The sequence below is a fragment of the Saccharomonospora amisosensis genome (assembly GCF_011761185.1).
GTDB classification, from domain to species: Bacteria; Actinomycetota; Actinomycetes; order Mycobacteriales; family Pseudonocardiaceae; genus Saccharomonospora_A; species Saccharomonospora_A amisosensis.
In genome coordinates, this window is sequence record NZ_JAAOYM010000001.1 from 4084502 (window position 1) to 4312949 (window position 228448).

A 228448-nucleotide genomic window follows, 5' to 3' on the forward strand; every position below is an offset into this window, starting at 1 on the left:
CGGCGACGGAGTAGGAAATACCCTCCCGCTGAGCCCCGTCACGCAGCGTCGTGTCGTAGAGGTGGAATTGGTCGCCGAGCGGTGTGCCGGCAGGTTCCGTGCGGGTCACGGGTCTCTCCTTGAGAAGGTCTCCTGACAAACAAAAAGACCCCCCGCGGGTGCGAGAGGTCTGCGCGCCGGGTGCTTTGGGGAAGCACTTACCCGGCGCGCTGGCGGATAATGATCACGCGAGACGTGTTCACGGTAGGCATCATGCCACACCTATCGCGAACCGCGCCGCTCAGCCCCTGTCTCCCCGGTGTAGCCGAGATCTTCACCGGCCACCCTGCCGACGAACGTGTCGGTGTGGCCTGGGCCCGTTGAGGACTGGTTGTCGCCTCGGTCGTCGTCCTGCCTTCCCCCTGTCGGCCTTGACCTGACCACCATCGGGTCGTCGGCGGCGTCGGCTTCGGTAGCGCTGGATGAGCGCGGTTGCCTGCGCGCGAGCAGTTTCTTGAGCCATGTCCACATGCCCAACCACCTCACAGCGGGAGTTGTCTTCCCACTGGGATGCCCACATCGGGTGGTTTCCACACGGCCAGGACCCAAAGCGAAGGAGCGGAGCACTCGGCTCCGCTCCGCTGCCCGGTTCGCCCGCGAAACTCCCCTAGCCGACCTGGCTGGTGTTCGACGACACCAGCGCCGCGAGCCGGTCGCCGATCGCCTGGGTGTTCCCCGGCGACGCCTGGTCGCGGGTGGCGAGGTCGAAGGCCACCGAGGCCTCGACCCGGCGTGCCGCCTCCGGCATCCCGAGATGGTCGAGCAACAGCGACATCGACAGCACTGCCGCGGTGGGATCGGCGAGGTTCTGGCCCGCGATGTCGGGCGCGCTTCCGTGCACCGGCTCGAACATGCTTGGGTTGGTACGGGTGATGTCGAGGTTGCCGCTCGCGGCCAGCCCGATACCACCGGTCACCGCCGCCACGAGGTCGGTGATGATGTCGCCGAACAGGTTGTCGGTGACGATCACGTCGAAGCGGCCAGGGTCGGTCACGAGGTGGATGGTCGCGGCATCGACGTGGGAGTAGGCGACGGTCACGTCGGGGTGCTCCAGCGAGACCTCCTCCACGATCCTGGACCACAGCGACCCGGCGTGCTCGAGCACGTTGGTCTTGTGCACCAGCGTGAGGTGCTTGCGCGGACGCTGCTCGGCCCTGTCGAACGCGTCGGCGACAACCCTGCGAATGCCGAACGCGGTGTTCACGCTGACCTCGGTGGCGATCTCGTTCTCGGTGTCCTTGCGAAGCAGCCCGCCGTTGCCCGCGTAGGGGCCTTCTGTGCCCTCACGAACGACGAGCAGATCGATCTCACCAGGGTCGGCGAGCGGGCTGCGCACACCCGGGTACAGCCGTCCTGGGCGGAGGTTGACGTGGTGGTCCAACTCGAAGCGCAGCCGCAGCAGCAGTCCACGCTCGAGGATGCCGCTGGGCACGGTGGGGTCGCCGACCGCACCGAGCAGGATCGCGTCGTGCTCGCGGAGTTCGCCGAGCACGGACTCAGGCAGCAGTTCACCTGTGGCATGCCAGCGGGAGGCGCCGAGATCGTAGTTGGTGATCTCAGCGCTCGGGGCGACCTCTCCGAGCACCTTCAGCGCTTCGGTCACCACCTCGGGCCCGATCCCGTCGCCGGGGATCACAGCGAGCCGCATCCACACACCTCCGTCAGTCGGGCACCCGGCGTCCCAGGCTGCCCATCACCATCGAGTCCAGCGACGGCAGGCTACCGGCACCCGACAAACGGCCGAAGCCCTACCACCCGTACGCCGCAGCCATGCGGCACCCGCCGTCACTCAATGGTGGCACAGCGCTACCGTGTGCACATCACCGAGTGCGGAAAGGTGCGGACCACCCGCCACCGCCACCGCCACCGCTACCGCGAGGCTGTAGCCATTCCACAGCCATTCCACAGCCATTCCACAGCCATTCCACAGCCATTCCACAGCGGACGAGAGGCGGTCCGTGCCAGCAAACGGAACTGCCCGCCCGCTTCGAGTCGTTGGCGGGCGGGCAGTCAGCGCGAGGCTTCGGTGGCTCAGTCGAAGGTGATCGCCCGGATCATGCGGGCATCGACGGTGGCACCGATCGGCTTCAGCAGGTGCTCGTCCACGGCGCGGTCGACGCGCAGCAGCATGATCGCCTCGGAGCGGTCGGTGGTCTGGCTGATCTGGGCGGCCTCGATGTTGATCCCGGCCTCACCGAGCAGCGTTCCGACCCGGCCCATGATCCCGGGACGGTCGGGGTACTCCAGCAGCAGCATGTGGCCCTCGGCGCGGATGTCGAAGTGCCTGCCGTTGACCTCGATCAGCTTCGGCACCTCTCCCTTGCCGGACACCGCACCCGACACCGAGTGAGTCGTCCCGTCGGCATGCACCGCGCGAACGGTGACCTGACTGCGGTAGGTGGTGCTCTCGGGCTCGGTGGTGACGCTCACCTGCACCCCGAGGTCATCGGCGAGTCGGGGCGCGTTGACGAAGGTGACCTGGTCCTCTACCACGCCGGAGAACACGCCGCGCAGCGCGGCCAACTGCAGCACGCTGACGTCCTCACCGGACAGCTCGCCGCTCGCGACGACCGACACCGACGACGGCGGCTTCGTGCTGAACGCCGAAAGCACGGTGCCCAGTTTCTGCGCCAGTGGCAGGTACGGCCGCACCTCCTCGCCGACGGTGCCGCTGGCCACGTTGACCGCGTCGGGAACGAAGTCCCCACGCAGTGCCAACAGAACCGAGTGCGCCACATCGGTGCCCGCGCGGTCCTGCGCCTCCACCGTCGAGGCACCCAGGTGCGGGGTCACAACGACGTTGGGCAGTTCGAACAGCGGGCTGGACGTGGTGGGTTCGGTGGCGAAGACATCGACGCCAGCCCCGCCGACCCGGCCTTCCCGCACCGCCTCGGCCAGCGCGTCCTCGTCGATGAGCCCGCCACGGGCCGCGTTGACGATGATGGCACCCGGCTTCACCTTCGCCAGTGCTGCGGCGTCGATGAGTCCCTTCGTTTCCGGTGTCTTCGGCAGGTGGATCGAGATCGCGTCGGCTCGCTGCAGCAACTCGTCCAACGAAACCAACTCGACGCCGAGCTGAGCCGCGCGAGCAGGCGAGGCGTACGGGTCGTAGGCGAGCAGGTGGGTGCCGAACGCCTCGAGGCGCTGTGCGACCAGCTGGCCGATCTTGCCGAACCCGACGACACCGACGGTCTTGCCGTGCAGTTCCACACCCGTGAACGAACTGCGCTTCCATTCACCGCCACGCAGGCTCTGGTCGGCGGCCGAGACCCGCCTTGCAACGGCGAGCAGCAACGCGACGGCGTGCTCGGCGGCGGAGACGATGTTGGACGTTGGCGCGTTCACCACGAGCACACCGCGCTGTGTGGCGGCGGGAACGTCTACGTTGTCCAGCCCCACACCTGCCCTGGCCACAACTTTGAGTTTCGACGCCGCACCGAGAACTTCCGGGTCGACCTTGGTCGCGGACCGTACGAGCAGCGCGTCAGCCTCCCGTACCGCGTCCAGCAACGCGGGCCGGTCCGTTCCGTCGACGTGTCGGACCTCCACCTCGTCCCTGAACACGCTCACCGCCGACTGTGCAAGCTTCTCGGCGAGGAGAACGACTGGCTTGCTCGAATTCGTCACGATGCGCCTTTCCTGAGTTCGGGAATCGGTTCGCGGACGCGCTCATCTGGAGACCACGGCAGTGTGTCCTCAACGCCCGCAGTTTAGCTCCAGGCGTTAACGCCGATGCAATACGTCCACAACGGCGCACGGTGCGGAATCAGCCGTTCACCGGCGAAAGCGAGTGAGGGAAGTCGGCAATGTCACAGCGCGAGGCGCGGCCACGACGCACCGTGGCAGACTGAGTTCCCAACGTGGTGTTCAACGTGGTCTGTCGAACTCGCCGTCGCGCACACCGGCGAGGAAGGCGTCCCATTCGGACGGAGTGAAGACGAGGGTTGTCCCGTCCGGTTCGGACGACTGCCGCAAAGCGACGTAGGTGAGACTGTCGCTGTGGGTGACGAAGGCGTATTCGAGCGTGTCGCCCTCCGGACGCAGCCGCTGCCAGGTGGCCTCACGGAGGTCGAGTTCCGCACGGATGGCCGCCTTGTCACGGGCGGCCAAGTGTCCCGTATCCATAGGGGGCCACGGTAGGCCAAATGGGTGCAAAGAGCACCCCGTAACGCGCGAAAAGGCCACCTCGGTCGTCGAGCGGACCAAGGTGGCCTTTCGGGTGCGATGCCGGAGTCAGGCGGTCTCGGTGATCGGCCGATCCACCCAGGACATCAACCCGCGCAGCTTGGCGCCGGTCTCCTCGATCGGGTGCCGCTCACCGGCCTCCTGCAGCTTGCGGAAGTTCGGCCTGCCCGCCTCGTCCTCGGCGACCCACTCACGCGCGAACGTGCCGTCCTGGATCTCCCGCAGAATGGCCCGCATGTTCTCCTTCACCTCGGGGGTGATCACGCGCGGGCCACGGGTGAGGTCACCGTACTCGGCGGTGTCGGACACCGAGTACCGCATGCGCGCGATCCCGCCCTCGTACATGAGGTCGACGATGAGCTTCAGCTCGTGCAGCACCTCGAAGTAGGCGATCTCCGGCGCGTAGCCGGCCTCGGTAAGCACCTCGAACCCGGTCTGCACGAGGGCCGAGGCACCACCGCACAGCACCGACTGCTCGCCGAACAGGTCGGTCTCGGTCTCCTCGGTGAACGTCGTCTTGATGACGCCCGCACGGGCACCGCCGATGGCCGCGGCGTAGGACAGCGCCAGCGCCTGCGCGTTGCCGCTCGGGTTCTGCTCGACCGCGATCAGGCACGGCACACCCTTGCCATCGACGAACTGCCTGCGAACCAGGTGTCCAGGGCCCTTGGGCGCGACCATCGCGACATCCACATTGGCCGGAGGCTTGATGAGTTCGTAGCGGATGTTGAAGCCGTGCCCGAAGAACAGCGCGTCGCCGTCGGACAGATTCGGCTCGATGTCCTCGGAGTAGATGAACCGCTGCTTGGTGTCAGGAGCGAGGATCATGATCAGGTCGGCCTCGCTCGCCGCCTCGGCGGGTGTCAGTACCCGCAGACCCTCCTCCTCGGCCTTCGCCCGCGACTTCGACCCCTCTGGAAGACCGATGCGAACATCGACACCGGAGTCGCGCAGGCTCAGGGCGTGCGCGTGGCCCTGGCTGCCGTACCCGATCACGGCGACCTTGCGACCCTGGATGATGCTCAGATCGGCGTCGTCGTCGTAGAAGATTTCGACTGACATGAGGGGTGGTACTTCCTTTCGACTCTTGAACGTAGTGGGTTCAGCGCACCGATGCCGCCGTGATCGACCGCGCGCCCCGGCCGACGGCGACCATGCCCGACTGAACGAGTTCGCGCACGCCGTACGGTTCCAGCATCCGCAGCAGCGCACCGATCTTGTCGCTGGTGCCGGTGGCCTCGATGGTGAGCGCCTCCGGCGAGACGTCGACGACCTTGGCGCGGAACAACTGCACCGTCTCCAGGACCTGGCTGCGCACCGTGGCGTCGGCCCTGACCTTCACGAGCAGCAGTTCCCGCTGCACCGAGCTGGCAGGGTCCAACTCCACGATCTTGATGACGTTGACGAGCTTGTTGAGCTGCTTGGTCACCTGTTCGAGCGGTTGCTCTTCGACGGCGACCACGATCGTCATCCGGGAGACCTCGGGGTTCTCCGTCGGCCCCACGGCGAGGGATTCGATGTTGAAGCCGCGACGGGAGAACAGCCCCGACACCCTGGCGAGCACGCCGGGGACGTTCTCCACCAGAACGCTCAGCGTGTGGTTGGTCATTGCGACACCTCGTCGTCCTCGAACAGCGGCCGGATACCCCGTGCGGCCATGATCTCGTCGTTCCCGGTCCCCGCCGCGACCATCGGCCACACCTGAGCATCCTTGCCCACGACGAAGTCGATCACGACAGGGCGGTCGTTGATCTCCATCGCGCGCCGGATGACGTCGTCGACCTCGTCCTTGGTCTCGCAGCGCAGGCCTGCGCAGCCAAGCGCCTCGGCCAGCAGTGTGAAGTCGGGGATGCGGTGCTTGTGCGTGCCGAGGTCGGTGTTGGAGTAGCGCTCGGCGTAGAACAGGTTCTGCCACTGGCGCACCATGCCAAGGTTGCCGTTGTTGATCACGGCGACCTTGATGGGCACACCCTCGATGGCGCAGGTAGCCAGTTCCTGGTTGGTCATCTGGAAGCAGCCGTCCCCGTCGATCGCCCACACCTGCTTGTCAGGGCAGCCGAGTTGGGCGCCCATCGCGGCAGGCACCGCGAAGCCCATCGTGCCGAGGCCACCGGAGTTGATCCAGGTGCGCGGCCGCTCGTAGGAGATGAACTGCGCCGCCCACATCTGGTGCTGACCGACACCGGCCGCGTAGACGGCGTCGGGCCCCACCAGAGCACCGATCCGCTCGATCACGTACTGCGGGGACAGGCTGCCGTCCGAGGGCCAGTCGTAACCCGCGGGGAACGTGTCGCGCCAGGAGTTGAGCTGAGTCCACCAAGGCGTGAGGTCGACCGACGGCGCGCTGTCCCGCTCGGCCTTCACCGCGGCGATCAGCTCGGTGATGATCTCGCCGCAGTCGCCGACGATCGGCACGTCGGCCTTGCGGTTCTTCGAGATCTCCGCTGGGTCGATGTCGGCATGCACGACCGTGGCATCCGGGGCGAACGAGGACAGCTGCCCGGTGACCCGGTCGTCGAACCGCGCTCCCAGTGCCACGAGCAGGTCCGAACGCTGCATCGCGGCCACCGCCGCCACCGTCCCGTGCATCCCGGGCATCCCCAGGTGCTGGGAATGGGAGTCGGGGAACGCACCTCGCGCCATCAGCGTGGTGACCACCGGGATGCCGGTCAGCTCGGCCAGTTCCCGAAGCTGCTCCGACGCCTGCGCCTTGAGCACTCCACCACCGACGTAGAGCACCGGCCGCCGTGCGTTGTTGATGAGCCGCGCGGCCTCCCGAACCTGCTTTCCGTGTGGACGCAGCGTCGGTCGGTAACCGGGCAGGTGCAACTCAGGCGGCCATGAGAAGGATGTCGCCTCCTGCAGCACGTCCTTGGGGATGTCCACGAGCACCGGCCCCGGCCTGCCGGTGCTGGCGAGGTGGAACGCCTCGGCGACCACCCTCGGGATGTCGGCGGGGTCGGTGACGAGGAAGTTGTGCTTGGTGATCGGCATCGTGATGCCGCAGATGTCGGCTTCCTGGAACGCGTCGGTGCCGATGAGCGAGCGGGTCTGCTGGCCGGTGATGGCCACCACCGGCACCGAGTCCATGTGCGCGTCGGCCAGTGGGGTCACCAGGTTGGTGGCGCCCGGCCCCGACGTGGCCATGCACACACCGACCTTGCCGGTCGCCTGCGCGTATCCGGTGGCGGCGTGGCCCGCACCCTGCTCGTGCCGCACCAGGACGTGCCGCACCTTCGTGGAGTCGAGCAGCGGGTCGTAGGCAGGCAGGATGGTGCCGCCCGGGATACCGAACACCACCTCGACGCCGACCGCTTCGAGCGAACGCACGAGCGACTGCGCACCGGTAACCCGTACCGGTGTTCCCGCGGGCGGGGCGGGCTTCGGCCGTGCTCCTAGCTGGCTGGGCGACGCCTGGTGTGGCGTCGGCCCGGCATTCGTTTCCGATCGCGAGGTGGCGCTTGTCATCGGTTCTGCCTCGTGGGTCTGGAGTGCTGGTGCGCTCTGTCGGCTCTTGTCGGCTCTTGTCGGCTCTTTGTCGTCTGTTCCGGGCACTAAAAAACCCCCGCCGACCGAAATGGTCGCACGAGGGTCGCGCGTCGACGCAGAGGTGACTTCCCTACGCGTCGACGCGCTTGGGAAGTACGAGAATGGTCTGCGGTTTCACATTGCCGACGTTAATCGCCCCCGGTCACGGGTGTCAACTCTGCGGAATCGTGATCCCGGATACTGGACCGTCCGACCGTTGGACGCCCCCGAGTTTGGCCGCCGCTCACCAGCGGTGCACCATCGAAGGGTGGCAGATGACTCGACGAACCAGGCAGCGGCGACGCCGCGGGAGTCGGCGCAACAGGCCGAGCCCGCTGCCGGTGGCGCCACCGCCGACGAGGGCAGGCGGGCGATCTTCCGCGTGCCCGCCACCGCCATGCTCGCCGTGCTCCTGCTGTTCGTCGGCGTGTTCCCGGCCGCGACCGCGCTCCCCGCGCTCCTTCCGCTGCTGCTGATCCCGATCGGGCTTGCCTTGTGGGTCGCGCGAACCCGCACCACGGCCACCCGCGACGGCATCACCGTGCGAACACTGTTCGGCAAGCGGGAACTGCCGTGGGAGGCGCTGCGGGGGTTGTCGATCACACCCAAGTCGAAGATCGAGGCCGTGCTCTCCGACGGCAGCAAGATCGCGCTGCCGACGGTGCGGACCCGGCACCTGCCCGTGCTGTCGCTCGTAAGCGCGGGCAGGCTGCCCGACCCGTCCGGGTTACTCGACGAACCCTCCTGACCGTTTGCGGGGTTCGGCCGTGGCGTCCGCACCGGCGGGCGTAGTCTTGCTCCATGCCAGCTCTGCGTTCCCGTACCACGACCCACGGCCGCAACGCCGCGGGGGCTCGCTCGCTGTGGCGCGCGACCGGCATGACCGACAGCGACTTCGGCAAGCCGATCGTGGCGATCGCCAACTCCTACACCCAGTTCGTGCCTGGGCACGTACATCTGAAGGATCTTGGCGAGATCGTGGCCGACGCCGTACGGGAAGCGGGCGGTGTCCCGCGTGAGTTCCACACGATCGCCGTGGATGACGGCATCGCGATGGGACACAGCGGAATGCTGTACTCGCTGCCTTCCCGCGAGATCATCGCCGACTCCGTTGAGTACATGGTCAACGCGCACCAGGCCGACGCGCTCGTGTGCATCTCCAACTGCGACAAGATCACGCCGGGGATGCTCAACGCCGCTATGCGGCTGAACATCCCGACGGTGTTCGTCTCCGGTGGTCCGATGGAGGCGGGCAAGGCCGTCGTGGTGGACGGCGTCGCGCAGGCGCCCACCGACCTGATCACCGCGATCTCGGCCTCCGCCAGCTCGAACGTGGACGACGAGGGGCTTGCGGTTGTGGAGCGTTCCGCATGCCCCACCTGCGGCTCGTGTTCCGGTATGTTCACGGCGAACTCGATGAACTGCCTCACCGAGGCGCTCGGGCTTTCGCTTCCCGGCAACGGGTCCACATTGGCCACGCATGCCGCGCGCCGGGAGCTGTTCACCGAGGCGGGCCGCACGGTCGTGGAACTCGCCAAGCGCTGGTACTTCTCCGACGACGAGTCGGCGCTGCCGTGCTCGATCGCGAGCAAGCAGGCCTTCGAGAACGCCATGGCCCTCGACATGGCCATGGGCGGTTCGACGAACACGGTCCTGCACATCCTCGCCGCCGCACAGGAGGGCGAGGTCGACTTCACCATCGACGACATCGACGCGATCGGCCGCAGGGTGCCTTGCTTGTCCAAAGTGGCACCGAACTCCGACTACCACATGGAGGACGTGCACAGGGCCGGTGGCATTCCCGCGATTCTCGGGGAGCTGCACCGGGCCGGCCTGCTCAACGAGGATGTGCACGCCGTCCACGCTTCCTCCCTGGAAGAGTGGCTGTCCAAATGGGACATTCGCGGCGAAGCGCCCGCAGGGGAAGCGATCGAGTTGTTCCAGGCCGCACCTGGTGGCGTTCGCACCACGGAGGCGTTCTCGACCGAGAACCGGTGGTCGGCTCTGGACACCGACGCCGAGCGCGGCTGTGTTCGCGACGTGGCACATGCCTACACCGCTGACGGCGGTCTCGCGGTGTTGCGCGGCAACCTTGCCGAGAAGGGCGCGGTCATCAAGTCGGCGGGAATCGACGAGGAGTTGTGGCGGTTCCAGGGGCCCGCGCTGGTCGTGGAGAGCCAGGAAGAAGCCGTGTCGGCGATTCTGGGCAAGCGTGTGCGGCCGGGTCATGTGCTCGTGGTGCGCTACGAGGGACCCGCGGGAGGACCGGGGATGCAGGAGATGCTGCACCCGACGGCGTTCCTCAAGGGCGCGGGCCTGGGCAAGGTCTGCGCGCTCATCACCGACGGCCGGTTCTCCGGTGGCTCTTCGGGAATCTCGGTGGGGCACATCTCCCCGGAGGCGGCGGCGGGCGGCACTATCGGACTTGTCGCCGATGGCGACCAGATACTGATCGACGTGCGCGAACGCACGCTGAAGCTGCTGGTGGACGATGACGTGCTGGCGGAACGCCGCGCGAAGATGGAGGCAAGCGAGCGGCCATGGCAGCCTGCGGAACGCCAGCGGCCGGTGAGCGGCGCGCTGCGGGCCTACGCCCGCATGGCCACCTCCGCCGACACCGGCGCGGTTCGCGACCCCAGCAAGTGACGACGGGGCCCTCCCGGGTTGGCGAGGGAACTCCGCCTCCAGTGGAGCGGAAGTTCCCTCGCTGCCCTTCGGGCGCGGGCGGGCGGTCGCTTCCCCGCGCGGGTTAGCGGAACAGGACGATCACCACGGCGACAGCGGCCGCGGCGAGCAGTAGGGCGACAATCCCGAATGCCAGCGGCTTTCGCCGCCAAGGGGTGTTCTTGTCCAGCGCTGCCCTGCCTGATCCGGTGAACAGCAGGGCGAACGCGACGGCGGAGAGCATGGCCTCGTACTCGAAGCCCTGTCCCTGGCCTGCGAAATAGCCGCCACCGAGCTTGGCGTAGACGGCGCTGGCCGTCACCCCGAGCACCGCCGCGGCGCCAAGTGGTGTGAACAGTCCGAGGATCAGCAACGCGCCGCCCCCGACCTCGGCGATGCCGGTTATCCACGCGAGCAACGTGGTCTGGCTTGTGTAGCCCAACTCGCCGAGCGCGTCGGCGAATCCACCGATGCCAGGGCCGTCGAAGAGACCGAACAGCTTCTGCAGGCCGTGCGCGCCGATCGTCCCGCCGAGTGCCAGACGCAGAATCAGCAGGCCGAAATCAAGCCCGCCATGCCAACGATTCGGGTCGTCCTCGTCATCGGAAAGCCGGTCCTCGAACGGTGGGTTCTCCTCGGGGGTGAAGCCGCTGCCGTCGAACTGGTCCGAGCGCAGACGAGTCGTTCGATGATCAAGCTCGTCGTCACGAGTGTTCATGCGGGCGGAGAGTAGAGCATTACCGCCCGGTCGTATATCCCTACCGCGAACTCGGTACCCCGTGTCACTGGGCAACAACTGCCAGGTGTGATTCGCTCGCGCGCTTCCGAGTCTGCACACCGAACGCAGAACTCCCGGGCAGGAACGGGGAACTCGCGGGCAGGAACGGGGAACTCGCGGGCAGGAACGGGGGACTCGCGGTTTCAGTACTCGCCGTGCACCAGGTTTTTGGGTAGTTCCCCCTGCACGTAGCGCTCGATCTCGGCGACGGCGACCCGGTAGGAACGCCGCCGCGCCCCGCATACCGAGCCCGCCACGTGCGGGGTCAGCACGACCCCCGGCGCGGACCACAACGGGTGATCGGCGGGAAGCGGTTCGGGATCGGTGACATCAAGTGCGGCACGCAGCCTGCCCGAGGCGAGTTCGGCAAGCAGCGCTTCGGTGTCCACGACCGCGCCCCGCGACGCGTTGACCAACACCGCGCCGTCAGGCATCGCGGCGAGGAATTCCGCGTCCACCATGCCACGGGTGCGGGAAGTCAGCGGCACCAGCAACACCGCCACGTCGCTGCCTCGCAGCAACGAGGGCAGCTCGGTGACCTCGTGCACTCCCTGCCTCGCCGAAAGCCCGACCATCGTGACCCAGGCATCGAACGGCTCCAGCCTGCGCCGTACCTGCGTCCCGACATCACCCGCGCCGACCACGAGCACCCGCTTGCCCTGCAGCGTTTCCCCCACCTGGGGAGCCCACCTGGCTGCTCGTCTGGCGTCGGTGAACGCCTCCAGCTCGCGATACATCGACAGCAACACGGCGAGCACCCATTCCGCGGTGCTGCCGCCGTGCGCGCCACGACAGGTGGACAGCAGTACCCCGTCGGGGAGGGTGCCCACCCAGTCCTCCGCGCCCGCGGACAGCAACTGGATCAGCCGCAGTTTCGGCAGCCCCCTCAACATCGGCCGCACCGCGGCGGCACCGCCGGAGGGAATCAGCACCTCGGCCTCCCGAGCCTGCCGCGGAAGCGGCTCCCCCAGCCGGTAGCGCAGCGGCCGGACCCTGGAAACGCCCGAAAGGGCCACCATGCCGTCGTCGTCGGGCACCAAAACAGTGATCGTCACATCCCCATCGTGACCCACCTGCGCCTGCCCCACTTACCAGAGGTTCACGAAGTCCCACCTAGGGTGGAGGATCGTGCGGATCATCCGGCCCGGCAGGCGGGGAAACTGGCCGCTGGCCGTCGTGGCCAGCGTAGGGTTGGTCCTTGCCGGATGCGCCGAGTTCGAGGACTCCGCGGCCCCGACGAGCTGGCAGCCCGCGCCGGAGCTCACGCCGGAGGCCGGTCCGCAACCAGACCTGCCAGAGGCGGGCACACCCGGGGTACCGAGCGCTCCGCCCACCTCGCGCACCCCGGTGCCGCCACCTGACGGGTGCACGGACTTCGACAAGGCGGTCATCGCCACCTGCCTCGACACCGTGTCCGCCGTCGCCGCGCTACCGACCGATGGCTCGACCGTGAACGTCTACGCGGGCGAACGTAGCAGCGGCACGGTGTTTCGGGTCGGCGCCAACGCCGACCAGGAAGAGGTGGCGCGGCTGGACGTGGACGCGACCGGCGACGGAGGGCTCACCGGACTCGCGCTCTCGCCCGGCTACGGCGAGGACGGACTCGTCTTCGCCTACATCACCACCGACACCGACAACCGGGTAGTCCGCTTCGCCGAGGGCGAGCCCGCCAAACCGGTACTCACCGGAATTCCCAAGGGCGCGACCGGCAACCGAGGAGCGTTGCTGTCCGACGGCAAGGGGTCGCTGCTGGTTGCGACCGGCGACGCGGGTGACTCGCGCGCCTCTGCGGACCCCAGGTCGCTGGCGGGAAAGGTGCTCCGGATCACACCGACCGGTCAACCCGCGCAAGACAACCCCGACCCCAACTCCCCGGTGCTCGCCAGCGGGTTACACGCCCCCGGCGGGCTGTGCAAGACGTCGGACGGCTCGCGGCTCTGGGTGACTGATCAGGCACCCGACCGTGACGCGCTCTACCGGATCGAGGCAGGTAAGGAACTGTCCGTACCCGCGTGGACCTGGCCGGAGAAGCCCGGAGTCACCGGGTGCACCGACTGGACGGACGTATTGGCCGTGGCCACCTCCGAAGCGGCCAACATACAGAACCTCCCACTCACAGAGGACGGCTCCGTCGGCGGCAAGCCACAGGTGACAATGGACGGCGAGAACGGCACCAGCTACGGCAAGCTCGGCGCGCTCGACCCGGTCACCCCGGACGTCGCGGTCGCGGGAACGGTCAACAAGGACGGCGGGAATCCGGTCTCCAGTGATGACAGGGTCGTCCTCATCGTCAGGCAACCTGCCTCGGGTTCCGGCCGCGACTGAGTGGCGAAAGCATGGGAACGCCTACCGACGCACCCGCTGCTGTCCCGGCAGCCGAGTCTCCGCCCGCAGCGCCACCACATCAAGCACGGCACCGGTCAGCGAGACCAATGTCGCCGCGACACCGAGGTAACGGCCAATCCCCGTGCCGATGCTCACCCCGCTCTCGGTGAGCAGCCCACGCTGCTGCTCGCCGAACTGCCAGTCGATGAACACCCAGCCGAGCACGGTGCCCACGAACGCGACGACGGTGGCCACCAGCCACAGCTGAGGCAGCCCGCTCCACCTCGCCCTGCCCGACTGACCGAAGATCGCCACCACCAGCCCGGTCAGCACCAGCAGCAGCGGCGGGAACCATCCGAAGAACGTGGCCGACCACACCGGACGGGACACGTCCTCGCTCGGCAGCTCGGCCAGCGCGGCACGCAGTTGCGGGTCGGTGGCCGAAAGTTGGGTCCACGGCAGGAACAGTGCAGTCAGCGCGAGCAGCCCGGCGCCGAAGCCGAGCCACTCACGCCACGTCACACGTTTCGGTGACCACACGGCTGCTCAGGCGCCGACGCGTTCCAGGACCAGCTCGCGCACGCGCTTTGCGTCGGCCTGACCCTTGGTCGCCTTCATCACGGCACCGACGATGGCACCGGCCGCGGCCACCTTGCCACCGCGGATCTTGTCGGCGACGTCGGGCTGCGCGGCAAGCGCCTCGTCAACGGCGGCGATCAGGGCCGAGTCGTCGGAGACGACCTTCAGGCCGCGCTTGTCGACAACCTCGTCCGGCTCTCCCTCACCAGCCAGCACACCCTGCACCACCTCGCGGGCAAGCTTGTTGGTGAGCGTGCCGGACGACACCAGCTCGATCACGCGAGCGACCTGCGCAGGCGTGATCGGCAACCCCGCCAGCTCCACACCGCTGGCGTTGGCCTGCTGGGTCAGGTACTGCACCCACCAACTGCGCGCCTCACCCGGATCGGCGCCCGCGTCCACAGTGGCGGCGACCAGGTCGGCCGCGCCGGTGTTCACCAGGTCGCGCAGTTCCTCGTCGGTGAGCTTCCACTCGGCCTGTATCCGTTTGCGGCGCTGCCACGGCAACTCCGGAATGGTGGCGCGCAACTGCTCCACCCACTCGCTGGAGGGGGCGATCGGAACCAGGTCGGGTTCGGGAAAGTAACGGTAGTCCTCCGCGGTTTCCTTCACCCTGCCCGGCGATGTGGTGCCGTCGGACTCCTGGAAGTGCCGCGTCTCCTGGGTGATCGTGCCGCCGTCGTGCAGCACGGCGGCCTGCCTCGACATCTCGTAGCGCACCGCCCGTTCGACACTACGCAGCGAGTTGACGTTCTTGGTCTCGGTGCGGGTGCCGAACTCGGTCGAGCCCTTCGGCATCAGTGAGACGTTGGCGTCGCAGCGCAGTGAACCCTGGTCCATGCGCACGTCCGACACGTCCATGTCACGCAACAGATCCCGCAGCGCCGTCACATAGGCGCGGGCGACCTCCGGCGCGCGTGCGCCCATGCCCTCGATCGGTTTGGTGACGATCTCGATGAGCGGCACGCCCGCCCTGTTGTAGTCCAGCAGCGAGTGTTCCGCCCCGTGGATGCGCCCCGTAGCGCCTCCGACGTGCAGCGACTTGCCGGTGTCCTCCTCCATGTGGGCCCGCTCGATGCCCACCCGAACGATCTCGCCGTCGTCCAGCATCACGTCGAGGTGGCCCTCGAATGCGATCGGCTCGTCGTACTGGGACGTCTGGAAGTTCTTCGGCATGTCGGGGTAGAAGTAGTTCTTCCGCGCGAACCGGCACCACTGCGCGATCTCGCAGTTCAGCGCCAGCCCGATGCGGATGGCCGACTCCACCGCTTTGCCGTTCACGACAGGCAAGGCGCCGGGCAGGCCGAGACACGTCGGACAGACGTGGGTGTTCGGCTCGCCACCGAAGAGGTTGGGGCACCCGCAGAACATCTTCGTGCTCGTATTGAGCTCGACGTGTACCTCGAGTCCCAGCACCGGGTCGTAGCGCTCTACGACCTCGGGAAAGTCCATCAGCTCAACGACCGCCGTCATCGCGGCACCTCCGAGCGAAAGAGTGCGTCGGGCCTCACGTGAGGCGCTCCCTTCAACTCAGGCATCTTGTCCAGCAACGGGCCTCGTGCCGTCTCGTAGGCGGCTCCGACCCGGTAGAGCCGCTCGTCAGCGAGCGCGGGCGCCATGATCTGTAGCCCCACCGGAAGTCCGTCGTCATCAGACAGTCCACTGGGGACACTCATGGCGGCGTTGCCCGCGAGGTTGGCCGGAATCGTGCACAGGTCCGCGAGATACATCGCCAGTGGGTCGTCCACCCGCTCACCGATCCGGAACGCCGTGGTGGGCGTCGTCGGCGATACCAGCACGTCCACCTGCTCGAACGCGGAAGCGAAGTCGCGCGCGATGAGCGTGCGCACCTTCTGCGCGGAGCCGTAGTAGGCGTCGTAGTAACCCGACGACAGCGCATAGGTTCCCAGCATGATCCGCCGCTTCACCTCGGCGCCGAAACCCGCCTCACGCGAAAGCGACATGACCTCCTCGGCGCTACGCGTGCCGTCGTCGCCAACCCGCAGGCCGTACCGCATGGCGTCGAACCGCGCGAGGTTGGAGGAGCACTCACTCGGCGCGATGAGGTAGTAGGCGGAAAGCGCGTAGTTGAAGCTCGGGCAGGACACCTCGACGATCTCCGCACCCAGCTCTCGCAACCGCGCGACGGCGGACTCGAAGGAACCGAGCACGCCCGACTGGTAGCCCTCTCCCTTCAACTCGGCGACCACACCGATGCGCGTACCCGAGAGGTCGCCCTTCGCGCCTTCGCGCGCCGCCGCGACCACTGGCGGGACGGGCCTTTCGATCGAGGTGGCATCGAGCGGGTCGTGCCCAGCGATGACCTCGTGCAGCAGCGCGGCGTCGAGCACCGTCCGTGCGCACGGGCCGCCCTGATCCAGCGACGAGGAGAACGCGACCAGCCCGTAGCGTGACACCCCGCCGTAGGTCGGCTTGACGCCGACGGTGCCGGTGACGGCAGCGGGCTGCCGGATCGAGCCACCGGTGTCCGTCCCGATCGCCAGCGGCGCCTCGAAGGCGGCCACCGACGCCGACGATCCGCCACCGGAACCGCCCGGGATGCGGTCGAGATCCCAGGGGTTGCGGGTGGGACCGAACGCGGAGTTCTCCGTGGAGGAGCCCATCGCGAACTCGTCCATGTTCGTCTTGCCGAGAACGACGATTCCCGCCTCACGCAGCTTGCGTGTCACCGTGGCGTCGTAGGGCGGCAACCAGTGCTCCAGCGTCTTCGAACCGCAGGTGGTTGGCATGTCCTTGGTGGTGAACACGTCCTTGAGCGCCAACGGGACACCCGCCAGCGGCGAGACCGGCTCCGCGCCCTCCGCCAGCGTGGCGTCGACCAGCCGCGCCGCCGCCAGCGCGCCTTCGGCATCGACGTGCAGGAACGCGTGTACCGCGTCGTCGACCTCGGCGATGCGGTCGAGGTGCGCCTGGGCAGCCTCGACGGCGCTGACATCGCGGGCGTGAATCCTGCCCGCGAGTTCGGCGGCGGTGAGCCTGGTCAGGTCGGTCGAGCCGGTCGAGTCGGTCACTGCTCTTCCCCCAAGATGCGAGGTACGCGGAACCTGCCCTCTTCAGCGGCCGGAGCGCAGGCGAGGGCCTCCTCCTGCGTCAGCCCCGGCCTCACCACGTCCTCGCGGAACGTGTTGGTCAGCGGCACGGCGTGCGACGTCGGTGGGATGTCGTCGCCTGCGACCTCGCTGACCTTGGCCACGGCGTCCAGGATCTGGTCGAGCTGTCCTGCGAAGACGTCCAGTTCCTCCTCGGTGACTGCCATCCTGGCCAGCTTGGCGAGGTGCGCGACCTCAGCACGGGAAATATTCGACACGCGGGCGACTCCGGAAGGGTGTTCTCAATTCTCAATGAGGACGTTGCGGATTTGGGTGCTCCTCAAGGGCAGTCTATGGCGTGCGACCTGGCAAGCTCGACCGGGTCGCCGCCGATGGTGGCTGCCCACGCCAGCGTCCTTCTGCAACAATTATCGGCTGGCGAAGGGCGTAACTACGTGAATGAGGTGAGGACGCTGGCCGAGGAGAGGGGTTCACGTTGTCGTTCCTGATCCGGGTCCAGCTCCCGGACAGCCCCGGCACCCTCGGCGCCGTGGCCACCGCGCTCGGCATGGCAGGCGCTGACATTCTCAGCGTCGACGTGGTCGAGCGTGGCGAAGGGATCGCGGTCGACGACCTGGTGGTGGAGCTGCCGTCGGGAAGGCTGCCCGACGCGCTGATCACCGCGGCGGAAAGCGTCGAGGGTGTCGAAGTCGATGCCGTGCGCCCCTACGCCGGTGTCCTCGACACGCACCGTGAGCTGGAACTGGTGGAAGAGATCGCGGCGCGCCCCGTGTCCGGCCTCGACCTGCTCGCCGAGGGTGTCCCCAAGATCATCCGTGCGGGTTGGTCGCTGGTGGTCGCGAGGGCCGACCACGAGGTACGGCGACTGGCCGCGTCCACGGCCGCGCCCGAGGCGCCGCTGCGCGACCTGCCGTGGCTGCCACTGGAGCGTGCGACCGTCCTCGATTCAGAGGACACCTGGATTCCGGACACCTGGAAGGAACTCGGTACCGAACTGGCCGCGACCCCGCTGGGCAAACCCGACCGGGCGTTGCTGGTGGGACGTCCCGGCGGACCGATGTTCCGTGCGGCCGAGGTCGCCAGACTCGCCCACCTCGCGGGGATCGTCGCCGTCGTACTCGACAGCTGACTCAGCGTGACGAGGCGGTCGCGTCGAAGTTCCTAAACTGGGTATATGGGCGAGAGCCGGACGGAACGGGCGCGGGAGCGAATGTCGGCTCCTGTGCTGGCCGCGGCACTGGTCTCGGTGCCTGCTGTCTTCCTGACCACCACGGGGGGCGCCACAGCGGTTGTCGGCCAGGTGCTCAACTGGCTGTCACTGGCCGTGCTCGTCGGCGAGTCGTTGCTGCTGCTGTTGCTCAGCGGCAGCGTCACCAGCTGGGCGCGTCGCTACCGTGCCCAGTTACTGGTCGTCGGCATCGCGGTGCCCGCCGTCGTCTTCGTCGTCGGCCCGCTACAGATCCTGCGGCTGTTCCTCGCCATCGGCGCCTTCCGGGTGCTGCGGGTGGGACGCATCATGCGCGCGGCGCGAGTCGTCAGCCGCAAGTTCGGGTTGCGCGCCCACCACGGCCGCTGGGTGCTGGCCGCCGCGTCGGTGCTGGCCGTGGTGTTCGTGGCGGTGGTGCTGGCCGACCCGGATTCCCGCAGCCGCGCGGTGGTGCTGTGGGTGGTCGACCGGATCGGGGTGGTGCCCGCCGTGCTGGCGCTGCTCGGCGCGCTGGCTGTGCTGGCGCTGGCGGTGACGGTGGTCCGGCGAATGTGGCGACCGCCCGCAGGCTGAATGTGTGCTGGTGGTTCGCCCGCGCTACAAGTCCATCGCGTACGCCAGCAGCTTGATGCCCGCCGCGGGTTCCCAGTCACGTTGCGGCACTCGCCGAAAGCCCAGCCGCTCGTAGAGCCGATGCGCCGTGCGCATCGCGGTCAGGCTGCACAGCACCACGCGCCGCGCACCGAGTTCCTTCGCCCGGTCGATGACGGCCCTGGTCAACGCCTCGCCCACGCCCCTACGCCTGGCGTTCGCCGCGACGGCGAGCATCCGGAACTCCACCTCACCTTCGCGGCACAGTTCCGCGTAGGGCGTGCCGGGCAGAGCGATGGTCACCGTACCGAGTGGCTCGTCGGTACCGTCGGTGGCCACCAGCAGTTCGCCATCGCGATGGCGCCGGGCGGCGTCACGAAGGTCCTTGGCGTAGGACTCCCCCTCCTCGCGGTCGAGAAACCCGTCCACCCGGTACGCGGCGAGAGTCAGCTCTCCCAGCTTGGCCAGCTCCTGCGGCCGCGCCGCCCGTACGACGATGTCACTCATCACTACCCTGCCCCTCCTCGGTGACCTCGGCCACCTGCCTGGCCGCCTCCGGCCCACTTGCCAGCAACACCTGGAATCCGTTCTCGTTCAGCACCGGCACCTTGAGCTGCACCGCCTTGTCGTACTTCGATCCGGGGGAGTCACCCGCGACGACGAACGCGGTCTTCTTCGACACCGAGCCGGCGGCCTTACCGCCCCGCGCCATGATCGCCTCCTTGGCCTCCTCGCGCGAGAACCGCTCAAGCGAGCCGGTGACGACGATAGAGAGCCCTTCCAGGTTCCGCGGCACCGAGGCGTCACGCTCCTGCTCCATGCGAACGCCCGCACGGCGCCATTTCTGCACGATCTCGCGGTGCCAGTCCACGGCGAACCATTCCCGCACCGCCTGCGCGATGGTGGGTCCGACGCCGTCGACCTGTGCCAACTGTTCCTCGTCGGCCTGCTCGATGGCGTCGACGGAGCCGAACTCCCTTGCAAGGGCCTGCGCCGCCGTTGGGCCGACGTGCCGGATGGACAGCGCGACCAGCACCTTCCACAGCGGACGGTCCTTGGCGGACTCCAGGTTGGCGAGCAGCCTCGCGCCGTTGGCCGACAGCTCGCCCGACTTGGTGACGAACAGCTCCACCCGCTTGAGCTTGCCCTCATCGAGGTCGAAGACGTCGCCCTCGTCGGTGAGTACCCCGGACCGCAGCAGCGCCCCCGCCGCCTCCCAGCCGAGCACCTCGATGTCGAAGGCACCGCGCCCTGCGAGGTGGAACAGCCGCTCCCGCAACTGTGCGGGACACGACCGCGCGTTGGGGCAGCGGATGTCGGCGTCGCCCTCCTTCTCGTAGGCGAGCCGGGTGCCACACTCCGGACAGTGCGTCGGCATGACGAACTCTCGTTCGTCGCCGGTTCGCACATCGACGACAGGACCGAGCACCTCCGGGATGACGTCCCCGGCCTTGCGGATCACGACGCGGTCGCCGATCAGCACGCCCTTGCGTTTGACCTCCTCGGCGTTGTGCAGCGTCGCCATGGCCACCGTCGAGCCCGCGACCTTCACCGGCTCCATCACCGCGTACGGCGTGACCCGTCCGGTCCTGCCGACGTTGACGCGGATGTCCAGCAAAGTCGTGTTGGCTTCCTCCGGTGGGTACTTGTAGGCGATGGCCCAGCGCGGTGCGCGTGAGGTGGCACCGAGCCTGCGCTGCAGGGCGATCTGGTCGACCTTGATCACCACGCCGTCGATCTCGTACTCGGCGTCGTGCTTGTGCTCGCCCCAGTATTCGATGTGCCCGACAAGACCTTCGGCGGTCTCGATGACCGTGGTGTGCGAAGACACCGGCATGCCCCACGCGGCCAGCGCCTCGTAAGCCTGCGACTGTGACTGCGGGTCGAAGCCGACGCGCTTGCCGAAGCCGTGGCAGAGCATGCGCAACGGGCGGCTCCTTGTGACCTTCGGATCCTTCTGCCGCAACGACCCGGCGGCCGCGTTGCGGGGGTTGGCGAACGGCGGCTTGCCCGCCGCCACCAGGCCGGCGTTGAGTTCGGCGAACTCACCGACTCGGAAGTACACCTCTCCCCGGATCTCGATCAGCTCGGGCACCGGGTGCCTGTCGTTGTCGAACAGCCTTTCAGGCACGTCCTGCAGGGTGCGCACGTTCAGCGTGACGTCCTCACCGGTGCGGCCGTCGCCCCTGGTCAACGCCCGGGTGAGGCTGCCGTTCTCGTAGAGCAGATTGACGGCCAGCCCGTCGATCTTCAGCTCACACAGGTAACGTGCCTGGTCGCCGACCTCGCGTTCGACCCTGTCCACCCACGCCCGCAGCTCCTCGTAGTCGAAGGCGTTGTCCAGGCTGAGCATCCGCTCAAGATGGTCGTAGGCGTTGAACTCGGTGGAGAACATCCCGCCGACGTTCTGGGTCGGAGAATCCGGCGACGACAACCCGGGATGTTCCGCCTCCATGCGCTCCAGCTCTCGCAAGAGCTGGTCGAACGCGGCGTCGGAGATCGTCGGGGCGTCCAGCACGTAATAGCGGAACTGGTGGTTCCTGACCTCCTCCGCCAGCGCGGCGTGCCGCTCGCGCAGGTCGGCGGGAACGTCCTTGATGTCCTCGGCCACCTGGTCGGTCTCGGCGATGACCGCGAGGTCGTCTTCACTGCTCACAGCACCGTAGCCTAGTCAGCGTCACCGACATTTCCGGCGAGCCCGACTACCACGTCGCGCAGTTGCAGCAGGTTCATGGTGCCCTCGGGTTCGGCGACAGCTGTCTCCACCCTGCGCAGCCGCTCCGCGGCCAGTCGCTCGCCCAGCGTCGCGTCCAACGGCAGGAACGTCATGGCCGACCTCGCCTGCTGGTCAAGGTCGGCGAGCACGGGGTGGTACACGGCGACGTCCACCACCCGTTCCACCTCGTCCACCTGCGCGACCACTCGGACATCGGCCAGCGACACGCGATGCTCGCCCAGGTTCACGGTCACCCCGGTCGGGTCGGGCACCGGTGGCACCGAGTCGTGGTACTCCCAGACAGCGTCGTCGGCGGGGGCGGCCGCCTTCCACGCGTCGGTGTAGGGCCGCAACCCTGGGTCCTCCTGGCCGCTCACGACGAGCGCGTAGATCGCCCGCTGCCCGCGCTCGAGCGAGAACTGCAGGTTCGGGTGCAAAGCCGCGACGGCCTCACACAGCGACGACTCGGCCCGCCGGGGCTCGCCGTCGCCGAGCGCGGCGCTGATCTCGGGCAGCAACTCCCGCCAGCGATGCCAAAACGCGGCCGCTGCCGCCGCCGGGTCGAGGGGAACCGGCTGGTCGGGCCACGGCGTGCGTGGATCGGGAAGCTCGGTCCTGCGCTTGCGGAACAGTCGCATGCTGCGAGTACTACCAGCCCTCGACAGGCTCCACGAACGCTTTGCCCAAATCCCGCGTCAGCGACAACGCCCTGCGCAGCCACTGCTGGCTCGCGCCCGCGAGCCCGCAGGCGGGTGTCGGCACCGCACGCTCGGCGAGGACGGCTCGACCGAAACCGAGCCGGTCAACCAGCCGCAGCGCGGGACCTGCCAGTTCGCGCAGGTTGTCACGTCGCGCCGGGGGTGGCTGCGAAGGCACCAGCCCAAGCAGCAGTGTCGTCCCCGCGTCCCACGCCTCGCCGAGCTCGTCGAGCATCGTGCCCGGCGCCCCGTCCAGCACCGTGGCATCCAGCGAGATCGCCCCGGCTCCCGCCGACCGCAGCATTCCGACCGGCGGGCGCGGCGCGCAGCAATGCACGATCACCGGTTGCCCCGTCATGCTCTCGGCCGCCGACACCACCCTGGCGAGCAGATCCCGCGCCTCGGGCTGCGGCACGGAGTCCACGGTGCCGTATCCGGAAGGCGTAGGCAGCGAGCCCGCGAGCACGTCGGGCAGGGTCGGCTCGTCGAACTGGACGACCACCGAAGCACTCGTGCGCTCGGCGAGCTCCGCGATGTGGGAGCCCAGGCCCTCCACAAGCGACTCGGTGAAGTCGCGGGTGGCTCCGTGGTCGGTGAGCACCCGATGGCCCCGAGCCAGTTCGACGCCTGCCGCGAGCGTCCACGGTCCCGCGAGCTGAATCTTCACCAGCCGCGGTCGGCTCCGCTGTGCGGCCTCGGCGAACGCGTCGATGTCCCAGCGAAGCAGGTCAACGGCACGCCGGTGATGCCGTCCCGGCCTCGTCGCGACACGGTAGCCGCTGGCGACCACCTCCACCGCCAGATCAACCAGTAGCGCCGAGGTACGTCCGATCAGGTCCGCGCCGACACCCCTTGCGGGCAACTCCGGCAGGTGCGGGAAGTCGGGCAGTTCACCGAGCACGATCTCGGCTGCCTCGGCCGAATCCGTGCCCGGCATCGAGCCGATACCGGTCGCGGCTGCTGGGGGCCACGCTTGTTCGGTCACACCCGAGATTGTGCCCCTGCGAGGCGCCCGTTTCGCGGCCGGGGCACGGCCGTTCGGGTGTCTCGCTGAGGGGGCCACTTACGCGTACCGTCTTAGGTATCCGCGGCCGCTTCGGACACGGGGAGGTGAGACGTATGAGAGTGGCACTCGCGCAGACCGACTGCCGGCTCGGCGACGTGGAGGGCAACCTGGTCGATGCCGAACGGATCATCAAGGACGCCGCCGCCGATGACGCGGATCTCGTGGTGTTTCCCGAACTGAGTCTCACCGGGTACGCGCTGGGGCAGCTCGCCGACGACATCTCGCTATGGCCGGACGACCCTCGGCTCGCCGACCTCGCGCGGCACGGGCCTGACGTGGTGATCGGGCTGCTTGAGGACGGTCGAATCCGGCGGCACAATTCGGCGCTCTACCTGTCCGGCGGCCAGCTGGTCCACAACCACCGCAAGCTGTACCTGCCCAACTACCTGATCTGGGAGGAGCGCAAGCACGCCAGCCCTGGCCAGCACATGCGGGCCTTCGACACCAAGCACGGCAGGTTCGCCACTCTCATCTGCAACGACGCGTGGCAACCGATGCTGCCGTGGCTGGCCGCGCAGGACGGTGCGGAGCTGCTGATCGTGCCAGCCAACAGCGCGGCGAAGCTGACCGGTGGTTCGTTCGATCCGGCCGACTACTGGCACGACCTGCTCACCTTCACCGCGCGAATGCAGCAGTGCTGGGTGCTGTTCGTCAACCGTGTCGGTGACGAGGCGGGCGTGCGGTTCTGGGGTGGTTCGAGGGTGCTCGATCCGTGGGGCTCGGTGGTGGCAACGGCGGCGACCTGGGACGAGGCGCTCACCATCGTCGACATCGATGCGGCGGCGGTGCGCAGGCGCAGGCGGGAGATCCCGTTGCTCGCCGACGCGCGGCTCGGCCTGCTGCGGCGGGAACTGGAACGCCTGATCAACGAGAGCGGAGACGACTGACCAGCAGGCTAAGCGTCCGCTCAGTGATGTCCGTCTCACCGGACTCCTGCCAGGGCGCGCCGCCTGCTCTGATCGTGGGATGGAACCGCGCGAGGACGACAACAGCCGCCCCTGGACCGAGCCCGGCGTGTATTCGGTGGCCCCCGGGGTGTACCGCATCCCGCTGCCACTTCCGCACGACGCGCTGCGCGCGGTGAACATCTACGCCATCACCAGCGGCGACTCGCTCGTGCTCATCGACTCCGGCTGGGCTCTGGACGAGGCCCACCAGCAACTGGAGTCCGCGCTGCGCGGGCTGGGCGCCGGGTTGGCGGATGTCAGCCAGTTCCTCATCACGCACGTGCACCGCGACCACTACACCCTCGCGGTCGCGCTACGCAGGAAGTTCGGTGGCCGGATCGCGCTCGGCATGCTGGAGGAGCCCTCGCTGAAGGTCACCGCGGACTCGTCGAGCAGGCCGATGGCGGCGCAGCTTCGGCTGCTGCGCGAGGCGGGCGGAGAGGCGGTGATCGAGGCGCTGGCGCGGATGTTCGGTGACAGGCGACCTGCCACCGACGAGAGCTACTGGGAGGACCCCGACGAGTGGCTGACGCCGGGCAGGCGGACCGTGCACGCGGGCAGGGAACTCGACGTGGTGCACACGCCCGGCCACACGGCGGGCCATGTGGTGTTCGCCGACGACGCGGCGGGGCTGCTCTTCTCCGGCGACCACGTGCTGCCACACATCACGCCGTCGATCGGGTTCCAGCCCGCGCCCTCGCGGCTGCCGTTGCGTGACTACCTCGGCTCACTGCGGCTGGTGCGGGCGATGCCGGACAGGCGACTGCTGCCCGCGCACGGCCCCGTCGCGCCAAGCGTGCACGCGCGGGTGGACGAGTTGCTTGCCCACCACGAGCAGCGGCTCATCGAGGTGGGCGAGACCGTGGCAAGCGGCGCGGCCACCGCGTACGAGTCTGCGCTGCGGCTGACGTGGACGCGAAGGCACCACGCATTGGCGGATCTCGACGCGTTCAACCAGATGCTCGCGGTGCTGGAAACCGCGGCCCACCTGGACCTGCTGGTGCTGCAGGGCAAGTTGGCCTCGGCCAAGACCGAAGGCGTGCGCCACTACACCCTCCCCTGAACCCCCGCGAGTCCCCCGTTCCCGCCCGCGAGTCCCCCGTTCCCGCCCGCGAGTTCCGCACTCCGTCCGACACCAGACCCACCGACGTCCCCGCCTGGAGCACACGAAGCCAGACGCGGATGCGCACCACGGTCGAGCTGTCGACGGAGCTCCTACGTGCCGCGAAAGCCGAGGCGGCGGCCCGAGGAGAAACACTGAAGGAGTTCCTGACCCGGGCGGTGGTGCACGAACTCGGCACCTTCCCCACGTCCGAGAAACACACGAGGGTGCGACTACCGCTTGTAGGCAGCACCCGCCCCGGCACGGTCGATATCACCAACGCGGGCATCGAAGCAGTCTTCACCGCGGAGGAAGCCGAAAGCACGGGAATTACTGATGCTGCTCGATGTCGGTGTCTGGCTTGCCGCTGCCTGGGCTGGGCATGCCCACCACCCACGCGTCGCGTCGTGGTTCACGGAGCACGACCGCCGTGCTGGGTGAGGACGTCCTGGCGCGGACCGGCGCGTGGAAGGTTCTTGACGCGCTCCGCCGCGATGACCGAGTGCGCTGGGCCGGTGAGCCGACGCAGCTGGAGCATGTCTGGCGAGCGATCTCGGCCCGCGCCGACAACAGCCACAACCTCTGGACCGACGACTATCTGGCGGCGTTCGCGCAGGCAGCGGAAATCACACTGGTCACATTGGATACTGGGTTCGCAAGGCGCTACCCGTCGATCACCGTCAACACACTGCTCGAGACGTGAGTAACCCGGCAGTCACGACGCGGCGAACCGGTCCCGCAGTTCCCGCTTGAGGATCTTGCCAGAGGCATTGCGCGGCAGGTCGTCCACGAAGCGCACCGCCTTGGGCAGCTTGAACGACGACAGCTTTCCTCGAACGTGGCCGAGCAGTTCGTCCTCGCTGACCTCGCCCTTGGGCACGACCACGGCAGTGATCGCCTCGATCCACTTCTCGTCAGGCAACCCGACGACCGCCACCTCACCGACCGCGGGATGGGTGTAGAGCGCGTCCTCCACCTCCCGCGATGCCACCAGCACGCCACCGGTGTTGATCACGTCCTTGATGCGGTCGACGACATAGATGTAGCCCTCCTCGTCGATGCGCACCAGGTCCCCGGAGTGGAACCAGCCGTCGCGGAAGGCCTCCTCGGTCTCCTCGGGCTTGTCCCAGTAGCCCTCGCACAGCTGCGGCGACCGGTAAACGACCTCGCCCTGCTCGCCGGGCGCCACGTCGTTGCCGTCGGGATCGACGACCCGAAGCTCTACGAACAACACCGGCCTGCCCGCCGAATCCGGGCGCTGTTCGTGCTCCTCCGGCCGTAGCACCGTGGCCAGCGGCGCGATCTCCGACTGGCCGAAACAGTTGTAGAAACCCAACTCCGGCATAGCCTCGCGCAGCCGCTCCAGCACCGGGCCCGGCATGATGGATGCTCCGTAGTAGGCCTTGCGCAAAGCCGAAAGGTCGTGCTCGCCGAACTCGGGATGGTTGGCCAGCGCGACCCACAACGTCGGCGCCGCGAAGAACGCGCCGTGCCTTTCGGCGGAGAGCCTGCGCAGGATCTCGTTCGGATCGGGCACCTCGAGCAGCGTGTTGGTGGCACCGACGGCGAGCCACGGCATGAGGAACACGTGCAGCTGCGCGCTGTGGTAAAGCGGCATCACATGCAGCGGGGCGTCGTGCTCGGTGAGGTCGAGATCGACCATGCACGACACGTACTCGTGAACCAGCGCCCTGTGGGTCATCATCGCGCCCTTGGGCCGCGACGTGGTCCCCGAGGTGTACAGCAACTGCGCCAGGTCGGTGTCGGCCACCTCGACGTCGAGCGAGGGCGTTGTGGACTCCCGCGCGACCTCCAGCAGGCTGGCATCGGCATCCCGAAGCGGCAGCACGTGCTTCAGTGCCAAGCCGAGCGCGTCGACGTTGCCCCGCAGCCCGGGATCGACCAGCGCGACACTGCTTCCGGATTGCTCGACCAGGTAGCCCAGTTCCTCCCCGGTGAGGTTGAAGTTCACCGGCACGTGCACCAGACCGGCCCGAGCGCAGGCCAGGAACCCGATGAGGTAAGCGTCGGAGTTCTTGCCGTAGGCGGCCACCCGGTCGCCGTGGCGCAAGCCGAGCGACAGCAGGTGCGCGGCCGCCCTGGTGACCGCGGCGTCGAGCTCACGATAGGTCCATTCCCGCTCCGCGAACCGCAGTGCTGTCCGGTTCGGCACCCGAGCGGCGCTGCGCCGCAGGATGTCGGACACCGTGCTGGACCTGAGCATGCTCGTCATCGAGTTCCTCCCGCCAACCTTCGGCGGCGTGGTCACGCCGTGGCAGCGATCCTCGCACTGCCGAGTACCAGGTCGCCAGCCTCGCCTTCGTCCCGATACAGCACCGCGACCTGGCCGGGAGCGACCCCGCTCAACGGTTCACGCAGCCGCAGCGTCACCTCGCCCTCGGCGGCCTCCGCGACGGCACGCGCCGTGCCACCGTGGGCACGCACCTGCACCACACACTCGGTCGGCCCGTCGAGCGGACGTCCGCTCGGCCAGATCGGCCGCTCTCCGTCGATGCGGGTCACCTCCAGCCGGTTCACCGAACCGACCTTCACCGTGCCCGACACCGGCTCCAGTGACAGCACGTACCTCGGCCTGCCGTCGGGTGCGGGCTTGTCGATGCCGAGCCCCTTGCGCTGGCCCACGGTGAACCCGTGCACCCCGGTGTGCCTGCCAAGCACCGCCCCGGTCTCGGCGTCTACCAGGTCGCCAGGGCTCTCGCCGAGTCTGGACTCAAGGAACTTCCTGGTGTCGCCGTCGGGAATGAAGCAGATGTCGTGACTGTCGGGTTTCTCGGCGACGGCGAGCCCACGCTCGGCGGCCTCGGCACGAACATCGGGCTTGCGGGACCCGCCGAGCGGGAACATGGCGTGCCGCAACTGCTCCGGCCGCAGCGAGGCCAGCACGTACGACTGGTCCTTGCTCTCGTCCGCGCTACGCCGAAGCTGCGGCTGCCCGGCCACGATCTCCAGCCGCGCGTAGTGTCCCGTGCACACGGCGTCGAAGCCCAGCGCCATCGCCTTGTCGAGCAGCGCCTCGAACTTGATTTTCTCGTTGCAGGTCACGCATGGGTTCGGGGTGCGGCCCGCCGCGTACTCCCCCACGAAGGTCTCCACGACCTCCTCGGTGAAGCGCTCCGCGAAGTCCCATACGTAGAACGGGATGCCCAGGATGTCGGCGGCCCGCCTCGCGTCGTGGGCGTCTTCGATCGTGCAGCAGCCGCGCGCTCCGGTGCGCAGCGTGCCGGGTTTCGCCGAGAGTGCCAGGTGCACGCCCACGACATCGTGCCCGGCCTCCACGGCGCGGGCGGCGGCGACGGCCGAGTCGACCCCGCCGCTCATCGCGGCCAGTACCCGCATCGCCTACCCCTCCTGCTCGGGCTTGTGCTTGCGCATGCCTGCGAGCCCGGCCTGCCGGGCCCTTGCGACGACCGCGCCGATCTCCCTGCCCACCGCTTCGATGTCGGCGCTGGTGGAGGTGTGACCCAGGGAGAACCGCAGTGAGCCGCGCGCCGACGCGGCGTCCGCGCCCATCGCCAACAACACATGGCTCGGCTCGGCGACTCCCGCCGTGCACGCCGACCCGGTGGAACACTCGATGCCTTTGGCGTCCAGCAACATCAGCAGGCTGTCACCCGCGCATCCGGGGAAGGTGAAGTGCGCGATGCCTGGCAACCTGCTGTCGGCGGCGTCGGCGGGCGGGCCGTTGAGCACGGCGTCGGGAACCTCGCGCAACACGGCGTCGATCAGGTCATCACGTAGCTTGGTCAGCTCGCAGAAGTGCTCGGCCTGCTTTTCGACGCCCGTGCGAACCGCGGTGGCGAACGCGTGGATCGCGGGCACGTCGAGCGTGCCGGACCGTACCTCTCGCTCCTGACCGCCGCCGTGCAACAGCGGCACGCACGGAGTCTCCCGCGCCAGCAACAGCGCTCCGACCCCGTACGGTCCACCGATCTTGTGCCCGGTGAGCGTCAGCGCGCTCACGCCACTGGCGGCGAACCCGACCTCCACCGCGCCGACCGCCTGTACCGCATCGGTGTGCATCGGAATGCCGTGTTCGGCGCAGATCGCGGCGAGTTCGGCCACCGGATTCACGGTGCCGACCTCGTTGTTCGCCCACATCACCGTGACCAGTGCGACCTGGTCGGGCGCGCTCTCGATCGCGGCGCGCAACGTGTCGGGCCGCACACTTCCGTGCTCGTCGACTTCCAGCCACGTGACCTCGGCGTCCGCGTGGTCACCGAGCCACCGCACGGCGTCGAGCACCGCGTGATGTTCCACGGAACTGGCGAGCACGCGCCTGCGAGCCGGATCGGCCTGCTTTCGTGCCCAGTAGATGCCCTTGACCGCGAGGTTGTCGCTCTCGGTGCCACCCCCGGTGAAGATCACCTCGGAGGGCCGGGCACCCAGCGCGTCGGCGAGGGCTTCGCGCGCCTCCTCCACGACCCTGCGTGCCCTTCGCCCTGATGAGTGCAGCGACGACGCGTTGCCCAGCGTGGACAGCGCGTCGGTCATCGCCGCGAGGGACTCCGGCGACATCGGGGTGGTCGCCGCGTGGTCGAGGTAGGTCATCGTCTTTCCAGGGTAGTCGTGCCGCGAGGGCCGGTAATGCGGCACCGCCCACCCGGCCGGGATACCGGGCGGTAGGACTCCCGGCTCACCGCCCGCTCACCTGCCGTCGTCGGCGCCGTGTCGCGGGCGCCCTACCGTCCGATGGGTGCGCGGCCGGCGCGCCGGGTCGCTGCGCCGTTACGGGATGCCCGCGAGGGAGGTGTCCAGCGTGTCCTGCGGTAGTTCGTTGTCCACCATCTGCCCGCCGAGGTAGGCGGCGTAGGCGGGCAGGTCCAGGTGTGCGTGCCCGCAAAGGGCCGTAAGGATCACCTTCTCCTCCCCGGTCTCCTTGCACCTGAGGGCTTCACGCATGCAGGCGGCGAGCGCGTGTGTCGGTTCGGGAGCCGGGATGATCCCCTCGGTGCGGGCGAAGCGCACGCCTGCCGCGAAGCACTCCTGCTGCGGCACGGCCAGCGCGTCGATGAGGCCGAGTTCGTAGATGTGCGACAGCAGCGGCGACATGCCGTGGTAGCGCAGCCCGCCCGCGTGGATCGGGTCCGGGATGAACCCGTGGCCCAGTGTGTGCATCTTCAGCAGCGGGGTGAGGCCCGCGGTGTCGCCGAAGTCGTAGGCGTAGCGGCCTCTGGTGAGCGAAGGGCAAGCGGCCGGCTCGACCGCGCGGATGTCCAGGTCCATCCTGCCTGCCAGCTTCTCCCGCAGGAACGGGAACGCCAGCCCGCCGAAGTTGGAGCCGCCACCGGTGCAGCCGACGATGACGTCCGGTGTGTCCTCGGCGAGCTGGAACTGCTTGATGGCCTCCTCGCCGATCACCGTCTGGTGCAGCAGGACGTGGTTGAGCACGCTGCCGAGCGCGTAGCGGGCGCCGGGGTCGCTCGCCGCCTTCTCGACGGCCTCGCTGATGGCGATGCCGAGGCTGCCGGTGGAGTCGGGGTTCTCGGCAAGGATCTTGCGGCCGGCTTCGGTCAACTCGGAAGGGCTCGGGTGCAGCGTCGCACCGAAGGTCTCCATCATGATCTTGCGGTACGGCTTCTGGTCGTAGGAGGCGCGCACCTGCCACACCTCGCAGTCCAGCCCGTAGGTCGCGCAGGCGAACGCCAGCGCGCTGCCCCACTGGCCCGCACCGGTTTCGGTGGTCAGCCGCGTGACACCCTCCGCGGAGTTGTAGAACGCCTGCGGCACCGCCGTGTTCGGCTTGTGGGAGCCGACCGGGCTCACGCCCTCGTACTTGTAGTAGATGCGGGCGGGGGTGTCGAGCAGCTTCTCCAACCTGCGGGCGCGAAACAGTGGGGAAGGCCGCCACAGCCGGTAGACGTCGATGACCTCGCCGGGGATGTCGACATACCGCTCGGTAGTCACCTCCTGCTCGATGAGCGCCTGCGGGAAGAGGCGCGAGGTCGGCGGGCCCTACCGGTTCCCTCGTCGCGGGGTGCAGCGGTGGGGGTGGCGGCTGCGGCAGGTCGGGGACGACGTTGTACCACTGGGTGGGCATGTCTTCCTCGTCGAGCAGGTACTTCGTACGGCCGGCCATCGCGCCTCCAGTTAGTTCCGCCGAGGTGAGCAACACGACTTCGCTCCCGGGTGACCGTAGTAAAACGCCCATGCGTCGCACCAGAGCGAAGGGGGATGCGCATGTGGGTTAAGGCCCGCGGTGACGCTCGGGCGACAATGGGAAGGTGAGCAGGACGATCGACTGGGACGGCGACGCTGTGGTGATCGTGGACCAGTGCGCGCTGCCGACCACGTACCGGACGCTGCGGCTGGCCACGATCGACGAACTCGTCGACGCCATCAAGCGCCTCGCGGTGCGAGGGGCGCCCGCCCTTGGCGCGGCGGGCGCGCTGGGCGTGGCCATGTCCGCCCGGCTGCACCTGGGCACCGCCGATACCACCGAGGTCACCGGCACCACTCGCGCCACCGACGCTGTCGGCGCCGACGCCGAGCGGCTGGCGAACGCGAGGCCCACCGCGGTGAACCTGCGCTGGGGTGTCGAGCGCGCACTCGCCGCCCTGCCACGTGGGGCCGAAGCCGTTACCGCAGCGGCGCTGGCCATGCTGACCGAGGACGAGCGGATCAACAAGCAGGCGTCCCGCAACGCCGCTGACCTTGTGCTGCGGCACTGCTCACGGCGCCCGCTGCGGCTGCTCACCCACTGCAACACCGGCAGGCTGGCCGCCGTGGACTGGGGAACCGCGCTTGGCGTGGTACGGCAGTTACACGCGGCGGGGCAGGTGGAGTACGTGCTCGCCGACGAGACCCGGCCGCTGCTACAGGGTTCCAGGTTGACCGCGTGGGAGCTGGAGCAGGAGGCGGTGCCCTACCGGCTGCTGCCGGACTCGGCCGCGGCAGCCGCCATGTCGATGGGCATGGTGGACTGCGTCGTGGTCGGCGCCGACCGGGTCGCCGCCAACGGCGACGTCGCCAACAAGATCGGCACCTACGCGCTGGCCGTCGCGGCGGCAAGGCACCACATCCCGTTCTTCGTGGTGGCACCACAGTCCACAGTAGACCTGTCGTTGCCGGACGGCTCGCATATCGTGCTCGAGCAGCGACCGGCCGAGGAAGTCACCCACGTCGACGGCAGGCGGGTGGCGCCCGAAGGCGCGCGGGTGTTCAACCCCGCTTTCGATGTCACTCCTGCCGAGTTGGTGACCGCCGTCGTCACCGAGCGCGGCGTGCTCCAAGTGACGAGCTGAACCGGGCGCTTCACGCCTCCAACGGCAGCCAGGCCAGCTCGGCAAGGGTTTCCTCGTCGTGCACACCGATCCCGAAGGCCGACACCACCCACACCTCGTCACCGACCACGAGCGCGCGCTGGATGGGCAGGCCATGACCGATCGCGCCGAGATCGATGAACCGGTGCCCCTCCAGCCGCAGCACCAACGCGTCGGTGTAGGTGGGCAACACCAGCAGGCCGGTGGGTTCCCAGTAGAGGAACGCATGGGGCTGCGACTCGACGTGGGCCCTGCCTCCCACTAGTTCCTGCTCGGCGACCTTGCGCGGGCGCGCCGCGTTGGTGACATCGAACAGCGAAACCTGCAGCCCCGTCGACCTACCCAGCTCGTCGGCCTCCTGCCCGACACCGAGCAGCTTGCCGTCCGACGCGCGGTGCAGATAGGCGGAGTACCCGGTGATCTTCAGCTCCCCCACCACCTTCGGATCGGTGGGGTCGGTCAGGTCGAGCGTGTAAAGCGGGTCGGTTCGCCGAAACGTCACGACGTAGCCGGTCGTGCCGAAGAAGCGCACCGCGTAGATCTGCTCGTTCCTTCCCAGGCCGGCGAGCGAACCGACCTTGGTCAGCGTCGATCCACTCGTGTCGAGCACGGTCACGACGTTGTCCGACCGCCGCGTGGTGGCCACGCGCAGGTGACCGTCGTGTTCGGACATCGCATACTGGTTGAGCAGGGTGCCCTCCACCGTGCCGGAGGCGACGTGTTCGGCCGGGCCCGCGCCGGTGAGGTCGAACCGATGGATCTCGGTGCGGTAGCCGGTTTCGTTGGCGAGATAGAGATCGCGTGCCGTGCCGTAGACGGTGCCGCCGTCGGCCGCGACCGTCACGGGGTCACCGGTACCAAGCGGTGCGGTGAGGTCGAAGGTCAGCACGGTCAGGAAAGACGTCGCGGTGTAGGTGTCAGGATGGCTCACGCGGTCGCAATCGACGAGCCTGCCGCTGCGCCTGCCCTCCGGTGTGGTCAGCCGGTAGGAAGGCAACCAGTCGTCGACGGTGGTGGCGTCGAATGCCGGTTCCCCGGGCGGAGCGGGAAGTCTGGGCGCCGAGTTGACCACAACGCGTGCGCGGCCGCCTGCCATCCTGGCGTCGACGTAGCCAGCCTCGATCCGGAGCGTGCCGAGGACACGTGCCTGCCCCGCCAGTTCGACGAGCGTGATACTCGTGCCCTGGCCCACCACGAGGGCGCGGTCGCCGAAGAGCAGCAACTCCTCGCCCGCACCACCCGGTAGCCACACTCGGGACGTGATGCGACGGGTCGCCACGTCGATTACACGCAGCGACCCGTCTGCGACCGTGACCACCCTGCGACCGTCGGTCTGCACCAGGTCGGGCTCGGCCACACCCTGCTCGTGGTTGTTCGTTGTGGAGTGCCTCGGCGCGGGCTCGGCGCTTCCCGCGCTGTCGGTGCTACCTCCCCGCTCGGCACCAACAGGGGCCCGCGGGACAGCGGCCTTACCGTCGGCCGGCACCGGGCCCACCTCCGGTTTCGGTATGGCGTCCCGCGTTGGCACGGTCGCGTAGGCCTCCCGCAGCTCTCGCAACACCTGCTCGCAGGAGTCGAACGCCACGAGCCGAGCCTGTGCCTGCCGGTCCCATAACGGCGGGGTTGGCTCGGGTGAGCCACAGGCTCCCGCTCCAAGCGAAACGACGGCGAGCCACAAGGCCAAGTGCATTCTCATGCGCAACGGACGGAGGTGACCATGCCTTCGGTTGCACGAACGTGGCGCACGGCCGCGGCGGTTACCCGCCGAGCACCTCGCGAAGCCGGGCGGCGAAAGCGGCCGGGTCCTCCACGAAACCGATGTGGCCACCGGGGAACCTGGTGGGTTCCACACCGAGGAGCTCGGCCAGTGCGACAGAGGTGCGCTCGCAGAGCTGTCCGCCGGATTCCTCGCCGATGCCCACCACGATGCGGGTGGTGGCCGACCGCAAGGCGGCCGGATCGGGCCGCCAGCTGGTCGTCAGACGCAGCATGTGCGCGTGCTGGTAGTGCTCGTCGGCGACCTGCTGTGGGGTGCGTTCTCCCCCGACCAGCTGCTGGAAGGCCTCCTCGGGCATACGGATACAGGCCAGTTCGAGAAACTTGCGCCAGGCTCCCTCGACATCGCCGCGCAGGTGGGTGGCCACGATCTCCTCGGTTGCCGCATGCAACCGATCGCGGTCGTCGAGCAGGCCGTTCAGCGGTGGCTCGTGGGCGATCACGGTGTGCACGAGGTCGGGACGTGCCTGCGCGAGTGCCAGCGCGCTTACCGCACCGCCGCTGGAACCGAGGACCATGGCGGGTTCACCACCGATGTGCAGCAACAGCCTGGCCAGGTCCTCGGCACGCGACCGCGGTGTCGAATCGGCGTGGGGGTCGTCCAGCACGCTTCGGTTGATACCTCTCGGATCGGTGGTGATCACGGTGTGGTCGGCGGCGAGCAGGTCGGCCAGCGGCGCGAACGACGTCGCGTCCATCGGCGCGCCGACCAGCAACGCGACCGGCCCGTCGCCGCGCACCTCGTAGTACAGCCGCGCATCGGCTACCCGCAGGGTGGCGATCGTACTGGGGTTACTCATTGAACTCCTCCGCTTCGACATTCGATGTTCGGTCGCGGAAGAGACCGCCTCGGGTGCGGCATACTCATCGCTCGTGCGGACAAATCTTTCGCCGGCCGCACAGGCGGCGGTCCCTGAGGGCGAGGAGCTCGCCCGCGCGCAGGCGGGGGACGGTGACGCGTTCAGCAGGCTGGTGGCCCCGTTGCGAGGGGAACTGCACGCCCATTGCTACCGCATGCTCGGCTCCGCACACGACGCCGACGACGCGTTGCAGGAAGCGCTGGTGCGAGCCTGGCGTGGGCTCGCGGGTTACACCGGTCGCGGCTCACTGCGCTCCTGGCTGTACACGGTGGCGACCCGGTGTTGCCTGGACTCGGTCCAGCGCAAGAGCAGGCGTGCACTGCCGGTGGACCTGGGTCCCGCGAGCGAACGCGCGGTCGTCGGCGACGCGGCACGGACCGACCTCGCCTGGCTGGGACCCTATCCCGACCACGACACCCGCCCCGGGTTTCGCGAGCCCGGCGCGCGATACGAGCAGCGTGAGGCCGTCGAGCTGGCCTTCGTCGCGGCCCTGCAGCATCTGCCGGGAAACCAGCGCGCGGCGCTGTTGCTTTTCGACGTGCTCGGGTTCTCCGCGGTGGAGATCGCCCGAGCGATGCGGACCTCGACCGCGTCGGTGAACAGCGCGCTACAGCGGGCTCGGCGGATCGTGGCCGACAAGGTCGCTCCTCGCACGCAGCAACGCACCCTGCGCGAAGTGGGCGATGCCCGCGTGCGGGAAATCACGACCAGGTTCTCCGCGGCACTGGAACGCGGGGATGCCGACGCTCTGGTGGCTTTGCTAACCGAAGATGTCACCTGGTCCATGCCACCGCTGCCGCACTGGTATCAGGGCCTTGCCGCGGTGACCGACTTCGCTGTTCGAATCCCGCTGACCGGATGCGGGGCGTGGCGGCACCGGCCGACCCGCGCGAACGGCCAGCCTGCCGTCGCCTGCTTCTTGTGGGACGACGAGGTCGGTGCATACCTCGCCTGGTCGATCAATGTGCTCACGCTGCGCGGCGACCGGATCACCGAGATCACGTCGTTCGTGGGCGGCGAACACTTCGAACTGTTCGGGTTGCCTGCCTCGCTGCCCTGACCACGGGAAGCGCCGACTCGGCTCAGCCGTCTTCCCCGAACCCCAGTTCCGCGCGGATCGCGGCACTGTGCTGCCCGACCTCGGGGACCGGATCGAGGCGCGGGGCCCTGCCAGCCACGTCGATCGGGGGTAGCAGCGCACGCAGCGGTCCGACCGGGGAGTCGACCGTCGCCCATCGTTGCCGTGCGGCCAGTTGCGGGTGCTCGGCGAACTCCGCCATCGTGCGCATCCTCGCGTTGGCGATACCCGCCTCGTCGAGGCGCCGTGCCACGTCTTCGGCATCCGAGTGCCGTAGCGCGCGCTCGATCAGTTCGGTCAGTTCCGCGTCGTGCTCCACGCGCAGCGAATTGCGGGCGAACCGGGGGTCGTCGGCGACCGCGGGATCGGCCAGCACGTGTTCACACAACGCCTTCCACTCCCGCTCGTTCTGCACGCCGATGAACACGACGGAGCCGTCCCCCACGGTGTAGGGACCGTACGGCGAGATGGCGGCGTGCCTCGCGCCGTTGCGCGGCGGCGGGCTGCCCCCGTATGCGGCGTAGTAGTAGGGGAAGCCGACCCACTCCCCCAGCGCGTCCAGCATCGCGACGTCGAAGCTGGTGCCCTCCCCCGTGCGCTCGCGCTCGTACAGCGCCGAAAGCACACCGCTGAAGGCGTACATCCCGGCGGCGATGTCCGCGACCGGGATGCCCGCCTTCGCGGGCTCCTCCCGCGTGCCGGTGAGCGACACCACCCCGGCCTCACACTGCACGAGCAGGTCGTAGGCCTTCTTCGTGCGGTACGGCCCGGTGGCACCGTAGCCGGAGATGTTGCACACGATCAGCCTCGGAAAGCGCCGCCGCAGCGTGTCCGGCGACAACCCCAACCTGTCGGCGGCACCGGGCGCCAGGTTCTGCACGAACACGTCGGCCCTTGCCAGCAACGCCTCCAGCACGTCGCGGTCGCCGGGGTCCTTGACGTCCAGGGTGATGCTTTCCTTGTTGCGGTTGAGCCACACGAAGTGGCTCGACATCCCGCGCACCGTCTCGTCGTAGGCGCGTGCGAAGTCGCCGGTTCCCGGTCTCTCGACCTTGATGACCCTGGCTCCTAGATCGCCGAGTTGTCGGGTGGCCAGCGGCGCCGCCACGGCCTGCTCGAGCGCGACGACCGTGATCCCGGCCAGCGGCAGCGTGCTCATGCGGCAAGACTGTATCGGCTGTACCAGTGCGCCGACGTGCGAAGATGACCCGATGCGGCAGATCGACACCGAGAGAAATCTCGCGAAGACAATCTTCGACGAGCTCAGGGCCGCCGTTGTCAGTGGTGAGCTCGCGCCGGGCGAGCTGTATTCGGTGCATGATCTGGCCGCTCGCCTCGGGGTGTCACGGACACCGGTTCGGGAGGCGCTGATCCAGCTTTCCGAACGCGGGATGGTGCGGTTCGAACGCAACCGGGGGATCCGGATTCTGCGGACCTCGGCGCACGACCTGGAAGAGGTCTTCGCGATCCGGCTACTGCTGGAGGTGCCCGCCACGTTCCGGGCCACGCAGTTGCACGCGCCCGGCTGGGTCGAGCGGCTTCGCGAACACCTGGAGGCGATGCGAGCGGCGGCCGAGGAGCACGACGAGGCGGCGTTCATGGCCGCCGACCGCCGCTTCCACGAAACGGTCAACATCGCGTCCGGCAACCCGCGGCTGGCCCGCTACGTCGACTCGCTGCGAGACATGGTGTCGCTGCGGGGAAACTCGACGGTCGACCGCTCCCGAGGGCTGGCCGACATCCTCACCGAGCACGAGACGATCTTCGAGTTCATCGCGGACGGCAAGGCCGGGCAGGCGGCCGAGGCGATGCGGGCTCACCTGCTGCACACCGCGGAGTTGCTCATCGAACAGGAGGCCGAGGACAACGACGACGTGGCACGGGTCGAGCTGGACTGGACGAACTACCCCGGCTGAGCCGGTCACGGCACGCGGCAGAGCCAGGCCAAGCGGTCGCCAGGCGACTTCACTGTCGAGCCCGTTCTTGACTAGTGGCATGCTACATGCCACTGTTCGCCCGGCGGGATCATGGCCGTCGAGCCGCCGGTCCCCGCCGCCGGATGCCGCGTCCCGCCGACCTCCGGTGGCGGCATGGCGAACGTACGGGGACGCTGGTGCCGCCGACCACACCGCCGACCACCGCAGACCCGGGTGACACGTGATGACCGACTTCCTGGCTCAACTCGCCGACGCCGTGTCCGGCGACGTGGAGAGCGGGCCCGCCGCACAGGCCATGTACAGCATGGACGCGTCGAACTACCGCCAGGTCCCCAAGGCGGTGGTGTTTCCCCGCTCCACGGCTGACCTCGAAGCGACAGTGCGGGTGTGCTCGGCCAACGACGTACCGATCACCGCACGCGGCGCGGGCACCAGCATCGCGGGGCAAGCGCTCGGCAAGGGCGTCGTCGTGGACTACAGCCGCTACCTCAACCGGGTGCTCGAGATCGACCCCGAGCGCGGGATCGCGAGGGTGCAGCCCGGTGTCGTGCTGGACGCGCTTCGGGCTGCCGCCGCGCCGCACGGCCTTACCTTCGGCCCGGACCCCTCGACGCACAGCCGCTGCACTCTCGGCGGCATGATCGGCAACGACGCCTGCGGCCCGCACTCGGTGGCATGGGGCCGAACTGCCGACAACGTGGTGTCGCTCGACGTGCTCACCGCCGACGGCACCCGGTTCAACACGGGAACTCCCCGCGAGGAACTGACAGGCAGGGCTGCCGAGATCCACGACAGGCTGCGGGCGCTGGCGAGCGACAACCTCGCGCTGCTACGAACCGCGTTTCCCACGCTGCCCCGCCGGGTTTCCGGCTACGCGCTCGATGCGCTGTTGCCCGAGCACGGATTCGACGTCACAAGAGCCATGGTGGGCACGGAAGGCACCTGCGCACTGCTCACCGAGGCCACCGTCGCGCTGGTGCCCTCGCCCGCATCACGGGTGCTCGTCGTCGCCGGGTACGCCGACGACGTCGCGGCGGCGGACGCGGTGCCGAGCGTGCTGCCGCTGCGCCCCCTCACCGTGGAAGGCATGGGCGCCGACCTGATCGACACGCTCCTGGTGCGGGGCCGCAGAACCGCCGCGCTTGACAACCTTCCGGAGGGCAGGGGCTGGCTGTTCATCGAGGTCGGGGACGAAACGGCGGAGCTGGCCGCGCACAGGGCGCGCGAGCTGGCCGACACGCTCGCCCGGCAGACCGGTGCCACCACGTCCGTCGCCGTCGATCCAGGACAGGCCCGCCAGTTGTGGTCCATCCGGGAGGCCGCGGCGGGCATCGCTACCCGCATGGCCGACGGGTCGCAAGCCTGGCCCGGCTGGGAGGACGCGGCCGTGCCACCCGAGAACCTCGGCTCCTACCTGCGCGGTTTCCGCGAGCTGCTGGCCAGGCACGGGCTGCGCGGCATCCCGTACGGGCACTTCGGTGAAGGCTGCGTCCACGTACGCATCGACTTCGAACTCACCACCGAGCCAGGCAGGCGAGCCTTCCGTTCGTTCATGACGGACGCCGCCGACCTTGTCGTGGCACACGGCGGCTCGCTGTCCGGCGAGCACGGCGACGGGCAGGCCAGGGCCGAACTGCTTCCGCGCATGTACAGCCCCGAACTGCTGCGGCTGTTCGAGGCGTTCAAGGAAATCTGGGACCCCAGCGACCTGCTCAACCCCTCGAACCTGGTTCGTCCCCGGCCGCTGGACGCCGACCTGCGCTTCGAAGGGCCGATCCTGCCGTTGCCGACCACACTGCGCTACCCGCACGACGGCGGCAGTCTCGCCACAGCGACCCGCCGTTGTGTAGGCGTCGGCAAGTGCATCGACACCTCCACCGGTGTGATGTGCCCCAGCTACATGGTGACCCGATCCGAACGGCATTCCACACGCGGCCGCGCCCGCCTGCTGTTCGAGCTGATGCGTGGCGAGACGATCACCGAAGGCTGGCGTTCCACCGAGGTGCGTGACGCCCTCGATCTGTGCCTGGCCTGCAAGGGTTGCCTTTCCGACTGTCCCGTCAATGTGGATATGGCCTCCTACAAGGCCGAGTTCCTGCATCAGCACTACGCGGGCCGGCTCAGGCCGGTCAGCCACTACTCGCTCGGATTCCTCCCGCTGTGGGCGCGACTGGCCCACGCCGCGCCGGGCACGGCCAACGCGGTACTGCGCTCCACCGGCACGGCGTCGCTCGTCAAGCGGCTGGGCGGGATCGCCGCCGAGCGCTCGTTGCCCACGTTCTCCCGAGTCAGCCTGCGCAGGGCACTGCGCAGGCTGCCGCGCCGTTCGGCCGACCGGCCAAAGGTGCTGCTGTGGCCCGACACCTTCACCAACTTCTTCTCGCCGCAGGTGGGTGTCGCGGCCGCACGCGTACTCGACTACGCCGGTTTCGACGTCGTGCTGCCCCGCTCCTCGGTGTGCTGCGGGCTGACCTGGATCTCAACCGGACAGCTCGGCGTGGCAAGGCGCGTGCTGCGCCGCACGCTGCGGGTGCTTGGGCCCGAACTGCGCGCGGGCACACCCATCGTGGGGCTCGAACCCAGTTGCCTTGCCGTGCTCCGCCACGACGTGCATGACCTGCTGGAGGTCGGCAAGCTCGACGCGCTCACACTCGGGGCGTTCCTCAAGCGCGAGGCACCTGACGTGGAGTTCCCTCGGCTGCAGGCGACAGCGGCGATCACCCAGCAGCACTGCCACCAACATGCGGTGTTCGGCAACACGGCCGAGGAGCAACTGTTGCGCGAGGTCGGTATCGGCAACCGCACGCTCGACTCCGGGTGCTGCGGCCTGGCCGGGAACTTCGGAATGGAGCGGGGCCACTACGAAGTCTCGGTGGGCGCGGCGAACCGGGTGCTCGTGCCCGAGGTAGCGGCCGCGGAGCCAGACACACTCGTGCTCGCCGACGGCTTCAGTTGCCGCACGCAGATCGGTGAACTCACCGGCAGAAAGGCGTTGCACCTGGCACAGGTGCTGGCCACGGCCATCGACCAGGGGTCCCGCTGAGCGGAACAGCGGCCTTGCCCCGCCCGTGCCGCACGAGGAGTGTGCAGGCATGAACGTGCAGGACGTGGCCGCCCGGTTGCTGAAGGCGTACGAGAACGCCGAGCCGACGGCACCGGTGATCGAGACCGACCCCGAGGCCACCATCACCGACGCCTACCGCATCCAACAGGAACAGGTGCGGCACTGGACCTCGTCGGGACAGGTGATCAAGGGTCACAAGGTGGGGCTGTCCTCCGCTGCGATGCAGGAGCAGATGGGCGTCGACCAACCCGACTACGGGCACCTGCTCAGCGACATGTTCCACCTTGAACAGCAGCCGATCCCCGCCTCGACGTTCCTGCAACCCCGCATCGAGCCGGAGATCGCCTTCGTGCTGGGGCGCCCACTGGAGGGTCCCGGTGTGACGGTGGCCGACGCCGTGCGGGCGGTGGAGTTCGTACTTCCCGCGCTGGAGATCGTGGACTCGCGCGTTCGAGACTGGAACATCTCCATCGTGGACACCATCGCCGACAACGCCTCCTCCGGTGGCGTCGTGCTCGGCAGCAAACCGACCCTGCTGTCGGCCGTGGACCTTCGGCTGGTGGGGTGCACGCTGCACTCCGGAGGCGAACTCATCGCCACCGGTGCCGGTGCCGCGGTGCTGGGCTCGCCACTGAACGCGCTGGTGTGGCTTGCGAACACCGTCGGACCGCTCGGCGTGCGGCTGGAACCCGGTCACGTGGTCCTGCCCGGCTCGATGACCAGGGCGTTTCCGGTGAAGCCCGGCGATTCCGTGGTGGCCAACATGGCGGAACTCGGCACGGTGACCGCGACCTTTGGGGTCACCTCCTAGCCCATCACTGGCTGCACTCGCCAAAACGTGTGAGGTATTCGCACGGCTTGCCGGAAAAATCTGGTGTCATAGGGTTGAATATTGGGCAGCCAGCCGGTACAGGACCGGGAGCAAGACCGTAGGAGGCTGGAATGCCTCAGCTGCCTCAGACGCCTCAACAGGACACCGATTCAGATCTGAATCACCGGGAGCGCGCCACCCTGCACGCCGTGGCACAGGGTGGCGCGGAAATCACCTGCAGCTGCGAACCCGACTTGTTTCTGGACGGGCTGGCCTGCTGCGACCAGGCCACCGCTCACCGGCTCGCCCGCGAGGGCCTCATCGCGCCAGCCAACGCGGGGCGGCCGGGCGAGCGCGTACCTGCCGTACTCACCGACGCGGGCAAGCGAGCGCTGCACGCGCTGGTGAGCATCTGAGCCGTCAGGAACGGAAGGCGGGTAGTCCGGTAACCGCCTGCCCGAGCGAAAGGGCGTGCATCTCCTCCGTGCCCTCGTAGGTGAGCACCGTCTCCAGATTCGCCATGTGCCGCATCACCGGGTACTCCAGCGAGATGCCGTTGGCACCCAGCATCGACCTCGCCGTGCGTGCCACATCCAGCGCCGAGCGCACGTTCGCCAGCTTGCCGAGGCTGACCTGGCTGTGATGCAGCGTGCCTGTGTCCTTGAGCCTGCCCAGTTGCAGCGCGACCAGCCCCGCCCGGTTCACCTCCACCAGCAGGTCGGCCAACTTGCGCTGGGTGAGCTGGTAGCCGGCGAGCGGACGACCGAACTGCTCGCGGGAGGACGTGTACTCCAGCGCCGTCTCGTAGCAGGTCCTTGCCGCGCCGACCACGCCGAACACGATGCCGAACCTGGCCTCGTTCAGGCACGACAGCGGGCCGCGCAGGCCACGCACCTCAGGGAAGACGGCGTCGGCGGGCAGCCGGACCCCGTCGAGCACGAGTTCGGCGGTCAGTGAGGCACGCAGGGAAAGCTTGTGCTTGACCTCGTTCGCGGTGAAGCCGGGCGTATCGGTCGGCACGACGAAACCGCGTATCCCCTCCTCCGTCTGCGCCCACACCACGGCGACGTCGGCGACGGTGCCGTTGGTGATCCACATTTTGGTCCCGTCCAGCACCCAGTCAGACCCATCGCGGCGGGCCCGTGTGCGCATGGAGGCCGGGTCGCTACCCGCGTCGGGCTCGGTCAGCCCGAAACAGCCCAGCGCCTCACCCGACGCAAGCTTCGGCAGCCATTGCTCGCGTTGCTGCTCACTGCCCCACCGGTGGATCGCGAACATCGCCAGTGAGCCCTGCACGGAAACGAAACTTCGCAGCCCGGAGTCCACCGCCTCCAACTCCCGGCATGCGATTCCGTAAGCTACGGCCGAGGTGCCCGCGCAGCCGTAGCCCTCCAGATGCATCCCCAGCACGCCCAATCGGCCGAATGCGTTCGCCAGATCACGCGCAGGCAATGTTGCTGTTTCATACCAATTCGCAACATGTGGTTGTAGTTCAACGCGCGCGTAATCGCGCACGGCATCACGGATGTCCCTTTCCTCGCCCGTCAGTCCGTCGTCGATGCGGAGGAAATCCCGGGGGTCAACTGCGCTGTCCGACATGCGGCTGACACTACCCCGACGGCCATGACATACCGTTACCGCAGGTCACAGAATCGGCTACGGTAAGGCAGACACAGAGTCACTAGTCAATCCTGACGTGTTGTTTGCCACGCGCGACGACTCAACCATCCCTATAACCGCGATTTCACACTACTGTCATAAGACCGGCGAACCCGGGAGTCATTGGCGCGCGCCGGAACAGCCACCACACCCCCGTGGGCTGTACCGGGCAGCGCGGTGCTCAACGCGAGCCGCACAACGTCGTGTGGTCACAGGCGATGTGCGGGCCCACTTCGGGCTGAACGCCATCGACCTTTCCCTGACTGACCATCGCAGCATCGGGCCGGACCGTTAGCCGGCGGGAATACGTCCCGCCTGCTGGCAGCCCGGCCCGGTCGTGCCGAGCCATAGGAGGGCGGCAAGCCGTGACCCGCCACGCACCGCACGAGCCGAACACGGGCTTGTACGACGAGCAGTACGAGCACGACGCCTGTGGCGTAGCCTTCGTCGCCGACCTCGCGGGCCGCAAAGATCACGAGATCGTCCGTAAGGCGCTCGTCGCCCTACGCAACCTGGAACACCGCGGTGCCCGCGGCGCCGAGCCCGAGACCGGCGACGGCGCCGGAATCCTGATCCAGATCCCGGACGCGTTCCTGCGTGAGGTCGTCGACTTCACGCTCCCCGAAGCCGGCGCCTACGCCGTGGGCACCGCGTTCCTGCCGGTCGACGAGCAGGCCAGAGGCAAGGCCATGTCGACCATCGAGCGCATCGCCGCGGAGGAAGGCATGCGCATCCTCGGCTGGCGCGAGTTGCCTGTCGACACCGAGCACGTGGGCCCGACGGCCGCGACCACGATGCCGCACTTCGCCCAACTGTTCCTGGCCCCGAGGCGCGACGAGCTCACCGGGCTCGCGCTGGAGCGGGCCGCCTTCTGCGTGCGAAAGCGTGCCGAGCACGCGTTGCGGGAGCAGGAGGTGTACTTCCCCAGTCTTTCGTCACGCACCATCGTCTACAAGGGAATGCTCACCGAGCCGCAGGTGGAGCGGTTCTTCCCCGACCTCACCGACGAGCGCGTGACCAGCGCGATCGGCCTGGTCCACTCCCGCTTCTCGACCAACACGTTCCCCTCCTGGCCGCTGGCGCACCCGTACCGCTACGTCGCGCACAACGGCGAGATCAACACGCTGAAGGGCAACCGGAACTGGATGGACGCGCGCGAGTCGCAGCTGTCCACCGAACTGATTCCCGGCGACCTCCGCAGGCTGTACCCGATCATCACCCGCGACGCCAGTGACTCGGCCTCCTTCGACGAGGTTTTGGAGCTGCTGCACCTGGGCGGTCGTTCGCTGCCGCACGCGGTGTTGATGATGATCCCGGAGGCCTGGGAGAACCACGGCGAAATGGATGCCGCGCGGCGGGCGTTCTACGAGTTCCACTCCACGCTGATGGAGCCATGGGACGGCCCCGCGCTCATCGCCTTCACCGACGGTACGCAGATCGGCGCGGTGCTGGACCGCAACGGGCTGCGGCCGGCGAGGTACTGGGTCACCGAGGACGGCCTCGTCGTGCTCGCCAGTGAGGTGGGCGTACTTGACATCGACCAGTCCACGATCATCCGCAAGGGCAGGCTGGAGCCTGGCCGGATGTTCCTCGTCGACACCGGCGAGGGCCGGATCATCGACGACGAGGAGATCAAGGGCGAACTGGCCGCGCAGCACCCGTACGCGGAGTGGCTGAAGTCGGGGATGCTGCGGCTGGACGACCTGCCCGAGCGTGAGCGCGAAGTGCCGACTCACTCCTCGCTGGTACGCAGGCAGCAGGCGTTCGGCTACACCGAGGAGGAACTGGACGTCCTGCTGGAGCCGATGGCGCGCACCGGCGCGGAGCCGATCGGCTCGATGGGCAACGACTCCCCGCTCGCTCCGCTTTCCAGCGGGCCCAGGCAGCTCTTCGACTACTTCACCCAGCTGTTCGCCCAGGTCACCAACCCACCGCTGGACGCGATCCGTGAGGAACTGGTGACGGCGCTTGGCGCGCAACTCGGCTCCGAACCCAACCTGCTCGACGCGGGACCGCAGCACTGCCGCAAGATCGTGTTGCCGTTCCCGGTGCTCGACAACGACGAGCTGGCCAAGCTCGTGCACGTTAACGACGACGGTGACCTGCCGGAGTTCCAGTCCTACACCGTGCACGGCACCTACGAGGTCGCGGGCGGTGGGCAGGCACTGTTGCGCAGGCTCGAGGAGATTCGCGCGGAGGTGTCCGAGGCGATCGCGGGCGGCGCGCGGCTCATCGTGCTCTCCGACCGCGGCGTGGACGCCGAGCACGCGGCGATTCCGTCGCTGCTGCTGACCGGAGCCGTGCACCACCACCTCGTCCGGGAGAAGAGCCGCACCCAGGTGGGGCTCGTCGTCGAGGCCGGCGACGCCCGCGAGGTGCACCACATCGCGCTGCTCATCGGCTACGGCGCGGCGGCGGTGAACCCCTACCTCGCCATGGCGACCGTGGAAGAGATGGCCGAGCAGGGCCGCATCCCCGGCGTCACGGCGAAGGAAGCCACCCGCAACCTCATCAAGGCGCTCGGCAAGGGTGTGCGCAAGACCATGTCGAAGATGGGTGTCTCCACCGTCGCTTCCTACACCGGTGCGCAGATCTTCGAGGCGATCGGGCTCGGCGAGGAGGTCATCGACACCTGCTTCACCGGTACCACCTCGCGGCTCGGCGGGGTCGGCTTCGACACCCTCGCCGACGAGGCCGCGCGGCGGCACCGGCGCGCGTTTCCCGCCGACGGCGTCCGCCCCAACCACAGGGAACTGGACACCGGCGGCGACTACCAGTGGCGGCGCGAAGGCGAGCCGCACCTGTTCAACCCGCAGACGGTGTTCAAGCTCCAGCACTCCACTCGCACCGGCAAGTACGAGATCTTCAAGGAGTACACCAAGGCGGTCGACGACCAGGCGCAGCGGCTGATGACACTGCGCGGGCTGTTCGACCTCAAGGAGGGCGAGCGCCCGCCGGTACCGATCGAGGAGGTGGAGCCGGTATCGGAGATCGTGAAGCGGTTCGCCACCGGTGCGATCTCCTACGGGTCGATCTCGGAGGAAATGCACCAGACGCTGGCCATCGCCATGAACCGGCTCGGTGGCAAGTCCAACACCGGCGAGGGCGGTGAGGACCCGGAGCGGCTGTACGACCCGCAGCGGCGCAGTGCCGTGAAGCAGGTCGCGAGCGGCCGGTTCGGTGTCACCAGCGAGTACCTCGTGAACGCCGACGACATCCAGATCAAGATGGCGCAGGGCGCCAAGCCGGGCGAGGGCGGCCAGTTACCCGGTAGCAAGGTGTACCCCTGGATCGCCAAGACCCGCTTCTCCACGCCGGGTGTGGGGCTGATCTCACCGCCACCGCACCACGACATCTACTCGATCGAGGATCTGGCCCAGCTGATCCACGACCTCAAGAACGCCAACCCGGCCGCACGCATCCACGTGAAGCTGGTGTCCGAGGTCGGTGTCGGCACCGTGGCCGCCGGGGTGTCCAAGGCACACGCCGACGTGGTGCTCATCTCCGGGCACGACGGCGGCACGGGTGCCTCACCGCTGTCCTCGATCAAGCACGCGGGCGGGCCATGGGAGCTCGGGCTGGCGGAAACGCAGCAGACGCTGCTGGCCAACCGGTTGCGTGACCGGATCGTGGTGCAGACCGACGGCCAGCTCAAGACCGGGCGCGACGTCGTCATCGCCGCGCTGCTGGGTGCGGAGGAGTTCGGTTTCGCCACCGCCCCGCTGGTGGTTTCGGGCTGCATCATGATGCGGGTCTGCCACCTGGACACCTGCCCGGTGGGCGTGGCGACGCAGAACCCGAAGCTGCGGGCCAAGTTCAGTGGCAAGGCCGAGTACGTGGTGAACTTCTTCGAGTTCGTCGCGCAGGAGGTGCGCGAGTACCTGGCAAGGCTCGGTTTTCGTTCGGTCGCCGAGGCGGTCGGCCACGCAGAGCTGCTGGACACCCGCAAGGCGGTTGAGCACTGGAAGGCCTCGGGGCTGGACCTGTCCCCGATCTTCCATGTACCCGAACTGGAACCGAGGGCGGCACGGCACCAGGTGGTCGCGCAGGACCACGGGTTGGACAAGGCGCTGGACAACACGCTCATCCAGCTCGCGGAAGGCGCGCTCAGCTCGGGCGACAAGGTGCGGCTGGAGTTGCCGGTGCGCAACGTCAACCGCACGGTCGGCACCATGCTCGGCTCCGAGCTGACCAAGCGGTGGGGCGGCGACGGCCTTCCCGACGACACCATCGACATCACCTTCACCGGCACCGCGGGGCAGTCGTTCGGCGCGTTCCTGCCGAACGGCATCACGCTGCGGTTGGTGGGGGACGGCAACGACTACGTCGGCAAGGGGCTTTCCGGTGGGCGGATCACCGTGCGCCCTCCGCTGGAGGCACGCTTCGCCGCCGAGGAGCACATCATCGCGGGCAACGTGATCTGCTATGGGGCCACCGGTGGCGAGGTCTTCCTGCGCGGCAAGGTCGGCGAGCGGTTCTGCGTACGCAACTCCGGCGCGCTGGCGGTGGTGGAAGGTGTCGGTGACCACGGCTGCGAGTACATGACCGGCGGCAGGGTGGTGGTGCTCGGGCCGACCGGGCGCAACTTCGCCGCGGGAATGTCCGGCGGTATCGCCTACGTGCTTGACCTCGATCCGGTCCGGGTCAACCAGGAGATGGTGGACCTCGACGAGTTGGACGAGACCGATGCGCAGTTCCTGCGCGAGGTCGTGGAGCGGCACTACGACGAGACCTCCTCGGCCGTGGCGCACGCGCTGCTGACCGACTGGGACCTGGCGCTGCCCAGGTTCGGCAAGGTCATGCCGAAGGACTTCAAGCGCGTGCTGCGGGCACAGGCCGAGGCGGAACGCGAGGGAAGGGACGTCAACGAAGCGATCATGGAGGCGGCACATGGCTGACAATCGGCAAGCCCCAGCCATGGACGCCGACCGGAATGGGCCCCCGCTGTGGCAGGCTTTCGGGCCACAGCAGGGGAGGGTGTCCCGCAAGACGATGGAGGCGGCACATGGCTGACCCCAAGGGCTTTCTCACCACACCCAGGGAGACGCCGAAGTCTCGCCCTGTGGACGTGCGGATCAAGGACTGGCGCGAGGTCTACGAGGATTTCGAGCAGTCGAAACTCACCAAGCAGGCGGGCCGCTGCATGGACTGCGGTATCCCGTTCTGCCATCAGGGCTGCCCGCTGGGCAACCTGATTCCGGAGTGGAACACGCTGACGTGGCGGGAGGACTGGCAGGCCGCGATCGAGCGGCTGCATGCCACGAACAACTTCCCGGAGTTCACCGGGACGCTGTGTCCCGCACCGTGTGAGACCGCCTGCGTGCTCGGGATCAACGACGACCCGGTGACCATCAAGCGGGTCGAGATCTCGATCATCGACAGGGCCTGGGAAGAAGGCTGGGTGACCCCGCAGCCACCCGTCACCAGGACCGGCAAGAAGGTCGCGGTGGTGGGCTCCGGTCCCGCGGGACTCGCGGCCGCGCAACAGCTCACCCGCTCCGGACACGACGTCGTGGTGTTCGAGCGGGCGGACGCGATCGGTGGCCTGCTGCGCTACGGGATTCCCGAGTTCAAGATGGAGAAGTACCGCCTCGACCGGCGGCTTGAGCAGATGCGGGCGGAAGGCACCGAGTTCAGGGCCGGGGTCAACGTCGGGGTGGACGTCACGGCCGAGCGGCTGCTTTCGGAGTACGACGCGGTGGTCCTCGCCGGTGGCGCTACGGCGTGGCGTGACCTACCGGTGCCCGGCAGGGACCTGCCCGGCGTGCACCAGGCCATGGAGTACCTGCCGTTCGCCAACCGGGTCGCCAGCGGGAAGCTGGCGCGGACCCCGATCGACGCGGCGGGCAAGGACGTCGTGGTGATCGGCGGTGGCGACACCGGTGCCGACTGTGTCGGTACCGCGCACCGGCAGGGTGCGCGATCGGTTACCCAACTGGAGATCATGCCGAGGCCGCCTCAGTCGCGTTCGGACGCGCATCCGTGGCCGACCTACCCCATGATCTACCGGGTTTCCTCGGCTCACGAGGAGGGCGGCGAGCGGCTTTACTCGGTGAACACCAAGGAGTTCCTCGCGGACTCCGACGGCAATCTGCGGGCGCTGAAGCTCGTGGAGGTCCGCAACGAGGGCGGGAAGTTCGTTCCCGTTGAGGGCAGCGAACGGGAGCTGCCCGCCCAGTTGGTGCTGCTGGCCATGGGCTTCGTCGGGCCGCAGCGTGAGGGCCTACTTGAGCAGCTCGGCGTCGAGCTGGACGAGCGGGGCAACGTGGCAAGGGACGCCTCGTACCAGACGAGTGTCGACAAGGTGTTCGTAGCAGGCGACATGGGCAGGGGTCAGTCGCTGATCGTATGGGCGATCGCGGAGGGCCGGTCCGCCGCCGCCGGGGCCGACGGCTACCTCACCGGCCGGGACGTGCTTCCCGCGCCGATCGCGCCGACGGACCGTCCGATCTCCTGACCGCGGGGTGTTCAGCGGATTCGGGGGGTCCGCTGAACACCCCCATCGCTGGCCCGCACACTCGTTCGAGAGTGCGCAACGCCATGGCTGGAGTGTGCCGGCTGGCGGTGGACGTGAATTCCGGCTTGGCTGAATCACGCAGGCCCAGTGGTGATTCAGACTCTTGCTGGGTTGTGCGATTGACGACCGACGTCGGCACGTTGATCGAGAAGGCCCGCGTCCGCGCACAGCTCAGCCAGCGTGCCCTTGCCGAGGCCAACGGGGATCTAGCAACCGACCTTGTCGCGAGTCATTTCCGGTGATCGGGCCGCGAAGCTGCCGGAGTTGGTGGCGATCGCCTGGGCAACCGGGCACACGGTCACCCAGTTGACCGGAACCAGGACGGTGGCCGATCGAGCACAGTGCGGCACGAGCGACCAACGAGGTTCACAAGTCTGATCGTTCCTACCGCCCGCCGCCGCAGCCCGCCGACCTCGGTGGTCCCAGGCCCGACGTCGATAAGAACGGTCACCGTCGCGCCCGCTTGGCAACCTACCTTGATCAGTGGAAAGCCTGCTCCGTGACGACGAGGCCGCTACTCGACACAACCACCGGATGGTCGAGAACTCGGTCACGTTGACGATGCTGTCCAGACCACCGTAGCCTTCGACGAGTTACGCGACAGCGGCTGGAAGCCGGTGAGAATCCGGCACGGTCGCGCCACTGTATCCGGGTTCGTACCCACGACCCGGGAGTCAGACCCGGCGCTGTCGCGACCGTTCCGAGTGGGCCGCGTCAAGCCCAAGGAGGTTTCGATGTCGCAGGCGAGCGTCGCCGCACCCCGTCCCATCCACATCTCGATCCCGCTGCGGGAGATCCTGCCGTGGGCGATCTTCGTCGGCGTCCTCGCGCTGGCCGTCCTGTACTTCGTGAGTACCGAGGCGGGCGCGGTAGAGCTGCTGTCCAGCGACGGCCTCGTGCACGAGTTCCTGCACGACGGTCGGCACCTGCTGGCTTTCCCCTGCCACTGACCGGGAAACGCTGATGAGGACCCTGCTGGTCCGCGGCATGCTCGCGGGCCTGGTCGCCGGTGCGCTCGCGGCGGTTTTCGCCTATGTCTTCGCCGAACCGTCCGTCGAGGCCGCGATCGCACTTGAGGAATCAGCACAACACCACGGCAGCGCCAGTGCCGCGCACACGCACGCCGAGAACGCGGCGGTGAGCCGCACCGTGCAGAGCACGCTGGGACTGCTCGTCGGCACCGCCGGCTACGGCGTCGCCGCCGGCGGACTGTTCGCCATAGCGTTCGCGCTGCTGCACGGCCGCGTGACCACCATGGCGCCACGGGTGTCGGCCGCGCTGCTGGCCGCGGGCACGTTCGTGGTAGCGGTACTGGTTCCGTTCCTGAAGTATCCGGCGAACCCGCCCTCGGTCGGGCAGGCGGGCACGATCGGCGAGCGCACCAGCCTGTACTTCGGGTTCGTCGCGCTGTCCGTGGCGACCGGGATCGTCGCCGTGGTCGCGGGTCGTGCACTCGCGCGGCGACTCGGCGCGACCTCGTCGCTGTTGCTGGCGACGGCCGGATACCTCACGGTGATCGCGACGGCCTCGGCACTGCTGCCGGTGGTCGACGAGATCCCAGGTGGTTTCCCCGGCGCGACGCTGTGGGACTTCCGGGTGGCGTCACTGGGCACGCAACTGCTGTTGTGGAGCGCGCTCGGCCTCGTGTTCGGCACGCTCGCCGAACGGGTGCTGCGAGTGCGAACGCCGGCGGGTCAGCGATAGCGCGCCGACGCGGCCAGCGCCAGCGCCGCCAGCCCCACCAGCCGCGACAGCCGCACGGCCCTGCGCAGCTCCTGCGGGCCGGGTGCTGGGCCGTCGCCGAGCGCGCCTCGATGCTCCACCCGGTCCCCGTACCGGTTGCTGCCCCCGAGCCGGACCCGCAGCGCGCCTGCGAACGCCGCCTCGACCTGCCCCGCGTTGGGGCTGGGGTGCTTGCGGGCATCGCGGCGCCACGCCCGCAACGCCCCGGCCGCGCTACCGCCGACCAGTCGGGCCGACACCACGGCGGCCGCCGCACTCAGCCGCGCGGGCACGAGGTTGGCGATGTCGTCGGCCCGCGCGGCGGCCCAGCCGAACCGCTCGTAGCGAGGAGACCGATGTCCCACCATCGCGTCGAGGGTGTTGAGCGCGCGGTAGCCGAGCAGGCCCGGTATCCCCGCCAGCCCACCCCACAGCAGCGGGGCGACGACCGCGTCGGAGGTGTTCTCCGCGATCGACTCCGTCGCCGCACGGGCGAGTTCGCTGCTGCCGAGATCCGTCGCGTCACGGCCACAGAGGTGGGAAAGGCGTGCTCGCGCGGCGTCGATCCGCCCCGACTCCAACAGCTGCGCCATTACCTCGCCTTCCCGCGCGAGTCCCCGCGCACCCAATACCACCCAGGTAACGGCTGCCGTGGTGACGAACCGGGCGAGCGGGTGACGCGCCGTGACCGCTTGCAGTGCCGTTCCCGCGCCCACGGCCGCGCCGACGCACGCTGCCGCGTAGCCAACGCCCCTGCCGCGAGAGTCGGCCCACACCCGCTCCTCCAGCGCCGCGGCGAGCGCCCCGAAGCAGGCCACCGGGTGCCCGCGACGCGGGTCGCCGAAAATCGCGTCAGCGGCGTGGCCTGCGACGATTCCGGCAGCGGTGGCGCGACGAGGAAGGATCACAGCGCGAACCCTAGCCGGTGGGCAAGAATGCCGACCATGACGAACGATTCCGGGCGCAGGCTCGCGGACGCCGTGGCCGCTCGGCTGGAGGCCGGTGCCGCGATGCTGCGCCGCTTCGGTCGCGGCGGCCACGGCAACGGCCGCGTCCTCATCCTCGGTGGTGTCCGATCGGGCAAGTCACGCTACGCCGAGCAGTTGATGGTCGGCTACAACCATGTCGTTTACATCGCGGGCGGCCTGCCGCCGACCGACGACGACCCGGAATGGGCGGCTCGGGTGGCCGCTCACCGTGCGCGCAGGCCACCGCACTGGCGCACCGTTGAGACCGCCGATCTGGCGGGAACGCTGCGCTCCACCACCACGCCGATGCTGGTGGACTGCCTCGGCACCTGGTTGAGCCGGGTGCTCGACGAGGTGGGTGCCTGGCAGCAGGAGCAGGGCTGGCAGCAGCGGGTCGACGAACGGTTGCGGGACTTCGTCGACGCCTGGCGCACCACCACCGTGCCGATCGTGGCCGTGAGCAACGAGGTGGGCTCCGGGGTGGTGCCCGCCACCGTGTCCGGCCGGATCTTCCGCGACGTGCTTGGTGCGTTGAACACGGCGGTTGCGGCCGAATCGCACTCGGTGCGGCTGGTGGTGGCGGGCCGCGTGCTCAGGCTGTGACAACCCCGCTGTGACAACCCGGAGGGAAGGAACGATCGATGAGGTTCGACATCCCGGAGCCCGACGAACCCGCTCGGCTGGCCGCCAGGGAGCGGCTGGCTGGCCTGGTGAAACCGCTCGGCGCGCTGGGGACGCTCGAGGAGTTGGCCGAGTGGTTGTCGGCGGCGCACGGCAGCGTCCCGCCACGGCCGCTTGACGACGTGCGCGTCGTGGTGTTCGCGGGCGACCACGGGGTGTCGGCCTGCGCCGGGGTGTCGGCCTACCCGAGGGAGATCACGGCCGCGATGGTGCGGGTGTTCCTTTCAGGCGCCAGCGGGGTCAACGTGCTGGCCGAACAGGTGGGTGCCCAGGTGCGGGTGCTGGACATCGCCGTGGACGCGGACCTCTCCGACGTGCCCGCGCGGGTTCGCGCGTACAAGGTACGGCGCGGTTCCGGTTCGATCGACGTCACCGACGCGCTGGCTCCCGGACAGGCCGAGCAGGCGTTTCGCGCCGGGATGGCCGTCGCGGACGAGGAGGTGGACGCAGGCGCGGACCTGCTCATCCCCGGCGACATGGGAATCGGCAACACGACGGTGGCGGCAGCCCTGGTCGCCGCCACGCTCGGGTTGCCCGCGACCGACGTGGTCGGCGGCGGCACCGGCGTGGACGAGGAGGGCAGGGCCCGCAAGGTCGCCGTGGTGGAAGCAGCGCTCACCAGGGCCGCCGACCGGACGAACGATCCGTTCGAGCTGCTCACCGCGCTCGGCAGCGCCTGCGCGGCGGCGACGGCGGGTTTCCTCGTCGGCGGCGCGGCGCGAGGCGTCCCGGTGTTGCTCGACGGCGTGTTCTCCGGTGCGGCCGCACTCGTGGCGCGCGACATCGCCCCCGGAGCGCAGCGGTGGTGGTTGGCGGGGCACCGTTCCACCGAGCCTTCCCAGCACTACGCCCTCAAGGCGCTCGGCCTGCACCCGATCCTTGACCTGGGGCTTCGGTTGGGTGAGGGCAGCGGCGCCGTGCAGGCCGTGCCCGTGCTGCGGTCCGCGCGCGCCGTACTGGCGGACATGGGCCTGCTGGCCGACCTGGCCTGAGTCGTGCGGGATTCGGCGAGGCTGGCGCTGGGCACGCTGACGGCGCTGCCGGTGCCCGCACCCCGCGTGCTTGACCGGCGGGTGGCGGGCAACGCGATGCTGCTCGCGCCGGTAGCGGCGCTACCGCTCGCGGCAGCGGCTGTCCTCGTGGTGCTCGGCGGCGAACTGCTGCGGCTGCCCGCGCTGGTCAGCGCCACGCTGGCCGTGGCGGCCGTGGCGCTCGCCAGCAGGGGACTGCATCTGGACGGGCTCGCCGACACCGCCGACGGGCTCGCGGCGTCCTACGACCGGGAGCGAGCGTTGCGGATCATGCGCAGCGGTGACAGCGGCCCGGCCGCGATGGTGACGCTGCTGCTGGTGTTGCTCGTGCAGTGCGGCGCGCTGGCGGGCGCGGTGTCGGCGGGACACGGCGCGGTCGCGGCGGTGCTTGCTGTGGTGACCGGCCGGGGGGTGCTGGTGCTCGGCTGCGCGCGCGGGGTGCCTTCGGCGCGAGAGGAAGGGCTGGGAGCGACCGTGGCTGGCAGTGTCGCGCTACCGCTGGCCGTTTTGGTCGCGGTGTCGCTGGCAGGCCTGGCGGTGTTCGCACCGGGCCTGCCGTGGTGGCAGGGTCCGCTGGCGGTACTCGCCGCCTTCGTGGTCGCAGGTGCCCTGCTGGCGCGGGCGGCGAGCCGCTTCGGCGGTGTGACCGGTGACGTGCTCGGCGCGTGCGTGGAGTCGGCAACGGCGGCGGCGCTGGTCGTCGTGAGTGTCTAGGGCTATTCAGGTGCGCGCGCCTCGGTGCGCGGGTAGCGCGGCCCGCAGGGCGGTGAGAAAGTCTGCCATGTCGGCTCGCACCGCGATCCGAAGCCAGTCCGCCCCGAGGCCGGGGAAGGTGTCGCACCTTCGCACCGCGTAGCCTGCGGCGCGAAGCCGGGAACGGACACCGAGCCCGTCTGGGACCCGGATCAGCACGAACGGCGCCCTCGGTGTGCCCGCGACCTGCACCCCCATCGCGCGCAGTCCCGCCAGGAGGTCGGTGAGGTCGGCACGCGCAGCACGGGCGTTGGCTGCCGCCTGCTCCAGCGCCTCGGTGCGGGTGCATGCCACCATCGCCACGGCCGCAGGTGTGGAAACCGACCACGGTGGCTGCACGGCGCGCAGCCGCTCGATCAGCTCCGGCTCGCCCAACACGTAGCCCGCACGAAGTCCCGCGATCCCCCAGGTCTTGGTGAGGCTTCTCAGCACGACCACACCGGGCAGCCGGGTGTCGGCAAGGCTTTCCGGTTCGCCGGGCACGGCATCGAGGAATGCCTCGTCCACGACGAGAATCCGGCCGGGGGTGGCAAGCTGCCGCAACACCCGCGCGGGATGCAGCACCGATGTCGGGTTGGTCGGGTTGCCGACGAACACCAGGTCGGCGTCGGAGGGCACCGCGCCCGCCGACAGCTCGAATCCGTCACGGGCAGGCAGCAACACGCGCCGAACCGGGTGCCCGGCGGCACGAAGCGCCACCTCCGGCTCGGTGAACTGCGGGTGCACCACCACCGCCGTTCGCGGCCGCAGTGCCGAAGCCAGCAACGTGAACGCCTCGGCGGCACCCGCCGTGGGCAGCACGTCGTCCGGTTCGCGGCCGTGCCGCGCCGCGATGGCCCGCCGCGCGCGGCGCACGTCGGGGTAGGCGGCCAATCCGTCGAGACAGTCCCGAAGCTCGCGGCGCAGCCACTCGGGAGGTTCGGGCAGCCGCACGTTGACGGCGAGATCGACAAGGCCCTCCCCCACCTCGCTGTCCCCGTGCCACCGCAGCTGTTCATGCATGGACGGCCGCCGCGAACCGGTTCGCCAACTCGGGGTGGCCAGCCCAGTGCACGTGCAGGTAGGAGGCGTGCAGCCTCGGCGAGGCGAAACCCTCCAGCTCGCCGTCCCACCGCCACGCCGCCGAGGCACCGTGCCTGGGCCGGACCACGGTGCGGTGGAACTCGTGGCCGGTGACGGGCTGACCGGACTCGGCGAGCAGGGACGTCGACGCGGCCGTCGCGCGCCGGTAGCCCAGCGCCCCGCCTTCGGTCATGTGCGCCACCGCGTCGAGCGCTCCCACCATCGGCATCCCGTCCAGTTCCCGGCACAGGTAAAGCAGTCCCGCGCATTCGGCCACCACCGGCATTCCTCGCCCGATCGCTTCGGACAGCTGGCCGCGCAGCTCTTCGTTGGCCGCCAACTCGGCCGCGTGCACCTCGGGGAAGCCACCGCCTAAATACAGCCCCGCACAGTGCGGGGGCAGCCGGGTCTCGGAAGTGGGGTCGAGGTCGACCACGTCCACCCCAGCCGCGTCGAGCAGTTCGGTGGTCTCGGTGTAGCGGAACGTGAACGCGCTGCCGGACGCCGCGGCGACCACCGCCCTGCGGGTGGCGGGGCTGACGTGGTCGGCGGGGTTCCACGGTTGGCCGTGCAGTGGTGGCGCGGCGCGCGCCACCCTTACCACGGCGTCGAGGTCGACGCCGTCGGCGACCCACTCGGCGAGCCGGGGCAGCAGACCGCGTGACTCCCGCGCTCGTTCCGCCGCGGGAACGAGCCCGAGGTGCCTGCTCGGCGCGTGGATCTCCGGGTTACGCCGCAACGCGCCGAGCACGGGGATGCCGGTGGGCGCGAGCGCGTCCCGGATCTCGTCCTCGTGGCGCTGCGAGCCCAGTTTGTTCAGGATCACACCGGCGAGGTGCAGGTCCGGGTCGTAGCGCGCGAATCCCAGCACCAGCGCCGCGACGCTGCGGCTCGCGGCGGCCGCGTCCACAACCAGCACCACCGGCGCGGACACCAGCTTCGCCACGTGCGCGGTGGAGGCGTAGCCCGCCGTGCCGAGCGCACCGTCGAACAGCCCCATCACGCCTTCGAGCACGGCCAGCTCCGCGCGGCTGGCGCCGTGCAACAGCAGCGGAACCACCCGGTCCTCACCCTGCAGGAACGGGTCGAGGTTGCGCGGCGGCAGTCCGGTGGCCAGTGCGTGGTAGCTGGGGTCGATGAAGTCGGGCCCCACCTTGTGCCCCGACACCGCGAGTCCACGCGAGCGCAGCGCAGCCATCAGCCCGGTGGCCACGGTCGTCTTGCCGTGCCCGGAACCGGGCGCGGCGACGACGATCCTGGCTACCACTCGATGCCTCGCTGTCCTTTTTGACCCGAATCCATCGGATGCTTGACCTTGGTCATGTCAACCACCAGGTCCGCCGCCGCCACCAGTGCGGGCGGGGCCTGCCTGCCGGTGATCACGACGTGCTGGCGGCCGGGCCTGGTGGACAGCGCCTCGACGACCTCGTCGGTGTCGATCCAGCCCCACCGCAGCGGGTAGGTGAACTCGTCGAGTACGTAGAAGTCGTGCCGCTGCTCTGCCAGCCTGCGTCTGATCTCGGCCCAACCTTCGCGGGCGTCCTTGGCGTGGTCGTCCTCGGTTCCTCGCTTGCGAGCCCAACTCCAGCCCTCGCCCATCTTGTGCCACTCCACCGAGCCGCCCGCACCGCTGGCGTCCAGCGCGCGGAACGCGGCCTCCTCGCCGACCCGCCATTTGGCGGACTTGACGAACTGGAACACCCCGATGGACCAACCCTGGTTCCACGCGCGCAACGCCATGCCGAACGCGGCGGTGGACTTGCCCTTCATGTCTCCGGTGTGGACGGCGAGGACGGGGCGGTTGCGGCGCTGCCGGGTGGTGAGCCCGTCGTCGGGCACGTCGGTCGGTTTACCCTTCGGCATCAGGCGGCCCTGCCGATACGTCCCGCCCTGCTACTGACCTCACGGACGAGCGAGTCCGCGGCAACCTCACCGAGCGGAACGTGCTCGGCGCCGAGGCGATTGGCGAGTTCGGCGGCGAGGCCCAGCCGCATCCGCCCGCTCTCGCAGTCCATGACGACGCTCGCGACTCCAGTGCGCGCGAGCAGGTCAGCGGCGGCGTGGGAGCGCGACACCGCGTCGGCACCGCCGGTGGCGCGCCCGTCGGTGACCACGACCAGCAGTGGCCGCCGCCTCGGATCACGCAGCGCCTCCACTCGAAGCGTCTCGGCCGCCCGCAGCAGACCTTCCGCCAGTGGGGTGCGGCCGCCGGTCGGCAGCGCCTCCAGCCGCGCGGCAGCAGCTTCCACACTGCCGGTCGGCGGCAGCGACAACTCCGCTCCCCGCGCGCGGAAGGTCACCAGCCCCACCTTGTCGCGCCGCTGGTAGGCGTCGAGCAGCAGTGAGAGCACCGCGGCCTTCACCTCGCGCATCCGCTGCCGCGCGCCCATCGACCCGGACGCGTCCACACAGAACAGCACGAGGTTGCCCTCCTTGCCTTGCCTGCGCGCGTAGCGCAGATCGCGTGGCCGCACCAGCAGTGCCTTGCCCGTGCGTTCGCGTTCGCGCTGTCGCAGTGCCGCGGCGAGGATGGTGGCGGCCAGCCGAGGCGCGCCGGTTCGCACGCCCGGCCGTTGCGCGCCGACGACCCGCCCGGTGTCGGTGACGGCGGCGGAGCGGCGACCGCTGGCGCCCGCTCCGGTGCCGCGCACCGTGAACAACCTCGCGCGGTAGGGACCGCCGGAGGCCACGCGCCGCTGCCCACCGCCGCCCGGCTGCTCGCCGCCGTCCCCGCGTTCGGGGGGCGAACCGTGCTCACCGGGCGGCGTCTCGCCGCTGGTGTTCTGCTCGCCCTCGTCACGCGGTTGCCGGGTTCCCGAGCCGGGGTCGTCGTCGGGCGGGCCCTGCTCTGGTGGCTCCGAAAGTGCCCGTTCCAGCTCGCCGGGATCGATGCCCGGCGCGTCGAACGGGTTGCGCCTGCGCCGATGCGGCAACGCCAACTCCGCGGCGACCCTGATGTCCTCGACGGTCACCGAGTCCCGGCCACACCAGGCCGCGTGCGCGCACGCGGTGCGGGCGGTGACGATGTCGGCGCGCATGCCGTCCACCTCGAACTCGGCGCACACCCTTGCGATGCGCAGCAACGACTCCTCGCCGAGCGACACGCGCGGCAGCAGCGCAACCGCGGCGCTGATGTCGTCCGCCAGCGCGGCATCGGAGTCGTGGAAGCGGGCCGCGAAGCCGTCAGGGTCGGTTTCGTAGGCGATCCGTCGGCGCACCACCTCGGCCCGCTGTTCGGGTTCGCGGCTGGAGGTCACCTCCACGGTGAGCCCGAAACGGTCGAGCAGTTGCGGCCGCAACTCCCCCTCCTCCGGGTTCATGGTGCCGATCAGCACGAACCGCGCGGCGTGCGAAACCGAGACACCCTCCCGCTCGACGGTGGCGCGCCCCATCGCGGCCGCGTCCAGCAGGGTGTCGACAAGGTGGTCCTGCAGCAGGTTGACCTCGTCGACGTACAACAGGCCACGGTGCGCACCCGCCAGCAGTCCGGGCTGGAAGTCGGCCACACCGTCGCGTAGCGCGCGTTCCAGGTCAAGCGAGCCGACCACCCGTTCCTCCGCCGCGCCGACGGGCAACTCCACCAGCCGGGCTGGCCTGCTACGCCGGGAAACGTCGCGAGGGTGCGGGCCGTCCGGGCAGGCCGGATCAGGTCTTGCCGGATCACAGGAGAACCGGCAGCCGTCGACCACCTCCACCCTCGGCAGCAGCTCAGCGAGCGCGCGGACCATTGTGGACTTCGCCGTGCCCTTCTCGCCGCGCACCAGCACCCCACCGATCGCCGGTGAGATCGCCGAAAGCAGCAACGCCAGCCGCAACTGTTCCATCCCGACGACGGCGGTGAAGGGGAACGACGTCACGAAAAGACTCCTTAGCCACGGGTGGGTGTCCTCGCCCACGTCTCGTCAGCACACCAAGGCGGCCACCGAAGCTCTGACTCCTGACCGATCGGCCAGTCACAGTGGCGGGACCGTCCCGGATTCGCACCGGGTTCCACGACGACCGCGGCCCGATCATCGCACACCCCCCGGCGAAGCGGGGCGGAGGAAAATCACACGGCTCCCGTGCGGGTGCCCGCGAGCGGGCGCGGCTACGGTTCGGGGTCGTGACGATCGCGGTGGTGGGTATCGGGGCCGACGGCTGGCCCGGCCTGCCTCGGGAAGGCAGGTCCGAGGTCGAGTCCTGTGAGGTACTGCTCGGCGGGCGAAGGCAGCTCGATCTCGTGCCGGACGGCGGCTACCGGAAGGTGGCGTGGCCGAGCCCGCTGCTGCCTTCGCTCGACGACGTTCTCGCCGAACACGCGGGCCGCCGGATCTGCGTGCTCGCCAGCGGAGACCCGCTGCTTTCCGGTATCGGCACCACGCTGATGCGCAGGCTCGGCTCGCATCGGCTGCGCATCGTGCCCGGTGTGTCGTCGGTGACGCTGGCGCGGGCGCGGCTGTGCTGGCCAGCCGAGGAGGTGGAGGTGATCAGCGCAGTCGGGCGGTCGCCGCAGGCCGTGATGCGTGTCGCGGGCGACGGTCGCAGGGCGCTCGTGCTCAGCGCCGACGGCTCAACCCCCGCCACGGTGGCGGCACTGCTCACCCACCACGGCTTCGGCGCGAGCAGGCTCACTGTGCTTGAGGAACTCGGCGGGCCCGGCGAGCGGCGGCTGGAGGGCCGCGCGCTGGACTGGCCACATCCGACGTGCGCGGCGTTGAACGTGCTCGGGATCGAGTTCGCGGGCCCGAGGGGGTTGCCGGTACTGCCCGGGTTGCCCGATTCCGCCTTCGAGCACGACGGCCAGCTCACCAAGCGGGACGTGCGGGCGAGCGTGCTGGCGCGGCTGGCGCCGTTGCCTGGCGAGTTGTTGTGGGACGTCGGCGCGGGCTCGGGCAGCGTTGCCGTGGAGTGGGCCCGGGCGCACCCGGCGAACACCGCGATCGCGGTGGAACCGAGGCCACAGCGTGCGGCGCGCATCGCCCGCAACGCCGAGCGGCTCGGCGCGCGGGTGGACGTGGTCACCGGTTCGGCCCCGCAGGCGCTCGCCGGCCTGCGGGCGCCTGACGCGGTGTTCATCGGCGGCGGCATCACCGCACCAGGCGTGCTGCCCGCATGCTGGGACGCGCTTGGCGAAGGCGGAAGGCTGGTCGCCAACGGCGTGACGGTGCAGGCCGAACACGAACTCGCGCGGGCCCACGCCGAGTTGGGCGGCGAGCTGACCAGGCTGGCCGTCGAGCACGCCGCACCGCTCGGCGGCTTCACCGGCTGGACACCCGCGCGCACGGTGACCCAGTGGAGCGTCGTGAAGGAAACCGAGCAAGCCAAGGAGGTCCAGCAGTGACCGTGTACTTCGTCGGCGCGGGACCGGGTTCGGCCGACCTGATCACCGTGCGCGGGCAGCGGCTGCTGGCTCGCTGCGGGGTCTGCCTGTACCCGGGCAGTCTCACCCCCGCCGACCTGCTGGCGCACTGCCCCGCCGGTGCCAGGTTGGTGGACACCGCGCGGCTGACACTCGATGAGATCGTCGAGGAGCTGCTGCGCGGCCACCGTGAGGGGCACGACGTTGTCCGGCTGTGCTCGGGTGATCCCTCCATCTACAGCGCCGTGGCCGAACAGGCACGCAGGCTGGACACGGCAGGCGTGCCCTACGACGTGACGCCAGGCGTGCCCGCGTTCGCCGCGGCCGCCGCCGTGCTCGGCAAGGAACTGACCGTCCCCGAGGTCGGGCAGAGCCTCGTCATCACCAGGGCGCGGGCACGCTCCACGGCCATGCCGCCCGGCGAGGACCTCGCCACGCTGGGCGCGAGCGGCACGACGATGGCGCTGCACCTCGCCGTCAACCGGATCGAGCAGGTGGTGGCCGAACTGCTGCCGCGCTACGGGCCCGACTGCCCTGCGGCGGCGGTCGCGCTGGCCAGCCAGCCCGGCGAAGTCGTGGTGCGCGGCACGCTGGCCGGCATCGCCGATCAGGTACGCGAAGCGGGCATCACCCGCGCCGCCGTGATCTTCGTTGGGCGGGTGCTGGCCGCGGCGGACTTCCCGGACAGCTTCCTGTACTCCGCCACCCGCGAGCGGGCATGAGCGCTACGGCCCGCTACGCCCGACGATGACACCGGCGCGGTCGACCACAACCACGTCCACCTCAACGGCGGCACCCGCCAGCACCTCCAGCGCCGTTCGCCGTGCCCGGCTCGCCACCAGGTCACCCAGCGGCAGGCCGTGCTCACGCGCCAGCTCCAGCGCGTGCAGCGCGGTGTTGGCGCGCTCGATCTGTCCGGCCACGTCGGCGTGCCCCGCGTCGCGCGCCAACCGGGCCAGCAGCCCCAGATCCACCTGTGACCGCTTGGAATGCAGGTCCAGATAGCCCGCGGCGAGTTTGGACAGCTTCGCGAACCCGCCAGCCAGCGAAAGCCTCGGCACCGGGTTGGCGCGCAGGTACTTCAGCACCGCTCCCGCGAAGTCACCCATGTCCAGCAACGCGGTGTCCGGCAGCCCGTACAGCCGCGCCACCGCCCGCTCCGAGGTGTTGCCGACCGCGCCCGCGACATGCCGGTGACCCAGTGCCCTTGCCACGTCCACACCCCGCCGAATGCTGTCGATCCACGCCGAGCACGAGTAGGGCACCACGACACCGGTCGTGCCTAGCACCGAAAGCCCACCGACGATTCCCAGCCTTGGGTTCCACGTGTGCCGCGCCATGCTTTCGCCGTGCGGGATGGAGATCTCCACCACGACGTCGGCCGGCTGACCGTGCCGCTGGGCGACCCGCTCGACCGCCTCGGTCATCAGCTCGCGCGGCACCGGGTTGATCGCGGGCTCACCCACCGGCAACGGAAGCCCCGGCAGCGTGACCGTGCCGACACCCTCGCCCGCACGGAACACCACGCCGCTACCCCGCGGTCCCGGCGAAACCGTGGAAACGATCAGAGCGCCGTGGGTCACATCCGGGTCGTCCCCCGCGTCCTTGACCACGCCCGCGCTCGCCGAGCCGTCCGCCAGCCGTTGCGTGGCCAGCGCGAACGCCGGGCGCCTGCCCTTGGGCAGCAGCACCTCGACCGGGTCGGGGAACTCACCGGTCAGCAGCGCGGTGTAGGCGGCGGTGGTCGCGGCGGTGGCGCAGGCACCGGTCGTCCAGCCGTAACGTAGTTGGGTCACACTCTCACCGTGGCAAGTATCGCCCGGCTCGTCCTGATCCTCGGCGGCACCTCCGAAGCTCGCGCGCTGGCCGCCGCCTTGGTGGCCTCCGGAGTGCGCGTGGTGTCCTCACTGGCGGGCAGGGTGGCCTCGCCGAGACTGCCGGAAGGCGAGGTTCGCGTCGGCGGGTTCGGCGGGCCGAACGGGCTCGCAGGCTGGCTCACCGAGTACGACATCACCGCTGTGGTGGACGCCACACACCCGTTCGCGGAGCGCATCGGTGAGTCCGCGGTGCGAGGTACGGCGCTGGCGGGCGTGCCGCTGCTGCGGCTGGAACGACCCGGTTGGGTGCCCACGCCCGGCGACGACTGGCACTGGGTCGACACGCTGCGCGAGGCCGCCGCCGTGGTGCCGTCCCTCGGCTCCCGCGCCTTCCTGACCAGCGGCCGCCAGGGGCTTTCCGCTTTCGCCCACGCCAGCGGCGTGTGGTTTCTCGCCCGCTGTGTCGATCCGCCTGAGCCGCCGCTGCCGCCCCGGCTCGAGGTGCTGCTGAGCAGAGGGCCCTACCGGGTGGCCGACGAGCTGGCGCTGCTGCGCGAGCACCGGATCGAGGTGCTGGTCACCAAGGACAGTGGTGGTTCGCTGACGAGCGCGAAGCTCACCGCTGCGAGACAACTGCGCGTACCGGTCGTGGTGGTGCGCAGACCCCCTCGCGCCGCGACCGAGTCGGTGACCAGTGTGGACGCAGCAGAGGCCTGGGTGCTCGAACGGGTGAGGGACCATCCCCACGCACGGCCTTGACGCGCTGCCCGCTAGCGTGACGCCCGATGCGATCCGCCACATCACTTAACGCGAAGCCGCCGGATGGGGTAACGGAACGCCCTGTCACGCGCGGAGGTGGGGCAGGGAGACGGACCCCACCGTGGCGGCGGCTCGCTGTCGCCTTCGGACTCCTCGCGGCGGCCTGTGCCGTCGCGTTCCCGTTCCTTCCGGTCGTGCAGGACACCGCGCGCATCACCTGGCCGGTTGGCGAGGACACCACTGCGGTCAACGCACCACTCGCGGGCTACTGGGCGCAGCAACTGACCGTGGACGTGCCGTGCGAGACGGTGCGCTCGCTCGACGAGCGAACCGCGGGAAGAGCACTGATCTTCTCCACCGTGCCACCCGCTCGCCTCGACGGCGGCGCGGGCCTGCAACTGCACGTCGACCAGGGAATGCTCATCGCCTCCAACCGCGGTGAGCAGATCGTGCAACAACCACTGCCCGCTTCCGGTTGCGATGTCCGGTTCTTCTCCGACGCCGTCCGCACCACCCTGACGGTCGCGGGCACCGTCGTCCACAACGAGTCGGGTGACGTGCGACCCCGTGTCATCGGGATCTACTCCGCGATCGAGGCAGGGGCGGACCCCATCGACGGCCTCGACGTGTCCATCACGCCCGACACCCGCTACCAGTCCTCCCCGACGGCATTGAAACTCCTGGTAGGAGCCGTGGGTGTGCTGGCGATGATCGGCTGCCTGATCGCGGTCAACCGCCTCGACACCGGCTTCGCCCGCCGCGCGCCACGCTGGGCGCCCGTCGGCTGGTGGCGGCTCACCGGCCGCGACCTGACGGTGTTCGGCGCACTCGGCGCCTGGGTGTTCATCGGCCCGGTGACCTCCGACGACGGCTACATCCTCACGATGTCGCGCGTTGTGGAGGACGCCGGATACCTCACCAACTACCACCGGTGGTTCGGAGTCGCCGAGGCACCGTTCGGCTGGTTCTACCACGTCTACGAGGCGATGGCGCAGGTCAGCGTCGCGCCACCGTGGATAAGGCTGCCGTCCTTCCTGCTCGGTGTGCTCAGTTGGCTGCTGATCACCAGAGAGGTCATGCCGAGACTGGGCAAGGAGGTCCGCACCAGCCGGGCGGCGGGCTGGGCGGCCGCCACCGTGTTCCTGGTGTGGTGGCTGCCCTTCAACAACGGCGTGCGGCCCGAACCGGTCGCCGCTGTCGGTTCGCTGCTGGCGCTGTGCGCCGTGGAACGCGCCCTGGTGACCCGCAGGCTGCTGCCACTGTGCCTCGGTCTGCTCGCGGCGGCGTTCACGCTGGCCGCGACACCCACCGGGCTGATAGCGGTCGCTCCGTTCCTCGTCGCGGGCAGGCCGCTGTTCCACCTGCTGCGGCAGCGGGCGAGGCAGGGCTGGGCGGCCGTGCTCGCGCCGATCCTGGCCTCCGGCGTTCTCGTGTTGTTCGCGGTGTTCGCCGACCAGACGGCCGCGACGGTGTACGAGGCCTCGCGGCTGCGCAACCAGGTGGGCCCGAGCCTTTCGTGGTTCCAGGAGCTGATGCGCTACCAGTTGCTGTTCAGCCCGACCGCCGACGGCTCGGCCACCCGACGCTTTCCCGTGCTGCTGCTACTGCTTTGTACCGGAGCCTGCCTTGTGGTGCTGCTACGCCGCGGCCGCATCCCGGGTGCCGCGCTTGGGCCGAGCAGGCGCCTGATCGCCACGGTGGTGCTGTTCTTCCTGCTGCTGGCTCTCACACCCACCAAGTGGACCCACCACTTCGGCGCCTTCGCCGCCGTCGGCGCCGCCATGGCGGCGTTGACCGCACTGGCCACCAGCGGATCGGTGCTGCGTTCGAAACGCAACCGCGCCGCGTTCGTTTCGGGTCTGCTCGTTGTCGCGGCACTCGCCGTGACCGGTCCCAACGCCTACTGGTTCGTGTCGAAGATGGGCGTGCCGTGGTACAACATGCCGCCGCAGGTGGCGGGCATTCAGCTTTCGACGCTGCTGCTCGCGGCGGCGGGAGTGGCCGCGGTGATCGCCTTCATCGAGAACATCCGCGCGCAGCGGCCGGGCGCTCCTCCCCCGCTTCCCGAGCGCAGGGGACTGGCGCTGTGGCGTGGTTCGCTCGCGATCGTGGTGGTGTGCGGGCTGGTGGCGCTCGCCGAGTTCGGCAGCATGGTGAAGGCGACCCAGGAGCAATCGGGCACGTACAGCCTCGGCGCGGCCAACATCAAGCACCTCACCGGCTCCAGTTGCGGGCTCGGCGACTACGTGATGGTGGAACGCGATCCGGTTTCCAGCATGCTGGCGCCGGTACCCGCCGCACGGCAACACACCGTCGATCCGCAGGCCCGGCCGGGGCCATTGCCGCAGCCTGCCGACGGCAACCAGGCAATCCAGGCTGGATTCCACGACCAACCGCTGCTTTCCGGTGATCCGCTCGCGGAACCGCCGCACGGGTTCACGCCTAGCAACGTGGCGATGTGGAGCAGCTACAGCGAGACGGTAAACCCCACCGGCAGGTTGCGCACCGAGTGGTACGACCTCGCCGACAGTCCAAGGCAGGGCCAGATCGTGGTGGCCGTCAACTCACCGAGCGCGAAGGCCACCAGCGTGGCGGTGCAGTACGGCGAGCCGACACCGGAGGGCTTCCGGGTGGTCGGCGACTCGGAGGTACTGGCGCCGGGAGCGGGCTCCGACGAGTGGGCCGACGTCCGGCTCGGCCTCGCCGACGCTCCCGAAGGCGCCACCGCCGCCCGCATCGTGGCCGTCGACGACGACCTCACCGAGGACGGCTGGGTCGCCGTCACGGCACCGCGCGTGCCGACGTTCACCACGCTCACCGACAAGGTCGGCGACGCGCCGGTGTACATGGACTGGCCCGCCTCGTTCGTCTACCCGTGCCTGAGGCCGATGAAGATCACCGACGGCATCGCGGAGGTGCCCGCCTACCACCTGACGGCCGGGTCGCTTGCCAGCGAGGCCGACTGGGCGAGCAGCACAACGGGTGGGCCGCTCGGCTATCTGGAGGAGTTGGCGGACCAGCCGGAGGTGCCCAGCTTCCTCAAGGGCGCGCCCGGGCAGCCGTGGGGCACGCTGGAGGAGGTGGACCCCTACACCGACGGCAACCCGCCCCACGTCATCCGTGGCGAGGAGGTACGGTCCGGCTGGTGGTCGCCGGGTCCTGGCCCGCAACAACCCGACGGTTCGGCACCCACTCGCTGAGGTGGTTCAGCCCAGTTCGTAAGCGGTCAGCCCAGTTCGTAGTGCCGTGGTGTCCACACCACGCTCGTGCCGTCGGGCTGCTCACGTACTCGCGTGCGGGAGGACCCGACGATGAGCAGGCACCGCATGTCCACGGTGGCCGGATCGAGTGCCGCGAGCGTGTCAACCCGCACGGCCTCCTCCGGGCCTCCCACGTCGCGTGCCACCACGACAGGGGTTTGCGGATCACGGTGTGCCAACAGCACCTCGCGTGCCGAGGCCAGTTGCGTGGTGCGGCTGCGCGAGGCCGGGTTGTAGATCGCCACGACGAGGTCCGCCTCAGCCGCGGCTGTCAACCTGCGCTCGATGACCTGCCACGGCTTCAACCGGTCCGAAAGCGACAGGACGCAGTAGTCGTGGCCCAGCGGCGCGCCCACACTGGCCGCCGCCGCCTGCGCCGCCGTCACCCCCGGCAGCACCCGGACCGAAACGCCCGCCCAGCGCGGCGACTCGGCCTGCTCCAGCACCGCCGAGGCCATCGCGAACACCCCGGGGTCCCCTGAGGACACCACCGCCACACTCGCGCCGTCGAGCGCGAGGTCCAATGCCTGCGCCGCACGGTCGGCCTCCACCCGGTTTCCCGAGGCATGCCGCCGCTGCCCCGCCCGTTGCGGAACTCTCGCCAGGTAGGGGCCGTACCCCACCAGGTGGTCGGCTCGAGCCAGCGCCTGCTCGGCCTCCGGAGTGGTCCATTCCGGGCCCGATGGCCCGAGCCCGACCACGGTCACCTCGCCGCGTGCTTCGCGGGCGCGTGGTCCTCGCTTCGCGCCCGGCCTGCCACGCGAGGAGGCGGGTACCACCGCGACGGAGAAGTAGGGCACGGTCGCGGGGTCCACCTCGGCGAACGGCTCCACTCGCTGGGTGCTCCAGGTGGCTCGCTCCACGTAACTGGCGTCGTCGAGCCTGCCGGACTCCTCCAGCGCCTGCCGCACCGAGCCGAACGTGCGGCCGAGCTTGAGCACGGCGGCGGCGTCGGTGTCTGCCAGCCGCCGCGCCAACTCCGGCGCCGACAGGGTACCTGGCAGCAGCGTCAGCACCTCGTCGCGCTGCACCAACGGTTTGCCAAGCACCGCCGCCGCGGCGCTCACCGAGGTCACCCCAGGCACCACGTGCGCCTCGTAGCGGTCGGCGAGCCGCTGGTGCATGTACATGTAGGAGCCGTAGAAGAACGGGTCCCCCTCGCACAGCACCACGACGTCGCGCCCCGCGTCGAGGTGTTCCGCGAGCCGCTTGGCGGACAGTTCGTAGAACTCCTCGATGGCGCCCTCGTACCCGCCGGGATGATCGGTGGTCTCGGTGGTCACCGGGTACATCAGCCGCTCTTCGAGCTGACCGTCCCGCAGGTAGGGCTGCGCCACCGAGCGGGCGATGCTGCGGCCGTGCCTGGCGCAGTGGTAGGCGATGACGTCGGCCTCGCCGATGAGGCGGGCAGCGCGGATCGTCAGCAGTTCCGGGTCACCAGGTCCGAGCCCGACGCCGTACAGCCTGCCCGTGCTCACAGCTCCTCCTCGGTCGCGATGGCGTTCACGGCCGCGACGGCCATGGCGCTGCCGCCCCTGCGGCCGCGGACCGCGAGGTAGGGCGCGGGAGCGAGGTCGATGAGCGCCTGCTTGGACTCCATCGCTCCGACGAAGCCCACCGGGGTGCCGATGATCGCCGCAGGCGTGCCGAGTCCCTCGTCGAGCAGTTCGAGCAGCCGAAACAGCGCGGTAGGCGCGTTGCCGATGGCCACGACCGAACCGGGCAGCACGTCGCGCCACAGCTCCAGCGCGGCGGCGGACCTGGTGGTGCCCATGCGCTCGGCCAGGCCGGGCACCCGCTCGTCGGAAAGGGTGCACACCACGTCGTTGCCAGCCGGAAGTCGCCTTCGCGTGATGCCGCTGGCGATCATCTCCGCGTCGCACAGCACCGGCGCACCGTCACGCAGCGCCCGCCTGCCCGCCTCGACCACCTCAAGACTGTAGGCAAGATCGTCGACCAGATCGACCATGCCGCAGGAGTGGATCATTCGCACCGCCACCGTGGCGATGTCGTCGGGCAGGATCGCCAGATCCGCCTCCTCGCGGATCGTGGCGAAGGAGTGCCGGTAGATCTCGGCGCCGTCGCGGATGTAGTCGATCACAGCCGTCCTTTCAGTGCGTCGCCGAGTTCGGCGGTGGGTACGAGGTTCCCTTCGACGCGGTAGCCGCCTGCGTCGGCCAGCACATCGAGGTGCGGTTCACGCGGTTTGCCGCAGCGGCGTTCACAGCCGGAGAAGTGTGCCCTCACGCCGAGGCCCAGCACGGCCGTGGCATCGGCTCGCACGTCGGAGCGCGACTTGGCGCAGCCGGGCGAGCCGATGCACGCGCTCACCCCCAGCGAGGGATCTTGCTGGTCCACCACGAGCCCAAGGTCCGCCAACCGCTGACCGTCCACGCCGGTGACCACCAGCGTGCGCCAGGGGGTGACCACAAGCTCGCCAAGGGACCGCAGCACCGTGGCGCGAAGCTGCCCGAAGGGCACGGCGGCCACCACGGCACGGCCGTGCGCGCCGACCCGCGGCGGGCCGCTCGACGGCAGCCGTGTGGGCTCGACGCGGCGCGCGAGTGGCCGCGCCGAGTCGAGCACGCCGGCCCTGCCGTCGCTGTCGAGTTCGCCGACTCGCCATGCGCGCCCGCGTACGCGCTGGAACGCCAGTGCCAGCTCGACCAGCGCCGAGGCCGCGCGGCACGCGGGCACGCGCAGCCCGGTGTCGGTGCCGTCGAGCAGCAGCGCACCCTCCAGCGGGCTCGTCGCCCGCCAGCACGCGTCGGCGCCCTCGCCCGCGACGTCTCCCCTGCCGTCGTCGGCCGCCAGCAGGAACCGGCCTGGCAACCCGGCCAGCTCGTCGCTGGTTCGCACGGCTTCGTCCAGAGCGACGACCAGTGGGCGGACGTCGGTCAACCCGCCGTGCAGGCCGCTGAGCGGGGAGGCCAACACGTTGCGCACCCGGTCGTGCCCCGCTGAGGGCAGCAGTCCCGCGTGGCTGAGCCGCTCGGCCAACTCCTCGATGTCGCGCACGGCCCGCAACTGCAGGTTGCCCCTGGACGTGAGATGGACGGCACCGTCGCCGAGTTCGTCCGCGCAGTCGGCGAGCACCCGAGCCTGCTCGGCCCGCAACAGCCCACCGGGTAGCCGGACCCTGGCGAGCGGGCCGTCGGCCGCCTCATGGGTGGCGAGCACCCCTGGGCAGGCGTCGGGGCGGGTACGGCTGGGCACGGGCCCACTGTAGGAGCCGCGCCGCGTCCTCGGCGTGCGAGCCTCACCACGCGCACGCCGAGGACGTGGAGATCACCTTGACGGCACGGGGTCACGGACTCGACAGTGAACGGTCAAGGAGGGCTTCCGTGATCTTGCTGCTGTCCACCTCGGACACCGACCTGCTAAGCGCCCGCGCGAGCGGCGCCGACTACCGCATGGCCAACCCCGCTCGGCTCGACCTGTCGGAATTGCCAGGTCTGCTGCGGGGCGCACCGATCGTCGTCGTGCGCATCCTCGGCACCGAACGCACCTGGCCGGAAGGGCTTGCACAGGTGCGCGAAAGCGGCGCGCACGTCGTGGTGCTCGGCGGCGAGCAGTCGCCGGACGCCGAACTGATGGCGCTTTCCACCGTGCCCGCGGGTATCGCCACCGAGGCGCACGCCTACCTGGCACACGGTGGTCCCGAGAACCTCGCGCAACTGCACCAGTTCCTCTCCGACACCCTGCTGCTGACCGGCGACGGGTTCGAACCGCCGGCCGAGCAACCCTCCTGGGGTGTGCTACCACGCCCCGAGCGGGACGGCCCAGTGGTGGCGATCCTGTACTACCGGGCTCATCACCTCGCGGGCAACACCGCCTTCGTGGAAACCCTGGCCGACGAGGTCGAAGCCGAGGGCGGGCGGGCGCTGCCGATCTACTGCGCCTCGCTACGCCGCACCGAACCCGAACTGCTGGACCGGCTACGCGAGGCCGACGTGCTGGTGGTGACCGTCCTCGCGGCGGGCGGCACCCGACCCGCCGAGGCGAGCGCGGGCGGCGACGACGAGTCATGGAGCGTGGCCGAACTCGCCGCACTTGACGTGCCGATGTTGCAGGCACTGTGCCTTACCAGCGACCGGGAGGCCTGGCAGACCAACGACGAGGGGCTTTCCCCGATGGACGCGGGCAACCAGATGGCGGTGCCCGAGTTCGACGGCCGGATCATCACGGTGCCGTTCTCCTTCAAGGAAGTTGACGCCGACGGCCTGCCCCGGTACGTGCCCGACCGGGAACGCGCCGCGCGGGTGGCGGGGATCGCGCTCGCGCACGCGCGGTTGCGGCACACGCCCGCGCGAGACCGTCGCGTCGCGCTGCTGCTGTCGGCCTACCCGACGAAACACTCTCGGGTCGGCAACGCGGTCGGGCTCGATACCCCAGCCTCGGCGGTGCGGTTGCTGCGGCTGATGCGCGAGCGTGGCTACGACCTCGGGCCGGACGCCTTCCCCGGTGTGGAACCCACCGGGACCGACATTCCGGACGGTGACGCGCTCATCCACGCGCTCATCGCCGCGGGCGGGCAGGACCCCGAGTGGCTCACCGAGGAGCAGCTTTCCGGCAACCCGATCCGGGTGCCGCTCGCCCGCTACCGCGAATGGTTCGCGGCGCTGCCCGAACAGCTGCGGGCGGACATGGTCGAGCACTGGGGTGAGCCGCCCGGTGAGCTGTACGTGGACGGCGACGACATCGTGCTCGCCTCGCTGCGGGCGGGCAACGTGGTGCTGATGATCCAGCCGCCGCGCGGCTTCGGGGAGAACCCGGTCGCCATCTACCACAACCCCGACCTGCCACCGAGCCACCACTACCTGGCGGCCTACCGGTGGCTTGAGGAGGAGTTCGGCGCGCACGCCGTGGTGCACCTCGGCAAGCACGGGTCGCTGGAGTGGCTGCCCGGCAAGAACGCCGGGCTTTCCGCTGACTGCGCCCCCGACGCCGTGCTGGGAAACCTGCCGCTGATCTACCCCTTCCTCGTCAACGACCCAGGTGAGGGCGCGCAGGCCAAACGCAGGGCGCACGCCACCATCGTGGATCACCTGGTGCCGCCGATGGCCCGTGCGGAAAGCTACGGCGATCTCGCCAAGCTGGAGCAGTTGCTGGACGAGCACGCCAACATCGCCGCGATGGACCCGGCGAAGCTGCCCGCGATCCGCCAGCAGATCTGGACGCTCATCCAGGCGGCGAAGCTCGACCACGACCTCGGCGTGTCGCAGCGGCCACACGACGCGGAGTTCGACGACTTCCTGCTGCACCTCGACGGCTGGCTGTGCGAGGTCAAGGACGCCCAGATCCGCGACGGGCTTCACATTCTGGGCGAAGCGCCCTTCGGTGAGGCGCGAGTCAACCTCGTGCTGGCGATGCTGCGCGCGCAGCAGGTGTGGGGCGGCACCAGGGGCGCGATACCGGGGTTGCGTACCGCGCTCGGCCTCACCGAGGACTCGCCGATGTCCGAAGTGGACGAGATTGAGCGGCGGGCACGCGAGCTGGTCGAGGCCATGGAGGAGCGCGGCTGGGCGAGCGAGGCCGTGGAAACCGTGTGCGAGAACAGGGCAGGCTCGGTGGCCGAGGTCCTGCGGTTCGCGGCCACCGAGATCGTGCCCCGGCTCGCGGGAACGGGTGCGGAGTTGGAAGCGGTGTTGCACGCGCTCGACGGCGGTTACGTGCCTGCCGGGCCAAGCGGCTCACCGCTGCGCGGCCTGGTGAACGTGTTGCCCACAGGGCGCAACTTCTACACCGTCGACCCGAAGGCGGTGCCGAGCAGGCTCGCGTGGGAGACCGGTCAGGCGCTGGCCGACTCGCTGCTGCGCCGCTACCGCGCCGAGACGGGTGAGTGGCCGCGCTCGGTGGGCCTTTCGGTGTGGGGCACCTCCGCGATGCGCACCTCCGGCGACGACGCCGCCGAAGTGCTCGCGCTGCTCGGGGTGCAGCCGGTGTGGGACGAGGCTTCGCGCCGTGTCGTCGGGATCGAGCCGATCCCGCTAGCCGAACTCGGCAGGCCGAGGGTGGACGTGACCGTTCGCATCAGCGGTTTCTTCCGCGACGCCTTCCCGCACGTGATCGACCTGCTTGACGACGCGGTGCGGCTGGTGGCCGGTCTGGACGAGCCGGAGCGGGACAACTTCGTAGCCGCACACGTGAACGCCGATGTCGCCGCCCACGGCGACCGGCGGCACGCCACCGCGAGGATCTTCGGGTCGAAGCCCGGTGCCTACGGCGCGGGCCTGCTGCCCTTGATCGACTCTGGCAACTGGCGTGACGACTCCGACCTCGCCGAGGTCTACGCCGTGTGGGGTGGCTACGCCTACGGCAGGGGTCTGGACGGCGCGCCTGCCCGCGACGACATGGAGCGCTCCTACCGGCGGATTCAGGTCGCGGCGAAGAACACCGACACCAGGGAACACGACATCGCCGACTCCGACGACTACTTCCAGTACCACGGCGGCATGATCGCGACCGTGCGGGCACTGACGGGTTCCGCGCCCGTCTCCTACGTCGGCGACAGCACGGCCCCGGACGCGGTGCGCACCCGCACGCTGGCCGAAGAGACCGCACGAGTGTTCCGTGCGAGGGTGGTCAACCCGCGCTGGCTGGCCGCGATGCGGCGGCACGGCTACAAGGGCGCGTTCGAGCTCGCGGCCACCGTGGACTACCTGTTCGGCTTCGACGCCACCGCCGGGGTGGTGGGCGACTGGATGTACGAGCGGCTGGCCGAGTCCTACGTGCTGGACAAGCAGAACCAGGACTTCCTCGCGCGGGCCAACCCGTGGGCGCTTCGGGGCATCATCGAGCGGTTGAACGAGGCGGCCGACCGTGGGCTGTGGGAGCAACCGGACCCGGAGCTGCTGGACCGGATGCGTGAGGCCTACCTACGCGTGGAGGGCGATCTGGAAGACGACGGGGCGTGAAACCCGCGAGTCCCCCACTCTCGCCCGCGAGTCCCCCACTCTCGCCCGCGAGTTCTGCACTCCGGACGCGGCCGGGCAACCGCGAACGCAGAACTCGCGGTCCTGGGCGGGGGACTCGCGGTCCTGGGCGGGGGACTCGCGGGTGTCACACGGGGATATGCGCGCCGCTGACCACCCCGGAAGCGTCGCCGCACAGGAAGGCGATCACCTCAGCGATCTTCTCCGGTGGAGTCCAGTCGCTTGGGTCGGCGTCAGGCTGCGCTGCCCGGTTCCCCGGTGTGTCGATCATGGTGGGTAGTACTGCGTTGACCCGCACACCCTCACTCGCGTACTCGGCGTCAAGCGCGTCGACCAGCGCCAGCACAGCCGCCTTGGAGGTCACATAACCCGAGGCACCTGGGAACGGGCGCAACGCCGCCTGGCTCGACACGCAGACGATCGAACCGCCACCCGCCTCGATCAGACGCGGCACAGCGGCCTGACTCACCAGGTAGGTAGGCCGCAGGTTCAGCCGCAGCAGCCGCTCGAACTCCTCCACAGGGGTCTGGTGCACCTTCTGCCCGACCGCGAAGCCACCGACCAGGTTGGCCACGGCCCGAAACGGCGCGGAGTCCTTGCTCGCGGCGAGTTCGGCGCAGCGAGCCGCGTCGTCGGGATCGAACAGGTCGGCGCGCACCAACTCCAGGTTCTCCGCCGCGTCGAGCTGGTCCAACTCGGACTCCTCGATCCACGGAACCACCACCCGCCAGCCCTGTGCGAGCAAAGCCTTGGTCACGGCGGTGCCCAGACCACCGGTGCCTCCGGTAACCAGCGCGGTCGCCTTCACGAGCACACCGTCCCTTCACGAGCGGAATCGCCGACGCCCCAAGTGTGGCGCACGTCATGTCGAACCCCCAGTACGGGGTGAAACAGTGCCGGGCTATGAGTGTGCACCAGTTCCGCGTCCTCACCGCCGACGGCGAGATCCGCTCGCTGGCCGAGTACAAGGGCCGCGTCCTGTTGATCGTGAACGTGGCCAGCAAGTGTGGCCTGACACCGCAGTACGAAGGCCTGGAGGAAATGTATCGGGCCTGCAAGGGTCGTGGCCTGGAAATCCTCGCCTTCCCATGCAACCAGTTCGGCGGTCAGGAACCCGGCACCAACGACGAGATCCAGCGATTCTGCTCCACGACCTACAACGTCACCTTCCCCCTCTTCGCCAAGGTCGACGTCAACGGCGCCACGGCGGACCCGCTGTTCGCCTACCTGCGTGAGCAGGCTCCTGGCGACTTCGGTCCCGACGCGGGGCCGCTGTATGAGCACGTCAAGAACTCACGTCCGGAGGCGCTCGGCACCGACGAGGTGAAGTGGAACTTCACGAAGTTCCTCGTCGACCGCGACGGCGCGGTCATTCGCCGTTTCGAGCCCACCGTCTCACCACGACAGGTCCAGACCGACATCGACCCACTGCTGGACTGAACCCACCCACCGGGTAGCCGAGGCGCGAGGGTGTCAGGAGCAGACGGCGCCCCGCGCGGCCGTGCCCACCAGTTGGGCGTACTTGCGCAACACCCCGGAGCGGCTGGTGACGGGCGGCAGCTGCCACCCCTCGCGCCTGCGCTCCAGTTCGTCCTCGCTGATCCCGAGGTCGAGCGTGCGGCTCGTCATGTCCAGCACGATCGGGTCGCCGTCGCGGACGAACGCGATCGGCCCACCGTGCGCGGCTTCGGGCGCCACGTGGCCGACGCACAGGCCGGTGGTTCCGCCCGAGAACCGGCCGTCGGTGAGCAGCAGCACGTCCTTGCCAAGCCCGGCTCCCTTGATCGCGCCGGTCACCGCCAGCATCTCGCGCATCCCCGGCCCGCCTCGCGGTCCCTCGTAGCGGATCACCACCACGTCGCCCGCCTGCAGCTCGTCGAGAGCGTCCATAGCGGCCTGCTCACCGTCGAACACCCGCGCGGTGCCCTCGAACCTGGCGGTGTCGAAGCCCGCGCTCTTCACGACCGCGCCCTCCGGGGCGAGACTGCCGTGCAGGATCGTGATTCCACCGGTCGGGTGAATCGGGTCGGCGAGCGAACGGATCACCTCGCCGTCGAGTTCGGGCGGGCCCAACTCGGCGAGGTTTTCCGCCAGCGTCTTCCCCGTCACGGTCAGGCATTCGCCGTGCAGCAGTCCGGCGTCCAGCAGTGCCTTCATCACCACCGGCACGCCGCCGACCCGGTCGACGGCCGTCATGACGTGCCTGCCGAACGGTTTGACGTCGGCCAGGTGCGGCACCCGGTCGCCGACGCGGGAGAAGTCGTCCAGGCTGAGCGGCACACCCGCCTCGTTGGCGATCGCGAGCAGGTGCAGCACCGCGTTGGTGGACCCGCCGAGAGCCATCACCACCGCGATCGCGTTCTCGAACGCCTCCCTGGTGAGGATGTCGCGGGCGGTGATGCCGTGCCGCAGCAGTTCCACCACCGCCTCACCGCTGGCCCGCGCGAGCCGGTCGCGACGCCGGTCCACCGATGGCGGGCTCGCTGACCCTGGCAACGACATGCCCAGCGCCTCGGCGGCGCAGGCCATGGTGTTGGCCGTGTACATGCCGCCGCACGCGCCCTCGCCGGGGCAGATCGCCCGCTCGATACGGTCGACCTCCTCGCGGCTGATGAGACCCCGCACGCACGCACCCACCGCCTCGAACGCGTCGATGATCGTCACCTCGCGCCCGTCCACACGGCCGGGCAGGATCGAGCCCGCGTAGACGAACACAGCGGCGACGTCCAGCCGCGCGGCAGCCATCAACATGCCGGGCAGGCTCTTGTCGCACCCGGCGAGCAACACCGTGCCGTCGAGCCGCTCGGCCTCCATGACCGTCTCCACCGAATCGGCGATGATCTCGCGAGACACCAGCGAGAAGTGCATCCCTTCATGGCCCATGGAGATGCCGTCGCTGACCGAGATCGTGCCGAACTCCAGCGGGAATCCGCCTTCGGCGTGCACACCCTGCTTACTGGCGTCGGCCAGCCGCTTCAGTGACAGGTTGCAGGGGGTGATCTCGTTCCACGACGAGGCGATGCCGATCTGTGGCTTGGCGAAGTCATCGTCACCCATGCCGACGGCGCGCAGCATCCCCCGCGCGGCCGCCCGTTCGAGCCCATCGGTTACCTCGCGGCTGCGTGGCTTCAGGTCGTGTTCGGCCATGGGCAGATCATGCCTCATATCGAGCAGGGCACAATGCCCGTCGTGGCTGAGATGGTGTCCATTCATCGAAAGATCGCCGAAGAGCTCGGCGCCCGCCCCGCCCAGGTGCAGGCAGCGGTGGGCCTGCTCGACGAAGGGTCGACGGTGCCCTTCATCGCGCGCTACCGCAAGGAGGTGACCGGCGGGCTCGACGACGGCCAGCTTCGCACCTTGCAGGAACGGCTTCGTTACCTGCGCGAACTCGAGGAACGACGCACCGCGATCCTGGATTCGATCCAGGCACAGGGCAAGCTCGACGACGAGTTGCGGGCCAGGATCATGGCGGCGGACTCCAAGGCTCGGCTGGAGGACATCTACCTGCCCTACAAGCCCAAGCGCAGGACGAAGGCGCAGGTGGCTCGGGAGGCCGGGCTCGAACCGCTCGCCGACGGGCTGCTCGGCGACCCCACCAAGGACCCGAAGGCCGCGGCGGAGCTGTTCGTCGACACCGACAAGGGCGTCGCCGACGCTGCCGCGGCGCTGGAGGGTGCACGCGCGATCCTGGTCGAGCGCTTCGCCGAGGACGCCGACCTCATCGGCGAGCTCCGCGAGCGCATGTGGTCACGCGGTTGGGTGACATCGAAGGTTCGGGAAGGCAAGGAAACCGAGGGCGCGAAGTTCTCCGACTACTTCGACTTCGCCGAACCGTTCACCAAGCTGCCCTCACACCGCATCCTCGCGCTGTTTCGCGGCGAGAAGGAGGAAGTGCTCGACCTGACCACCGAACCCGACGAGCCGGGCACGGAGGCCGGTGACTACGAGACCCGCATCGCGCAGCGCTTCGGCATCAGCGACGAGGGCAGGCCCGCCGACCGGTGGTTGTGCGACACCGTCCGCTGGGCATGGCGCACCAAGATCCTGCTGCACCTGGGTATCGACCTGCGCATGCGGCTGCGGCAGGCGGCCGAGGACGAGGCCGTGCGGGTGTTCGCCGCGAACCTGCGTGATCTGTTGCTTGCCGCGCCCGCGGGCGGCAGGCCCACGATGGGACTCGACCCCGGCTACCGCACCGGGGTGAAGGTGGCCGTGGTTGACGGCACCGGCAAGGTCGTCGCCACCGACACCATCTACCCGCACAAGCCGCAGGCGCGCTGGAACGACGCACTGGTGACACTGGAGAAGCTCGCCCGCGAACACGGCGTACAACTCGTCGCCATCGGCAACGGCACTGCTTCCAGGGAGACCGACAAGCTCGCCGGTGAACTGGTGAAGCTGGCACCGGAGCTGAAGCTGACCAAGATCGTGGTGTCTGAGGCGGGGGCGTCGGTGTACTCGGCTTCGGCGTACGCGGCACAGGAACTGCCCGAACTCGACGTGTCGCTGCGCGGCGCGGTCTCCATCGCCAGGAGGTTGCAGGACCCGCTCGCCGAACTGGTGAAGATCGACCCCAAGTCGATCGGAGTCGGCCAGTACCAGCACGACCTGGCCGAGTCGAAGCTGTCGCGTTCACTGGACGCGGTGGTGGAGGACTGCGTGAACGCCGTGGGTGTCGACGTCAACACGGCGTCGGCGCCGTTGCTGAGCCGGGTGTCGGGCATCGGAACGGGGCTGGCGGAGAACATCGTCGAGCATCGCGACAGCAACGGCCCCTTCCGCACCAGGGACGCGCTCACGAGCGTTCCCCGGCTCGGGCCGAAGGCGTTCGAGCAGTGCGCGGGCTTCCTGCGCATCCCGGGCGGGGACGACCCGCTGGACTCCTCCAGCGTCCACCCGGAGGCATACCCGGTGGTCAGGCGGATCGTGGACCGGATGGGCATCGGTATCGCCGAACTCATCGGCGACTCGAGGACACTGCGCAAGCTGTCACCGCAGGAGTTCGTCGACGACACCTTCGGACTGCCCACGGTCACCGACATCCTCACCGAGTTGGAGAAACCCGGACGTGACCCGCGCCCGGAGTTCAAGACGGCCAGTTTCGCCGACGGCGTTGAGACCATGGCGGATTTGAAGCCTGGCATGACGCTGGAGGGCGTGGTCACCAACGTGGCGGCGTTCGGCGCCTTCGTGGACGTCGGCGTGCACCAGGACGGCCTCGTGCATGTCTCGGCGATGTCGCGTGATTTCGTGAAGGACCCTCGGGAGATCGTCAAGCCGGGTGATGTGGTGCGCGTGAAGGTCCTGGACGTGGACGTCGCGCGAAAGCGGATTTCGCTTACCCTGCGACTGGACGACGAGGCCACACCCGGCGAGCGCGGGCCGCAGGGCGGCAAGCGGGAACGCAGGCAGGGCAAGCCGGGCAACCACGGCGGTGGGGGCCAGCGAGCCCGCAAGGGAGCCGACCGGGGAGCGGCCTCGGGCGGTGCGATGGCGGACGCGTTACGCAAGGCGGGTTACGACCGCTGATCAATCACATGGCGAGCCGGGCGCTCAACCCTGACAATGGACGGATGACGTCGACCGGAGGCTTGAGCCCGGCCACCCGTGCCAGGCTGGAGCGGGAGCTCGAACAGCTACGTGAGCAGAGGGAGGCGCTGGCGCCGCGGCTCGGTGACGATCCGCTCGGCGACAGCGCCGACCAGGCCGACTTGCTCGAACGCGCCGAGGTGGTATCAAGGCTCGACCAGCGGATCAGCCAGATCAGCGACCTGCTGCACGGCGGACCGGTTGGTGAGCAGGATTCGGGACTGCCTTCCGGGACCAAGGTAACGCTGAAATTCGGCGACGGAAGTGTCGAGGACATGGTCGTCGTCGGGATCGCCGACGAGGCGGAGGAGGACGACGTGTCCTCGCTGACCGCCGACAGCCCACTGGGTCGCGCCATCGAGGGACACAAGAAGGGTGACAAGATCACCTACCGCACCCCGCAGGGTGAGGCTTCGGCGGAGATCCTGAAACTAGAACTGCCGAGCTGACCCGCTCTCGCCCGCGAGTCCCCCGCTCTCGCCCGCGAGTCCCCCGCTCTCGCCCGCGAGTTCCCCGCTCCGGTGCTCGTTGGGGGTCCTGCGGGCACGCCACCCGAACGCAGAACTCGCGGGCATGAACGCAGAACTCGCGGGCATGGACGCAGGACTCGCGGGCATGGACGGGGGACTCGCGGGTGTTCAGGTCAGCGGTTGCCGAAGCCCTGCGCCAGTGCGGCCATGGCGGTGTCGAGCAGCTCGCACAGCTCCACGTCCGTTCGGGCCAGCCAGTGCTCGTAGGCGGCGAGCGCTACGCCCAGTGCCGCGTAGGCGATGGCCTGTGGAAGCAGTTCCGTCTGCGACACCCCGAGGCGCCGCGCCGCGAACTCAGCCACCACCGCCCGCCACTCGGCGTAGCGCAGCGTCGAGTGCGCCTGCAACGCCGGTACCCGCAGGATCAGCTCCATCCGCCTGCGGTGCCGGGGCACCTCGGCGGCATCGACGCGGTTGAAGTCCACGACGACGGTGCGCACGGCGTCCATGAGCGGTTGGTCGTCGGGCCGGTCGCGGAACCGGTCACGCATCCGTTGCAGCTGGTCGCTGAACGCGCCCCAGACCACGTCGTTCTTGGACTCGAAGTACCGGAAGAAGGTCCGTCTTCCGATGCCCGCGCCCTTGGCGATGTCGTCGACCGTGGTCGCCTCGAAGCCGTCGCGCTCGAAGAGTTCGAACGCCACGCGTTCCAGCTCGTACTGGCTGGTCGAACGGCGCCTACCTGGCCGGACGGGTGGATCTGACGGCTCCTTCGCCATGACCCCTTCCATTTGACACCGAGTGCCATTACTCTCGTTTTCGCTCTTACCACTGCTCAGCGAGGAGTAGCTTGCCATGAACGAGTCGCAGACCCACGAGGACGCCGTCGTCGAGGACGACATGCTCGTCGAAGAAGTCTCGATCGACGGCATGTGCGGTGTCTACTGACACCCCTGCTACCCACCGAACAGCCGTGAGCGCCGGTTCGTTCGAACCGGACCGGCCTTACCGGCTCAGTTCCAGTGTCGCGCTGCGACCGGAACCGTTCGGTGCGCTCGTATACGACTTCACCACCAGGAAACTGTCCTTCCTCAAGACCCGCCTGCTCGTCGATGTCGTCCGCGAGCTGGAAAACCAGCCGGACGCGCGGTCGGCGCTGGAATCGGCGGGCGTCCCGCGTGCCGAGCACCCGCGCTATCTCGAAGCGCTCGCCGGACTGGCCTCGGCCGGAACCATCGTGAGTGCCCAGCGGCACTAGCGGCACCGCCACCGGCACCGGCCACGCGGCCTTCGAAGGGAGACCCATGAAGCTTGTCGAGCACTTCCAGCACGGGCTCGACGCTCCCATCTGCCTGACCTGGGAGCTGACCTACGCCTGCAACCTCTCGTGTGTGCACTGCCTTTCGTCGTCGGGACGGCGGGACCCACGCGAACTGTCCACAGCGGAATGCAAAGCAGTCATCGACGAGCTACAGCGACTGCAGGTGTTCTACGTCAACATCGGTGGCGGCGAGCCCACCGTGCGCGGCGACTTCTGGGAGATCGTGGAGTATGCCGTCGACCACCAGGTCGGCGTGAAGTTCTCCACCAACGGCGTTCGCATCACGCCCGAGCGCGCCCGGTGGTTGGCGAGCACCGATTACGTGGACGTGCAACTGTCGCTCGACGGCGCGACCGCCGAGGTCAACGATCACGTGCGGGGGCCAGGGTCCTACGACACCGCGCTGCGCGCCATGGAGAACCTGCGGGACGCGGGCTTCGCGAACTTCAAGATCAGCGTCGTGATGACCCGGCACAACGTTGACCAGCTCGACGAGTTCAAGCAGCTCGCCGACGAATACGGCGCCCAGCTACGCATCACGCGGCTGCGACCGTCCGGGCGAGGGGCCGACACGTGGGACGAGCTGCATCCCACCGCCGAGCAACAGTTGCGGCTGTACGAGTGGCTGGTGGCCAGCGGCGAGAACGTACTGACCGGCGACTCGTTCTTCCACCTCAACGCGCTCGGCTCGACCCCGCTGCCGGGACTGAACCTGTGTGGCGCGGGCCGCGTGGTCTGCCTGATCGACCCGGTGGGTGACGTCTACGCGTGCCCGTTCGCGATCCACGACGAGTTCCTTGCGGGCAACGTGCGGGACAAGGGCGGGTTCACAGCGGTGTGGCGCGAGTCCGACCTGTTCGCGCGGTTGCGGGCGCCGCAGACCGGTGGCGCCTGCACCTCCTGCTCGGCATACGACTCCTGCCAGGGCGGCTGCATGGCGGCGAAGTTCTTCACCGGGCTGCCGCTGGACGGGCCTGACCCCGAGTGCGTCAAGGGAAACGGTCAGCGCGCGCTCGCGACGGTCGGCGGCGGCGACAAACCGAGGCCGGACAAGGACCACTCGCATCGGGGCCGCAAGCGCGTCGCCGTTCCGATCGGCTGGGGTCCACCCGAGCAGGAACGGTTGCCGGACCGGGCCTGTGACACCAGCCCGCTCGCCGGCTTCCGCCCGTGAGCGAGCCGCTCACCGAACCGATCACCCTCTCCGGCAAGACCGCCCCTTCCAGGGTGATGTTCGGCCCACACGAGACAAACCTGGCACGCGGCAGGGCGCTCTCGAAGGCGCACGCCGCCTACTACGAGCGACGAGCTGCCGGTGGCGCCGGGCTGGTCGTCACCGAGACGGCGAGCGTGCACGACTCCGACTGGCCATACGAACGCGCGCCGCTGGCGCAGGAGTGCGGCACCGGGTGGTCCTTGATCGCCGACGCCTGCCGTCCACACGGGACACTTGTGCTCGCCGGACTCGGCCACGCCGGATCACAGGGCTCTTCCGCGTACTCGCAGCGTCCGCTGTGGGCACCTTCGCGGGTTCCCGACGTGGCCAGCCGCGAGATGCCGATGGAGATGGAGGCCGCCGAGATCAGGGCGGTCGTCGCGGGCTTCACGGTCGCCGCCGAACTCGTCGCCGAGTCCGGCCTCGACGGTGTCGAGGTGGACGCGGGGCAGTTCTCGCTGCTGCGGCAGTTCCTTTCCGGGCTCACCAACCAGCGCGGCGACGCCTACGGCGAGGACCGGCTGTTGCTGCTGCGAGAGGTACTGGCCGCGGTGCGTGCCCGAATCGGCGCCGACCGCGTGCTCGGCCTGCGGCTTTCCTGCGACGAGCTGGCCCCGTGGGCCGGGATCACGCCGGAGCAGGCCGAGGACATCGCCCGTGAGGTGGCGGCCAAGGTGGACTATCTCGTGGTCGTGCGAGGGTCGGCGATGGGTTCGTCGGCGACCCGGCCCGACTCACACACCGAGCCCGGCTTCAACGCCGAGCTGAGCCGCCGCGTCCGGCGCGCGGTGTCCGGTGCTACGCGGGTGGTGCTGCAGGGTTCGGTCGTCGACCCGGAACAGGCGAGGTGGGCACTCACCGACGCAGTCGCCGACCTGGTGGAGCTGACCCGCGCCCAGATAGCCGACGCCGAGTTCGTGGCCAAGCTGTCCGAGCCCGAACGCATCCGGCCGTGCACGCTAACCAACCAGAAGTGCCGCGTGCGGGACAACCGGAACCCGGTGATCAGCTGCATCGGCGACCCGCGCAGCGGGCACGAGACCACCGACCCGGCCGAAACCGCGGCGGCGCAGGACTTGGCAACCCCCGTGCTCGTGGTCGGCGGCGGGCCCGCCGGGATGGAGGCCGCGAGAGTACTGGCGCTGCGCGGGCACCAGGTGCGGCTGGTGGAACGCGAGCGTCGACTCGGCGGGCTGCTGAGCCTGGCGGCGACGCTGCCGGGGCGTGAACGTCTGGGCAAACTCGCCGAATGGCTGGAAACCGAGGTGCGCCGACTCGGCGTCGAGGTCGTAACCGGCAGCGAGGACACCGTAGCCAGGCCGGGCGAAAGCGTCATCGCGGCCACCGGTTCCCGACCGGGCCCCCGGCCCTACAACGCGCACGAAGGGGCGCGCGTGGTGGATGTCGTTGACCTGCTCCGCGAACCGGACACACTGCCCAAGGGCGCGGTCACGGTGTTCGACCCCGTCGGCGATGCCGTCGGGGTGGCTGTGGCGGAACTGCTCGCCGCGCAGCAGCGCGCCGTCACCGTCGTCACCCACGACCAGGTGGTTGGCACCCAACTGGCTATCACCGGCGACCTCGCCGACGCCAACGCACGACTGCAACGCGCGGGCGTGCGGCTGGCCAAACGTAGCGTACTGCGCGAGGTGCATCCCGACCACGTCGTGGTCGAAGACGTCTTCACCGGCGCGGCGACCGAGGTGGATTCGGCGGTGCTGGTGCACTGTGGACACCGGCTGCCCGGCACACCACCGCTCATCGACGGTGCCGTCCCGGCAGGCGATCTGGTCGCTCCCAGAACGGTCCACGAGGCCGTGCTGGAGGGAAGAAGGGCCGCACTGGCCGTCTCCACCGCGCGACAGGTGGTGCCCGCATGAACGGCCGCTACCGCTACCTGTTCTCACCACTTCGGATCGGCCCGGTGACACTCGCCAACAGGGTGGTGTTCTCCGCACACCTCACCAACTACGCGACCGACGGCATGCCGAGTGCACAGCACGCCGCCTACTACGCGGCCCGCGCGGCTGGTGGCGCCGGGCTGATCATCACCGAGGAGCACTCCACCCACCCGACGGACTGGCCCTACGAGAAGCTGATCCACGGCTTCCACCCCGAGGTGGTCGCGGGCTACCGCCGAATCACCGAGGCGGTGCACGCACACGGGGTGCCGATCTTCGCCCAGCTCAACCACAACGGTGGCCAGGCCTCCAGCATGTACTCGCGGCTGCCGGTGTGGGCACCGTCGCCGGTGCCCGACCCGCTGTTTCGCGAGGTCCCCAAGGCGGTTTCGGTCGCGGAGATCGACGAGATCGTCGCCGGGTACGCCAGGGTGGCCACGCATTGCAGGCAGGGTGGCTTCGACGGTGTGGAACTACAGTGCTCGCACTCCTCCATCGTGCGAGGGTTCCTCTCCCCCGCCACGAACCTGCGTGACGACGACTACGGCGGACCGCTGGAGAACCGGGCTCGGCTGCTGCTGCGGCTGGTGAAGGCCGTGCGGGAAGCGATCGGGCCTGGCATGGCGCTCGGCGTGCGGCTGTGTGGCGACGAGCTCATCGAGGGCGGCACCACCATCGACGAGGCCGTGCGGGTGGCGCGGTGGGTGGAGGCCACGGGCGACGTCGACTACATCAACACCTCGATCGGTGTGGCAACCTCCACGCTCTACATGATCGAGGCTTCGATGAGCATCCCACCCGGGTACGCGATGTTCATCCCCAGCGCCATCCGTAAGGCGGTTGACCTGCCCGTGGTTGGCGTCGGCAGGTTCAAGGACCCGCTACAGGCCGACCGCGCGCTCGCCGAGGGCCACGCCGACCTCATCGGCGTGGTGCGCGGGCAGATCGCCGACGCCGATTTCGTGGCGAAGGCACGCGCGGGGCGGGCGGGCGAGATCCGCACCTGCCTTTCCTGCAACCAGGAATGTGTCGGACGCATGGGGCTCAACCGCTGGCTCGGTTGTATCGAGAACCCGCGCACCGGCAAGGAGAGCGTGCCGCTTCCCCACCCGGTTCGGCGAGGACGCAGGGTCGTTGTGGTAGGCGGTGGCCCCGCGGGGCTGCAGGCGGCGGCTACGGCGGCGCAACGCGGACACGACGTGGTGCTGCTGGAGCGGCAACCCACTACCGGGGGCCAGGTGAGTGTGGCGGCGAGCGTGCCGAGCCGCGCGGAGTTCCTCGACGTGGTGCGCAACGCGTTGGCGGAGTGCCACCGCTACGGCGTGGACGTGCGCACCGGCGTCACGGCCACGGCCGAGGAGATCGCGGCGCTTCGCCCGGAGGCCGTCGTGCTCGCCACCGGGGCCAGGCCGACGCCACCGCACTGGGCCGGTGGGCTGGACCGCGTCGTCGACGTGCGTGACGTGCTGGAAGGCCGTGCCGCGCCGGAGGGCGAGGTGTGTGTCATCGACGATCTCGGTTTCCACCAGGCGACCTCGGTGGCGGAGCTGCTGGCCGACCGTGGCTGCTCGGTGCGGATCTCCACCTCCGGCATGGTGGTGGGCCAGGACCTGGGCGTCACGCTGGACATGGAGACGTTCAACGTGCGCGCCGCCGCGAAGGGCATCGCGCAGACCACCGACGAGGTGGTGCTTGAGGCAGCGGCGGACACCGAGACATCGGGCGTGCGGCTGCGGATGTTGAAGCACACCACCGGCGCCACCGCCGAAGTGCGGTTCGACTGGGTGGTGTGCGCGACACACCAGGCGCCGGTGGACGAGCTGTGGCAGGAACTGTCCGGCACGGCCGACTTCGAGGTGCACAGGGTGGGCGACTGCGTGGCGCCGCGCAGGGCACACGCGGCCGTCGTCGAGGGACACCGGGTGGCGGTGGCGCTGTGAAGGCGATCGAGACGCTGGCACCCGGCTGCGACACGCTGGCCGTGTTGGTGATCCGGGAGGGAACAGCTCCGCTCGGAGCGGACGAGGCGGTCGCCGAGGCCGGTGGCACGGCTCTGCTCGCGGGTTCGGGCTGCCGCGAGGCGGTGGACCAACTTCCTCCGCTGCGCCGCGCGTGGTGCGCGGAACTCGGCGAGTTCGCGCCGTCGGCGTGGGCGCGGGCGCTGGCGGGTCCGCTGCGTGGCGTGCCCCGGGTGGTGCTGCCCGCCTCCCCCGACGGGCGCGACCTCGCGCCCCGGCTGTCCGCCGAGTTGACGAGGCCGCTGCTGGCAGGCGCTGTGCGGGTCGGCGAGACGTCGGTCGAGCTGGCCAGGTGGGACTCCAGGGTCGCGGTGACCGTCGAGGCGAGCGGCCCGTTCGTAGCCACACTGCTGCCGGGTGTGCGCGGCAGCGTGCCGCTCGACGGCTCACCGGAGCTCGCCGACCTCGACGTCAAGGTGAACCCCGCTGGCGACGCGAAGGTGCTGGAAGTGCTCGACCCAGATCCCGCGACGGCCGACCTCGCCGAGGCGCCACGCATCCTCGGTGCGGGCGCGGGGCTCGCCTCGGGCGAGCTTTCCGGCCCGGACGCCGTGGCGCTGCTCGGCAAGGTCGCAGCGGCGCTGGGGGCTTCGGTTGGCGCCACCAGGGTCGTCACCGACGCGGGCTGGGCGCCCTACGAGCGGCAGATCGGCACCACCGGCGTGGTCGTGGACCCGGACCTCTACGTGGCGTTCGGCGTGTCCGGTGCCACGCAGCACACCGGTGGGCTCGGCGCGCCACGGCACGTGGTGTCGGTGAACACCGACGCCAGTTCACCGATGACGGCGATGGCCGATCTCGGGCTGGTTACCGACGCGCAGGCACTGCTGAGGGAGCTGGCCCGCCGACTGAGTGGGAGCGATGATGCGTGACAGGGCAGGCCCCTCCGGGGCGGCCGTCACGGTGGAACCACCGGCTACCACCGACTTCGACGCGATCGTGGTGGGCGCGGGGCCCGCGGGCTCAGCCGCGGCGCTGGAGCTGGCCAGGGCAGGCCACTCCGTCGCGCTGCTGGAGCGTGGCCCGTTCCCCGGCTCGAAGAACGTCTACGGCGGTGTGGTGTACGGCCGGGTGCTCGACGAGCTGATCCCAGACTGGTTCGAGCGGGCGCCGGTACAACGCTGGATCACCCGGCGCCAGACGATGCTGCTGTCCGACGAGCGTTCGCTGACCGTCGACTTCCGCAGCCAGAACTGGGGCAGCGCGCCCTACAACGGCGCCACCACCTACCGCGCCGAGTTCGACAGCTGGCTCGCCGACCACGCACAGCAGGCCGGCGCCGTGCTCGTGCCGTCCACAGTGGTCACCTCGCTGCTTCGTACGAGCGGAGGGCGGGTGGTCGGCGTGCGCACCGACCGGGAGCAGGGCGACCTCACGGCCAGGGTGGTAATCGCCTGCGACGGGGTGAACTCCTTCCTCGCCAAGCAGGCCGGGCTCTACCCCGGCGAGCATGCCGAGCACACCACGCTCGGGGTGAAGGAAACCCTCGCGCTACCGAAGGAGACCATCGACGAACGCTTCGGCGTGAGCGGGTCCGACGGTGTGGACATCGAGATACTCGGTGGCACCGGTGGCGTTCCCGGCGGTGGGTTCGTCTACACCAACCACGACACGCTCAGCGTCGGTCTCGTCCTCGGCCTGCCCGGCCTGGCGAAGGCGGGGCTGCGCCCGGAGGAGATCCTCGCCGAGTTGAAGCGGCACCCTTCGATCCGGCCGCTGGTGCGTGGAGCCGAGCTGGTGGAGTACTCCGCGCACCTGATTCCCGAGGGCGGCTACCGGACGATGCCTCGACTCGTCGGCGACGGGCTGCTGGTGGCGGGTGACGCGGCGGCGATGTGCCTTGCCGCCGGAATCTGGCTGGAGGGCGTCAACTTCGCGCTCGGCTCTGGCATGTACGCGGGTCGCGCGGCGGCACGTGCGCTGGCCGCCGACGACCCGAAGCGGCTGCGGGAGTACCGGACGCTGCTGGCGGACTCGTTCGTACTCGCCGACCACAGGAAGCTACGCAACGCACCCGCGCTGGTGCTTTCCGACCGCGTGCAGCAGCGCTACCCGGGCCTGGTTTGCGACCTCGTGGAGGGCATGTTCACGGTGGAGAACCCGGCCCCGAAGCCGGGCCTTCGCAGGCTGCTGCGCCGCTCGGCCAAACGTAACGGCGTGGGCCTGCACCAACTGGCCAGGGATGCGCTGACCGGCCTGCGCTCGTTCGGATGAGGAGCACCAGATGACCCAGCGATACGCCGACCTCGCCTTCGACGACCGGATGGCGCGCGTCGACTTCCGCGTGGCGACGAACGCGCACATCGTCGTCGACACCGACGTCTGCCGCTCATGCACCACCAAGGCATGCGTACATGCCTGCCCCGCCAACCTGTTCGTGCCCACCGACGACGGCGGGATCCTGTTCAACTACGAGCAGTGCTTCGAGTGCGGCACGTGCTACCTGGTGTGCGACGGCGGCAACGCCATCAGCTGGAGCTACCCCGACGGCGGGCAGGGCGTGGTGTTCCGCCATGGCTGACAGCGGTTCGGGCCCGCTCGTCGTGGTGGCCATGCGCTGGGTGGACACGCACGCCCGCGTCGACGCGCTGACGGGCCGGGTGAGCACCGACGCGCGCGGTGCCGGCCCCAGCGAGGCCGATCGCTGCGCGCTGGAACACGGACTGCGCATCGCGCAGGCGGCTGCCGGGCGTTGCGTGGCTGTTTCACTCGCACCCGAACCCGCCACCGACATGCTGCGTGACGCCCTCGCCTGCGGCGCGCACGCGGTGCTGCGGGTCGACCCAGGGCACGCGGCGGGAGCCGGGAACACCGACGACCGGGCCGACTCCGGCGCGGCAACCGCGCAAGCGCTTGCGCAGGCGGTGCGCGACGAACTGGGGCACCCTGACCTGGTGCTGACCGGTGACCACTCCGCCGACCGAGGAACCGGGGCCACCCCTGCGTTCCTCGCCGCCGAACTCGGCTGCGCGCAAGCCCTCGGACTCGTCGAGTTGAGCTACACCGACGGGCACCTCGTCGGGCTGCGAAGGCTCGACCGGGGCCGCAGGGAGCGGCTCGCGATACCGCTTCCCGCCGTCTGTTCCGTCGAACCGGCTGGGGTCCGGCTGCGCAGGGCGAACCTGCGCGCCACACTCGCGGCGCGCACGGCCACCATCCCGGTAGTGCCCTCCGACCCCGCCGCGCTCGCGGCGCAACCGGTAGCGGTCCGCTCGGTGCGCCCCTACCGCCCGCGCGCCAAGGAACTGCCACCCCCGCAGGGCTCCGATCCCCGGCAGCGGCTGTTGCGACTGACCGGGGCACACGAAGAGCGGGAACCACCCAGGGTGGTCGTCACCGACGACGCTGGCCGCGCCGCTGACGAGTTGCTCGACTACCTACGCGGTAAGGGCTTCCTGGCATGACGGCGCCGCCCACGGACGGCAGCAGGGTCGCGCTGGTCACCGGAGCGGGCCGCGGCATCGGCGCGGCGGTGGTGCACCGCATGGCCCGTTCCGGCTGGCGCGTCGTGGCCACCGACCGCTGCACCGACGATCGCCGCGTGCCCTACCCGCTCGCCAGCCGCGAGCAACTGGCCGCCGTCGCCGCCCAGCACCCCGAAACGGTCGTCGACGCCGTCGCCGACGTACAGGATCTTGACGCGCTGCGGCGCGCGGTCGACCTCGCTCGGGAACGCTTCGGCGGCCTCGATGCCGCGGTCGCGGGCGCGGGGCTCATCGCGGGAGGCAAGCCGCTGTGGGAAACCGGCGAGGCCGAGTGGGACGCGCTGTTCTCCGTCGGGGTGAACGGTGTCGCCAACCTCGCGCGTGCAGCCGTTCCCGCACTGCTTGAGCGACCCCGGCCGCGTAACGGGCGGTTCGTCGCGCTGGCCTCGGCGGCCGCGCACCACGGGCTGTGGCATCTTGCCGGATACAACGCCGCGAAGCACGCGGTCGTGGGCCTCGTCAAGGGACTTGCCAACGACCTGCGAGGCACCGGTGTCTGCGCCACCGCGGTCTCTCCCGGCTCGACGCGCACCGACATGCTCGCGGCCACGGCACGGCTGTACGACCTCGACGAGGTCGAGGAGTTCGCCACGCACCAGTTGGTGGACCGGCTGCTCGACGCCGACGAGGTGGCGGCCGCCGTTTGTTTCCTGTGCTCACCGGAATCCAGCGCGATCACAGGCACCGTGGTGCACGCCGACGGTGGTTTCACGCCATGAAGGCGGGCACCCGGCTCACCCTCGACGCTTCCGTGCGGCGCAGGGGCGCGCTGCTGATCGGCGGGTCACCGCTTCGGCTGGTGCGGCTAGGCGGTAGCGGCGCTCGACTGCTGCAGCGCTGGTCGTCCGGCGAGCCGGTCGGCGAGAGCGAGCGGGAGCGCGAACTGGCCCGGCGCCTCGTGCGGGCCGGGTTGGTGCACCCGAGACCGCCCTCGGGACCGGCGCCCGCCGACGTGACGCTCGTGGTGCCGGTCAAGGACAACGCGGCGGGAGTGCGGCGGCTGCTCGACGCGACCGGGGAACTGGCCAACCGCGTCGTCGTCGACGACGGCTCGGCCGTCCCGCTGGCCGAGGCCACCGTGCGACACGACCGCGCCATGGGACCAGCGGCCGCCCGCAACGCGGGTTGGGCGCTGGCCTCGACGCCGCTGGTGGCGTTCCTCGACGCCGACACCGTGCCCCAGCCCGGGTGGCTGGACGCGGTGCTGGCCCAGTTCGGCGACGACGACGTCGTAGCGGTGGCGCCGCGCGTCGTAGGCGCGCACGGCCACGGCGTGCTTGCCAGGTACGAGGCACACCGCTCGAGCCTGGACCTGGGACCGCACCCGGCCCCGGTACGCCCGATGAGCCGGGTCAGCTACGTGCCGAGCGCGGCGCTCGTCGTGCGCAGGGACGCGCTGGCCGCCGTGGCAGGGTTCGACACCGGACTTCGGTTCGGCGAGGACGTGGACCTGGTGTGGCGGCTGCTGCGGATCGGCTCGGTGCGCTACGAGCCGTCGGCGACCGTGACCCATGAGCCACGCCCCGCTCTGTTGCCGTGGTTGCGGCAGCGGTTCGAGTACGGCACGTCGGCGGCCCCACTGTCGCGCAGGCACCCGGGGTTGCTCAGTTGCGCGAGGCTGTCGGTATGGAGCGCGGTCTCGTGGGCGCTGCTGGCGGCAGGCAGACCGCTGCCTGCGCTTGCGCTCGCGGCGGCGACGGCGGCGCTGCTGCCGCGCAAGCTGCGTGGCCGCGGTGTTCCGGTGAGCGAGTCGCTGCGGCTGGCGGGACTGGGCCACCTCGGCGCGGGCCGGCTGCTCGCCGAGGCGACTCGCAGGGCTTGGTGGCCCGCGACGCTGCTGAGCGGCTGCGGCCGCGCGGCGCTGCTGGCCTCGCTACTTCCGTGCGTGGTGGATTCGGTGGGCCGTTCCCCGGCGTGGCTGGCGCTGCGGGTGGCCGACGATCTCGCCTACGGCGCGGGAGTGTGGGCCGGTTGCGTGCGGCACCGCACGCTGGCGCCGCTGCTGCCGCAGTTCACCGAGGCGGCACCGAGGTGACCGACCTCGGCGCGCTGCGGTCCCCGGAAGTTCCACGCGCGATACTCGCCGTTCCGCTGGGCGCGACCGAACAGCACGGTCCTCACCTACCGCTGCACACCGACACCGCGATCGCGGTGGAGTTGTGCGAGCGTCTCGCCGCCAGGGTCGCCGGAGTCGTCGTCGCCCCACCACTGCCGTTCGGGTCGAGCGGGGAGCACGCCGGTTTCGCGGGCACCCTTTCCATCGGCGGCCCCGCGCTGGAACTGGTGGTGGTAGAACTCGTCCGTTCCGCCGACCACTTCGCCGCGACGGTTCTGGTCAACGGGCACGGAGGCAACGCGGCACCGTTGGCGAGAGCCGTTCGCACGCTGCGGAACGAGGGCCGCGACGTGCTGTCGTGGGCGCCGAGCGGGCGCCAGGACGACTCCCACGCAGGCCGCACCGAGACGTCGGTCATGCTCGCGCTTCGCCCCGCCGAGGTCCGGCTCTCGGCGGCGAGAGCGGGCAACACCGAGCCGCTGCCTCGGTTGTGGAACCGTCTGCGCCAAGGCGGTGTACGCACCGTGAGCATCAACGGCGTGCTCGGTGACCCCGATGGCGCCTGTGCCCTCGAAGGCGAGGAACTGCTGGCGACCTGGTCGGACGCCCTGGTCAGCACCGTGCGCGACTGGTTGGGGCAGTAGCGTTACGCTGCTGGAAGCCCGATCGAAGACGAGAGTGGTGACACATGGTGACCTCAGCCGGGCAACGACGCGGCAAGCCGGTGGTCAGCAGGCGCCGCGAGGTGAGCCACACCAGCGCGCGCTCGCTGCTGATGACAATGCTCGGCGAATTCGTACTCCCGCGCGGTCGTCCGGTGTGGACATCGGTGTTGGTCGACGCGCTCGCGATGTTCGAGGTGGAGGAGAAGTCGGCGAGGCAGGCACTGGCACGCACCGCGGCGGAGGGCTGGCTGGAGTCGGAGCGCGTCGGCAGGAGGGTGCGCTGGTCGCTGACACCGCAGGGCCGCAAGCTGCTCACCGAAGGCGCGAGGCGCATCTACGACTTCGGCAGCCGCGAGCGGAGTTGGGACGGGCAGTGGCTGCTGGTGCTGGTCTCGGTTCCCGAGCCCAAACGCGACCTGCGCCACCGGTTGCGGACCAAGCTGACCTGGGCGGGCTTCGGCTCACCCGACCCCGGCGTGTGGATAACGCCGCATGTCGACAGGGAGTCCGAAGCGGTCGGCATCGTGGCCGAGCTCGCACTGGAAAACGCGATGTCGTTCGTAGGTCCCTACGGCGCGATCGGGGACGAGGCCACGATGGTCGCGCGAGCGTGGGACCTGCGTGACCTCGGCGCGCGCTACGAGGCGTTCATCGCCGAGTTCGCCTCGCTCGACCCGAGAGGCGGCGACGCCGTGCTGCACGCGCAGACCCGGCTGGTGCACGAATGGCGCCGGTTTCCGTTCCTCGACCCGCAGTTGCCGGAGCAGCTGCTGCCCGCGGACTGGAGCGGCAACCAGGCAGCCGAGATTTTCCACCGCAGGCACGCCGAGTGGCGTCCTGCGGCCCAGCGGCGTTGGGAGGAGCGGCTCGCAGGCGAGGAAGCCGCCTAGCCTCCCTCCCCGCGAGTCCTCCCTTCTCGCCCGCGAGTTCTGCGTTCTCGCCCGCGAGTTCTGCGTTCGGTGGTCCGGGACCGGTGACCTGAGCGGGCGGGTTCGACCGGCTCGGTGCCGGGTGAAGCCTGCGATACGCACAGCGGCGTGCGGAACTCGCGGGCAGGAGCGGGGAACTCGCGGTCAGGAGCGGGGAACTCGCGGGCAGGAGCGGGGAACTCGCGGGCAGGAGCGGGGAACTCGCGGTCAGGAGCGGGGAACTCGCGGTCAGGAGCGGGGAACTCGCGGTCAGGAGCGGGGGACTCGCGGTCAGTAGAGCTTGTCGGCGTTTCCTGCCAGCACGTCCGCGAGTACATCCTGTTCCAGCCCGAGTTCTGCCAGCGCGCGCACGTTGCGGGCGGCGCCGGGCACGCCAGGCCAGTCTGTGCCGAACACGAACCTGCGAGCCAGCCGAGCGAGATCGAAGCGCGCGTAGTACTCCGGCAGCTTCCTCGGCGGTAGCCCCGCGAGGTCGAGCCACACGTTGTCCTTGCTCAGCGCCAGAAACGCCGCCACGTCGTACCACCACCCGCGCCCACCGTGCGCGAAGACGAAAGGCAGTTCCGGGAAGTCCTCGACGACGTCGACGAGCAGTTCCGGATTGCCGTACCTGGCACGTGCGCCGGGAAAGCTGCTGGTGCCGGAGTGCAGGATCACCGGCGTACCGCGCTCGGCGCACAACTGGTACGTGGGGTACAACTCCTTGTCGGCCGGGGAGAAACCGGCGTGCACCGGGTGCAGCTTCAGCGCGACCGCCCCGAGCTCCAGCTGCCGGCGCACCTCGGCGGCCACCGGGTAGTGCAGGTGCGGATTGACGTTGGCGACGAGCCGAAACCGTGCGGGGTTGTACTCGACGAACGGGAGGTTGTCCTCGATCGGCTGGATGCCGGTCGCGCGTGGGCTGTACTCGCAGAACAGCAACGCCCTGTCGACACCCTCGTGCTCGAACAGCTCGTCCAACCGCCTCGGCACCGGGTTGCCCGCTTCGTCGTACACCGACCGCCACGGATGCGGGCCGGAGAACCGGTCTGCCCAGTCCAGCCAGGAGGGCTTCACCGTCGCCAGCGCGGGGACGTGCACGTGCGCGTCGACGACCTCGTATCCGTCGATCACGACGTCACGGCAGCGGGTTCGGTGGGCTCGGTGAACTCGGACCGCGCGACCATGGCGCGCAACACGTTGCGCCGGATCTTGCCGGTCGCTGTCTTCGGAAGTTCGGTCAACTCCACCACCGCCCTTGGGCGCTTGAAGGCGGCGAGCGTTTCGCGACACCACTGGATCAACTCGTCGCCGTCGATGTGCCTGCCAGGCATCGGGACAACACAGGCGATCGGCCGGTCCAGCTGGTCGGAGTCGGGAACACCGACCACCACCGCCTCGGCGACATCGGGGTGCTCCAGCAGCCTGTCCTCCACCTCGCTCGGCGTCACCCAGATACCGCCCGCCTTGATCATGTCGTTGAACCGACCTAGGCAGGAGTAAGTGCCGTCGGCGTTACGCACGTAGGTGTCGCCGGTGCGGGTCCATTCGCCGAGGAACACCTGCCGCGACGTCGCCGCACGACACCAGTAGCCGATGGCGGCGCTGTCGCCGCGCACGTACAACTCCCCCGCCCTGTCCGCCTCCTCGATCACACCACCCTGCTCGTCACGGATCTGCACCTCGTAGCCGGGCACGGGCGTTCCCGACGACGCGGGCCTGGCGCTGCCCGGCCGGTTGGAGATGAAGATGTGCAGCATCTCGGTGGAGCCGATGCCGTCGAGCACCTCGATGCCGAACCGGTCGCGCATACCGTGCAGCATCCGCGCGGGCAACGCCTCCCCCGCCGAGATCCCCTGCCGCACCGAGCCGAACGTGTCGTCGGCGACGTCGCTGGCCAGCAGCGGACCCCAGAAGCTCGGCGTGCCGAACAGCAACGTCGCCCCGTCCGTCCTCGCGCGCTCCGCCACCAGTTGCGGCGTCGGCCTCGCCGGTTCGAGCAATGCCGTTGCGCCCACCGAGAGCGGGAAGAACATGGAATTGCCTATGCCGTAGGCGAAGAACAACTTCGCGACGGAAAGACACCGGTCGGCGGCCGTGATCCCGAGTACCCGCTGCCCGTAGTTCTGCGCGACGAACCGGATGTCGGCGTGCCGGTGCATCGCCGCCTTCGGCATGCCCGTGGTTCCCGAGGTGTACAGCCACAGCGCGGGAGAATCCTCCCAGGTCGGGTAGGGTCGCTCCAGCTCACCCGCCCCGCGCAACCGCTGCCATTCGTCGGTGAACACGACCGTCTCGACGTCCGGGGCACCGTCGACGCCCGTGCGTACGGCGTCGGCGAACTCGGTGGAGCCGAGCACCACGCGGGCGCGGGAGTCGGCGACCAGCTTGCCCAGCTCGCCTCCGGTCAGCATGGTGGAGCACGGCACGGCTACCGCGCCGAGGTACATGGCGCCCAGGATCGCGCTGAACAGCTCCACCTCGTCGGTCATGCACATCAGCACGCGTTCTTCGGGGCGAACCCCGAGTGCGCGCAGCCCCGCCGCCACTCGGCGGACCTCGGCGGCGAGTTCGGCATAGCTCAACGTGCGGCTGGCCGAAACGACCGCGGTGCGCTCGCCCGCTCCCGCCGCGACGTGCCTGTCGACGAGGTATTCGGCCGCGTTGAACCCTGCGGGGGCCGCGGTGCTCGCCACCGGCGAGGTAGCGCGGGGCGTGCTCGTGGCGGGGCTCGACTCGGTCATGTGGCTCATCTCCCGCTGCTCCGCGTCGTGGCCGACCTCAGCGTCGGTCAGGTCAGGTAGACGTAGGTGTAGTCGAACGGTTTGCCGTTGATGCCGTTACTGGGAGGCGCGACCCAGCTCGCGATCTTGCCGCGTTCGTACACGGGTTTCATCAACGAGCGCACGAAGGTCAGGTCCTCGCTGGTGGGTAGCCAGTTCTTCTTGCCGTCCTGCCAGGTCTGCTCGTCGACAATAGTGCCGTCGGGCGTGATGTGGTAGCCGGAATTGATGCCGACGGCCCGGTTGAATCCGGGATGCGGCAGCCGGAAGGTGTAGTCGATGCCGCTGTCGGCGAGGATCTTGTTCCAGCGTTTGATACCGGTGTGACAGTCGGCGATGTACTCGCCGCGCAGATCGAGGTTGAGCGCCAGGATCGCCTGGATCTCCTCGGTACCCCAGGTGCCGTCGGGCCGGGGTTTTTCCAGCGCGGCGCTGTCGTCGGTGAGCTGGTGGTCGTCCTTCCTGCGGGTTTCCTGCCAGCGTCCTTTGAGTCCGGACGTGTAGTAGTTCGCCGCGTTCGTGGAGGTCTCGCTGCCGAACAGGTCCAGCGAGACGCTGTAGTGGAAGTTGATGTAGCGCTGGATGATGTCGAGCGGGATACCGCCGTGTGCGGCGATGTCAAGGGTGTCGTGCTCGCGGATCAGTTCCGCCGACCGCGTCACGACCCGATCGACCCCGGTGGTACCCACGAACATGTGGTGGGCCTCTTCCTTGAGCATGAACTCGCAGGTGCGCGAAAGCGGGTCGAAGGCCGACTCCTTGAGCGTGCCGAGCTGGTACTTGCCGTCGCGGTCGGTGAAGTAGGTGAACATGTAGAAGGCCAACCAGTCGGCGGTCTCCTCGTTGAACGCCCCGAGGATGCGGGGGCTGTCCGGGCTGCCGGAGTTGCGGTACAGCAAAGCTTCCGCTTCCTCCCTGCCCTCCTTGCCGAAGTAGGCATGCAGCAGGTACACCATCGCCCACAGGTGCCTGCCTTCCTCGACGTTGACCTGGAACAGGTTGCGCAGGTCGTACAGGCTGGGCGCGGTGAGCCCGAGCAGCCGCTGCTGCTCCACGGAAGCGGGCTCGGTGTCGCCCTGGATGACGATGAGCCGCTGCAAATCGGCGCGGTACTCACCGGGCACCTGCTGCCAGGCCGGTTCGCCCTTGTGCTGGCCGAAGGCGATGCGCCGGTCGGGGTCGTGTTCGGCTAGGAAGATGCCCCAGCGGTAGTCCTGCGGTATCACGTGGTCGAAGTGCGCCCAGCCTTCGCGGCCGACGCTCACCGCCGTGCGCAGGTACACACCGTGGGTTTCCAGCGTGGGCCCCATCTCGGCCCACCAGTTCATGAACTTGGGCTGCCAGCCTTCCAGCGCCCGCTGCAGCCGCCGGTTGGACGACAGGTCCACGTTGTTGGGGATCTTGGCGTCGTAGTCGATCCTGGTCGGCATCGTCCCTACACTCGCTTCCTGTCGAAGACCGCTTGCTGTCCCGTGCCGTAGCGGCGTAGCGCGCCATGGGGCCCGGACGCGTTGGGGCGGTTGAAGATCCAGTTCTGCCATGCCGACAGTCGGCCGAAGATCTTCGTCTCGATCGTCTCCGGGCCGACGAAGCGGTGGTTTGCCTCCATCCCGGTGAGCGCGTCCGGCGAGAGCGAGCGCCTGCCCTCGATCACCAGGCGGATCTCGTCCTCCCAGTCGATGTCGTCAGGGGCGTCGGTGACCAGCCCCAACTCCATGGCCTCTGCCGGTGAGAGGTCTCGGCCGGCCTCGCGGCGCAGCCAGTCGACATGTTCGGCCTCGCCGTAGAACCGGGACTGCAGCCGTGACAACTCGTTGCCCATCGGGAAGGTTCCGAAGTTGGCGGCGGTCAACCGGATCGCGGCGCGCTCGTCGCTTTCCTCGTCCTCGATGGGCGGACCGTCCAAGATGTACTGCCGGTCGCAGGCGAGCGCCAGTTCGAGCAGCATCCCGGCGAAGCAGCTACCCTGCTCGATCAGCGCGAAGAGACTGCGGCTGGTCACGTCGAGCCGCTTGAGCACCCGCTTGTGGTAGTGGACGATCTCGCGACAGAGCCAGTCGGTTGCCGCATGCTCCAGCAGTATCGACTCGTGCGCGACGACGCGGTCGGGATCGCCTTCCGTGCGCAGCAGCCAGGTGCCGAGTTCCGGTTCGTTGGTGCGCAGTCGCAGAATCGCGTCATCCAGCTCGCGGGTCACCGCGAGCGGCCAGAACGCGGCGCCCCGCCTGTGCACTTCCTCGGCGTCCGAAGCAGCGTCGTCCCTCGGGCCGCGCACGACGATCTCGACGGTGCTCGCGGCGCGGTCGTAGCGCACGCTGAGATTCCGGTACTCGAGGCCATCGGCGGTTTCGACCCGTTCCAGTGGCGTCAGCTCTATCCCGGTTGGCTCGCCGGGCCGGTCGCCGTGCTCGGCGAGTCGCAGCGCGCGGCGGCGCACCGTCTCGGCGAAGTCACGGCGCGAGGCAAGTTCGTCCACCAGCCCCCAACGTGCGGCCACGGCACCTTTGAGCCCGTCGCTGCGGGTGGCGAACACGTCGGCGCGGTCCTTGCGAACCCTGCGCTTGTCGACCACGCGGGTCAACCCGCCGGTGCCGGGCAGCACCCCCAGCAGCGGAACCTCCGGTAACGCCACGGTCGAGGAGTTGTCGTCGACCAGCACGATGTGCTCGCAGGCGAGTGCGAGTTCGTAACCGCCGCCCGCGCAGGACCCGTTGACCGCCGCCAGGTAGGTCTGCCCCGAGTGTCGGGAGGCGTCTTCCATCGCGTTGCGGGTCTCGTTGGTGAACTTGCAGAAGTTCACCTTCCACTCGTGCGAGGACGCCGCGAGCATGCGGATGTTCGCTCCCGCGCAGAAGACGCCGTCCTTGCCGCTGGTGACCACGACGGTGCGCACGCCGGGGTGCTCGAACCGCAGCCGCTGCGTTGCGTCGTACAGTTCGATGTCCACGCCGAGGTCGTAGGAGTTGAGCTTCAGTTCGTAGCCGGGCACCAGCCCGCCCTCGGGGTCCACGTCCAACTCCAGCCACGCCACCGGCTCCTCGACCCGCAGCCGCCAGTGGCGGTAGGTGTCTGGGTGCCGGTCGAACGAGACGGCGGGTCGGTCGGTGTCGACGTCGATGGCGGTCACCCGTTGATTTTCTACGCACGAACCAACAAACGTCAAGGTTCTGTAGAACCAGCGCAGCGCCGCACCCGCTGCCCCCGCACAGTCGATGCCGAGCGTACCCCCGTCGCAGCCGCGTGGCGGCCGGATCAGCCCACTCTGGACCTACCCGCGGCCTCCTCGAACGCCCCGCGCGGCTCCTCACGCGAACCGAAGTTGACGACGTCGTGGCCGAACGGCATCCCGACCAGCCAGTCGCCGAGCACTCGGATGGTCCGGTTCCAGGTCGGGATCTGGGTGGCGTAGTAGCCACGCCGCAATGTCCAGGCGAGCGCGCCGTCGAACTCCCGGCCGAACGCCTCCCCCACGGCCTTGTTCTTGCCGAGGGTGACGAACTCGCCCCGGCTTCGGTACCGGAACGGCCGCGGCCACTCACCTCGCAGGGTGGCGACCAGGTTGTCGCCCAGCTGCTCCGCCTGGCGCACGGCGTGTTGCGCGGTCGGCGGCGAGACCCTGCCGGTCTCGGGGTCCGGCACCCCCGCGCAGTCGCCCGCGGCCCAGATGCCGGGGTGCCCCTCCACTCGCATGGCCTGATCGACCACGAGCCTGCCCCTGCCGTCCACAGGCAGGCCCAGTTCGCCGACGACGGTCTGCGGGCGGGTGCCCGCGACCCACACCAGCGTGTCGGCGAAGAACTTCGAGCCGTCGGAAAGCCTCAGCTCGCCCTCCTCGACCGACTCGAGCTGGGTGCCGAGCCTGATGTCGATACCGCGCCCGGTCAGCTCGGTCATCGCCCGGTCGGCGAGTTCGCGACTTACCGTCGTGAGGATGCGATCCATCGCCTCGACCAGCACCCAGCGCATCTCGCCCGCGTCCAGCTCGGGATAGCCCGCAAGGACATCGATCGCCATGTCCTGCAACTCCGCGATCGCCTCGACACCGGTATAGCCACCGCCGACGAACACGAAGGTCAACGCCCGCTTGCGCAGTTCCGTGTCGGTGGTCGCGGAGGCGATTTCCAGCTGCCGCAGCACGTGGTCGCGCAGGTGGGCCGCCTCGGCGAGGGAGTTGAACCCGATCCCGGTCTCCGCGAGCCCGGGAACCGGTGCCAGCTTGGAGGTGGCCCCGAGCCCGATCACCAGTTCGTCGTAGTCCAGCTCCAGCCACGGACCCGCCGTCGGCGCGACGGAAGCGACCTTACGTTCGGTGTCGATGCCTGTGAGCCTGCCCGCGATGAACCGGCTGCCGCGCAGCACGGCCCGCAACGGCACTACGGCGTGGCGGGGTTCAAGCGTCCCGGACGCCACCTCAGGCAGCAGCGGCCGGTACACCATGTAGTTCTCCGGGTTGACGACCGTGACCTCGGCCTCGCCTCGCCGCAGCCGCCGCTGCAACCGCAGCGCGGTGTACAGACCGACGTAGCCGCCGCCCGCGATCAGTATCCGTGTTGTCACAAATAGCTCCTGAAACTCCTGCGTTGCCGCGGCTACCCGCCACTGAGGTAGATCACCGCGTAGGCCATGAGGAATCCGGCGACCAGCACGACGACCACCCCGATCGCCAACGGCCATGCCACCGGCAGCTCCCTCGAGCCGCGCGGTCGCGCTGCTGAACTGCTCGCAGGGTCGCGCTCCGGTGGCTGCGCGCTCATGCGGTCTCCTGTGCCGGTTGCGGTCGGATCACCCGTCGGATACCCAATGGCGCGAGCGCAAACCCCGCGTTTCGCGGCCATAACGCCGGGGTAGATCACCGGGTAGGTCACGCAGAGCCACCCGAAAGGAGGCTCTCTCATGCAGCAGCGCGAAAGCGACCAGCACGGTCCCCGCGAGGACGACCAGCTCAAGTCGGAGCTTCAGGGCATGCTCAAGGGCAACCGCCCGAGTCGGGCAGAGGAATGGCGCGACCCAGAACCACCGGCCGACGACGATCCGGCCGTGCCTCCGATCGACGAACGCGAGCAGCGCTGAGCCGCGAGTCCCCCGCTCACGCCCGCGAGTCCCCCATTCCGGCCCGCGAGTTCCGCATTCATGCCAGCGAGTGCTGCGTTCGTGTCGGCGAGTGCTGCGTTGGTGCGGGTTCAGGCAGCCCGGCGGAACCCGAAGCCGGTGGCGCGCTCGGCATCCGCGATACCGGCCCGCACCTCGGCCTCGTGATCGCGTGCCCAGTACAGCGGCCCACCTAGATCCGGTGGGAAGCCGTACCCGTTGACGAGCACGAGATCGATGTCCGAGGCCCGCTCGGCGATGCCTTCGGCCAGGATCAGCTTCGCCTCGTTGACGATCGTGCCGAGCGCGCGCCTGACGATCTGCTCGTCGGTGAACGAGCGCCTGACCAGGCCGAGTTCTCGGGACACCTGCCTGATGGTCCCGTGCACCTCGGGGTCGGGTTCGCCGTGACGCTGCCCCTCGGGGTAGCGGTACCAACCCGCGCCGGTCTTGCGGCCGAGCCGCCCGGCGGCGCACAACCGCTGCAACACCTCGGGCACCCGCTCCCGGGGGTCTCGGGTCGGCGCCAGCCGCTCGCGGTTGGCCAGCGCGATGTCCAGACCGGACATGTCCCACACGGCGAAGGGGCCCATGGCGAAGCCGAACTCCCGCAGCGCGGCGTCGACCTGTTCCGGTAGCGCGCCCTCTTCCACCATGAATTCGCACTGCGTGCGATAGGCGTTGTAGATGCGGTTGCCGATGAAGCCGTCGCAGACGCGCGCGATCACCGGCAACTTCCCACACCTGCGTGCCAGGTCGACCGCGGTGGCGAGAGTGTCTGGCGCGGTCGCTTCGCCACGCACCACCTCAAGCAGTCGCATGACATGCGCCGGGCTGAAGAAGTGCAGGCCGACCACGTCAGCGTCTCGTCCACTGGCTCGTGCCAGCTCGTCAAGGTTCAGGTAGGAGGTGTTGGACGCAAGTATGGCGCCCGGCTTGACGAGTTCCCCGAGCCGCGCGAGGAGTTCCTGTTTGACGGCCATGTCCTCGAAGACGGCCTCGAGCACGAGATCGCGATCTCGCAGCACCGACTGGTCGGTGGCCGAGGTGAGCGCCGCCAGCCTGCGGTCGGCCTCGGCACGATCGATCCTGCCCTTGCCGACCGCCCTGTCCTGGATGTCGGTGATCCTGGCCAGCCCGCGTTCGAGTGCCTCCTGTGACCGCTCGACCAGGGTCACGTCGAACCCGGCCGCCAGGAAGACAGCGGCGATGCCCGCGCCCATCGTGCCTGCGCCGACCACGCCGATCCGCTCGACGGGACGGGGCGCGACGTCCGGGGCCTGCCCCGCCTCCAGCTCGGCCTGCTGAAGATGGCGGCGCGCGGCCGCTGGGTCGGCGTTCATGGACGCTCCTGGGTGAGGTGGCACGGTCCCCGGCACGGTACCGGGAGCGTCCCGGTGTCGACTACCGGCGAGAGCAACCGCGCGGCGTCACTCGCGCCCCCGCACGATCGTCGGCTCCAGCTCGTCGTCCTCGTCCATCGGTGCGGGAAAGCGCGTGGGAGTCCTCGACTCACTCGCCGCCCCGTGGGCTCCCGCATGCTTCAGTTGTCTTGCCTGTCTTGCCTGTCTTGCCTGTCTTGCCGAAGACTGCACCGGTTCGGCCTCGGTGTCCAACATCGCTGGCTCCTCTCCACGCTGGATGATCTTGAGATACCCCCACAGTAGAGACGAGAAACACAGCCACGGACCACCCTGAACGGCTGAAAATCGGTCAAGCGATCGGTCAAGTTCCTCGCGATCGCACCGAATCGAAGGCGACGGCCAGCCGTACGGCGGCATCGCGCAACACCAGGGCTCGCGAGGCCACGCTGATCCTGCCCAACTGCCGTGCGGCCGCCGCGATGCGCTGGCTCGGGCGTCGCCTGGCGCGGTCGTAGGCACGCAGTCCACTGTGCACATCGGTTGTCCCGGCGAGGGACTCGCCGAGGATGAGCCCGTCGATCAGTGACTGGCAGGCGCCCTGCCCGAGATCAGGTGTCATCGCGTGTGCCGCGTCGCCGAGCAGGGCGACATTGCCCGACACGTAGCTGGGTAGCGGCGGATGCAGGTAGTGCAGGCCGTGCCGCAGCAGTGCGTCTGGTTCGATGCGGTCCAGCACGCGCGGGATCGGGTCGTGCCAGTGGCCGAAGCGGCTCCGCAGCGTGGCAAGTTCGTCCTCCATCGGGCGCGGGCGCGCCGGGGTGGGCAGCACGGCGTAGAAGTTGGTACGCCCGTCGCCCAGCGGCAGGTAACCGAATTTCTCGCCGATGCCCCAGGTCTCCGCGCCGCGCTCGACGTCGAGCGGCACGACTCCCCGCCAGGCAGTGAATCCGGTGTCGCGCAGCCTGTGCTCGGCGCCGAACAGCGCCTCCCGAACCCGGCTGCCCGCTCCGTCGGCGCCGACGACAAGGTCGAAACCATGCCATGCGCCTGGGGTGACCTCCGTACCGAACCGTACGGTGCCTTCCGCGAGCGCGCCGTACAGCAGGTCCAGCAACTCGGCGCGGGCTATCACGTACGGAGGCTCGCCCGCACGGCGTTCCAGCCGCTTGGTGTCGACCGTGGCGATCACGCGGCCGTCCGGCCTGCGCAGTGACCCCGGCGGTTGCCGCTTTGCGCGCTTTCGCAGTTCGTCACCGATGCCGAGCCGATCGAGCGCGGCCACGGCCTCCGGCCAGATACCGAGACCGGTGCCGGAGCGGGCGAGGTCGGCAGCGCGCTCGTGCACCGTGACCTGCCAGCCGGCCCGGGTCAGACCGATCGCGGCGGCAAGCCCGCCGATTCCCCCACCAACTATGAACGCTCGCATGGAGCTCATGCTACTACGAATGTAGTGAACTGCACTACTGATGTAGTGTGGCGGCCATGACAGCACGGAGGCAGCAGGTGCTCGACGCCGCCATCCAGGTGCTCGGTACGCGGGGGACTCGCCAGCTCACTCATCGTGCGGTCGACGCCGAGGCAGGCCTGGCCGCCGGGTCCACGTCGAACTACTTCCGCACCAGGCAGGCGCTGCTGTCGGGAGTGCTGCGCAGGCTGAGCGAGCTGGACATCGCGGCGTGGGGCCAGTTCGCCGTACGGCTGGGCGACACCGACGACATCGACCCGGATGTCTTCGCCGAGGCGGTCGCCGGGTTCACGGTCGAACTCGCGCGTTCAGCGAGGGTGGTGACCATGGCAAGGCAGGCGATCTTCGCGGAGGCCACCTTTCACGAAGAACTGAGCCGGCAGATCGGCGTGCTTCGCCGCGAGATCGGCGAACAAGGCTCTCGATGGCTCGCCCGGCTGGGCTCGCCGACACCGCAAGCCGACTTCTGGAGCCTGATGGCGCTGGTGGATGGACTGCTGCTGCATGAGTGCACCAATCCAGGTACCGCATTCCACCCCGCCCCGGCCGTGCACGCCCTGTTGCGGGGCCTGCGAGCCACGTGGTGACCCACGCTAGAGTGCCCCGAATGGCGCAACCGTTCCAGCTCGCCGAACTTCCTGCCATCGAAGGAGAGGTTGCCACCGACGACGCGAGTGTCGCTCACGCCGCGCAGGACTGGGGGCATCTGGTACAGGCGCGGCCGCTAGCTGTCGCCCGCCCAGCACACGCCGCGGACGTGGCGAGCATCGTCGCTTACGCCTCGCAACGAGCGATCCCCGTCGCGGCACGCGGAGCGGGCCACTCCCCCTTCGGGCAAAGCCAGGCCGAGGGCGGGATCGTACTCGACATGACTGGCCTGTCCAGGGTGCATGCGGGCAACGGCAACGAGATCACGATGGACGCGGGCGCGTGCTGGCGGCAGGTGTTGGCGGCAACGCTCCCGAGAGGACTCACTCCCGCGGTGCTCACCGACTACCTCGACCTCACCGTCGGCGGCACGCTCGCCGTAGGCGGTATCGGTGGAGCGAGCCACCACCACGGCACGCAGACCGACATCGTCACTGCACTGGAAGTCGTTACCGGGACCGGGGAACTCGTCCGCTGCTCACCCGAGGTGGAGAGCGAGCTTTTCGACGCCGTCCGTGCGGGGCTCGGGCAGTGTGGGATCGTCACGCGCGCCACCATCCGGCTGCGGCCCGCGAAACAGCGGGTGCGGCGCTGGACGTTGTACTACGACGAACTGGACGCCTTCCTGGAGGACCAGCGCGCGGTGGTGCGCGACGGGCGCTTCGACCACGTGCAGGGCCAGCCGGTCGCCGACTCCGAGCCAGGCCGGTGGCGCTACCTGCTGGAGGCAGCCACCTACTTCTCACTGCCCGACCGGCCCGACGAGGACGAACTGCTCGGCGAGCTTTCGTTCGATCGCGAAACCGCAGAGTCTCAAGACCTCACCTATCACGCGTTCCTCGACCGGATGGCCGAGGGCGAGGAACGACTACGGGCCGAAGGCGACTGGTTTCGCCCACACCCGTGGCTGAACCTGTTCCTGCCGGACGACGAGGTCGAATCGGTGGTGGCGGACACGCTCGCGGAGACCGCGGGTGCCGATCTCGGCGACACCGGGTTGATCCTGCTGTACCCGGTGCGCCGGGACCGGCTCGCGACACCGTTGCTGCGGGTGCCTGCCACGGACCTGGTGTGGTTGTTCGCGATCCTGCGTACCGGCGCCGCCTACGACCCGAGCGGGGCCTGGCGGATGATCGAGCTGAACACTGCCCTCTACGAGCGTGTGAAGGTGCTCGGCGGCACCCTCTACCCCGCGAGCACCCTGCCGATGACGACCAAGGACTGGCGGGACCACTTCGGCGACGACTGGCAGACCCTGGAGGTCGCCAAGCACGTCTACGATCCGGCAGGCGTGCTGACCCCGGGTCAGCGTGTGTTCACCGCTCGCTAGTCGCGGCGGACACCGCCGCCCATTCCTGCCAACATGCCGCGAACTCCCTGTCCACGTCGAAGGAATCGGTCCAGTCGCGCAGGTCGTCCACCGTTGGTTCGACGAGCGCTGCGCCGACGGCCAGACAGTTGCGCAGGGCTTTGAGGTCGGCCACCAGATCGTCGGCCACCCGCGAGTCGTCGACGCTCGTGGCCGCGCGCTCGGCGAGCCGATCGGTGATGGTGGCCAGCAGGCGGATGAGTCGAGCCGTGCCGCCGGCCGCAGCGCGGACGGCGCACACATCGGCCTCATCGGCCTCATCGGCCTCGAGCGCGAGGCGGATTCGCTCCACGCTGTGCTCGGCGTCCGCGACCGCGCTCGCCACGGGAACGGTCTTCGCGTGGCGATCGGACGTGCACTGTCCCTTCAGATTCGCGAGAACCACGGCTACAGTCACCCACCTCTATCGATCACTTCGACTAAACTCGCGAACGAGCCAATGATTCTTATATCGGTCACTGCATATTGGGTCAATCGGCCGCGCTAGCTAAACTATCATTGATGGTGTCGACCTCTTCTGGTGGGAGTGTGCCGCGATGAACCTGCGGAAGCTCGACGACGAGCATTACCCCGCCTTCAGCACGGGGCAGGCCGCCGAGCTGCTCGGCGTGGAACAACCGTTCCTGCGCAGTCTCGACAACGCCGGAGTCGTCTCACCCCAGCGCTCGAGCGGTGGCCACCGCCGCTACTCGCGACACCAGCTCGGCCTCGCGGGCAGGCTGCGCGAGTTGTTCGACGAGGGCCACACGCTCGCCTCCGCGCAGCGCATCCTGAGCCTGGAGACGGAACTGGACCAGGCAAGACAGGAGATCGCCCAGCTCAAGCAGGACCTCGCCCAGCGGCAAGGGGACAACGGCTCTGGGTGAAAGGGACCGAAAGTGCCTGGCAGTAGCCGCCACCTGGGGCGATCATGTGTGGTATGGCGCTGAACGAACCGGGCGTCGGCGACCGAACGCCTGCGGCCACCGGACACCAGGCACGCGTGGCGGCCTTACGCGCCCAGCTCGCTGCCCTGCCCGAGGGAGCACCGGTACGCCTGGCCAAGCGGACGTCGAACCTGTTCCGCCCGCGCGGCACGGCCACCGACGGGCTCGACGTCTCCGGCTTCCGGCATGTGCTCGAGGTCGACGCGCACACCCGCACCGCGGACGTGGAGGGCATGGTCACCTACGAGCAGTTGGTGGACGCCACACTGCCGCACGGGTTGATGCCACTTGTGGTGCCGCAGCTGAAGACCATCACGCTCGGCGGGGCCGTCACCGGGCTCGGCATCGAGTCGTCGTCGTTTCGCAACGGCATGCCACACGAGTCGGTACTGGAACTGGAGATCCTCACCGGCGCGGGCGAGATCGTGGTCGCCAGGCCCGACAACGAGCACAGTGACCTGTTCTTCGGCTTCCCAAACTCCTACGGCACGCTCGGCTATGCGCTGCGGCTTCGGATCGAGCTGGAGCCGGTGCGACCCTACGTGCAGCTTCGCCACCTGCGATACACCGACGCGGGCGAGTACTTCGCCGAACTGGAACGCGTGTGCTCCCTCGGCGAGGCCGACTTCGTGGACGGCACGGTGTTCGGCCCGCGGGAGCAGTACCTCACGCTGGGCACCTTCACCGATGAGGTACCCGGCACCAGCGACTACACCTGGCTGGACATCTACTACAAGTCGATCAGGCAGCGCACGACCGATCACCTGCACACGCGCGACTACCTGTGGCGCTGGGACACCGACTGGTTCTGGTGCTCTCGCGCGCTCGGCGTGCAGAACCGGCTCGTGCGACTGCTCGCGGGCCCTAAGCTGCTGCGCTCGGACACCTACTGGAAGATCATCGCCTTCGAACGTCGGCATCGGTTGACCGCCAGACTGAACCGGGCACTTGGCAAACCCCCACCTGAGGCCGTGGTGCAGGACATCGAGGTGCCCGTCGAAAGGGCAGCCAAGTTCCTCGACTTCTTCCACCGGGAGATCCCCATCAGTCCGGTGTGGATCTGCCCGGTCAAGCAGCGCGACAGGCGCCGCTGGCCGCTGTACGAGCTCGACCCCGACACCCTCTACGTGAACTTCGGCTTCTGGGCCACCGTGCCCGCCAAGCCTGGGCAGGACGTGGCGGGGCACAACCGGCTGATCGAACGCACCGTCACCGAACTGGGCGGACGCAAGTCGTTGTACTCGGAGAGCTTCTACGACCCCGAGGAGTTCTGGCGTCTCTACAACGGCACCGCCTACCGATCGCTGAAGCAGCGCTACGACCCACAACGGAAGTTGCTGGACCTCTACGACAAATGTGTCAAGGCGAGATGACCGCAATGAGCACCGTGGCGATGGGGAAACCAGGTGAGCAGGCAGCACGACTGACACCTCGGTAGCACAGCCTGCCACGAAGGCCCGTTGCGCGGGCAGGAGCGGAAGGTGATGCACATGAGCAAGGCAAGCCTCGGCGCGCGCGGTTCCACGGCGCGCAGCGGTACGGATCTGGGCACGCTCTTCGGCAGGTTCCTCGGTTCCGAGGCGCCCGTGGCCATCGTGGGGTACGACGGGAGCTTCGCGGGCGCCGAAGACGCACCCGTGCGGATGGAGGTGCGCACCCCCACCGCGCTGAGCTACATCCTCTCCGCACCAGGGGAACTCGGCCTCGCTCGTGCGTACGTTACCGGCCATCTCGACGTCACCGGCGACCTTTACCAGCTGCTGCGCACGATGACTTCGGTGGTGGACGGGCTGAGCGTGGCTGACCGGCTGTGGTTGCTGCGACAGGTCGGTCTCGGGCACCTGCGGCGCGTTCCGGTCCCTCCTGAGGAGGCGCCAGGCCGGGTACTGCGCGGCATCCGAGGTCTGCGCCACTCCAAGCACCGCGACAGCGCCGCGATCTCGCAGCACTACGACGTCTCGAACCGGTTCTACGAGTTGGTGCTGGGACCGTCGATGGCGTACACGTGCGCGTGCTACCCAGCTGAGGACTCCTCCCTGGAGGAGGCGCAGTTTCACAAGTTCGACCTCGTATGCCGCAAGCTGGGACTGAAACCGGGGATGCGGCTGCTCGACGTGGGCTGCGGTTGGGGCGGCATGGTGGCGCACGCCGCCGAGCACTACGGCGTGCGCGCGCTCGGCGTGACCCTGTCTCGGGAGCAGGCCCAGTGGGGTCAGAAGGAGATCGTCGCGAGGGGACTGGCCGACCGGGCCGAGGTGCGGCACCTGGACTACCGGGACGTACCGGAGACCGGGTTCGATGCGGTGTCGTCGATCGGGCTGACCGAGCACATCGGCGCCCGCAACCTGCCCGCGTACTTCCGCTTCCTCGGCTCCAGGCTCAACGAGCGGGGCAGGCTGCTCAACCACTGCATCACCCGGCCGACCAACAGCGACCCGAACCACACTGGTCCTTTCATCGACCGCTACGTCTTTCCCGACGGTGAACTGGAGGGCGTTGGCACGATCATCTCCGCCATGCAGGACAACGGCTTCGAGGTTCGCCACTCCGAGAACCTGCGCGAGCACTACGCCAGGACGCTGGCCGCCTGGTGTGCCAACCTCGACCTGAGCTGGACCGAGGCGGCGCAGGAGGCCGGTGTGCGCAGGGCCAGGGTGTGGGCGCTCTACATGGCGGCGTCCCGGCTGGCGTTCGAGCGGCACAAGCTGGAGTTGCAGCAGGTGCTCGGAGTGAAGGTGGCGGACGACGGTCAGGCGGCCATACCGCTGCGCCCTGACTGGGGAGTGTAGTCACAACACCGTTACCAAATGAAACCTACTTTCCGGTAGGTTTGTGTTCCATGCGGAAGCGGTTGGGCTCCCTCGCCACGGCGATCCTGCTGATCGTCACCCTCGCCCCTTCGGCGGCGGCCTCGCCGAACCGGGACGTGATGTTCGTCGGCAACAACTGGGATGGCACCGTGGATCTCGTGGACGCCCGCACGTTCACCAAATACCAGCGCATCGACGTCGTCGGCGACCTGGAGGAGCGCAAGGCGTCGATGACGCCGGACCAACTCATCGCCATGCTGGTCATCCGGCGGACAGCGGGAGAGGGACACGACCAACTTGTCGACGACATCATGGTCTCGCCCGACGGCAGGACCATGTACGTGTCGCGGCCGAGCCTTGGCGACGTCTCGGCGTTCGACGTCGCCACGGGCGAGCAACTGTGGGTGCGCCGCGTCGACGGTTACCGCTCCGACCACATGGCGCTGTCCCCTGACGGACGCACCCTGCTGGTCTCGGCGACAACCGCGAACGTGGTCGACGCCGTCGACACCGCGACAGGTTCCATCACCGGCCGGTTCGAAAGCGGCGATTTCCCGCACGAGAACCAGTACTCCCCCGACGGCAAGACCATCTACAACGCCACGATCGGCAACGTCGTCGCGCCCGACGACCCGCTGCTCGACGCTGCGAAGGGCAGGCGCTGGCTCACCGTCGCCGACGCCGAGACGTTGCGGGTGCGTGAGGTGATCGACTTCGGAGTCGGCATCCGGCCGTTCGTCATCATGCCCGACCAGCGGACGATGTACGCCCAGCTCTCCTTCCACAACGGGTTCATCGAGTACGACCTCCAACAGCGGCGCCGCACCCGCACGGTGCACCTGCCGCTGTCGGAAGAGGCCAAGCAGCTTCGCCGCGACGAGTACCCGCTGGACTCCGCACATCACGGACTCACGATGAATCGCGACCACAGCAAGATCTGCGACGCGGGCACGATCTCCGACTACGCCGCCATCCTCTCCGTTCCCTCGCTCACCGTGGACAGGATCGTCCCCACCGGCAAGAAGCCGTACTGGGCAGCGACCTCACCCGACGGCAAGCACTGCTTCCTGTCCAACAGCGACAGTGACGACATCTCGGTCGTCTCCTTCGAGAACCCGAGGGAGATCGCGCGTATCCCGGTTGGCGACCACCCGCAGCGGGTACGCGGCTACTCGGTGCCCGCCGACGTGCTCGCCCCGTGAGGGCCAGGGCGCTGTTCGCGGCCCTGCTTGTGACGCTCGCGACGGCGCAGGCACCCGCGCAGGCTCGGCAGGCACCGCCGCCCGACGGTCGTTACCTCGTCGGCAGGGGGATCGCCGACGCCACCGGTGAGGTCGCGGACGTCGGCATGATGGGCTACGGCCGCCTCGACCAGCAGGCCGAGGGCCTTCACAACCGGCTGCGTGCCCGGTCGTTCGTCATTGCCGAGCCGCACGGCGGCGAGCGGGTACTGCTCGTCGTCGTGGACTCACCGATGATCTTCTCCAGCGTGCACCAGGCCGTGTTGCGCAGGCTGGCCGAGTACTACGGCGACCTCTACACCGAGCGGAACGTGTTGCTCACGGGCACGCACACACACGCCGGGCCGGGCGGCTACTCCCATCACCTCCTCTACAACCTCACCACGCTCGGATTCCACCGCAAGACCTTCGACGCCATCGTTGACGGCATCGTCGAATCCGTAAGGCGCGCACACCAAGACCTGGCACCCGGTTCGCTCACACTCAGCCACGCGGAACTGACCACCGCGAGCGTGAACCGATCCAGGCAGGCATTCGACCGCAACCCCGCCGCCGAACGCGCGTTCTTCCCCGACGCCATCGACCCGCAGACCTCCCTGCTGCGCGTCGAACGCGAGGGCACGCCGGTGGGCGCCATCAACTGGTTCGCCACCCACAACACCAGCATGTCCGGCGACAACCGGCTGGTCAGTGCCGACAACAAGGGTTACGCGGCCTACCACTGGGAACGCGAGGTGGCGGGGGCCGACTACCGCGAGGGTGAGCCCGGCTTCGTCTCCGCGTTCGCCCAGACCAACGCGGGCGACATGTCGCCGAACCTGGACCTGCGCCCGCCCACGACACCGGAGGACTTCGCCGCCACGCGCGAGATCGGGCTGCGGCAGTACGAGGCCGCCGCGAGCCAGCTCAACACACGAGGCAGGCGCATGTCCGGCGGTATCGACTCCCGACTTGTCTACATTGATATGTCTGATGTGGAGGTTCTGCCGGAGTTCACTGGGGACGGCAGGCCGCACCGCACCTGTGAACCCGCCGTCGGAGCGGCGATGGCGGCGGGCAGCACCGAGGACGGGCCCGCGTTTCCCACCTTCGCCGAAGGCAGCAACCCGCTGTGGGACACGGTGTCCGGCTCTGTGCTCTACACCGCGTCGCCGCGACTGCGTGACTGCCAGGCACCCAAGGGTGTCGTCGTGCCGATCGGTGCGATGAATGCGGTCTACCCGTGGGTGGCGCGGCGGGTGCCGGTGCAGCTGGTCCGGATCGGCGGGCTGTACCTCATCGGGATACCGGGCGAGGTGACGATCGCGGCGGGGCTGCGGCTGCGCCGCACAGTGGCGCGGATCGTGGGTGCGGACGTGCGCGACGTGCTGGTGGCCGGCTACAGCAACGGCTACTTCCACTACGTCACCACGCCACAGGAGTACGACGCCCAGCACTACGAGGGTGGGAGCACGCTGTTCGGGCGCTGGCAACTACCCGCGTTGCGGCAGACCGCAGCCGAACTGGCCACGGCGCTGCGCGACGGCCGCGAACTGCGACCGGGGCAGCCTCCCGCCGACCTCTCGCGAAACCAACTCTCACCGCAACCACCCGTGCTGCTCGACACCCCCATGCCTGGCACGGCCTTCGGCGACGTGCTCACCCAGCCTTCCCCGAGCTACCCACCGGGCTCGCGAGTGAGGGTCACCTTCAGCGGAGCGCACCCGAGCAACGACCTGCGTCGCGGCGGCACCTACCTGGAGGTGCAGCGGCGCGAGGGGCAGGGCTGGCGCACGGTGGCCGACGACGGCGACTGGTCCACCATCTTCCGCTTCACTCGCACTGGTCCCACCACCTCCGAGATCACCGTCACCTGGGACGTGCCCGCATCCGCCAAGGGCACCTACCGCGTCCGCTACCACGGGGACGCGCGTGACGCACTTGGGCGTGTTCGCTCCTTCACCGGCACCTCGACCCAGTTCCAGGTCAACCGCTGACTGCGAGAGGACTGCTCCAATCGGTGCACTGCCCGTGTGACAGCCAGGGTAAGGATGCTACTTTCGGTGTCGGCCCGACTACGCCTGGCCCGGACAACTCAAAGCCGCATGCCGTCGAGGAGTGCCGCATGAAAACGCGCGTTTCCTGGCTGAACAGCGCGAAGGAGACGGTAGCGGAGACGTTGTCGCGAATGCTCGTAGATCCCACGGGACGATTCGAACCCTCCGTCTACGAGACGGGCAGGTTGGTCTCGCTCACCCCGGCTCTCGCCGGACACCAGCAGCGCGTCAGTTTCCTGCTGGCTCAGCAGCGGCATGACGGCCGCTGGGGTGGACCGGGCGACTACCACATCGTCCCGACGTTGAGCGCCACCGAAGCACTGCTGGCCGAGCAGCACCGGCCAGGCTCGGACCCACGAGTGCGGCCCGCGGCCGAGCACGCGGTGCGTGCGCTGGCGGATCGGTTGTCCCGCAACGGATCACTGCCCGACACCGTCGCCGTGGAGATCGTGGTACCGGGGCTGGTTGAGGACATCAACGCACATCTTGTGCGGCGCGGGCGGGCGCCGCTGCGCGTTCCGCACGGGAGCAATGGTGAACTGCTCGCGACCCTTCGTGCGGCCGTGGCGCAGGGCCACGGGTTGCCCGAGAAGCTCTCGCACTCGCTTGAGGTCATCGGCGAGCCAGCGAGGGGCGCATCATTCGTGACCCCGGTGGACGGCCGTATCGTCGGCTGTTCGCCCGCCGCGACGGCGGCGTGGCTCGGCGACGACGGCGTGCGCGACGAGAACCATCCCTGTGTCGGCTACCTGCGGCAGGTGACCGAACCCGATGGCGGGGTACCCGTCGCCGCGCCACTCGCACTGTTCGAGCGGTCATGGGTACTGTCCACACTCGCCGAAGCGGGCGTCTCCTTCACCGCGCCCGAGCCTCTTGTCGCGAGCCTGCACAGCTCGTTCGGCCCGGAGGGAGCGGCGGGCGGACTCGGCCTTCCCGCTGATGCCGACGACACCGCCACCGCGCTGTACGCGCTGGCCAAGGTCGGCAGTCCGCGCTCGGCCGAGTGCCTGTGGAACTACGACGCGGGCGACCACTTCGCCTGCTTCCCCGAGGAACGCACGCCTTCCACCAGCACCAACGCGCACGTGCTGCAAGCGCTCGGCGCTTCGGTCGCCGCGGGCACGGCAGCGGACGTCGACCGCTACAGCGCGGCGGCGTGGCGCGTGACCCGGTGGCTGGCCGACACCCAGCAGCTGGAAGGGCACTGGCACGACAAGTGGCACGCCTCCCCCTACTACGCCACGGTGTGCTGCGCCACGGCCCTCGCTGCGTACGGCACGCCGGAGGGCGCCAAGGCGGTCCGCAGGGCGGTCGACTGGGTGTTGCGTACCCAGCGCGACGACGGGTCGTGGGGCTACTGGAGCAGCACAAGGGAGGAGACCGCCTACGCCGTGCGTACCCTGTTGCGTGCGGGTGAGCCCGGCGACGACGCGGTGGCCGCGGCCGCCGCTCGCGGTGCGACCTTCCTGCTGGAATCGCGGAGCGAGGACCGGCACCCCCCGCTGTGGCACGACAAGGACCTCTACACCCCGACGCGCATCGTGGAAACCGAGGTGTTCGCCGCGCTGTACCTTGCCCACACCGACACCAGGGTGGCGCCGCTGCTGACGGCAGCCGAGAACCGAATCGAGGTGTGATGAACCGCAACGAGCTGCGCCTCGCGCTTCGCACGTTGCCGTTTCTCGACTCACATGCCGACGCGCCGGAAGGCTTCGTTCGGCTCGCGTCCGACCCGGCCAAGCTGCTTGTCTGGCACCCGGAGGCGATCGACTGGATCTTCCGCAACGACAACTCACTCGCCCACCCAGGTAGCCGCTCGATGCGGCCGGTGCTGGGACCGCGATCGCTGTTGTGGATGGACGGGCCGCGCTACACCGCCTATCGCAAGCTGCTCGGACCACCGCTGGGGGCCAGGCGGATTGTGGACTACCAAGGCCTCATCTCCGAAACGATCGACCGCGCGATCGACCGGTTGCGGCCAGGCACGGTTTTCGTACTGCCTCAGTGGACTCGACGCGTGACGCTCGAGGTCGCTTCGCTCATCGTGCTCGGTAGCCGTGACGAAGCGTTGTTACGCCAGTTCTCCCGCTGGATCGACAGGGCGCTGGCATCGCCGTACCGGATGCTTGCCAACCGCTTGTTCCGAGGTGGACTTCCTCCGTCGGGCCCGAAGCTGGATGGATTGTTGCTGCGTCGAGCCCGTGAGGCGGCAGCCACCACCCAACCCACACTCGCGTCACTGCTGCTGGCGCCGGATGGTCCGCTGGGGACGATCGACGACGCCGAGCTTCGGGACCAGCTCGTCTCGCTACTGTTCGCGGGCCACGAGACGACCGCCTCAGCCACCGCATGGACGATCTACTGGATCGACCGGAACCCGGACATCCGCGCGGACATACTTGCCGAGTTGGAGTCCACTTCGGACAACGGTGCCGACGCGAAGCGAGTTCCGCTGTTGCACGCCGCCGTGCAGGAGGCGTTACGGATCACCCCTCCGGTGCCTTCGGCGGGCAACCGGGTGCTTCAGCGAGATACCCAGCTGCTCGGCAGGGAGCTGCGGGCAGGGACCGTGCTGTCGCCGAGCATCTACCTGGCACACCGGCAACCCGACTACTTCCCCGACCCGCATCGGTTCGACCCTCGCCGATTCCTCGGAAGCCGTCCACAGCCGCAGCGGTACCTGCCGTTCGGCGGTGGGGCACGGCATTGCCTCGGCAGCCAACTCGGGCAGGTGGAGGCCCGGATGATCGCCGCGGCCTTGCTACGCAGACGGTCGTTTCGCTGCGTCGACCCAACCGACGGTGTGCCGAGGTCACGTGGTCACGCCATGGCCCCGGCGCAGCGGTTGCGGATGGAGGTGACCGCGTGCCACGACTAGCCAACACCTCGGCGGTCTGGCGTGACCTCGCCGATGTACATCGGCTCGAGTACCCGTTCCCGGTGAACTATGCCTGCTACGCCGTGTGGGGCGCCTGCCTGGCGATCGGCGAACCCGAGAGCCTGCTCACCGGGCCCGTCGGGTTCGCCGTGCTGGCGAACCTACTGCTGATCACATCGGGCCTGCTGCTGAACACTGCGGTGGACATCCGCACCGATGCCGAACATCAGGAGCGCGGCTACCTGGCGAGTGCGGCGCAGCGGTTCGGCCGTGCCCGCCTGTTGCGCTTGACCGCCGTGGAGATGGCGGCGGCACTGGCACTGTCCGTCGCGATCTCGGCGTGGACGGGCAGCTGGACGGCCACGCTGGCGGCCGTGGCGGCGGTGACACTGCACGTCCTCTACAACGTCGAACCGGTGCACCTCAAACGCCGGGGGCTTGCGGGTACGTTCGCGTTCTGCGCCGCACTCGTCGTGCTGCCGCCGCTGCTTTCCTACTCCGCCGTCCGTCCCGACTTCGAACCGTTCCTGTGGCCGGTGTTGCTGGGTATGTGCGCGCTGGCGGGCGGCAGGTTGATCTGGTGGTCGGCGCCCGACATCGAGTCCGACTCGGCGACTGGGATGCGAACCCCCAACGTGCGCTACGGACCGGTGCGGGCGCTCCTGCTGGCATACGCGATCATGGGCGCGGGCATGGTGGCGCTGCTGTGGGGCCTGTGGTCGCGCTACGGACCGATCGCCGCAGTAGCGGCGACGGCGGCGCACTGGATCTTCGTGTTCGGCACGCTGACGCTGCTGCGTCCGGTCTCACGCGGTGTGGTGCCCAGTTCGGTCCGAATGCGCAGGGGGTCCATGTCGCTCGCCATGGTGGGTGATCTGCTGATCGTCATCGTCCCGTTGGCGGCGGTCGCTGAGGCGGGCTAGCCGTGCTTGTACCCCAACCCGACGTGCATCTGCACCTCTTCCGGGTTGCGGTCCAGGTCCTCCGGGGAGTCCGGACGCCACAGCGGTATCGCGACGATACCCGGCTCGACCAGTTCCAGCCCCCGGAAGTAACTTGCCAACTGCTCGGTGGAACGTAGGTTCACCTCCGGGCGGGCTCCCAGCATCATTCGCTCGAACATCGCGTAGGCATTGAGCAACTGCTCGTTCTCACTGCAGTGCGAAAGTGCCACGTAGCTGCCGGGAGCGATCGCGTCAACATAACCGGCGACGATCTCCCCCGGATGCTCGGAGTCCGCGAAGTGCAGCAACGTCTCGATCATCAGGACACCGACCGGCTGCTCCAGGTCCAGCAGCCTGCGGACTTCCTCGGACTCCAGTACCGCTTCGCGGTCGCGGATGTCGGCGGTCAGGTACGCCGCCGCTTCGTCGCCAGCGAGAATCTCGCGGCCGAGTTCACCGAGCTTCGGGTCGATGTCGACGTACACAACGCGGCTGGCCGGATCGACGCCTTGGGCGATCTCGTGTACGTGACCCATGGTCGGGATGCCTGAGCCGAGGTCGAGAAACTGCCTGACACCCCGGTCGGCGAGGTAACGCACGATGCGACCGAGCATCGCTCGCTGCGACCGCACCAGATACGGGATGTGTGGTGCCACCACGGCGACGTCGTCGGCCAGCCGCTGATCGTCGACGGTGTGGTGCTTGCCGTCGAGCCAGTAATCGTTGATACGCGCGAAACCGGACTTCGCGAACCGATCCTGTCCCGGTGCGCCGGTAGGGAGTGCCACCTGTAAGTACGCCTCCTCGGTTCGCGGCCAACTCGTCCTGATGATCTTTGCTGCCGCTCAGGGCATCCGATTCTAGTGCTGATCCGTTTCCATGGAGTGAGCAGGTTCATGGCCGGGCCGGCTTCGAAACGGCGGTGGCGACTGTCCGAAACAGTCAGTTCGGACGGCGTTTTCCCTGGCAGCAAAGGCAATCGCGAGACAGTGCGTCACGCCGCGCTACGCCGCGTCCGTCCACAATGATGTATCACACTACGAACGCGTACGGTCACGCGACGCCCGCGCGGCGGACACCCGACAGCGCGACCACTGACCAGCGGCAACGGGGGCCAGCTATGACCGCCATCTACGATGACCACGTGAAGCACCTGCACGCCGGCAAGGTCCGGGACGTCTACGAAGACAGGGGCGATCTGCTGCTGGTCGCCTCCGACCGGATCTCCGTCTACGATGTGACGCTGCCCACACCGATCCCGGAGAAGGGCGCGTTGCTGACACAGCTTTCCGTGTGGTGGTTCGAAAGGTTGCGCGACCTCGTGCCGAACCACCTGATCTCGGCAACCGACGTCCCCGCCGAGTTCTCCGGACGCGCCGTGCGGTGCAGGCCGCTGAAGATGGTGAAGGTCGAGTGCATAGCCCGCGGCTACCTCAGCGGGTCCGGTCTACTGGAGTACCGGCGCAAGGGCTCGGTTTCCGGGGTACCGCTGCCCACCGGCCTCCAGGAAGGCAGCAAACTGCCGGAGCCGATCTTCACCCCCACCACCAAGGCCGACGCCGGGCACGACGAGCCCATCACCTTCGAAGACGTAGCCGCGATGGAGGGCCGCGAGACCGCCACCATGCTGCGCGACCTCACCCTGCGCATCTATCGCGAGGGTGCCGAACACGCCGCGAGCCGAGGCATCCTGGTGGCCGACACGAAGCTGGAGTTCGGTTGGTCCGACGACGGCACGCTCACGCTGGGCGACGAAGTGCTCACCTCGGACTCGTCACGGTTCTGGCCCGCCGATCAATGGCAACCGGGCAAACCGCAGTTCGCCTTCGACAAGCAGTACGTACGCGACTGGGCCTCGGCAACCGGCTGGGACAAGACACCACCTGGCCCAGCCATCCCCGACGAAATCGTCGAGGCAACCCGCAAACGCTATATCGAAGCTTACGAACGCATCACCGGAATGAGCTGGCCGCGGCAACGGTGACCGCTATTCCAACCGGCGATACCGCGTCGGCATCCCGTCGCTGAAGTGGGTGACGTGCAAGCACGCGGCGACCGCGAGCATTACCGCACCGAAGAAGATCAGCCCGAAGTTCAGGGTCACCGCGCCGAGCACGACCAGGCCGATCGCCAGCGCGTCCATGCCGAGACGAGCCAGGCGCGAGCGTAGATTCGTCCTCGGTGGCGAGCCCTGGCCGAGTGCCCTGGCGAGGTGCGGGTCGTCGAGCTCGAACCACTGCTGGATCCGCTCGAGCTCCTGCCGTTCGTGGTGGCTCAACATGGCGGGCTCCTGCACTCACTAGTTGATCGTTCCGCGTGCCATCCGTTCCGGGAGTCGTACGCTCCCGCCGTCATCGGTCGAAGGGGTCTCGCCTGTCAGGCGGACCGCATGGCATGGCAACTGCCCGGCCATACCATGGGGCTACCCCGCGGGTGCGACGACAAACGAGTCAGCCGTGGCGGCAGCCCAGCGGCGGCAGTGTCGCTTCTTCGCCGGTCAGCACCGTGGCGGGCACCGCGATACTGCCCGCTTCCTCGAACTCGAACACCAGTGGCACCGTGGTCCCTGACCGGAGTTCTTCCTTGAGCCCCTCCATCTCGAGGAAGTACACGGTTCCGGCGAACGGCGGATCGCCCATCGGGTCTGGCACGGTCCCTTCGGCCCTGACCGGAATGGCGGACGAAGGCTCGGCGGTGCCGTCGCAGTCCTGGTCCCACATCAGTCGCACCTCGGTCGCGACCTCCGCCTCGACGGACTTCAACTCGTCGGGCTGCGACGCCTGGTTGAACACCGTGAACCGCACGACCGCGCTTTCGTGCGGCTTGTAGCTGTCGCCCTCAGGTGGCGGGTCCACGAGGACGTTGCTCAACTGGATCGCCTCGGCGGTGGCATTGGCTCCCACCGGGCTGCTCTCAATCTCCGGCTGGTCCGCACAACCGACCAGGGCCACGGGAAGCACCGAGCTGGCGATAACCGCCCAGGTACGCCACTGGTTTCGATTCACCGCCAGCGGATACCCGGCCACGGGCTATGTCATCCGTGTCATCCGTCATGGAGGAGTGATGGCCGACGGGCAGGACGAGCGGCGAAGTGAACTCCTGCGGCAGGGGGCGGAGGCCGACGGGGTCGAACTCGTCGAATACGAGAGCAGACATCGCCCCGGCACGTCCGCCGAACGCCGGGCGCGCAGGCCCGTGCTGCTGTTCTGGGCGCTCGCGGCCGTCACCGGGGCGGCGGCCATCACCCACTACATCGCCTGGCCGTGGCGATACGAGCCGCCGGAGGAACCCGGTCATGTGCTGTACCGGGCCTACACGCCGCTGCTTGGGCTGTGGCTGGGCCTTTCCCTCATCGGCGTGTTCGGCGCCTTGATCAACTACGTCAGGCGAGTGCTGCCCAAAGAGACAGCCGTACAGCAACGTCATCCGACCGGTCCGTCGAGCGAGGAGGACCAGGAGGTCTTCGTCGCCACCGTCGGGGACGCGGCCGACAACGTCGGGGTTCGCAGGCGCTCGGTATTCGGTCGCGCCATGGGCATCGGCGCAGGGGTGGCGGGCGCCAGCGTCGCGGTGATCGGTGTGGGCGGGTTCGTGGAGAGCCCCTGGCAGCCGGGGCCGCGACGCGGTGAGGCCGACACGCTGTGGCACACCGGCTGGTATCCCGAGGACGGGGAGAAGGTCTACCTGCGCACCGAGACAACGGACCCCGAGCAGGTGGAACTGGTTCGCCCCGGCGATATCGACCCCGGTGGGCTGGTGGCCGTTTACCCGTTTCGGGAGTCGGAGCGTGGCAACCCGCAGCAGCTGAAGGAAGTGTTGAGTCGCGCCGACAACCCTGCGACACTGTTTCGCTTCCGACCGGGCGAGCGCGTGGAGTACCGCCCCGACCGGGCCGGGATGAACTACGGCGACTACTACGTCTTCTCCCGCATCTGCACTCACCTCGGGTGCGCGGTGAACCTGTGGGAGAAGCGGGTCAACCGGCTGCTTTGCCCGTGTCACCAGTCGCAGTTCGACCTCAACCAGCACGCGAAGCCCATCTTCGGCCCCGCGACACGGCCGCTGCCGCAACTGCCCATCGCCGTCGACGAGTCGGGCTTCTTCTACGCCAGGGGTGACTTCACTGGGCCGGTCGGGCCCACCTTCTGGGAATTGCCGAAATGACCGAGCCCCGCGTGCGGCTCACGTCGGGCCTGCTGCGGCGCGCGGCGATCGTCTCCGCCCAATTCCTGCTGGTGGTCGTGGCCCTGTGGGCGCTGACCGCCATCGTCAAACACCTCAGCTACGTGGTGATCCCGGTGCTGGTCGCGCTGCTGCTCACAGCGCTGCTCGAACCGATCGTCTCCTGGCTGGTGCGCCACCGCTGGCCCCGGAGCCTCGCGGTGCTCGCTGCGCTCATCGTCGGACTGGTTGTGGTGGGCGGCATCGTGACGTTCATGGTGCTGTCGATCGTGGACGCCTACGACGAGCTTCGGCTACGGGTCCTCGAAAGCGTCGCGCAACTACAGAACTGGCTCAACGAAAGCCCCTTCCAGGCCAGCGGTGGCCTGCTCGACCGGGTCCAGCAGTGGTTGTCGGGCAACCAACAGGCCGTGATCTCGCAGGCCGTCGGTGCGTTCAGCACCATCAGCGCCTTCGTGGTCGGCCTGGTGGTCGCCATCGTGTTGTTCGTGATGTTCCTCTACGACGCACCCAAGCTGTGGTCGTTCATGCTGCTGCCGTGGCGGCCGCGCACCAGGGAGATCGTGGACGACGCGGGGCGAAGGGCCTATCGCGGCGTCGTCCTTTACGTTCGGGTCACCGCCCTCGTCGCGTTCATCGACGCGCTCGGCATCGGTATCGGACTGGCCATCGTCGGGGTGCCTCTCACCGTGCCACTCGCGGCCCTGGTGTTTCTCGGCGGCTTCGTGCCCTACGTCGGTGCAGTGGCGTCCGGGGTGCTCGCGGTGGTCGTGACGCTGGTCAGCAACGGTTTCGTGGCTGCGCTCATCATCACCGGAGTGGTGCTCGGTGTTCAGCAGCTCGAGGGTCAGGTACTGCAACCGGTGTTGCAGGGCAACTTCTCGCGTCTGCACCCGGCAGTCGTGCTGGTCGCGCTGATCATCGGTGGCGCCGAGGGTGGCATCGCGGGCATCCTGTTCGCCGTTCCGGTGCTGGCGGCTGCGAAGGGCGCGGTGCTGGCCATCGCCGAACACAGGCAGGAGCCGGATGCCGGAGAGGCCGGCACCGGGGAGACTGCCCAGCAGGAGTAATCAGCGCTACGCGAGGTCGCGCGCCTCTTCCACCCGCCGCGCGATGCCCATCTCCAGTGCGTTCACCAGCAGGTAGGTCACCGAGGCGGCGAAGGAACCCACGAACCACGAGGGCGTGGCGGGCAGCAGTACGCCGCAAAGCGCCGCGGCCCCGACGGCGAGCGAGATCGAGAGCACCCCGAGCGAACTGCCCAGCGCCACCACGTTGGACTTCTCGTCCCCGCCCAGCGAGCGACGGAACAGCCGGGTGGCGAGCGTTTCGACGACGAGGAAGCTGGTCACGGCGCCGAAGACGAAGAGGAAGATCTGCAGCGGTGAGGGAGCGGTGTTCACGGCCGAGAGCATGGAAAGTGAGCAGGTGACCGTCACCGTGAAACCGTAGGCACCCGAGTTGTTCCGCAGGGACATGCGGATCTCTCGGGTGTACAGCCCTATCGGGTTGTTGTCACCGGACCGCTCGCTTGGCATTCCTTCCCGTCCCTCCTGCACGCCAGAACAGCAGGCCTGAACCGGTGTACCCCGCATCCCTCGGTGACAACACGGAGCGCTCGAATCACGAACGGGCAACGAGTCGACCAACCGGTGTTCACACCGTTGCCGCCGGGTACGACCCCAACGGGTCCTGACGCACACCGCACCCAAGGAGGTGACCCAGTGACCCAGCAACCGACGACACACAGCGCGAGAGCCGCCGACGGTCACGGCCAAGCCGCGGACGGAAACGAGTTCACGTTCTGGCGTGAACACACGCAGATCACCCTCAGTCCGGTCGCGGCGCCGTCGATTCTCGGCCTCTACGGCTTGGCCGCGGCGACCTTCATCGTCGCGGCCAACCTCGCAGGCTGGTACGGCAACGAAGCCACGCCCGTGGTACTCGCGCCGTTCGTGTTCACCTTCGGCGGGATCGCCCAGTTCCTTGCCGGGATGTGGGCATACCGGGCGAGGGACGCACTCGCCACCGGAGTACACGGCGCGTGGGGTTCCTTCTGGATCGCATACGGCCTTTACTACTTCTTCGTGGCCTTCGGGGTGCTGCCGGGGTTCACCGAGAGCCCCATAGCGGCGGGTGGATTCGGCTTCTGGTTCATCGCGTTGGCGGCAATCACCTGGGTCGGCTCCGTGGCGGCTGCGGTGGAGAACCTCGCCGTCTCGGCGGTCCTGCTCACCCTCGCGGCAGGTGCCACCCTGCTGGCGATCGGTCTGCTGGGCGAGTTCTCCGGTCTCCAGACCGCCGCAGGTTGGGTGCTGGTCGCCTCGGCTGTGCTCGCGTGGTACACGGCAAGCGCCATGGTGCTCGAGGCCACCTTCAAGCGGGTGGTCCTGCCGATGGGCAAGCGAGCAGCCGAGCCGAACAAGCCCGGCGAGGAGCCGAAGCGCACGATCCAGTATCAGGTGGGCGAGCCTGGCGTGAAGGCAGGCCAGTAACAGCGATCGCGAAACACCGCGGCGCCCCGGACCATTGTGGAGGTCCGGGGCGCCGCCGTTTCGGAGTTCGGTGGGCACCTGTCATGCCTGTTCGTTCGCACCGCCCTCGCCGGGTCGGCGCTCACCAACACCGGGTGCGCCAGGAGCGTTCAGCATCTGCTGAGCCCTGTCAGCCACGTCGGCGTCAGCGAGCAACTGGTAGGACTCTGCCCGGAAACGCGGGACCGAACTGAAGTCACGCCTGCCTCCGGTGCCTGCGTGCTTCGCGATGCCGAGCAGAGCACCCAGCACCCCGCCGATGACGGCACCGAACAGCGCACAGCAGCAGGTCGGCGATCAGCGGCGCCACCCAGCCGAACAGGCCGAACAACCAACCGAACAACGCGCCGACGACGGCGCCGTTCGCCGCTCCCTTGCCCGCGGCGGACCAGTACGTGTAGCGACCGGTGATCTGCTCGACCATGTCGAGTCCCCTGCCGACGATCACGGTGCGCTGTACCGGAAACTCGTTGTCGGACAGGTAGTCCACCGCCCGCTCGGCCTCCTCGTAGGAGTGGTACGTGGCCACGGCACGCTGCGGGGTCGTTTCCGCCCGTGTGTTGTGCGGTGTGCTCATGACGTGTCCTCCTCGTGTGCGTCATGTGTTTCGCGGAGCACGGCGACGGGACAGGGCGCGTGGTAGAGCACGGCGTGACTCACCGAGCCGAGCAATGCCCTGCCCAGCGCTCCCCTGCCGTGGCTGCCGACTACAACAAGGGCGGCTCCCTCGGCCCGGTCCAGCAGCGCGCCCGCGGCCGGTTCCGTCACCGGCTCCCAGTCCACCGGCGTGCCTGCGTGTCGGCCACGGAGCGCCTCCACCCGTTTGCGAGCGAGTTCCTGCGTCGTGTTGTCCACGTGATCCAGCCCGACCTGGCCGGGCGGCGCGGTCGCGAACACGTCGAGTGGCCAGTCCGACCAGGCATGTACCGCCCTTACGCCGACACCGTGCCGCTCGGCGAAATCGACGGCGAACTCCAATGCCCTTTCACTTGTACCCGCACCATCCACACCGACCACTACCGGTGCGCCTTCGGGCGGCGGTTCGCCCCTGACCACAACCAGCGGGTGCCGCAGCGTCCTGGCCAGCTCGGCGGCTGTGGAGCCGAGCAGCACTCTGGCCACCGCGCCCCGGCCCGAAGCCCCGAGCACCACCAGCACCGGATCGAGCTCCTCGGCGAGCTTGGGCACGGTGTCCTCCGGTCGACCGTCCGGCATCGTGGTGTGCACGGTTATCTCCGGTGCCAGCCTGCGGGCCTCCTGCTCAACGTCGGCCAGCTGGTCGGCGGCGAACTCACGCACGGTGTCCTCGCCGTAGGCGCTCGTACTCGTCGCGCCCGGGCCGACGAGGGGCATGGCCCACTCGAAGGACTGCACGACGATCAGTGGCTTGCCTCGTGCACGCGCCTCGTTCGCGGCCCAGCGGACCGCCGACATCGACCCTTCCGAGCCGTCGAAGCACGCCAGCACGGCGTGCCGAGGCAGTTCGGGCTCGGTCATTGGCGCTCACCTTCACCTTCCCGTCGCGTGCTCTCAGCCCCACGCCAGCGCAGGCTCAACACCAGGCTGACCACCGTGAGTCCGATGACGACCGCCCCGACCACCACGTCGTTCGCCGTGGCACCCGCGACGTCGCCACCTCGGTAGCCCAGCACGTAGGGCGCCGCGATCAGCCAGCCTCCGACAAGAAGAGTCAGCCAACCCGCCCACAAGGTGCTGAACGGCGACACCGCCCTGGTCGCGCCGAGGACGACGAACACGAGGCCTGCCCCTACGTCGTTCCACACCGCGTTTATCCCTGCCGCGGTGCCGGGGTGCTCGATCAGGAACGGCAAAACCAGCAGCCACACGCCGCTGAGGAACACCATGGCGCTGGGGAATCCAGCCAGCACGTCACGAAACGGCACAGGCCGGGACGGTCGCTGGTAGCGGTCCGCGGGAACCGCGGACGGGTTGGTGTGCGGCGGCCGCATCCCCTTCCACGGTCCGTACTGCTCCTCGGGAACCATGGGTGGGCGAGACTGCTCGCCTGTCCTGCGTCGCGGATTCACGATGGCCTCCTCACAGCGGATCGGCCCGCAGCACGGTCATCGGTGTGCCCTGCATACACGTCGTCGCCGCGCCGGGCCGTAGCTTGCCGCGCACGAGGTACCGCTTGCCCACCTCCACCTGCGGTGCGTCGAGCAGCAGGTACTCGCGTCCCGGCGTGATCAGCAGCAGGCATCCTGGCTCGACACCGGTCTGCACGATGCCGCGCACAAGCACCTCCTCGCCCTCCGACGGTGAGGCAGGCGGCGGAGAAGTCGTGAGCTCGCCGGATTCACTTGGTGGATTCGCCTCACCCCCACAAGCGCCCACCAGGGCGAACGCGGCCACAATCAAGGTGACTGCCGCTCGCACAGCCGACTCCTCTCCGCTTGCGGTCGTGCCGGGCAACCGTTGGGTTCCCTGCGGACCTTCCTGGCAACCACGCCTTTGTCCGTTCGTGACCGCGTGCGGATTCGCCGACAGCCAGGCTGGGTAGCCATCCGCCGTGCCTTCCCGACTGAGCGTGTTGAACCGTGGCCACGGCCGTATTGTTCGTCGCGGGCTGCACCGGCGAGCAGCAGGACACTCCGGGCCAGTCGGTGGGCGAACCCGGCAACAGCGCGCAGGCCCCCGAGGACTCCGGCTACGCCGACCTGGTGGAGCGCGTGGAACCCAGTGTGGTCACCGTGCGTACCTCCGCCGACGGCATCGGCAGCGGTGTTGTGTTGCGCGACAACATCGTTATCACGAACCAGCACGTGGTCACCGATCAACGCCAGGTCACCCTCACCTACGCCGACGGAACCGAGTCGGGCGCGACCGTGCTCGCGACCGACCGGGTCACCGATCTCGCGGTGCTGCGCACCGAGCGCGGTGGCCTGCCCGTACCCGAGTTCCGCGAGCAGCTACCGCGGCCGGGCGAGCGAGCGGTCGCCATCGGCAGTCCACTCGGCTTCGAAAACTCGGTCACCGCGGGCATCGTGTCCGGGCTGCACCGAGAGATTCCCGGATCGGCGGCACAGAGCCGGTCGCTGGTGGATCTGATTCAGACCGACGCCTCGATCTCCCCCGGCAACTCCGGCGGCGCGCTGCTGGACGCCGAGGGGCGCGTCATAGGCATCAACGAGGCCTACATCCCGCCGAGCGCGGGCGCGGTGTCGCTCGGCTTCGCCATCCCCACGTCGACGGTGCTCGACACGACAGCCGAACTACTCGAAGACGGCACGGCCACGCACCCCTACCTCGGGCTGTCGCTGGGCAGGCTCACCGAGTCGATCAGGCAACAACTCGGTATCCAGACCAGGGAGGGCGCCCTCGTCGTTGGCGTTGAGCGGGGCAGCCCCGCGGCGGACGCGGGCCTGCGACGAGGCGATGTGCTGGTGCGCTTCGGCGACGCAGGCATCGGCAGCGTCGAAGAGCTGCTGACGGCGCTTCGCCGCAGCGAACCCGGCCAGCGGGTGCCGGTCGAGTACGTGCGCGACAACCAGCGGCAGCAAACCACCATCACCATCGGTTCCCGGGAGGGATGAAGGGAGAGGTCATGAGCACGGCGGAACGCGAGGACCTGATCGGCGTGATCGTGCGGGACCACAGGGACGTGGAACAGGTGTTCTCCGAACTAGAGGACCGCACCGCCGACCCGAAGCGGCGCAGGGAGCTGGCCGACCACGTGATCGCCGAACTCGTCCGCCACTCGGTCGCCGAGGAGCAGTACCTGTATCCCGCGGCACGCAAGCACCTTTCCAACGGTGACGAGATCGCCGATCACGAGATCGAGGAGCACTCCCAGGCCGAACTCCTGATGAAACAGCTGGAGGGTCTCGACGCGACGGACCCGAAGTTCGACCAGCTACTCGGCAACCTCATGGACTCGATCCGGCACCATGTGGAAGACGAGGAAACCGACCTGCTTCCCAAGCTCGAGTCCGTGATGGACGAACAAGAGCTGGTGTCGCTTGGGCGGAAAGTGACGAAGGCGAAGCGAACCGCACCCACCCGGCCGCACCCGCAGGCGCCGGACAAGCCACCTGCGAACCGAATCCTCGCGCCGGGCGCCGGAATGATCGACAGGATGCGCGACAAGCTCGAGGGCAGGCGGACCTGACCCCAGCGCCGCGCCTGGATCGCCGAGGCCGGGCCCCGGAACCGCCGGGCCCGGCCTCGGGCTTTCGCCTCACGGCTTGCGGGCGACACCGCCTGTCATAAACCGCACGCCGACGGTCGTCGCGTCGGTGACGATCTCGTCCGGCCGCCACAACGGAAGCGGCACCAGCCCGGGGCTCAGCAGTTCGAGGCCGTCGAAGAACCGAGCCAGCTCCTCAGCTGTGCGCACCCTGCCCGTGCCGAGTTGGGACAGCAGCACCCGTTCCAACTCCTCGCTCTCGGGTGAGTCGCCGAGCCTGGTGAAGTTGGTGATGAAGAAGAACGAGCCGGACGGCACGGCCTCGCGCAACGCGGTGACGATTCCCTGCGGGTCCTCCTCATCCAGGATGTGGTGCAGAATCCCGCACAGCATGACGCACACCGGCTTCTCGAAGTCGATCATCGCCCGCACCTGGGGGTGATCGAGGACCTCGCGGGGCTTGCGGATGTCGGCCGTCACCACGGTGGTGTTCTCGTTGTCCTGCAGGATCGCCCTGCCGGTCGCGAGCACGATCGGGTCGATGTCGACGTAGACGACCCGCGCCTCGGGGTTGGCCTCCTGAGCCACCTCGTGGGTGTTGCGCACCGTGGGCAGTCCGGAACCGAGGTCGAGGAACTGCGTGATGCCCTCCTCGGTGGCGAGGTAGCGCACAACGCGATGCAGGATCGCTCTGTTGTGCAGGGCGATCTCCTTGAGCTCCGGCATGACGGCAAGGCTTGCCTCGGCGACCTGCCTGTCGATGGCGTAGTTGTCCTTGCCGTCCAGCATCACGTCGTAGACGCGGGCCGCGGTCGGAACACCATCGTCCAGTACGACGATCTCCGAATCGTTGTTGTCGGCGTTGTCTGTGGACATGCGGGTCGAGCTCCCCTCGAGCAAGGTTGGAAACCTCCGACATCGTATCCACCTCGCCACTGTGGGTCATCCAGCCGGGTTACCACCAGCCCACCCGCACGTTTCGCACCGGCCTTCGCACGTCAGGCAGCGTCCGGATGCTCCTCGACGAACACCTCGCGGCAACCCCTACTACAGAAGGCGTACCTGACGCCCCCGTGCTCGGCCGTTCCCGCCGCGTGCTGCCACGGCACCGTCATGCCGCAAACCGGGTCGAAGCCCTTCTCCGGAGGCAGGTCGCTCGGCGGCTTCGGTGACTCGCGGTGCGACTTGGTGATGAGCTTGACGATGTCGTTGCCACTCAGCGGCTTACCGAACGCTCCAATAGAACCGTCCGCGACACCCACCACGTGAATCCATGCGTGCGGCTCCTCGTACAGCCGCTCGCCGCCGTCGATCTCGGCGAGAATGCCGGTCATGGTTTTGATCAGGTGTGCGCTGGTTTCCTGCAGCCACGCGTGCGGCACGGTCGCGCGCACGACGAACCTCGACGGCTGCCCCTCACCGATGCGTTGTCCAGCTACGAACCACGCATCCGCTTCGTGGAAGGCGAGTTGAAACAACCCTCGCGCCGCCCGCAGCACTTCCTCCGGCGCGGCTGCCTCGGCGCCGTCCTCGCCCTGACCGGTCATCTGCTCGATGAACCGGGTGTTGATTCGCTCCCGCTGCCGCTCGGTAAGTGAACCGCTGGTGGTCAAGACCTCGACGAACATCATGATGTGCTCCCTTGTTCCGAGTCGAACTGTCACCAATGCTGCTCGCCGACATGACCTGCCCGCGTCGCGCAGGCGAAGGCTTCCCGACCACGCCGGGCGCAGAAGTGCGACCCAGCCACTACGCCGGGGGAAGTACGCCGCTCGGCCAACGACCCGCGGCCGGAATCGGGCTAGTGTTCGGCTATGGACCCGATCCGGGGTCGGCGGTCCGACCTGCTCGATGCCGCGCTCGCCGTGGGCGTCACCGCGCTGGTCCTGGCGGACGCGCTGCTGGGGCAGGCACGACTGGCACCACTGGACTACGCACTGCTGTTCACCGGTTCGCTGGTGATCGCCGTGCGGGCACGCTTCCCGCGCACCGTGTTACTGGTGAGCTTGGTGCTGGGACTGGCGTACCTGTCACGCGTGGAACCGGGTGCCATCGCCGGCGTGCCGGTGCTGATCGCGATTTACACCGCCGTCAGCGTCGGGCACCGAGTGTGGGGTATCGCGGTCGTGGTGCCGCTGATGGTGTTCTCCGTGCTGGACAACCTCGCCGCCGAGGGCGGCACGTTCACGGCAGCGGCGATCCAGGACGCCATCCTGCCGGTGGGCTGGTTCTTCGCCGCGCTGGTGCTCGGTGAGGTCACCCGGCATCGCCGGGCCTACCTGCGGCAGGCTGAGCAACGGGCTGACGAGGCGCTGCGAACCCGGGAGGAGGTGGCTCGCCGCCGCGCGGAGGAGGAACGCGTGCGTATCGCCCGCGAGCTGCACGACTCGCTCACCCACCAGATCTCGATCATCAAGTTGCAGGCGGGTGTCGCCATACACCTGGCGAGAAAACGCGGCGAGGACATCCCAGAGGCGCTGCTCGCGATACAGCACGCCAGCGCAGAGGCGAGCAAGGAGCTGCGGGCGACACTGGAAGTACTGCGCGACGACGTGATCACTGGCGGCACCCACGGCCTCGCGGCCCTGCCCGCACTCGTCGAGCAGGCCGCCGCCGCGGGCGTCACGGCGAAGGTGTCCATCGACGGCCACACCAGTGAACTGCCCTCCGATGTCGACACGGCCGCATATCGCATCGTGCAGGAAGCGCTCACCAACGTCGCCCGCCACGCGGGCTCCGGCGAGGCATCGGTGAAGGTTGGGTTCGGTGCCAAGGAACTCATCCTCCGAATCGACGACAACGGGTCCGCGGACCCGCGCGAACCGCCGGTGCCCGGTGTCGGCCTGCTCGGCATGCGCGAACGCGTGACTGCCCTGGGCGGGCGGTTGAGCGCGGGTGCTCGCCCCGGCGGCGGGTTCACCGTGGAGGCCGCGCTGCCGTTGGAAGGAAAGCTCGCGTGATTCGAGTCGTGCTGGTGGACGACCAGGCGCTGATCAGGGGCGGGTTCCGCGCGCTGCTCGACGCGGAGGACGGCATCGAGGTCGTCGGCGAGGCCGCCGACGGCAGAGCCGGATTCGACCTCGTCACGGCCACTCTGCCGGACGTCGCCCTCGTCGACATCCAGATGCCCGTGCTCGACGGGATCGAGCTGACCAGACTCATCGCGGCCGACGAACGGCTCGACGGGGTTCATGTGGTGATCCTGACCAACTACGGCTTCGACGAGTACGTGTTCAACGCACTCAGGGCGGGAGCGGGCGGGTTCCTGGTCAAGGACATCGACCCCGACGACCTGCTGCACGCCGTCCGCGTCGCGGCCAGGGGTGACTCGTTGTTGGCTCCTTCCGTGACCCGCAGGTTGATCAGTGAGTTCGTGTCCAGACCACCGTCGGGCTCGTCGGCGAGGACCCTCGACGTACTGACCAACCGGGAGCGGGAGGTCGTCGCCCTCGTGGCGCGCGGCCTTTCCAACGTCGAGATCGCCGAACACATGGTGATCAGCCCTACGACGGCGAAGACCCATGTCAGCAGGGCGATGGTGAAACTGCACGCGCGTGACCGCGCACAGTTGGTGGTGCTTGCCTACGAATCCGGGCTCGTCACGCCCCGCAACGTGTGATCGGCGTTCGCGGATCTTTCCGCGAAGCTGTTCGGAAACGGGAAGAACACACTAGGTTGGAGTGATGGCCGACAGCGAATTACCACCCGAGGTGGCGGTACGTTCTCGACCCTCTCGGGGCGGGGGCGAGGCGCCGCTGACTCGGGAACGGATCGTGAACGAGGCGGTGGCGCTGCTGGACGAGGAAGGGTCCGCTGGGCTGACCATGCGCAAGCTCGCCCAACGCCTGCGACACGGGCCGACGACGCTGTACTGGCATGTCCAGACCAAAGACGACGTGCTCGATCTCGCGCTGGACGCGATCTTCGCCGAGGTGGTACTCCCGCCGGAGAGTCAGGACTGGCGCGCCGACCTGGTGGCGCTGCTCACCCAGTGGCGGGCGGTAATGGTTCGCCACCCGTGGTCGGCGACCATGGTGGAGCGGCCCATGCTCGGCCCGAACGTATTGGCACGAACCGAGTTCTTGCACCGGGCGGTGCTGCGGGCGGGGCTGCTCGGCCCGCGACTGATCACCGCCGTGCACGGGCTGGCCAACTACGTGATCGGCTCGGCACTTTCCGAATCGCAGTGGAGGCTGCGGGGCGACAACGCGCGGGACTCCGCCGCCGCCTACCTGTGGACCGAGCGCGAGCGGTACCCCACGCTCGTGGAACAGGGCTACCTGACCGAACACGACTGGGACGCCAGCTTCACGGAAGGGCTTGGCTACCTGCTCGATGGCATGCAGGGTCGGGCACGTCGCGAGGGCCAGGCGTAACCAGCTCTGTCCCGTTAGGACTCCTCGCACGGGTCTCGACGCGAGGCGGACCCGGTGCGCGCGGCGCGCGTGCCCGGCTAGAGTGCGGGACATGAGACGTCCGAAGTCGCCCCTGCCGCAGCGCCACGGGCTCGACGCGGCCCGGCTGCGGCTGCCCGCGGCCGGGCCGTGGGCGACCGTGCGTGACCACCTCGTAGACCGGCTGCCACGACTGGAGCCGCACCGTATCGACGAGATGCTGCGGCAGGAGCGCATCGTCGGACTCGATGGCCCGATCACCCAACGCACTCCGTTCCAGCCGAACGCGCTGATCTGGTTTCATCGCGACCTGCCCGCCGAGGTGCCCGTGCCGTTCGACATCGGCATCGTGCACCGCGATGACGATCTGGTCGTCGTGGACAAGCCGCACTTCATGGCCACCATTCCACGAGGGCAGCACGTGCTGGAGACCGCGCTGGTGCGGCTGCGTCGCGACCTCGGGCTGCCAGAGCTGAGCCCGGCACATCGGCTGGATCGGGGTACCGCGGGCTTGGTCATGTTCGTCACCCGCAGGCAGCTACGGGCTCCGTACCAGAACCTGTTCCGCGATCGGGCCGTCCGCAAGGAGTACGAGGCGATCGCGCCGTACAACCCCGCTGTCGAGCTGCCGGTGACGGTACGAAGCCGCATCGTCAAGGAGCGCGGGGTCCTGAAGGCGATGGAGGTCCCGGGCGACTTCAACGCCGAGACGCGGGTCGAACTCGTGGAGCATCGTGACGGGCTCGGCCGCTACCGGCTGCTGCCCGCGACCGGCAGGACACACCAGCTACGCGTGCACATGAACTCGCTGGGGTTGCCCATCCTCGGCGACACCTTCTATCCGGAGCTGACCGAAACCACTCTCGGCGACTTCACCCGCCCGCTGCAACTGCTCGCCAAGGTGCTCGAGTTCACCGACCCGGTCTCGGGCCTACCCCGCCGGTTCGAAAGCCTGTCGACGCTGCGCGCGTGGGACGACTACGCCGCCTGGGCTGCCGGACCCACCTCACCCTGACTACCCGCGAGTCCCCCGCACACATCCGCGAGTCCCCGCACCCGCGCGGAGGTGTTCTCCAAGCGCGAGTAGCAGACTGCCCGCCCCGAGACCGTGACCACGGACTTGCCGCAGCCGACGTTCGTGGCAGGCGGACGTGGGACGCGACCGAGGTGCGGTAACAGGCGGGCTGTCGGTCTGTGTCCCACCTCCCGGAACTGCTGTCGGCCGGTTACCAGTTCGCCGACACTTTCGCCCCACTGCACGTCCGATACCGATCTCCCGCGGAAACCGGTGAGTCCTGCGCTCCCGTCGCGAGGTACCTAGATCACCAGCGCCGACCGAAGCGCGAACTCGCAGGCGAGAACGCAGAACTCGCAGGCGAGAACGCAGAACTCGCAGGCGAGAACGGGGGACTCGCGGCGGGGCGTCAGCCGCGCTCGATGAGGTGGCCGACCACGTCCGGGCCCGGGTGGGCGGAGCCGGAACCGTCCCTGCGGTTGTCCACCTCCGGGAGTTCGACCGGGTCGCCGTTCTTCATCGCGCCGGCGGGCCGGGGCCCGATCCAGGCCACGGCAAGCCCCGCCTCGCCCTTGAGGAAGCGCTGTGCCCGCACCCCACCGGTCGCGCGGCCCTTGGCCGGGTATTCCGCCAACGGCGTCACCTTCACGCTCGAACCGGTCGCCGTCACCACCATCGGTTCACCGTGCTCGGCATCGTCGGTGCGTACCGCGCCGAAGAACACCGCCTCCGCGTCGGCGGGCAGGTTGATTCCCGCCACACCTCCGCTTCGCAGGCCCTGCGGGCGCACCAGCGAAGCCGCAAATCGCAGCAGCGAGGCCTGCGACGACACGAACGTCAGCGTCTCATGGCCGTCGGTCAGCCACGTGGCACCCACCACCTCGTCGCCGTCCTTGAGGGTGATCACGTCGAACTCGTCGGCGCGCACCGGCCACTCCGGGGCACACACCTTCACAACACCGCGCCGGGTGCCGAGCGCCAGGCCCGGCGAGGATTCGGCCTGTTCGCCCAGTGGCGCCAGTCCGACTACCCGCTCCCCCTTGTCCAGCGGGACGAGTTCCGGTGCGGCCACCCCACCCCGCAGGGAGACGGTGCCCGCCTGCTCCGGCAGCACCGGCAGCGGCAACACTTCGGTCTTGAACGCCCTGCCCTTGCTGGTGACCAGCAGGACTTGGCCTCGAGCCGTCGTGTGCACCACGGCGGCGACCGCGTCGTGCCTGGCGCGACCGCTTCGGCGCCGACCTTCGGTCACCTCCTCGGACTCGGCCGCCGTCCTGGCAACCAACCCGGTGGCGGACAGGATCACCTGGCACGGATCGTCGGCGACCTCGAGCGGCCCCGCGGGCTTGGACGCCGCCAGCACCTCTTTCAGGTCACCGTCGATGAGCGCGGTGCGCCGCTCGGTCGGGAAGTCCTTGGCAACCTTCGCCAACTCCTTCGACACCACCTTCTTCAGCACCGCGTCGTCCTCGAGGATCGTGGTGAGTTCGGCGATCTCCTGGCGGAGCCGCTCCTGCTCCTCCTCCAGTTCGAGCTTGTCGTACTTGGTGAGCCTGCGAAGCGGCGTGTCCAGGATGTAGGTGGCCTGGATCTCCGACAGCTTGAAGCGCTTCATCAGGCCCTCCTTGGCGGCCTGCGCGTTCTCGCTGCCTCGGATGAGCCGGATGACCTTGTCGATGTCGAGCAACGCCTTGAGCAGGCCCTCGACCAGGTGCAACCGCTCCTCCCGCTTGCGGCGGCGGTACCTGGTCCTGCGCGTGACCACCTCGTAGCGGTGCGCGAGAAACACCTCGAGCAACTGCTTGAGGCCCAGTGTCTGGGGCTGCCCGTCAACGAGCACGAGGTTGTTGATCCCGAACGACTGCTCCAGCGGCGTGAGCCGGTACAGGTCGGCAAGCAACGCCTGCGGGTTGACCCCGACCTTGCACTCGATCACCAGCCGGGTGCCGTTCTCGCGGTCGGTGAGGTCCTTCACGTCGGCGATGCCGGTCAGCCGCTTGGACTTGTTGACCTCGTCGGTGATGCGCTCGATCACCTTCTCCGGCCCGACGCCGTAGGGCAGCTCGGTGACCGTGATGCCCTGTCTGCGGCTGCCCTCGATGGGGCCGGTCTCCACCTTCGCGCGCATCCGGACAACACCCCGCCCGGTCTCGTAAGCCCTGCGGACCTCGTCCAGGCCGAGCAACTGGCCGCCGGTTGGCAGGTCAGGGCCGGGGACGAACTCCATCAGCTTGTCCAGTGAGGCGCCAGGGTGGTTGATGAGCCATCGCGCCGCCGCGATCACCTCACCGAGGTTGTGCGGGATCATGTTGGTCGCCATCCCGACGGCGATTCCCGAGGTGCCGTTCACCAGCAGGTTCGGAAACGCGGCAGGCAGCACGGAAGGCTCGGCCAGCGAACCGTCATAGTTCGGCCGATAGTCCACTGTGTCCTCGCCGAGTTCACCGACGAGCAGCATCGCCTCCGGCGACATCCGCGCCTCGGTGTACCTCGACGCGGCGGGGCCGTCGTCGGGGCTTCCGAAGTTGCCGTGCCCGTCCACGAGCGGCACGTTCATCGAGAAATCCTGCGCCAGCCGCACCATGGCGTCGTAGATGGCGCTGTCGCCGTGCGGGTGGTAGCGACCCATCACGTCACCGACCACTCGCGACGACTTCACGTACGCGTGGTTGGGCCGGTAACCGTTCTCGTGCATCGAGAACAGGATTCGGCGGTGCACCGGTTTCAACCCGTCCCGCGCGTCGGGCAGCGCGCGCGAGTGGATGACCGAGTACGCGTATTCCAGGTAGGAGTCCTCGATCTCGGTCTTGACCGGGTTGTCGAAGACCCGCGCGCCCGCGTGGTCGAAGGCCGCCGGGTCGACCCTGGTCATCGTGCTCTTACGCCGTGCCATGGTGTGTGTGCTCCTGTGCTTCTCAGATGTCGATGGCGGCCTGGTCAACCCGCTCGGCGGAAGCGACGAGCCAGTTGCGCCTCGGCTCCACCTTCTCGCCCATGAGCAGCTCGAGTGCCGCCTCGGCGGCATCGACGTCGTCGAGGGTGATGCGGCGAACGGCCCTGGTGGCCGGGTTCATGGTGGTTTCCCACAGCTCGTCGGCGTCCATCTCGCCGAGTCCCTTGAACCGGGGCACCGGCTTGACCACCTGCTTGCCCGCCTTCTCCAACTCGGAGACCTTGGCCTCCATCTCCCGCTCGGTGAAGGTGTAGTGGGTCTGCTGGTTCCGGCCCTTCGTCACGATCTTGTGCAACGGCGGCATCGCCGCGTAGAGCCTGCCCTCCTCGATCACCGGCCGCATGTACCTTGCGAACAGGGTGATCAGCAGGGTTCGGATGTGAGAACCGTCGACGTCGGCGTCGGCCATCAGGATGACCCTGCCGTAGCGCATCGTCGACACGTCGAACGTCCTGCCCGTGCCCGCCCCGAGCACCTGCACGATCGAGGCGATCTCGGCGTTCTTCAACGCGTCACCGAGCCCGGCCTTCTGCACGTTGAGAATCTTGCCGCGCAACGGGAGCAGCGCCTGGTACTCCGAGACCCGCGCCATCCGCGCCGAACCGAGCGCGCTGTCACCCTCCACGAGAAACAGTTCGCTGCGCGCCACTCCCGTCGTGCGGCAGTCCACGAGCTTGGGCGGCATGGCCGCGCCCTCGAGCGCGGTCTTGCGCCGTGCGGCGTCCTTCTGCTGTTTCTGCGCGATGCGGACCCGCGAGGCATCGACGATCTTCTGTAGCACCGTCTTGGCCTCGGATTTGGTCCTGCGGTTCTCCGTCCACGCCTTGATGTGTTTCTCGACGATTCCCTGGATCACTTTGGTGATCCCCGCGGTAGACAGCTCGTCCTTGGTCTGGGAAGTGAACTGCGGCTCGGGAATCCGCACATGGATGACCGCGGTCATCCCCTCGCAGATGTCGTCAAGGGTCGGCGGGTCCTCCTTCGGCTTGAGCAGGCCGCGCGTCTTGGAGATCGCGTCGTGCACCGCCCGCACCAGGGCACGCTCGAATCCCTTGCGATGTGTGCCACCGTGCACGTTGCGGATCGTGTTGGTGAAGCACTCCACCGTGCGCTCGTAGCCGGTTCCCCAGCGCAACGCCACCTCCACCTCGGCCTTGCGCTCTACATTGGACTTCATGACGCCGTTCTCGTCGGCGGCGTTCTCCTTGTAGGTACCCTCACCATTCACCAGCAGGATGCCCGAGACGGGCTTGTCCCCCGCGGGTGCGAGGAACTCGACCATGTCGGCGAGCCCGTTCGGGAAGTGGAACGTCTCCTCGTTGATGGTGGCGTCGGTGGCGGTGCGCAGCACGTAGGTGAGGCCGGGCACGAGAAACGCGGTGTGCCTCAGCTTGGTACGCACGGTTTCCAGATCCAGCGCAGCGCCCGACTCGAAGTACCGGGAGTCGTGCCAGTACCGGATGGTGGTGCCGGTGGACTCGCCGCGCTTCATCTTGCGCACCAGCCGCAGGCCGGACTGCCGCGTGAAGCGCGCTTTCGGGCCAGGCCCGTCGAAGACACCGGGCACCCCGCGCGCGAACGACATCTCGTGTACCTTGCCGCCCTGCTTGACCGTCACGTCGAAGCGCAGCGACAACGCGTTGACCGCGGATGCTCCGACGCCGTGCAGGCCGCCGGACGTCTTGTAGCCGGACCCACCGAACTTCCCGCCCGCGTGCAGCCGCGTCAACACCAGTTCGACGCCGGAAAGGCCCGACTTGCCGTGCACGCCGGTGGGGATGCCCCTTCCGTCGTCCTCGACCTCCACGCTGCCGTCGGCGTGCAAGGTCACGACAACCCTGCTGGCGTGACCCGCGACCCCTTCGTCGGTGGAGTTGTCCACGATCTCGGTGAAGAGGTGGTTGACGCCCCGGCTGTCGGTGGACCCGATGTACATACCGGGTCGCTTGCGGACCGCTTCCAAACCCTCGAGGTGGGTCAGGTCGTCGGCCCCGTAGAGGGTCTCGGCCGAAGCAGTCACAGGGTCGCTCGCTCCCAGAATCGTCATCTGCCCAGTGGTGGCGCTGGCGCGCGGCGCGCGGTTCTACACGCGGCCAACGAACCAGCGTAGTGCAGGGTATAGGGCTCACCTGACATTTCGACGGTCGCCGTCCGCGCGACGCGCGGGTGAGCTGTGACCGGATTCACGCCTTGCCGAACTCCGCTCGCACTCCAAGCAGCCGGACGGGTCGATCCAGCTGGAAGCGGCCGAACACCTCCATCGCGGCACGCTCGATCATCGCGCTGTCGTTGGTGGGCTCCGGCAGTGTCACGCTGCGTGTCGTGGTGATAAACGGTGCGAAGCGGACCTTGACCGCCACGCGTGCAGCGGGCCTGCCCTCCAGTTCCGCGTCCTTGGCGACCCGCCCGGCAAGCGCCAGCAGGTGCTCACGCAGTTCCTCGCGATCACTGATGTCGTACTGGAACGTCGTTTCCCTGCTGCGCGAACGCGGCTCATGCCCGGTCGCGGTCACTTCGCGATCGCCTGCTCCGTGCGCCAGCGCACGCAGGTACGGCCCCATGGTGGGGCCGAACCGTGTCGCCAGCTCGCCCGGATCGGCCGCCGCGAGCGCGGCCACCGTGGTGATCCCCAGCTCGGCGAGTTTGGCCGTGGTCTTCACGCCGACGCCCCACAGTGCGTCCGGCGATCGGTGTGCCATCACCGCTGTCCAGTTGTGCCTGGTCAGCCGATAGGTGCCCGCAGGCTTGGCGAAGCCGGTCGCGAGCTTGGCGCGGTGTTTGTTGTCGCCGATCCCCACCGAGCACGCCAGCCCGGTCTCCTCGGCCACGGCGCTTCGCACCGATTCCGCCAGCGCTTCGGGGTCTTCGGTGCGCACGCCGAGGAACGCCTCGTCCCAGCCCAGCACCTCAACCACGACCGGGAACCGGCGCAGCACCGCCATGACCCGCTCTGAAACTTCCTGGTAGGCGGGCGGGTCGGAGGGCAGAAACACCGCGTCGGGACACCGCTTGGCCGCCGTGCGCAGCGGCATGCCCGAGTGGACGCCGAACTCCCTGGCCTCGTAGGAGGCGGTGGCGACGACGGCGCGCCGCGTGGTCTCTCCCGTGCCACCGACGATCACCGGCTTTCCCCGCAGTTCGGGATGCCTCGCGATCTCGACCGCCGCGATGAACTGGTCGAGATCCACGTGCAGTACCCAGTCCGTTATGGACACAGCGGACACCTCCGCAGTATGCGCCGCGATCGCCCGGCGCGGCCAGTGGCCGACGCCGGAAAGAGAAGACGAATAGGCACCCGAGCTGCGGGGGTACCCCCTCCGTGAACGAACGACGAGCGAACAACAGGAGTGATCGAAATGGCCCAGCTGGTACGTGAGGTCATGACGGCGCAGCCGGTGACGATGCCGAGCGACACGCCGGTGCGGGATGCCGCGCGCAAGATGCGCGACAACGACATCGGTGACGTGCTGGTGGTCGACAACGGCGAGCTGCGTGGCATCGCCACCGACCGTGACATCGTGGTGCGTGCTCTCGCCGACCGCGACGACCTTTCCACCGTCCGTATCGGCGAAGTATGCAGCGAGCGACTGGTGACGGCCACACCAAACGAGGAAGTCGACAACGCTATCGCCAGGATGCGCGAGCACGCCGTGCGGCGGGTCCCGGTCGTCGATGGTGGCAAGGCGGTGGGGATCCTCTCCATCGGCGACGCGGCGATGGAGAAGGACCCCGGGTCGGCGCTCGGCGACATCAGCGCCGCCAGCGGTAACCGCTGATCGGGCTGGTACCCGGTGCGGACCTAGAGTCGGCGACGTGTCGATCCGAGAACTTCTCGTGCTGGGTACCGGCAGCCAGGTCCCCAGCAGAGCCCGAAACCACAACGGGTATCTGCTGCGCTGGGACGCCGAGGGCTTTCTTTTCGATCCCGGCGAGGGCACCCAGCGCCAGCTGGCCTTCGCCGGGTCCTCGGTGAGTGCCATCACGCGGATCTGCATCACGCATTTCCACGGTGACCACTGCCTTGGGCTGCCCGGCATCGTGCAGCGGCTCTCGCTGGACCAGGTCGCACGGGTACACGCGCACTTCCCTGCATCGGGAACCGAGTTCTTCGAACGGCTTCGGCACGCCAGCGTGTTTCACGAGACCACCGAGATGATCCAGGAGCCGGTGCACGCAGACGGCGTCCTCGCCACAGGTGCGTTCGGCAAGCTGGAAGCACGCAGGCTTGATCACAAAGTGGAGGCGTTCGGTTACCGCCTGGTGGAGCCGGACAGCCACAACATGGTGCCCGCACTGCTCGAGCGCCACGGCATCAGCGGACCCGAGGTGGGAAGGCTCGGCCGGGACGGCAGCGTCCGGATCGGAGAGAAGACGGTGGCCCTTTCGGAGGTCAGTGCCGTGCGCAGGGGGCAGAAGGCCGCGTTCGTGATGGACACCCGGCTGTGCGACGCGGTGTTCGCTCTCGCGGAGGACGCCGATCTGCTGGTGATCGAGTCGACCTTTCTGGAGCATGACGCGAACCTGGCGCGCGAGTACGGCCACCTGACGGCGAAACAGGCCGCCCGGGTCGCGGCAGAGAGCGGCGTGCGCAGGCTGGTGCTGACGCACTTCTCGCAGCGCTACGAGGACCCGACCCTGTTTCGTGACGAGGCGGCCGAAGTATTCGGTGGCGACGTGGTTGCCGCGCGTGATCTGATGAGGATCGCGGTTCCAAAACACACCCGGCCGGAATAGCCCTGGCCGGACGCGCGTTGATTTTTCGGTTACCTGATCTGGTTGCGAGGAAGGAGGCGGCACGCCTTGGACAAGTATGACTGGCGGCACCGTGCCGCCTGCCGTGACGAGGACCCGGAACTGTTCTTTCCGGTATCCGATGTAGGACCAGGGGCGGTGCAGACAGAACGTGCCAAGGCGGTGTGCGCAAGCTGCCCCGTTCGCGCCCGCTGCCTGGAATACGCGCTGGAGAACGGCCTCGACTACGGCATCTTCGGCGGTATGACAGAGCGTGAGCGCCGAGAACTCACGCGCGAGCACCGGCGACGGGCGGGCGACCCGAAAGCGGCCTGAGAAATTCACGTCGCCGTCGCCGGGAACATCGGCGACAACGTCGGTGTTGAACTGAATGGCGATACGCACCTTGTCCCCCGGGCCGCATCCCTTTTCGCCTTCGCGGAATACCGTTCGGCTGGAACCGCGTCGAGCCTTTCGCCGAGAGGCGACAGTGCGTATCGGCCACCGATGAGGGGCTCCGCCGACCACGGTCCGCGGAGCCCCTCGTCATGTTTGTCGACCGGGTAGTCCCCACGCAGGGCCCCTCTCGCCAGCACCGGGTGGTGCCGGGTAGGGTGCCCGGCGATTCGATTACAGCTATGCAACGACGCGACAACACATGTGAATCGCCCTGTCCGCTGGGGCCGGTGTTGCCGATGCCGAACGGTCTCGTCACTCCTGCCCACGGCGCACGGGAACGACAGCAACGGGAGACGGCGTGACCGACGTGCAGCACGACGACCAGGGCCAGGGCGCGTTCAACGCGGCTACCGGCCGCAGCCTCGAAAGCGACCACGGCAAGCCGCGCTACCTGGAGTACCAGCGCGAACTCATCCGCCCGTACTGCGGCCGATCGGTACTGGAAGTGGGCGCCGGACTCGGTGAGTTCGCCGGCGGCTTCACCGACAGGGAACGCTACGTGGTCACCGATGTGGACCCGGAAGCCGTGCAGAGCATGAAATCCCGGTTCGCCGATCGTCCCGAGGTCGAGGTGCAACAGTTCGACATCGACGGTCAGACGACACTGACACCGCCTGTGGAGACGTTGCTGGCCATCAACGTGCTCGAACACATCGAGGACGACGCGGGCGCGCTTCGGGGTCTTTCCCGCTCGTTGACGGCGGGTGGCAACATAATCCTGTTCGTGCCCGGCTACCAGCAGCTCTACGGGGAGTTCGACCGGATCGTCGGGCACTTCCGCCGCTACAGCCCGAACACGGTCAGCGACGCGGTGAGCCGAGCGGGCCTTGAGGTGGTCGTTGCTCGCCCTGTGAACTTCCTCGGTGCCTTCGCCTGGTGGGCGGCGGTGCGCAAGGGTGGCGCCAGCGCGCCCAACCGCAAGCTGGTTTCGGTGTACGACCGCATGGTGGTCCCGGTGACCAAACGCATCGAGAAGCTGGTCCGAGTGCCGTTCGGGCAGTCGATCCTCTGCGTGGCGCGCAAGCCGGAAAACTGAGCGGTCGCGGACGCGACCCCGGTCGCGCCGGGGGCATCCGTCGAGAAGTCAGCACGGTATGTCGCAGCGCGTGGGCATGCGCTGCGACATGCCCGCTCAGGACCTCACCCGGGCAGCACTGCCGAAACCGCCACAGCTCACTCGGCGTGCGGGTAGCCGACCATGACTTCGGATTCCTCGTCCCAGAACAGGCCGAAGCCCGCGTAGTCGCTGAAGGGCACCGCGGAGTGCTCGCTCTCGCTGACCTGGCCGGTGGAAAGATTGACGGCCACCGGCGTCTCGGCATAGGTGCCGCCGGGAGCGACCCCGAAGGCGACCCCGTCGTCGGTCACCCCGGTGAGATACACGGGCTTGTCCCGATCGGTTTCCTCGAAACAGTGGCCGGTGCCCTGTTGAAGGTCGAAGGCCAGGTAGTCGAAGACGAGATAGCGTCGCTGCGCGGACAGCGACGAGCCACCGGCGTCGGAGCCACCCATGCCGCGCGACGGTTCGCAACCGACCTCGGCCACGATCTTTCCGGTAGCGGAGTCCAGCACCGCCCATGATTCCCGGCCCTTGACCTCGTCGTACCAGTTGGCGACCAGGAGATCCTCCTCGACCGCAGCGACGAAGACCTCGCCATTTCCACTTGGGGTGAGGTCACCGCTGTACCAGGCTCGGGGCACCCAGTAGTGCGCGCGTCGGTCCTTTCTCGCGGTCGTCAGCAGCGGCCCCTGAGAAGTCACCGCGACCGCCTCGGTCGTGCTGCAAATGGTGCACGCGCCCTCGGGGGGCTCCAGTTCGCTCAGGTCGTACTCCTTGGTCGCGCCGGTGGCCGGGTCCACCGTGAGCACCACGTCGTCCTTCGCCCCGTCGTCGTACTCCACGAGCAGGCCGGCGCCACCATCGGTGACCACCCGGTTCCCTTCCAGTTCGAGGTGGTGGACGGGTTCGACTCCGTTCCCGGAGCCGCGGGCGGTGAAGATATCGATCGTGGTGATCTCCCGCCCCTTGGTGGTGACGCCCTCGTCGACGACGCCGGACGCGGTCGCGACCAGGTAGTCCCGCCCGTCAACGGCGACCGTCAACGGGTCAGGCGAGTCGGGCCCCTCGATTTTCGAGCTCTTCCAGACAACCTCGCCGCTGGTCACATCCAGCACGGTGAAGCGAAACCGCTCGCCATCGGAGCCGAAGACCGCCACCGCCTTGGAGTGCGGCAGGGGGAGTTGGGTGCCACGCAGATCGGATTCCCATCCCCGCGAGGTGTCGTACAGGTCGGGTACCGAGAGCTGGGTGCGCGGTGCGTCACCGGCCGGTGCGGGCGCCGGGCCCGCGGTGCCCTCGGCGGACCCGTCACCGAACGCGGTATCGGTTCCCCCGCCACAAGCGGCGAGCAGACCAGCGGCCGCTGTTGCCATGACCAGGCGTCCGAACGACCTCACATCGACCCCCGTCGCGAAACGAACCAGCATCCTCGGCAGCGGAGAGTATGTCAGCGCGGCATCCCTCGCGGGAGGAAACGAACAAAGCCGTCGCGCCCCGCCCACCGCGGTTAGCGCCGGCGACCGCTCAGGCCTGCTCGTCGAGCAGTTCGGCGAGCAGTCGGCGGACCCTGCGATCGATCTCGTCCCGGATGGGCCGAACTTCCTCGACGCCGAGTCCCGCCGGGTCGTCGAGCTGCCAATCCAGGTAACGCTTTCCTGGAAAGACCGGGCAGGTGTCACCACAGCCCATCGTGATCACCACGTCCGCCGCCTCGACATCCGCCGTCAACAGCTTCGTGGGCACCTGCGCGGTAATGTCCAGTCCCCACTCCGCCAGCGCGGCGGCAGCGGCCGGGTTGACCTTCTCCGCGGGCTGCGAACCCGCGGACGAAACGGTGACGCGACCCAGTGCGTAGTGCTGTAGCAGCGCGGCGGCCAGCTGCGAACGACCCGCGTTGTGGACGCAGACGAACAGCACCTCGGGACGTTTGCTCACAAGGTTCTCCTTCCGGACCGGCACCGGTCGTGCCCGGCACTGCTCGCATCAGCCTACAGTGATGTATCATCCCTCACTGATGTCAGTCACTAGTGATGTGTTGCCGGCCGAGTTGCTGCGGTTGCTCGCCGATCCGCTGCGCGCGCGCATCGTGGAACTGCTGGCACGGGAGTCGCTGTGCACGTGTCACCTGGTGGAGGAGACCGGCGCCAGCCAGACCAACATCTCCAACCACCTGCGACTGCTTCGCGACGCCGAACTGGTGAGCACCCAGCCGCACGGCCGCTACACCTACTACCGGCTACGCCCGCAGGCGCTGCGCGCGCTCGCCGACCTGCTGGCCGGACTGGCCGACACCGCCGAAGAGCACACACAGCTCAGGAGGTCCTGCCCGTGAGTCAGACCGTGGAGCGAGCCGCGGACACCGAACTCATCCGACGACTGTCCGTCCTGGATCGGTTTCTCCCGGTCTGGATCATCGCGGCGATGGCGGCGGGACTGCTGCTCGGCAGCGCCGTGCCAGGACTACAGGGATTGCTGGACGCGGTGAAGATCGGCCAGGTCTCGCTGCCGATCGCACTCGGGCTGCTGCTGATGATGTACCCGGTGCTGGCGAAGGTTCGCTACGACAAGCTGGACACGGTCACAAGGGACCGGCGCACCCTGCTGCTCTCGCTGGTACTGAACTGGCTGGTGGGCCCGGCCCTGATGTTCGCGCTCGCCTGGCTGCTGCTGCCCGACCTCCCCGAGTACCGTACGGGCCTGATCATCGTGGGGCTGGCGAGGTGCATCGCCATGGTGATCATCTGGAACGACCTCGCCTGCGGCGACCGGGAGGCCGCGGCCGTGCTCGTCGCGCTCAACTCGGTGTTCCAGGTGCTGATGTTCGGGGTGCTCGGCTGGTTCTACCTCGACCTACTGCCCGGCTGGCTCGGTCTGGACACCACGTCCATCAGTGTCTCGCCGTGGGAGATCGCCGCCAGCGTGCTGATCTTTCTCGGCATCCCGCTGGCGGCCGGTTACCTTTCCCGCCGCATCGGCGAGCGCACCAGGGGTCGAGCCTGGTACGAGGAGCGCTTCCTGCCCAAGATCGGCCCCGTCGCGCTGTACGGACTGCTGTTCACGATCGTGGTCCTGTTCGCACTGCAGGGCGAGACCATCACGGCGAGGCCGCTGGACGTCGCGCGGATCGCGCTGCCGCTGCTTGCCTACTTCGCCATCATGTGGGCGGGTTCCTACGCCGCGGGCAAGGCGGCGGGGCTGAGCTACCCGCGCACCACGACGCTGGCCTTCACCGCGGCGGGCAACAACTTCGAACTCGCCATCGCCGTCGCCATCGGCGTCTTCGGCGTCACCTCCGGACAGGCGCTCGCCGGTGTGGTCGGTCCCCTCATCGAGGTTCCCGTACTCGTCGCCCTTGTGTATGTCAGCCTGTGGCTTCGCAGGCGCTGGGCGGCGAAGCCGTAGCCGCGAGTACCCGTGCCGTCCCCGCGCCCGCGAAATCGCGTGCGCGGGGGCGGCTTTTCTTTTCCGCTTATCGGGTGTTCCCCGACCGGTGCACGATTCGGTTTGAATGGCCCGAGTATCGGGTATGGACGGCCGTTTTTCCTGATATAGCTGAATGATCGCGCGATTGTCCGAGTTGTGGGGACTATCACCGCGTCGTAGCGTGAGGTTTCGCGGCCGTCGGGTGTGAACGGTTGGCGACGTCAGCGACTTGACGACATTCAAGGAAACGGCGGACCTCAATTGTCTGATCGGCAATTCTTCGAGCAGCGGGCGGACACCGCCCTTGAACGTAGACAGGCACCGCTGGAGGCCTTGCTCGACGAGGCCGAGCACCTCGCCAGGGCCTGCCACGCGATGGCGGAGCGGTTCCACGCGGGCGGCAAACTGATCGTCTTCGGCAACGGCGGTGGCTCTACCGACGCACAGCACGTCTCGGTCGAGTTCGTCCATCCGGTGATCGTCGGCAAGCGTGCGCTGCCTGCGATCTCGCTGACCGCGGACGTCGCGACGATGACCGGGGTCGCCGCGAAGGTCGGCTTCGCCGAGGTGTTCGCCCACCAGCTCCGACAGCTCGCCACAGGCCATGACATCGCACTGGGACTTTCCGTCGACGGCCGCTGCGACAACGTGCTGCGTGGCCTGGAGCAGGCTCGCGAGCTCGGTCTGCTGACCGTCGCGCTGGTCGGCGGCGACGGCGGCCCCATCGCGCGGCGAAACGTCGCCGGCCACCTGCTGCGGGCTGCCTCCGACGACCCCCGCGTGGTCAAGGAGGTGCACGTGACGATGTACCACGTCCTGTGGGAGCTGGTGCACGTGTTCTTCGAGCATCCGGGTGTGCTGACCCCAGAGGTGGTGTCGTGAAGGAACCCACCGCGCACTGCTCGACGGACACCTGCGTGACGTGCTCCGACGAGGCCGTCGTGGTGCGGGTCGAACGGTTGCTGCCGGGCGGCCTCGCGATCGTCGACACCGGGCACGGACGCGAGGAGGTCAGTGTCGCGCTCGTGGACGTCAGCGAGGGAGACGAAGTGCTGGTCCACGCGAAGGAAGCCATCGGAGTACCGCGATGACCGACATGATGCGATCCCTCTACCCGTTCCTCTACTCCGGCGACGAAGCCGGCGGGGATGTCGACGCGGTACTCGCCGAGGTGAGGCAATCCACAGTAGACAAGGTCCGCGAGATCATGCGGCTGCGCGCCGAAGTGCGCCGCACGCAGGGCGCGCTGCTGGCCGAGTGCGGCGCGGCGATGGCCGACAGGTTCGCGGGCGGCGGGAGGCTGTTCTCCTTCGGCAACGGCGGGAGTTCCACCGACGCCCAGGACATCGCCACCCAGTTCATGAATCCGCCAGACGGCACCGCCGCACTGCCCGCGTTCGCGCTGACCACCGACATCGCCGTGGTGACCGCGCTGAGCAACGACGTGGGCTTCGACGTGGTGTTCTCCCGCCAGCTCGCCGCGTTCGGCAGGGAAACCGACATCGCGGTCGGGCTTTCCACAAGCGGCAACTCCAGCAACCTGCTCGCCGCCTTCGACGAGGCTCGCCGGGTGGGCATGCTGACCATCGGGATCAGCGGCAACACTGGCGGCAGGATGGCCCAACTCCACTCCATCGACTACCTGTTCACCGTGCCGTCCTCCTCCGTGCACCGCGTCCAGGAGGCGCAGACCACCATCTACCACGTACTCGCCGAGCTGGCGGCCGAGGGAAACTGATGGGCACGCAGCGGGAACCGCTCGAGCACGCCCGCGCCGTGGCCGACGCCGTGCTTTACGAGGCGTACGTGCTGCACCCCGGCCACAACCCCGCCCCGAGAAACCAGGTGCGCTGGCAGTGCGGCGTGCTCGTGCCGCCGTCCTACGCGGCCAGGGGCACCGCGGAGCCGACCTGCTGCCGCACCGAATGCCTCGCGGAGGTGGCCGCGGGTACCCGGCTCAGCCTCCACGTGCGGTTTCTGCAGGCACAGCGGCGCACCGTCGAGGCGGGTGGGCCCGGCGACTACCACGAGGTGGACTCGCTTCGGGTGGCGGGCGAGGAGTTGCCTGCCATGGACGAGGCCGTGCGCAACGAGCACCAGGTGACGCTGGCGCTGGACGACCTGTTCGACGGCACCCAAGTCGTACCCATCACCATCCGCGGCGGTGAGCGCACCAGTGTCGTGCCCGGTGGCCGCGTCGTACGACGCAAGCAACCACTGAACGCCGAGCTGCGCTGCCAGGCCGAGGCGTTCCCGGGGTTGGTGCGGCTGCGGGTGGTGCTGGCCAACACCTCTCCGGTGGACTGCTCGCAACACCGCAGGTTCGAAGCGCTGCGCCATTCGCTCGTCGCCGCCCACATCGTGCTTTCCCTGGACGGTGGCGGGTTCCTTTCCACCGACCGACCACCGCGGTGGGCCGCCGAGTACGCGGACGGTTGCGTCAACGAGCACACCTGGCCGGTGCTGGTCGGCGAGCCGGGTCGCCGCGACACCATGCTCTCCGCCCCGATCGCGCTGGCCGACTACCCCGACCCGACCCGCGGCAACCTGGCCGGTTCTTTCGGGGCTCACCAGAGCGCTCCGTTGGCGGACCTGCCGAAGGCCACCTGCCGCACGCACCAACGGCCCTCGGCGCGAAACCCGGGTGATGAGGTCGCCGACCTGCCACAACAGCGAAACGAGAGCGTCAGCGACACCGTCGTCGTCGGCGGTGTGGAGGTCGGCGAGGGCAGCAGAGTGGTGCTTCGGCCCGCTCCCGGCGGCGACGCGCAGGACATGTTCGTGGCGGGACGCACGGCAACCGTGCGGGCGCTGCGGCAGGACGTGGACGGCACCTGGTTCCTCGCCGTGACCGTGGACGGTGACCCGGCGACCGAACTGCTTGCCCAGGACGAGCGCTACCGCTACTTCACCACCGCCGAGGTGGAGCCACTGGTCGAGGAGCCGCGATGAGCGAGCGAGTGCTCATCGCGGGCATCGGCAACGTGTTCTTCGGTGACGACGGTTTCGGCGTGGAAGTGGCTACCCGGCTGGCCGAACAGCGGCTGCCACCCGGTGTGGTCGCCGCCGACTTCGGTATCAGCGGGCTGCACCTGGCCTACGAGATGCTCGGCGGCGAGCACGAACTGACCATCCTGGTCGACGCGGCACCGCGGGGTGGTACGCCGGGAACGCTGTACCTGATCGAGCCGGACCCGAACGAGTGCGCCGATGCGGCACCTGGTGGGGTCGATGCCCACGGCATGGCTCCGGCGACGGTGCTGGGGCTGCTGCGCAGGCTCGGCGGCACTCCCGGCCGCGTGCTCGTGCTCGGTTGCGAACCCGCGAGCGTCACCGAGGGCATCGGGCTGAGCGAACCCGTCTCCGCGGCGGTGGACGAAGCGGTGATCCGCGTGCTCGAACTCGCCACCGCAGGAAGGAGTGAAAGCGATGTGCCTCGGCATTCCCGGTGAGGTGGTGGAGGTCCTGCCGGATCGCCCTGAGTTGGCCAGGGTGAAGGTCAGCGGGGTCCGCCGCGCGATCAACGTCGGCCTGCTGGAGAACGATCCGCCACGGCCGGGTGACTGGGTACTGATCCACGTCGGCTTCGCGCTTTCGAAGATCGACGAGGAGGAGGCGAGGGCGGTGCTGCGGTTCCTGGAGGAGATCGGGCAGGCATACACCGACGAGGTGGACGCGCTCAGGCAATCGATGATCGAGTAGGGGCGGAAGCATGCGCTTTGTCGACGAGTTCCGCGACGCGGGCACCGCGAAGGCACTGGCGGCGAAGATCGCCTGGCTGTGTGAGCCGGGGCGGGAGTACAAGTTCATGGAGGTGTGCGGGGGCCACACGCACACCATCTACAAGCACGGTCTTGAGGACTACCTGCCGGAGCAGATCTCGCTCGTGCACGGGCCGGGCTGCCCGGTGTGCGTGATCCCGATGGGCAGGGTGGACGACGCGATTCACATCGCGAGCCAGCCTGACGTGATCATGACGTCGTTCGGCGACATGATGCGGGTGCCCGGCGGCGAAGGGAACTTCTTCGACTCCAACTCCGAAGGCACCAACATCCGGATGGTGTACTCGCCGCTGGACTCGTTGAAGATCGCCAAGCAGAACCCGGACAAGCACGTGGTCTTCATGGCCATCGGGTTCGAGACCACCGCCCCCTCCACCGCGATGACGCTGTTGCGGGCCAGAGAGGAGGGCGTGGAGAACTTCTCCGTCTTCTGCAACCACGTCACGATCATCCCGGCGATCAAGGCGATCCTGGACTCCCCCGACCTGCGACTCGACGGTTTCCTCGGCCCAGGCCACGTGTCCACTGTGATCGGCTGCCGCCCGTACGAGTTCATTCCCGGCGAACACGGCAAACCCATCGTCGTGGCGGGATTCGAGCCGCTGGACATCCTGCAGTCGGTCTACCAGCTGCTGAAGCAGTTGCGGGAGGGCCGGCACGAGGTCGAGAACCAGTACTCGCGTGTGGTGCCATGGGACGGCAACCCGGTGGCGTTGCGTGTCATCGCACGGACCATGCGGCTGCGCCCCTACTTCGAATGGCGAGGGCTGGGATTCATCTCGCACTCGGCGATGAAGCTGAGCGAGGAGTTCGCCGAGTTCGACGCGGAACGGATCTTCTCCATGCCGGGTGTCAGGGTGGCCGACCCGAAGTCCTGCCAGTGCGGCGAAGTACTGAAGGGCGTGCTCAAACCGTGGGAGTGCAAGGTGTTCGGCACAGCCTGCACCCCGGAGACACCCATCGGCACCTGCATGGTCTCGCCCGAGGGCGCCTGCGCGGCCTACTACAACTACGGCCGCTTCACCCGGCAGCGCATCAGGGAGGCGAGCACGGCATGAGGACCGAACGCGACGTTCTCGAGCGGATCGAGCGGGCGCGCCGTCGCGGCCCCAAACTGCGGGAGAACCGGATCACCGCCGCGCACGGCGCGGGAGGCAAGGCCACCCAGACGCTGATCGAGGCCGTGTTCCTCGACGCGTTCCGCAACGAGTCGCTCGAGCCGCTCGGCGACGCCGCACTGCTGCCGCTTGGCACTGAACGCCTCGCGATGACCACGGACTCGTTCGTGGTGTCCCCGCTGTTCTTCCCCGGGGGCGACATCGGTGACCTCGCCGTGAACGGCACCGTCAACGACCTCGCGGTCGCGGGCGCGTCACCCGCCTACCTGTCCTGTGGCTTCATCCTCGAAGAAGGGTTCGAGGTGAGCGATTTGCGCCGCATCGTGGAGTCGATGACGCGGGCAGCGAAGCGGGCCGGCGTGACGCTGGTGACCGGTGACACCAAAGTGGTCGGCAAGGGCAGCGGCGACGGCTGCTACCTCAACACCACCGGTATCGGCACACTGCCCGACGGACCGGAACTGGGGGTGCACAAGGCCCGTCCTGGCGACGCCGTGCTGGTCTCCGGCCCGATCGGCGAGCATGGTGTGACGATCATGCTCGCTCGCGGCGAGTTGGACATCGAGGCGGAACTGGAGTCCGACACCGCCGCGCTGAACGGCCTGTGCGCCCGGCTGCGTGCGGTGCCAGGGCTGCGGGCGATGCGAGACGCCACCAGGGGCGGCGTGGCGACCGTGCTGAACGAGGTGGCCAGGGCGGCGGACGTCTCGGTGGTCGTCGAGGAGAACCAGGTCCCGGTGCGCGACGAGGTACGGGGCGCGTGCGAACTGCTCGGTATCGATCCGCTCTATGTGGCGTGCGAGGGCCGGTTCGTCGCGATCGTGGACGGCGCTCACGCCGAGCAGGCCGTGGAAACACTGCGCGCGGACCCGCTCGGCGAGCAGGCCGCCGTGATCGGCACGGTCGGCGAGGACCCGCCCGGCACCGTGCTACTGAACACGACATTCGGCGGGACGCGTATCGCTGACCTGCTCGTGGGTGATCCCCTGCCTCGGATCTGCTGACCCATGCACGAACTCTCGATCGCCAAGAGCATGGTCGACGCGGTGCTGGAGCAGACGGCGCCCGACCGGGTGGTGGCCGTGCACCTGGAACTCGGCAAGCTCTCCGGCGTGGAAGTGGACGCCATCGACTTCTGCTTCGACGTCGTCACCCGTGGCACCCGGTTGGAGGGCGCGCGGCTGTCGATCGAGCAGCCCGCAGGGCAGGGCCGCTGCCGTCGCTGCGGCGCCGAGTTCGCCGTCACCTCGCTGCTCAGCGAGTGCGCGTGCGGCAGCCTCGACATCGAGCTGTCGTCGGGAGACCAGGTACGGATTCGACACGTGGAGGTGAAGCGCGATGTGCGGGACCTGCGGGTGTGACGAGCAATCCGGCACGCGGACACTGGAGTTGGAGCGCGACGTGCTGGCGAAGAACGACGCCATCGCCGAGCACAACCGGCTCAAGCTGAACGCGCTGGACGCGGTCGCGATCAACCTGATGAGCTCGCCGGGCTCCGGCAAGACCACCCTGCTGGAAGCGACCATAACGGCGGTTGACGGGCGATCGCCGGTCGCGGTGGTGGAAGGCGACCAGGCCGCCTCGCTCGACGCGGACCGGCTACGCGCCCTCGGTTGCCGGACGGTGCAGCTGAACACCGGTTCTGGTTGCCACCTCGACGCCGAGATGCTGGACCGCGCGCTCGCCGAGCTGGACCTGGAACCGGGCACGCTGGTGTTCGTCGAGAACGTCGGCAACCTCGTATGTCCGGCGCTGTTCGACCTCGGGGAGCAGCGAAGGGTGGTGCTCGCCGCCACCACCGAGGGGGAGGACAAACCGCTGAAGTACCCGCACATGTTCCGGGCCGCCGATCTGGTGCTGTTGACCAAGACGGACCTGCTGCCGCACCTGGACTTCGACGAAGGGCACTTCGCGTCGCACCTGAACCGGATCAACCCCCGCGCCCGGCTACTGCACATCTGCGCCCCGCGCGGCGACGGCATGGATCAGTGGCTGGACTGGCTGCGGTCGGCACGCTCACTGCCGTCCGGCTCGGCTTCCGCCGCCCCGTCGGCCTCCTCCTGAGCGCCCTTGCGGCCGCGCAACAGCGGCGAGCGCACCAGCAACATCGTGCAGGCGGCGAGCAGCGCGGCAGCGAACAGCTGCGCGGCGATCCACCCACCGCCCCTCACCTGCTCTCCGAACACGGCCACGCCCCAGGTGATACCCACCAGCGGGTTGGCGAGCGTCAGCCCTGGCTGCGAGGCCACGAGGCTGCCCGCACGCAGTGTGTTCTGCAGCAGGAAGAAACCCACCGGCCCGGCGACCACAACGGCGTAGGTCTGCCAGGTGGTGAGCACGGCACCGAGCCCACCGGCGAAAGCGGGCGTGACCCCGGCGATCAGCGCGGCGAGGAACCCGAAGTAGGTGCCGGAAGCCACGCCGAAATAGGCGGCACGGTGGGCGTAACGATTGCGGTAACCCAGCGCGAGCAACGCGCCGATCACGACCAGTGTGACCGCGCAGCCCAGTGCCCAGACCTCGCCGGGCACGTCCCTGGAGTCACCCATGCTCGGGCTGAGAGCGACCAGCAGCAACGCAAGGCCCGCGCTCATCCCGGACACAGCCGTCCACTCCCGCAGCCTTAGCTTCGCCCGCAGCACCAGGCTCGAAAGGATCAGCGTGAAGCCGAGCTCGGCCACGAGGACGGGCTGCACGAGCGCGAGCGGACCGGTCGCCAGTGCCGCCACCTGTAGCACGAAACCCACGAAGATCGCGGTGACCCCACCGACCCAGGACGGCTTGCGGGCCAGACTCCACAGCATCCGCAACGACATCGAGGCGTCGTCGGGCTCGGTGCGAGCGCCCTTGCGCTGCAATACCGAGGCCAGCGCGTTGGAGCCGGCGGCGAGCACCGCCAGCAGCACCGTCACTGCCAAGGCTGGCAGTCCCATTCCCGCTCGAGCGCACCGAGTACGGCCGCCTGCCCGAAGCTGATGCCACCGTCGTTGCACGGTACGCGGGAATGGGTGAGCACCGTCATGCCTTCGGTGACCAACTCGTCGACCGTACGGTCAAGCAGCAGGGTGTTGCAGAACACCCCGCCGGACAGCGCCACGGTTCGCACGCCGGTCCGGTCGCCCAGCGTCCGGCACACCGACGTGATGGCGTGCGCCAGGGTGTTGTGGAAGCGGGCTGCGACCAGCTCGGTGCCGGTACCCGACAGCAGATCGTCGACCACCGCGCGCACCAGCCGAGCGCCGGAGACGCGCAGCGGCTCACCGTCGCTGATCAGCAACGGGTAGCTGCCCCGCTCGTTCGGATCGGCATGCTGCTCCAGCTCGATCGCGGCCTGACCCTCGTAGTTCACCGTGTCGCGGACGTCGAGGATCGCGGCGACGGCGTCGAACAACCTCCCCACGCTGGACGTCAGCGGCGCGTTGACCCCGGCGCGGGCCATCGAGACCACCTGCCGCCACTGGCGCTGGTTGCGCCGCACCACAGGCAACAACTCCAGCGGCAGATCCCGGTAGGAGTCCAGATAGGAGGCCGCCATCCGCCACGGCTGCCGGATCGCCGCCTGCCCTCCAGGAAGCGGCACCGGCTCCAGGTGGCCCGCACGCTCGAAACCGGCGAGGGTAGCCAGCAGGAACTCGCCTCCCCAGATCGTGCTGTCGGTGCCGTAGCCCGTGCCGTCGAAAGCGACACCGATGGCAGGGCCCGCGAACGAGTTGTCCGCCAGGCAGGCCGCGATGTGTGCGTGGTGGTGTTGCACACCGACCAGTTGGACGTCGGGCAGCTGGGAGGCGTACTTGGTGGAGAGGTAGTCGGGATGCAGGTCGTGTGCGACAGCCGCGGGCTCGATGTCGAACAACCTGCGGAAGTGTTCGATGCCCTCGGTGAACGACTTCAGGGTCTCGTAGTTTTCCAGGTCTCCGATGTGCTGTGAACAGAACACGTAGCTGTCCCTGGCCAGGCAGAAGGTGTTCTTCAGTTCGGCACCGCAGGCCAGCACGGGCCGGGGGAACGCCCAGGGCAGCGAGAGCGGCTCCGGCGCGTAGCCGCGCGAGCGCCGCAACAGCAGTTGCCTGCCTCGCCACGGCCTGACCACGGAATCGTCGGTGCGGACGTGGATCGCCCGGTTGTGGGTGAGGAACGCGTCGGCGATGTCGCCCAGGCGGTCGAACGCGGTTTCATCGTCGAACGCGATCGGCTCGTCGGAGACGTTTCCGCTGGTCAGCACTATCGAGCCGGTGAGCTCGGTGAGCAGGTGGTGTAGCGGCGTGTAGGGCAGCATGAGGCCGAGTTGCCGGTTGTCCGGCGCGACGGCGGCCGCGACACCCTCGGTGTCGTCACGCCGGTCCAGCAACACGATCGGCCTGCGGCGGCTGGTGAGCAGTCGCCGCGCCTCGGCATCGACCTCGCACAGCCGCTGTGCCGCCAGCAACGTCGGCACCATGACCGCGAACGGCTTGTCCTCTCTGTGCTTGCGCTGCCGCAGCGCGGCCGTGGCGGCGTCGCTGTCCGCGGCGGCGGCCAGGTGGTAGCCACCGATTCCCTTCACGGCGAGCACCTGGCCGTCGCGTAGCAGTTGGGCGGCGCGCCGGATGGGATCTCCTGTGAGTTCGGCGCGTCCGGGGTCCACAAGCCGGACCGAAGGCCCGCATCGGGGGCAGCACACCGGCTGGGCGTGGAAACGCCGGTCCCCCGGGTCGTGGTACTCCTCTGCGCATTCGTCGCACATCGAGAAGCCCGCCATCGTGGTGTTGGGCCTGTCGTAGGGCACGTCTCGCACGATCGTGAAGCGCGGGCCGCAGTCGGTGCAGTTCAGGAACGGGTAGCGGTAACGCCGGTCGGTGGGGTCGCGCAGTTCCGCGAGGCAGGCGCCGCAGGTCGCCGAGTCGGACGACACCAATGCGTTGCGTGGTCCGGTGCTGTCGCTGGCGACGATGGTGAAGTCCTCGCCGCCTCGCGGCCGCTCCTCGGTCACGGTCACCCGCTGGATGTCGGCCAGCCGGGGCGCGTCGCGCCGTAACGCGGCCAGGAAGCCCGCGACCGCGCTCTCGGCGCCCTCTGCGTCGATGAAGACGCCGCCTGTGTCATTTCCCACCCGGCCTGCCAGGCCGAACCGGGAGGCCAGCGTGTGCACGAACGGCCGGAAGCCGACGCCCTGCACGACTCCCTCCACGCGGACGGCGACCCGAACCAGCGGCTTCACGATGGATTCAGCGCCACGAACCGGCACCCGTCGGGGTTGCGAAGTCTGCTCCGTACGCGTGACATGTTCCCGGCGGTACCCGCTCCCCGGATCAGGGAAACCCACTGCCCCCGCGAGTCCCCCGCTCCCGCCCGCGAGTCCCCCGCTCCCGCCCGCAGGGGTCGCCGCGGGATCAGCCATGTTCAGCCGTTGGGGTTACGTCCGTGACCGTTTCCGTTGCCCCTGCCTGGCTTGTCGTCGGCTCCACCGTCGCCCGGCGGAGGGGGTGCCTGGCTGCTGGCCTCCAGGGTGTCAGAAGCAGGGTCGGTACCGGAACGGGACGGCTCGACGCGCTTGCTGTCGAGCAGGCTGTCGGTGTCGATCCGCGGCGTGCCGTCGACCTTGACGATGCCGAACTGGTGGTACTCGGTCATCGTCGTACCGTCGCTCAACGCGATCTCGACTCCGACGTGAACAGTGTTCTCGCCGGTCGTCCGGGGCGGCGAGACAACGGTGACCTCGGTGACGTTCGACCAGTAGGAGTCAAACCGCTCACGGCCCTGTGCCTGCATGCGTGGGCTCAGTCGGGCCCACGCACGGTCGGGCTGCTCGGGCAGAGCCGCGTAGTAGTTCGACACCACCTGCAGCGCGTCCTGCTCGGTCAGCGGACGGCTGGTTGCGGAGGTCGGGGTCGTGGGTCGGGGTTGTGCCACGGTGGCAGGCTGTTCAGGTCGGCTGACGACGAACACGACGACACCGGCGACGACGACCAGCGCCCCGGCCGCGTACAGCAGCGCGCGCCGGGACGGCTGCCATTTCCGTCTCGGTGCCGCTGCCATGTCTTCGGTGCGCACCGGCATCGTCTGTGCGGAGGAGGTGGCCAGCGGGTCGGTGGCGGGTTCGTCGGCCGACACTGCGCCTACCTGCGCCTGCCTCGGCAACTCGATCGCGGGGCGACCACCGGTGACCACTGCCTGTGCCGCGGCTTTGACCTGCGCGGCGCCGATCCGCTCCGCCGGATCGACCGCGAGCATCGTCAGCAACAGCGGTTTGAGCGGACCCGCGTGGCGGGGCTCGTCGAACACACCCTCGGCCACGCGGTGCAGCACCGTGAGGGAGTTGTCGTCGTCCTCACCGAACGGTGGCGCGCCTTCCACTGCCGCGTAGAGCGTTGCGCCGAGAGAGAACACGTCGGAGGCGGCAGTGGGAGTACGACCACGCGCGACCTCGGGCGCGAAATAGGCAGGTGTGCCGGGCACGACCCCGGAACGGGTGACGGAGATGTCGCCCGCGGCATGGGAGATCCCGAAGTCGCCGATCTTCACCGTGCCGTCGTCCGCGATCAGGATGTTGCCGGGCTTGACGTCCCTGTGCACGATGCCCGCCGCGTGGGCCTCGGCCAGTGCGGCGGCGACCTGCGCGCCGATGCTCGCGGCCTCCCTCGGGGTGAGTCGCCCGTCCTGGCCCAGGATGTCGGCGAGGCTTCTGGAGGGGAGGTACTCCATGATGAGCAACGGTTGCCCGCCGTCTTCGACGACATCGTGTACCGCGATGGCGTTGGGGTGATACAGCTTCGCCGCGATGCGGCCTTCTCGCATGGCGCGCTGCCGAGCTTCCTCGGAGTCACCGGCATCGAGCTCTGGCTGCTCCCGCAGTTGCTTGACCGCCACCGGTCGCTGCAGGCGCAGGTCAATGGCCTTCCACACGACGCCCATACCGCCGCTGCCCAGCCTGCGGCGCAGCCGATACCGGCCCGCGAGCAGCCTGCCGACCTCGCTCACCCCACACTCCAGCCGTCGTTCACGCGATCAGGGTAAGCCTGCTCACTCGAGCACGGCCGCACCGGCACAGCGACGCAAGCCTCACAAGCGAAGGGTTGTTATTCCCCTACCTACTTGTAACAATTCGCGGCCATGACTTACGACCCCTACCGCCAGCCCGAGCAGTACCAGCCCTATGCCGCGGGGCCGCCGCCGCAGCAGCGAGCCGACTACGAATACGCGGAAAGGCTGCGCAGCGAACGTCGCGCGAACAACATCGCCCACCTCGTGCAGGGAGTGACCGGCCTCATCGTGGCGATCTTCGCGGCCCACGTGCTGTTCGTCGTGCTGGACGCCAACCAGGCCAACGGCTTCGTCGCCACCGTCTACATGTTGGCCAAGACGCTGGTGCTTGGGCTGGGTGACGTGTTCACGCCCGACGACGCCGTCGTGGGCGTGGTGATGAACTACGGCCTTGCGGCGCTCATCTACCTGGTCGTCAGTCAACTGATCTGCAAGGCACTGCGCCGCGACTGAACCGCGTTCGACCGCGATTCAACGCGGCCGGGTCGGATACACCATCGAATCGGGGAGCGAGCCTGGACGTATTGCTGCCCGCGGAAATAGGATAGGAGCGTCTCGATGACGTCGCGCTCGGTGGCGACCGCCGATCAGACATGCCTGTAGATGCCGCCGCTCCAGACCCCGGTGTAGGTCATCTGCGATCCACAGCCCCATCTCGACGGGCACAAGGAGATTGCGATGCCAGTTGCGGGATATGGAACGCTCACAGCTCACATTCGGTGGGCGGGCAGCAGGGCGACAAGTAGGGGGACGATCCAGGGACAGCTCGCCGGTGGCGAGCCTGTCCGCTCGGTATTTGGGGAGGGAGACCAGCGATGGACACCGCGACACAGTCGGCTTCCCCGATCGACACCACGTGGCGGGCCTCGTCGATCGCATCAGACATGACCGCCTGCGAAAGCCCGGCCTCCGGGCTGCGAGTCGACGAGCGGCGTCCCGACCAGGACACTCTCATTCTCGCCGTGCGCGGCGAGCTGGACCTGCTGACCGCGCCCTACCTCGCGGCCAGGATCAGCGCTCGCCTTGACGGCTCACTGAAAGCCGTCATCGTCGATCTGTCTGGTCTCGGCTTCATCGGCGCGGCGGGCATGTCTGTACTCGTGGACAGCCGCGAGCTGGTCGAGCGACACGGTGCGATGCTGCAGGTGATTACAGGCGAGAACAGGTGCGTGGTGCGCGCGCTGAGACTCGCCGGGTTGCACGAACACCTTTCTATCCGCCTGGGCTTCGGTGCCGCGACCGGCATCGAAGACCGGATTCCCACCTAGGCTGATCTCGCCAGGGAGCGCGACTCGCCACTTTGCCACGTGTAGGCTCGAACTTGTCCAGTAACGCACCCGAAACCTGAGCACACCTGGTTGCTCATCTTGTCCCAGCCGCCTCCAGGGACAGGAGAGCCCGACATGACAGATCTCGAGCGACTGAACGCTGTGCTGCGGGCCATCGTCGCCGAGAGTGGCGCCGACGGCCCGCAACGGATCGGCGCGGCATGTCTGGAATACCTACCGGTGAGCGGGGCAGCGATCACTCTGATGACGGGTGGGGGCGCCCACGAGACGGTCTTCGCCAGCGATCTGGTGATGAACCAACTGGACTCGTTGCAGTTCAATCTGGGCGAAGGACCCTGCGTCGAAGCCTTCACGCAGCACAAGCCCGTGCTCGTGACGAATCTCGCGGCGACCGACGGCCGCTGGCCGATGTTCACAAACGCTGTCCGCGACATCCCCATCGGTGGCCTGTACGTCTTTCCGCTGCAACTCGGCGCCATTGCCCTCGGAGTGTTGGATCTCTACCGGACAGAGGCTGGCGAGCTAATCGGTGCGGACCTTACTGGCGCACTGCGGGTAGCGGATGCCGCACTCTGGTCGTTGCTGGGCCTGCGTGTCGGCGAGACACTGGAGACGGCTGCCGGGTGGGGATCAGCGGACTCCGACGGCTGGCTCACGGGCGCTCCGCTCCACCGCACGGAGGTTTACCAGGCCACCGGCATGATCATCGGGCAACTTGGTGTCAGCGCTCAGATGGCGCTGGCGAAGCTGCGTAGCGTCGCTTTCGCACAGAACCGGCTGCTTGACGAGGTTGCCAGGGATGTCGTCGCCCGACGACTGCGATTCGATGACGAGGAGTTGCGATGACGACGCCAGACACCCACGAGACGGCGCTGGCGGAGGCCCTGGTGAGTCTGGCGGACACACTGGTCGACGACTACGATCTCATCGACCTGCTGGACCGCCTGACTGAGTACTGCGTGCGGTTGCTGCCCGTCGATGCGGCCGGACTGGTACTTTCCGACCAGCGTGGCCACCTTCGCGTGGTGTCGTCCTCGACGGAGCAGGCCAGGATGGTGGAACTGTTCCAGTTGGAAGCCAACGAGGGGCCCTGTCTGGAGTCGGTTCGCACCAAGCAGCCGGTGATGGCGCTCGATTTGAACGATGACATCGAGCGGTGGCCGCGATTCGCCGAGCACGCGGTGCGGGAGGGGTTCCGGTCGGTTCACGCGCTGCCGATGCGACTGCGCAACGAGACGATCGGCGCGCTCAATCTCTTCCGCGTCCACCCGGGCCCTATGGCGGACAGTGACGTGCGCATCGGCCGGGCACTCGCCGACATGGCGACCATCGGCATCCTGCACCAGCAGGCGGTGCAGCGTGCGGACGTGCTAGCCGAGCAACTGCAGAGCGCGCTCAACAGCCGAGTGATCATCGAGCAGGCGAAGGGAGTCATCTCGGGCCGAAGCGAACTCGACATGGCGCAGTCCTTCGCCTTGCTGCGCAACCATGCCCGCCACAGCAACCTGCGGCTCGCTGACCTGGCTCTGACCGTGGTCGAGGATGTCAGCGTCGCCGATCAGGTGCTCTCCTCGGCGGCGCAGAGCGGTAGCTCTGGCGACGAGCACGTCTGACGGCGCGCGGTTTCACTCCGCCCCCAGCCGCGCCCTGACCTCGGGGCGGCGAAGCGGCGGCACGGTGGTCGGCGGCTTGCGACGGGTCGGCAACTCGTCCAGCAGACGAGCGGTGATGGCGGCGATCTCGGCGACGGCGGCCTCGAACGGCTCCCTGGTGGCATCGGAGAGGCTCTGCACACCGCTGACCTTCCGGACGTACTGCCGGGCGGCGGCCTCGACCTCCTCCGCCGTCGCGGGAGGTTCAAGGCCGCGGAGCACAGTGATATTCCGGCACATTCCACCAGCGTACAAAGCCACGGGCACCGGCAACCCGAGCCGAAGGCGCGAACTAGCCCAGGCGCACCGGCAGCGTCTGAAGCCCGTGGATGAGCGAACTGTCCCGCCACCGCAGCGTCTCCGGCTCCGCCGCCAGCTCGAGCCCGGGGAACCGCTCCAGCAGCCGACCGATCGCGATCCGCGCCTCCAGCCTGGCCAGCGGTGCGCCCACGCAGAAGTGGATGCCGTGCCCGAAGGCGAGATGCCCGCCGGCCTGCCGTGTCACGTCGAGCCGGTCGGGGTCCGGATATCGCTCGCTATCGCGGTTGGCCGCCAGCAGGGAGATCAGCACGAACTCCTCCGCCGGGATCTCGACCTGCCCCAGCCGCACCGGTTCCGTCGTGAACCGCAGCGTCGCCATGTGAATCGGGCTCTCCAGCCGCAGGAACTCCTCGACCGCGCCGGGCAGCAGGGCTGGGTCGGCCCGCAGGGCTGCGAGCTGGTCCGGCTCCCGCAGCAGCGCCAGCACGCCGTTACCGATGAGGTTGACGGTCGTCTCGTGTCCTGCGACCAGCAGCAGGAACGCCATCGACACCAGTTCCTGCTCCGACAGCGCGTCACCCTCGTCGGTGGCGTGGACGAGCGCAGAGAGCAGGTCGTCGGTCGGCTCGGCACGCTTGCGCGCGATGAGTTCGGCCAGGTATCGCGCCATCTTGCCCGACGCGAACTCGATCTGTTCCGGTGTCGCGGTGTCGAGCAGCGTGCTCGACCACGTCCGGAAGTCCTCGCGTGCGTCGTCCGGCACGCCGAGCAACTCACAGATCACCGTGATCGGCAGCGGGAACGCGAACGCCGACAGCAGGTCGATCTCGGCGCTGCCTGCCATGTCGGCGAGCAGGTTCTCGGTGATCTCCTCGATCCGGGGCCGCAACCGCGCCACGGTCGGTGCCGTGAACGCCTTGTTCACCAGCTTGCGCAGCCGCGTGTGATCCGGCGGGTCCATGTTCAGCATATGCGCGGCAAGTGAGCGTTCGAACGGCCTCGACGTCTCCCCCTGCGTGGTGAGCCTGCGCTGGAAGAGAGCACGGGCCCGCTCGCTGTCCTTGCTCAACCGCTGATCGGCCAGCAGCGTCTTGGCGTCGGCGTACCTGGTCACGAGCCAGGCGGGCAGCCCGCGCGGCATCACCACCTGCCGCACCGGCTGCTCCGTACGCAACAGCCGCGACAGCTCGGGTGCGTTCTGGAAGAAGTCCGAGTCCAGTCGGATCGGTTCCCGCGCAGCCTGGTCCATACCATCGCCCCCAACTCCGGTCTGCCTGCCCCGCCCGCTGAACGCGGACGACCCGTTTCGAGCATGCCCGCCGACGGCCGTGGCCGCCACCGAACCGGTGGCCGTCGCCGCGCTGGGCGTGTCAGGGCAACGGTTGGCCAAGGCCCCAAGCCCGTTCAGCGGCCATATCCGCCGATCCTCGTCGGCGGACGGTCGTCTCCGACACTGCGGGTGGCCGCCCAGCATGCCGACGTGTGGAACATGCCGGGCGGCCGTATCGACGATGCCGTCCGCCGCAGTGCGCTGCTTGACCGCTACTGCACCGAGGTCGGCCCGATCCCGCGGCGGTGACCCGCTCGATGTTCGTCCCGGTCTCCTACGAACGACCCGATGTCACCAGGGAGGCGATCGGCGATGCCATCGACGCCGGCTTCACGCACCTCGTTCTCGGCCTGTCCGCGCCGTTTCCCGTCGGTGTCGCGCGGTGGGTCACCGACGAACTCATCGCGACCGCACGTTAGGCGCCCGGCCGGTTTCCGGTCGGGATCGTGATTGGCGTGGTGGTCGGCGAGGTGCCGTTGTTGAGGAACAGCATCGCGATCGCGCGCACGAACTGGTCGAACATGTAGAACCCTGCGGGCGCGACGGGCAGCAGTCCCTCCCTGAACGCGATGTAGGCGGGCCAGCCGGTGCGGATCGTGGCCGCCGCCGCGTAGTCGCGTCGCAACTCGAGCCAGTCGCCGATCTCGTCACTGAGCACGTAGCGCACGAACTCGTTGAGGAAGCCACGAGTGACGCCCAGATCGAGTTCCGCGGTGAGCCCGAGCAGATCCTCGGCCAGCCGCTTGCCCTCGGTCGTCGGGGCAAGTAGCGGTGTGAGTATCTGCTCCGATTGCGCGCGGGCGTCGGCCCAGGTCTTGGGGATGAACTCCTCACGCACGCCGAGCAGGTGAATGGCGACCTGCCACATGTGCAGGAAGGCTTCCTCGTCCTCGGCCGACATCGGGACGTGCCACTCGATCAGCTTCTTGTGCACGAATGTGCCGAGACTGTGGAAGGTGATCAGGATGTCGCCGTTGCTGATCGGGATGTGCTTGGGCTCGTCCGCGACGGCCGTCCAGCGCGTCGACTGCGGAAGCAGGTGACGTACCGCCGCGTGCACGAGGCGGGTCTTGTTGGCCGTGACCACGAACTGGCCGGAGGGTTCGAACGCGTTCAGATCACTGAGGTCGTAGCCGAAGGTGAACGTCTTGGCCGCGCGGTCCTTCATGTCGGCGCCACCCGCGGACCAGTAAACCGACCTGGCCTCGCGCGGGATCACCGTGCTCATGATGCCGCTGCCGAGCCCGTACAGCATGAACAGGTAGGTGTCCTTGCGCCGGTTGAAGTCGGCGGCGCGGCGCAGCTTGTCATGGTCGGCCCAGGCCGGCAGCCGGTTGACCTGCTGCAGGTAGGTGGCGAGATCGGTCGGCAGGTCGCCGGGCAACGGGTCGCTGTTGTTGACCCACGCCTGCATCGCGGTGTTGACCGCAGGAACCTCGCCTGCCTTGAGAAGCCTCGCCAGCAGTCGATCCACTTCGTCGTCCCAGACCCACCACGGGTCGGCACCCGTACCGGTTCCGGCGATCGAACCGGTCGACGACCATGCCCATGCGGGCGCGGTGCCCGCCACACTCGCGAGACCCAGCGCGGCACCTAGAGACAGAACTCTTCTTCTGTTGAGACTACTCATTTACTTACCTAGCTTCCTCGGTAGGTGTTATACGCCGCTCTACCCAGGTCATTACGAGAGCGGTGCAGGGGAGTTACCACTCGATCTACGAAGAGATTTCTCATTAACATATCGAGGTGGCGAGCAGCCGGCAAGGGGCCTGTCACCTCGGCCGCTTCGGAGCGCCGCGCGAAGCAGCGGTCCACGGCAGTCAGCACGAGCGAAGCGGAACGGCTACCGGGTGACCGCGCCGGGCTGGTATCGGGGAAGTGGTTCGGTCCGTGGTTGACTGGCCCGTATGGCCCTGTCTCCGCGTACGACCGCTCGGTCGCCACTGTGACCGCCGGATCGACCGCGGCCGTTCGACCGCGTAACCGCAGGCAACTCATCGTCGAGGCGGCCGGGCGAGTGTTCAGCCTGCGCGGTTATCACGGGGCGTCCATGGAGGAGATCGCGACCAGCGTCGGCATCACCGCCGCGGCCCTGTACCGGCACTTCCCGAACAAGTACGCGCTGTTCGCCGAGTGTGCGAACGTGACAGTGGACCGGCTCGTAGCCACGCTCGACGAACTGCCCGCCGAAGCGGGGTTGGCGGACGTGCTCGCCGCCGTCACCAGGGTCACCGTCGCTCACCGGGCGTCGGGTGGCGTGTACCGGTGGGAAGCTCGATATCTCGACAGCCAGGACCGCAAGTTGCTTCGCGGGAAGTTCGGCTACGTCGTCGAGCGGGTGACCGATCTCGTGAGCCGCGAGCATCCACTGCCGGACGAGCGGTTGCGGGCGGCGGCGGCTCTCGGTGCGATCGGGTCCATCACGATGCACCGCACCTCGATCGCGCAACGTCGGACCGAGGAACTGCTGCTGGCATCCGCTATGAGGGTGGTCGCGACCGACCCCACAGCGGGCACCGGTGGCGCCCCACTGGTCGAACTGCCTGCCCAGCCCGTGCCACGCACCCGGCGAGCGGAGATCCTCGCGGCCGCGATTCCACTGTTCGAAAGGGACGGCTTCGCCACCGTGACCAACGGCAGGATAGCCGAGGCCGTGGGGCTGGTTCCGTCGGCGATCTACCGCTACTTCCCCGGCAAGGCCGACATCCTGGCGGAGGCCTGCCTGCAGGCGGCGGGTCTGCTGGGCCAGGCGGTGGAACAGAACCTTCGCGGAGTGACCGATCCGCGTGAGGCCGTGGTGACACTGGCCGCGACCTACGTGGCCTACAGCTTCGAGCACACCGCGCTCACCAACGTCGCCAACGCCGAACTCATCGGCTTGCCTGCCAAACTGCAGCGGCCGCTGATCATCGAACAGCGCGAACACATCGCGGTGTGGGAGCAGCAACTCCGGTCGGCACGCCCGGAGCTCGATTCACGCCAGGCCCGAGTGCTGGTACACGCCGGGTTCGGGGTGGTTTTCGAAGCAGGACGCAGGCTGAAGTGGCAGGACAGCCCCGGCCACCGTGACGCCGTCGCCGCACTGGTCGTGGCCGCGCTGGGTGTCTGACCGTGGCCAACGCGGCGGCGCGAGCCCGGCTCACGTCGAGGACCGGTACGTAACCGCTTCGCCACGAACCAGGCGATGGCGGCGACAGCAGCGAGGATGACGAGCTTCCGCAGGCTCGCGGCGTACTGCTCGACGGCGTGCCAGTTGACACCGAGCAGGTAGCCGCCGACCACCAAAGCAGTGTTCCAGACGAGGCTGCCGAGCGTGGTGAAGGTGAGGAACTTCCACATCGGCATGGCCGCCGATACCCGCGGGCAGCGAGATGAAACTGCGGACGAGTGGCGCCATGCGGCCCACGAACACCGCCTTCGCACCGGTACTTGGCGAACCAGCGCTCCGCGCGGTCCAAGTCGTCGGCCTTGACCAACGGCACACGCACCAGCCGCGACCGCACGCGGTCGCAGCCGAGCAGCATCCCCAGGTAGTAGACGATCACCGCACCGACCACCGAGCCGAGCGTGGTCCATACCAAGGCCTCCACGAACGTGAATGTGCCCTTAGCGGCGGTGAAACCCGGCCAGTGGCAGCAACAAGTTCACTGGGAACGGGCGGGAACACGTTGTCCAGGCCCACCGCGACAGCGGCCCCAGGGCCCGCGAGCGAATCCATCAGGCTGACGGCCCACCCGGCGATGCCGTCCAGTGACTCGGCGGTCGAGGCGTGGCGAAACTCCATGTTGTCGACGCTACGAACCCCGGCCCGCGCCCGCCCGCCTTCGCCCACTGCAGCACCCGGCGGGGGGGTTTCGAGCCCTGCTGGTCACTGGCGGGACGGGTCACGCTCTGGTCCTGATCGCCCGTCACGCGCCCGGGCCCGAGCTTGATGCTATCCCTGCGCGGCGACGAGGAACATCGGCACCGCGACGAAGATCCGGTTCGTGCGGGCGCGCTCGGCCTGCTCGGCGAGCCAACTCTGGTCGTCGGTGATCCGTTGCAGCACGCCGAGCGCGGTGTCGTCGGTGAACACGCTGGTACGCACCTCGACTACCGGGGCGGTGAACCCTGCGTCTAGCAGCAGGTTGCGGTATCGCCGTGCGACCCGCGGCGACGGGAGCGCGTCCGCCTTCGCATGGACGAGCCGTCGGGTGGTCTCCGGCTCGTCCGAGTCGATGACGAGCGTGTCCCAGTCCTGGCCGAGCAGCACGACGCGCCCGCCCGGAGCGACCACGCGGCGGGCCTGTGCCACAGCCAGCGCCGGGTCGTCGAGCGTGTGCAACACCTTGTCCGCGCGGTAGCCTGCGACCGACCCCGTCCGCAGCGGCAGCTCGCAGGCGTCGCCGACGTGGAACTCGCAGTCCTGCCAACGCTTTCGGGCCACAGCGATCATCTCGGGGTCGAGGTCGACGCCGACCGCGCGCGCTCCGCGCTCGGCCAGTTCGGCGACCGCGCGGCCACCGCCACAGCCGACGTCCACCACGGTCGCGCCGGTGAGGTCGCCGAGCAACTCGTAGGAACGGGCGCGCAGTTCTACGGCCGCAGGTTGGGTTTCGACGGCATCCAGGACAGCGAGCAGATTGGACATGCCCGCCATGATCGGACTTAATGTCAACATGAAGTCAAGCCCGATGACGATCGGCCAGGTGGCCGACCACTTCGGCCTGCCAACGCACGCACTGCGGCACTGGGAGTCGATGGGCCTGCTCTGCCCCGCCCGCGTCGCGGGCGACCGCCGCCGCTACACCCGCGACGACCTGGTGCGGGTGGCCTCGATCGTGCTCATGAAGCAGGCAGGCCTGCCGCTGCCGGAGATCCGGGAGTTCCTCACCTCGATCCACACCACCGCCCGCAAGGACGTGCTGCGCCGCAACCACCGCGCGCTGCAGGCCAGGATGGCGGCGCTGCGCTCAGCGCTGGACCTCCTCGAATCCGGGCTGAACTGCTCGCACGAGGACATCACGACCTGCCCGACCTACAGGGCCCGGCTCGCGGAACTGGTGGACGTTCGGGACCCGCTGTAGCCCCGTCGCCGAGTCATCTCAAGGCAGGCGACCGTGCGCACATGGCCGCTGCCATCCGCCTCACCGAAGCCTGGCGGCGGTGTGGTTGGGCTTCTCTGCCCAGTCGATGGCGAGGTGTGCCGGGGTGCCGTCGCAAGGCGGCGACTGAAACCCCTCGGAGGAGACCCGAGTCGGCGCCGTTTTGACACCCTTCGCCGAACTAAACGGGCAAGACGGTGAAGAAGCGGTGCGTTGGTTTGTGAGTGGTTGCAGGAAGGATCGGTTCAGCTCGCCAACATGCGGAGACCGCGCCGTCGGTGGCGTATCGCATCCTGCGCTCGGCGAGGTTGAACCGCTACGGCGATGCCTCCGCCTGGTCTGCCACCTCCCTGACTCGGGCGGCGAGGATGTTGCCGATGTCGATGAGGGCGACCTCAACGCGCCCATGCACTCGGGGGTTGAGCACCGTGGTGCCGTCGAAGTCGCCAGCGGACGCATAGATTGCCACCGGGAGGGTCAGTGCCTGGAAGAAGCCAAACAAGGGTCGCATCACGTACTCCAGCACCAAGGCATGGTGGTCGCCCCCACCGGTCGCGGCCAGCAGCACCGGCTTGTCGGCCAGCGCGTACTGGTCGACGAGGTCGAAGAGGTGCTTGAACATGCCGGGGACCGAGGCTCGGAAGACCGGGGCCGCTGCGATCAGCAGGTCCGCGTTCTCGACGGTCTGGATCGTGTCCTCGATCCCTGGGGGGACGTCGTCACGTTCCAGTGCACCGGTGAAGCCCGACCCGAGACGGTAAACGTCGACCCGTGTGACTTCGATCGGCAGCGTCGTGCGCAGTGTATCGAGGATGAGGTCGGCCAGCCCCATCGTCTTGGACTGTTCGCTCGGACTGCCGTTGACCACGACGACGCGCAGCGGGGTGGTGCTCGGCACGGCTCTGGGCGCGGTGGCGGCAAGCGCGGTCATCCCGTGCTCCCCTCCCGTGCGGCGACTTCCCGGCGTACGACCGGGGCCACCTCGGTACCGAGCCGTTCGATCGCCGCGAGAACCTCGTCCTGCGGCATCCCGCCGAAGCCCAGCTGGATCAAGGCACGACTAACGCCATACAGCTCGTGATAGCCAAGTAGCTTGTCGATCACCTCCTGGGGACTGCCCACGAAGAGCGCCGCAGCAGGTGAGGCCTGTGCCTCGAACGCCGCACGGGATATCGGGAAGCCCTGACCGCGTTGATGGTTGTTCTCCATCATCCCGGTGGCGAAGTACGGATACATCGTGTCACGGGCGTGCTGACTCGAGGAGCCCACGAAGCCATGGGCGTTGATGCTGATTCGCAAGGCCGTCGCGTCGTGGCCGGCCGCGCGAGCGGAGGACCGGTAGAGCTCCGCGTTCTCGACGTGGCTGTTCATCGGCCCGAGCAGTAGCGGCATCGCCATCGGCAGTCCGAGCTTTCCGGTGCTGATCGCGGAGGCCGGCGAGCCGGCTCCGACCCAGATCGGCAGGGTGTCACCGGCTGGCCGCGGTGCGATGTCGGCGTCGACGAGCGGAGCCCGGAACCGGCCGGACCAGGTGAGCGGATTCTGCTCCCGGATCCGCAACAGCAGACTCAGCTTCTCCCGGAACAGATCTGCGTAATCACGCAGGTCGTACCCGAACAGCGGGAACGACTCGGTGTACGAGCCGCGACCGACGACCATCTCGGCGCGTCCCCGGGAGATCAGGTCGACGGTGGCGAACTGCTCCCAGACACGTACCGGATCATCAGAGCTGAGCACGGTGACCGAGCTGGTGAGCCGGATGTCGTTGGTCGCCTCCGCGGCGGCAGCCAACACCACCGGCGAGGCGGTGGCGACGAAGTCGGTGCGGTGATGTTCCCCGACACCGAAGACGTCGAGCCCCACCTCGTCGGCGACGACGGCTTGTTCGATGGTCTCCCGCATCCGCTGCTGTGGGGACGGCACCTGCCCGGTGACGGGATCGGCCGTCACTTCCCCGAAGGTCATGATGCCGATCTCGAAATTCATGACGCTCGCTCCTCGACACGAGTCCCGATCACACCGGCCGCGACCTCGACCGCGCGGCGGGCCTGGTAGCGCGCCGCTTCCAGCTCGACCTCGCCAGGGAAGCCGTCGGCGGAGACATGGGAGGCGCCGTACGGGTTGCCGGACCGGAACTGGATCGGGTCGGTGAAGCCCGGCGGCACCACGATGCCGCCCCAGTGGTACATCGTCGTGTAGAGCGACAGCAGCGTGGACTCCTGACCGCCGTGCGGTGTCTGACTGGAGGTGAAGGCGCTGTAGATCTTGTCCGCCAGCTTGCCCGCCGCCCACAGCGGGCCGGTGAGATCCAGGAACTGCTGGAGCTGCGAAGGCACGTTGCCGTAGCGGGTCGGTGCGCCGAAGATCACCACGTCTGCCCAGTCCAGGTCGTCCACCGACGCGGTGTCGACGTGCCCGGAGGTGTCGATGTGCGTACGCCACGCGTCATTGCTGTTGATAGCCGCCTCGCCCGCGAGCTCGCGGACCTTGACGAGACGGATCTGCGAACCGGCCTTCTCGGCACCCTCGGCCGCAGCCTCCGCCAGCCGGTGCACATTGCCCGTGGCACTGTAGTAGATGACGGCCGTCTTGATCGGATCTGACATGTCGTGCTCACTCTCGGTGGATGAGTTGATGTATCATCAACCTTACCTTGTGAGTTGATATGTCATCTCACGATCTGACGTGATCTACACCACCCTCTGCGGCGGTGAGCGCCCTGAATAGCTGACAAGCGTGGCCGCAGCGAGAGCCTCAACAACCCCAAGCGCCTTGGCTCTCGAGCCGGCACATTCACACCCGCGGACCACCGGCGCCCACCCATCCAGTTCGCCTCGCTGCGCGCGATCTGCGCGTCGGGGCAGCAGGGATGGACGTCGGCTTGATTGCTCAGGGGTCACGATCGTCTGAGTTGCCCCACGCCGAACTCCGTGATCTCGACCGACTTGGGCATCTCGCCCCCGCCGACGCGGCCGATCGGCTAATCTGAAGCGAGTTGATACTTCAACCCTTGGAGGCGAGATGTCTGGACTTCTGTCGAATAAGGTCATTGTGGTGACTGGTGCGTCCAACGGATTGGGTCGGTCGATCGCTATCGGCGCTGCACGTCACGGCGCAAGGGGTGTGGTGGTCGCAGATCTGGATGAGGTGCCGCGAGAGGAAGCAACCACATCAACCTCAGAGGTCGAGAAGCTGGGCGTGCCGGCACGCTTCGTTCGCGCCAATGTCACCTCACCAGAGGACAACGACGCGATGATGGCCGCAGCCGACGAACTGGGCGGAATTAACCTGATGGTGGCCAACGCAGGCATCGTGCTTCCCAAGGACGAGGGCGCCGACATGCCCGCGGCAGCATGGCGAACGCTTCTGAGTATCAACCTCGACGGTGTCTTCTTCGGCGCCCAGGCGGCCGGACAGAGCATGCGCGCCCATGGCAAAGGCGGCAGCATCGTGTTGATGACCTCCGTGATGGGCTTCATGAGCAATTCGATGAGCATTGCCTACTCCACGAGCAAGAGTGGACTGATCGGGATGATGCGCGGATTGGCGAGCGCGCTCGGCCCGGACGGAATTCGCGTGAACGCCGTCGCACCAGGCCCAGTGGAGTCGCCAATGCTGCATACCGACCCGGACTTCTTTGCCGCCAATGAGAAACTACGCGAGCGATTCCTCTTGGGCCGCTACGCCCAACCGGACGACATCACCAACGCGGTCGCCTTCTACGGATCAGACCTATCGTCGTACGTCACCGCGACCACACTCCCTGTCGACGGTGGACTAATCGCTTCTCTGTGACATAGAAGCATCTGGGTGGCAGTCTTCGATGCTATGCGCGGTTGTCACCCCGATCTCTGGGCGGGCGTGCCTGCGGAGGCCGGACTGCGCGCGACTCAGCATCGACGCCAGAGGTGAATCCAGGGACGCAGCGATGCTGGCCGACCAGGATGTGCGTCGCGTGATCGAATTGGGCTGGCTTGCCGTGGGCGAGCAGCCGGCGCTTGCCCACGTGCTGGCGGACCGGGACCCACGGCTCGCCGATACGATGTACGACACGGAGTTGGGAGCTTCCCATCGGCGCTGATCGCGTACTCGTAGCCAGCAATATCACCCTGCCACGCGTCGCTGGCACAGATCCGGCATCCGGCCGGCCTGGCCCTGAAGGTGGGCTCGTGGCGCACCTGGGGATTGTCTCCGTAGGGTGCACCGCACCCTTTCAGGCGTCCTCGTCACGGAGCCGACTCAGGACCTTTCTCGCGATGGCGGCGTACTGATCCAACTCCTCAGACGTCAGTACGTCGATGAAGTACTGACGAACGTCGGCTGAGTGCTCGGGCCGCGCCTTCGTGATCTCATCCCGACCGAGCGGGGTGATCACCACGTCCATCCCACGCGAGCCGCATTGCTCACGCTTGACCAGACCCCGTCGCTCCATCCGACTGAGCTGGTGATGAAGGCGGCTCTTCTCCCAAGTCGCCTGTTCCGCGATCTCGAACGGCCGCATCCTGCCCTCGGGCGCCTTGGAGACCAGAGCCAACACGGTGTAGTCCTGATAGGAGAGCCCCTTGCGCGCCTGGAACCCCGACTGGAGCCGGTAGCGGAGCATCTCGTGCATCTGGATCGTCGTACGCCAGGCAGCCAGTTCACGATCGTTCAGAGCGCCAGTCATGACACCATCGTACTCAGCGAGATGACATGTCACCCGCGAATGCAACGGGAGCGCGGCGGCGCTACGACCGCATCCACACCAGCCTCGACGCGATCACCAACCGGCTCGAAAGCCTCACCGACACCTACGCGACCGCGCGCGCCGGGCTCTACCAGATCGCCGACATCCTCACCGACCTCGGCGACCTCTACGCCAAGGCCGAGCCCGCCGAACGGCGCATGCTCAACCGTGCCCTGTTCACACGCATCATCATCGGCGATGACGAACAGGTCAGCTATACGCCCGACGAGCCCGTCGCCAGCACCCTCGCCCACGCGGGCACCGCCGTGAGCAGGGACGTGCACACAAAAACGAACCTGCCCCGCCATCAGACGGGGCAGGTTTCGATTTTCTCAACTTGCGTGGAGCTAAGGGGACTCGAACCCCTGACCTCCTCACTGCCAGTGAGGCGCGCTACCAGCTGCGCCATAGCCCCGTTGAGTAAGCACTCTACCCGATCGCCGTCGCGCCCTTGGGCTGGGGTGGGCCACCCGAACGGCGACCCACCCCGGTCAGCTCTTGGCCTGCTGGATCACCTTGTCCAGCCACTGCTGGTCACCGATGTCCACGATCGTGCCGCCCGCGACGACCGTTGGGGTGCCGAAGCCGCGCTGCCCGTTGCCGAAGTCGCGCTGCAGGCTGGGGTCGGCGAGCACCCGCTGCAACTCGGCCTGCAGTTGCGCGTCGTAGGTTCCCGCGCGCACACCGTCGGCGAAGGACTTGCTGGTGATGCCCAGCTCGCGACCGAGTTCGATCAGCTGTTCGTCGCTGTAGCCGCGCTTGCCCTCCTCCGGCTGGTTGGCGAACAGGCTGTCGTGGAACTCGGAGAACTTGCCCTCGTCCGCGGCCAGCAGCGCCGCGTTGGCAGCGTCAAGCGAGTAGCCGGGCGGGTCGGACTTCTCGGTGAGCATCGGCAACACGTGCGTACGTACCCGAAGCTCACCCTGCGCGACCTTCTGCTCGATCTGCTGCCCGTAGGCCTGCTCGAACGCACCACAGACCGGGCATAGGAAGTCGGCGTAGACGTCGATCGTCGCGGGCGCGTCCTGCGCACCCGACACCACGACGACACCTTCGCGGCGCTCCGGGTAGTCGGCCGCCGCCGGGGCGGCGGGCTGGATCTTCTGTCCTTCAGTGGCGTTCTTGGACGCGTTCGTCCACAACACGCCGCCGATCACTACCGCCGCTACCAGCACCACCGCCGCGACGACAGCGATCACCTTCTTGGTGTCGTTGCCGCCCCTGGCCCTGGCTACGGCGTCAGCCCCGGCCGTCCGCTGCTGCCGTCGCTTCCGCGCGGTCCGTTCCGCTCCGCCCACTGGCGTCCTTCCTCATCTGTTCCTCAACCCGCTCTTCCGCAAGCCGCTGCCGCCGCGTGCCCCACAACCAACCGTCGACGGACAGCGACGTTCTCGGCCGCACCGCCAGCCACACGGCCAGCGCAAGGAAACCGGCGTCCCTCGCGATTTCCTGCGGGTACGCGGTCTCACCCGGCGCCACCTGACCGCCACCGCCGAAGCAGCCGCAGTCGATCGTGAGCCCCCTCGCCCACGACTGCGCCACCGCCGCGATGAACGCCACGAGCACCAACCCCGACAGCACGGCGACATGCCTGGTCACGAAACCGAACAGCACGAAGATGCCCAGCGTGATCTCCAACAGCGGCATGGCCGTCGCCACTACCCCGACGAGGCTTTGTGGCAGCACGTCGTACGCCTGCACGGCGAGGTAGGTCTGGCCCGGATCGGCCAGTTTCAGGCCACCGGAGATCAGCCACACGGCCGCCAGGCCGAGCCGGGTGAGCGTGCCGATGCCATCGAGCAGTCGTCCACGTGACGCGAGCACGCTCCTAGGCTAGCTACCGCACCTGAGAATGAGGTGAGGCCGATGACAGTACGTCCAGCCACGAGCACGGTAGGAGCGCCTGCGCGAGGCCCGGTTCGCCCTGTCACGGTGAGTTCGCACACTCCGGGAAGACGATGACCTCATCGCGCGAGCTGCCCGAGCTGCCCGTCAGGGACGTGCTCGCGGATGTCCGCGCCGCGCTGGACCGGCACGGCACCGCCGTGCTGGTGGCACCGGCGGGCACCGGCAAGACCACACTGGTGCCACTGGCGCTGGCGAACTGGTCGCCGGGGCGGATCGTGGTGGCCGAGCCAAGGCGGCTTGCGGCGCGGGCGGCGGCGGCGCGCATGGCCGCGCTGCTGGATGAACCCCTCGGACAGACCGTCGGCTACTCGGTGCGAGGCGACCGGGTGGTCTCAAGCCGCACCAGGATCGAGGTGGTGACCTCTGGTCTGCTGGTCCGCAGGCTGCAGGCCGATCCCGAGCTCAGCGGCACCTCGGCGGTGCTGCTCGACGAGTGCCACGAGCGCCACCTGGACGCCGACCTGTTGCTGACGCTGTTGGTCGACGTGCGTGGTGGCCTGCGGGAGGACCTGCGCCTGCTCGCCACCTCGGCCACGGTCGCCTCGGAGCGGCTCGCGGACCTGCTCGGCGGCGCGCCCGTGGTCACCGCTGACGCGCGAACGTTTCCGGTGGAGGTGGTGCACCACCCGCCCGCGCGCGGGGAACGCATCGAGAACCGCGTGGCCCGGTCGATCGAGACGGCGCTTGCGCGAACCGACGGCGACGTGCTGGCGTTCCTGCCAGGTGCCGGCGAGATCGCCCGCGTCGCGGACCTGCTCGACCTGCCCGGCGTTGACGTCCTCCCGCTGCACGGCAGGCTCACCACGGCCAGGCAGGATACCGCGCTGCGAACCGGGCCCCGGCAGCGCGTGGTGCTGGCCACCGCCGTCGCCGAGTCCAGCCTTACTGTGCCAGGGGTGAGGGCCGTCGTGGATTCCGGGCTGGCGCGGGTACCTCGCGTCGACCATCGCCGAGGCCTTCCTGGCCTGGCGACGGTGCGGGTCTCGGCCGCCGTCGCCGAACAGCGCGCGGGCAGGGCGGGTAGGCAGGGGCCAGGCCTGGTCTACCGGTGCTGGCCACGGCAGGAACACGCGATTCTGCCCGCATACCCCGAGCCTGAGATCCGGGTGGCCGACCTTTCCCGGCTCGCGCTGGAGCTGGCCTGCTGGTCGACGCCGGACGGGCGCGGGCTCTCGTGGTGGGACCCGCCGCCGGAGGGCGCGCTCGCCGCGGCCAGGCAGCTGCTGCGCACCCTCGGCGCGACGCGGGAGGACGGCACCCCGACCCGGCGTGGCGAACGGATGGCGGCACTCGGACTGCACCCGAGGCTGGCTCGCGCGTTGCTGGACGGAGCGCCCGAGGTAGGTCCCCGCTCGGCCGCGGAAGTGGTCGCGCTGCTGGACGCAGGCGGCAGGAGTGTGGACATCGAGGACGAACTGCACCGGCTCGCGCGCGATGACGACCCAGCCACACGCCGGTGGCGCAGGGAGGCGGCCCGGCTGGCACAACTGGTGCAGGTGCCCAGCGAGGAGGTGCCCGACCCGGCGACCGTGGTTGCCCTCGCCCACCCCGAGCGGCTGGCGCGTCGGCGTGGGGGTGCGCAGGGCGAGGACGGGGTGTACCTGCTCGCGGCGGGAACGGCCGTGCGGCTGCCGGCGGGCAGTAGGCTGGCCGACAGCGAATGGCTCGCGGTGGCGGAAGCCACCCGCGAACCCGGCCGGGCGCACGGGGTGATCCGGCTGGCCGCGCGTGCCGACGCCGAACTCGCAACCCGCGTCGCTGCCTCGCTGGTCACCGAGGCGGAGGAAGTGCGCTGGCAGGGCGGCGACATCGTGGCTCGGGCGGTCCGACGGCTCGGGGCCATCACGCTGACCGAGGCGCGGCTGGCCAACCCCGACCCGGCGCTGTTGCGGGCGGCCGCCATGGAGGGCCTGCGCAGGCAGGGCCTTGAACTGCTGGACTGGCCTGAGCGGGCGACGCGGCTGCGGCAACGGCTGGCTTTCCTGCACGCGCACCTGGGGCAACCGTGGCCCGACGTGGGTGATGACGCGCTGCTGGAGCGCGCGAAGGAGTGGCTGGAGCCCGAACTGTCGGCGGTCAGGCGACGGGCCGATCTCGCCCGGATCGACACCGCCGCCGCGCTCGCCAGGTTGCTGCCGTGGCCGAGGGCAGGGCAGCTCGACGAGTTGGCTCCCGACCGGTTGGAGGTGCCGAGCGGGTCTCGACCACGGGTGGACTACTCCGGTGCCGAACCGGTGCTCGCGGTGAAGCTACAGGAGACGTTCGGCTGGCGAGCCACGCCGCGGATCGCGGGCGGACGGGTGCCGGTCGTGCTGCACCTGCTCTCGCCCGCGGGCAGGCCCGCGGCGGTCACGGCTGACCTGGAGTCGTTCTGGCGCAACGGATACCCAAGTGTTAGAGCCGAGCTGCGGGGCCGCTATCCCAAGCATTCGTGGCCACAGGACCCACTGGCCGCCGAACCCACCCGACGAACCACCAAGTCGCGTTAGGACCTGCTGGCACCCGGTCCGGAATCCTCCGGTTCACCAGGGAACGACGCCCTCGTCGTCGAAGAAGCCGCCGCGCGGGCCGTCGTCCGGCAAGGTGGCGAGCCGGATCGCGATCGCGGCACCCTGCTGGGGTGTCCTCGGCGCGTTGAAGCCGGTGAAGTCGGTCGCGACGTAGCCGGGGCAGCAGGCGTTCACGATGACGTTCGTGTCGGACAGTCGCCGGGCGTACTGAGCCGTGATGCTGTTGAGCATCGACTTCGACGGTGCGTACGCGGCCATGATCGGACCGGTCTGCAGCGTCAGCGAGCCCATGTTGCTCGACACGTTGACGATGCGTGGCGAGTCCGCACGGCACAACAGCGGGAGCATCGCGTTCGTCACCCGGACGACACCGAACACGTTCGTGTCCACGACGGTGCGGACGACGTCGAGGTCGAGCGTCGTCGGATCCTGCGCGCCACCGTCGGTGCGGCCGGAGATGCCCGCGTTGTTGACGAGGACGTCGAGCCTTCCTGCCGCCTGCTCGACGGTCGCGACCGCCGCGGCGACGCTCTCGCCGGAGGTGACGTCGAGGGCGACCCCGAACGCGGCAATGCCCGCGGCACGCAGTTTCTCGACGGCCTCCTCGCGCCTGACGTCGTCGCGGGCCCCCACCGCGACGGTGAGGCCGATCGCCCCGAGGCCCTGCGCGATGGCGAAGCCGATTCCCTTGTTCGCGCCGGTTACCAGCGCGGTCTTGGTGTCGTTCACACGATCCATGCTCGGCGCGGCGTGTGCTCGCTGTCCAAGACCGATTCAGTAAGCCCTGATACTCGCCAGGTATCAGGCGGTAACCTGCGACGGTGGAAGACCTCGAGACCCGCGAACTCCGGTATTTCGCCGCCGTGGCCGAGGAACTGCACTTCGGCCGCGCCGCCGATCGGCTCGGAATCGCACAACCGCCGCTGTCCCGTGCGATCCGCCGACTCGAGCAGCGGCTCGGGGTCCAACTCCTCGTGCGTGACCGGCGGGGTGTGGCGCTCACGGACGCGGGCAGGGTGCTGCTCCGCGAGGCCGGAGCGGTCCTCGACGCGGTCGCTGCCGCCGCGCGCCGGACGCGGCGCGCCGGGGACCCGAAGCGGCCACTGGTGCTCGCGTCGAAGGCCGGGGCATCCCACGAGTTGCTGCGACGGCTGCTCGACACGTTCGCGACCGAACCCGGTGCGGCACCGGTCGAGGTCCTGCTGTGCGAGGTCGGCGAACAGGCTCGGCTGCTCCGCGACGGGCGCGCCGACGTGGCACTCATGCACCGCCCGTTCGACGACCTCGCCGGGTTCGACACCGAGGAGCTCTGCGTCGAGGGCCAGGTCGCGATCCTTCCCTCCGGCCATCCGCTCGCGTCACGCGACCAGCTCACGCTGGCGGAGGTCCGCGACGTGCCGGACCTGCCGATCGCTCGATGGCCCCGGCTGGATGGGTCCTACCCGGACGGGCCCGGACCGGAGGTGCACACCCAGTCGCAGCTCGCTCAGCTCGTTGCGCTCGGCAAGACACTGCTGGTCATCCCTGCCTCCAGTCGTGCCTGGCAGTGGCCCGAGCACGTCGCGGTGCCCGTGGTTGACGCGCCGAAGGTCACCACGGTGATCGCGTGGCCGCCAAGCAGTCAATCCAAGGCGGTCGCATCACTCGTCCGCTCAGCGGCAAAGCTAAGCGGCACCGCGCTTCCTTCGCCCGCATGACGACGACTCCACACCTGATACCCCGACGGCAAGCTCTCCTTTCCGCGGCCCGAACTGATTGGCTGTCCATAGTGGAACTCAAGCTCGTTCGAGTCGCCGTCGTCACGCGGTGGCAGCGGTGGTCACCTTCATGAATTCCAGGGCCTGCGGCCAGGAAATCGCGTACGCGGTGGCGTTCACCTCGCTGCCGTGCCTGCCTCGGTCACTGAAGCCGTGTTCGGCATGCGGGTAGACATGAACCAGGCTCGGCCCGCTGTCGCGGGAGTACAGCGCGTCCTGCAACCGCGCGAAACTCTCCCGCGGCACCAGCGTGTCCGCCCCCGGGTACAGCATCAGCACCGGAGCCTTGATCCGCGCCGTGTGCTCGACGGCGTCCACGGTGTGGTTGGGCGCGGGAGTGCCGGGGACCGTCGGGTGGTAGGCGACGACGTTGGCGAGCCGCTCGTCCCTGCCGCCGAGAATCAGCGCGAACCGGCCACCGAGACACCAGCCGATCACACCGGCCCGCTCCACCCCCAGCTCGCCGAGCAGGTGGTCCAGCAGTCGCCGCATCTCCTCAAGGCAGGCCTCGTCGTCGAGCTGACGCATCAACTCCGCCAGCCGGTCCCTCGGGGTGTCGTCGATGCTGGGGCCGTGCCAGGGATCCCAGGTCAGCGCGGTGAGCCCGGCCCTGGCGATGTCCTCGGCGTACTCGCGCACCTGCCCACCGATACCGGTGATCATCGGCAGCAGCAGCATCCCGCTCTTGCTGCCCCCCGAGGGGCGGGCAAGGTACGCGCCGAGGTCACCGACCTTGATCGTGGAAGTCTCGATCTCGTGTGCCATGGGGGCACCGTAACGCGTTCTTCAGGCATGATGCCGGGCATGGCAAGTTCGAGGCGCACCCTCGCCGAGCGGCTCGGCGGTGAGTTGCCCGCGAGCATCGAGGCGCTGGACGAGGAGCACAAACACACTCTCAACGAAGCGTTGCGAGCCGCGCGCAGGCGGCAGGCACGCCAGCTCGCCGACGCGGCCGAACAGTCGCTCTCGCACGTCCCGTTCCCGTTGCGGCGTGCGGTACGCAAGGCGGCGGGCCTGTGACCGAAGCACTGGAAGCGCTGGAGGTCCAGGCGGAGATCGACAAGCTCGCCCGCGTGCTAGGTGAGCCCGGCGAGCGGTTCGGCTTCCTGGAGTCGGTCCCGGCGCGAGACATCCGGAGGTTACGGGAGCGAGCCACCGATGCGCTGTTCGACGCTGACCTCGCCGCGCTGCGCCGCATGGCGTTGGCCAGTAGGTTGCTGCCGCCGAGCCTGCTGGCGGGGCTGGCCGAGCGGGTGTTCGGCCCGCTGCTGAGCGCCCGCATGGCCGGCCTCGTGGACGCGAGCCGCGCGCTCGACATCGCCGCTCGGCTGTCCCCCACCTTCCTGGCCGATGTCGCCGCCGAGACCGATCCGCGCAGGATCGGTCACCTCGTCACCGGCGTGCCTCGCGCCACGATCAGCGTCGTGGTCGGCGAACTGCACCGCAGGCAGGACTGGATCACGCTGGGCCGGTTCGTCACGCACGTGCCGAACGACACCGCGCTCGCGGGGCTGTCCGTGCTCGACGACGCGGCCCTGCTGCGGGTGATGTTCCTGCTGGACGACACGGACCGCGCCGTGGAGGTGTTGGGGCTGCTTCCCACGCGGCGGCGGGAACGCATCGTGCGGGCGGCCGACGAGCACGATCTTTGGCCGCCGCTCTTCGCGCTCGCGTACCGCGCGGACGCGCGGCTGCGTGACGAACTCGTCCACGCCATCGGCGCGCTCGACCAACAGGCGCGGGCGCGGGCCGTGCGGCAGGCCCGTGAACTCGGGGTGGCGGCGCTGCTGGAACCGTCGTCCGGCGAGCTCGCGGGCTGACCGGCTCAGGTAAGCAGCCGACCCCGCCGCCACACCGCCCAGGTCAGCGGCACCCCCGGCCGGTATGCCAGGTGTGTGACCGACGGCGCGTCGAGCACCTGCAGGTCCGCCCTCGCGCCGACCCGGATCGTGCCGACCGCGCCGTCGCCGGTCTCGCGGCACAGCGCGCGGGCGCCGCCAGCGGTGGCTGCCCAGACCGCCTCGCTGATCGACATCCCCATCTGGAGTACGGCGGTGGCTACGCAGAACGCCATCGAGGTGGTGTAGGAGCTGCCGGGGTTGGCGTTGGTGGCCAGCGCCACGACGGCGCCCGCGTCGAGCAGCCGGCGCGCGGGCGGCAGCGGCTGCCGGGTGGAGAGATCACACGCGGGCAGCAGCGTCGCCACGGTGTCCGATCCGGCCAGCGCTGCCACGTCCGCCTCCCTCAGGTGGGTGCAGTGGTCCACGCTCGCCGCCCCGAGCCGCACCGCGAGCCGCACCCCTGGCCCAGGGTTGAGCTGGTTTCCGTGCACCCGAAGTCGTAGTCCGCGCGCCGCCGCGGCGCGCAGTACCCGCTCGGACTGCTCCTCGTCGAAGGCACCCACCTCGCAGAAGACGTCGGCCCAGCCGACGTGCCCCGCCACCGCCGCGAGCATGTCACCGCACACAGTGTCCAGGTAGGACTCGGCGTCGGTTCCGGGTGGCACGGTGTGGGCACCGAGGAAGGTCGCCTCGTCGGCGAGGTCCTCTGCTATGCGCGCGCAACGCAGTTCATCGGCGACAGTCAGCCCGTAGCCGGTCTTGGTCTCCACACAGGTGGTGCCCTGCCGCGCGGCCTCGGCCAGGTGCGCGGCGAGGTTGGCGCGCAACTCGGCGTCGGTGGCTTTCCTGGTGGCCTCGACGGTGGCGAGGATGCCGCCGGCCGTGTAGGCCACACCCGCCATCCTTGCCTCGAACTCGGCGGTGCGGTCGCCAGCGAACACCAGGTGCGTGTGGCTGTCCACCCAGCCGGGCAGCGCGGCCCTGCCTGCCACGTCCACGGCCGCGTCCGCCATCGGCGCGGTGGCCGCGTCACCCACCCACGCCACCCGCTCGCCCTCGAACACGACGGCGGCGCGGTGCAGGGTCCGCAGTCCGGGATCGTTCGTGGTCAGCTCACCGATGCCGGTGACAAGGGTGGATTTCACCGCCACAGCCCACCTATCTCGCGCCGCAGCACCTCCTGTGGCCGTTCGACGAGGCCGTGTTCGCCGCCGCGCACCACCCAGCGGCCAGCGACCATCACGTCGCGCACGTCCGCCGCCGTTGCCGCGAACGGCGCCGCCGAGGGCTCCGCGCCCGCCGTGCTGGTCGAGTCGAGATCGACAACCACCAGGTCGGCGCCCTGACCTTCGGCCAGTTGGCCGACGTCTGGCCACCCGAGCGCCGCATGCGCCGTTGCGGCCGCGAGCAGTTCCCGCGCGGTGAACAAACCGCGCACCTCCCGCACGAGTCTCTCCCGCCACTCCAACCCGCGCAGCTGCTCGAACGGGTCGGTCACGACGTGGCTGTCCCCACCAAGACACAGCCCCACCCCCGCGTCGAGCAGCGCCCTGCTCGGGCCGATGCCGTCGCCGAGGTCGCATTCCGTCGCGGGACATACGCACACCCGGCACCCCGAAGCGGCGAGCGCGGCGATGTCGGAGGGGTCCAGGTGGGTGGCGTGCACCGCCACCGTCGCCGGACCGAGCACCCCGGTGCTTTCCAGCAACCCGGCCGGGGTGCGCCCGCTCGCGCGAAGGCACTCGGCGTTTTCGGCCCGCTGCTCGGACAGGTGTACATGCAGCGGCCGGTCGCCTGCCGCTGCCACCACGACCGGCAGGTCCCGTGGCGGCACCGCCCGCACCGAGTGCACAGCCACACCCGAGGTCACCCGCTCACCGCGAGGGGAGAACCGCTGTACCCGCTGCGCCCACCGGTCGGCGTCGCCGTCGCCGAACCGCAGCTGCGTTCCCCGCAACGGCTCGCCGAAACCGCCAGCCAGGTAGCAGGTGTCCAGCAGGCACAACCTGATTCCGGCTTCGTCAGCGGCCGCGACAAGCGCGGCACCCATGGCGTTGGGGTCGGCGTAACCGGCGCCGCCGGGGCCGTGGTGCAGGTAGTGGAACTCGCCGACGCTGGTGTACCCGGCCAGCACGAGTTCGGCGTAGACGCCGCGCGCGAGGCGGTAGTAGGAGTCGGGGTCCAGCCGGTCGGCCAGCTCGTACATCAGCGAGCGCCAGGTCCAGAACGAGCCGCGTCCCTGCTGCGCCCTGCCACGCAACGCGCGCTGGAACGCGTGGGAATGCGCGTCGGCGAAGCCCGGCAGCGCCAGCCCCGGCAACACGTGCCCCGTCCGCGGCGCTCCCGTGGTGACCGAGGTGAACCTCCCGGCCGTGACGTCGAGCCTGACGGCGTGTCGCACCCCGTCCGGCAACCACGCGTACTCGCACCAGTAGGCGGTCACCGTTGCTCCCGCATCGGCAGGCGCAACCCGTGTTCCCCTGCGACTTCGACGGCGCGCGAGTAGCCCGCGTCGGCGTGCCGCAGCACCCCGGTAGCCGGGTCGTTGCGCAACACGCGGTCCAGCTTTCGCGCCGCGAGCGCGGTGCCGTCGGCCACGCACACCTGTCCGGCGTGGACGGAGCGGCCCATCCCCACCCCGCCGCCGTGGTGAATCGACACCCAGCTCGCGCCCGATGCGGTGTTGACTAGCGCGTTCAGCAGCGGCCAGTCGGCGATGGCGTCGGAGCCGTCGGCCATGCCCTCGGTCTCGCGGTACGGGGAGGCGACGCTGCCCGCGTCGAGGTGATCGCGCCCGATCACGATCGGTGCCTTCAACTCGCCACTGGCCACCAGCTCGTTGAACCGCAGCCCTGCCACATGTCGCTGGCCGTAGCCGAGCCAGCAGATCCGTGCGGGCAGCCCCTGGAACGGCACCCGCTCGCCCGCCAACCGGATCCAGCGGGCAAGTGACTCGTCCTCGCCGAACAGCTCCAGCGCCGCACGGTCGGTGACCGCGATGTCGGCCGGATCTGCTGAAAGCGCCACCCACCGAAACGGGCCCTTGCCCTCGCAAAACATCGGGCGAATGTAGGCCGGGACGAAGCCGGGGTAGTCGAACGCCCGCTCGCAGCCGCCCAGCTTCGCCTCACCGCGCAGCGAGTTTCCGTAGTCGAACACCTCCGCGCCACGGTCGAGGTAGCCGAGCATCGCGTCCACGTGGTGTGCCATCGAGTCGCGCGCGCGGTCGGTGAACTCGTCGGGTTCGGCTTCGGCGTAGTCGTGCCAGTCCTCGACCGCCACCCCGATGGGTAGGTACGCCAGCGGGTCGTGGGCCGAGGTCTGGTCGGTGACGATGTCGGCTTCCACGTCGCGACGCAGCAGCGCGGGCAGCACCTCGGCCGCGTTGCCGATCACACCGACGGACACGGCTTCGCGTGCGACCTTCGCTGCCCGCACCCGTTCGATCGCGGTGTCCAGCTCGGGAGCCAACTCGTCGAGGTAGCCGCCGCGCAGCCTGCGGCGCGCCCTGTCGGGGTCGCACTCCACGATCAGCGCGGCGCCGCCGTTCATCGTCACGGCAAGCGGCTGGGCGCCGCCCATACCACCGAGACCGGCGGTGAGCGTGAGCGTGCCCGCCAGCGTCCCGCCGAACCGCTTACGGGCGACGGCCGCGAACGTCTCGTAGGTGCCCTGCAGGATGCCCTGGGTGCCGATGTAGATCCACGATCCGGCTGTCATCTGGCCGTACATGGTCAGTCCGAGCGCTTCCAGCCTGCGAAACTCCGGCCAGTTCGCCCAGTCGCCGACAAGGTTGGAGTTGGCCAGCAACACCCGGGGCGCCCACTCGTGGGTGGTCAGCACCCCCACCGGTCTGCCCGACTGGACGAGCAGGGTCTCGTCGTCGGCCAGCGTTGTCAGGCAACGCTCGATGGCGTGGTAGCTCGGCCAGTCCCTCGCCGCCTTGCCGGTGCCGCCGTAGACCACGAGTTCGGCGGGCCGCTCGGCCACCTCCGGGTCGAGATTGTTGCGCAGCATCCGCAGCGCGGCCTCCGTCTGCCAGCTCCGAGCCGTGCGTCGCATCGTCATCTCCGCTCGTCCGGCAGCGCGGCGTGCAGCACGGCGCCGGAGGCGATGAGTTCCTCCGCCGCGGCGATCTCGGGAGCCAGCTGCCTGTCGGTCCCCGGACCGGATACCCGGGTGCGCAGCAGGTCCCGCACCGCTCCCGTGCCAGGTGCGGGCAGCAACGGCGCACGCAGGTCGAGCGCACGCGCGGCGGTGAGCAGTTCCACGGCGAGCACGGTGGTGAGCCCGCTGATCGCGCGGCGCAGTTTGCGCGCGGCGCTCCAGCCCATGGACACGTGGTCCTCCTGCATCGCGCTGCTGGGAATGGAATCCACCGACGCGGGGACAGCCAGCCGCTTCAGCTCGCTCACCACCGCTGCCTGCGTGTACTGGGCGATCATGTGCCCGGAGTCCACACCGGGGTTCGCGGCGAGGAAAGCGGGAAGGCCGTGTGAGCGGGCGACGTCGAGCATCCGGTCGGTACGGCGCTCGGCGATACTCGCGAGGTCGGCCACGGCGACGGCGAGGAAGTCCAGCACGTAGCCCAGCGGCGCGCCGTGGAAGTTGCCGCAGGACTCCAGCCTGCCGTCGGCGAGTACCACCGGGTTGTCGATGATGGAGGCGAGTTCGCGGTCGGCGACCGCGGCCGCGTGGTCGAGGGTGTCTCGCGCGGCCCCGTGCACCTGCGGCGCGCACCGCAGCGAGTAGGCGTCCTGCACGCGCGTGCAGTCCTCGCCTCGATGGCTGGCCATGATCTGCGAGCCCGCCAACGCGGAACGCATCCGGCGCGCGGACACCGCCTGCCCCGGGTGTGGTCGCAGCTCCTGCAACTCCTGGGCGTACGCCCGATCGGTGCCGAGCAGGGCTTCCACACTCATCGCGGCGGTGAGGTCGGCGACGTCCACGAGCCCGCGCAGATCCTCGACGGCCAACACCAGCATGCCGAGCATGCCGTCGGTGCCGTTGATGAGCGAGAGGCCCTCCTTCTCGGCCAGCGTCAGCGGTTCGATACCGGCGGCGGCGAGCGCGTCCGAGGCAGCCAGCCGCGTGCCGTCCTGGTCGAACACCTCACCCTCACCCATGAGCGCGAGCCCGGCGGCCGCGAGCGGAGCGAGGTCGCCTGAGCAACCCAGCGAGCCGTGCTCGTGCACCACCGGGGTGATCCCGGCGTTCAGCAGCGCCGCCAAAGATCGCGCGGTCACCGGGCGCACCCCGCTGTACCCGCTCACCAATGTGCGCAGCCGCAGCAGCAGCATCGCCCGCACCACCTCGCGCTCCACGACCGCACCTGCGCCCGCGGAGTGCGAGCGGATCAGCGACCGCTGCAGTTGGGTGCGTTGGTCGGCGGGGATGCGACGCACCGCTAGTGCTCCGAACCCGGTGGAGACCCCGTACGCGGGTGGTCGCGCCTCGGCCTGCGCGTCGACAAGGGCACGCGCTCTGACGAGTTCACGCTCGGCCACCTCGTCCAGCTCGACCGTCGCCGCACCGCGGGCCACCGCGATCACCTGCTCGCGCCGTAGCGCTGCCGCCCCGAGGCGTACCTGCTCGGACATGTTCCCCATTCCGCCGCCCCGCGGGGCGGGCGCATCATCGGCGGAAAGCCGGTTGTGTTCGCGTTCCAGGCTGGACCGCGAACTCACCGGTGGCAACGCGCCGCGCGGCAGGTGAGCCGCCCGCCTGAACCGGCGGCACCGGTCTCAGGAACCCATCTGGCCCGTGCTGCCCGCATCCACCAACTGCCGCAGGCCGGCGGGCAGCGAGTGGCGCACCTTGTCCAGCACCCCCTGGGTCGCCTCGTCGGTCACCTCCAGCACGACACGCGAGCCGTACACCGCGTTGGGCTCGGGCAGGTGGCCACGCTCGGCGACGCGAGCAACGAACTCGTCGAGCCCGAACCGCTCCCCGGAACCGGCGCCACCGAGTGTCACCGTCCTTCGCAGGTGCTCGCCCAGTTCGGCGGGCAACTGGTCGGCCAGGTTCTCCGCGAGGTGCTCGGGCACCCGCTCCCCGAGGGTTTCCAGCGTCGCTCGGGTCAGGCCCTCCGCCTCACCACGGCTGGCCAGTTGCGCCCGCGTCTGCACCTGACCGATGAAGTGGTCGTGGTCCATGGGCTGCTGCCTTTCGGCCTCGTTCGATCCGCTTGTCGCCTCAAGGATTTGCCTCGCCGCGCGGGCTCCAAACGCTCCAGGTGGACGCTGCCGGTGCCCGCGAGCCGGAACCGACCAACGGGTGGCCGCGCGATTCGATGTGTGCGGCGACGGCACAACCCCGCACATGGCGGCGCGCTCGACAAATCCGAAACCCGGACCTTCGCACGATCGCCGACAGAGGCGAAGGCCATGGCAGAAGCCGGTCACCGTACCGATCGCTAACCACGCTCAGCGCGCTCCTTGATGCCACGCAGCATTTTGCGCTCCATAACAAGCGATTCGGGCTCGATGACGGCGAGGTTGCGCAGCCGGGTCTTCGCCGAAGGCTCGCCGGTGGCGAAGCGGTTTCGACTGACCAGCCGCGTGTGCCCGTCGCCGACGTCGGTCAGCGCGAAGGTCCAGCTCCACGGCTCGTCTTCACCTCGCAGCACCAGCGATTCGCCTGGTCGCAGGCTCTCCACACGCAGCCTTGGCCCGTGCGGGCCAAGTGGGACCACATCGCCGACGCCGAGGTTCTGGAACTCGGGCAGGATCCGCGAGGAGCTGTGCAGGTCGTAACCGAGCAGATTCTCGATCCAGTCGTAGCTGTACAGACCCGCGCGGCCACTGCCGATCTGCACAAGCCAGGGCCAAACCCGGTTCGGCGGCGCTTCGATCTCGATCGCCCTCGTGGCGGTGATGTCGGGGTCAGGGATGAGTTCGTCCCCCGGCAGTGACCGGCTGACCTCATCGGCGGTCGCACCCCAGGTGAGTACCTTGTCTCGTAGCAGGACCACATACGCGACCGCGCCGGCCAGTGCCGCGGCCAGCCCGCCCGCGATGAGTCCGAAGTTCGTCTTTCGCATTTGGTGAGGATCTGCCACCGGGTGGTGGCGGGCACAGGGCCGTTGTTCCCTGACCGCATCACCCGAAGGGCGCAGCCTGCGGTAGCGGTCGAACAGGACCTGCGACGAGAGAAAAGCCCTGGCCGGTTGAACCGGCCAGGGCATCGTGGTGGAGGTGCCGGGAATCGAACCCGGGTCCTCTGTCGCCTTTCCAGGGCTTCTCCGTGCGCAGTTCGCTGTGTCTCTACTCGGCCCCACCGGTCACGCGAACAAGCCGGTGTGACGGGCCCAGCCACTGTTCGTTTCCCTACCGGTTCCCGTGGCCGGAACCGGCGGTAAGCCTCCTAGCTGATGCCGGCAGACCGGGTCGGAGGCTTACCCGGGCCGACAGACTCGCACTCGCTCAGGCGGCGAGGGCGAAGTCGCGCTGACTGTTCGTCTTGGCGCTTATTTTTAGTGCGACGACGCTCACGGTGGTCGTTGCCTGCACCGGCACGCTTCCCCTGGATCAACGTCCAGAGTCGAAACCGTTCACCCCCTCGTCGGGCCGATCTCTTGATCTCCCAGCAAGGATAACGCCTGGCGCAACCACATAATTCCGGCCCTTCGCGCGCGTGGTAGGGCTGGCCCCACCTCGCACACGCCGGTCCGCATGCTGGTCGCCCACGACCGGGAGGGAGAGGCTGGACCCCTCAACCACAGAAGGGATTCCGGCCATGACCGCGGCGTACCCCAAGCATTCACCTCGACCTCCGGTGGCGGGCTCGGTCACCTACCTGCTGCTCAACCTCCCCGCGGGCATCGCCGGTTTCGTCCTGCTGGTGACGCTGGGCTCGGTGGGGGTGTCCACGGTGATCATCTGGGTGGGTGTGCCGGTGCTGATGCTGGCCATCCTGCTGGCGCGCGCCTTCGCGGAGGTGGAACGGGCCCGCGTACACGCGCTGCTCGGCACCTACATCGCGCGGCCGTACCGGCCGCTACCTGATGGCGGCCAGAAGCTGCGCTGGAAGGCCCGGCTGTCCGACACCTCCACGTGGCGCGACATCTGCTACCTACTGCTGCTCTTTCCGGTAGGCATCGCGGAGTTCGTGCTGGTGGTGACATTGTGGGCGGTGTCGCTCGGGCTGCTCGCGCTTCCGGTGTACTACCGCTACCTGCCGGAAGGGGCGTACTTCTTCCCCAGTTACGACCTGCGATGGATCACCGTGGATTCGGTGACTACCGCGCTACCTTGGGCCGCGCTGGGTGTGTTGCTGCTCGTCGCGACCGTTGCCTTCACACGAGGTATGGCGGGCGCGCATGCCCGGTTCGCCCGCCTGTTGCTCGGCCCCACCTCGGCGATGACGCCGGCGGCTGAGGCGGTCGGTGCCGGCCACGTCACACCGCGGCCGGTGGCAGAATGAGCCTCGGGCAACGACGGGGGATCACAACGTGAGCGGCAGTAACTCGGTCGCGGCGACGACCCGGCCTGCCGCCTTCCGTGCGATCGCTTTCATGGTGGCGAGCCTGCCGCTACGGCTGCTGCAGTTCGTCGTGATCGTGACGCTTTCTCTGGTGGGGCTCGCCACGCTCGTCGTCTGGATCGGCATTCCGACACTGATGCTCGCCACCAAGGTGGTGCGAGGCTTCGGTGACCTGGAACGACGTTGGGTGAGCGCGACGCTGGCGACTCCCGTCCCCGCCGCCGACCGGCTGCCGAAGGACGGTGGACCGCTGCGACGGTGGAGGACGCAGCTCACCGATCCCACCACCTGGCGTGACCTCGGCTACCTGCTGCTCGCCTTTCCGATCGGCGTGTTCGAGTTCGCACTAGGGGTTGTCGCGATCGTGCTGCTGCCGATCGCCATCTGGGTGGTTCCAGGTGTGGGCTGGCTGCACGGCAGGCTCGCGCTGGCTCTACTGGGACCGCCGAAGGCCCGCAGGGCGGAGGCCAGGGCCTCACGACTGCAAGCGTCCAGGGCACGCGGTGTGGACGCCGCTGAGGCCGAGCGTCGGCGTATCGAGCGCGACCTGCACGACGGCGCGCAGCAACGCCTGGTGGCAGTGGCGATGAGCCTGGGCAGGGCGAAGACCAAGCTGGGCGACCCGGATTCGCTACGTAGCCTGCTCGACGAGGCCCACACAGACGCGAAACACGCGGTGGCCGAGCTGCGGGACCTGGCAAGGGGCATCTACCCCGCGGTGCTGGCCGACCGGGGGCTGGACGCGGCGCTGTCCGCGCAGGCCGCGAAGTCGCCCGTGCCGGTCGAGGTGACCGTCGACGTCGAGCCGCGCCCGCCCGCGGCGGTGGAGACGACGGCCTACTTCATCGTCGGCGAGACGCTCACCAACATCGCCAAACACTCGGGCGCGACACAGGCGAGCGTGCGCGTGTGGCGATCGAGCGACACCGTGGTGGTCGAGGTGACCGACAACGGCAACGGTGGTGCACGGCTGCGGCAGGGGGGTGGGCTGCGCGGACTCGCCGACCGTGCTGCCACGATTGACGGCGTCATTTCCGTCGTCAGCCCGCCGGGCGGCCCCACGGTGATTCGAGCGGACCTGCCGTGTACCTGGTGAGCTGCGTCGCAGGCACTGGGGAGCGAGCATGCGCGTGGTCATCGCCGAGGACGCCGTCCTGTTGCGGGCAGGCGTACAACGCCTGCTGGCCGATGAGGGCATCGAAACGGTCGCGGCCGTGGACAACGGTGACGACCTGCTGAAGGCCGTCGAGGAGCAGCTACCGCAACTCGCGATCGTCGACGTACGGATGCCGCCGACGTTCACCGACGAGGGTCTGCGGGCCGCGCTGCGGGCTCGCAAGGTTGTGCGCGACCTGCCCGTGCTGGTGCTCTCGCAGTACGTGGAGGAAACCTACGCGGTTGAGTTGCTCGCCGACGGCGCCGGAGGCGTGGGCTACCTGCTTAAGGAGCGGGTCGCCGACGTCGCGGAGTTCCTCGACGCCGTGCGGCGCGTGGCCGAGGGCGGCACCGCGATCGATCCGGAGGTGATCGCCCAACTCGTGGCCCGTGGCAGGCGCGACCCGCTGACCTCGCTCACCGCACGCGAGTCGGAAGTGCTCGACCTGATGGCACAGGGACTGTCCAACTCCGCCATCGCGAGTCGTCTCGTCGTGTCGCACGGAGCGGTCGAGAAGCACATCGGCAACATCTTCACCAAGTTGGGCCTCGAGGTGAGCGCCGAGGAGCACCGCAGAGTACGCGCGGTGCTCACCTACCTCGGCCGCTGACCTGCCCGGCTATTGAGCCCACGGTGGGTCGATCGTCCTACCGTTCACGGTCCCGCGCATGCCCTTAGAGGTGCACACGGTCAGCCGCGCGGCCACCGCGGCCGGGTTACGCAGGCGAAACGGAACGCCCGGTGTGGCGATGGCCGCATCCCCCGCCGTCAGCTCATGCACCTGCTCACCCACCTCCACCAGCACCTTCCCTTCCTGCAACACGAACACTTCCTCTCTGTCGACCGTGTGCCATTCGGTGGCGGCCCCCGGTGCTGCCTCCAGCGACCAGACGGCGAGTTCGGTCGATCCCCTACTTGGCACGGCGAGCGAGCGTGCCTGGAAACCGCCGATGTCGAACGTCGGCGCGTCCATGAGCGTGGCGAGTGTCATCAAGCCTCCGATGGTCAATCAGCTTTACCAACGATAAAGTAAAGCAAGCTGACCATATAGTCAAGGAGGTTGACCATTGCAGGAGGGTGCCATCCCGGCCCTGCTCGCCATGGCCTTCCGTGCGGTGATGGACCGGGTGCACGAACAGCTCGCAGGCGAAGGTTTCACCGATGTGCGCCCCGCGCACGGATTCGTGTTCCAGTACCTGTCGACGCACCCCGCTGCCACCGCCGTCGAACTCGGCGAGCACCTCGGGATCACCAAACAGGCCGCCGTCCAACTCGTCGACGAACTGGACAGGCGAGGCTACGTCGAGCGCCGCCCGCATCCCCATGACCGCCGAAGCAGGGTCGTCGCACTCACCCCGCGTGGCTGGCACTGCATCCGCCGTGTCGTGGAGGCTTGGACGGGCATCGAACAGGAATGGGCACGATTGATCGGCACCGAGCGGCTGCGCGAGCTGCACGACGACCTCGTCACCCTGACCGACCACACCGGCGACGGTCGCCGGGTCCCGCTACGCCCGGTCTGGTAGCTCACCGCTCATATGCCGAGCAGCTTCGCGGGGGTGTCGTGCAACACCGCACGCAGGAACGGCTCGCCGAGCCGTTCCTCCATCGACGCCCATCCCGCGATCGCACGCAACTGTGCCGCATATGGGTACGGGATGTTCGGGAAGTCGCTACCGAGCACGATCCGGTCGGCCACCGGCACCAGCCGCCTCGGCCAGTCCGGCGGCAGCGGCGAAAGCCGCTCGGTGAACGGCACACCCACCATCGTGGTGTCGAGATAGACCCTGGGATAGGCCCGCGCCAGCTCCAGCGCGTCCTCGTACTGCGGCATCGCCGCGTGCGCGAGCACGGCGACCAGCTCCGGATGGCGGTGCAGCACCTCGGCGAACACCTCAACCCCGGTGTGCTCACCGGGCAGCGGACCGTGCCCACAGTGGATCACCACGGGCACCCCGGCATCGGCCATGGCGCCCCACACGTCGTCGAGCAGCCGATCCCGCGGATCGTAGGCGCCGACCTGCACATGGGCCTTGAAGCACCGGGCGCCCGCCCGCAATGCCTCGTCCACGTAGCCTGCCGCCTGCGACTCGGGGTAGAAGGTCGCCGTGTGCACGGCGTCGGGCTCGCGCTCCGCGAACTCCAGCGCCCACTGATTCAGCCACCGCGCCATCCCCGGCTTGTGCGGATACACCAGCGGTGCGAAGCGACGCACTCCGAACGAACACAACGTCTCCAGTCGCTGCTGCTCCGTAGTGCGGTAGTGGACCGGCCACGCCATGCCGTAGTGCTCCTCGGCGCGGTCGAAGTACGCCCACACCTTGCGCAGCATCCGCTCGGGCAGGAAATGCACGTGGAGGTCGACCAGTCCGTCCAGCCCGAGTCCGTGGACCCAGGCCGCGACGTCCTCATCCGCCTGCGGGCTCACCCGCGGTACTTCCCCTTGGCGGCCCGCCCCATCGTTCGAGCGATCTCTCGCTGCGCGTCCCGCTTGGCGATGGCCTGGCGCTTGTCGTAGGCCTTGCGGCCCTTGGCCAACGCCAGCTCCACCTTGACCTTGCCGTCCTTGAAGTACAGCGAAAGCGGCACCAGGCTCAGCCCGCTCTCCTTCGTCTTGCCGATCAGCTTCTCGATCTCCCCGCGGTGCAGCAGCAGCTTCCTGGTGCGCCTCGGCGCGTGATTGGTCCACGTGCCCTGTGCGTACTCGGGAATGTGCAGCCCGCGCAGGAAGATCTCGCCGTCATCGACCGTGGCGAAGGAGTCGACCAGTGACGCCTTGCCCTCCCTCAGGCTCTTGACCTCCGTACCCATGAGCACCACGCCCGCCTCATAGGTATCGATGATCGTGTAGTCGTGCCGGGCACGACGATTCGACGCGATCACCTTCCGGCCAAGTTCCTTCGGCATGCTTCGACTGTAGCGCTAGTGGCGAACGTAGAGCCGCAGCGTTATGTAGCCAGTGAACGCCGAGATCAGTACCGATACGCCGATCAGGATCGGAGCCACCGGGAACAGGACGTCGATCAGTTCTATCTTCGGGATCGCCCCTCCCGTTGCCGCGAGGATCTTGTCCAGCACCAGGTACTTCAGCGTGACGAGGCCGGTCACCCCGATCAACGCGCCCAGTACGCCCGCGACCACCGCCTCCAGCAGGAAGGGCAACTGGGTATACCAGCGGGTGGCGCCGACCAGGCGCATGATCCCCACCTCGGTACGCCTGGTGTAGGCGGACACCTGGATCGTGTTGGCGATCAACAGCACCGCCGCCAGTGCCGCGATGAGAGCCACGATGAACGTGCCGTTCCGGCCCGCGTTGAGCAGGCTGAAGAAGCGATCGAGGAACTTGTTCTGGTCGTCGACCTTGGCCACGCCGGGCTGACCGTTGTACTCCTGCACCACCACGTCACTACGCTGCGGATCGAACAGCTTGACGTGCAACGAGGCAGGCAGCGCTTCCGGCCTCGCCAGCTCGACCAGTTCGGGCTGGCCCTCGAAGATGCGCTTGAACCGCTCGTACGCCTCGTCACGGTTCTCGTAAACGACCGACTCTACGGCCTGGTTGGTCTCCAGCGACTGTCGTAGCGACGCGCATGGGTCGGCGGAGCACTGCTTGTCGCCTGCGCTGATGTCCTCGGTGAGATAGACGGTGACCTCGACGTCGTCGAGGTAGCTCACCTTCATCTTGTCGATCGTGCGGACGAACAGCAGGCCACCGCCGAGCATGCCGAGCGAGATGGCGGTAGTGAGGATCATGGCGATGGTCATCGTCACGTTCCGGCGAAGACCGGTGATGACCTCGCTGAACACGAAGCTGGCGCGCATCGGGGGGACGCATTCCTTGGGTCGGGGATATCGGGGCGGGGGTAGCTGGGGGTGGGGCGGCGCTGCGGGGGATCAGCGACCGACGCCGTACACCCCTCGCCGGTCGTCTCGGATGACTCTGCCGAAGTCGAGTTCGACGACGCGGCGACGCATTGAGTCGACGATGGAGTGGTCGTGCGTGGCCATCAACACCGTGGTGCCCGTGCGGTTGATGCGCTCGAGCAGCAGCATGATGTCCTGGCTGGTGTCGGGGTCGAGGTTCCCGGTGGGCTCGTCGGCCAGCAACACCAGCGGCCGGTTCACGAAGGCTCGCGCGATCGCCACCCGCTGCTGCTCTCCACCGGAGAGCTCGTTGGGCATGCGATCGGACTTGCCTTCGAGGCCCACCAGTTCCAGCACCTCGGGCACCACCTTGGCGATGGTCCGCTTCGGCTTGCCGATGACCTCGAGCGCGAACGCCACGTTCTCGGCGACGGTCTTGTTCGTGAGCAGCCGGAAGTCCTGGAACACGCAGCCGATCGTCTGGCGCAAGCGGGGGATCTTGCGCCGAGGCATCTTGGCCACGTCGAAGTTCGACACCATCACCCGACCTCTGCTGGGCACCTCCTCCCGCAGAAGCAGCCGGAGGAACGTCGACTTCCCTGAGCCGGAGGGGCCGATGAGGAAGACGAACTCACCCTTGTCCACGTCGACCGACACGCCGTCCAATGCGGGGCGCGAGGAGGTCTTGTAGACCTTGGAAACGCTATCGAGCCGGATCACGGTGGGCCATCCTACCCCGTTGCGGAGTGAAGCCCTGGTTGCCTACTCTGCGTCACGCGGCGTCGGCCTGCTGCTTGCGCCACCGGATGCCTGCGTCGAGGAAGCCGTCGAGCTCGCCGTCGAGCACGGCCGAAGGGTTACCGACCTCGTAGTCGGTGCGTAGATCCTTGACCAGTTGGTAAGGGTGCAGCACGTAGGAACGCATCTGATTGCCCCAGCTCGAACCGCCGTCGCGTAGCGCGTCCATCTCGGCGCGCTCCTCTTCCTTCTTGCGCTGCAGCAGCTTGGCCTGCAGGACCTTCATGGCCGCCGCCTTGTTCTGCAGTTGCGACTTCTCGTTCTGGCAGGACACGACGATGCCCGTCGGCAAGTGTGTGATGCGCACGGCCGAGTCGGTGGTGTTGACGCTCTGGCCACCAGGGCCGGAGGAGCGGTACACGTCCACGCGAATGTCCTTCTCCGGGACGTCGACGTGGTCGACCTCCGCCACCTCGGGCAGTACCTCGACGTGCGCGAACGACGTCTGGCGCCTGCTCTGGTTGTCGAACGGGGAGATCCGCACGAGCCGGTGGGTTCCCTGCTCGACGGAGAGGGTGCCGTAGATGTAGGGGCCGCTGACCTTAAAGGTCGCGGACCGGATACCCGCTTCCTCCGCATAGGAGATGTCGTAGACCTCGGTCGGGTACCCGTGCCGTTCCGCCCAGCGCAGGTACATCCGCAACAGCATCTCGGCCCAGTCGGCCGCGTCGACACCGCCCGCCTCGGAACGGATCGTGACCACGGCGTTACGCTCGTCGTACTCGCCGGAAAGCAGAGTGCGCACCTCGAGGGCGTCCACGTCCTTGGTGAGTTGGGACAGCTCGGCCTCTGCCTCGGAACGGCTGGCCTCGTCGCCCTCCGCGACCGCGAGCTCGTACAGGACACCGAGGTCGTCGACGCGCTGCCGCATGTCGGTTACGCGGCGTAACTCCGCCTGCCGGTAGGAGAGCTGACTGGTGACCCGCTGCGCGGCCTCAGGGTCGTCCCACAGATTCGGCCGCGCGGCCTCCTCCTCCAGCTCCGCGACCTCCTTGCGCAGCGAATCCAGGTCCATGACGGCCTCGACCTGGGACAGCTTCCCGCTGAGGTCCCTCAGGGCGGCTTCGAAGTCAGCACTCACAACCCTCAAGTTTACGGTAAATCGTGCGGCCGCTGTCAGCGGCCGCACCGATCACCGGTCAACTCGACGAGAGGGCGTCCACCAGCTTCAGCGCCGCCCTTGCATGCGCCTGTCCGAACTCGGCCACCGCCTTCTCGGCGGGATCGGCTGCGGCCCTGACCGCGGCCCTGGCGTCGTTCAGCTCCGCGCTGTAGGTCTCCTTGGCGGCGTCGAAGAGATTGGCCCGTTGTTTGGGTGTCAACACCCCGGCGTTGACCACCCGCAGGATGAGCGGGCTGCGCAGGTGGTCGGGTCCGGAGTCGCTGGTCAGCCACCCCTTGAAGGCTTTCTTCCCGGCTGCCGTGATGACGTACTGCTGGCTGGACCGAGGCCCCTGCTTGCCGAGCCGCACGTAGCCTTCCTTGTGCAGCGCGGGCAGCTCCCGGTAAACCTGGCTCCTCGTGACGCTGAAGAACGTGCCGAACCGTTCCTCAGCCGCCGCGACGAGCTCGCCACCGGTAGCGGGACCGTCGTGTAGCAAACCAAGCAGTGCTGCTGCAGTTGCGTTCAAATCGGACACGCCTCTACCGTGCCACGTCTTCGCGCATCTGTCCACAGTGGTCAAGGAATCGTCCACTGTGGAACCGCCGTCTCAGAGTGCGGACAGGCCTCTGACCACGCAAAAGAGCCCGAATCCGGAGATTCGGGCTCTTTTGCTTTTACGTGGTAGCGGGGACAGGATTCGAACCTGCGACCTCTGGGTTATGAGCCCAGCGAGCTACCGAGCTGCTCCACCCCGCGCCGTGTGATTCTTAGTCTACCTCATCCCCGTGACCCCCAAACAGGGGGGTCGGTTCGAGGTTCCCGAGAGAAGATCGCTGTGATCTCTTCGCGGTGACACCCACCTTACGCCACGGTCTCGCCCTGGCGCAAAGTGGGTGCCCGACACCTCACATGATCATCATCCGTCAGCCGCCGCCGGCATTCTGGGCCTGCTCGTAGCGTTGCGCGGCCGCGTCCAACTCGGCCAGCGCCTCACCCTGCGCGTTGAAGTCACCGGACCGCTGGGCCGCCCTGAGCTTCTCCAGCGCCGTCTGAATGTCGGCCACAGCCTGGTCGAGCTCGGGGTTGGCGCCTCCACTGTCGGGCAGTTGTTGCTGCTGGGTGGGTGGCGGTGACGTCTCCTCCGGCTGCTCCGGAGTGCCGCCCTGGGCGGGCCCGGTCGCCGCGTCGCCGCTGCCCTCACCGAACACCTCGTCCAGCGCACCGTTCAAGGTCGATGCCACACCGATGCGCCCGCCGAACGACACGAGCACCCGCGCCAGCTGGGGATAGCTCTGCGCGTTGCGCTGCTGGATGTAGACCGGCTCCACGTAGAGGAACCCACCGGCGACCGGCAGTGTCAGCAGGTTGCCGTAGATGATGTCCACGCTCTGGTTACCCAGCAGGGTCCTGTCCTGCGTGAACTTCGGGTTGCTCTGGAAGGCGTTCTGCACCTGCACAGGGCCCTCGAGCTGCTGGCCGCCTCCTGTCGGCAGCCGCAGCACCGTGATCCTGCCGTAGTCCTCCGGATCGGACGACACCGTGGCCCACGCGGCCAGATACTGCCGCGCCAGTGGTGTCAGCGCGCTGGTGAGCTGGAACCTCGGGTCGTTCTGTCCCGGCGCCTGCGCAAGCAGGTAGTAGGCGGGTTGCTTCGCCGTGTCGGAGTTGGGGTCGAGTCCGCCTTCCTGCGTCGGGTCCTGCGGGACGTTCCAGAACGTCTGCGTGGAGTAGAACTCCTGGGGGTTGCGCACGTGGTACTTGGTGAGCAGCTCCCGCTGCACCTTGAAGATGTCCTCCGGATACCGGAAGTGCTCACGCAGCTCGGGAGTGACCTCCGAACTCGGCTTCACGATGCCGGGGAACACGTTCCTCCACGCCTTCAGCACGGGCTCGTTGTCGTCCATCGAGTACAACGTCACCGTGCCGTCGAACGCGTCGACCGTGGCCTTGACGGAGTTGCGGATGTAGTTGATCCGGTTGTCCTCCTGCCGGGCCACCCCGGTGAGCGAGTCCTGCGTCGCCGTACCCAGTGAAGTGCGCTGCGCGTAGGGGTAGTTGTTCAGCGTCGTGTAGCCGTCGACGATCCACTTGATCCTGCCGTCGATCACCGCGGGGTAAGGGTCGCCGTCGACCGTGAGCCACGGTGCGATCTTCTCGACGCGGTCCCTCGGATCGCGGTTGTACATGATCTTGGAGCCGTCGCTGATCGCGTCGGAGAACAGAATGTTGCGCTCCCCGTACTGGGCGGCGAACACAAGCCTGTTGAGCCAGTTGTCGATCGGCACACCGCCCCTGCCGTTGTAGAGGTAGCTGCGGTCGGTCGCCGTGTCGTACTCGCCGGGGGCCTGACCCTCCTGACCACCCACGATCGCGTAGTCGGTCGCCAACTCACCGAAGTAAACCCTCGGCTCTTCGACCTTGATCCCTGCACCCTGCGGGTTCTGCGTGTCGCTGGTACGCGCCAGCGGGTAGCCGCCGTCGCTGTTGGCGTCTTCCAGAGCCCGGTCGATCGTGTTCGCGGGCGCGGCGACGAAGCCGTTGCCGTGGGTGTAGACCAGATGCCGGTTGATCCACGTCTGCTGGTTCTCCCGCAGGCCGTTGGTGTTGATCTCCTTCGCCGCGACGATGTAGGCCTGCCGCTCGCCGTCCACCGTGTACCGATCGATGTCGAGCTTGTCGGGGAAGCCGTAGAAGTTCTCGCGACCGACGCGCTGGGTGAAGGTGGGGCTCAGCACGTTCGGGTCGAGCAACCGGATGTTCGGAATCGTGCCTTGCTCGTTCCTGACCTCCGCGGGAGAAGCCTCCGAGGCGCCGCTGTAGTCCTGGTACTGGACATCATCGAGCCCGTAGGCAAGGCGGGTGGCCTCCATGTTCCGGCTGATCGACTCGGCTTCCTTCTCGTTGGCGTTGGGACGCACGGAGAACTGCTCGAGCACGGCAGGCCAGGCCACGCCGATGATGATTCCCGAAAGGATCAGCAGCACGAGCGCGATCGCGGGCAGTTGGATGTTGCGCAGGAACGCACCGACGAAGAACGCGATGGCGCACAGGATGGAGATCGAGAGCAGGATGAGCTTCGCGGGCAGCACCGCGTTCAGGTCGGTGTACGTGGCACCGGTGAACAGCGGCTCGTTTCGCCCCGAAAGCAGCAGGTCGTAGCGGTCCAGGAAGTACTCCGCGGCCTTGAACAGCACGAAGACCCCGATCAGCACCGAAAGCTGGACCCTGGCAGGGCCCGAGATCTGACCGCCACGTCCTGCCAGCCGGATGCCGCCGAACAGGTAGTGCGCCAGCAGTGCACCTATGAACGCCACCACGATCGCGACGAACAACCAGCCCAGCAGCCAGCCGTAGAACGGCAGCTGGAAGACGTAGAAGCCGATGTCGTGTCCGAACTGCGGATCGGTGCGGTTGAAGCTCGTCCCGTTCAGGTAAAGCTGGATGATCTGCCAGTCGCCTTGCCCGGAAGCACCCGCGATCAGCCCGGCGACCACCGGAATCCCGATGCCGAACAGGCGGGTCCTTGCGACCACGAGGGAGCGGTAGCGGGCCAGCGGGTCGTCCGCTCCCGAGACCGGCACGAACACCGGCCTGGTGCGGTAGGCGATCCACAAGCTGAGGGCGAGCGTGCCGCCGACGAGGATCCCGGTCACCAAGAACAACACGACACGGGTGAGCAGCACGGTGCTGAACACCTCGCGCGCGCCCACCTCGCCGAACCACAGCCAGTCGACATAGGTGTCCAGCAGCCTGGCGCCGAGTAGTAGGAGCAGGATGATGGCGGCCGCGAGGATGAGCAGGACGCGAGCGCGCCGAGAAAGCTTCGGCAGGCTGACAGGGGGCCGGGTGGCCACTACGCACACTCCCGTGGTCGAGATTGACGTTCCGGGGCGCCGACGTAGCGAACACCCCTGACTACCTAACTTTACGGTGGGTGCTCCGAGTTCCCGAAACACCCCAAACCGGGCGCTCGCGGACCGCGGGGCCGCACCTGCCACGATAGGACCATGACGGAGAGCGAGCACCAGGCAGGTTCCGCGAGCGTAGCGGCGCTGGCCCGCGAGGTCGAGGAATTCGTCGCGTCCGGCGGGTGGGACCAGCAACCGCAGCTGTTCGCCCTGGTTTCCACCGCTGACCTGCTGCGTCAGCAGCCGGAACTGGCCGGGCAACTCGATCAGAACAGCGCGCTGACGCCGGTGGCACAGGACTCGCTACCCGAAGGTGACCTCGCCGAGGCGCTGGCACGCATCGCCTGGCCAGAAGCGGTGAGCGGCTGTGCCCTCGCACAGGAGATCATCGTGCTGCCTCCCGCTGCCGAGGCGGAGTTGCCGGAAGTCGACGAGGGTTCGGACGCAGGTGACCTGGCCCGGCTGCGCCAGGCCGCCGCCGACCACCCGAGCCGCACCGAGGCCCGGCTCGTCGCGGCCGTGCTACGCGACGGCACCGCCGCGTGCGTGATGCGCCTTCGTGGAATCCACGACCCAGGCGAGGTCAGCGATCCCGACCAGCAGCCTGGCAACGTCGACGAGATCATCGAGCATCCCGAGTTGGCCCCCAACCTCGTTGACGCACTGCGAGCCACCCTCCAGCCCTGACCCCGCGGCGCGGCTACCCGGGTGTCGCCGCATCGAAGGTGAGCGTCGTTCAGCAGGACGGGACCGGCCTGCCCGCGTCCAGGTTCTCGAGCGCCCGTACGGCTCCGTCCAGGTCCGACACCTTGATCAGTCGAAGGCCGTCGGGGGCCTGTGCTGAGGCCTCCGCACAGTTTCCCTCCGGCACGAGGAACGCGGTGGCTCCGGCCTCCTTCGCGGCGACCAGCTTGAAGGAGATCCCGCCGATGGCGCCGACCTGGCCCTTCTCGCTGATCTCCCCCGTGCCCGCGACGTGTTCTCCCCCCACGAGCTTTCCGGGAGTCATCCGATCGACGATCGCCAGGGCGAACATCAACCCTGCGGACGGCCCCCCGACGTCCTCAAGGGCGATGTCCACGTCGAACGGCACGTCCGCTCTGTCGATCGGCTGGAAACCGACGAATCCCTGGGTGCCTTCCGGATGCCTCGCCAGCCTCACGGACTCGGTGCGTGCGGGCTGCCCGTCGTGCCGGAACGTGAGTGAGATGGTCTGCCCGGGCCGCGTGCCCTTCAACGCGGCTATCACGTCGTCCTCGTTGGCGATACGGCGACCGTCGACAGCGACGACCTCGTCACCGGGAGAAAGCACGTCGTCGGCGGGGCTACCCGACACGACCTCCTTCACCACGACCTTCACCGGGTAACCCAGCCTGCGCAGAGCCGCCACCTCCGCGTTGCTCTGCGAGTCGCGGAACTGCTGGATGTTCTGCCGTCTGACCTCCTCGTCGGACTCGCCGGGCTGGAAGTACTCCTCGCGGGGAGCGATCGCGAACCTCCCGCTCACCCACAGCCCCAACGCCCCGAACAATGTCACGTCGTCGTTGAGCGACACCGTGGTCATCCGCAACTCGCCGCCGGTCGGGTAGGTGCGCTGGCCCTCGACCGACACCACCTGTTCCCCGTTGACCGCACCGAGCGTGTCGTAGGTGGGTCCCGGGCCGAGCGCGACGTAGGGAACGCGAACGAACGCGCCCAGCATCGCGAACACCACCACCAACACCGCGCTGAACGCGAGGGTCCAACCACGTCTGCTGAGCCGCAACCGCGAACGGCCGGACCCACCGTCGCCGGTTGGTTCGCCTGCCGCACCGGGCGGTGGGCTCACCTGCGTGGCTGCTGGTGCTGGTTGCTTGCCACGGGACTCACTCACACGCACAGCGTACGGCGAGTGATGTCAGGTCACGGTGCGGGATCGGCCGCGCGGACCAGCCTGCCATCGCCGACCGCGAACACAGGCACGTCACCTTGTCAATGGGGAGGCTGGGCGAATACTCATCCGCGTACGGTGGTGATATGAGCAACCTACCGTTCGGCTTCGGACTTCCCGACCCCGACAAGCGTCGTGAGAACGATCCAGGCGGCTCGGGCGACCAGCCTGGTTCGGGCGCCGACGCGTTCCAGCAACTGGGGCAGATGCTCAGTCAACTGGGGCAGATGCTCAGCCAGGCAGGCAGCTCCACCGGCCCGGTGAACTACGACCTTGCCAAACAGATCGCGCTGCAACGCCTCGGCGGCGAGTCGAAGATGGGGTTCGTCGGCGACAGGTCGGGCGAGGACGCCGTACGTGACGCGGCACACCTCGCCGAGCTGTGGCTGGACGAAGCCACGATCCTGCCTGCGGGCGCCACCACCACGGTGGCCTGGAGCTCGAGGGACTGGGTGGACAAGACGCTGCCGACCTGGCAGCGGCTATGCGACCCGGTAGCCAAGCAGGTCTCCAGCGCGTGGATGCAGGCGCTGCCGGAGGAAGCCAAGCAAGCCGCCGGGCCGCTGCTGTCGATGGTCGGCCAGATGGGTGGGATGGCGTTCGGCTCGCAGCTGGGCAACGCGCTCGCCGAGCTGGCGTCGGAGGTGCTGACATCGACCGATGTCGGCCTACCGCTCGGGCCGCCTGCCACCTCCGCGCTGCTGCCTTCCAACATCGAGAAGTTCACCGAGGGCCTCGAACGGCCCAGCAGCGAGGTCCTGGTCTTCCTTTCGGCACGTGAGGCCGCGCATCAGCGACTGTTCGCTCACGTACCGTGGCTGCGCCAACGCCTGCTGGCCACGGTGGAGGAATTCGCGCACGGCATCACCGTGGACACCTCAGCGCTCGAACAGCTCGCGGGGCAGGTGGACCCGAGCAACCCCGCAAGCATCGAGCAGATGATGTCGTCGGGGTTGCTCGAGCCGAAGACGACCCCGGAGCAACAGGCCGCGCTGGGCAGGCTTGAGACGTTGCTGGCGCTGGTTGAGGGCTGGGTCGACGTGGTGGTCGCCGAGGCCGTGGGTGAGCGCCTTCCTGGCGCCGACGCGCTGCGGGAAACGCTGCGCAGGCGACGGGCGACCGGCGGTCCCGCCGAGCAGACCTTCGCCACGCTGGTGGGTCTGGAACTGCGGCCTCGCCGCATGCGCGCGGCGTCGGCGTTGTGGAAGCTCGTCGGAGACCAGCACGGCATGGACGCCAGGGACAAGGTCTGGTCACATCCCGACCTGCTTCCCACCTCCGAGGACCTGGACGACCCGATGGACTTCGCCGAGCGGGTCGGCCGCGCCGGTGAGGCAGGCGAGCTCGATCCGATGGCCGAACTCGAACGCACCCAGCAAGCCGAGGACCAACAAGCCAAGGACCGGCAAGCCAAGGAGGCCAGGTCCGACAAATCGGAGGGCGACGAACCCGGCGAGGACACCGGCAAGGACCGGTGAAGCCTCACTAGTCCTCGTCGAGGTTCGAGATGCCAAGGCCCTCGGCCGCGGACAGCCCCTCCAGGTAGCCGATCGCCCGTTCGGTCTTCGGGTAGCGCCGCACCAGCGCCCAGAACTTGGCGTTGTGCTCCGCGACCCGCAGGTGGGCGAGTTCATGTACGAGCACGTAGTCGAGCACCCACGACGGCACATCTCGCAGCCGCTCGCTCACGCGGATGGTGCGGTCCGCCGGGGTGCACGAAGCCCAGCGTGTCCGCATCGGGGGCACCCACCGCACGCTCGCGGGCTGTGCCGTGCCGTCGAGGTAGCGCCTGGACAGCTGGGCGCATCGCATCAGCAGCGCCTCATCCGACGCCCGAGCAGGCGAAGCGCGTCTGCTCTCGGTGCGCTGCAGCTTGCGCTGCATCTCGGCGACCCAGTGTGCTTCCTCCGCCTGGCTCATTGTGGCGGGGATGAGCACCACAAGCGTGTCGCCGTCTCGGTACGCGGTGACAGTACGGCGGCGACGTGCGCTTCGCCGAACTTCGACCTTCTGTTCGGGGACGGAAGACTTCCGCTTGGTCTTGTCCCGATTCCTCAGTGAGGGAACCCGTGCTTCGGCCACGTGTCCACCGTAAAGCCACGGACCGACATCGAGGATGGCCACAACATCACATCCCCCTAGTTGTCCACAGATACCTTTCACCTGTGGATAAGCGGCCCATATGGAGGTGCACCGACAGCGATCACCAGTCACTCTGTGCGCATGAGACGACCGCTACAGAATGTGACGCTGCCGCACCGTCCGCGACTGCTCCCCGGCCTGGCCGTGTGCGAGCGGAGATCCGACGAACTCCAGATCGGCCTTGACCCCCGGCACGCTGTCGTGGCTCCCAACCTGCCCCCGATTCTCATGGACATCTTGCGCGGGCTCGACGGGCGGCGCACCACGGCCTCACTCCTCGCACTCGCAAGGGACGAACACGCCGAGCGCCTTCGCGACCTGCTCACCGGCCTTGCCGAGCGGGGGCTGGTCGAGGAGGCCGACTCCGCCGACGGCCCACAGGAGTGCGAGCAGGAACCGGAACTGTGGTCGGCCGGACTCGGCATGAGACGCCGCGACACGGCTGCACGGCGAGCACAGTCCGCGGTGCTGGTGCACGGTGGCGGCCGGCTGGCGGCGGCCGTGGCAACCTTGCTGGCCGCCGCGGGCGTCGGCCACATCGATGCCCATGCCGAAGGCACGGTCACCCGTCACGACCTCGGCTCCGGACTCCTCGACGGGGATGTCGGGTCGCCCAGGCGCCACGCACTCACCAGTGTCGTCCGAAGAGCGAGCTCGGCCACGCGTACAACTCGGCTGCGCGGCAACCGGCGACCTGACCTTGTGATCGTCACCGATGCCGTCGTGCCCGCACCCGAGTTGATCACCAGGCTCTCCGCGGACGGACTCGCACATTTCCCGGTACGCGTTCGAGACGGCATCGGCATCGTGGGCCCGCTCGTCCTGCCGGGGAGAAGCAGTTGCCTGCGCTGCGCCGACCTGCATCGGACCGCGCTCGATTCCTGCTGGCCTCGCGTGGCAGGCCAACTGGCAGGCCACTACCAGCGTGCCGAACTCAGCGGCGTCTACGGGACCGCCGCGCTCGCCGCCGGGCAGGTGCTGCGCTTCCTGTGTCCGGAAGACACTCCCCCTCCGACCTGGAACGGGACACTAGAGCTCGACTGCTACGCCGGTACCGTGCTGCGACGCGAATGGCCTCCGCATCCCCACTGCTCCTGCGGCGCCCCTCGGCCGTCGCTCACGCCTCAGCGCAACACGTTGGGTAGCTCAGCCAGGTGATTGCCGTTCCGTCGCCGCAACGTGGGCAAATGGCTGATGACTAAGCGTGATCAGGCGTCCACGATGGCATAGCGATTTCCACCTCGAATGAGTGCGCACAGGTTGATCCGCAAGGCAGAATCGCTTGCGTGACGGACTTCCGCGATTCCACCGACGAGGCGGTTGAGACCGCGATTCCACGTCGCGCCGCCGCGCGCACGGCCAAGCTCGCCAGTCTCCCGTTGGGTATCGCCGGTCGTGCCGTCGGCGGCTGGGGCAGGCGGCTGACAGGGCAGAGCGCGGAAGAGGTGAACGCCGCGCTGTCCGCGAAGGCGGCCGAGCAGCTCTTCGAGGTCCTCGGGACGCTCAAGGGCGGTGCCATGAAGTTCGGGCAGGCGTTGAGCGTGTTCGAAGCGGCCGTACCCGACGAGCTCGCCGCCCCCTACCGAGAGGCCCTGACGAAGCTGCAGGCTGCCGCTCCGCCCATGTCCGCACGACAGACACATCGGGTCCTCGCCGAACAGCTTGGGCGGTCGTGGAGCCAGCGGTTCGCGGAGTTCTCCGATCAGCCCAGTGCCGCAGCGAGCATCGGCCAGGTCCATCGTGCTGTCTGGCACGACGGCCGCGAGGTGGCGGTCAAGGTCCAATACCCGGGTGCCGATGAGGCCCTGCGCAGCGACCTGCGTCAACTACAACGGTTCAGCCGGTTGTTCCAGGCGTTGGTACCAGGCACGGAGATCAAGCCACTGCTCGCGGAGCTCGCAGACCGGATGGACGAGGAACTGGACTACCGCACCGAGGCCGACAGCCAGCGGCGTTTCGCCAAGGCCTTCGACGGCGACGAGCAGATCGTCGTGCCCAAGGTCGTCGCCAGCGCGCCGAAGGTCATCGTGACGGAATGGATCAGCGGCACCCCCTACGCCAACATCATCAAGGACGGTACGACCACACAGCGCAACGAGGCCGGTCGGCTACTCGCGGAGTTCCACTACTCCTCGCCTGCCCGGGCCCACCTACTGCACTCCGACCCGCACCCCGGCAACTTCATGCTGCTCGACGACGGCAGGCTCGGCGTCATCGATTTCGGGGCTGTCGCGAGGTTGCCGCACGGCGCGCCGCCCGCACTCGGGATGATCATGCGACTGGCCCTCGACGCACGCTCGGAAGAGCTGTTCGAGGTACTCAGCTCAGAGGGATTCGTGCGCCCCGACACCGAACTCGACCCGGCAGACGTCCATAACTACCTCCTTCCCTTGATCACTCCGCTGACCGAGGAGCGGTTCCACTTCACTCGCCGGTGGGCCCAGAAACAGGCTCTACGGATGGGCGACACGCGCGGTCAGGACTTCCACACCGGTCGGTCACTCAACCTGCCACCGCACTGGCTGCTGATCCATCGCGTGACCGTGGGTGCCATCGGCATTCTTTGCCAACTCGACGCTGAGCTGGCCCTGCGGTCCATTGTCGAACGTTGGCAGCCCGGCTTCGCCGACTGAGACCCGACCTGTCCACAGCGGGGCGTCGGGAATGCACGAATGTGCCAATCCCGGGCGAAGCTGTCCACAGCTTCACAACAGCCACTACCCGAGCCAGGCAACCACGGTCACGCTGTGGCCATGACCTTCACGATCAACGCGGCGAAGGCCGCGCAACCCCCCGTCAACAGCATCGTCGCGGTTTCCGCACTGCGAGCCCGCGGAGTGCTGGACCAAACCATCGCGAGACGCTGCCGCCCGGGCGGGCCCTGGCGACGCTTGGCGCCCGGCGTCGTCATGCTCGCCCCGGGCGAACCGACAAGAAGGCAGCTGCTACACGCGGCCGCGACATACCTCGGCAAGGAATGCGTCATCACCGGGCACGACGCGCTCTGCGCCCAGGGTCTCGACCTACCCAAGCCTCGCGCGGTGCACGCGCTCATCCCGACCTGGCGCAGACTGTCACCACCGGAGTTCCTGCTGCTGGAGCGAACAGCCAGGCGGCCGGACCCGGTGTTCGTCAACGGGCTGCCGTTCGCACCGCCGGAACGAGCCGCGCTTGATGCGGCCCGAAGACAGCACGAACCGGAACGGCTGCGGGAACTGTTGACGCTGCCCATCTACTACGGCATGTGCACCCTGGAACAACTGCGGGCCGAAGTCGATGCAGGCAACCAGCGCGGCACCGCGGCTGCCCGCGAGCAACTGCGGTTGATCGCCCGGACCAGGCACAACTACGTCCAGGGACTGGCGCGCCAACTCCTCAACCGATCGCCGCTGCCACCACCCCGCTGGGAGGCGACTGTGTACGACCGCGCGGGGCGCCCGATCGGTACCGCCGACGCGTGGTGGGACGAGATCGGAATGGGTTGGCAGTTCCACGAGCAGGCCGATGGACGGGGCCGCGACCGAGTCGGCGGGCTGTCGCTGACGGCCGCGGGTGTTGTGGTTGTGCGTAGTTCTCCGGAGTCACTTCGCACGAACGGCAACGCGGTGGTCAGGGAGTTGGTCAGTGCGTTCCGCGCTGCGGCAACACGCGCCCGGCCCGCCGTACGCTGCGCTGTGCCAGGGGAAGCGGCATGAACTCCCCGCTGCTCGCATGGGAGCTTGCCCTCAATTTCGCGCACCTGGGTCCGAGCGCAAGACGGGCACGGCCAGCGGGTCGGCCTTCCGCGGTGTCGCGAACCCAGGTCGCCCGACGAGCGATGTCGGCACCAGTCCTGGTTCGCGCCGCAGATCGCACGAAGGCGAGGTCACGCTCGCCGCCCGGTGTGAACAGTCCTCGCCCCTAGGAGGTACACGTCGTCGCGCTGACCGAGGTAGTCGGGTGAGTCGGGATCGAGCAGGCGCCGCACCGCTTCACGATCCTCCTCGCTGATGTGGTCGGTCGCGATTTCCAGGTACCACGCGAACCGATCGAGCGCGAACTCGAGCACCGTCTTGTCGGCTGGAGCGGGGTGGTCCACCAGGTAGCTGAAGGAGCGAAGGTCCGACAGTCCAGCACGGCGCACGGCCGAAGGCCAGCCGTACGGCATCCGCGTTACACCTGGCATGCCGGCGCGCAAACCTTCGAACCATGATTCGCGTGCGCCGTTCAAGCGTTCCTCAAGACCGGGTCGGCCGATCCCGATATCCCACGGCAAGCATCGAGGCGCCAGGCCACCTTCCGCGACGGCCAGCAGACCACCCGGCGCAAGCGCACCGGCAAGACGGTTCACCCCGGCCTGCTGATCGGGAAGATGATGCAGGACCGACGCCGCCCAGATCAGATCAGCCTCGGTAACCGCCTCGCGCACCTGGTCAGTACCGACATCGGCCAGCACGGTTTCCACGCGCACCGTCGAGTCGCCTGCGGCAGCGACGGTGTGGGATGCCGCCGCCAGCACCTCGTCGACAGCGTCCACAAGGATCAGGGTTCCACCTCCGCTTCGGCGCAAGGCGTCGGCCAGCGCGAGGCTCATTCCGCCCGCGCCGCAACCGACGTCGACCACAGTTGGGCGATGAGGCAACCCGTCGGTCAATCGCCGCGCGACCTCGACGAGCGCATCTCGTTCGAGATCGTCGAGTCGTCGCAACGCGGTGAGCCGACCGGCCCAGTCGACATCGTCATGGGTGTGACCTGGCATGCGACCATTCAACACGGCGATGCGCGATGCCAGGGTGGGAAGCTGGTGGGAAGCCGACTCCAGGTCCGCTTCCCACCCCCGCCGCCGGTTACCGGGACAGTCGTCGCGAGCGCCCGGAAGCCCAGCGGGCCAACCGTTCCCACCGCGACGCGGCACGGGCGACGCGTGCGTCGCGCTGACCTTCCGCGGCTTGCAGCCAGTCGCGTATTCGCGCTCTGGCCAGTTCTTCGTTCAGCAACACCTGGGAAAACTCCCGCTTCCGGTATCGGGTGGTACGCGGCCGAACGAACTCGGCCCCCGACCACACCTGCGGTGCCCTTCGCCGATCAACGGTGTGCGTGCTCATGCCGCGCTCCGCTGTCCTGCGCTGACGGGCTCGATCGGGTTCTTGCGGGGACGTCCCCGCGGTCGCTTTCTCGCCACAACCGCACCTCGTTCGAATATCTCGCCACCCCAAACGCCCCACGGCTCGCGCCGAGCGAGAGCGCCGGCAAGGCAGGACGCCCGCACTGGGCAGCCACCGCAAAGGTGCTTCGCTCGCTCCAAGTCCGCTGGGGCTTCGGCGAACCACAGGTCCGCCTCTCCCGAGCGGCACGGCAGGCGCAGCTCCGGCTCCGACACCGCGTCGAACAACTCCGCGACTCCGGCGCCGGCCGTCCACTCGGTTAACGCCTCCTCTGACGCGAAGGCGGTTGCCGATGACATTCCTGTTCTCCTTTGTGTGTAAGGGTTTCTGTCAAGCCACATCTGCCCGAAACAGCACGAAGGCCGCGGACCCGATGCGGTTCCGCGGCCTTCGTGAGCCTGTCCTTGACGGTATTGCTGTCAGGGCGATCTCTCACTTGGGCACAACGGAACCCAGGGCTGCTTCTTGGTCGGCAGATCGACGGCCACCAGGAGGAACTCCGGGGACATGACCTCGGCGACGTCGGCGGCACCCGCGTGGCGAGCACGGAATGCCACGGTGTCATGACGCCTGCCTGCCCAGGAGATCTCGTTACGGGGGCAGGCGGTGACGACCGTTCCAGCGGTCCGAGACAGCGCGGTGCCGCCGAGGCCATTCGTTTCAAACAGCTTCATCGCACGGCACCTCCTTTCGCTGTCCGCACGGTCGTCACCTTGGCGACCGACAAGTTGCGGATCTTCCACCCAGTGACTGCAGGCTATTGCGGCTGGACATCGAGGGGCAACTGATTTTTCCAACTTCCCCCTTCGGGGGTAGTGGATCGCCTCAGCAGCAGCTGCTACCGGCGCTCATAGCGAGCGGAACGCTACCGACCGTCGCACTCCCTGACCACGGCAAGCACGTCCGCACCGAACCTGTCGAGCTTGGTGGCCCCGATTCCGGAGATCGACACGAGCCCGCGATCGTCGGTAGGGCGCTGCTCGGCTATGGCGAGCAGCGTCGCGTCGGTGAAGACGACGAATGCGGGAACGTTGAGTTCCCGTGCCCGCCGCGCCCTCCAATCCTTCAGTCGGGCCAGCAGGCCCTCGTCGACCTCCGATGGGCAACTGCCGCAACGCCCCAGCTTGACCTCCATGGTCCCCACCAGCGGCCGGTCGCACAGGCGGCAGCGCGCCTTCAGTGCCGCGTTGCGGCGCCCGGAACCGTTTCGATTCCCAACGGTGAACTCCTGAGGGAGCACTCCGTGGAGGAAACGGCTACGCCTTCGGTTGGCCCTGCGCCCTGGGGCACGCGACAGCGCCCAGGACAGCGACAGGTGTTCCCTCGCGCGCGTGATGCCGACGTAGAAGAGTCTGCGTTCCTCCTCGATCGCGTCCGGGTTGGCGTCCGCGTGTTGGATCGGCAGCGTGCCTTCGGCCAGGCCGACCAGAAAGACCGCGTCCCACTCCAGGCCCTTGGCCGCGTGCAGTGACGCCAACGTGACGCCGTCCACGGTCGGTGGGTGCTGAGCGGCGGCGCGCTGATCGAGTTCAGCGAGGAAATCGGTGAGCGTGGCACTGTCCTTGGCCGTGCCCAGTTCCTCGGCCAACTCCACGAGCGCGAGCAACGCGTCCCACTTCTCCTTGGCGGCACCACCCGCGGGAGGCCGGTCGGTAAGCCCGACGCGCGTGAGGACGCGCCGCACCAAGGTGACGAGTTCGGCTTCCTGGTCGACGTGGGCAGAGGCCGCCTTGCGCAGCGCGGCCACAGCCTGGCGCACCTCGGGGCGAGCGAAGAACCGCTCGCCGCCACGGACCAGGTACGGGATTGCCGCGTCGGACAGTGCCTGCTCGTAAGCCTCGGACTGCGCGTTCACGCGGAACAGCACCGCGATCTCGCTGGCGGGTACGCCTGCTTCGAGCAGTTCCTTGATCCTGCTGGCGACAGCGGCCGCTTCCGCCTGCTCGTCCTCGTACTCCGCGAATCGTGGCTGCGGACCGTCCCTGCGCTGCCCGACCAGTTCCAGTCGGGAACCGGCGGGACGGCCCCGCGCGGAACTGATCACCCGGTTCGCAAGCGCCACTACCTGCGGCGTGGAGCGGTAGTCGCGTTCCAGCCGCACCACCGTGGCTTCGGGAAAGCGGCGGGTGAAGTCGAGCAGGGGGCGCGGTGACGCACCGCCGAAGGAATAGATGGTCTGGTTGGCGTCACCGACCACGGTGAGGTCGTCCCTGCTGCCTAGCCACGCATCCAGCAGCCGTTGCTGCGCGGGCGTGATGTCTTGGTACTCGTCGACGACGAAGCACCGGTACCGGTCCCGGAATTCCTCGGCGACCCCCGGGTGCTCCTCGAGTGCGGCTGTGGTGTGCAACAGCAGATCGTCGAAGTCGAGCAGTTGCTGTTCGTTCTTGACCGCCTCATAGGTGCGGTACAGCCTCGCGATGTCCTCCGCGCCCAACGGAAGGTCACGACGCGACCTAGCCGCGACGGACGGGTAATCCTCGGGCCCAACCAGTGAGGCCTTGGCCCATTCGATCTCGCCGGCGAGATCGCGTAGCAGTTCTGCCTCGGTCGGCAGCCGCATCCTGGTCGCCGCGAGTGCCACCAAGCGCAGCTTGTTGCCGTCGAGCAGGTCCCACTGCCGGTCCCCGACGATCCGTGGCCAGAAGTACCGAAGCTGGCGCAGTGCCGCGGCGTGGAACGTGCGTGCCTGGGCACCCTCGACACCGAGCTGCCGTAGCCGGGAACGCAACTCACCCGCGGCACGGGACGTGAACGTGACGGCGAGCACCTGGCCTGCGGAAACCTGGCCACTGCACACGAGGTGGGCGATTCGCCGGGTGATCGTTCTGGTCTTGCCCGTGCCCGCCCCAGCTAGCACGCATACCGGTCCCCTCGGCGCGCTCGCCGCGGCGCGCTGTTCCGGGTCCAGACCGTCGAGTGGACCCCGGCTACGGTTCGACGTGCCGCCACTTCCCACGGCGGCATCCTCGCAGAGGGTACCGACAAGCCCGCACCCGCATGGTCGCCCGTATCCTGATGCATTATGGCGGGAAAGCAGGACAAAGAGGCCGCGAAGCAGGCCAAGAAGGAGAAGCGCGCGGCGAGCAAGGCGCGACGCGGGCAGCTCTTCCAAGCGTTCAAAATGCAGCGCAAGGAGGACAAGGCCCTCATCCCGTGGATGCTGGGGTCTTTCCTCGTTGTGACCGGCGCGGCCTTCGCCATCGGTTTGCCTTTCGGCATCCAGTGGCTGCTGTTGCCAGTCGGCGCGATGTTCGGGGTGCTCGCTGCCGTGATCATCTTCGGTCGCCGGGTACAGAAGACGGTCTTCGCCAAGGCGGAGGGCCAGCCGGGCGCAGCCGCCTGGGCACTGGACAACATGCGCGGCAAGTGGCGGGTGACACAGACCGTGGCGGCCACGACTCAACTCGACGCCGTCCACCGGGTGCTTGGAGCTCCCGGTGTCGTTCTGGTGGGCGAGGGCGCACCACACCGGGTGAAGCAACTGATCTCGCAGGAGAAGAAGCGCATCGCGCGGCTGGTCGGTGAGACCCCGATCTACGACGTGATCATCGGCAACGACGAGGGTCAGGTGTCGCTGCGCCGCTTGCAGAACTACATGATGAAGCTGCCTCGCAACCTCAAACCGCGCCAGGTCGACACGCTCGAGGCCAAGCTCTCGGCGCTGGGCAACCGCGGTGCCGCCATGCCGAAGGGACCGATGCCCCAAGGCGCCAAGATGCGCAACGTGCAGCGCACCATCCGCCGCCGCTGACACCACACCGCGACCCGCCATACCCGCCCGCTTCCCGGGGTAGGGCCTGCGGCATGGCCCGATTCGGGACGGACTGGTCCTCAGCGCATGAGCACCACGACCGTACCGGTGAGCCGGTCGTGCCAGCCGCGACCGTCCTCGTTGCGAACGGCCGCCGGGATGATCAAGAAGGTCAGGACCGCGCGCAGCACGGCGCGCGGAAGGCCCACCACACTGCCGCCGTCGAGCCTCGCGACACGAACACGCTGGCTCACCATCCCGGGGGTGGTCCCGAAGAATGTCACCGGTAACACGGTGATCGCTGCCCACACGGCCAGTGACCACAGGTTGTATTCCTGCATCACTGCCACGTTCGAGTAGTCTGGCAGTACGAACAGCGACGTCAGCAAGGACGCCAACAGCAGGTCAAGCAGCAACGCCAGTAGTCGGCGACCCGCTCCCACCACCGAGCCAGGCCCGCTTTCGGGCAACCCCAACCGCTCACCCGGCCACCGCGATGGTTTGCCGCCGGCTGTCTCGTTAGCGCCGCCGAGTGAGGAGAGCCACTCGCCCGTCCACCGTGCCACTCATCCAGGGTAAACCGCAGGTAGCGGTAGCCTCCGCGGTGGTCGACCATCCGGTTTCAGCCACTGCCGTTAACACCGGCGAAACATACGGGTGACGGTCGGGCAACACCGCTCTCCTAGCGTGAACCAAAGAGACTACTGCCGCACGAGCTCGAACACGAAGGAGTCACCGAGGGTGTCCACTACTGCAGACGATGTCCTGCGTCTGATCGCGGACGAGGACGTGCAATTCATCGATGTGAGGTTCTGCGACCTGCCCGGGATCATGCAGCACTTCACCGTCCCCGCCAAGGCTTTCGACGCGGACGCCTTCGAAGAAGGCCTGGCCTTCGACGGTTCGTCTGTGCGCGGTTTCCAGTCGATTCACGAATCCGACATGCTGCTGCTTCCGGATCCGGCCACGGCGCGTATCGACCCGTTCCGGACGAACAAGACGCTGTCGATGAACTTCTTCGTGCACGACCCGTTCACGCGGGAGCCGTACAGCCGTGACCCGCGCAACATCGCGCGGAAGGCTGAGCAGTACATCACCGAGTCGGGCATCGCCGACACCGTCTTCTTCGGTCCGGAGGCGGAGTTCTATGTCTTCGACTCGGTGCGCTTCGACTCCTCCGAACACGCCACCTTCCACGAGATCGACTCGGTCGAGGGCTGGTGGAACACCGGGACAAGGGAAGAAGGCGGCAACCGCGGTTACAAGACCAAGTTCAAGGGCGGTTACTTCCCGGTACCGCCGGTGGACCATTACGCCGACCTGCGGGACGAGATCGTCAACAAGCTGACCGGCTCCGGCTTCACGATCGAGCGCGCCCACCACGAGGTCGGCACGGCGGGGCAGGCCGAGATCAACTACAAGTTCAACACGCTACTGCACGCCGCCGACGACCTGCAGCTGTTCAAGTACATCGTCAAGAACACCGCGTGGGACGCAGGAAAGACCGCGACGTTCATGCCGAAGCCACTGTTCGGCGACAACGGTTCGGGAATGCACTGCCACCAGTCGCTGTGGAAGGACGGCGCACCGCTGTTCTACGACGAGTCCGGATACGCCGGCCTTTCGGACACGGCGCGCCACTACATCGGCGGCATCCTGGCCCACGCTCCCAGCCTGCTCGCGTTCACGAATCCGACGGTGAACTCCTACCACCGGCTCGTCCCCGGATTCGAGGCGCCGGTCAGCCTGGTGTACTCGCAGCGCAACAGGTCCGCGTGCGTCCGCATCCCCATCACCGGCAGCAACGCCAAGGCCAAGCGGATCGAGTTCCGCTGCCCCGACTCCTCGGGCAACCCCTACCTGGCGTTCGCGGCGATGATGATGGCGGGCCTGGACGGCATCAAGAACAAGATCGAGCCGCCGGAGCCCATCGACAAGGACCTCTACGAGCTGCCGCCCGAGGAGGCCAAGAACGTCAAGCTGGTGCCGGGCGACCTCGGCTCCGTCCTCGACTCACTGGAAGCCGACCACGACTTCCTGCTGGAGGGCGGCGTGTTCACGCCCGACGTGATCGAGACCTGGATCGCCTTCAAGCGTGAGAACGAGATCGACCCGCTGCGGCTGCGCCCGCACCCCTACGAGTTCGCGCTGTACTACGACGTGTGATCAGCTAAAAACCGGGTCGCGCCGGCGATGAGGAGCGGAGACGCCCTCGTCGCCGGCGTTTCTCACTTTCGGCGCCCGCTATTCTCCGCACAGCAGTTTCATGTCGACGCCGCTTCGCTCGAACCAACCACGCGGGTCGGTCACGAGCTTGCGGCGATCGAGATCCATCAGGCCCAGTGTGCAGGTGATCTCAGCCGACAGCGTGCCGTCCGCCTTGTAGATGCCGGAGTCCATACGGAACGTCTTGCCGTCCCCGAACTTGGCTCGGCAGGTGACATCGATTTCCTCGCCCGACCGCAGCTCGCGACGGAAGCTGATGTGTGATTCGAGCATCACCGGTGCCAGCCGCTCGTCATGTGTGCGGCCAGGCCCACCGCCCGCCTGCTCGAACAGCTCCAGTCGCGCGACCTCGCCGTAGGAGTGGTACACGGCGTGGTTGACGTGGCCAAGGCTGTCCAGCTCGTAGTGCCGCACCTTCAGCCGGATCCGAAAAGTCTCTTGCTCAGTCACAGGCCAACCATATGCACTGCGCGTCGCCGCGGCCCTACAAAGGTGAGCAAGTAAGCTTCACGTCATCAGGGCGGCCGTGCGCCTCACGTCTCGTAGAACAGGCGCTCCACGACCGAGTGGGCACGGCGGGTGACTCGCCGGTAGGAGTCGATGAACTCGCCCGGGTCGTCGTCGGCCGAGTATCCGAACACCCGAGCCATGGCGGCCAGTTCTCGGCCGGAGGTCGGCAGCTGGTCAACGGCCTTTCCCCGCACCAGCATCGCCATGTTGCGTGCCCTTGTGGCCAGTTCCCATGCGCTGACCAGCGAATCCACGTCACCAGGCTCGGCCAGTCCTGCCTGCGCCAGCGCACGCAACGCGGCATGCGTCGACGTCGTGCGCAACGCAGGGACTTCGTGCGCGTGGCGCAGCTGCATCAGTTGCACGGTCCACTCGATATCAGCCAGTCCACCACGGCCGAGTTTGGCGTGGGTGGTGGGATCGGCTCCTCTGGGCATCCGTTCGGTGTCAACCCTTGCCTTGATTCGCCGGATCTCCCGAACCTTGGCCTGGTCCAGCCCCCCGTGCGGGTAGCGGACGGGGTCGATGGCCGCCACGAACCGCTGGCCGAGATCCTCGTCTCCGGCGACCGGTTCGGCCCGCAACAAGGCTTGCGCTTCCCACACCTGACCCCACCTCTCGTAGTACGCGCGGTAGGAGTCGAGCGTGCGCACAAGCGGACCGCTGCGCCCCTCCGGACGCAGGTCGGCATCGACCTCCAAGGCAGGGTCCTGGCTGGGCGCGCTGAGCGACCGGCGCACCGTCTCGGCGACGGATGTCGCAAACCGCAGGGCCTCACCATCGGAGGCGCCGCCCGACCGTTCGCACACGAACAGCACATCCGCATCCGAGCCGTAGCCGAGTTCCGCGCCGCCGAGCCTTCCCATGCCGATTACCGTGATACGGGCGGGTTCAGCACCCAACTCCCCCGAGCGCTGCCGGATCGCAGCGGCCACGGCGCTCTGCAGAACGGCAGCCCACACCGAGGACAGCGCGGCGCACACTGCCGGAACCCCAAGCATGCCGAGCAAATCGGCGCAGGCCACCCGCAGCAGTTCGTGTCGGCGCAACGACCGTGCCGTCGCGACCGCGGCCTCCATGCCTGGCTGCCTGCGGGCGGCCGAACGCAGTGACCTGGCCACCTCCTCCGGGGAACGACCGGCGAGCCGGTCAGGATCGCCGAGCAGCTTCAGCACCTCCGGCGCCCGAACAAGCAGATCCGGAACCAGGCGCGCGGTACCCAGCAGTGTGGCCAGCCGTTCGACGACGGCGGCCTCGTCCCGCAGCACCCGCAAGTACCACGGGGTTTCGGCGAGCGCTTCGGACACCCGCCGGTAGGCGAGCAGGCCGCCGTCCGGATCCGGGGTATCGGCGAGCAGGTCGAGCAGGACGGGCAGCAGCGTCTGCTGGATGGCGGCACGGCGGGACACCCCGGAGGTGAGGGCCTTGATGTGGCGCAACGCTCCCTCCGGCGCCGCATATCCCAGGGCGGCCAGCCTGCTCTCGGCCTGCGACGTAGTTAACCGCAGCGCCGCGGTGGGCACGCGGGCCACAGCCTCGAGCAGCGGCCGGTAGAAGAGCTTCTCGTGCAGCCGCCGGATACGCTGCGCGTGCCTTCGAAACTCGACGGTGAGCACCTCGCCGCGAGACTGGCCTCGCACCGGATGTATGCCGGTCGCCCTGGCCAGCCAACGCAGCTGCTCGGTATCGCCGAACGCAGGAAACAAGTGTGTGCGGCGCAGCGAGCGCAGTTGCAGCCGATGCTCTACGGTCCGCAGGAACTCGTAGGACATGCGCAGCTCGGCGGCATCCACGCGACCGACGTACCCGCCCGCGCCCAACGCCTCCAACGCCTCCATCGTCGAGGCGGAGCGCAACTCGGGGTCTACCCGGCCGTGCACCAGTTGCAGCAGCTGCACCGCGAACTCGACGTCCCGCAACCCGCCTCTGCCCAGTTTCAGCTCGCGATCGACCAGTTGCGAGGGCACGTGGGATTCGACGCGGCGGCGCATCTGCTGCACGTCGGCGACGAAGTTCTCCCGTTCGGCGGCCGACCACACCAGCGGCGCGACCAGTTCCGTATAGCCGCGACCGAGGTCGGCGTCACCCGCGACCGGGCGAGCCTTGAGCAGAGCCTGGAACTCCCAGGTTCGCGCCCACTTTCGGTAGTAGGCTTCGTGCCCTTCGAGGGTGCGCACCAGTGCGCCTGCCTTGCCTTCCGGCCGCAACGCGGCATCGACCTCGAAGCACGCGTTTCCCACAACCCGCGTCATGGTCGTGGCCAACCGGGTGGCGACCTGAAGGTCTCCTTCACCGACGAACACCACGTCGACATCGCTGACGTAGTTGAGCTCCCGCCCCCCGCACTTGCCCATCGCGATGACGGCCAGCTTGGCGTTCGAGGAGTCGGCTACCTCGCGCCACGCCACCTGCAGCCCCGCACGCAAGGCCGCCTCGGCCAGTGCCGTCAACGCGGCGGTGGTCTCAGCGAATGTAAGCCGGTCCAGCTCGGGTTCCACCAGGTGGCCGAGGTCGGCGGCGGCGACCTCCAGCAGCAGCGCGCGGTAGGCCTTGCGCAGCGCCCGTTCGGCGGGCGGTCCGGTCAGAGGGTCCGTGCCGTCCTCGATCGCCTCGGCCAGGACCGCCGTGTAGTCGCAGGTGGGTGTTCGACCCGAGTCGGCCAGTACTCGCCAGCTTCCTGGCGAGCCGACGAGCAGGTCACCGAGAGCGGTGGAGGTGCCCAGCACCGCGAGCAGGCGTCCACGCAGACCGGCATCGTCGCGAAGCGCTGCCGCAAGTTCCGGCCAGGCATCCGGGTCCGCGGCGCGTATGCGATCGATGCAGAAGAGCGCGAGGTCAGGGTCCGGGGCACGGCCGAACGCGGCAACCACGTACTCGCAGCCTTCGATCGGGCCGGATTCCGCCCACCACCCGGCCGCGCGCAGCAACTCGCCCGCCCGGTCGTCGGTGAAGCCGAACCTCGCTGCCGACGCTGTCGGCCGAACGCGCTCTACCATCAGCTCTCACCGTAGCGGCAGTCGGCAGTTGGCACCTCACGCCTTCACCATGCTCACGTCAGCGGCAACGACCGGGGCTTCCTGTTCGCCGGTTCCAGCCGTCCGGCCACCAGATCCGCGAATCGATGGGCGAATGGGCGCCACGTCTGAGCGAGATCGGCGTGTGCCTGCACCAACGATTGCCGATCGAACGCACCGGCTTTCGCCGCAGCGGCGACCTTCGGGGCGTTCGCCACCCAGTCGAGCACCACTTCCGGTGTCGTCTCGATGTGAAACTGGATGCCGTAGACGCGGCGATTCAGACGGAACGCTTGGTTTCGGTACTGCGGTGACGAGGCCAGCAGTTCCGCCTGTCCCGGCAGGGTCTCGATGGCATCGGCGTGGAACTGCAGCACATCCGGCAGCAGCGGTAGGTCGGCGAACAACGGGTCGGTCCATGCCGCGTCTTTTTTCGACACCAGGCCGGGTCCCGCTTCAGGCCCGCGATCTCCCGGCACGACACTGCCTCCCGTCGCGACTGCCAGCAGCTGGGCACCGAGGCAAACCCCTAGGGTCGGCACATCCCGCGCCGCGGCACGAGCGAGGAGTCGGCGCACGTCGGCAAGCCAGGGATGCGCGGTGTCGTCCTGCGCTCCCATCCCACCACCCAGGCACACCAGCCCGTCGTAACCGTCGATGTCCTCAGGCATCTCGTCTGCGGGCATCCGGAGTAGCTGGAGTTCGGCACCGGCCTCTGCCAACCAGTCTCCCAGTGGACCAGGGGGATCAGACGGATCCGGTTGCACTACGAGTATTCGAGTGACGCTCACGTGCCCAGGGTACGGGCGCGCTCGCTAGTGGCAGCGGAGCCGAGTGCCCGGGTAGCTGGTCTTACCGCAACGACGTTCATCGCGTGGTTGCTGCCGAGCCGGACCTTGTTCGAGGTGGGCTCCCGCGAAGGCCGCCGACCCCAAGGTCGTACGGCCACAACCGACCCGCGCGTCCCGAAGTCCACCTGCTCCAAGCCCGTCAGGCGGCGCAGGTGACCGCGGTCCGCGGCCGCACCGCAGCGAGTGTGGACTGCTCCGGTGCTCGTCCTCCGCGAATGCTGGCGTAGCTGGTTACCTCGACCGCCGCGCATTCTCCCCGGCACGCTGTTGCCCCCCCCAAAAAAAAAAGACAACCCCAGAGCCGGAGAGATATCAACCTCTCATTACCCGGCTCCGGGGCTGTCTTCTGTTGGTGTTCGGCGGTGTCCTACTCTCCCACACCCGTGGGGGTGCAGTACCATCGGCGCTGGCAGGCTTAGCTTCCGGGTTCGGGATGGGTCCGGGCGTGTCCCTGTCGCTGTGGCCACCGAAACGGTGGTGAAACAACCACGGTGTGGTGTGGTGTTTCAGAGTTGCAGAGTGGGTGCGGGTGCATGGGGGTTTTGTGGTGAAGTCCTCGGCCGATTAGTACCAGTCCACTCCAGAGCGCATTGCTGTGCTTCCATGTCTGGCCTATCTACCCAGTGGTCTGCTGGGGGCCTTACCCCACGGGGGGTGGGAGACCTCATCTTGGAACGGGTTTCCCGCTTAGATGCCTTCAGCGGTTATCCCTTCCGAACGTAGCTAACCAGCCGTGCCCCTGGTGGGACAACTGGCATACCAGAGGTTCGTCCGTCCCGGTCCTCTCGTACTAGGGACAGCCTTCCGCAAGTCTCCTACGCGCGCGGCGGATAGGGACCGAACTGTCTCACGACGTTCTAAACCCAGCTCGCGTGCCGCTTTAATGGGCGAACAGCCCAACCCTTGGGACCTACTCCGGCCCCAGGATGCGACGAGCCGACATCGAGGTGCCAAACCATGCCGTCGATATGGACTCTTGGGCAAGATCAGCCTGTTATCCCCGGGGTACCTTTTATCCGTTGAGCGACACCCCTTCCACCAGGAGGTGCCGGATCACTAGTCCCTGCTTTCGCACCTGCTCGACCCGTCAGTCTCACAGTCAAGCTCCCTTGTGCACTTACACTCAACACCTGATTGCCAACCAGGCTGAGGGAACCTTTGGGCGCCTCCGTTACCTTTTGGGAGGCAACCGCCCCAGTTAAACTACCCACCAGGCACTGTCCCCCACCCCGATCAGGGGCGCGGGTTGAGGTTCCCCATCCGGCCAGAGTGGTATTTCAACAATGACTCCACCCGCACTGGCGTGCGGGTTTCCCAGTCTCCCACCTATCCTACACAAGCCGAACCGAAAACCAATACCAAGCTGTAGTAAAGGTCCCGGGGTCTTTCCGTCCTGCCGCGCGAAACGAGCATCTTTACTCGTAGTGCAATTTCGCCGGGCCTGTGGTTGAGACAGCCGGAAAGTCGTTACGCCATTCGTGCAGGTCGGAACTTACCCGACAAGGAATTTCGCTACCTTAGGATGGTTATAGTTACCACCGCCGTTTACTGGCGCTTAAATTCTCAGCTTCACCCCCCGAAAGGGGCTAACCGGTCCTCTTAACGTTCCAGCACCGGGCAGGCGTCAGTCCATATACATCGACTTACGTCTTCGCATGGACCTGTGTTTTTAGTAAACAGTCGCTTTCCGCTGGTCTCTGCGGCCGACCCACCCTAGCCCGCGCGGGGCTTCAGGTGTTTCGGCCCCCCTTCTCCCGAAGTTACGGGGGCAATTTGCCGAGTTCCTTAACCACAGTTCACCCGATCGCCTTGGTATTCTCTACCTGACCACCTGTGTCGGTTTGGGGTACGGGCCACGCGCACACTCGCTAGAGGCTTTTCTCGGCAGCAGAGGATCACCCTACTTCGCCACAACGGCTATGCATCACGCCTCACCCTCGTCATCGAAGACAGCCCGACGGATTTACCTGCCGGGCGGGCCACACGCTTACACCAGTATCACCACTGACTGGCGGGGCTACCTTCCTGCGTCACCCCATCGCTTGGCTACTACAAGCTCAGGTCCCACGCACACCCACACCCATCTCCGAAGAAACAAGCGCGGGGCGGGTGGTTAGTCTCACCTGCCTCGCCAGGGACGCGCACACGCGGGTACGGGAATATCAACCCGTTGTCCATCGACTACGCCTGTCGGCCTCGCCTTAGGTCCCGACTTACCCTGGGCGGAACAACCTGGCCCAGGAACCCTTGGTCATCCGGCGGCAGAGATTCTCACTCTGCATTCGCTACTCATGCCTGCATTCTCACTCCCACACCCTCCACCACTCGTTTCCACGATGGCTTCCCTGGATGCAGGACGCTCCCCTACCCACCCACACGACTACACCAACAACCCCGCAGGGACAATCGGCGGATCTCATGTGCAGGTGACACGGCTTCGGCGGTGTGCTTAAGCCCCGCTACATTATCGGCGCAAAACCACTTGACCAGTGAGCTATTACGCACTCTTTCAAGGATGGCTGCTTCTAAGCCAACCTCCTGGTTGTCTCAGCGACTCCACATCCTTTCCCACTGAGCACACACTTAGGGGCCTTAGCCGGTGTTCTGGGCTGTTTCCCTCTCGACGACGAAGCTTATCCCCCGCCGTCTCACTGCCACGCTCTCACACACCCGTATTCGGAGTTTGGTTGACTTCGGTAAGCCGGTAAGCCCCCTAGGCCATCCAGTAGCTCTACCCCAGGCGTGAAACACGTGACGCTGCACCTAAATGCATTTCGGGGAGAACCAGCTATCACGGAGTTTGATTGGCCTTTCACCCCTACCCACAGCTCATCCCCCAGGTTTTCAACCCTGGTGGGTTCGGGCCTCCACACCGTCTTACCGGCGCTTCACCCTGGCCATGGGTAGATCACTCCGCTTCGGGTCTAGACCACGCGACTCCACACGCCCTCTTCGGACTCGCTTTCGCTCCGGCTACCCCACCCGGGTTAACCTCGCCACGCAGCACTAACTCGCAGGCTCATTCTTCAAAAGGCACGCCATCACCACCACACAAGGCAGCAGCTCTGACGGCTTGCAGGCACACGGTTTCAGGTACTCTTTCACTCCCCTCCCGGGGTACTTTTCATCTTTCCCTCACGGTACTCGTCCGCTATCGGTCACCAGGAAGTATTTAGGCTTACCGGGTGGTCCCGGCAGATTCACAGCAAATTCCACGAGCTCGCTGCTACTCGGGGAAACACCACCACAACACCGCCATGCAGTTTTCGCGTACGGGACTCTCACCCACTCCGGTCAACCATCCCAGGCTGTTCCACTAACCACACACGGCATCACCAGAAGTGTCAGCTCCTGAACAGTGGCACCCCACAACCCCGCACACACAACACCTGACAGCTTGACATGCGCACGGTTTAGCCTCCTCCGCTTTCGCTCGCCACTACTCACGGAATCACACTTGTTTTCTCTTCCTACGGGTACTGAGATGTTTCACTTCCCCGCGTTCCCTCCACACACCCTATACATTCAGGTGCGGGTGACACCCCATCACGGGTGCCGGGTTACCCCATTCGGACACCCTCGGATCACAGCTCGGTTGACAGCTCCCCGAGGCTTATCGCAGCCTCCCACGTCCTTCATCGGCCCCTGATGCCCAGACATCCACCATGTGCCCTACACAACTTGACCACAAAGATGCTCGCACCCACTCTGCAATTCTCAAACACCACACCGAAACAACACCACGTGTTGCCTCAAAACCCAACAGCGCACCAACAGACCCCGCACCACCACCCCACAACAGGGCAGAACACAGCACAGGACGCGTTTGTGGCGGTCCACCAAAACCACGAACAACCGTGGAACAGTTGCTCCTTAGAAAGGAGGTGATCCAGCCGCACCTTCCGGTACGGCTACCTTGTTACGACTTCGTCCCAATCGCCAGTCCCACCTTCGACCACTCCCCCCCACCAACGTGGGTTAGGCCATGGGCTTCGGGTGTTACCGACTTTCGTGACGTGACGGGCGGTGTGTACAAGGCCCGGGAACGTATTCACCGCAGCACTGCTGATCTGCGATTACTAGCGACTCCGACTTCACGCAGTCGAGTTGCAGACTACGATCCGAACTGAGACCGGCTTTAAGGGATTCGCTCCACCTCACGGTATCGCCACCCTCTGTACCAGCCATTGTAGCATGTGTGAAGCCCTGGACATAAGGGGCATGATGACTTGACGTCATCCCCACCTTCCTCCGAGTTGACCCCGGCAGTCTCCCACGAGTCCCCGGCATAACCCGCTGGCAACATAGGACAAGGGTTGCGCTCGTTGCGGGACTTAACCCAACATCTCACGACACGAGCTGACGACAGCCATGCACCACCTGTACACCAACCACAAGGGAACACCCATCTCTGGATGCGTCTGATGCATGTCAAGCCCAGGTAAGGTTCTTCGCGTTGCATCGAATTAATCCACATGCTCCGCCGCTTGTGCGGGCCCCCGTCAATTCCTTTGAGTTTTAGCCTTGCGGCCGTACTCCCCAGGCGGGGCGCTTAATGCGTTAGCTACGGCACGGGACACGTGAACAGCACCCCACACCTAGCGCCCAACGTTTACAGCGTGGACTACCAGGGTATCTAATCCTGTTCGCTCCCCACGCTTTCGCTCCTCAGCGTCAGTATCGGCCCAGAGACCCGCCTTCGCCACCGGTGTTCCTCCTGATATCTGCGCATTCCACCGCTACACCAGGAATTCCAGTCTCCCCTACCGAACTCAAGTGATGCCCGTATCCACCGCACGCCCACGGTTAAGCCGTAGGTTTTCACGGCAGACGTGACACACCGCCTACGAGCTCTTTACGCCCAATAATTCCGGACAACGCTCGCACCCTACGTATTACCGCGGCTGCTGGCACGTAGTTAGCCGGTGCTTCTTCTCCCAGTACCGTCAAGCCGAAACCCTTCGTCCTGGGCGAAAGAGGTTTACAACCCGAAGGCCGTCATCCCTCACGCGGCGTCGCTGCATCAGGCTTGCGCCCATTGTGCAATATTCCCCACTGCTGCCTCCCGTAGGAGTCTGGGCCGTGTCTCAGTCCCAGTGTGGCCGGTCACCCTCTCAGGCCGGCTACCCGTCACCGCCTTGGTAGGCCATCACCCCACCAACAAGCTGATAGGCCGCGGGCTCATCCCATACCACCCAAAGGCTTTCCACACACCACCATGCGACGATGTGTCCTATCCGGTATTAGACCCCGTTTCCAAGGCTTATCCCGAAGTACAGGGCAGATTACCCACGTGTTACTCACCCGTTCGCCACTCATCCACCCAGCAAGCTGAGCTTCAGCGTCCGACTTGCATGTGTTAAGCACGCCGCCAGCGTTCGTCCTGAGCCAGGATCAAACTCTCCAACAAAAACCCTGAACTCAAACTCAAAAAAACCCACAAAAAAGGGGCAAAAAACAAACACCACAAACACAAAATCTGCTAGCACACTGTTGAGTTCTCAAACAACACGATCGCTTCGGTATTTTGCCTCTGAGGCGTCAGCCAACCCCGGACCAAAGTCCGAACTTGAAGTCGAAGGGTTGTGCCCTACCTCAGGGCCGACCAGCAACGTTACCCGGAGCCCTGCGCGGTGTCAACCTCGCCTGTCTCCGGCCGCCCCTGGCGACGAAGAAAAGATTACACACCGCCGATCGACACCTGAACAGGGGGGTCACCTTGCGGCGAAAACCCTGGTCAGGGCCGATCAGAGCACGGGGAGCAGGGTTCGCAGCTCGTACGGCGTCACCGCGCTGCGGTAGCTGTCCCACTCGACCCGCTTGTTGCGAAGGAAGAAGTCGTAGACATGCTCACCGAGCGCGTCGGGCAGTAACTCCGACCGCTCCATCTCGTTCAACGCCTCGCCGAGGTTCTGCGGCAGCTCCGTATAGCCCGCGGCCTTTCGCTCCGAGTCCGTCAACGTCCAGATGTTGTCCTCCGCGGCAGGTGGAAGCTCGTAACCCTGCTCGACGCCCTTGAGGCCGGCGGCAAGAATCACCGAGTACGCCAGATAGGGATTGCAGGCCGAGTCGAGAGTGCGGATCTCAACCCTGCGTGACGACGCCTTGCCTGGCGAGTACATCGGCACCCGTACCAGCGCCGATCGGTTCGCCCTCCCCCACGACACGGTCGTAGGAGCCTCCCCGCCCCTGATCAGCCGCTTGTAGGAGTTCACCCACTGGTTCGTCACCGCCGAGATCTCCCTGGCGTGTTGCAGCAACCCGGCCACGAACGCCTTGCCCGTCTCCGACAGCTCGTAGGGGTCCTCGGGACTGTAGAACGCATTGCGATCGCCTTCGAACAGCGAGACGTGCGTGTGCATGCCCGAGCCGGGCTGGTTGGTGTAGGGCTTGGGCATGAACGTGGCCCGCACGCCCTGCATCAGTGCGACTTCCTTGACCACGTAGCGAAACGTCATGACGTTGTCGGCCATGGTCAGCGCATCGGCGTAACGCAGGTCGATCTCCTGCTGCCCCGGCGCACCCTCGTGATGGCTGAACTCCACCGAGATCCCCATCGCCTCCAGCGCCTCGATGGCGTGCCTGCGGAAGTGGGTCGCCGTCGCGTGGCTCGCCTGGTCGAAGTACCCGCCGTTGTCGGCGGGCTCCGGCTCGCGGCCGGGCTCCGGCAGTCCTGCGAGGAGGAAGAACTCTATCTCCGGGTGCACGTAACAGGTGAAGCCCGCCTCCCCTGCCTTCGAAAGCTGCCTGCGCAGCACGTGCCGAGGGTCGGCCCAGGACGGGGACCCGTCCGGCATGGCGATGTCACAGAACATGCGTGCCGAGTAGTGCCCGCCTTCCGCCGTCTCCCACGGCAGCACCTGAAAGGTCGAAGGGTCGGGCTTGGCGATCATGTCGGACTCGTACACCCTCGCGAAGCCTTCGATGGCCGAGCCGTCGAAGCCGATGCCCTCGCTGAAGGCACCTTCGAGTTCGGCAGGCGCGATCGCCACCGACTTGAGAAAACCGAGGACGTCGGTGAACCACAGCCGCACGAAACGGATGTCGCGTTCTTCCAGCGTGCGCAGCACGAACTCCTGCTGGCGATCCATGCCGCGACCCTATGCGCGGCTTGTTAACTCGGTGTTTCGGGGTCACCGTTCTGGCGAGCGAATTCGCTGCGAGAACAGCGCCGCTACCGCGCAAAGCCCACCGGCCGCATACCAGACGAACTCGTAGCTGCCGAGTACATCGCGTGTGAGGCCAGCGCCGAACGCGGCCAGCGCGGCTCCAACCTGATGTGAGGCGAACACCCAGCCGAACACCACGGGGCCGGAGCCGCCGAATCGCTCCCGGCACAGCGCCACCGTCGGCGGTACGGTCGCGACCCAGTCGAGCCCGTAGATCACGATGAACGCCCACATCGGCGGCTCGGTGGTCTCGGCGAACAGCCGTGGCAGCACGAGCAGCGAGACACCGCGCAACGTGTAGTAGGCGATGAGGAGCCTGCGCGGGTCCACCCGGTCGGTCAACCAGCCCGACAGCACCGTTCCCGCGACGTCGAATACCCCGACCAGGGCGAGCAACCCGGCCGCGGTCGTGTACGGCATTCCGTGATCGTGGGCAGCGAGCACGAAATGAGTCCCGACGAGCCCGTTCGTCGAGGCCCCGCAGATCGCGAAACCGCCTGCGAGGAGCCAGAAGGTACGGGTTCGAACGGCATGCCCCAGCACCCGCAACGCGCCGTCCGCGGTGGCCGCGCCGTCCGCGGTGGCCGCGGGCGAGGCGGTCGCCGGGTCGGCACCGTAGGCGGTCGTGCCGACATCGGCAGGCCGGTCACGCAACAGCAGCACCACGACCGGGACAACCGCCAGCGCCGCCCCCGCCACGGCGAGTGACGCCGCTCTCCAACCGTGCTCGGCGGCCAGCGCGGCTACCAGCGGAAGGAACACCAGTTGTCCGGTCGCACCCGCCGCCGTCAGCACACCACTCACCAAGCCGCGGTGGCGAACGAACCAGCTGCTGGTCACCGTCGCGACGAAGGCGAGCGCCATCGCCCCCGAGCCGGCACCCACCAGCACTCCCCAGCACAGCAGCAGCTGCCAGCTCTCGGTCATGAAGACGGTGAACCCACTGCCGGCGGACACCAGCAGCAGAGCGCCGGTGACGACCCGCCGCATCCCCAACCGCTGCATCAGCGCGGCCGCGAACGGGGAGATGAAGCCGTAAAGCAGCAGGTTCACCGAGACGGCGGCCGAGATCGTGCCCCGCGACCAGCCGAACTCCCGGTGCAGCGGGTCGATGAGCACGCTCGGGACCGCGCGAAAGCCGGCCGCGCCCAGCAGGGCGACGAACGCCGCGGAAGCGACGAACCAGGCCCAGTGGACTCGGCGAGCAGCCCTGGTGGTGGTTGGGGGGAGTG

General features: G+C 68.4%; 210 protein-coding genes, 2 tRNA genes, 3 rRNA genes, 1 other RNA gene, 3 pseudogenes and 2 riboswitches (2 of these 221 cut by a window edge). Of the genes and pseudogenes, 105 read left to right on the forward strand and 114 right to left on the reverse strand.

Annotated features, from left to right (window positions below):
* The 9 genes from cimA to FHU38_RS19890 all read right to left on the reverse strand — a co-directional run.
* Positions 1 to 109: the 5' portion of a citramalate synthase gene (gene cimA / locus FHU38_RS19855; RefSeq protein WP_167173598.1), read on the reverse strand. The gene continues 1496 nt to the left of window position 1, outside the view; only the first 109 of its 1605 coding nucleotides appear in the window; the start codon lies at positions 107 to 109; its stop codon lies beyond the left edge, outside the window.
* Positions 110 to 261: 152 nt separating this feature from the next.
* A complete protein-coding gene (locus FHU38_RS19860; RefSeq protein WP_167173599.1) occupies positions 262 to 510 on the reverse strand; it encodes a hypothetical protein in 249 nt (82 codons plus the stop codon).
* A 136-nt stretch (positions 511 to 646) separates the two neighbouring features.
* Complete coding sequence (locus tag FHU38_RS19865) at positions 647 to 1687, reverse strand: 3-isopropylmalate dehydrogenase (RefSeq protein WP_167173601.1); 1041 nt, start codon at positions 1685 to 1687, stop codon at positions 647 to 649.
* A gap of 141 nt (positions 1688 to 1828) precedes the next feature.
* Complete coding sequence (locus tag FHU38_RS27810) at positions 1829 to 1951, reverse strand: hypothetical protein (protein ID WP_279590188.1); 123 nt, start codon at positions 1949 to 1951, stop codon at positions 1829 to 1831.
* A gap of 119 nt (positions 1952 to 2070) precedes the next feature.
* Positions 2071 to 3666, reverse strand: coding sequence for a phosphoglycerate dehydrogenase (gene serA / locus FHU38_RS19870; RefSeq protein ID WP_167173603.1), 1596 nt, complete (start codon positions 3664 to 3666; stop codon positions 2071 to 2073).
* A 240-nt stretch (positions 3667 to 3906) separates the two neighbouring features.
* Positions 3907 to 4164, reverse strand: a complete 258-nt coding sequence (locus FHU38_RS19875) for a DUF397 domain-containing protein (RefSeq protein WP_167173605.1) — start codon at positions 4162 to 4164, stop codon at positions 3907 to 3909.
* Between the two features lie 108 nt (positions 4165 to 4272).
* Positions 4273 to 5286, reverse strand: coding sequence for a ketol-acid reductoisomerase (ilvC, locus tag FHU38_RS19880; protein WP_167173607.1), 1014 nt, complete (start codon positions 5284 to 5286; stop codon positions 4273 to 4275).
* 40 nt (positions 5287 to 5326) lie between these two features.
* On the reverse strand, positions 5327 to 5833 hold the full coding sequence (gene ilvN, locus FHU38_RS19885; RefSeq protein WP_009152934.1) for an acetolactate synthase small subunit: 507 nt from the start codon (positions 5831 to 5833) through the stop codon (positions 5327 to 5329).
* Positions 5830 to 7692, reverse strand: coding sequence for an acetolactate synthase large subunit (locus FHU38_RS19890; protein WP_167173609.1), 1863 nt, complete (start codon positions 7690 to 7692; stop codon positions 5830 to 5832). The genes ilvN and FHU38_RS19890 overlap by 4 nt, the downstream gene beginning before the upstream one ends.
* A gap of 328 nt (positions 7693 to 8020) precedes the next feature.
* Between FHU38_RS19890 and FHU38_RS19895 the strand changes: the two genes are divergently transcribed.
* Together FHU38_RS19895 and ilvD (FHU38_RS19900) are read left to right on the forward strand one after the other, a co-directional pair.
* Positions 8021 to 8500: a PH domain-containing protein gene (locus tag FHU38_RS19895; RefSeq protein WP_313886835.1), complete on the forward strand. Its 480-nt coding sequence runs from the start codon at positions 8021 to 8023 to the stop codon at positions 8498 to 8500.
* 53 nt (positions 8501 to 8553) lie between these two features.
* Positions 8554 to 10398 carry a dihydroxy-acid dehydratase gene (gene ilvD, locus FHU38_RS19900; protein ID WP_167173611.1) on the forward strand — a complete coding sequence of 615 codons (1845 nt, stop codon included), beginning with the start codon at positions 8554 to 8556 and terminating at the stop codon, positions 10396 to 10398.
* 103 nt (positions 10399 to 10501) lie between these two features.
* On the opposite strand, the gene FHU38_RS19905 is transcribed toward ilvD (FHU38_RS19900), so the two are convergent.
* Both FHU38_RS19905 and FHU38_RS19910 read right to left on the reverse strand, forming a co-directional pair.
* A complete protein-coding gene (locus tag FHU38_RS19905) occupies positions 10502 to 11134 on the reverse strand; it encodes a DoxX family protein (protein WP_167173614.1) in 633 nt (210 codons plus the stop codon).
* Between the two features lie 203 nt (positions 11135 to 11337).
* Complete coding sequence (locus tag FHU38_RS19910; RefSeq protein ID WP_167173616.1) at positions 11338 to 12249, reverse strand: 2-hydroxyacid dehydrogenase; 912 nt, start codon at positions 12247 to 12249, stop codon at positions 11338 to 11340.
* An 82-nt stretch (positions 12250 to 12331) separates the two neighbouring features.
* Here FHU38_RS19910 and FHU38_RS19915 point away from each other — a divergent pair, with 82 nt between their 5' ends.
* Positions 12332 to 13519 carry a PQQ-dependent sugar dehydrogenase gene (locus FHU38_RS19915; protein ID WP_167176335.1) on the forward strand — a complete coding sequence of 396 codons (1188 nt, stop codon included), beginning with the start codon at positions 12332 to 12334 and terminating at the stop codon, positions 13517 to 13519.
* Positions 13520 to 13540: 21 nt separating this feature from the next.
* Here the strand turns inward: FHU38_RS19915 and FHU38_RS19920 are convergent, their stop codons facing one another.
* Genes FHU38_RS19920 through gatC form a run of 4 tightly spaced genes read right to left on the reverse strand, consistent with a single transcriptional unit; the run spans position 13541 to position 17426 of the window.
* The gene (locus FHU38_RS19920) at positions 13541 to 14041 is read right to left on the reverse strand and encodes a hypothetical protein (RefSeq protein WP_313886836.1); all 501 of its coding nucleotides are present in this window, start codon (positions 14039 to 14041) and stop codon (positions 13541 to 13543) included.
* 24 nt (positions 14042 to 14065) lie between these two features.
* A complete protein-coding gene (gene gatB, locus FHU38_RS19925) occupies positions 14066 to 15571 on the reverse strand; it encodes an Asp-tRNA(Asn)/Glu-tRNA(Gln) amidotransferase subunit GatB (RefSeq protein ID WP_167173620.1) in 1506 nt (501 codons plus the stop codon).
* Complete coding sequence (gene gatA / locus FHU38_RS19930; RefSeq protein ID WP_167173622.1) at positions 15568 to 17130, reverse strand: Asp-tRNA(Asn)/Glu-tRNA(Gln) amidotransferase subunit GatA; 1563 nt, start codon at positions 17128 to 17130, stop codon at positions 15568 to 15570. The genes gatB and gatA overlap by 4 nt, the downstream gene beginning before the upstream one ends.
* Positions 17127 to 17426: an Asp-tRNA(Asn)/Glu-tRNA(Gln) amidotransferase subunit GatC gene (gene gatC, locus FHU38_RS19935; RefSeq protein ID WP_167173624.1), complete on the reverse strand. Its 300-nt coding sequence runs from the start codon at positions 17424 to 17426 to the stop codon at positions 17127 to 17129. The genes gatA and gatC overlap by 4 nt, the downstream gene beginning before the upstream one ends.
* A gap of 218 nt (positions 17427 to 17644) precedes the next feature.
* On the opposite strand from gatC, the gene FHU38_RS19940 reads away from it, so the two are divergent.
* Positions 17645 to 18298, forward strand: coding sequence for an ACT domain-containing protein (locus FHU38_RS19940; protein WP_167173626.1), 654 nt, complete (start codon positions 17645 to 17647; stop codon positions 18296 to 18298).
* Positions 18299 to 18343: 45 nt separating this feature from the next.
* Positions 18344 to 18949 (forward strand): hypothetical protein, encoded by a 606-nt coding sequence (locus FHU38_RS19945; protein WP_167173628.1) that lies wholly within the window; start codon positions 18344 to 18346, stop codon positions 18947 to 18949.
* 24 nt (positions 18950 to 18973) lie between these two features.
* On the opposite strand, the gene FHU38_RS19950 is transcribed toward FHU38_RS19945, so the two are convergent.
* The 4 genes from FHU38_RS19950 to FHU38_RS19965 are packed head-to-tail and all read right to left on the reverse strand — an operon-like array spanning position 18974 to position 23366.
* A complete protein-coding gene (locus FHU38_RS19950; protein WP_167173630.1) occupies positions 18974 to 19474 on the reverse strand; it encodes a GNAT family N-acetyltransferase in 501 nt (166 codons plus the stop codon).
* Entirely contained in the window at positions 19467 to 21623 is a 2157-nt protein-coding gene (ligA, locus tag FHU38_RS19955; protein ID WP_313886837.1) for an NAD-dependent DNA ligase LigA, read from the reverse strand. Before ligA ends, FHU38_RS19950 begins: the two co-directional genes overlap by 8 nt.
* Positions 21624 to 21634: 11 nt before the next feature.
* Entirely contained in the window at positions 21635 to 22321 is a 687-nt protein-coding gene (locus tag FHU38_RS19960) for a hypothetical protein (protein WP_167173632.1), read from the reverse strand.
* 10 nt (positions 22322 to 22331) lie between these two features.
* Positions 22332 to 23366, reverse strand: a complete 1035-nt coding sequence (locus tag FHU38_RS19965; protein ID WP_167173634.1) for a methionine synthase — start codon at positions 23364 to 23366, stop codon at positions 22332 to 22334.
* A 134-nt stretch (positions 23367 to 23500) separates the two neighbouring features.
* On the opposite strand from FHU38_RS19965, the gene FHU38_RS19970 reads away from it, so the two are divergent.
* The 3 genes from FHU38_RS19970 to FHU38_RS19980 all read left to right on the forward strand — a co-directional run bounded on the left by FHU38_RS19970 (position 23501) and on the right by FHU38_RS19980 (position 26199).
* On the forward strand, positions 23501 to 24334 hold the full coding sequence (locus tag FHU38_RS19970) for a nitrilase-related carbon-nitrogen hydrolase (protein WP_167173636.1): 834 nt from the start codon (positions 23501 to 23503) through the stop codon (positions 24332 to 24334).
* A gap of 79 nt (positions 24335 to 24413) precedes the next feature.
* Positions 24414 to 25457, forward strand: coding sequence for an MBL fold metallo-hydrolase (locus tag FHU38_RS19975; protein WP_167173638.1), 1044 nt, complete (start codon positions 24414 to 24416; stop codon positions 25455 to 25457).
* Between the two features lie 469 nt (positions 25458 to 25926).
* Positions 25927 to 26199, forward strand: a complete 273-nt coding sequence (locus tag FHU38_RS19980) for a hypothetical protein (RefSeq protein ID WP_167173640.1) — start codon at positions 25927 to 25929, stop codon at positions 26197 to 26199.
* 12 nt (positions 26200 to 26211) lie between these two features.
* On the opposite strand, the gene FHU38_RS19985 is transcribed toward FHU38_RS19980, so the two are convergent.
* From FHU38_RS19985 to FHU38_RS20000, 4 genes and pseudogenes are all read right to left on the reverse strand, one after another.
* Positions 26212 to 27729 (reverse strand): acyl-CoA synthetase, encoded by a 1518-nt coding sequence (locus FHU38_RS19985; protein ID WP_167173642.1) that lies wholly within the window; start codon positions 27727 to 27729, stop codon positions 26212 to 26214.
* A gap of 32 nt (positions 27730 to 27761) precedes the next feature.
* Entirely contained in the window at positions 27762 to 28853 is a 1092-nt protein-coding gene (gene mnmA, locus FHU38_RS19990) for a tRNA 2-thiouridine(34) synthase MnmA (protein ID WP_167173644.1), read from the reverse strand.
* Between the two features lie 3 nt (positions 28854 to 28856).
* Positions 28857 to 30065, reverse strand: a complete 1209-nt coding sequence (locus FHU38_RS19995) for a cysteine desulfurase family protein (protein ID WP_167173646.1) — start codon at positions 30063 to 30065, stop codon at positions 28857 to 28859.
* Between the two features lie 177 nt (positions 30066 to 30242).
* Positions 30243 to 31593 (reverse strand): annotated as a pseudogene (locus FHU38_RS20000) (TrpB-like pyridoxal phosphate-dependent enzyme).
* Positions 31594 to 31738: 145 nt separating this feature from the next.
* Between FHU38_RS20000 and mtnA the strand changes: the two are divergent.
* Positions 31739 to 32758 carry an S-methyl-5-thioribose-1-phosphate isomerase gene (mtnA, locus tag FHU38_RS20005; protein WP_167173648.1) on the forward strand — a complete coding sequence of 340 codons (1020 nt, stop codon included), beginning with the start codon at positions 31739 to 31741 and terminating at the stop codon, positions 32756 to 32758.
* A 10-nt stretch (positions 32759 to 32768) separates the two neighbouring features.
* Here the strand turns inward: mtnA and FHU38_RS20010 are convergent, their stop codons facing one another.
* Positions 32769 to 34361 carry a beta-propeller domain-containing protein gene (locus FHU38_RS20010; RefSeq protein ID WP_167173651.1) on the reverse strand — a complete coding sequence of 531 codons (1593 nt, stop codon included), beginning with the start codon at positions 34359 to 34361 and terminating at the stop codon, positions 32769 to 32771.
* A 172-nt stretch (positions 34362 to 34533) separates the two neighbouring features.
* Positions 34534 to 35352, reverse strand: coding sequence for an alpha/beta fold hydrolase (locus tag FHU38_RS20015; protein WP_167173653.1), 819 nt, complete (start codon positions 35350 to 35352; stop codon positions 34534 to 34536).
* A gap of 73 nt (positions 35353 to 35425) precedes the next feature.
* Here FHU38_RS20015 and FHU38_RS20020 point away from each other — a divergent pair, with 73 nt between their 5' ends.
* Complete coding sequence (locus FHU38_RS20020) at positions 35426 to 36472, forward strand: sigma-70 family RNA polymerase sigma factor (protein WP_167173655.1); 1047 nt, start codon at positions 35426 to 35428, stop codon at positions 36470 to 36472.
* Positions 36473 to 36494: 22 nt separating this feature from the next.
* Here FHU38_RS20020 and FHU38_RS20025 read toward each other — a convergent pair whose 3' ends face one another.
* Entirely contained in the window at positions 36495 to 37649 is a 1155-nt protein-coding gene (locus FHU38_RS20025) for a CaiB/BaiF CoA transferase family protein (RefSeq protein WP_167173657.1), read from the reverse strand.
* Positions 37650 to 37701: 52 nt separating this feature from the next.
* On the opposite strand from FHU38_RS20025, the gene FHU38_RS20030 reads away from it, so the two are divergent.
* The 4 genes from FHU38_RS20030 to FHU38_RS20045 all read left to right on the forward strand — a co-directional run bounded on the left by FHU38_RS20030 (position 37702) and on the right by FHU38_RS20045 (position 42718).
* Positions 37702 to 38406, forward strand: coding sequence for a GntR family transcriptional regulator (locus FHU38_RS20030; RefSeq protein WP_167173659.1), 705 nt, complete (start codon positions 37702 to 37704; stop codon positions 38404 to 38406).
* A gap of 244 nt (positions 38407 to 38650) precedes the next feature.
* On the forward strand, positions 38651 to 41470 hold the full coding sequence (locus FHU38_RS20035; protein WP_167173661.1) for an FAD-binding and (Fe-S)-binding domain-containing protein: 2820 nt from the start codon (positions 38651 to 38653) through the stop codon (positions 41468 to 41470).
* Positions 41471 to 41519: 49 nt separating this feature from the next.
* Positions 41520 to 42302: a 2-keto-4-pentenoate hydratase gene (locus FHU38_RS20040; RefSeq protein WP_167173663.1), complete on the forward strand. Its 783-nt coding sequence runs from the start codon at positions 41520 to 41522 to the stop codon at positions 42300 to 42302.
* A gap of 131 nt (positions 42303 to 42433) precedes the next feature.
* A complete protein-coding gene (locus FHU38_RS20045; RefSeq protein ID WP_167173665.1) occupies positions 42434 to 42718 on the forward strand; it encodes a hypothetical protein in 285 nt (94 codons plus the stop codon).
* A gap of 4 nt (positions 42719 to 42722) precedes the next feature.
* Here FHU38_RS20045 and FHU38_RS20050 read toward each other — a convergent pair whose 3' ends face one another.
* The gene (locus FHU38_RS20050) at positions 42723 to 43901 is read right to left on the reverse strand and encodes an acyl-CoA dehydrogenase family protein (protein ID WP_167173667.1); all 1179 of its coding nucleotides are present in this window, start codon (positions 43899 to 43901) and stop codon (positions 42723 to 42725) included.
* A 425-nt stretch (positions 43902 to 44326) separates the two neighbouring features.
* On the opposite strand from FHU38_RS20050, the gene gltB reads away from it, so the two are divergent.
* The 6 genes from gltB (at position 44327) to FHU38_RS20075 (ending at position 52182) form a co-directional block, all read left to right on the forward strand.
* Entirely contained in the window at positions 44327 to 48859 is a 4533-nt protein-coding gene (gene gltB / locus FHU38_RS20055; protein WP_167173670.1) for a glutamate synthase large subunit, read from the forward strand.
* On the forward strand, positions 48852 to 48974 hold the full coding sequence (locus FHU38_RS27815; protein ID WP_279590189.1) for a hypothetical protein: 123 nt from the start codon (positions 48852 to 48854) through the stop codon (positions 48972 to 48974). Before gltB ends, FHU38_RS27815 begins: the two co-directional genes overlap by 8 nt.
* Positions 48967 to 50418 carry a glutamate synthase subunit beta gene (locus tag FHU38_RS20060; RefSeq protein WP_167173672.1) on the forward strand — a complete coding sequence of 484 codons (1452 nt, stop codon included), beginning with the start codon at positions 48967 to 48969 and terminating at the stop codon, positions 50416 to 50418. The genes FHU38_RS27815 and FHU38_RS20060 overlap by 8 nt, the downstream gene beginning before the upstream one ends.
* A gap of 179 nt (positions 50419 to 50597) precedes the next feature.
* On the forward strand, positions 50598 to 50720 hold the full coding sequence (locus FHU38_RS27820; protein ID WP_279590190.1) for a hypothetical protein: 123 nt from the start codon (positions 50598 to 50600) through the stop codon (positions 50718 to 50720).
* Positions 50721 to 51051: 331 nt separating this feature from the next.
* Positions 51052 to 51176: riboswitch (cobalamin riboswitch) on the forward strand.
* A gap of 36 nt (positions 51177 to 51212) precedes the next feature.
* Positions 51213 to 51428, forward strand: coding sequence for a CbtB domain-containing protein (locus tag FHU38_RS20070; protein ID WP_167173674.1), 216 nt, complete (start codon positions 51213 to 51215; stop codon positions 51426 to 51428).
* Between the two features lie 13 nt (positions 51429 to 51441).
* Positions 51442 to 52182: a CbtA family protein gene (locus FHU38_RS20075; protein ID WP_208415749.1), complete on the forward strand. Its 741-nt coding sequence runs from the start codon at positions 51442 to 51444 to the stop codon at positions 52180 to 52182.
* On the opposite strand, the gene FHU38_RS20080 is transcribed toward FHU38_RS20075, so the two are convergent.
* Positions 52173 to 53108, reverse strand: a complete 936-nt coding sequence (locus FHU38_RS20080) for a cobalamin biosynthesis protein (protein WP_167173676.1) — start codon at positions 53106 to 53108, stop codon at positions 52173 to 52175. The genes FHU38_RS20075 and FHU38_RS20080 overlap by 10 nt on opposite strands.
* A gap of 36 nt (positions 53109 to 53144) precedes the next feature.
* Here FHU38_RS20080 and FHU38_RS20085 point away from each other — a divergent pair, with 36 nt between their 5' ends.
* Genes FHU38_RS20085 through FHU38_RS20095 form a run of 3 tightly spaced genes read left to right on the forward strand, consistent with a single transcriptional unit; the run spans position 53145 to position 55594 of the window.
* Complete coding sequence (locus FHU38_RS20085) at positions 53145 to 53771, forward strand: bifunctional adenosylcobinamide kinase/adenosylcobinamide-phosphate guanylyltransferase (protein ID WP_167173678.1); 627 nt, start codon at positions 53145 to 53147, stop codon at positions 53769 to 53771.
* 38 nt (positions 53772 to 53809) lie between these two features.
* The gene (gene cobT, locus FHU38_RS20090) at positions 53810 to 54841 is read left to right on the forward strand and encodes a nicotinate-nucleotide--dimethylbenzimidazole phosphoribosyltransferase (protein ID WP_167173680.1); all 1032 of its coding nucleotides are present in this window, start codon (positions 53810 to 53812) and stop codon (positions 54839 to 54841) included.
* Between the two features lie 3 nt (positions 54842 to 54844).
* Positions 54845 to 55594 (forward strand): adenosylcobinamide-GDP ribazoletransferase, encoded by a 750-nt coding sequence (locus tag FHU38_RS20095; RefSeq protein ID WP_167173683.1) that lies wholly within the window; start codon positions 54845 to 54847, stop codon positions 55592 to 55594.
* Between the two features lie 6 nt (positions 55595 to 55600).
* Here FHU38_RS20095 and cobC read toward each other — a convergent pair whose 3' ends face one another.
* Genes cobC through FHU38_RS20115 form a run of 4 tightly spaced genes read right to left on the reverse strand, consistent with a single transcriptional unit; the run spans position 55601 to position 60552 of the window.
* A complete protein-coding gene (cobC, locus tag FHU38_RS20100) occupies positions 55601 to 56635 on the reverse strand; it encodes an Rv2231c family pyridoxal phosphate-dependent protein CobC (protein ID WP_167173685.1) in 1035 nt (344 codons plus the stop codon).
* Positions 56628 to 57962 carry a cobyrinate a,c-diamide synthase gene (locus tag FHU38_RS20105; RefSeq protein WP_167173687.1) on the reverse strand — a complete coding sequence of 445 codons (1335 nt, stop codon included), beginning with the start codon at positions 57960 to 57962 and terminating at the stop codon, positions 56628 to 56630. The genes cobC and FHU38_RS20105 overlap by 8 nt, the downstream gene beginning before the upstream one ends.
* The gene (gene cobO, locus FHU38_RS20110; RefSeq protein ID WP_167173689.1) at positions 57956 to 58558 is read right to left on the reverse strand and encodes a cob(I)yrinic acid a,c-diamide adenosyltransferase; all 603 of its coding nucleotides are present in this window, start codon (positions 58556 to 58558) and stop codon (positions 57956 to 57958) included. The genes FHU38_RS20105 and cobO overlap by 7 nt, the downstream gene beginning before the upstream one ends.
* Positions 58558 to 60552, reverse strand: coding sequence for a putative cobaltochelatase (locus FHU38_RS20115; RefSeq protein ID WP_167173691.1), 1995 nt, complete (start codon positions 60550 to 60552; stop codon positions 58558 to 58560). Before FHU38_RS20115 ends, cobO begins: the two co-directional genes overlap by 1 nt.
* A 20-nt stretch (positions 60553 to 60572) precedes the next feature.
* Positions 60573 to 60714, reverse strand: a riboswitch (adenosylcobalamin (AdoCbl) riboswitch).
* Positions 60715 to 60797: 83 nt separating this feature from the next.
* On the opposite strand from FHU38_RS20115, the gene cbiE reads away from it, so the two are divergent.
* Positions 60798 to 62015: a precorrin-6y C5,15-methyltransferase (decarboxylating) subunit CbiE gene (cbiE, locus tag FHU38_RS20120; protein ID WP_167173693.1), complete on the forward strand. Its 1218-nt coding sequence runs from the start codon at positions 60798 to 60800 to the stop codon at positions 62013 to 62015.
* A complete protein-coding gene (gene cobM / locus FHU38_RS20125) occupies positions 62012 to 62755 on the forward strand; it encodes a precorrin-4 C(11)-methyltransferase (RefSeq protein WP_167173695.1) in 744 nt (247 codons plus the stop codon). Before cbiE ends, cobM begins: the two co-directional genes overlap by 4 nt.
* Positions 62756 to 62758: 3 nt before the next feature.
* On the opposite strand, the gene FHU38_RS20130 is transcribed toward cobM, so the two are convergent.
* Positions 62759 to 63829, reverse strand: a complete 1071-nt coding sequence (locus FHU38_RS20130; protein WP_167173697.1) for a cobalt-precorrin-5B (C(1))-methyltransferase — start codon at positions 63827 to 63829, stop codon at positions 62759 to 62761.
* A gap of 9 nt (positions 63830 to 63838) precedes the next feature.
* Here FHU38_RS20130 and FHU38_RS20135 point away from each other — a divergent pair, with 9 nt between their 5' ends.
* Together FHU38_RS20135 and FHU38_RS20140 are read left to right on the forward strand one after the other, a co-directional pair.
* Positions 63839 to 64609, forward strand: a complete 771-nt coding sequence (locus FHU38_RS20135) for a cobalt-precorrin-6A reductase (RefSeq protein ID WP_313886838.1) — start codon at positions 63839 to 63841, stop codon at positions 64607 to 64609.
* Between the two features lie 26 nt (positions 64610 to 64635).
* Entirely contained in the window at positions 64636 to 67809 is a 3174-nt protein-coding gene (locus FHU38_RS20140) for an arabinosyltransferase domain-containing protein (protein WP_208415752.1), read from the forward strand.
* A gap of 26 nt (positions 67810 to 67835) precedes the next feature.
* On the opposite strand, the gene FHU38_RS20145 is transcribed toward FHU38_RS20140, so the two are convergent.
* Genes FHU38_RS20145 through FHU38_RS20155 form a run of 3 tightly spaced genes read right to left on the reverse strand, consistent with a single transcriptional unit; the run spans position 67836 to position 71085 of the window.
* Entirely contained in the window at positions 67836 to 69347 is a 1512-nt protein-coding gene (locus FHU38_RS20145) for a precorrin-2 C(20)-methyltransferase (RefSeq protein ID WP_167173702.1), read from the reverse strand.
* Positions 69344 to 69970 carry a precorrin-8X methylmutase gene (locus tag FHU38_RS20150; protein WP_167173704.1) on the reverse strand — a complete coding sequence of 209 codons (627 nt, stop codon included), beginning with the start codon at positions 69968 to 69970 and terminating at the stop codon, positions 69344 to 69346. The genes FHU38_RS20145 and FHU38_RS20150 overlap by 4 nt, the downstream gene beginning before the upstream one ends.
* The gene (locus FHU38_RS20155) at positions 69967 to 71085 is read right to left on the reverse strand and encodes a precorrin-3B synthase (RefSeq protein WP_167173706.1); all 1119 of its coding nucleotides are present in this window, start codon (positions 71083 to 71085) and stop codon (positions 69967 to 69969) included. The genes FHU38_RS20150 and FHU38_RS20155 overlap by 4 nt, the downstream gene beginning before the upstream one ends.
* A 128-nt stretch (positions 71086 to 71213) precedes the next feature.
* Here FHU38_RS20155 and cobN point away from each other — a divergent pair, with 128 nt between their 5' ends.
* Positions 71214 to 74786, forward strand: coding sequence for a cobaltochelatase subunit CobN (cobN, locus tag FHU38_RS20160; protein ID WP_167173708.1), 3573 nt, complete (start codon positions 71214 to 71216; stop codon positions 74784 to 74786).
* 145 nt (positions 74787 to 74931) lie between these two features.
* On the opposite strand, the gene FHU38_RS20165 is transcribed toward cobN, so the two are convergent.
* Entirely contained in the window at positions 74932 to 75612 is a 681-nt protein-coding gene (locus tag FHU38_RS20165) for an SDR family NAD(P)-dependent oxidoreductase (RefSeq protein WP_167173711.1), read from the reverse strand.
* Between the two features lie 95 nt (positions 75613 to 75707).
* Between FHU38_RS20165 and FHU38_RS20170 the strand changes: the two genes are divergently transcribed.
* Positions 75708 to 76244 carry a glutathione peroxidase gene (locus FHU38_RS20170; protein ID WP_167173713.1) on the forward strand — a complete coding sequence of 179 codons (537 nt, stop codon included), beginning with the start codon at positions 75708 to 75710 and terminating at the stop codon, positions 76242 to 76244.
* 33 nt (positions 76245 to 76277) lie between these two features.
* On the opposite strand, the gene ilvD (FHU38_RS20175) is transcribed toward FHU38_RS20170, so the two are convergent.
* A complete protein-coding gene (ilvD, locus tag FHU38_RS20175) occupies positions 76278 to 77951 on the reverse strand; it encodes a dihydroxy-acid dehydratase (protein ID WP_167173715.1) in 1674 nt (557 codons plus the stop codon).
* Between the two features lie 33 nt (positions 77952 to 77984).
* Here ilvD (FHU38_RS20175) and FHU38_RS20180 point away from each other — a divergent pair, with 33 nt between their 5' ends.
* Positions 77985 to 80333: a Tex family protein gene (locus FHU38_RS20180; RefSeq protein WP_208415754.1), complete on the forward strand. Its 2349-nt coding sequence runs from the start codon at positions 77985 to 77987 to the stop codon at positions 80331 to 80333.
* A 44-nt stretch (positions 80334 to 80377) separates the two neighbouring features.
* On the forward strand, positions 80378 to 80842 hold the full coding sequence (locus FHU38_RS20185; RefSeq protein WP_167173720.1) for a GreA/GreB family elongation factor: 465 nt from the start codon (positions 80378 to 80380) through the stop codon (positions 80840 to 80842).
* Between the two features lie 194 nt (positions 80843 to 81036).
* On the opposite strand, the gene mftR is transcribed toward FHU38_RS20185, so the two are convergent.
* Positions 81037 to 81642: a mycofactocin system transcriptional regulator gene (mftR, locus tag FHU38_RS20190; protein WP_167173722.1), complete on the reverse strand. Its 606-nt coding sequence runs from the start codon at positions 81640 to 81642 to the stop codon at positions 81037 to 81039.
* A gap of 76 nt (positions 81643 to 81718) precedes the next feature.
* On the opposite strand from mftR, the gene mftA reads away from it, so the two are divergent.
* From mftA to FHU38_RS20250, 13 genes are read left to right on the forward strand one after another with little or no spacing between them, the layout of a single operon-like run.
* Positions 81719 to 81811, forward strand: a complete 93-nt coding sequence (gene mftA / locus FHU38_RS20195; RefSeq protein ID WP_009152873.1) for a mycofactocin precursor MftA — start codon at positions 81719 to 81721, stop codon at positions 81809 to 81811.
* 25 nt (positions 81812 to 81836) lie between these two features.
* A complete protein-coding gene (gene mftB, locus FHU38_RS20200) occupies positions 81837 to 82121 on the forward strand; it encodes a mycofactocin biosynthesis chaperone MftB (protein ID WP_167173723.1) in 285 nt (94 codons plus the stop codon).
* Positions 82122 to 82167: 46 nt separating this feature from the next.
* Positions 82168 to 83358, forward strand: coding sequence for a mycofactocin radical SAM maturase (gene mftC, locus FHU38_RS20205; RefSeq protein ID WP_167173725.1), 1191 nt, complete (start codon positions 82168 to 82170; stop codon positions 83356 to 83358).
* Positions 83355 to 85280, forward strand: coding sequence for a mycofactocin system FadH/OYE family oxidoreductase 1 (locus tag FHU38_RS20210; protein WP_167173728.1), 1926 nt, complete (start codon positions 83355 to 83357; stop codon positions 85278 to 85280). Before mftC ends, FHU38_RS20210 begins: the two co-directional genes overlap by 4 nt.
* Positions 85277 to 87241, forward strand: a complete 1965-nt coding sequence (locus FHU38_RS20215) for a mycofactocin system FadH/OYE family oxidoreductase 2 (protein ID WP_167173730.1) — start codon at positions 85277 to 85279, stop codon at positions 87239 to 87241. The genes FHU38_RS20210 and FHU38_RS20215 overlap by 4 nt, the downstream gene beginning before the upstream one ends.
* Complete coding sequence (locus FHU38_RS20220; RefSeq protein ID WP_167173732.1) at positions 87238 to 88191, forward strand: mycofactocin-associated electron transfer flavoprotein alpha subunit; 954 nt, start codon at positions 87238 to 87240, stop codon at positions 88189 to 88191. The genes FHU38_RS20215 and FHU38_RS20220 overlap by 4 nt, the downstream gene beginning before the upstream one ends.
* Entirely contained in the window at positions 88181 to 89533 is a 1353-nt protein-coding gene (locus tag FHU38_RS20225; RefSeq protein ID WP_243852301.1) for an FAD-dependent oxidoreductase, read from the forward strand. The genes FHU38_RS20220 and FHU38_RS20225 overlap by 11 nt, the downstream gene beginning before the upstream one ends.
* Before the next feature lie 10 nt (positions 89534 to 89543).
* The gene (locus FHU38_RS27000) at positions 89544 to 89840 is read left to right on the forward strand and encodes a ferredoxin family protein (protein ID WP_208415755.1); all 297 of its coding nucleotides are present in this window, start codon (positions 89544 to 89546) and stop codon (positions 89838 to 89840) included.
* The gene (locus tag FHU38_RS20230; protein ID WP_208415756.1) at positions 89833 to 90723 is read left to right on the forward strand and encodes a mycofactocin-associated electron transfer flavoprotein beta subunit; all 891 of its coding nucleotides are present in this window, start codon (positions 89833 to 89835) and stop codon (positions 90721 to 90723) included. The genes FHU38_RS27000 and FHU38_RS20230 overlap by 8 nt, the downstream gene beginning before the upstream one ends.
* On the forward strand, positions 90720 to 91523 hold the full coding sequence (locus FHU38_RS20235) for a mycofactocin-coupled SDR family oxidoreductase (RefSeq protein ID WP_167173736.1): 804 nt from the start codon (positions 90720 to 90722) through the stop codon (positions 91521 to 91523). The genes FHU38_RS20230 and FHU38_RS20235 overlap by 4 nt, the downstream gene beginning before the upstream one ends.
* The gene (gene mftF / locus FHU38_RS20240) at positions 91520 to 92839 is read left to right on the forward strand and encodes a mycofactocin biosynthesis glycosyltransferase MftF (protein ID WP_167173737.1); all 1320 of its coding nucleotides are present in this window, start codon (positions 91520 to 91522) and stop codon (positions 92837 to 92839) included. The genes FHU38_RS20235 and mftF overlap by 4 nt, the downstream gene beginning before the upstream one ends.
* Positions 92836 to 93504, forward strand: coding sequence for a mycofactocin biosynthesis peptidyl-dipeptidase MftE (gene mftE / locus FHU38_RS20245; RefSeq protein ID WP_167173740.1), 669 nt, complete (start codon positions 92836 to 92838; stop codon positions 93502 to 93504). The genes mftF and mftE overlap by 4 nt, the downstream gene beginning before the upstream one ends.
* A 44-nt stretch (positions 93505 to 93548) precedes the next feature.
* Positions 93549 to 94415 carry a PaaX family transcriptional regulator gene (locus FHU38_RS20250; protein ID WP_167173742.1) on the forward strand — a complete coding sequence of 289 codons (867 nt, stop codon included), beginning with the start codon at positions 93549 to 93551 and terminating at the stop codon, positions 94413 to 94415.
* A 309-nt stretch (positions 94416 to 94724) separates the two neighbouring features.
* On the opposite strand, the gene FHU38_RS20255 is transcribed toward FHU38_RS20250, so the two are convergent.
* The 6 genes from FHU38_RS20255 to FHU38_RS20280 all read right to left on the reverse strand — a co-directional run bounded on the left by FHU38_RS20255 (position 94725) and on the right by FHU38_RS20280 (position 101970).
* Positions 94725 to 95567: an amidohydrolase family protein gene (locus FHU38_RS20255; protein ID WP_167173744.1), complete on the reverse strand. Its 843-nt coding sequence runs from the start codon at positions 95565 to 95567 to the stop codon at positions 94725 to 94727.
* A complete protein-coding gene (locus tag FHU38_RS20260) occupies positions 95564 to 97177 on the reverse strand; it encodes a benzoate-CoA ligase family protein (RefSeq protein WP_167173746.1) in 1614 nt (537 codons plus the stop codon). Before FHU38_RS20260 ends, FHU38_RS20255 begins: the two co-directional genes overlap by 4 nt.
* Positions 97178 to 97224: 47 nt before the next feature.
* Positions 97225 to 98646 carry a benzoyl-CoA 2,3-epoxidase subunit BoxB gene (gene boxB, locus FHU38_RS20265; protein WP_167173748.1) on the reverse strand — a complete coding sequence of 474 codons (1422 nt, stop codon included), beginning with the start codon at positions 98644 to 98646 and terminating at the stop codon, positions 97225 to 97227.
* 5 nt (positions 98647 to 98651) lie between these two features.
* Positions 98652 to 100343 (reverse strand): 2,3-epoxybenzoyl-CoA dihydrolase, encoded by a 1692-nt coding sequence (gene boxC, locus FHU38_RS20270; RefSeq protein WP_313886839.1) that lies wholly within the window; start codon positions 100341 to 100343, stop codon positions 98652 to 98654.
* Between the two features lie 125 nt (positions 100344 to 100468).
* On the reverse strand, positions 100469 to 101773 hold the full coding sequence (locus FHU38_RS20275; protein ID WP_167173750.1) for an NAD(P)/FAD-dependent oxidoreductase: 1305 nt from the start codon (positions 101771 to 101773) through the stop codon (positions 100469 to 100471).
* A gap of 32 nt (positions 101774 to 101805) precedes the next feature.
* The gene (locus tag FHU38_RS20280) at positions 101806 to 101970 is read right to left on the reverse strand and encodes a hypothetical protein (RefSeq protein WP_167173752.1); all 165 of its coding nucleotides are present in this window, start codon (positions 101968 to 101970) and stop codon (positions 101806 to 101808) included.
* Between the two features lie 139 nt (positions 101971 to 102109).
* On the opposite strand from FHU38_RS20280, the gene FHU38_RS20285 reads away from it, so the two are divergent.
* The gene (locus FHU38_RS20285) at positions 102110 to 102286 is read left to right on the forward strand and encodes a hypothetical protein (protein WP_167173754.1); all 177 of its coding nucleotides are present in this window, start codon (positions 102110 to 102112) and stop codon (positions 102284 to 102286) included.
* Between the two features lie 110 nt (positions 102287 to 102396).
* Here FHU38_RS20285 and FHU38_RS20290 read toward each other — a convergent pair whose 3' ends face one another.
* The 3 genes from FHU38_RS20290 to FHU38_RS20300 all read right to left on the reverse strand — a co-directional run bounded on the left by FHU38_RS20290 (position 102397) and on the right by FHU38_RS20300 (position 105094).
* Complete coding sequence (locus tag FHU38_RS20290) at positions 102397 to 103647, reverse strand: 3-hydroxyacyl-CoA dehydrogenase (RefSeq protein WP_167173756.1); 1251 nt, start codon at positions 103645 to 103647, stop codon at positions 102397 to 102399.
* An 87-nt stretch (positions 103648 to 103734) separates the two neighbouring features.
* A complete protein-coding gene (locus FHU38_RS20295; protein WP_167173759.1) occupies positions 103735 to 103923 on the reverse strand; it encodes a hypothetical protein in 189 nt (62 codons plus the stop codon).
* 106 nt (positions 103924 to 104029) lie between these two features.
* The gene (locus FHU38_RS20300) at positions 104030 to 105094 is read right to left on the reverse strand and encodes an FAD-dependent monooxygenase (RefSeq protein WP_167173761.1); all 1065 of its coding nucleotides are present in this window, start codon (positions 105092 to 105094) and stop codon (positions 104030 to 104032) included.
* Positions 105095 to 105150: 56 nt separating this feature from the next.
* On the opposite strand from FHU38_RS20300, the gene FHU38_RS20305 reads away from it, so the two are divergent.
* Both FHU38_RS20305 and FHU38_RS20310 read left to right on the forward strand, forming a co-directional pair.
* Entirely contained in the window at positions 105151 to 105720 is a 570-nt protein-coding gene (locus FHU38_RS20305; RefSeq protein ID WP_167173763.1) for a TetR/AcrR family transcriptional regulator, read from the forward strand.
* 20 nt (positions 105721 to 105740) lie between these two features.
* Positions 105741 to 107111 (forward strand): FAD-binding protein, encoded by a 1371-nt coding sequence (locus tag FHU38_RS20310; RefSeq protein ID WP_167173766.1) that lies wholly within the window; start codon positions 105741 to 105743, stop codon positions 107109 to 107111.
* On the opposite strand, the gene FHU38_RS20315 is transcribed toward FHU38_RS20310, so the two are convergent.
* Entirely contained in the window at positions 107098 to 107547 is a 450-nt protein-coding gene (locus FHU38_RS20315; protein ID WP_313886840.1) for a hypothetical protein, read from the reverse strand. The genes FHU38_RS20310 and FHU38_RS20315 overlap by 14 nt on opposite strands.
* A 139-nt stretch (positions 107548 to 107686) precedes the next feature.
* Here FHU38_RS20315 and FHU38_RS20320 point away from each other — a divergent pair, with 139 nt between their 5' ends.
* From FHU38_RS20320 to FHU38_RS20355, 8 genes are all read left to right on the forward strand, one after another.
* Positions 107687 to 108016: a MerR family transcriptional regulator gene (locus tag FHU38_RS20320; RefSeq protein ID WP_167173768.1), complete on the forward strand. Its 330-nt coding sequence runs from the start codon at positions 107687 to 107689 to the stop codon at positions 108014 to 108016.
* A 44-nt stretch (positions 108017 to 108060) separates the two neighbouring features.
* On the forward strand, positions 108061 to 109449 hold the full coding sequence (locus FHU38_RS20325; protein WP_390623311.1) for an FAD-binding protein: 1389 nt from the start codon (positions 108061 to 108063) through the stop codon (positions 109447 to 109449).
* A 111-nt stretch (positions 109450 to 109560) separates the two neighbouring features.
* Entirely contained in the window at positions 109561 to 110865 is a 1305-nt protein-coding gene (locus tag FHU38_RS20330; protein WP_167176350.1) for an SAM-dependent methyltransferase, read from the forward strand.
* 50 nt (positions 110866 to 110915) lie between these two features.
* Complete coding sequence (locus FHU38_RS20335; protein WP_167173773.1) at positions 110916 to 112088, forward strand: YncE family protein; 1173 nt, start codon at positions 110916 to 110918, stop codon at positions 112086 to 112088.
* Positions 112085 to 114103 (forward strand): neutral/alkaline ceramidase, encoded by a 2019-nt coding sequence (locus FHU38_RS20340; protein ID WP_167173775.1) that lies wholly within the window; start codon positions 112085 to 112087, stop codon positions 114101 to 114103. The genes FHU38_RS20335 and FHU38_RS20340 overlap by 4 nt, the downstream gene beginning before the upstream one ends.
* A 128-nt stretch (positions 114104 to 114231) precedes the next feature.
* On the forward strand, positions 114232 to 115800 hold the full coding sequence (locus tag FHU38_RS20345) for a prenyltransferase/squalene oxidase repeat-containing protein (RefSeq protein WP_167173777.1): 1569 nt from the start codon (positions 114232 to 114234) through the stop codon (positions 115798 to 115800).
* Positions 115800 to 117041 carry a cytochrome P450 gene (locus FHU38_RS20350; RefSeq protein WP_167173779.1) on the forward strand — a complete coding sequence of 414 codons (1242 nt, stop codon included), beginning with the start codon at positions 115800 to 115802 and terminating at the stop codon, positions 117039 to 117041. The genes FHU38_RS20345 and FHU38_RS20350 overlap by 1 nt, the downstream gene beginning before the upstream one ends.
* The gene (locus FHU38_RS20355; RefSeq protein WP_167173781.1) at positions 117029 to 117964 is read left to right on the forward strand and encodes a UbiA family prenyltransferase; all 936 of its coding nucleotides are present in this window, start codon (positions 117029 to 117031) and stop codon (positions 117962 to 117964) included. Before FHU38_RS20350 ends, FHU38_RS20355 begins: the two co-directional genes overlap by 13 nt.
* On the opposite strand, the gene FHU38_RS20360 is transcribed toward FHU38_RS20355, so the two are convergent.
* Complete coding sequence (locus FHU38_RS20360) at positions 117961 to 118773, reverse strand: SAM-dependent methyltransferase (protein ID WP_167173783.1); 813 nt, start codon at positions 118771 to 118773, stop codon at positions 117961 to 117963. The two genes, FHU38_RS20355 and FHU38_RS20360, sit on opposite strands and share 4 nt — an antisense overlap.
* A 332-nt stretch (positions 118774 to 119105) precedes the next feature.
* On the opposite strand from FHU38_RS20360, the gene FHU38_RS20365 reads away from it, so the two are divergent.
* Positions 119106 to 119969, forward strand: coding sequence for a phosphoribosylaminoimidazolesuccinocarboxamide synthase (locus tag FHU38_RS20365; RefSeq protein ID WP_167173785.1), 864 nt, complete (start codon positions 119106 to 119108; stop codon positions 119967 to 119969).
* 3 nt (positions 119970 to 119972) lie between these two features.
* Here the strand turns inward: FHU38_RS20365 and FHU38_RS20370 are convergent, their stop codons facing one another.
* Both FHU38_RS20370 and FHU38_RS20375 read right to left on the reverse strand, forming a co-directional pair.
* The gene (locus FHU38_RS20370; RefSeq protein WP_167173788.1) at positions 119973 to 120266 is read right to left on the reverse strand and encodes a DUF3040 domain-containing protein; all 294 of its coding nucleotides are present in this window, start codon (positions 120264 to 120266) and stop codon (positions 119973 to 119975) included.
* Positions 120267 to 120435: 169 nt separating this feature from the next.
* Positions 120436 to 121011 (reverse strand): copper chaperone PCu(A)C, encoded by a 576-nt coding sequence (locus tag FHU38_RS20375; RefSeq protein ID WP_208415758.1) that lies wholly within the window; start codon positions 121009 to 121011, stop codon positions 120436 to 120438.
* A 37-nt stretch (positions 121012 to 121048) separates the two neighbouring features.
* Between FHU38_RS20375 and qcrA the strand changes: the two genes are divergently transcribed.
* Entirely contained in the window at positions 121049 to 122149 is a 1101-nt protein-coding gene (gene qcrA, locus FHU38_RS20380) for a cytochrome bc1 complex Rieske iron-sulfur subunit (RefSeq protein ID WP_167173792.1), read from the forward strand.
* Positions 122146 to 123237 carry an AI-2E family transporter gene (locus FHU38_RS20385; protein ID WP_167173794.1) on the forward strand — a complete coding sequence of 364 codons (1092 nt, stop codon included), beginning with the start codon at positions 122146 to 122148 and terminating at the stop codon, positions 123235 to 123237. Before qcrA ends, FHU38_RS20385 begins: the two co-directional genes overlap by 4 nt.
* 6 nt (positions 123238 to 123243) lie before the next feature.
* On the opposite strand, the gene FHU38_RS20390 is transcribed toward FHU38_RS20385, so the two are convergent.
* Positions 123244 to 123705 (reverse strand): hypothetical protein, encoded by a 462-nt coding sequence (locus tag FHU38_RS20390; RefSeq protein WP_167173796.1) that lies wholly within the window; start codon positions 123703 to 123705, stop codon positions 123244 to 123246.
* Positions 123706 to 123891: 186 nt separating this feature from the next.
* Here FHU38_RS20390 and FHU38_RS20395 point away from each other — a divergent pair, with 186 nt between their 5' ends.
* Positions 123892 to 124662, forward strand: a complete 771-nt coding sequence (locus FHU38_RS20395) for an acetate uptake transporter family protein (RefSeq protein ID WP_167173798.1) — start codon at positions 123892 to 123894, stop codon at positions 124660 to 124662.
* Positions 124663 to 124897: 235 nt separating this feature from the next.
* Here FHU38_RS20395 and FHU38_RS20400 read toward each other — a convergent pair whose 3' ends face one another.
* The 4 genes from FHU38_RS20400 to FHU38_RS20415 are packed head-to-tail and all read right to left on the reverse strand — an operon-like array spanning position 124898 to position 127098.
* The gene (locus tag FHU38_RS20400; RefSeq protein ID WP_243852302.1) at positions 124898 to 125278 is read right to left on the reverse strand and encodes a general stress protein; all 381 of its coding nucleotides are present in this window, start codon (positions 125276 to 125278) and stop codon (positions 124898 to 124900) included.
* Positions 125275 to 126198 carry a universal stress protein gene (locus FHU38_RS20405; protein ID WP_167173800.1) on the reverse strand — a complete coding sequence of 308 codons (924 nt, stop codon included), beginning with the start codon at positions 126196 to 126198 and terminating at the stop codon, positions 125275 to 125277. The genes FHU38_RS20400 and FHU38_RS20405 overlap by 4 nt, the downstream gene beginning before the upstream one ends.
* A complete protein-coding gene (locus tag FHU38_RS20410; protein WP_167173802.1) occupies positions 126195 to 126749 on the reverse strand; it encodes an SPW repeat protein in 555 nt (184 codons plus the stop codon). Before FHU38_RS20410 ends, FHU38_RS20405 begins: the two co-directional genes overlap by 4 nt.
* A 10-nt stretch (positions 126750 to 126759) precedes the next feature.
* Complete coding sequence (locus FHU38_RS20415; protein WP_167173804.1) at positions 126760 to 127098, reverse strand: hypothetical protein; 339 nt, start codon at positions 127096 to 127098, stop codon at positions 126760 to 126762.
* Positions 127099 to 127259: 161 nt separating this feature from the next.
* Between FHU38_RS20415 and FHU38_RS20420 the strand changes: the two genes are divergently transcribed.
* Positions 127260 to 128255, forward strand: coding sequence for a S1C family serine protease (locus tag FHU38_RS20420; RefSeq protein WP_313886841.1), 996 nt, complete (start codon positions 127260 to 127262; stop codon positions 128253 to 128255).
* An 11-nt stretch (positions 128256 to 128266) separates the two neighbouring features.
* Positions 128267 to 128830: a hemerythrin domain-containing protein gene (locus FHU38_RS20425; protein WP_167173806.1), complete on the forward strand. Its 564-nt coding sequence runs from the start codon at positions 128267 to 128269 to the stop codon at positions 128828 to 128830.
* Between the two features lie 69 nt (positions 128831 to 128899).
* Here FHU38_RS20425 and FHU38_RS20430 read toward each other — a convergent pair whose 3' ends face one another.
* Positions 128900 to 129724, reverse strand: a complete 825-nt coding sequence (locus FHU38_RS20430; protein WP_167173808.1) for an SAM-dependent methyltransferase — start codon at positions 129722 to 129724, stop codon at positions 128900 to 128902.
* Positions 129725 to 129846: 122 nt separating this feature from the next.
* On the reverse strand, positions 129847 to 130479 hold the full coding sequence (locus tag FHU38_RS20435; protein WP_167173810.1) for a YHS domain-containing protein: 633 nt from the start codon (positions 130477 to 130479) through the stop codon (positions 129847 to 129849).
* A 183-nt stretch (positions 130480 to 130662) separates the two neighbouring features.
* On the opposite strand from FHU38_RS20435, the gene FHU38_RS20440 reads away from it, so the two are divergent.
* The 4 genes from FHU38_RS20440 (at position 130663) to FHU38_RS20455 (ending at position 134257) form a co-directional block, all read left to right on the forward strand.
* Positions 130663 to 131808 carry a sensor histidine kinase gene (locus FHU38_RS20440; RefSeq protein WP_167173812.1) on the forward strand — a complete coding sequence of 382 codons (1146 nt, stop codon included), beginning with the start codon at positions 130663 to 130665 and terminating at the stop codon, positions 131806 to 131808.
* On the forward strand, positions 131805 to 132467 hold the full coding sequence (locus tag FHU38_RS20445) for a response regulator (protein WP_167173814.1): 663 nt from the start codon (positions 131805 to 131807) through the stop codon (positions 132465 to 132467). Before FHU38_RS20440 ends, FHU38_RS20445 begins: the two co-directional genes overlap by 4 nt.
* A 154-nt stretch (positions 132468 to 132621) precedes the next feature.
* Entirely contained in the window at positions 132622 to 133224 is a 603-nt protein-coding gene (locus tag FHU38_RS20450; RefSeq protein ID WP_313886842.1) for a TetR/AcrR family transcriptional regulator C-terminal domain-containing protein, read from the forward strand.
* A 91-nt stretch (positions 133225 to 133315) separates the two neighbouring features.
* A complete protein-coding gene (locus FHU38_RS20455) occupies positions 133316 to 134257 on the forward strand; it encodes a pseudouridine synthase (protein ID WP_167173818.1) in 942 nt (313 codons plus the stop codon).
* A gap of 409 nt (positions 134258 to 134666) precedes the next feature.
* Here FHU38_RS20455 and FHU38_RS20460 read toward each other — a convergent pair whose 3' ends face one another.
* The 3 genes from FHU38_RS20460 to FHU38_RS20470 form a co-directional block, all read right to left on the reverse strand.
* Entirely contained in the window at positions 134667 to 137150 is a 2484-nt protein-coding gene (locus FHU38_RS20460; protein ID WP_167173820.1) for a DNA gyrase/topoisomerase IV subunit A, read from the reverse strand.
* A gap of 22 nt (positions 137151 to 137172) precedes the next feature.
* Positions 137173 to 139257, reverse strand: coding sequence for a DNA gyrase/topoisomerase IV subunit B (locus tag FHU38_RS20465; protein WP_208415760.1), 2085 nt, complete (start codon positions 139255 to 139257; stop codon positions 137173 to 137175).
* Between the two features lie 136 nt (positions 139258 to 139393).
* Positions 139394 to 140425, reverse strand: coding sequence for a DNA polymerase IV (locus tag FHU38_RS20470; protein WP_167173824.1), 1032 nt, complete (start codon positions 140423 to 140425; stop codon positions 139394 to 139396).
* 141 nt (positions 140426 to 140566) lie between these two features.
* On the opposite strand from FHU38_RS20470, the gene FHU38_RS20475 reads away from it, so the two are divergent.
* From FHU38_RS20475 to FHU38_RS20490, 4 genes are all read left to right on the forward strand, one after another.
* The gene (locus tag FHU38_RS20475; RefSeq protein WP_167173826.1) at positions 140567 to 140986 is read left to right on the forward strand and encodes a CBS domain-containing protein; all 420 of its coding nucleotides are present in this window, start codon (positions 140567 to 140569) and stop codon (positions 140984 to 140986) included.
* Between the two features lie 37 nt (positions 140987 to 141023).
* The gene (locus tag FHU38_RS20480) at positions 141024 to 141944 is read left to right on the forward strand and encodes a ribonuclease Z (RefSeq protein ID WP_167173828.1); all 921 of its coding nucleotides are present in this window, start codon (positions 141024 to 141026) and stop codon (positions 141942 to 141944) included.
* Between the two features lie 66 nt (positions 141945 to 142010).
* Positions 142011 to 142277: a WhiB family transcriptional regulator gene (locus FHU38_RS20485; protein WP_167173831.1), complete on the forward strand. Its 267-nt coding sequence runs from the start codon at positions 142011 to 142013 to the stop codon at positions 142275 to 142277.
* Between the two features lie 421 nt (positions 142278 to 142698).
* Positions 142699 to 143436: a class I SAM-dependent methyltransferase gene (locus FHU38_RS20490; RefSeq protein ID WP_167173833.1), complete on the forward strand. Its 738-nt coding sequence runs from the start codon at positions 142699 to 142701 to the stop codon at positions 143434 to 143436.
* A 137-nt stretch (positions 143437 to 143573) separates the two neighbouring features.
* On the opposite strand, the gene FHU38_RS20495 is transcribed toward FHU38_RS20490, so the two are convergent.
* Positions 143574 to 144833 carry a hypothetical protein gene (locus FHU38_RS20495; RefSeq protein WP_167173835.1) on the reverse strand — a complete coding sequence of 420 codons (1260 nt, stop codon included), beginning with the start codon at positions 144831 to 144833 and terminating at the stop codon, positions 143574 to 143576.
* Between the two features lie 151 nt (positions 144834 to 144984).
* Positions 144985 to 145395 (reverse strand): arsenate reductase ArsC, encoded by a 411-nt coding sequence (locus FHU38_RS20500; protein ID WP_167173836.1) that lies wholly within the window; start codon positions 145393 to 145395, stop codon positions 144985 to 144987.
* A 79-nt stretch (positions 145396 to 145474) separates the two neighbouring features.
* Between FHU38_RS20500 and FHU38_RS20505 the strand changes: the two genes are divergently transcribed.
* The 12 genes from FHU38_RS20505 (at position 145475) to hypB (ending at position 153847) form a co-directional block, all read left to right on the forward strand.
* Entirely contained in the window at positions 145475 to 145792 is a 318-nt protein-coding gene (locus FHU38_RS20505) for an ArsR/SmtB family transcription factor (RefSeq protein WP_167173838.1), read from the forward strand.
* Complete coding sequence (arsB, locus tag FHU38_RS20510) at positions 145789 to 146862, forward strand: ACR3 family arsenite efflux transporter (RefSeq protein ID WP_313886843.1); 1074 nt, start codon at positions 145789 to 145791, stop codon at positions 146860 to 146862. The genes FHU38_RS20505 and arsB overlap by 4 nt, the downstream gene beginning before the upstream one ends.
* A gap of 282 nt (positions 146863 to 147144) precedes the next feature.
* Complete coding sequence (locus FHU38_RS20515; RefSeq protein ID WP_167173841.1) at positions 147145 to 147765, forward strand: D-sedoheptulose-7-phosphate isomerase; 621 nt, start codon at positions 147145 to 147147, stop codon at positions 147763 to 147765.
* A complete protein-coding gene (locus FHU38_RS20520; protein ID WP_167173844.1) occupies positions 147762 to 147974 on the forward strand; it encodes a HypC/HybG/HupF family hydrogenase formation chaperone in 213 nt (70 codons plus the stop codon). The genes FHU38_RS20515 and FHU38_RS20520 overlap by 4 nt, the downstream gene beginning before the upstream one ends.
* Entirely contained in the window at positions 147971 to 148621 is a 651-nt protein-coding gene (locus tag FHU38_RS20525; protein WP_167173847.1) for a D-sedoheptulose-7-phosphate isomerase, read from the forward strand. The genes FHU38_RS20520 and FHU38_RS20525 overlap by 4 nt, the downstream gene beginning before the upstream one ends.
* Positions 148621 to 149835, forward strand: a complete 1215-nt coding sequence (locus FHU38_RS20530) for a hypothetical protein (protein WP_167173850.1) — start codon at positions 148621 to 148623, stop codon at positions 149833 to 149835. The genes FHU38_RS20525 and FHU38_RS20530 overlap by 1 nt, the downstream gene beginning before the upstream one ends.
* A complete protein-coding gene (locus FHU38_RS20535; protein ID WP_167173853.1) occupies positions 149832 to 150335 on the forward strand; it encodes a hydrogenase maturation protease in 504 nt (167 codons plus the stop codon). The genes FHU38_RS20530 and FHU38_RS20535 overlap by 4 nt, the downstream gene beginning before the upstream one ends.
* Positions 150313 to 150585, forward strand: coding sequence for a HypC/HybG/HupF family hydrogenase formation chaperone (locus FHU38_RS20540; protein ID WP_167173856.1), 273 nt, complete (start codon positions 150313 to 150315; stop codon positions 150583 to 150585). Before FHU38_RS20535 ends, FHU38_RS20540 begins: the two co-directional genes overlap by 23 nt.
* Before the next feature lie 10 nt (positions 150586 to 150595).
* Positions 150596 to 151723, forward strand: coding sequence for a hydrogenase formation protein HypD (gene hypD / locus FHU38_RS20545; protein WP_167173859.1), 1128 nt, complete (start codon positions 150596 to 150598; stop codon positions 151721 to 151723).
* A complete protein-coding gene (gene hypE, locus FHU38_RS20550) occupies positions 151720 to 152787 on the forward strand; it encodes a hydrogenase expression/formation protein HypE (RefSeq protein WP_167173862.1) in 1068 nt (355 codons plus the stop codon). The genes hypD and hypE overlap by 4 nt, the downstream gene beginning before the upstream one ends.
* Before the next feature lie 3 nt (positions 152788 to 152790).
* A complete protein-coding gene (locus FHU38_RS20555) occupies positions 152791 to 153144 on the forward strand; it encodes a hydrogenase maturation nickel metallochaperone HypA/HybF (protein WP_167173865.1) in 354 nt (117 codons plus the stop codon).
* On the forward strand, positions 153122 to 153847 hold the full coding sequence (gene hypB, locus FHU38_RS20560) for a hydrogenase nickel incorporation protein HypB (protein ID WP_167173868.1): 726 nt from the start codon (positions 153122 to 153124) through the stop codon (positions 153845 to 153847). The genes FHU38_RS20555 and hypB overlap by 23 nt, the downstream gene beginning before the upstream one ends.
* On the opposite strand, the gene FHU38_RS20565 is transcribed toward hypB, so the two are convergent.
* The 3 genes from FHU38_RS20565 to FHU38_RS20575 form a co-directional block, all read right to left on the reverse strand.
* Positions 153769 to 154716, reverse strand: coding sequence for a DMT family transporter (locus tag FHU38_RS20565; protein ID WP_167173871.1), 948 nt, complete (start codon positions 154714 to 154716; stop codon positions 153769 to 153771). The genes hypB and FHU38_RS20565 overlap by 79 nt on opposite strands.
* Entirely contained in the window at positions 154692 to 156980 is a 2289-nt protein-coding gene (gene hypF / locus FHU38_RS20570; protein ID WP_167173874.1) for a carbamoyltransferase HypF, read from the reverse strand. Before hypF ends, FHU38_RS20565 begins: the two co-directional genes overlap by 25 nt.
* Before the next feature lie 182 nt (positions 156981 to 157162).
* Positions 157163 to 158740, reverse strand: a complete 1578-nt coding sequence (locus tag FHU38_RS20575) for a serine/threonine-protein kinase (protein ID WP_167173877.1) — start codon at positions 158738 to 158740, stop codon at positions 157163 to 157165.
* 132 nt (positions 158741 to 158872) lie between these two features.
* Here FHU38_RS20575 and FHU38_RS20580 point away from each other — a divergent pair, with 132 nt between their 5' ends.
* The 4 genes from FHU38_RS20580 to FHU38_RS20595 all read left to right on the forward strand — a co-directional run bounded on the left by FHU38_RS20580 (position 158873) and on the right by FHU38_RS20595 (position 161705).
* The gene (locus FHU38_RS20580) at positions 158873 to 159256 is read left to right on the forward strand and encodes a hypothetical protein (protein ID WP_243852303.1); all 384 of its coding nucleotides are present in this window, start codon (positions 158873 to 158875) and stop codon (positions 159254 to 159256) included.
* A gap of 362 nt (positions 159257 to 159618) precedes the next feature.
* Positions 159619 to 160071, forward strand: a complete 453-nt coding sequence (locus FHU38_RS20585; protein WP_167173881.1) for an STAS domain-containing protein — start codon at positions 159619 to 159621, stop codon at positions 160069 to 160071.
* Positions 160072 to 160206: 135 nt separating this feature from the next.
* Complete coding sequence (locus FHU38_RS20590) at positions 160207 to 160938, forward strand: GAF and ANTAR domain-containing protein (protein WP_167173884.1); 732 nt, start codon at positions 160207 to 160209, stop codon at positions 160936 to 160938.
* The gene (locus FHU38_RS20595; protein ID WP_167173887.1) at positions 160935 to 161705 is read left to right on the forward strand and encodes a GAF and ANTAR domain-containing protein; all 771 of its coding nucleotides are present in this window, start codon (positions 160935 to 160937) and stop codon (positions 161703 to 161705) included. Before FHU38_RS20590 ends, FHU38_RS20595 begins: the two co-directional genes overlap by 4 nt.
* Positions 161706 to 161717: 12 nt before the next feature.
* Here FHU38_RS20595 and FHU38_RS20600 read toward each other — a convergent pair whose 3' ends face one another.
* Both FHU38_RS20600 and FHU38_RS20605 read right to left on the reverse strand, forming a co-directional pair.
* Entirely contained in the window at positions 161718 to 161984 is a 267-nt protein-coding gene (locus tag FHU38_RS20600) for a DUF2277 domain-containing protein (protein WP_167173890.1), read from the reverse strand.
* Positions 161985 to 162036: 52 nt separating this feature from the next.
* Entirely contained in the window at positions 162037 to 163254 is a 1218-nt protein-coding gene (locus FHU38_RS20605) for a cytochrome P450 family protein (protein ID WP_167173893.1), read from the reverse strand.
* Positions 163255 to 163398: 144 nt separating this feature from the next.
* On the opposite strand from FHU38_RS20605, the pseudogene FHU38_RS20610 reads away from it, so the two are divergent.
* Positions 163399 to 163754, forward strand: a pseudogene (locus tag FHU38_RS20610) (LLM class flavin-dependent oxidoreductase); the annotation flags it as partial.
* Here the strand turns inward: FHU38_RS20610 and FHU38_RS20615 are convergent.
* Positions 163751 to 164965 (reverse strand): oxygenase MpaB family protein, encoded by a 1215-nt coding sequence (locus FHU38_RS20615; RefSeq protein WP_167173896.1) that lies wholly within the window; start codon positions 164963 to 164965, stop codon positions 163751 to 163753. The pseudogene FHU38_RS20610 and the gene FHU38_RS20615 overlap by 4 nt on opposite strands.
* Before the next feature lie 315 nt (positions 164966 to 165280).
* Between FHU38_RS20615 and FHU38_RS20620 the strand changes: the two genes are divergently transcribed.
* Positions 165281 to 166444 (forward strand): TetR/AcrR family transcriptional regulator, encoded by a 1164-nt coding sequence (locus FHU38_RS20620; RefSeq protein ID WP_167173899.1) that lies wholly within the window; start codon positions 165281 to 165283, stop codon positions 166442 to 166444.
* A gap of 47 nt (positions 166445 to 166491) precedes the next feature.
* On the opposite strand, the pseudogene FHU38_RS27515 reads toward FHU38_RS20620, so the two are convergent.
* A pseudogene (locus FHU38_RS27515) lies at positions 166492 to 167119 on the reverse strand (DedA family protein); the annotation flags it as partial.
* 150 nt (positions 167120 to 167269) lie between these two features.
* On the reverse strand, positions 167270 to 167965 hold the full coding sequence (locus FHU38_RS20630; protein ID WP_167173902.1) for a methyltransferase domain-containing protein: 696 nt from the start codon (positions 167963 to 167965) through the stop codon (positions 167270 to 167272).
* 28 nt (positions 167966 to 167993) lie between these two features.
* Here FHU38_RS20630 and FHU38_RS20635 point away from each other — a divergent pair, with 28 nt between their 5' ends.
* Positions 167994 to 168401 carry a MerR family transcriptional regulator gene (locus tag FHU38_RS20635; RefSeq protein ID WP_208415763.1) on the forward strand — a complete coding sequence of 136 codons (408 nt, stop codon included), beginning with the start codon at positions 167994 to 167996 and terminating at the stop codon, positions 168399 to 168401.
* Between the two features lie 334 nt (positions 168402 to 168735).
* Here FHU38_RS20635 and FHU38_RS20640 read toward each other — a convergent pair whose 3' ends face one another.
* From FHU38_RS20640 to wrbA, 3 genes are read right to left on the reverse strand one after another with little or no spacing between them, the layout of a single operon-like run.
* Positions 168736 to 169350, reverse strand: a complete 615-nt coding sequence (locus tag FHU38_RS20640) for an NAD(P)H-dependent oxidoreductase (protein WP_167173905.1) — start codon at positions 169348 to 169350, stop codon at positions 168736 to 168738.
* Positions 169347 to 170405 carry an LLM class flavin-dependent oxidoreductase gene (locus FHU38_RS20645; RefSeq protein ID WP_167173909.1) on the reverse strand — a complete coding sequence of 353 codons (1059 nt, stop codon included), beginning with the start codon at positions 170403 to 170405 and terminating at the stop codon, positions 169347 to 169349. Before FHU38_RS20645 ends, FHU38_RS20640 begins: the two co-directional genes overlap by 4 nt.
* A complete protein-coding gene (gene wrbA / locus FHU38_RS20650) occupies positions 170402 to 171025 on the reverse strand; it encodes an NAD(P)H:quinone oxidoreductase (RefSeq protein WP_167173911.1) in 624 nt (207 codons plus the stop codon). Before wrbA ends, FHU38_RS20645 begins: the two co-directional genes overlap by 4 nt.
* 415 nt (positions 171026 to 171440) lie before the next feature.
* Between wrbA and FHU38_RS20655 the strand changes: the two genes are divergently transcribed.
* A complete protein-coding gene (locus FHU38_RS20655) occupies positions 171441 to 172214 on the forward strand; it encodes an SDR family NAD(P)-dependent oxidoreductase (RefSeq protein ID WP_167173913.1) in 774 nt (257 codons plus the stop codon).
* A gap of 133 nt (positions 172215 to 172347) precedes the next feature.
* Positions 172348 to 172500, forward strand: a complete 153-nt coding sequence (locus FHU38_RS20660) for a hypothetical protein (RefSeq protein ID WP_167173916.1) — start codon at positions 172348 to 172350, stop codon at positions 172498 to 172500.
* 132 nt (positions 172501 to 172632) lie between these two features.
* Here FHU38_RS20660 and FHU38_RS20665 read toward each other — a convergent pair whose 3' ends face one another.
* The 5 genes from FHU38_RS20665 to FHU38_RS20685 all read right to left on the reverse strand — a co-directional run bounded on the left by FHU38_RS20665 (position 172633) and on the right by FHU38_RS20685 (position 174969).
* A complete protein-coding gene (locus FHU38_RS20665) occupies positions 172633 to 173085 on the reverse strand; it encodes a MarR family winged helix-turn-helix transcriptional regulator (protein ID WP_208415764.1) in 453 nt (150 codons plus the stop codon).
* Positions 173086 to 173114: 29 nt separating this feature from the next.
* Positions 173115 to 173399: a hypothetical protein gene (locus FHU38_RS20670; protein WP_167173919.1), complete on the reverse strand. Its 285-nt coding sequence runs from the start codon at positions 173397 to 173399 to the stop codon at positions 173115 to 173117.
* 88 nt (positions 173400 to 173487) lie between these two features.
* A tRNA-Ala gene (locus FHU38_RS20675) sits at positions 173488 to 173560 on the reverse strand.
* Between the two features lie 76 nt (positions 173561 to 173636).
* On the reverse strand, positions 173637 to 174443 hold the full coding sequence (locus FHU38_RS20680) for a DsbA family protein (RefSeq protein ID WP_167173922.1): 807 nt from the start codon (positions 174441 to 174443) through the stop codon (positions 173637 to 173639).
* Positions 174385 to 174969, reverse strand: coding sequence for a MauE/DoxX family redox-associated membrane protein (locus tag FHU38_RS20685; RefSeq protein WP_167173926.1), 585 nt, complete (start codon positions 174967 to 174969; stop codon positions 174385 to 174387). The genes FHU38_RS20680 and FHU38_RS20685 overlap by 59 nt, the downstream gene beginning before the upstream one ends.
* A 134-nt stretch (positions 174970 to 175103) precedes the next feature.
* Between FHU38_RS20685 and hrpB the strand changes: the two genes are divergently transcribed.
* Positions 175104 to 177542 carry an ATP-dependent helicase HrpB gene (hrpB, locus tag FHU38_RS20690; RefSeq protein ID WP_167173929.1) on the forward strand — a complete coding sequence of 813 codons (2439 nt, stop codon included), beginning with the start codon at positions 175104 to 175106 and terminating at the stop codon, positions 177540 to 177542.
* 33 nt (positions 177543 to 177575) lie between these two features.
* On the opposite strand, the gene FHU38_RS20695 is transcribed toward hrpB, so the two are convergent.
* Positions 177576 to 178301: an SDR family oxidoreductase gene (locus FHU38_RS20695; RefSeq protein WP_208415765.1), complete on the reverse strand. Its 726-nt coding sequence runs from the start codon at positions 178299 to 178301 to the stop codon at positions 177576 to 177578.
* An 83-nt stretch (positions 178302 to 178384) separates the two neighbouring features.
* On the opposite strand from FHU38_RS20695, the gene FHU38_RS20700 reads away from it, so the two are divergent.
* Complete coding sequence (locus FHU38_RS20700) at positions 178385 to 179260, forward strand: LysR family transcriptional regulator (protein WP_167173935.1); 876 nt, start codon at positions 178385 to 178387, stop codon at positions 179258 to 179260.
* Positions 179261 to 179362: 102 nt separating this feature from the next.
* Here the strand turns inward: FHU38_RS20700 and FHU38_RS20705 are convergent, their stop codons facing one another.
* Positions 179363 to 180085: a dienelactone hydrolase family protein gene (locus tag FHU38_RS20705; protein WP_167173937.1), complete on the reverse strand. Its 723-nt coding sequence runs from the start codon at positions 180083 to 180085 to the stop codon at positions 179363 to 179365.
* A gap of 39 nt (positions 180086 to 180124) precedes the next feature.
* On the opposite strand from FHU38_RS20705, the gene FHU38_RS20710 reads away from it, so the two are divergent.
* Positions 180125 to 180340, forward strand: coding sequence for a hypothetical protein (locus tag FHU38_RS20710; RefSeq protein ID WP_208415766.1), 216 nt, complete (start codon positions 180125 to 180127; stop codon positions 180338 to 180340).
* Positions 180337 to 181140 (forward strand): hypothetical protein, encoded by an 804-nt coding sequence (locus FHU38_RS20715; protein WP_167173942.1) that lies wholly within the window; start codon positions 180337 to 180339, stop codon positions 181138 to 181140. The genes FHU38_RS20710 and FHU38_RS20715 overlap by 4 nt, the downstream gene beginning before the upstream one ends.
* A 5-nt stretch (positions 181141 to 181145) precedes the next feature.
* On the opposite strand, the gene hutI is transcribed toward FHU38_RS20715, so the two are convergent.
* The 7 genes from hutI to ssrA form a co-directional block, all read right to left on the reverse strand.
* Entirely contained in the window at positions 181146 to 182306 is a 1161-nt protein-coding gene (hutI, locus tag FHU38_RS20720; RefSeq protein ID WP_167173945.1) for an imidazolonepropionase, read from the reverse strand.
* Positions 182303 to 183604 (reverse strand): formimidoylglutamate deiminase, encoded by a 1302-nt coding sequence (locus tag FHU38_RS20725; RefSeq protein WP_167173948.1) that lies wholly within the window; start codon positions 183602 to 183604, stop codon positions 182303 to 182305. The genes hutI and FHU38_RS20725 overlap by 4 nt, the downstream gene beginning before the upstream one ends.
* Positions 183601 to 185229 carry a urocanate hydratase gene (hutU, locus tag FHU38_RS20730; protein WP_167173951.1) on the reverse strand — a complete coding sequence of 543 codons (1629 nt, stop codon included), beginning with the start codon at positions 185227 to 185229 and terminating at the stop codon, positions 183601 to 183603. Before hutU ends, FHU38_RS20725 begins: the two co-directional genes overlap by 4 nt.
* Positions 185226 to 186761, reverse strand: coding sequence for a histidine ammonia-lyase (gene hutH / locus FHU38_RS20735; protein WP_167173954.1), 1536 nt, complete (start codon positions 186759 to 186761; stop codon positions 185226 to 185228). Before hutH ends, hutU begins: the two co-directional genes overlap by 4 nt.
* A gap of 144 nt (positions 186762 to 186905) precedes the next feature.
* A complete protein-coding gene (locus FHU38_RS20740) occupies positions 186906 to 187316 on the reverse strand; it encodes a DUF2267 domain-containing protein (protein ID WP_167173958.1) in 411 nt (136 codons plus the stop codon).
* 260 nt (positions 187317 to 187576) lie between these two features.
* Entirely contained in the window at positions 187577 to 188203 is a 627-nt protein-coding gene (locus tag FHU38_RS20745; RefSeq protein ID WP_167173961.1) for an SRPBCC family protein, read from the reverse strand.
* 146 nt (positions 188204 to 188349) lie between these two features.
* Positions 188350 to 188721: a transfer-messenger RNA gene (gene ssrA, locus FHU38_RS20750) on the reverse strand.
* Between the two features lie 177 nt (positions 188722 to 188898).
* Between ssrA and FHU38_RS20755 the strand changes: the two genes are divergently transcribed.
* The 3 genes from FHU38_RS20755 to FHU38_RS20765 all read left to right on the forward strand — a co-directional run bounded on the left by FHU38_RS20755 (position 188899) and on the right by FHU38_RS20765 (position 191411).
* Entirely contained in the window at positions 188899 to 189585 is a 687-nt protein-coding gene (locus tag FHU38_RS20755; RefSeq protein WP_243852305.1) for a sensor domain-containing protein, read from the forward strand.
* A gap of 91 nt (positions 189586 to 189676) precedes the next feature.
* Positions 189677 to 190741: a sensor histidine kinase gene (locus tag FHU38_RS20760; protein ID WP_208416794.1), complete on the forward strand. Its 1065-nt coding sequence runs from the start codon at positions 189677 to 189679 to the stop codon at positions 190739 to 190741.
* Positions 190742 to 190769: 28 nt separating this feature from the next.
* Positions 190770 to 191411, forward strand: coding sequence for a response regulator transcription factor (locus FHU38_RS20765; RefSeq protein WP_167173967.1), 642 nt, complete (start codon positions 190770 to 190772; stop codon positions 191409 to 191411).
* Positions 191412 to 191420: 9 nt separating this feature from the next.
* On the opposite strand, the gene FHU38_RS20770 is transcribed toward FHU38_RS20765, so the two are convergent.
* Entirely contained in the window at positions 191421 to 191792 is a 372-nt protein-coding gene (locus tag FHU38_RS20770) for a cupin domain-containing protein (RefSeq protein ID WP_167173970.1), read from the reverse strand.
* 76 nt (positions 191793 to 191868) lie between these two features.
* Between FHU38_RS20770 and FHU38_RS20775 the strand changes: the two genes are divergently transcribed.
* On the forward strand, positions 191869 to 192327 hold the full coding sequence (locus FHU38_RS20775) for a MarR family winged helix-turn-helix transcriptional regulator (RefSeq protein WP_167173973.1): 459 nt from the start codon (positions 191869 to 191871) through the stop codon (positions 192325 to 192327).
* 8 nt (positions 192328 to 192335) lie between these two features.
* Here FHU38_RS20775 and FHU38_RS20780 read toward each other — a convergent pair whose 3' ends face one another.
* The 8 genes from FHU38_RS20780 to FHU38_RS20815 form a co-directional block, all read right to left on the reverse strand.
* The gene (locus FHU38_RS20780) at positions 192336 to 193229 is read right to left on the reverse strand and encodes an amidohydrolase family protein (RefSeq protein WP_167173976.1); all 894 of its coding nucleotides are present in this window, start codon (positions 193227 to 193229) and stop codon (positions 192336 to 192338) included.
* A complete protein-coding gene (gene smpB, locus FHU38_RS20785; RefSeq protein ID WP_167173980.1) occupies positions 193226 to 193708 on the reverse strand; it encodes an SsrA-binding protein SmpB in 483 nt (160 codons plus the stop codon). The genes FHU38_RS20780 and smpB overlap by 4 nt, the downstream gene beginning before the upstream one ends.
* Before the next feature lie 15 nt (positions 193709 to 193723).
* A complete protein-coding gene (gene ftsX, locus FHU38_RS20790) occupies positions 193724 to 194623 on the reverse strand; it encodes a permease-like cell division protein FtsX (protein WP_167173983.1) in 900 nt (299 codons plus the stop codon).
* Positions 194624 to 194695: 72 nt separating this feature from the next.
* Positions 194696 to 195385, reverse strand: coding sequence for a cell division ATP-binding protein FtsE (gene ftsE, locus FHU38_RS20795; protein ID WP_167173986.1), 690 nt, complete (start codon positions 195383 to 195385; stop codon positions 194696 to 194698).
* A gap of 52 nt (positions 195386 to 195437) precedes the next feature.
* The gene (prfB, locus tag FHU38_RS20800) at positions 195438 to 196544 is read right to left on the reverse strand and encodes a peptide chain release factor 2 (RefSeq protein WP_167173989.1); all 1107 of its coding nucleotides are present in this window, start codon (positions 196542 to 196544) and stop codon (positions 195438 to 195440) included.
* 58 nt (positions 196545 to 196602) lie between these two features.
* Positions 196603 to 197103: a PadR family transcriptional regulator gene (locus tag FHU38_RS20805; RefSeq protein ID WP_313886844.1), complete on the reverse strand. Its 501-nt coding sequence runs from the start codon at positions 197101 to 197103 to the stop codon at positions 196603 to 196605.
* Between the two features lie 144 nt (positions 197104 to 197247).
* A tRNA-Met gene (locus tag FHU38_RS20810) sits at positions 197248 to 197324 on the reverse strand.
* Between the two features lie 167 nt (positions 197325 to 197491).
* Positions 197492 to 200422 (reverse strand): UPF0182 family protein, encoded by a 2931-nt coding sequence (locus tag FHU38_RS20815; protein ID WP_167173992.1) that lies wholly within the window; start codon positions 200420 to 200422, stop codon positions 197492 to 197494.
* 153 nt (positions 200423 to 200575) lie between these two features.
* Between FHU38_RS20815 and FHU38_RS20820 the strand changes: the two genes are divergently transcribed.
* Complete coding sequence (locus tag FHU38_RS20820; protein ID WP_167173996.1) at positions 200576 to 201163, forward strand: PPA1309 family protein; 588 nt, start codon at positions 200576 to 200578, stop codon at positions 201161 to 201163.
* Between the two features lie 49 nt (positions 201164 to 201212).
* On the opposite strand, the gene FHU38_RS20825 is transcribed toward FHU38_RS20820, so the two are convergent.
* Positions 201213 to 202349 carry a YlbL family protein gene (locus FHU38_RS20825; RefSeq protein ID WP_167173999.1) on the reverse strand — a complete coding sequence of 379 codons (1137 nt, stop codon included), beginning with the start codon at positions 202347 to 202349 and terminating at the stop codon, positions 201213 to 201215.
* A gap of 143 nt (positions 202350 to 202492) precedes the next feature.
* Between FHU38_RS20825 and FHU38_RS20830 the strand changes: the two genes are divergently transcribed.
* Positions 202493 to 203884: a zinc-dependent metalloprotease gene (locus FHU38_RS20830; RefSeq protein WP_167174002.1), complete on the forward strand. Its 1392-nt coding sequence runs from the start codon at positions 202493 to 202495 to the stop codon at positions 203882 to 203884.
* A gap of 7 nt (positions 203885 to 203891) precedes the next feature.
* Here FHU38_RS20830 and FHU38_RS20835 read toward each other — a convergent pair whose 3' ends face one another.
* The gene (locus FHU38_RS20835) at positions 203892 to 204464 is read right to left on the reverse strand and encodes a M48 metallopeptidase family protein (protein WP_167176365.1); all 573 of its coding nucleotides are present in this window, start codon (positions 204462 to 204464) and stop codon (positions 203892 to 203894) included.
* A gap of 165 nt (positions 204465 to 204629) precedes the next feature.
* On the opposite strand from FHU38_RS20835, the gene FHU38_RS20840 reads away from it, so the two are divergent.
* The 3 genes from FHU38_RS20840 to FHU38_RS20850 all read left to right on the forward strand — a co-directional run bounded on the left by FHU38_RS20840 (position 204630) and on the right by FHU38_RS20850 (position 208243).
* Positions 204630 to 205706: a hypothetical protein gene (locus FHU38_RS20840; protein WP_167174007.1), complete on the forward strand. Its 1077-nt coding sequence runs from the start codon at positions 204630 to 204632 to the stop codon at positions 205704 to 205706.
* Positions 205707 to 205834: 128 nt separating this feature from the next.
* Complete coding sequence (locus FHU38_RS20845; protein ID WP_167174010.1) at positions 205835 to 207181, forward strand: ABC1 kinase family protein; 1347 nt, start codon at positions 205835 to 205837, stop codon at positions 207179 to 207181.
* A gap of 120 nt (positions 207182 to 207301) precedes the next feature.
* The gene (locus tag FHU38_RS20850) at positions 207302 to 208243 is read left to right on the forward strand and encodes a hypothetical protein (protein ID WP_167174013.1); all 942 of its coding nucleotides are present in this window, start codon (positions 207302 to 207304) and stop codon (positions 208241 to 208243) included.
* Positions 208244 to 208413: 170 nt separating this feature from the next.
* Here the strand turns inward: FHU38_RS20850 and FHU38_RS20855 are convergent, their stop codons facing one another.
* From FHU38_RS20855 to FHU38_RS20875, 5 genes are all read right to left on the reverse strand, one after another.
* Positions 208414 to 209286, reverse strand: coding sequence for a class I SAM-dependent methyltransferase (locus FHU38_RS20855; protein ID WP_167174016.1), 873 nt, complete (start codon positions 209284 to 209286; stop codon positions 208414 to 208416).
* 88 nt (positions 209287 to 209374) lie between these two features.
* Positions 209375 to 209632 carry a hypothetical protein gene (locus tag FHU38_RS20860; RefSeq protein ID WP_167174019.1) on the reverse strand — a complete coding sequence of 86 codons (258 nt, stop codon included), beginning with the start codon at positions 209630 to 209632 and terminating at the stop codon, positions 209375 to 209377.
* Positions 209629 to 209991, reverse strand: a complete 363-nt coding sequence (locus FHU38_RS20865) for a WhiB family transcriptional regulator (protein ID WP_243852306.1) — start codon at positions 209989 to 209991, stop codon at positions 209629 to 209631. Before FHU38_RS20865 ends, FHU38_RS20860 begins: the two co-directional genes overlap by 4 nt.
* Before the next feature lie 120 nt (positions 209992 to 210111).
* The gene (locus FHU38_RS20870) at positions 210112 to 210366 is read right to left on the reverse strand and encodes a hypothetical protein (RefSeq protein WP_167174022.1); all 255 of its coding nucleotides are present in this window, start codon (positions 210364 to 210366) and stop codon (positions 210112 to 210114) included.
* A gap of 191 nt (positions 210367 to 210557) precedes the next feature.
* Positions 210558 to 212651, reverse strand: a complete 2094-nt coding sequence (locus FHU38_RS20875) for an ATP-dependent DNA helicase UvrD2 (RefSeq protein WP_167174025.1) — start codon at positions 212649 to 212651, stop codon at positions 210558 to 210560.
* A 66-nt stretch (positions 212652 to 212717) separates the two neighbouring features.
* Here FHU38_RS20875 and FHU38_RS20880 point away from each other — a divergent pair, with 66 nt between their 5' ends.
* Entirely contained in the window at positions 212718 to 213446 is a 729-nt protein-coding gene (locus FHU38_RS20880) for a DUF4191 domain-containing protein (RefSeq protein ID WP_167174028.1), read from the forward strand.
* An 80-nt stretch (positions 213447 to 213526) separates the two neighbouring features.
* On the opposite strand, the gene FHU38_RS20885 is transcribed toward FHU38_RS20880, so the two are convergent.
* A complete protein-coding gene (locus FHU38_RS20885) occupies positions 213527 to 214012 on the reverse strand; it encodes an RDD family protein (RefSeq protein WP_167174031.1) in 486 nt (161 codons plus the stop codon).
* A 175-nt stretch (positions 214013 to 214187) separates the two neighbouring features.
* On the opposite strand from FHU38_RS20885, the gene glnA reads away from it, so the two are divergent.
* A complete protein-coding gene (gene glnA / locus FHU38_RS20890) occupies positions 214188 to 215612 on the forward strand; it encodes a type I glutamate--ammonia ligase (RefSeq protein WP_167174034.1) in 1425 nt (474 codons plus the stop codon).
* A 78-nt stretch (positions 215613 to 215690) separates the two neighbouring features.
* Here glnA and FHU38_RS20895 read toward each other — a convergent pair whose 3' ends face one another.
* The 8 genes from FHU38_RS20895 to FHU38_RS20930 form a co-directional block, all read right to left on the reverse strand.
* The gene (locus FHU38_RS20895; RefSeq protein WP_167174037.1) at positions 215691 to 216122 is read right to left on the reverse strand and encodes an acyl-CoA thioesterase; all 432 of its coding nucleotides are present in this window, start codon (positions 216120 to 216122) and stop codon (positions 215691 to 215693) included.
* Positions 216123 to 216205: 83 nt separating this feature from the next.
* A complete protein-coding gene (locus tag FHU38_RS20900) occupies positions 216206 to 219178 on the reverse strand; it encodes a bifunctional [glutamine synthetase] adenylyltransferase/[glutamine synthetase]-adenylyl-L-tyrosine phosphorylase (protein ID WP_167174041.1) in 2973 nt (990 codons plus the stop codon).
* A gap of 53 nt (positions 219179 to 219231) precedes the next feature.
* Complete coding sequence (locus FHU38_RS20905) at positions 219232 to 219987, reverse strand: type 1 glutamine amidotransferase (protein WP_167174044.1); 756 nt, start codon at positions 219985 to 219987, stop codon at positions 219232 to 219234.
* A gap of 414 nt (positions 219988 to 220401) precedes the next feature.
* A 5S ribosomal RNA gene (gene rrf, locus FHU38_RS20910) occupies positions 220402 to 220518 on the reverse strand.
* A gap of 73 nt (positions 220519 to 220591) precedes the next feature.
* Positions 220592 to 223734, reverse strand: a 23S ribosomal RNA gene (locus FHU38_RS20915).
* Between the two features lie 190 nt (positions 223735 to 223924).
* Positions 223925 to 225457 (reverse strand): 16S ribosomal RNA (locus FHU38_RS20920).
* The 16S, 23S and 5S rRNA genes sit together here, the layout of an rRNA operon.
* A 337-nt stretch (positions 225458 to 225794) precedes the next feature.
* Positions 225795 to 227138, reverse strand: coding sequence for a glutamine synthetase family protein (locus tag FHU38_RS20925; RefSeq protein WP_167174047.1), 1344 nt, complete (start codon positions 227136 to 227138; stop codon positions 225795 to 225797).
* A gap of 42 nt (positions 227139 to 227180) precedes the next feature.
* Positions 227181 to 228448 carry the 3' portion of an MFS transporter gene (locus FHU38_RS20930; protein WP_167174050.1) on the reverse strand. The gene runs 16 nt beyond the window's last position, so 1268 of the gene's 1284 nt are visible here — the last part of the coding sequence; its start codon lies off the right edge, out of view — the gene reads right to left on this strand; its stop codon occupies positions 227181 to 227183.

What these genes read in the sequence shown, in the direction of transcription:
- FHU38_RS19860 (WP_167173599.1), bottom strand. Translation starts at nt 510, where the DNA reads ATGTGGACATGGCTCAAGAAACTGCTCGCGCGCAGGCAACCGCGCTCA.
- FHU38_RS19865 (WP_167173601.1), bottom strand. Translation starts at nt 1,687, where the DNA reads ATGCGGCTCGCTGTGATCCCCGGCGACGGGATCGGGCCCGAGGTGGTG.
- FHU38_RS27810 (WP_279590188.1), bottom strand. Translation starts at nt 1,951, where the DNA reads ATGGCTGTGGAATGGCTGTGGAATGGCTACAGCCTCGCGGTAGCGGTG.
- FHU38_RS19875 (WP_167173605.1), bottom strand. Translation starts at nt 4,164, where the DNA reads ATGGATACGGGACACTTGGCCGCCCGTGACAAGGCGGCCATCCGTGCG.
- ilvC (WP_167173607.1), bottom strand. Translation starts at nt 5,286, where the DNA reads ATGTCAGTCGAAATCTTCTACGACGACGACGCCGATCTGAGCATCATC.
- ilvN (WP_009152934.1), bottom strand. Translation starts at nt 5,833, where the DNA reads ATGACCAACCACACGCTGAGCGTTCTGGTGGAGAACGTCCCCGGCGTG.
- FHU38_RS19890 (WP_167173609.1), bottom strand. Translation starts at nt 7,692, where the DNA reads ATGACAAGCGCCACCTCGCGATCGGAAACGAATGCCGGGCCGACGCCA.
- ilvD (WP_167173611.1), top strand. Translation starts at nt 8,554, where the DNA reads ATGCCAGCTCTGCGTTCCCGTACCACGACCCACGGCCGCAACGCCGCG.
- FHU38_RS19905 (WP_167173614.1), bottom strand. Translation starts at nt 11,134, where the DNA reads ATGAACACTCGTGACGACGAGCTTGATCATCGAACGACTCGTCTGCGC.
- gatB (WP_167173620.1), bottom strand. Translation starts at nt 15,571, where the DNA reads ATGACGGCGGTCGTTGAGCTGATGGACTTTCCCGAGGTCGTAGAGCGC.
- FHU38_RS19945 (WP_167173628.1), top strand. Translation starts at nt 18,344, where the DNA reads ATGGGCGAGAGCCGGACGGAACGGGCGCGGGAGCGAATGTCGGCTCCT.
- FHU38_RS19950 (WP_167173630.1), bottom strand. Translation starts at nt 19,474, where the DNA reads ATGAGTGACATCGTCGTACGGGCGGCGCGGCCGCAGGAGCTGGCCAAG.
- FHU38_RS19960 (WP_167173632.1), bottom strand. Translation starts at nt 22,321, where the DNA reads ATGCGACTGTTCCGCAAGCGCAGGACCGAGCTTCCCGATCCACGCACG.
- FHU38_RS19970 (WP_167173636.1), top strand. Translation starts at nt 23,501, where the DNA reads ATGAGAGTGGCACTCGCGCAGACCGACTGCCGGCTCGGCGACGTGGAG.
- FHU38_RS19975 (WP_167173638.1), top strand. Translation starts at nt 24,414, where the DNA reads ATGGAACCGCGCGAGGACGACAACAGCCGCCCCTGGACCGAGCCCGGC.
- FHU38_RS19985 (WP_167173642.1), bottom strand. Translation starts at nt 27,729, where the DNA reads ATGACGAGCATGCTCAGGTCCAGCACGGTGTCCGACATCCTGCGGCGC.
- mnmA (WP_167173644.1), bottom strand. Translation starts at nt 28,853, where the DNA reads ATGCGGGTACTGGCCGCGATGAGCGGCGGGGTCGACTCGGCCGTCGCC.
- FHU38_RS19995 (WP_167173646.1), bottom strand. Translation starts at nt 30,065, where the DNA reads ATGACCTACCTCGACCACGCGGCGACCACCCCGATGTCGCCGGAGTCC.
- FHU38_RS20015 (WP_167173653.1), bottom strand. Translation starts at nt 35,352, where the DNA reads ATGAGTAACCCCAGTACGATCGCCACCCTGCGGGTAGCCGATGCGCGG.
- FHU38_RS20025 (WP_167173657.1), bottom strand. Translation starts at nt 37,649, where the DNA reads ATGAGCACGCTGCCGCTGGCCGGGATCACGGTCGTCGCGCTCGAGCAG.
- FHU38_RS20030 (WP_167173659.1), top strand. Translation starts at nt 37,702, where the DNA reads ATGCGGCAGATCGACACCGAGAGAAATCTCGCGAAGACAATCTTCGAC.
- FHU38_RS20035 (WP_167173661.1), top strand. Translation starts at nt 38,651, where the DNA reads ATGACCGACTTCCTGGCTCAACTCGCCGACGCCGTGTCCGGCGACGTG.
- FHU38_RS20040 (WP_167173663.1), top strand. Translation starts at nt 41,520, where the DNA reads ATGAACGTGCAGGACGTGGCCGCCCGGTTGCTGAAGGCGTACGAGAAC.
- FHU38_RS20045 (WP_167173665.1), top strand. Translation starts at nt 42,434, where the DNA reads ATGCCTCAGCTGCCTCAGACGCCTCAACAGGACACCGATTCAGATCTG.
- FHU38_RS20050 (WP_167173667.1), bottom strand. Translation starts at nt 43,901, where the DNA reads ATGTCGGACAGCGCAGTTGACCCCCGGGATTTCCTCCGCATCGACGAC.
- FHU38_RS27815 (WP_279590189.1), top strand. Translation starts at nt 48,852, where the DNA reads ATGGCTGACAATCGGCAAGCCCCAGCCATGGACGCCGACCGGAATGGG.
- FHU38_RS20060 (WP_167173672.1), top strand. Translation starts at nt 48,967, where the DNA reads ATGGCTGACCCCAAGGGCTTTCTCACCACACCCAGGGAGACGCCGAAG.
- FHU38_RS20070 (WP_167173674.1), top strand. Translation starts at nt 51,213, where the DNA reads ATGTCGCAGGCGAGCGTCGCCGCACCCCGTCCCATCCACATCTCGATC.
- FHU38_RS20075 (WP_208415749.1), top strand. Translation starts at nt 51,442, where the DNA reads ATGAGGACCCTGCTGGTCCGCGGCATGCTCGCGGGCCTGGTCGCCGGT.
- FHU38_RS20085 (WP_167173678.1), top strand. Translation starts at nt 53,145, where the DNA reads ATGACGAACGATTCCGGGCGCAGGCTCGCGGACGCCGTGGCCGCTCGG.
- cobT (WP_167173680.1), top strand. Translation starts at nt 53,810, where the DNA reads ATGAGGTTCGACATCCCGGAGCCCGACGAACCCGCTCGGCTGGCCGCC.
- cobC (WP_167173685.1), bottom strand. Translation starts at nt 56,635, where the DNA reads ATGCATGAACAGCTGCGGTGGCACGGGGACAGCGAGGTGGGGGAGGGC.
- cobO (WP_167173689.1), bottom strand. Translation starts at nt 58,558, where the DNA reads ATGCCGAAGGGTAAACCGACCGACGTGCCCGACGACGGGCTCACCACC.
- FHU38_RS20140 (WP_208415752.1), top strand. Translation starts at nt 64,636, where the DNA reads ATGCGATCCGCCACATCACTTAACGCGAAGCCGCCGGATGGGGTAACG.
- FHU38_RS20170 (WP_167173713.1), top strand. Translation starts at nt 75,708, where the DNA reads ATGAGTGTGCACCAGTTCCGCGTCCTCACCGCCGACGGCGAGATCCGC.
- ilvD (WP_167173715.1), bottom strand. Translation starts at nt 77,951, where the DNA reads ATGGCCGAACACGACCTGAAGCCACGCAGCCGCGAGGTAACCGATGGG.
- FHU38_RS20180 (WP_208415754.1), top strand. Translation starts at nt 77,985, where the DNA reads ATGCCCGTCGTGGCTGAGATGGTGTCCATTCATCGAAAGATCGCCGAA.
- FHU38_RS20185 (WP_167173720.1), top strand. Translation starts at nt 80,378, where the DNA reads ATGACGTCGACCGGAGGCTTGAGCCCGGCCACCCGTGCCAGGCTGGAG.
- mftR (WP_167173722.1), bottom strand. Translation starts at nt 81,642, where the DNA reads ATGGCGAAGGAGCCGTCAGATCCACCCGTCCGGCCAGGTAGGCGCCGT.
- mftA (WP_009152873.1), top strand. Translation starts at nt 81,719, where the DNA reads ATGAACGAGTCGCAGACCCACGAGGACGCCGTCGTCGAGGACGACATG.
- mftC (WP_167173725.1), top strand. Translation starts at nt 82,168, where the DNA reads ATGAAGCTTGTCGAGCACTTCCAGCACGGGCTCGACGCTCCCATCTGC.
- FHU38_RS20215 (WP_167173730.1), top strand. Translation starts at nt 85,277, where the DNA reads ATGAACGGCCGCTACCGCTACCTGTTCTCACCACTTCGGATCGGCCCG.
- FHU38_RS20225 (WP_243852301.1), top strand. Translation starts at nt 88,181, where the DNA reads ATGATGCGTGACAGGGCAGGCCCCTCCGGGGCGGCCGTCACGGTGGAA.
- FHU38_RS27000 (WP_208415755.1), top strand. Translation starts at nt 89,544, where the DNA reads ATGACCCAGCGATACGCCGACCTCGCCTTCGACGACCGGATGGCGCGC.
- FHU38_RS20230 (WP_208415756.1), top strand. Translation starts at nt 89,833, where the DNA reads ATGGCTGACAGCGGTTCGGGCCCGCTCGTCGTGGTGGCCATGCGCTGG.
- FHU38_RS20235 (WP_167173736.1), top strand. Translation starts at nt 90,720, where the DNA reads ATGACGGCGCCGCCCACGGACGGCAGCAGGGTCGCGCTGGTCACCGGA.
- mftF (WP_167173737.1), top strand. Translation starts at nt 91,520, where the DNA reads ATGAAGGCGGGCACCCGGCTCACCCTCGACGCTTCCGTGCGGCGCAGG.
- FHU38_RS20250 (WP_167173742.1), top strand. Translation starts at nt 93,549, where the DNA reads ATGGTGACCTCAGCCGGGCAACGACGCGGCAAGCCGGTGGTCAGCAGG.
- FHU38_RS20260 (WP_167173746.1), bottom strand. Translation starts at nt 97,177, where the DNA reads ATGACCGAGTCGAGCCCCGCCACGAGCACGCCCCGCGCTACCTCGCCG.
- boxB (WP_167173748.1), bottom strand. Translation starts at nt 98,646, where the DNA reads ATGCCGACCAGGATCGACTACGACGCCAAGATCCCCAACAACGTGGAC.
- FHU38_RS20280 (WP_167173752.1), bottom strand. Translation starts at nt 101,970, where the DNA reads ATGAGCGCGCAGCCACCGGAGCGCGACCCTGCGAGCAGTTCAGCAGCG.
- FHU38_RS20285 (WP_167173754.1), top strand. Translation starts at nt 102,110, where the DNA reads ATGCAGCAGCGCGAAAGCGACCAGCACGGTCCCCGCGAGGACGACCAG.
- FHU38_RS20290 (WP_167173756.1), bottom strand. Translation starts at nt 103,647, where the DNA reads ATGAACGCCGACCCAGCGGCCGCGCGCCGCCATCTTCAGCAGGCCGAG.
- FHU38_RS20295 (WP_167173759.1), bottom strand. Translation starts at nt 103,923, where the DNA reads ATGTTGGACACCGAGGCCGAACCGGTGCAGTCTTCGGCAAGACAGGCA.
- FHU38_RS20300 (WP_167173761.1), bottom strand. Translation starts at nt 105,094, where the DNA reads ATGCGAGCGTTCATAGTTGGTGGGGGAATCGGCGGGCTTGCCGCCGCG.
- FHU38_RS20305 (WP_167173763.1), top strand. Translation starts at nt 105,151, where the DNA reads ATGACAGCACGGAGGCAGCAGGTGCTCGACGCCGCCATCCAGGTGCTC.
- FHU38_RS20310 (WP_167173766.1), top strand. Translation starts at nt 105,741, where the DNA reads ATGGCGCAACCGTTCCAGCTCGCCGAACTTCCTGCCATCGAAGGAGAG.
- FHU38_RS20320 (WP_167173768.1), top strand. Translation starts at nt 107,687, where the DNA reads ATGAACCTGCGGAAGCTCGACGACGAGCATTACCCCGCCTTCAGCACG.
- FHU38_RS20325 (WP_390623311.1), top strand. Translation starts at nt 108,061, where the DNA reads ATGTGTGGTATGGCGCTGAACGAACCGGGCGTCGGCGACCGAACGCCT.
- FHU38_RS20330 (WP_167176350.1), top strand. Translation starts at nt 109,561, where the DNA reads ATGCACATGAGCAAGGCAAGCCTCGGCGCGCGCGGTTCCACGGCGCGC.
- FHU38_RS20335 (WP_167173773.1), top strand. Translation starts at nt 110,916, where the DNA reads ATGCGGAAGCGGTTGGGCTCCCTCGCCACGGCGATCCTGCTGATCGTC.
- FHU38_RS20345 (WP_167173777.1), top strand. Translation starts at nt 114,232, where the DNA reads ATGAAAACGCGCGTTTCCTGGCTGAACAGCGCGAAGGAGACGGTAGCG.
- FHU38_RS20350 (WP_167173779.1), top strand. Translation starts at nt 115,800, where the DNA reads ATGAACCGCAACGAGCTGCGCCTCGCGCTTCGCACGTTGCCGTTTCTC.
- FHU38_RS20365 (WP_167173785.1), top strand. Translation starts at nt 119,106, where the DNA reads ATGACCGCCATCTACGATGACCACGTGAAGCACCTGCACGCCGGCAAG.
- FHU38_RS20370 (WP_167173788.1), bottom strand. Translation starts at nt 120,266, where the DNA reads ATGTTGAGCCACCACGAACGGCAGGAGCTCGAGCGGATCCAGCAGTGG.
- qcrA (WP_167173792.1), top strand. Translation starts at nt 121,049, where the DNA reads ATGGCCGACGGGCAGGACGAGCGGCGAAGTGAACTCCTGCGGCAGGGG.
- FHU38_RS20385 (WP_167173794.1), top strand. Translation starts at nt 122,146, where the DNA reads ATGACCGAGCCCCGCGTGCGGCTCACGTCGGGCCTGCTGCGGCGCGCG.
- FHU38_RS20390 (WP_167173796.1), bottom strand. Translation starts at nt 123,705, where the DNA reads ATGCCAAGCGAGCGGTCCGGTGACAACAACCCGATAGGGCTGTACACC.
- FHU38_RS20400 (WP_243852302.1), bottom strand. Translation starts at nt 125,278, where the DNA reads ATGAGCACACCGCACAACACACGGGCGGAAACGACCCCGCAGCGTGCC.
- FHU38_RS20405 (WP_167173800.1), bottom strand. Translation starts at nt 126,198, where the DNA reads ATGACCGAGCCCGAACTGCCTCGGCACGCCGTGCTGGCGTGCTTCGAC.
- FHU38_RS20425 (WP_167173806.1), top strand. Translation starts at nt 128,267, where the DNA reads ATGAGCACGGCGGAACGCGAGGACCTGATCGGCGTGATCGTGCGGGAC.
- FHU38_RS20430 (WP_167173808.1), bottom strand. Translation starts at nt 129,724, where the DNA reads ATGTCCACAGACAACGCCGACAACAACGATTCGGAGATCGTCGTACTG.
- FHU38_RS20435 (WP_167173810.1), bottom strand. Translation starts at nt 130,479, where the DNA reads ATGATGTTCGTCGAGGTCTTGACCACCAGCGGTTCACTTACCGAGCGG.
- FHU38_RS20440 (WP_167173812.1), top strand. Translation starts at nt 130,663, where the DNA reads ATGGACCCGATCCGGGGTCGGCGGTCCGACCTGCTCGATGCCGCGCTC.
- FHU38_RS20455 (WP_167173818.1), top strand. Translation starts at nt 133,316, where the DNA reads ATGAGACGTCCGAAGTCGCCCCTGCCGCAGCGCCACGGGCTCGACGCG.
- FHU38_RS20460 (WP_167173820.1), bottom strand. Translation starts at nt 137,150, where the DNA reads ATGGCACGGCGTAAGAGCACGATGACCAGGGTCGACCCGGCGGCCTTC.
- FHU38_RS20465 (WP_208415760.1), bottom strand. Translation starts at nt 139,257, where the DNA reads ATGACGATTCTGGGAGCGAGCGACCCTGTGACTGCTTCGGCCGAGACC.
- FHU38_RS20475 (WP_167173826.1), top strand. Translation starts at nt 140,567, where the DNA reads ATGGCCCAGCTGGTACGTGAGGTCATGACGGCGCAGCCGGTGACGATG.
- FHU38_RS20495 (WP_167173835.1), bottom strand. Translation starts at nt 144,833, where the DNA reads ATGGCAACAGCGGCCGCTGGTCTGCTCGCCGCTTGTGGCGGGGGAACC.
- FHU38_RS20505 (WP_167173838.1), top strand. Translation starts at nt 145,475, where the DNA reads ATGTCAGTCACTAGTGATGTGTTGCCGGCCGAGTTGCTGCGGTTGCTC.
- FHU38_RS20525 (WP_167173847.1), top strand. Translation starts at nt 147,971, where the DNA reads ATGACCGACATGATGCGATCCCTCTACCCGTTCCTCTACTCCGGCGAC.
- FHU38_RS20530 (WP_167173850.1), top strand. Translation starts at nt 148,621, where the DNA reads ATGGGCACGCAGCGGGAACCGCTCGAGCACGCCCGCGCCGTGGCCGAC.
- FHU38_RS20535 (WP_167173853.1), top strand. Translation starts at nt 149,832, where the DNA reads ATGAGCGAGCGAGTGCTCATCGCGGGCATCGGCAACGTGTTCTTCGGT.
- FHU38_RS20540 (WP_167173856.1), top strand. Translation starts at nt 150,313, where the DNA reads ATGTGCCTCGGCATTCCCGGTGAGGTGGTGGAGGTCCTGCCGGATCGC.
- hypD (WP_167173859.1), top strand. Translation starts at nt 150,596, where the DNA reads ATGCGCTTTGTCGACGAGTTCCGCGACGCGGGCACCGCGAAGGCACTG.
- hypE (WP_167173862.1), top strand. Translation starts at nt 151,720, where the DNA reads ATGAGGACCGAACGCGACGTTCTCGAGCGGATCGAGCGGGCGCGCCGT.
- FHU38_RS20555 (WP_167173865.1), top strand. Translation starts at nt 152,791, where the DNA reads ATGCACGAACTCTCGATCGCCAAGAGCATGGTCGACGCGGTGCTGGAG.
- hypB (WP_167173868.1), top strand. Translation starts at nt 153,122, where the DNA reads ATGTGCGGGACCTGCGGGTGTGACGAGCAATCCGGCACGCGGACACTG.
- FHU38_RS20565 (WP_167173871.1), bottom strand. Translation starts at nt 154,716, where the DNA reads ATGGGACTGCCAGCCTTGGCAGTGACGGTGCTGCTGGCGGTGCTCGCC.
- FHU38_RS20580 (WP_243852303.1), top strand. Translation starts at nt 158,873, where the DNA reads ATGACTTACGACCCCTACCGCCAGCCCGAGCAGTACCAGCCCTATGCC.
- FHU38_RS20585 (WP_167173881.1), top strand. Translation starts at nt 159,619, where the DNA reads ATGGACACCGCGACACAGTCGGCTTCCCCGATCGACACCACGTGGCGG.
- FHU38_RS20590 (WP_167173884.1), top strand. Translation starts at nt 160,207, where the DNA reads ATGACAGATCTCGAGCGACTGAACGCTGTGCTGCGGGCCATCGTCGCC.
- FHU38_RS20595 (WP_167173887.1), top strand. Translation starts at nt 160,935, where the DNA reads ATGACGACGCCAGACACCCACGAGACGGCGCTGGCGGAGGCCCTGGTG.
- FHU38_RS20600 (WP_167173890.1), bottom strand. Translation starts at nt 161,984, where the DNA reads ATGTGCCGGAATATCACTGTGCTCCGCGGCCTTGAACCTCCCGCGACG.
- FHU38_RS20605 (WP_167173893.1), bottom strand. Translation starts at nt 163,254, where the DNA reads ATGGACCAGGCTGCGCGGGAACCGATCCGACTGGACTCGGACTTCTTC.
- FHU38_RS20615 (WP_167173896.1), bottom strand. Translation starts at nt 164,965, where the DNA reads ATGAGTAGTCTCAACAGAAGAAGAGTTCTGTCTCTAGGTGCCGCGCTG.
- FHU38_RS20630 (WP_167173902.1), bottom strand. Translation starts at nt 167,965, where the DNA reads ATGTCCAATCTGCTCGCTGTCCTGGATGCCGTCGAAACCCAACCTGCG.
- FHU38_RS20635 (WP_208415763.1), top strand. Translation starts at nt 167,994, where the DNA reads ATGAAGTCAAGCCCGATGACGATCGGCCAGGTGGCCGACCACTTCGGC.
- FHU38_RS20640 (WP_167173905.1), bottom strand. Translation starts at nt 169,350, where the DNA reads ATGACCGCGCTTGCCGCCACCGCGCCCAGAGCCGTGCCGAGCACCACC.
- FHU38_RS20645 (WP_167173909.1), bottom strand. Translation starts at nt 170,405, where the DNA reads ATGAATTTCGAGATCGGCATCATGACCTTCGGGGAAGTGACGGCCGAT.
- wrbA (WP_167173911.1), bottom strand. Translation starts at nt 171,025, where the DNA reads ATGTCAGATCCGATCAAGACGGCCGTCATCTACTACAGTGCCACGGGC.
- FHU38_RS20655 (WP_167173913.1), top strand. Translation starts at nt 171,441, where the DNA reads ATGTCTGGACTTCTGTCGAATAAGGTCATTGTGGTGACTGGTGCGTCC.
- FHU38_RS20660 (WP_167173916.1), top strand. Translation starts at nt 172,348, where the DNA reads ATGCTGGCCGACCAGGATGTGCGTCGCGTGATCGAATTGGGCTGGCTT.
- FHU38_RS20665 (WP_208415764.1), bottom strand. Translation starts at nt 173,085, where the DNA reads ATGACTGGCGCTCTGAACGATCGTGAACTGGCTGCCTGGCGTACGACG.
- hrpB (WP_167173929.1), top strand. Translation starts at nt 175,104, where the DNA reads ATGACCTCATCGCGCGAGCTGCCCGAGCTGCCCGTCAGGGACGTGCTC.
- FHU38_RS20695 (WP_208415765.1), bottom strand. Translation starts at nt 178,301, where the DNA reads ATGGATCGTGTGAACGACACCAAGACCGCGCTGGTAACCGGCGCGAAC.
- FHU38_RS20705 (WP_167173937.1), bottom strand. Translation starts at nt 180,085, where the DNA reads ATGGCACACGAGATCGAGACTTCCACGATCAAGGTCGGTGACCTCGGC.
- FHU38_RS20710 (WP_208415766.1), top strand. Translation starts at nt 180,125, where the DNA reads ATGGCAAGTTCGAGGCGCACCCTCGCCGAGCGGCTCGGCGGTGAGTTG.
- hutU (WP_167173951.1), bottom strand. Translation starts at nt 185,229, where the DNA reads ATGACGATGCGACGCACGGCTCGGAGCTGGCAGACGGAGGCCGCGCTG.
- hutH (WP_167173954.1), bottom strand. Translation starts at nt 186,761, where the DNA reads ATGTCCGAGCAGGTACGCCTCGGGGCGGCAGCGCTACGGCGCGAGCAG.
- FHU38_RS20740 (WP_167173958.1), bottom strand. Translation starts at nt 187,316, where the DNA reads ATGGACCACGACCACTTCATCGGTCAGGTGCAGACGCGGGCGCAACTG.
- FHU38_RS20745 (WP_167173961.1), bottom strand. Translation starts at nt 188,203, where the DNA reads ATGCGAAAGACGAACTTCGGACTCATCGCGGGCGGGCTGGCCGCGGCA.
- FHU38_RS20755 (WP_243852305.1), top strand. Translation starts at nt 188,899, where the DNA reads ATGACCGCGGCGTACCCCAAGCATTCACCTCGACCTCCGGTGGCGGGC.
- FHU38_RS20760 (WP_208416794.1), top strand. Translation starts at nt 189,677, where the DNA reads ATGGTGGCGAGCCTGCCGCTACGGCTGCTGCAGTTCGTCGTGATCGTG.
- FHU38_RS20765 (WP_167173967.1), top strand. Translation starts at nt 190,770, where the DNA reads ATGCGCGTGGTCATCGCCGAGGACGCCGTCCTGTTGCGGGCAGGCGTA.
- FHU38_RS20770 (WP_167173970.1), bottom strand. Translation starts at nt 191,792, where the DNA reads ATGACACTCGCCACGCTCATGGACGCGCCGACGTTCGACATCGGCGGT.
- smpB (WP_167173980.1), bottom strand. Translation starts at nt 193,708, where the DNA reads ATGCCGAAGGAACTTGGCCGGAAGGTGATCGCGTCGAATCGTCGTGCC.
- ftsX (WP_167173983.1), bottom strand. Translation starts at nt 194,623, where the DNA reads ATGCGCGCCAGCTTCGTGTTCAGCGAGGTCATCACCGGTCTTCGCCGG.
- FHU38_RS20820 (WP_167173996.1), top strand. Translation starts at nt 200,576, where the DNA reads ATGACGGAGAGCGAGCACCAGGCAGGTTCCGCGAGCGTAGCGGCGCTG.
- FHU38_RS20830 (WP_167174002.1), top strand. Translation starts at nt 202,493, where the DNA reads ATGAGCAACCTACCGTTCGGCTTCGGACTTCCCGACCCCGACAAGCGT.
- FHU38_RS20840 (WP_167174007.1), top strand. Translation starts at nt 204,630, where the DNA reads ATGAGACGACCGCTACAGAATGTGACGCTGCCGCACCGTCCGCGACTG.
- FHU38_RS20850 (WP_167174013.1), top strand. Translation starts at nt 207,302, where the DNA reads ATGACCTTCACGATCAACGCGGCGAAGGCCGCGCAACCCCCCGTCAAC.
- FHU38_RS20855 (WP_167174016.1), bottom strand. Translation starts at nt 209,286, where the DNA reads ATGCCAGGTCACACCCATGACGATGTCGACTGGGCCGGTCGGCTCACC.
- FHU38_RS20860 (WP_167174019.1), bottom strand. Translation starts at nt 209,632, where the DNA reads ATGAGCACGCACACCGTTGATCGGCGAAGGGCACCGCAGGTGTGGTCG.
- FHU38_RS20865 (WP_243852306.1), bottom strand. Translation starts at nt 209,991, where the DNA reads ATGTCATCGGCAACCGCCTTCGCGTCAGAGGAGGCGTTAACCGAGTGG.
- FHU38_RS20870 (WP_167174022.1), bottom strand. Translation starts at nt 210,366, where the DNA reads ATGAAGCTGTTTGAAACGAATGGCCTCGGCGGCACCGCGCTGTCTCGG.
- FHU38_RS20880 (WP_167174028.1), top strand. Translation starts at nt 212,718, where the DNA reads ATGGCGGGAAAGCAGGACAAAGAGGCCGCGAAGCAGGCCAAGAAGGAG.
- FHU38_RS20900 (WP_167174041.1), bottom strand. Translation starts at nt 219,178, where the DNA reads ATGGTAGAGCGCGTTCGGCCGACAGCGTCGGCAGCGAGGTTCGGCTTC.
- FHU38_RS20925 (WP_167174047.1), bottom strand. Translation starts at nt 227,138, where the DNA reads ATGGATCGCCAGCAGGAGTTCGTGCTGCGCACGCTGGAAGAACGCGAC.